The sequence below is a fragment of the Limimaricola variabilis genome (assembly GCF_014195545.1).
GTDB classification, from domain to species: domain Bacteria; phylum Pseudomonadota; class Alphaproteobacteria; order Rhodobacterales; family Rhodobacteraceae; genus Limimaricola; species Limimaricola variabilis.
Map to the genome: position 1 here is coordinate 243,556 of NZ_JACIBX010000001.1, position 224,604 is coordinate 468,159.

Below are 224,604 nucleotides of genomic sequence, written 5' to 3' on the forward strand. Positions count from 1 at the left end.
AATGCTCCTGCGCCCCACCGCACATCACCGAGAGCTGGCCGTTCTCGGCCCCTGCCTGACCGCCCGAAACCGGCGCATCGACGAAGCCCAGCCCCTTCGCATCCGCCTCGGCCGCCAGTTCGCGGGTGACGGCGGCGCTGACCGTGGTGTGATCGACGAAGAGCGCGCCGGACGCCATGCCCGCGAATGCGCCGTCCTCGCCGAGGCAGACGCCGCGCAGATCGTCGTCATTGCCGACGCAGGCAAAGACGATCTCGGCATCCTGCGCCGCCTCGCGCGGCGTGGCAGCGTGGCGACCGCCATGTTCGGCGGCCCATTTCTCGGCCTTGGACGTGGTACGGTTATAGACCGTCACCTCATGTCCGGCCCGCGCCAGATGCCCCGCCATGGGATACCCCATCACGCCCAGTCCCAAAAACGTCACTCTTGCCATGGCGGCCTCCCTGCCTCGGGGCTTTCGCTCGCCCCCGAGGCGCGATACTCAGCATCCCCAACCGGCCCGTCAAGCGCGGGTGCCCAAGCCCCCCGGAGGATCGATGGCCACCCTGTTCCGCTGGCTCATGCGCCTGACCGTCGGCGCGATCCTGTTCGGCCTTCTGGCCTTCGTGCTGACCTACTGGTTCTTCGCCCGTTCGCTGCCCGATTACGACGCCCGCACCCGCGTCGCCGGGCTGGCGGCGCCGGTCGAGATCGTGCGCGACCACGCCAACGTGCCGCATATCTTCGGCAGCACCGATCGCGACAGCTTCTTCGCGCTGGGATACGCCCATGCTCAGGACCGGCTGTGGCAGATGACGATCCTGCGCCGCACCGTGCAGGGTCGGCTGTCGGAGCTGTTCGGCCGCCGCACCGCCGACAGCGACATCCTGATGCGCCGCCTCGATCTCTACCGTGCCGCCACCGCCTCGGTCGACGACCAGGACGGCCAGACCCGCGCGGCGCTCGAGGCCTATGCGGCGGGCGTCAATGCCTGGCTGGCCGAGGTCAATGCCGGGGCCCGCGGCCGCGGCGCGCCGGAAATGTGGCTTTTCAACCAGCCGGTCGCACCCTGGCAACCGGCCGACAGCATCGCCATCCTCAAGCTGATGGCCTGGCAGCAGACCGACCACCTGCAGGCCGAGGTCTTGCGCGCCCGCGCGTCGCTGGTGCTGGAGCCGGAGCGGCTGCGCGACATCCTGCCCGACGTGCCCGGCCCCGGCCTGACCGCGCTGCCGCGCTATGCCGATCTGGTGCCCGACATCCCCGAACGCCATGCCGCCGTGGCGACGCCGATCGATCCGCTGGCCGCCAGCCTGCCGGCCGGCTTCCCGGGCGCTTCCAACGCCTGGGCGGCCGGGCCCTCGCGATCCGCCAGCGGCGCGACGCTGCTGGCCAACGACCCGCACCGGCTGCTCACCGCGCCGTCGATCTGGTACCTGGCCCGACTGGAGCTGGCCTCGGGCGGTGTGATCGGCGCGACGGTGCCGGGCATTCCGCTGATCCTCGCCGGGCGCAGCGCCGATCTGGGCTGGGGCATCACCGCCGCCTTCGCCGACGATCTCGACCTCTATGCCGAGGAGGTGAACCCCAAGAACGCCGCCGAGTACCGCACCCCCGACGGCTGGGCGCGGTTCGAAGCGCGCGACAGCATCGTTGAGATCAAGGACGCCCCGGCGGTGACCCTGCGGCTGCAGCGCACCGCCAACGGCCCGGTCCTGCCGCCCGAGCAGTTCGCGCTCGACACGATCCGGCCGCGCGGCCACGTGATGACCCTCGCCTGGTCGGGCCTGTCGGACAGCGACACCACCATGACCGCCGGGATGCGGCTGATGCGATCCCGCTCGATCGAGGAAGGCATCCGCGCCGGACGGCTGCAGGTCGCGCCGAACCAGAACCTGATCCTCGCCGACCGCAACCGCGTGGCGCTCAAGACCGTGGGCGCCGTACCCCTGCGCGACCCGGAACATCAGAGTCAGGGCCGCCTGCCGACGCTGGGCCATGTCGCCGAGAACCGCTGGCGCGGCTGGATGGCCTATTCCGCCCTGCCCGAGACGACCGAACCGGCCGGTGGCCTCGTCGGCAACACCAACAACAAGACCATCGACCGGCCTTTCCCCGACCACGTCTCCTTCCACTGGGGCGACACCCAGCGCATCGCGCGCTGGCGCGGGCTGATGCAATCGCGCGAGGTGCATACCCGCGACAGCTTCATCGAGGCGCAGCTCGACACCGTGAGTCCCACCGCCCGCGCGCTGCTGCCGATCGTCGGCGCCGATCTGTGGTTCACCGGCGCGCCGGCCGCCGAGGGCACGCCCGAGCGGCGCCGCCAGCGCGCGCTCGAGCTCCTTGGCGAATGGAACGGCGAGATGAACGAGCATCTGCCCGAGCCGCTGATCTACGCCGCCTGGATGCGGGCGCTGCAGGAGCGGCTGATCCGCGACGAGCTCGGCCCACTCACCTCGGCCTTCGTCCATCCCGAACCGCTCTTCATCGACCGGGTGTTCCGCGACATCGACGGTGCGAGCGCGTGGTGCGACATCCGCCCCTCGGCCGCCGAAGAGAGCTGCGCCGACATCGCGCGGCTGGCGCTCGACGACGCGCTGATCTGGATCGGCGAGACCTATGGCAGCAATCTCGATGCGCTGCGCTGGGGCGATGCGCACGAGGCACGCCAGGATCACCCGGTGCTGGGCCAGGCCCCGCTGCTGGGCTGGTTCGTCAACATCCGTCAGAGCACCTCTGGCGGCGACCATACGCTGATGCGCGGGCTGACCGACGGGCGCGCGCCTAATCCGTTCCACAACATCCATGCCGCCGGCTATCGCGGGGTCTATGACTTCGCCGATCCCGACAGCTCGGTCTTCATCATCTCGACAGGTCAGTCGGGCCATCCGCTGTCGCGCCATTACGACGATCTGGGCGAGCTGTGGCGGCGCGGTGAATACATCCCGATGTCGCTCGATCCCACCCTCGCGCGCGGTGCCGCCGTCGGCGTGACCCAGCTCTTGCCGGCGCGCTGAGGCGGAACCGCGCCGGTCCGCGCCGGTTTGGCCCCCGACATCTGATGGAGGCCGGCATGAGCGGCAAATCGCATGACGAGATCTGGGACGAGTTCCGCGAGCTGGTGAACATGGCACCCAAGGAGATCGAGGATTTCCTCGAGACCAAGGAGAGCAAGTCGGTGGGCGACACCGGTGGCGATGGCGAGAGCACCGGTCACAAGTCCGGCAAGCGGATCGTCGAGATCAAGCGCACCGACAAGTCGGATCTGAGCGACGACCAGTGGGACCACATGGCCAAGGTGGTGGGCTACATCAAGCGTCACAAGGCGCAGGGCGGTCCCGAGGACGACATCGAACACTCCAAGTGGCGCTACAGCCTGATGAACTGGGGCCACGATCCTCTGAAGTAGGGTTCAGATCGTCTGGCAGATCTCGATCCGGTTACCGAAAGGATCGGCGACGTAGAGCCGCCGCAGACCCGGCAGGTCGATATCGGGACGCGCCTCGATCCCATGGGCCTCGAGATGACGGCGCATGGCGTCGAGATTCGCGACCCGCAGCGCCGGATGCGCCTTGCGCGCCGGGGCGAAGGGCGTCTCGACGCCCAGATGCAGCGACAGCCCCGGCCCGTCGAACCAGACACCGCCCCGCCCCGCAAGCGCCCCGGGCTTGGCAACCTCGGCGAGACCGAGGATTTCGCCATAAAAGCCGCGCGCCGCTTCCTCCTCGCCCTCGGGCATGGCGAGCTGGACGTGGTGAAGGTCGATGATCATGGGTCTGCTCCGGTCTCGTGCCGTCCCGGAGTAGCGTCATCGGCTGGGGCCGTCATCCCCTTGCGCGTGCATGACATCCACGACATGCAGCCCTCCGCGCGCGCGCAGCGGCGCCAGCAGGTCCTCGAGGAAGAACCCGGTGAGCTGCGACCGGCTGGTCAGTCCGGACTTGCGATAGACGGCGGTGGCGTGCTGGCGGACCGTGGCGCTGGAACAGTCGCGCAGCGTCGCAATTTCCTTGTGGCTCAGACCCTTGAGCATCAAAAGCGCGACCTCGCTCTCGGTCTCGGTCAGCTCCCATTGCGCGAACTGCGCGGCGATCGCGCGGCTCAGCCCGTCGACATGGGCGCGACTGGCCTGCCGCCACTGCTCGCCCTCGCGGCGCGCCCGGTCGAGATCGCCCAACAGACGCGCCCTCTCGCGCCGCATCTCGCGGCTGGCTTGCGAGCCGAAGGCGGTGAAGACGACCGCCCCGGCGAGGAGCGCGGTCTCGAACAGGTCGATGGCGAAACCTGCCCAAGTGAAGGGCTCGTCGGCCTGAAGCGCCTCGAGCACCACCAGCAGACCGAAGAGGCCTGTAGCGGCTGCGGCGAAGATGAGGATGCGGGACATGGCCGCCCTCCATGACAACGGAAGGATGCCACGGTTTTCGTTCCGTAGCACCCCGCGGCTTCAGTTTTCGGTGACAAAGAAGCCGAGCGCGATGGTCTGGTTGCCCGAGCGCTCCAGTGCCAGCACCTCGATCTCGTAAAGCGTGCCAGGCCGCAGGAAGGTGGCCGGCACGGTGAAGCTCGTGGCGTCGGGTCCCAGATGCACGTCGAGTTCCGGCTGCGAAAAGCCGTGCGGATCCTCGTGCTCGTCATCGGTGACGATCAGCTCGTAGCCGGTGATCTCCGGTGTCCGCTCGTCGAGCGAGGTCGTCACCGGCTCCCACGTCACCTGCAGGTCGGCGACGGGCATGACCGGCGCGTCCTCCTCGTCCTCCGACAGCGCGGGCGCGGTGATGACGGGCGGCTGCGGCACCAGCGTCGTGAACCGCGCGACGCCTTCGCGCCCGGTGCCGTCATAGAGCGTGGCACGGATCAGGTAATCGCCTTCGGGAAAGGCGGCCGACAGCGCCGCGTAGTCCCAGACCTCCTCGGGCGGCTCGCGGCTTTCGAAGAAGAAGGAGCCGAGGCCCAGTTCGCCGAGTTGCGCCTGCGGGTCGATATGCAGCACCAGCGCCCCCGTGGGGTCGAGGATGCACAGCGCGTTCCAGCCATCGTCATCGCCATAGCCATGCACGCCGATATCGCCGTCGGTGTGGTTGTATTCGATGATCAACCGGGCGGCTGCGATCGGCTCGGTCTCGGCGGGCATGTCGCCGCAGGGCTCCTGCGCCATCGCCGGCAGGGCGATGAGCGCGAGGGCGGGAATCGGGATCAGGTGTTTCATGGCGTCTCTCCCCTTGATGATCAGGGAAAGCCTGCGCCGGTTGCGTGGCCGCGCCCATCCGACAGGGCGCGGCCACGGCATTTGTCAGTGGCTCAGAGCCGTTCGTAACGGGCCTTTTGCGCCGCCGACCAGCGGACCTGCATCTTGTGCCCGTCCTCGGTCGGCGTGTCGGCCTCGACCAGGCCCTGCTCGAAGAGCCAGGCCCGCTTGCGGCCCGCGGCGAAGGGCACCATCAGCTCCTCGACATGCTTCACGCCGCCGAGCGCCTCGGAGATCTCGGCCAGAAGCGCGTCCATCCCCTCGCCGGTGATCGCCGAGACGGCCGAGACGTTCTCGGTCCGCGCCGCCCGCTCCAGCGCCGCCTCGCGGCTATCCTCGGGCAGCGTGTCGATTTTGTTCCAGACCTCGATCTTCGGCGTGTCGTCCGACAGACCGAGGCTCGACAGGATGCTCTCGACCTCGCGCGCCTGTTCCACCGTCTGGGCGTGCCCGATGTCGCGCACATGCAGCACCAGATCGGCGTCGAGCACCTCTTCGAGGGTGGCGCGGAAGGCCGCGACCAGCTCGGTCGGCAGATCCGAGATGAAGCCCACCGTGTCCGACAGGATCACCTCGTCGCCGGTCGGCAGCACGACGCGCCGCATGGTCGGGTCGAGGGTGGCGAAGAGCATGTCCTTGGCCATGACCTCGGCGCCGGTGAGCCGGTTGAACAGCGTCGACTTGCCGGCGTTGGTATAGCCGACCAGCGCCACGATCGGGAACGGCACCTTGGCGCGCGAGGCACGGTGCAGCGCGCGGGTCTTCACCACCTTGTCGAGCTGACGGCGCAGCCGCACCAGCTGTTCGTCGATGGCGCGACGGTCCGCCTCAATCTGGGTTTCGCCGGGGCCGCCGACGAAACCGAGACCGCCGCGCTGCCGCTCGAGGTGGGTCCAAGCGCGGACCAGCCGCGTGCGCTGATACGACAGCGCCGCCATCTCGACCTGCAGCACGCCCTCTCGGGTGGCGGCGCGGTCGCCGAAGATCTCGAGGATGAGGCCGGTCCGATCGAGGATCTTGACCTTCCACTCCTTCTCGAGATTGCGCTGCTGCACCGGGCCGACATGGCCGTCGATCAGCACCAGCTCGATCTCGTTCTGCTTGAGACGGGTGCCGAGCTCCTCGATCTTGCCGGTGCCGAACAGCATGCCGGGATGGCGCTTGGGCAGGCGGACGATCTCGGAGCCCTTGATCTCGAGCCCAGGCAACGCATGGGCCAGCGCCACGGCCTCGGCCAGCGCGGCCACGGGCTCACGCCGGTTCTGGTCGTTCTTCACCTCGGGGTGGATCACCCATGTGCGGGTGTCCGGCCGTTCGGGAATATAGTAATCGGTCAATCTTCACCGTCATAGAGGTTCACGGGCTGCGACGGCATGATGGTCGAGATCGCGCTCTTGTAGACGAGCTGGCTCTGACCGTCGCGACGCAGCAGCACGCAGAAATTGTCGAACCAAGTGATCACGCCCTGAAGCTTCACGCCATTGATCAGGAAGATCGTCACCGGCACCTTGATCTTGCGGACGTGGTTCAGGAAGGCGTCCTGAAGGTTCTGCTTGTCACCGGCCATCACTGTCCCTTTGTTCTTGCGGCCGCGTATCGGCCTTTTCCCTCGTTGGAAAGGAGTATGTCGCGCCCCCTGCGGAGTTTCCAGCCCGGAAATCAGCCCCTTTCGCGCAGGCAGGCCCTGCGTGGCCTAGCTGCGCCAGCCCGCAGGGTTGAGCAGCGCGATGATCGCAAGCGTTTCCAGCCGGCCCAGCACCATCGCGAAGGCCAGCACCACCTTGGCCGCATCGGGGATGCCGGCATAGGAAATCGGGTACTGCGCGCCGATCTCCGCGAGCGGCCCGGTGGTCGACAGCGCCGCGACGGTGAGCGTCATCGCCACCTCGAACTGCACCCCGGTGAGCGACAGCGCCAGCATCACGCCCGTTACCGACAGCGCGAAAAGCATGAAGAAGATCCAGGAGATGAAGGCACCTTCGCGGCGGATGCGACGTGCCTCGATGCCGTCGCCGCCGACCGAATGCGGGTGCACCAGCCGCTCCAGCTCGCGCTTGCCATGCATCCAGAGCGCATAGACCCGCAGCAGCTTCACCCCGCCCGCCGTCGTTGCCACCCCGCCGCCGATCAGCGCCACGCCGACCAGGATCAGGCCGGGCGTCTCCAGCCCCGACCAGTCGGCGGCGCCGAGCCAGTAGCGGCTCTCGAAGCCGGTGGTGGTGAGAAACGAGCCGACCGTGAACAGCGCGCCCCACAGCGCGGCGGCGGCCTGCGGCAGATCGGCGGTCACCCGGTCCTCGACCGCGCCGAAGAAGTGGCGCATGAACAAGAGCCCCGGCACGATCAGCACCAGCGCGAGCCCCATGCGCAGCTCCGGGTCGCGCAGCAGCCGTCCGCCCTGATCGCCGAACATGTTGCGCGCGAAAGTCAGCCGCGACAGCGCGAATACCGAGAACAGCAGGATCAGCGCCTCGCCCAGAAAACCCGAGCTGTCGTAGCCCAAGCCCCCCAACGGGCTGATGCCGCTGGTCGCGAGCGTCGACATCGCGTGGCAGAAGGCCACGAAGGGCCGGTCGCCCGCTGCCACCAGCCCCAACCAGAGCAGCCCCGTCAGACCGACATAGACCGGCAGCAGCCGCTCGGTGTAGCGCACCAGCCGCTCGGAGGGATCGGCGACGCGGGTGATCTGGCTCAGCCGCATGCCGCCCGGACCGATGCTCGACGGCGCACGCACTTCGAAGCCGCCGAGATTCATCGGCGCCAGGATCGAGACCGCCGTCACCCAGACCAGCAACCCGCCGAGCCAGCCGACCAGCGCCCGCCACAGATGCAGGCTGTCATTGAGCCGGACCACGTTGTCATAGACCGTGGCCCCGGTGGTGGTGAAGCTCGACACCATCTCGAACCAGGCGTTGAGAAACGACGTCGTGCCGAGCGCCTCGTGGAACGGCACCGCGAACATCACCGGCAACACGGTGAAGGCCGCCAGCAGCGCCGAGAGCTGACTGCGCGGCACGCTGGCCGGCCGGTAATTGGCGGTGGCCAGACCGATCAGCAGCGACAGCATCAGCCCGAGGATCGCGGCGTAGAGGAAGGTACGCGAAGTCAGCCAGTCCTCGCGGACCAGCGCATGGATCGCCGGCAGCATCATCGACGCCGCGCCGATCGCCATCAGCAGGACAAAGAAGGGGACGCGGGTGAGACGGCGTTCCATCGCTTCAGAAGAAGTCGATCGAGACCTGCAGCAGGCGCTCGACCTCCGGCACGTCCGAGGCCATGGCGAAGAGCGCGACGACGTCGCCCTCCTCGATCCGGAGCGCGCCGTGGATCTTCATCATCCGGCCGTCCTTGAGCACGCCGCCGACCAGCACGCCTTCGGGGAAGGCGATGTCGCGGATCCGCTGCCCGGCGATCGGCGAGGTGCCGAGCACTTGCGCCTCGATCATCTCGGCCTCGGCGTCGCCGATCGAATATACGCCCCGCACCCGGCCATGGCGGATATGGCGCAGGATCGAGCTCACGGTGGTGGCACGCGGGTTGATGTAGGCGTCGATATCCATCGCCTGCATCAACGGCACCAGCGTGGGATCGTTGACCAGACAGATCGCCAGCGGGCAGCCGAGCGCCTTGGCGCGCACGCTGGCCAGCAGGTTGGTCTTGTCGTCGTCGGTGACCACGAGCACGGCGTCGGCGGTACCGATCTGCGCCTCCTCAAGGAGCGCCGCGTCGAGACCGTCGCCGTTGAGCACGATGGTCCGGTCGAGCTGATCGGCGGCGCGCTCGGCGGCGCCGCGATCCCTCTCGATCATCTTGACGCGCATCCGTTCGACCCGGCTTTCGAGCGCACGGGCGACGCCGAGGCCGACATTGCCGCCGCCGATCACCACGACGCGCTCCTGTTTGGCGTGGCGCTTGCCGAAGATCTCCAGCGTGCGCAGCATGTCGTCGGTATCGGTGAAGACATAGATCGAATCGCCGGGGAAGATCTGGTCCTCGGGGCTCGGCGCGAACAGCCGCCCGCGGCGGCGGATACCGACCACGATGGCGCGCAGCGTCGAGAACAGGTCGGTAAGCTGCCGCAGCGGCGTGTTGATCACCGGGCAGTCCTCGTCGATCGAGATGCCCAAAAGCTGGGCCCGGCCGTCGAGGAAGCTTTCGGCATCGAAGGCCTGGGGCGCGGCGAGCCGCTGCAGCGCCGCCTCCGCGACCTCCTTCTCGGGCGAGATCACCACGTCGATCGGCATGTGGTCGCGCCGGTAGAGGTCGGAATAGATCGCGTCGAGATAGGACTGCGCCCTGAGCCGCGCGATCTTGCGCTGGATCGAGAACACCGAATGGGCCACCTGGCAGGTGACCATGTTGACCTCGTCGCTATGGGTGGCGGCGATGATCATGTCGGCGTCGCGCGCGCCGGCGCGGTCGAGCACGTCGGGATAGCTCGCGAAGCCGGTGATCCCCTGCACGTCGAGCGTGTCGGTGGCCCGGCGCACGAGATCGGGGTTGCTGTCGACGACAGTGACGTCGTTGCGCTCGCCAGACAGGTGGCGGGCGATCTGCCAGCCGACCTGGCCCGCGCCGCAGATGATGACCTTCATCCCTGATCCCGGTCCTTTGGGGCGCGCCCGTGGCGGCGCTCATGCCGCCACGAAGTGCCAGAGCCGGAGGGGCCGGTCAATCAGTCCTCGACATGCGCGACTCGCGCGCCGGCCTTGGACGAGGTCACCACGCCCAAGCTCTTGAGCTTGCGGTGCAGCGCCGAGCGCTCCATGCCGACGAAAGCCGCGGTGCGGGAGATGTTGCCGCCGAAGCGGTTGATCTGGGTCAGCAGGTATTCCCGCTCGAACAGCTCGCGCGCCTCGCGGAGCGGCAGCGTCGCCAGCCCGCCCGACAGCACGACCCGGCCGTCATCCTTGTTCGGATCGTCTAGGCCCGGCAGCTCTCGTGCGGTGATCTCACCCGAGGAATCTCCAAGGATAAGAACGCGTTCGATGACGTTCTTCAACTGCCGCACATTGCCCGGCCAGAGCATGGTCTGCAGCAGCGCGCGGGCATCCTCGCCCAGCGGGCGCAGCGGCAGGCCCTGGCTCTTGTTCAGCTCGGCGATGAAGTGCTCGGCCAGGACCGGGATGTCCTCGCGCCGCTCCTCGAGGCCGGGCACGTGGATCGGCACGACGTTCAGGCGGTGGTACAGTTCTTGGCGGAAGGAGCCGGCGCGGATCGCCGCTTGCAGGTCGCGATTGGTCGAGGAGATCACACGAAGATCGACCTGCACCTTGCTGGAGCCGCCGACGCGCTGGAACGACTGGTCGACCAGCACGCGCAGGATCTTGGACTGGGTGCCGAGCGGCATGTCGGCCACTTCGTCGAAATAGATCACGCCGCCATTGGCCTGCTCGAGGAGGCCCGGCTCGATCCCCTTTTCGGCGCTCTCGCGGCCGAACAGCACCTCTTCCATCCGCTCCGGCTCGATGGTGATCGAGTTGACGGTGACGAAGGGGGCGTCGGCCCGGTTGGAATTCGCGTGGATGTAGCGCGCCGCGATCTCCTTGCCCGACCCCGGCGAGCCGGTCAGCATCACCCGCCCGTTCGAACGCGTCACCTTGTCGAGCTGGCTGCGCAGCGAGCGGAAGGCCGCGCTCTCGCCCAGCATCTCGGCCGGCGGCGCGTCGCCGCGCTTGAGCTCGCTGTTCTCGCGCCGCAGCCGCGAGGTCTCCATCGCCCGCTTGATCACCACCAGGAGCTGGTCGATGTTGAACGGCTTCTCGATGAAGTCGTAGGCGCCCTGCTTGATCGCCGCGACCGCGATCTCGATGTTGCCGTGGCCCGAGATGATCACGATCGGGATGCCGGGATGGTCGCGCTTGACCGCCTTGAGGATGTCGATCCCGTCCATCTGGCTGTCCTTGAGCCAGATATCGAGGATCATCAGCGCCGGCGGCTGGTCTTCGATCGCGCTCATGCATTCATCGGAGGTGCCGGCGAGCCGGGTGGAATAGCCCTCGTCGCGCAGGATGTCCGAGATCAGTTCCCGGATGTCGCGTTCGTCGTCGGTAATCAGGATGTCGGTCATCTCTCGCCTCATGCTGTTGCCTGCAATGCCGGTTTCCCGGTCTTCTCGATGTCCCCCGATTCGCCATGACCCATGCGCAGCACCGGCAGGGTGATGACCGCCATGGCGCCCTTGTGGGCGCCCTCCTCGAAGGCTGGCGCGTCGACGAGGACAAGGCTTCCGCCATGCTCCTCGATGATCTTCTTGACGATGGGCAGGCCGAGGCCGGTGCCCTTGTCGCGCGTCGTCACGTAGGGTTCGAACAGTTTGGCCCGGTCCTCGGGCAGACCGATGCCGTTGTCGGCGATGGTGATGCGCGCATCGTTCTCCGACGCCTCGAGCCGGACCCGGATCGTCGGAACCAGCCCCTCGGGCGCGCCGCGCTCGACCAGCGACTCGATCGCCTCGCCGGCGTTCTTCATCAGGTTGGTCAGCGCCTGGGTGATCATCGTCGCGTCGATATCGGCCGGCAGGCTGCCATGCGACAGCTCGACCTCGAAGCGCACATCGGGCTGGCCCACCTCCTGCAACGTCACCGCGTCGCGCAGCAGCGCCACCAGATCGTTGGGGCTCCGGTCGGGCTCGGGCATGCGGGCGAACTTGGAAAACTCGTCGACGATTCGCCGCAGGTCGCCGGTCTGGCGCACGATCACCTCGGTCATCGAGCTCAGCGCCTGCGCGTCGGCCTCGCCGAGCTGGCGGCCGAATTTGCGCTGGATGCGCTCGGCCGAGAGCCGGATCGGCGTCAGCGGGTTCTTGATCTCGTGCGCGATGCGCCGCGCCACGTCGCCCCAGGCCGCCATGCGCTGCGCGCTCACCAGGTCGCTGACGTCATCGAAGGCCACCACGTAGCCTTCGAGCGCGCCGTCATCGGCGCGGCGCGGCGCCATCCGCACCAGAAGGGTCTCCTGCGCGCCGCCCCGGAGCAGCCGGACCTGCTCCTGCACGCTGTCGCGCTCCTCGCCGCACAGCGCTTCGAAGAGCGGCTCGAACTCGGGCACCAGCTGCGCCAGCGTCGTGCCCTCGGACAGCGTCTCGATCCCCAGCAGACGCAGCGCCGAGCGGTTGGCGAAATCGACCCGCCCGCTGGCGTCGAGGCCGACCACGCCGGAGGTCACCGAGCCCAGCACGCTGTCGAACAGCCGCCGCCGCGCCTCGATCTGGCGGGTGTTGTCGAGCAGCCGGTCGCGCTGGACCTTCAGCTCGGTGGTCATCTGGTTGAAATAGGTGCCGAGCTGGGCGATCTCGTCGTCGCCCTCCTCCTCGATCACCCGCACGTCGAGATCGCCGGATCCGACCCGCTGGGAGGCTGCGACCAGCCGACCGACCGGCTTGGACAAACGCTCGGCGAACCACAGGCCGAGCCAGATCGCAGCGAGGATCAGGATCACCGCGAAGCCCAGATAGAGCAGCCCGAACTCGAACAGAAGGCGGCCGCGCTCGGCCTCGAGCTGCTTGTAGAGCTCGACCGTTTCCTGGGTGTCGTCGAGCAGCGCGAGAATGCCGCCATCGACCTCGCGGGTGACATAGAGGAACCGGTCGGTGAAGGCCGAGAGCGGGATCAGGGCCCGGAACTCGTTGTTGGTCCAGTCCTCGATGATGGCGATGCCGCGGGAGTTGGCGCGGCGGAAGGTCTCGGCCGCCGGCCGCTCGTAGTCGAACTCGTAGCTGCGGGCGCCACGGGCGCGGATCTCGCCCGCGCCGTCGATCACATAGGCCTCGGTCAGCCCGCGCTCGATCTGGCCCTGCACCCGACCGAGCGCCTGACGCACCTCGCCATCGGACAGGAAGGGCTGGGCCTGCCGCTCCGAATTGAGAAACGCCGCCAGCTCGAGCCCGTCGCGCGACAGGTCCTGGCGATGCTCTTCCTCATAGGCCTGCGCGGCCGTGAGCGAGGCGCCCAGAACGGTGCGCACCCGCTCCGAGAACCAGCCTTCGAGGCCGACATTGATGGTCAGGACCGAGAACACCGCAACCAGAACGGTCGGGATCAGCGCGATCAGCGCGAACACCCCGGTCAGCCGCAGGTGCAGCCGCGAGCCGGCCGAGCGCGCGCGCCGGTCCGAGATCATCCGCGCCACGCGGAACGACACCAGTGCCGCGACCAGCAGCGTGTAGACGAGGTCGGCCAACAGGACGAGGCGCAGCAGCGGCGAACTCGCGCCCTGGTCGAGCGGACCCAGCACCCAGAAGGTCGCCACCGCCAGCAACGGGCCGAGCACCACCAGCGACAAGGTCGCAGCGTTCTGCACCCGCCGCTGGCGCCGCCAGCGCGCTACACGCGAGAATCGGGAGGTCGATAGCCGCCTCAAACGCCCTGCCCCATTGATGGGAACGCAAGTTCCGCAACCTCATTGCCGTGATCTCGCCCCGGTGCTGAGACCGGGGGGTCACGGTTCTGTTGCGGTTTTACATCAACTTGCGGCGTCGTGTCACGCGAATATCGAGGTCCGTGATTTTCTTGCGGAGCGTGTTCCGGTTGATGCCCAGAAGATCAGCACATTTCGCCTGGTTACCGCCGGTCGCGTCGAGCGCGATCTCGATCAGTGGCGTCTCAATCTCCTTGAGAATCCGCTGGTAGAGGCCCACCGGCGGAAGCTGGCCGCCATGCAGGTCGAAATAGCGGCGCAGATGCCGCTCGACGCTGGCCGAAAGCTTCTCGCCCTCGCCGCCGCCGCGCAGCGGCTCGGCCGCGGGCTGACCGCCGAGGACCGATTCCACGTCGGTTCGGGTGATCTCCTCCTCGGAGGAGGTCACCACCAGCCGCCGCATCGCGTTCTCGAGCTGACGCACATTGCCGGGCCAGGAATAGGCGCGGATCATTTCCGTGGCCTGCGTCGACAGCCGACGCGGGCCGAGCCCGTCCCGCTCGGCCCGGACGAGGAAGTGCTCGGCCAGAAGCGGGATGTCGTCGACCCGCTCCCGCAGGCTCGGCACCTCGATGGTGACGCCGGCGAGGCGGTAGTAGAGATCCTCGCGGAAATCTCCCGCCTCGATCCGCTGGGCCAGATCGCCCTGCGAGCTGGCCATGATCCGCGGCGCGCTGTCGCCCATCGCGTCGAGCATCCGCACGATCCGGGCTTGCGCCTCGCCGTTCAGATCGCCGACCTCGTCGAACAGGATCGAGCCGCCGCGCGCCCGGCTCAGCACCGCGCCGGGGCCGTCCATGCCGGTCAGGTCGCTGGCCGAAACGGTGACGAAGGGCAGCGACCGGCGGTCGGAAAAATCGTGGATCGCCCGCGCGATGAGGGATTTTCCGGTGCCGCTCTCGCCGGTGATCAGCACCGGCAACGCGGTGTTCATCACCCGCGCCACCAGCCGGTAGAGTGCCTGCATCGCCTGCGTGCGCCCGACCAACGGCAGATCGCCGCCAGCCGCGCTGTCGGGCGTGGTTTCGCGCGGTGCCGGGGCGCGCCGCTTGGTCTCGAGCGCGCGACCGGCCCGCTTCATCAGGTCCGGCAGGTCGAAGGGTTTGGGGAGATAGTCATAGGCCTCGGCCTCGGCCGCTTGGATCGCCGTCATGATCGTGTTCTGCGCCGAGATCACGATCACCGGCAGTCCCGGCCGGGCCTCGGCGATCTTGGGCAGCTGCTCGATGCCGTTGCCGTCGGGCATGACGACGTCGGAGATGACGAGGTCGCCCTTTCCTTCCTCTACCCAACGCATCAGCGTCACCAGCGACGAGGTGGCATGTACCTTGCAGCCCGCGCGCGTCAGCGCCTGGGTCAGCACGGTGCGGATGGTGCGGTCGTCATCGGCGACCAGGATCGTTCCGTCCATCAGTTCTCTCCGCTCGGGGGGTCGTCATTGGCGCGCGGCAGCGAGATCCGGAACACGGTGCGGCCCGGATCGGAATCGACCGAGATCCAGCCGCCATTCTCGGCCACCAGCTTGGAGACAAGCGCGAGGCCGAGACCGGTGCCGTTCTCGCGGCCCGACACGAAAGGCTCGAACACCTCGGCCGCGATTTCCGGCGGCAGGCCGGGGCCGTCATCCTGGATCTCGATCTGCAGCGGGAGCCGCGCGTGGCTGCCATCGGGCTGGCGGACCCGCAGCGACGGCTCGTAGAAGCTGCGCAGCCGGATCGTGCCGCCGGGGCGGCCGGCCTCGCAGGCGTTCTTGACGAGGTTCAGCACCACCTGCAGCAGCTGGTCGCTATCGACCTGGGCGCGCGGCAGCGAGGGGTCGTAGTCCTCGACGAACTGCATATGCGCGCCGAAGCCCACCGTGGCCGATTGCCGGGCGCGGTCGAGCACGTCGTGCACGTTGACCGGGCGCCGCGCGGGCGGGCGCAGATTTCCGAACTGCTCGACCTGTTCGAGCAGCTTCACGATGCGGCGGCTTTCCTCGACGATCAGGTCGGTCAGCTCGCGATCCTCGGCCGAGAGCCCCATCGACAGCAGCTGCGCCGCGCCGGTGATGCCCGCCAGCGGGTTCTTGATCTCGTGGGCCAGCATCTCGGCCATGCCGATCGCCGATTTCGCGGCCTTGCCGGTGGCCTGATGCTGGGTCAGCCGATGCGCCATCTCGCGCGGCGAGATCATCATCAGCATCTTCGACTCGCTGCCCATCAGCGGTGCGAACAGAAGCGAGCACTGGACCGGCCCGCGATCGCCCGAGCCAACATCGACGTCGTTGACGAAGAGCGAACTGCGCTGCGCCCGGGCCCGCGCGAAGGCCTCTTCGAGCTGGGCATCGGTCTTGACCCGGTCCCAGACCCAAGCGCCCTGCAGCGCACGCTGCGAGAAGTTGAGGAACAGCTCGGCGGCGGAGTTTGCATCCGCGATGCTGTCATCCCCCGCCAGCAGCAGCGCCGGCACCGGCAGCGAGTTCCACAGGGCGGTGTCGAGGATCATGCCGCCCGCCTTTCGCCGTCGAGCGCCAGCGGCAGCGTCGTGAGAACCCGCTCCGGCTCGGCGGTCAGGACTTCGCGTCGCAACGCCTCGGGCGTGCCGGCCTCGTCCATGTACCAGCCCAGATGCTTGCGCCCGACGCGACCACCGAGCGCCTTGCCATAAAACCTCAGCACCGCCTCGTAATGAGTTGAAACCATGTCGATAAATTCGGAATCATTCGGCACGTTCGGCGGCCGGGTTCCGGTCAGGTCGGCGCGGATCACGGCCGGCATCCAAGGCCGCCCCTGCGCGCCGCGCCCGATCATCACCCCCGCCGCGCCCGAACGGTCGAGCGCCAGCCGCGCGCTGGCGGGATCTGTGATGTCGCCATTCGCGATCACCGGGATCGACACCGCCTCGCGCACCCGTGCGATCGCTGCCCAATCGGCCGATCCCTTGTAGAACTGGCACCTCGTGCGGCCATGGATCGTCACCATCCGCACCCCCGCCGCCTCGGCCCGCCGCGCGATCTCGGGCGCGTTGAGCAGATCGTCGTCCCAGCCCAGCCGGGTCTTGAGCGTGACCGGAACCGACACCGCGCCGACCACCGCCTCGATCAGGCGCAGCGCGTGGTCGGGGGTCTTCATCAGCGCCGAACCAGACAGCCCGCCGGTCACCTTCTTGGCCGGGCAACCCATGTTGATGTCGATGATCTTCGCGCCGTTGGCCTCGACCATGCGCGCGGCCTCGGCGATCCAGTAGGGATCGCGGCCCGCGAGCTGCACCGCCGTATCGGCGCGGCCATAACCCAGCTCGGCGCGCTCCCGCACGCCCGGCTTGGCCTGCACCATCTCCTGGCTGGCCACCATCTCGGACACCACCCACCCCGCGCCGAAGGAGGCGACGAGTTCGCGGAACGGCAGGTCGGTGATCCCCGCCAACGGCGCCAGCGCCACGGGGGCGTCGATGATCGTGCCGGAGCCGAGATCGATGGGGGTAAGGGGGGCGGGTGTCATTTGCCTAAAACCTGTGCGTCTGGGTCCGATCTACGGAGCGGCGCCATGCGTCACAATCGCCAGGCGTGTGCAACTGCCACAGCATATCGCGTTTGCATAAAAAATGTGCAGCAATCTGCTGGAAAGGATGGAATTGCGCCGTCCCGAGGCAGCCCCTACACAAGCCCGAGCGCCGCGTGAAGGAGACGATGTGAGCGATAGCCCTGCCCCTGCCAATGCCGGCGCCGCCGTGATCATCGTCGCCGCCGGTCGCGGCCGCCGGGCCGGTGGCGAGTTGCCCAAGCAATGGCGCGATCTCGGCGGCCGCAAGGTTCTGGCGCGTACACTCGATGCGTTTGCCGGGCTGGGACCGATCTGCCTCGTGCTGCACCCGGATGAAATCGGCCGCTATCCCGAGATCGAGGCCGCGGCCGATCTGGTGGTGCCGGGCGGCGCCGAGCGGGCGCTGTCGGTCCGCGCCGGGCTCGAGGCGCTCGCCGATCGCCCTCCCGCTAGGGTGCTGATCCACGACGCCGCGCGCCCGCTGGTGCCGCGGGGCGTGATCGAGGCGGTGATCACCGCTCTCGACCACAACCTGGCCGCCGCGCCGGGCCTCGCGGTGACCGACGCGCTGTGGCGCGTCGCCGACGGCGCCGTGGTCGACGCCCCGTCGCGCGAGGGGCTGGCGCGGGCGCAGACGCCGCAGGGCTTCGATTTCGCCGCGATCCTCGCCGCGCACCGTGCTCATGACGGCCCGCCCGCCGCCGACGACGTCGCGGTCGCCCGCGCCGCGGGGCTTGCGGTCGCGGTCGTCGCGGGCCACGAGAACAACGTGAAGATCACCGGGCCGGAGGATTTCTCCCGCGCCGAGAGGATATTGGGGTGCGACATGGATGTGAGAACGGGCAACGGCTTCGACGTGCACGCCTTCGAGCCGGGCGAGAGCCTGTGGCTCTGCGGCGTGGAGATCGCGCATGACCGCGGCCTCAAGGGCCATTCGGATGCCGATGTCGGCATGCACGCGCTGACCGACGCCATCTACGGCGCCATGGCGCATGGCGATATCGGCCAGCACTTCCCGCCGTCGGACCCGCAGTGGAAGGGCGCCCGTTCGGAGGTGTTCCTGTCGCATGCCGCCGACCTCGCCCGGGTCGAGGGTTTCGCCATAACCCATTGCGACGTCACCCTGATCTGCGAGCGTCCCAAGATCGGCCCGCATGCCGAGAAGATGCGCGCGGAACTCGCGCGGATCATGCAGATCGAGCCGGGCCGGGTCAGCGTCAAGGCGACCACATCCGAGCGTCTGGGCTTTCCGGGCCGCGAGGAGGGCATCGCCGCCATCGCCACGGCCACGCTGGTGAAGGCATGAGCCGGCTGATCGCCACGTTCTTCTACAGCGGCCTGATCCGCCCGGCCCCCGGGACTTGGGGCTCGCTTGCCGCCCTCGTCGCGGCGCTGCCGATCTACTGGATCGGCGGGCCGTGGCTGATGCTGGCGATGATCGCCCTCGCGCTGGCGGCGGGCTTCCCGGCCGCGCGGGCGGAGGCGGCCCGGTCGGGCGATCACGATCCAAGCCACGTTGTCATCGACGAGGTTGTGGGCCAGTGGATCGCGCTATGGCCGGTGCTGTTCGGTGCCGCCCATGTCGGCGCGCCGGTGCTCGACCTCTGGCCCGGCTGGATCGCGGCCTTCGGGCTGTTCCGCCTGTTCGACATCCTCAAGCCGGGCCTCGTCGGCCGGATGGACCGACGCGGCGACGTGACGGGCCTCATGATGGACGACGTGGTCGCCGGGATCTTCGCCGCCATCGGCGTCGTTATCCTCGCGGTGCTGGCGCATGGCGTGATGTTCCTCGGAGGCTGAGCATGGGCGACACGGCGAGACTGGTGAACGGGGCCCGCGAGGCCGGGCTCCGCGTGGCCACGGCCGAGAGCTGCACCGGCGGCATGGTCGCCGCCGCCATCACCGAAACGCCCGGCGCCTCAAACGTCTTCGACTGGGGCGTGGTCACCTATTCCAACGAGGCCAAGATGGCGCTGCTGGGCGTCTCCGCCGCCACGCTCGAGGCGCATGGCGCGGTCAGCGTCGAGGTTGCGCAGGAGATGGCGGAAGGTGCGCGCGAGCGCTCCGGCGCCGACATCGCCGTCTCGATCACCGGCATCGCCGGCCCCGGCGCCTCGGAGCACAAGCCCGAGGGGCGCGTCTGCTTTGGCGTCGCGACCGCCGCGGGCTGCGAGACCGAGTTGGTTGAGTTCGGGGCGCGCGGCCGCGACACGGTGCGCAGCCTCGCGCGCGATCACGCCGTCGCGTTGGTGATCGGCGCGATCAAGGCTCAGGGCCGGTCGTAAAGCTCGTGCGCGCGGCGCTCGAAGGCGCGCACCACACGCTGCATCGCCTCGTTGAAGAACAGCCCCGCCGCGCCCTGCAGCAGCCGGTTGCGGAACTCGAAATCGACGTCGAAATGCACCTCGGCCCCGCCCTCGACATCGCGGAAGCTCCAATTGCTGACGAGGTGATGGAACGGCCCGTCGATGTATTCGGTGTGAATCTTCTTCTGCTCCGGCCAGAGCGTCACCCGGCTGGTGAAGCGTTCGCGGAACACCTTGAAGGAGATCACCAGATCCGCGAGCATCACCTCCTGATCGCCCTGCGGCGTCACCGACTTCACCCGCGCCGCCGCCGTCCAGGGCAGGAACTCGGGGTAATTCCCGACATCGGCCACGAGGTCGTACATCTGCTGCGCCGAATAGGGCAGCGTTCGGGTCTCGGAATGTGTCGGCATCTGGACTCCCTGATCTGCGCGACCATCTCGCCGCTGGCGGGGGCGAACGCAACCCCGCCGGCGCGCGGTCTGGGCACCGATCTGGAGCGCGGCCGGCCTGAGGAAAGGGCGAGATGAATATCCATTGGTTGCTCCGGCTGGCGCATTGGGCGCGTCACCCGCCATCGCCCGGCCGCGTCGCGCTGATCCTCGCCGTCATCCTCGCCTGTCTCGTTCTCCTCGGGATGGAGCGGATCTGGGGCTGGCCCGAGGCGCTCTCCGTCGCTCCGTCCGGGCGTGGCCCTCTGCTGCGCTGAACGCCTATGTGGCCACGACGAAATTTCTTTACCAATGCCTGCTTGCCGTTAGGGTAGTCGTGACGAGTTCAACCACAAGGAACGACATCATGATTCACCTTCGCCGCCCCGCAATCGCCGCCGCCGCGCTCGCGCTGCTGGCCGCTCCGCTCTCCGCCGAGGTCTTCGAGCCGAAAAAGGCGCAGGAACTGCGCGAAAGCCACATGAAGCTGATGGGCGCGCATCTTGGGGTGCTCGGCACCATGGCCAAAGGCGAGATGGAGTATGACGCCAATGTTGCCTCCGCCGCGGCCGAGGCGCTGGCCGGACTCGCGCAGGGCACGAACGGCAACTACTGGGTCGAGGGTTCCTCCACCGAGGATCTCGAGGACAGCCGCGCCCTGCCCGAGCTGTGGCAGGACATGGAAGATGTCGGCCAGAAGGCCGCGGCGCTGCGCGACGCCACGCAGGCGATGCAGGAGGCAGCCGGCACCGATCTCGCCGCGCTGCAAGGTGCGATGAAGTCGGTGGGCGACGCCTGCGGCGATTGCCACAAGGCCTATCGCAAACCCGAGGAATGATTGCTCGCGCCCTCGGCGCGGGGGCCGCGATCATCCTGCTCGGGGCGGCCGGGGTCTGGGTGATCACCGCCCCCGAGCCGCTGCCCGCCGCGATGATCGAAGGCCCGCCGGGTGACGCCCAGCGCGGCGCGGCGATCTTTGCGGCGGCCGGCTGCGCCGCCTGTCACATCGCGCCCGAGGCCGAGATCGACGATGCGCCGGTTCTGTCGGGCGGGCGCGCCTTCGCCTCACCCTTCGGCACCTTTCACGCGCCCAACATCTCGCCCTCGCCGCAAGGCGTGGGCGACTGGTCCGATGCCGAGATCATGGATGCGGTGATGCGCGGCGTGGCGCCCTCCGGGGCGCATTACTATCCCGCCCTGCCCTATACCGCCTACGCGCTGGTCGAGCCGCAGGACATGCGCGACCTGATCGCCCATCTCCGGACCCTGCCGCCTTCGGAGGCCGAGAGCCTGCCCCACGAGTTGCCCTTCCCGTTCTCGATCCGTCGCATGGTCGGCATCTGGAAGCGGCTGAACATGTCCGAGGACTGGACGTTGGAGGGCGAGATCTCGCCGCAGGCGACGCGCGGGCGCTACATCGCCGAGGCGCTGGCCCATTGCGGCGAATGCCACACGCCGCGCGGGCCCTTGGGCGGGCTCGACCGGAGCCGCTGGCTCGCAGGCGCCGAGAACCCCTCGGGCGACGGGCGCATCCCGAACATCACCCCGGCCGGTCTCGACTGGTCGGAGGAGGACATCGCCTATTACCTTGAGAGCGGCTTCACCCCGGATTTCGACACCGCCGGTGGCGAGATGGCGCTGGTGGTCGAGGAGATGGGCCGGCTGACCGCCGAGGATCGCGCCGCTGTGGCCGCCTATCTCAAATCGGTGCCGCCGGTCGAGTGACCGGCGGGCACGTTGACGGCGTCAGGCGCCCAGACGGGCCAGCCGCGCCGCGCGCAGCTGCGCGAAGTCATCGCCTGCGTGGTAGGACGACCGCGTGAGCGGCGTGGCGGAAACCATCAGGAATCCCTTGCCCCGCGCCGCCTTCTCGTAACTCGCGAACTCCTCGGGCGTGACGAAGCGATCCACGGCGTGATGCTTGGGCGTCGGCTGCAGGTACTGGCCGATGGTGAGGAAATCGATGTCGGCGGCGCGCATGTCGTCCATCACCTGATGCACGGACTGCTTGTTCTCGCCCAGCCCCACCATGATGCCCGACTTGGTGAACATCGACGGGTCGAGCTCCTTCACCCGCTGCAGCAGTCGCAGGGAATGGAAATAGCGCGCGCCTGGGCGCACCTCCGGGTAAAGGCCCGGCACGGTCTCGAGGTTGTGGTTGAACACGTCCGGCTTGGCCTCGACCACCACCTCGAGCGCGCCCGGCTTCGCCTTCAGGAAATCCGGCGTCAGGATCTCGATCGTGGTGCCGGGCGACTGGCGCCGCACGGCGCGGATCGTCTGGGCGAAATGCGCGGCGCCGCCATCATCGACATCGTCGCGATCGACCGAGGTGATGACGACGTGGTTGAGGCCGAGCTTCTTGACCGCATCCGCCACGCGGCCCGGCTCGAACACGTCGAGCGCGTCGGGGCGTCCGGTGGCGACGTTGCAGAAGGTGCAACCCCGGGTACAGATCTCGCCCATGATCATCATGGTGGCGTGACCCTGGCTCCAGCATTCGCCGACATTGGGGCAGCCCGCCTCCTCGCAGACCGTCACCAGCTTGTGCTCGCGCATGATGTCGCGGGTCTGCTTGTAGCCCTCGGATGTCGGCGCCTTGACCCGGATCCATTCCGGCTTCTTGGGCTGCGGCGCGCTGTCGGCGCGGCGCGCCTTTTCGGGGTGGCGGTCGCCGGGGATCTTCAGGTCGCGCACGGTCATGCCTTTCCTCTTGGCCTGACCGATACATATGCCCCTCGCGGCGTCCACGCAACGCAGCTTGGGCCCCGCGCATCCCGATTGCCGCAACCCTGCCATGCAGCGGCCGTTCAACGGCTTTGCGCCGCAACGCAGCATTGCGCCCCCCGGCATGATTTCCTAGACCCGGGCCGAACCTTCGAACCGACCAAGACAGGAGCATCCCATGCAGCCCGGCGCCCGTATCCCCGACGTGACCTTCCGCACCCGCGTGCGTGACGAGAGCCTCGGCGGCCCCAACCCCTTCCGCTGGGAAGAGCGCGACACGGCGTCCTATTTCGCGGGCAAGCGCGTGGTGCTGTTCTCGCTGCCCGGCGCCTTCACACCGACCTGCTCGACCTACCAGCTGCCCGGCTTCGAGAAGAACATCGAGGCGTTCCGCGCCCATGGCATCGACGCGATCTACTGCATGTCCGTCAACGACGCCTTCGTGATGAACCAGTGGGCCCGCGCGCAGGAGCTCGAGCATGTCGAGGTGATCCCCGACGGCTCCGGCGAGTTCACCCGCCGTGCCGGGATGCTGGTCCGCAAGGACAATCTCGGCTTCGGCCTGCGCTCCTGGCGCTATGCGGCGGTCATCAATGACGGCCGGGTCGAGGCGTGGTTCGAGGAGCCAGGCCTGTGCGACAACCACCCCGAGGATCCCTATGGCGTGTCGTCGCCCGAGAACCTGCTGAAGTACCTTGACGAGGCGTCGCGCGAAGCCGCCGCCTGATCCGTCACGCGCAGACGGCGCGGGCCGAGTCCAGAAGCTCGGCCCCCGCCTCCCCCAAAAGCGCCGCCAGCGGCGCGACCCAGCCGTCGTCGCCCCCCGCGCGCCGGATCAGCGCCAGTTCCCGGGCGGGCTCCGGATCGGCGAAGCGGCGCAGTGCCAGCCCCGGCGCGGCCGCCGTCTCGGCCCTCAGCGCGATCTCGGGCAGCAGCGTCAGCCCGAACCCCTCGGCCACCAGCCCGGTCAACGTCGCCAGCGACGAGGCGCCCAGATCGACGCGTCCCCGCCCCCTGAGCCCGCAGACCTCCAGCGCCTGATCGGCAAGGCAGTGCCCCTCGTCGAGCAGCAGCAGCTGGTCCGGCGCCAGCGCGTCCGGCCGCAGCGCCGAGCGCCCCTCCGCCCAGCGCGCCAGCCGCCCCGGGGTCCCGGCCAGAACGAAGCGATCGGTGATCAGCGGCGTCACCGCGAGGTTCGGCTCGGCCACCGGCAGCGCCGCGACCATCGCGTCGATCCGCCCGGCCTCGAGATCGGCCAGCAGCGCCTCGGTCTGGGCCTCGCGCACCCGGATATCGAGCGTGAGGTCTCGCGCCCTGAGCCGGGTCAGCGCCAATGGCAGCAGGTAGGGCGCCACCGTCGGGATCACCCCGAGTCTGAGACGCCCCGACAGGCCCCGCGTCATCCGGGCCGCGCGTTCGAGATCCGCGACCTCGGCCATGATCCGGCGCGACCTCTCCAGCACCTCGCGCCCAGCGCGGGTGAGCCGGACCCCGCGCGGCAACCGCTCGACCAGCTCGACGCCGAGGATCGTCTCCAGCTCCTTGATCTGCTGGCTCAGCGCCGGCTGGGTGACATGCACGATCTCGGCGGCGCGGCCGAAACCGCCGGTCTCGGCCAGCGCCACGAAGTAGCGCAATTGTTTGAGTGATGGATTCATGGCGAACCGATAACGTCAGCTTATGGCAAAGGCCAGAAAATCCGATTTTGCCTTTGCCTCCCCCCGGGCCATATTCCGCCCCGAAGCCAATCCCGGAGGACAGCCATGACCGATCGCCCCCGCCTCACGACATCCGCAGGCGCGCCCGTCGCCGACAACCAGAACGCCAAGACCGTCGGACCCCGCGGCCCCGTCCTGCTCGAGGACTACCAGCTGATCGAGAAGCTCGCGCACCAGAACCGCGAGCGCATCCCCGAGCGCGTCGTCCACGCCAAGGGTTGGGGCGCCTATGGCACCCTGCGCGTCACCGAGGACATCACCAAGTACTCCCGCGCCGCGGTGTTCAAGCCGGGCACCGAGACCGAGATGCTGGCCCGCTTCTCCACCGTGGCCGGTGAACAGGGCGCGGCCGATGCCGAGCGCGACGTGCGCGGCTTCGCGCTGAAGTTCTATACCGAGGAAGGCAACTGGGACCTCGTGGGCAACAACACGCCCGTGTTCTTCGTGGCCGACCCCTACAAGTTCCCGGACTTCATCCACACCCAGAAGCGGCACCCCAAGACCAACCTGCGTTCCGCCACCGCGATGTGGGACTTCTGGTCGCTCTGCCCCGAAAGCCTGCACCAGGTGACCATCCTGATGTCGGATCGCGGCCTGCCGCAGACGCCGATGCACATGAACGGCTACGGCTCGCACACCTTCTCGCTGTGGAACGACCAGGGCGAGCGGTTCTGGGTGAAGTTCCACTTCAAGACCCAGCAGGGCCACAAGCACTTCACCAATGACGAGGCGGTGCAGGTCATCGGCAAGAGCCGCGAGACCTACCAGGAGGCGCTGTTCGGCACGATCGCCAATGGGCATTTCCCGAAATGGGACATGTTCATCCAGGTGATGCCCGAGATGGAAGCGATCGAGTTCGAGAAGAAGACCGGCTGGTCGGCTTTCGACCTCACCAAGGTCTGGCCGCATGGTGACTACCCGCTGATCAAGGTCGGCGAGATGGAACTTAACAGGAACGCCGAGAACTACTTCACGGAAATCGAGCAGTCGGCCTTCAACCCGTCCAACGTGGTGCCGGGCATCGGCTTCTCGCCGGACAAGATGCTGCAGGGCCGTCTGTTCTCCTACCCGGACGCGCATCGCTACCGGATCGGCACGCATTACGAGAGCCTCGAGGTCAACAAGCCGAAATGCCCGGTGCATCACTACCACCGCGACGGCACCATGCCGTTTGGCCTGCGCACCAACCCCGACGCCTATTACGAGCCGAACTCCTTCGGCGGGCCGGTCGAGGATCCGTCGGTGGCCGAGCCGCCGCACCGCTACGAGGGTGAGGTCGGCCGCTACGACTTCCGTTCGGAGGCGGACCACTACAGCCAGCCGCGCGCGCTGTTCAACCTGTTCGACGACGGCCAGAAGAGCCGCCTGTTCTCGAACATCGCCACCGCGATGACCGGCGTGCCGAAGGAGATCATCGATCGCCAGCTGGCGCATTTCGACAAGGTCGACCAGGCCTATGGCGACGGCATCCGCGCGGCGCTCAAGCAGCAGCACACCGAGAACGTCGGCGTCGACACCAGCCACGCCGCCGAGTGAACGGCTGACATCACCGGACTTGCAGACGGCGGCGGGGAAACCCGCCGCCGTTTTAATTCCATTGCCAGTTGCACGGGGCGCGCGCAGCATCCGCCACGTGTCATCAGCGATCGGAATCACCCGAAATGACTCCTGCAACGATCTACGGCTTTGCCCCGGCCTTCGGCCTGCCGACCTCGGGGCCCTTCACCCTAAAGCTTTTGGCCTGGTGCCGGCTCAACGGGGTGCCCTTCGAGTTCAAGGTCGAGAACAACCCCGGCAAGGGTCCGCTGAAGAAGAGTCCCTGGGCCGAGATCGACGGCGAAACGGTGGCCGACAGCGACGTGATCATCGCGCGCCTCGCCGCGCGCCACGACGTGCCGCCTCCCGCCATCGACACCGCTCCGGCGGCTGCCGGGCGCGCCTGGAAGATGGCCGCCGAGGAGGGGCTGCACCAGATCTACGAGCACGAGCTGATCATGCTGCCGGAGGGGTCGGCCTGGTTCCGCGACTTCCTGCGCGCCGACATGCCGGCGCCGATCGCGGCGCTGGCCCATGCCGCCTTTCGCCGCTCGCTGGGCCGGCAGCTCCACGCGCGCGGCATGACCCGGCTGGGGCCCGAGGGGATCACGGCGCGCGGCCGCGACCTGCTCGACGCGCTCGACCTGTGGCTCGGCGTGCACGACTTCATCGAAGGACCGGCGCCCGGCATCGCCGACGCTACGCTCTACGGGATGCTGGCGCCGATGCGGCGCTGGTCGATGCAAACCCCGGTCGCCCGTCACGCGCGCGGCCTCCCGGCGATCGCCGCATGGGACGAGGAGCTGACACGCCGCTGCGGCTTTGCCGCCGGCTAGCCGATCATCTCGCCGCCCCCCGTGGCGTCGTAATGGCGCCTGAGCCGCTGCAGGGCGATGCGGAGCACGATCTTGCCCGAGCGCGCCGACCAGCCCATGCGCCGCTCGAGGCTCTCCATCCCCTCGAGGTGACAGCAGCAGCTCAGCGCCACGTCCCCCAGCCCCGGGCCGAGATCGTCGAGCGCCGCGGCCAGCCGCTCGCGCGCGGCGCTGGGCGGCTGGCGTGACCCGGTCCCGCCGCTGCAGCCGCCGGTGAGAAAGCGCGACCAGTCCTGCGTCGCCCGCGGCCCGATCTGGGCCAGCTCGAAATCCTCGCGCAGCCGCTCGCCGGCGGCGACCAGCGCCCGGTCGAGAAACGGCCGCCCGTCGCGGTCCCGGCGCCGGGCCAGCAGGGTCAGCGGCCCGTCGGCAACGGCCGGGCGGGCAGCGCCGGGAGCGGGGGCGAAGCTTGCGCCGGCCTCGGCAAAGCCCGCAGGTGCCTCGGTCTCGCGCAGTGCCGCGCGCCCGGCCGCGGTGATCCGGTAGCGCGCCACCCGCCCCTCTTCGGCGCGCGCCGCGATCCAGCCGCGCAGCGCCAGCGCCTCGGCCACCGGCCGGTCAAGGCGGGCCAGCCGCTGGGTCGCGCCGTCCGGCGTCTCGCGGATCACCGCCGCCACCGGCAGGTCCGGCGCCACGGCCAGCACCGCATCGGGCTCGGCCAGCCGCCGCAGCACCCGCATGGTCTGTGCCGTGGTCGTGTCGTCGCGGGCCGTGCCCGATCCCATGCGCGCGTGACGGGTCATCGGAACCTCCCTCGGTGTGACGGATCTGTAGTCGCGCGACAGCCGTCGCAGCGCCGCGTCGACCAGCGGGTCGTCGCGTCGGCTTTCGAGATTGCGGACCTGGCGCAGCACGGTCGAGGCATGCACCGCCGCGCGCCGTGCCAGCACCCGGATCGGCGCGCCGCCCTCCACATGATCGAGATAATGCCGCACCGCGGGCGGCAGCCAACCCGGCAGCGGCCCCGCCACGACGCGTGCAGGTGCTTCGTCTTCGACAGGCGGCGCCGGCCGTCCTACCGGCCCCGCCCTGACATCCCCAAGTCTCGCGGTCCCAACTTTCGTTTGCCCTTGGTTACCGAAGGATTAACCACACTTCGGCCGCGTTCAGCTTGGTTGAAGTATCCCAAACAAGGCTGAAGCCACCGCGCGTAGCAGGGCCGCGTCACGCAACGCGGCCCGGGGCGTGAGACAAGGGGTCTGCCAACACAGCCTGTCAGGGAGAAGAGCCATGCTGGAACCGATGAGCCGGATTGCCGCGCTGCGGCGCCCTCAGATCCTGGTCGATGCCGCGCGTTTCGGGATCGACCAATACGACCGTGCCCGGCTGTTGCCGCGGCTGATCGGTCCCGGTCCCTGCGGCCCGGCGCGGGCGGTCACGCTGCTGCTCGACCGCGAGGCCGAACAGGAGCAGCGCCGCCGCGCCGGGACGGGCGATTACCGCCCGGCCCGGCATGTCGAGCTGATCGTCGCACTGATGGCCGAGGCGCGGCTGTGGCGCGCCGCGCGGCCTAGCTGAAGCTGTCGCTCATCGAGGCCTTGCGTTTCTCGACATACTCAGTGAGCCGCTGCGCGATTTCGGGGTCGAGCGGCGGTTGCCGGTAGTCGCCCAGGAGTTTGGCCACCCGCGCCGAGGCGAGCGTCTGGGTGTCGCGCGCGCCCTCCTCGTCCCAGGTCTCGAAGGGCTTGTAGTCGAAGGCCTCGGAGCGCCAGAAGGCGGTCTTGAAGTTGGCCTGGGTGTGGGCGCAGCCGAGGTAATGCCCGCCGGGGCCCACCTCGCGGATCGCGTCCATCGCCTGCATCTCCTCGGAGACGTCGACGCCCTTTGCCATCTGGTGAAGCGCGCCGAGCTGGTCGGCATCCATCACGAACTTCTCGTAGGAGGCGACGAGACCGCCTTCGAGCCAACCGCAGGCGTGCAGCATGAAGTTGACGCCGGACATCAGCCCCATGTTCAGGCTGTTGGCGCTCTCGTAGCCGGCCTGGGCGTCGGGCAGCTTGGAGCCGCAGAAGGCCCCGGCAGAGCGGTAAGGCAGCCCCATCCGCCGCGCCAGCTGGCCCATGCCATAGGTGATCAGCGAGGCCTCGGGCGTGCCGAAGGTCGGCGCGCCGGAATTCATGTCGATCGAGGTGACGAAGGCGCCGACGATCACCGGCGCGCCGGGCCGCACGAGTTGGGAATAGGCCACGCCCGCCAGCGCCTCGGCCAGCACCTGGGTCAGCGTGCCCGCGACCGAGACCGGCGCCATCGCGCCGCCGACGATGAAGGGCGAGATGATGCAGGCCTGGTTGGCCTTCGCATAGACCTCGAGCGCGCCCATCATGATACCGTCGAAGGTCAGCGGGGAGTTGATGTTGATCAGCGAGGTCATCACCGTGTTCTCGGCGACGAACTCCTTGCCGAACAGGATCTCGCACATCTCGACGCAGTCCTGCGCCCGCTCGGGCGCGGTGACCGACCCCATGAAGGGCTTGTCGGAATAGACCATGTGCGCGAGCAGCATGTCGAGATGGCGCTTGTTCACCGCGACGTCGGTCGGCTCGCAGACCGTGCCGCCGGAATGGTGCAGCCATTTCGACATGTAGCCGAGCTTCACGAAATTCCGGAAATCCTCGATCGTGGCGTAGCGACGGCCGCCTTCGGCGTCGCGCACGAAGGGCGGGCCATAGACCGGGGCCAGCACGAGGTTGCGGCCGCCGATCTCGACGTTGCGGGCGGGGTTGCGCGCGTGCTGGGTGAAGGTCGCGGGCGCCGTGGCGCAGAGCTTGCGCGCCAGCCCGCGCGGGATGCGCACCCTTTCGCCATCGACATGCGCCCCGGCCTGCCGCCAACGCTCTAGCGCCTCCGGATTGTCCGAGAACACCACGCCGATCTCCTCGAGAACGGTTTCGGCATTGGCCTCGATCACCTCGATCGCCCGGGCGTCGAGCACCTCGTAATCGGGGATGTTGCGCTCGATGAAGCGCGCGGTCTCGACGCTCACGGCGGTGCGCTCGGCGCGTCGCGCGGCGCCTCCGCCCGACCGCCCGCGTCGCCCTGCCCGCTCTCCGGCCATCTGTGCCGCTTCCGTCATCGCCCGCTCCCGTGATGCGTCCTCATCTCGTCATAGCCGGGCCGCCGTCGCCCGCTTGGCCGGATTGCGCCGCCTCAGACGCGAAAGCGACATCGCCACCGCCGGGGGACGGTTTTTCGAGGCCGACGCCTCTTGCGCGATGAGCCGCCCGGGCCTATGCGCAGGGCCATGACCGAGCATAGCCAACAGCACCAGCGCCTTCTCATCGTGGATTTCGGCTCCCAGGTGACGCAGCTCATCGCGCGTCGGCTGCGCGAGCTGAACGTCTATTGCGAGATCCATCCCTTCAACGCGGTGGACGAGGCCTTCCTCGACCGCTTCGAGCCGCAGGCGGTGATCCTGTCGGGCGGCCCCGCCAGCGTGCCCGACGAGGGCAGCCCGCGCCCGCCGATGCGGGTGTTCGAGCTGGAGGTTCCGGTTCTGGGCATCTGCTACGGCCAGCAGGTGATGATGCAGATGCTGGGCGGCGAAGTGCTGCGCGGCGACGGCACCGCCGAGTTCGGCCGCGCCTATGTCGAGCCCGAGGGCGAGGCCACCGACCTGCTGCGCGGCTGGTTCCTCGAAGGCCGCGAGCAGGTCTGGATGAGCCATGGCGACCACGTCTCCAAGCTGGCGCCTGGCTTCGCGGTCTGCGGCACCTCGCCGGGTGCGCCCTATGCGATCACCGCCGATCTGGAGCGCCGCTTCTACGCGGTGCAGTTCCACCCGGAGGTGCACCACACCCCGAACGGCAAGACCTTCCTCGAGAACTTCCTGCACATCGCGGGCTTCACCGGCGACTGGACCATGGGCGCTTATCGCGAGGAGGCGATCCGCCTGATCCGCGAGCAGGTGGGCGACCAGAAGGTGATCTGCGGCCTTTCGGGCGGCGTCGACAGCTCGGTCGCGGCGGTGCTGATCCACGAGGCGATCGGCGATCAGCTGACCTGCGTCTTCGTCGATCATGGCCTGCTGCGCGAGGGCGAGGCCGAGCAGGTCGTGACGATGTTCCGCGACCACTACAACATGCCGCTGATCCACGCGCAGGAGCAGGACCTGTTCCTCGACGCGCTGGAGGGGGTCTCCGATCCCGAAGTGAAGCGCAAGACGATCGGCAAGCTGTTCATCGACGTGTTCCAGAAGCACGCCTCCGAGGTCGGTGGTGCCACCTTCCTCGCGCAGGGCACACTCTACCCTGACGTGATCGAGAGCGTCAGCTTTTCGGGTGGGCCGAGCGTGACCATCAAGAGCCACCACAATGTCGGCGGCCTGCCGGAGAAGATGGGCCTGAAGCTCGTCGAGCCGCTGCGCGAGCTGTTCAAGGACGAGGTCCGCGCGCTCGGCCGCGAGCTCGGCCTGCCCGACAGCTTCATCGGCCGCCACCCCTTCCCTGGGCCCGGCCTCGCGATCCGCTGCCCCGGCGAGATCACCCGCGAGAAGCTCGCCATCCTGCGCCGCGCCGACGCGGTGTTCATCGATCAGATCCGCAAGCACGGCCTCTATGACGATATCTGGCAGGCCTTCGTGGCGCTGCTGCCGGTGCGGACGGTCGGCGTGATGGGCGACGGGCGGACCTACGACTTCGCCTGCGCGATGCGCGCCGTGACCTCCGTCGACGGCATGACCGCCGACTACTACCCCTTCAGCCACGAGTTCCTCGGCGAGACCGCGACGCGGATCATCAACGAGGTGCGCGGCATCAACCGCGTGACCTACGACGTGACCTCGAAGCCGCCGGGAACGATCGAGTGGGAATGACCTGACTGGGGGCCCTTCGGGGCCCCTTTTTCATGGTGCCTGCTGATGCAGCGATGTGACGCTGCGACGTGCACGTCAACCTGCCGTTGCGTCATAGATTGCCGTATGGCGCGCGCCGACCTCTCCTCGTCGCCGGAGGACGCATCATGCGACAGGGAGACAACATGAAACTGCATCACGGCGCCACGAGCGCGCTGGCGCTCGCGACGGCGCTGATGGCCAGCCAGGCCGGAGCGATCGGCCTCGACCGCTCGAACCAGGACATCACCGCCATCTTCGAAGAGGGCAACGTCGTAGAGCTGAGCTTCGGCAAGGTGTTTCCGAAGATATCCGGGCGCGACCGAGGATCCCCGATAGAGACGTACGAAAATGTCGGCGAAGATTTCACCAACGCGTCCGCTAGCGTGAAGATGGATTTCAGCAACGGCTTCTCGGGAGCCCTGATTATTGACCAGCCCTTCGGCGCTGACATCGCTTATGGTGGCAACCCGGAAACAACGGGCTTCGGCGGAACTACGGCTCAACTCCACAGCAGCGCAGTCACTGCCTTGGGCCGTTATCGGTTCAACGATAATTTCAGTGTACATGCAGGTGTTCGTCGGCAGACGCTCGAAGCGGACATCATGCTTTCGGGACAGGCATATGGTCCGTTAAATGGCTATTCGGTTGCGCTCGAGGAAAGTAGCGCCAATGGCTATTTGATTGGAGCGGCCTACGAGGTCCCAGAAATTGCACTGCGCGCCGCACTGACTTACAATTCTGCGATTGAGCACGATTTCGAGACGGTCGAAACGACCACTCCTCCGCTTCAGGCTCCACCGGAGCTCGGTGGAGGTGGTTTCCCTGCGCAACTCGCCAGTACCACCTCGGTGGAAACGCCAGAGAGCTGGAATCTCGACTTGCAGAGCGGCGTCGCGCCGGACACGCTCGTTTTCGCTAACATTCGCTATGCCGCCTACGAAGACACGCGGGTTTCGCCACAGGCCTTCAAAGCCGCAACCGGCGGTGCCAGCCTCACCAATATTGACGACAACTACCAGATGCAGGTCGGCGTCGGCCGCAGGCTCAGCGAGATGTTTGCGGTGCAGGCAGCGGTCGGCTTCGAGGCTGAAGGCGATGAAAGAATCTCGCCGCTCGACCCGACCAATGGCAAGCGCTGGGTCAGCATCGGTGGCGCTTACAATTTGGATGCAGTAACCATTTCCGGTGGCATTCGGTATACCATGCTTGGAGATGCAAGCCCGCAGGTGCGCAACCCTACTTCGGGACAGCTAGTGCCAGTGGCCGACTTCAACGACAACTCCGCCGTCGCCATCGGCATGAGCGTCGCCTACCGGTTCTGAACCGAGCACACGAGACCCGAAGGGGCCGGCTCACCGCCGGCCCCTTTCGCATTTGCATGCAAACCGCATGTTCCGGATTGCGCCTGCCCGTGCGGCGTGCAGAGTGCCCGCCATGACGGCACAAAAGACCATGACAAACGCGGCCTGGGCGCAGCTCGGCCTGCTCGCCCTGATCTGGGGCGGCTCGTTCCTCGCCGTCCGGGTGGCGCTCGACCAGATCGGGCCGCTCTGGGTGGTCGGGCACCGCGCCATCTGGGCGACGCTGGTGCTATGGCCGGTGGTCCTTCTGCGCCGCCTGCCGCTGCCGCGCGGCGCGCGGCTCTGGGGCGTGCTGATCGTCATGGGCGCGCTCAACAACGCCATTCCCTTCGGCCTTCTGGCCTGGGGCCAACAGCATGTCGAGACCGGGCTGATCGCGATCCTCAACGCCGCCACGGCGATCTTCGGCGTGCTCTTCGCCGCGATCTGCTTCGCCGATGAACGTCTGACGGCGCGCAAGGCGGCCGGTGTGGCGCTGGGCTTTTCGGGCGTGGTCTGGGTGATCGGGCCATCGGCGCTGTCGGGCTTCGATCCCGGCGCTCTGGGGCAGGTCGCGGCGATCGGGGCGACCGTCTCCTACGCGCTCGCCGGGGTCTGGGCGCGCAAGATGATGGGCGGGCTGCCGCCGCTCACCGCCGCCGCCGGCATGACCACCGGCGCCGCGCTGATCATGGTGCCGCTGGCCTGGACCTTCGAGGGCGCGCCGCTGCTCGACCTCGCGCCCGCGACCATGGCCGGGATCGCCTATGTCTCGATCGGCTCCACCGCGCTGGCCTACATCATCTATTACCGGGTGATCGCGCTGGCCGGCAGCGGCAACGTCCTGCTGGTAACGCTGATGGTTGCGCCGGTGGCGATCCTGCTGGGCGTGGTCGTTCTGGGCGAGACGCTGCCGCCGCGCGCCTATGCGGGCTTCGCGTTGCTGGCCGGCGGACTGGCGGTGCTCGACGGGCGGCTGTTGCGGCGGCCGCGAGCCCGCGGGGCCGCGCCCGCGCCGAAGTTCTGAGCGACGCCAACTTCGCGCTGGATTGTGTCGCGCGGCTTCTTTAGCCATGCGCGCATGATCCATTCTTCCGCCTCCGACTGGCTCTCCGCCCCCCGCAAGCGCGTCCTGTTCTTCGGCATGTCGGGGCTCGGCAAGACCCATGTGTCGAACCTGCTGCGCCGCTCGGGCGACTGGTTCCACTATTCGATCGACTACCGCATCGGCACGCGCCACATGGGCGAGCTGATCGCCGACAACGCCAAGCGCGAAGCGATGAAGGTGCCGTTCCTGCGCGACCTGCTGCTGTCGGATTCGATCTACATCGCCTCCAATATCAGCTTCGACAACCTCACCCCCGTCTCGACCTATCTCGGCAAGCCGGGCGACGCGCAGAAGGGCGGCCTGCCCTTCGACACCTATCGCGAGCGTCAGGCCCAGTTCCGTCGCGCCGAGATCGCGGCTCTCGAGGACACGCCGTGGTTCATCGAGCGCGCGCAGGCGCTCTACGGCTATCCGCATTTCGTCTGCGATACCGGCGGCTCGATCTGCGAATGGGTCGATCCCGACGATCCCAACGACCCGCTGATGACGCTCCTGTCGGAAAAGATGCTGATGATCTGGATCGAGGGGTCGGAGGCGCATACCGCCGAGCTGATCCGCCGCTTCGACCGGGCGCCCAAGCCGATGGCCTACAGCCCCGACTTCCTGCTCGACGCCTGGCAGAGCTATCTGGCCGAGACCGGCCTCGACGAGGCGCGCGTCGATCCCGACGCCTTCATCCGCTGGACCTATGGCCGGGCGCTGGCGCATCGTCAGCCGCGCTATGCCAAGATGGCCGCGCGCTGGGGCCTCGCCATCCCGGCCGAGGCGCTGTCCGGCCTCACCTCGGCGGAGGATTTCGAGGGCGTCGTGGCCGAGGCGCTCGAGGCCAGACTTGGCAAGAGCCGCCGGGAAGCATAGATCACCCCTTCAAATCAGAAGGTTCGACCATGCCCATCAAGATCCCCGAAGCCCTTCCCGCCTATGACGTGCTGACGCGCGAAGGCGTGATGGTGATGTCGGAGGATCAGGCGGCCCGGCAGGACATCCGACCGCTGCGGATCGGCCTGCTGAACCTGATGCCCAAGAAGATCCAGACTGAGAACCAGTTCGCCCGGCTGATCGGCGCGACCCCGCTGCAGATCGAGCTGTCGCTGATCCGCATGTCGGACCACGAATCGCGCAACACCGCCGCCGCCCATATGGAGGAGTTCTACCGCCCCTTCGAGGAGGTCGCGGCCTCGGGCGAGAAATTCGACGGCTTCCTCGTCACCGGCGCGCCGGTCGAGCATCTCGACTTCGACGAGGTGACCTATTGGGACGAGCTGCGCCGGGTCTTCGACTGGACCGAGACCCATGCCCACTCCACCTTCGGCGTCTGCTGGGGCGGGATGGCGCTGATCGCGCATCAGCATGGCGTGGCCAAGCACCTGCTCGACCGCAAGGCCTTCGGCTGTTTCCGGCACCGCAACCTCAAGCCCGGCAGCCCCTATCTGCGCGGCTTCTCGGATGACTGCACCGTGCCGGTCAGCCGATGGACCGAGATCCGGCAGGAAGACATCGACGCCCGGCCCGAGCTGGTGACACTGCTGGCCTCGGACGAGGTCGGGCCCTGCCTGGTCGAGGACCCCGCGCGCCGCACGCTCTACATCTTCAACCACTTCGAGTATGACAGCCACACGCTCAAGGAAGAGTACGACCGCGATGTCGCCTCGGGCGCCGCGATCTCGGTGCCGGTGAACTACTTCCCCGGGGATGATCCGACCAAACAGCCGTCGAACCGCTGGCGCAGCCACGCGCATCTGCTCTACGGCAACTGGATCAACGAGATCTACCAGACCACCCCCTACGATCTTGCCGACATTGGCCGCTAGGATCACCGCCCTCGCCGCGATCCTGGCGCTCGCCGGCTGCGCGCTTGTCGACGCCCGCGCCGACAAGCGCGAGGCCGAGGCCATCGCCGCGCATCCCCCCTTGGGCCGCTTCGTCGAGGTCGAGGGGCGGCGGGTGCATGCGGTGGTGACCGGCGAAGGCCCCGACCTGGTGCTGATCCACGGCGCCTCGGGCAACCTGCGCGATATGGTCTTCGACCTGGCCGAGCGGCTCTCGTCCCGCTACCGGGTCATCGCCTTCGACCGGCCGGGGCTGGGCTATTCCGACCCGATCGACCCGGCGGCCGGAGCGGCCTTCGGCACGCAGGCCGACAGCCTCGCGGCGCAGGCCCGCCTGCTGCAGGCGGCGGCGGCCGAGCTGGGCGCCGAGCGGCCCGTCGTCGTCGGCCACTCCTATGGCGGCGCGGTGGCCATGGCCTGGGCGCTGGAACGGCCCGAGGACATCGCCGCACTGGTCGACCTGTCGGGCGCGACCCTGCCCTGGGACACCGGCCTCGCGCCGCTCTACCGCGTCAACGGCTCGGCGCTGGGCGGTGCCGTGGCGGTGCCCGTCCTCGCGGCGCTCGCGCCCGAGCGGATGATCGACGACACGCTGACCGCGATCTTCGCCCCGGATCCGGTGCCCGAAGGCTATGCCGATTTCGTCGGGGCCGGGCTGGCCGCGCGACGGGCCAGCCTCCGGATCAACGCCCGCCAGGTCAACGCGCTGCTCGATCAGGTGACGCGGATGCGCGCGCTCTACCCGTCCCTCGACCTGCCGGTCGAGATCGTCCACGGCACCGCCGACACGATCGTCCCCCCCGAGATTCATTCCATACGGCTGGCGCGGCTGATCCCCGGGGCGAACCTGACCCTGCTCGAGGGCGTTGGCCACATGCCGCACCATGCCGCCCCCGAGGCGGTGGTCGCGGCCATCGACCGGGCGGCGGCACGGGCGGGATTGCGCCGCGACGCCCCCTGAGGGCATCGTGGAGCGCGAGGAGAAACAGATGGACAAGCCGTTCGACGGGGCGATCAGCCGCTTCTACGAGGAGGAGGCGCCCGAGGAGGTCCGCGAGGCGCTGCGCAACGCCGGCAAGGACGACATCTCCAGCCCGCGCTTTCCCTATCCGTCGCGTTGGAAGCGCAAGGAATACGAGGCGGCGATGGACGCGCTGCAGGTCGAGCTGGTCAAGATGCAGGCCTGGGTGAAGGCCACCGGCCAGCGCGTCGTGGTGATCTTCGAAGGCCGTGACGCCGCCGGCAAGGGCGGCACGATCGGCCGCTTCCGCGAGAACCTGAACCCACGCGGCGCCCGCGTCGTGGCGCTGGCCAAGCCGTCGGAGATCGAGGCCGGGCAGTGGTATTTCCAGCGCTACGTGCGCGAGCTGCCGACCGCGGGCGAGATCGTGTTCTTCGACCGCTCCTGGTACAACCGCGCCGTGGTCGAGCCGGTCTTCGGCTTTGCCGACGCCGAACAGGTCGCGCATTTCTACGCTCAGGTCGAGGATTTCGAGCGGATGCTCTGCGAGGACGGCATCCTGCTGTTCAAGCTTTGGTTCAATGTCGGGCGGGCCACCCAGCTGGAGCGGTTCCTCAAGCGCGAGAACGACCCGCTCAAGCAGTGGAAGCTGTCATGGGTCGACATCGAGGGTCTGCGCAAGTGGGACGCCTATACCGACCGCATCGCCACCATGTTCGAGCGGACGCATTTCAAGCACGCCCCTTGGACCGTGATCCGCGGCGACGACAAGCGGCGCGCGCGGGTGAACGCGATCCGCAGCGTGCTGGCGCGGCTCGACTATCCCGACCGTGACACGGCAGCGGTCTGCGAACTCGATCCGAAGATCGCGGGCGGTCCCGATCTGTGGCCGCGCGACTGACGTGGCCAAGCAGGGATATCATCACGGCAACCTGCGCCAGGCGCTGGTCGAGGCCTGTCTGGAGCTAATCGAGGCCAAGGGTCCGACCGGTTTCACGCTGTCGGAGGCGGCCCGCGCCGCCGGCGTGACCCCCGCCGCCGTCTATCGCCATTTCGCCGGGCGCGAGGACCTGATCGCCGAGGCCGCGCGGCAGGGCTACGAGATCTTCGCCGACCTGCTGGAATACGCCTACGATTCCGGGCGGCCCTCGGTGCTGGCAGCCTTCGAGAAGACCGGCCGGGCCTATCTCGCCTTCGCGCGCAAACATCCCGGCCACTACGTCGCGATGTTCGAAAGCGGCCTGTCGATGCAGCGCAACCCGGACCTCGCCGCGGCCTCGCAGCGGGCGCTGGGCGTGCTCGAACGCGCGGCCGAAGCCCTGTCGCAGCGCATCCCGGCCGATCGGCGCCCGCCGCCGCAAATGTTCGCGGCGCATGTCTGGGCGATGAGCCATGGCGTGGTCGAGCTGTTCGCGCGCGGCTCGCCCGGCACGCGCGCGCCGTTTCCACCCGAGGAACTGTTGGAAACCGGTATCGGTGTCTATCTGCGCGGTCTCGGCCTGATCGCGCCTGACGAATGAGGGTGGCGGAGCCCGCCCGGATACCGGAAAACTAGGGGAACGACTAAATGAGCAGGCCCCGCCGGAACCATTCAATGTCATAGCACTTACTTTCGTGCATGGTGCGTTTGCACTAAACCCTAGATTGTTTTTCGAGTAAGTTTTAACCCCATGGTTATCAGTGCTGTCATCGAGCGGCTGAGGGATCATCTATACCAAAGCGCTATACGCCCTAACCTATGGGAATATCTGCCAAACCACCTTGCAGAGGCGGCTGGCGGCGGCGCATGGGCCTTGCAGCTCGTCAGGCCCGGGGCGCCGCGCCGTGTCGAGATTCATGGCTTCAACTTCGATCCGACGCTGCTTCGGCAGTATCCGGAGCGCTTCGCGCAAAACAACCTGTGGTTGAACGAGGTTCTCCAGGCTCCGATTCTCCAGCTCGTCGACAATGCCGGGATGGTGGATCAGAGCTGCTTTCTCGAGAGTCTCTACTATTCGGAGTTCCTGCACCCGCAGGGTGACCTCCGCCACAGCCTCGGGATGGGGCTGTCCCGCTCCTTTGCCGGGCAGCTGGTCGTCAGCTGCAACTTTGCCCCCTATCAGACAAGCGATGTGGGTCCGGCCGCGGGCGAGATTCTGTCGCAGCTCGGTCCGGACCTTCAGCGCGCGGTTCAATTGACCCGGCAGGCCGAGCGGGCGGCGATGGCGACCGGCATTCGGCTGGCCGCCGGGATGGATCGACAGCAGGCCTGCTATGTCCTCGACGCGCGCTCCCGACCGGTGGCGATCAATCCGCGGGGGCGCGAGATCGTGGCCCGCGACGCGGTGCTCGGCCTGAAGGCGGAGCGGTTGCGCTTCGACGACGAAAGCGCCAATGCGGCGCTCGACGAGGCGCTGGCGGGCACGATGCGGGCGGTATTCCCGATTGGGCATGACGGGCCGCACCGGCTTCTGGCCCGCCTGACGCCGGTGACCGAGCCCGGCTTGATCGCCCCGATCGAGGCGTTCCTGCACGGTGAAAAGGCGGTCGCGACTTTGCAGCTGGTCGGATCCGGCAGCCCCGAGGCCGTCGAGGACGACCTGCATCTCCTTTTCGAACTGACCCCGGCCGAGACCTTCGTCCTGCGCCGCCTCTGCGAGGGCCTGTCGATGGCCGAGATCGCGGAGCTACGCGGCGCGAGCACCAACACGGTCCGCAACCAGCTGCGCAGCCTGTTCGACAAGACTGGGACAAGCCGCCAGGCCGAGCTCGTTGCACTGGTCGCACGTCTCGGGGCCTGAGACCGAAACGGCTTGCTCGAAGGCGGGCCTGCGGCGAGGCTGGGAATGTCAGGCTCAGGAGGACCGCATGAACGGATCGCTCGCCGCGCTTTTCGCGATGGTATCGCTGACCGACCTCGCCTTTGGTGGCTGCGGTGACGATGTCTGCCAGTTGAAGGACCAGGGTCCGGGCCGCGTGGCACTGCAATATGGGGGCATGCTCTACCAGCGGGAACGCGAGGGTGGCGAAGCCTATCTGCAATACCACGCCCCGACGCGGCTGGGCCGGATCGAAACGGTGCTCGGCCTGTCGGTCAGCGCCTCCGGCGACACCTGGATCGGCGCCGGGCTGCAATGGACCGGCGCGCTGCCATATGACAGCTTCGTGCAGCTGTCGCTGCTGCCGGGGATCTACGCGCGCAGCAGCGGGCCGGAGCTGGGACACCCGGTCGAGTTTCGCTCATCGGCCGGGGTGGGTTACGCCTTCGACAGCGGCGCGCGGCTGTCGCTGCAGTTCGACCATCGCTCCAATGCCGGGCTGTCGGGCGCCAATCCGGGGCTGGAGACCTTCGGCGTCAGGCTGTCCCTGCCTTATTGATCAGGCCGTGAGTAGCACCAGCGCCCGTTCGTCCCAGGCCAGCCGGGTCGTCGCGCCGACCTCGAGCACGGGCCGACCGATCAGGTTCTTCATCGACACGGTGAGCGGCCGGTCGATTCCGTCCACCCGGACCTCGTAATAGGTCATGTCGCCGTAATAGACGACCTCGGCCACCGTGCCGCGCGTCTCGCGCCGGGGCGCGGTGTCGCCGTCGAACAGGATCGCGAGCGTTTCCGGCCGCAGGCCGACGGTGATCTCGCCGCCCGCCGGCAGCGCCTGCTCCGGCGCCAGTTCGGCCCGGCCGAGCCCCGCGACCTCGATCGCGCCGCGCTGGTCCAGCATCCGCCCCGGCAGGAAGTTCATCTTGCCGATGAACTGCGCGACGCGCCGGTTGGCGGGCTTGCGATAGAGCGTCTCCGGATCGGCGAGTTGCCCGATCTGGCCGTCGAACATCACCGCGATGCGGTCCGACATGACCAGCGCCTCTTCCTGGTCGTGGGTGACGAGGATGAAGGTGATGCCAACCTGGCGCTGCAGCCGCATCAGTTCGAGCTGCATCTGCTCGCGCATCAGCCGGTCGAGCGCGGAGAGCGGCTCGTCGAGCAGCAGCACCTTGGGCTCGAGGATCAGCGCGCGCGCCAGCGCCACGCGTTGCCGCTGGCCGCCCGAGAGCGCATGCGCGCGCCGCTTGCCATAGCCGCCGAGTCCCACCATCTCGAGCGCCTGCTCGACCGCCCGCGCCTTCTCGACCTTGGAGCGCGGATCACGGCGCAGGCCGAAGCCCACATTCTCGGCGACGCTGAGATGCGGGAAGACGGCGTAGGACTGGAACACCATGTTGGTCGGGCGATGGTTGGCGGCCACCCCCTTCATGTCGCGGCCGTCGATGCGGATCGTGCCGGACGAGACCTCTTCCAGCCCGGCGATGGTGCGCAGCAAGGTGGTCTTGCCGCAGCCCGAGGGGCCCAGCAGCGAGAAGAACTCGCCGGCCCGGATCTCGAGGTCGATGCCGCGCAGCGCATGGTAGTCGCCGTAATGCTTCTCGACGCTTTTGAGTTCGATGAGAGCGGTCACAGGAAGCCTCCGGTATCCTTGATGCCGGCCCGGGCAAGGCCGCGGCGGCGGAACAGTTCCGCGATGACGAGCAGCACGACCGACAGCGTCACGAGGATCGTGCCGAGCGCCATGACCACGGGCAGCTGCGCCGGAAAGCGCAGCAGGCCCCAGATATAGACCGGCATGGTCGGGTTCGCGCCGGTCAGGAAGAAGGCGATGATGAATTCGTCGAGGCTGATGGTGAAGGCGATCAGCATCGAAGACACGATCCCCGGCATCACCAGCGGCAGCGTCACGAGGCGGAAGGCCGAAAGCCGGCTTTCGCCCAGATCCATCGCCGCCTCCTCGATCGAGGGGTCGAGGTTCTGGAAGGCGCCGTTCAGGATCGCGATCGAGAACGGCGTGCAGATCAGCACATGCGCCGCGATCACCGTCCAGTTCGACAGGTTCAGCCCCAGCACCTGCCGCATCACGATCAGCAGTGAGACCGCGACAATGATCTCGGGCAGCACGAGCGGCAGCATCACGAAGCCGAGGATCCCGCCCTTGCCCGGAAACCGCGCCATGGCGCCGGCACGGGCGGCGCAGATCCCCAACAGGGTCGCGAAGATCGCCGTCATCGCAGCGATGAAGAGCGAGTTTCCGACTGCCTGACGCAGCGCCGCGTTGCCGGCGAGATCGCCGAACCAGTGGGTAGTGAAACCCTTGAGCGGAAAGGCGATGATCGTCGCGTCGTTGAAGGCGAAGAGCGGCAGCAGCGCGATCGGCGCGTAGAGGAACAGCAAATACAGGATCGCATAGACCCGGAGCGGCAGACCCTTCATCCCCGCCCCCGGAGCCAGCGGCGGTTGAGCATGACGAAAGCCAGCGCGATGGCGGTGACGCAGATCATCGCGACGATGGCGATGGCCGCACCCATCGGCGCGTTGTTGAGCTGCAGGAACTGGGTCTGGATCATGTTGGCGATGAGCTTGCCCCCGGCGCCGCCCATCAGCTCGGGCGTGACGTAGTCGCCGATGGTCGGGATGAAGACGATCAACACGGCGGCGACGAGGCCGGGCATCGACAGCGGCAGCGTCACGCGGAAGAAGGTGGTGAGACGGGTCTCGCCCAGATCGCGGCTGGCCTCGATCAGCGAGCGGTCGATCTTTTCCAGCGCCACGAAGATCGGAAGGATCGCGAAGGGCGCAAAGGCATGCGCCAGCGTGATGATCACCGCGTTCACGTTGTAGAGGATGAAGCTCAGCGGCTCGTCGATGATCCCGGCGCCGATCAGGCCCGAATTGATCACGCCGTTATAGCCGAGGATCACCTTCCACAGGAACACCCGGATCAGGTAGCTGGTCCAGAACGGGATGGTGATCAGGAACAGCCAGAGCGACTTGCGCTCGGGCCGGACATGGAACGACAGGAAATAGGCCACCGGGAAGGCCAGCACCACGGTGACCAGCGTGACGATCCCCGACACCATCAGCGACCGTCCGAGCAGCACGGTATAGATCGGCTTGTCGAAGAACTCGCGGTAATTGGCCAGCGTGAAGCTGGTGTCGATGGTCATGAAGTCCTGCGTCCAGAAGCTGAACAGCACGACCGCGAGAATCGGCAGCGCCAGCAGCGCCAGCGCGTAGAAAAAGGGCGGTGCCAGCAGCATGGCCGCCCGGCCGCCCTCGGATTTCGTGAAGTTCCCCAGACCCATGGCCGCCCCGTGATGCCCCGCGAGGATGCTTGACCGCGCAGCGGCAAAGATCAACCGCACGCGCGCCTTTCGCCGCAATCGCGACGCTGCGCAAGTGGTCTCGTGCAGCCGGAACCATCACGCGGCGATCCCGTGTTCGGCCGCCACATGCGAAAAGGGCGGCCCCCGCAGGGACCGCCCTTTCCTGTCGCGAAATCCGCGAGAGATCAGCGCTTCGAGAACTGGAAGCTACGACGCGCCTTGCGCTTGCCGTACTTCTTACGCTCGACGACGCGGCTGTCACGGGTCAGGAAGCCCGCGGCCTTGAGCGCGCCGCGCAGCGAGGGATCGTACAGCTGCAGCGCCTTGGAGATGCCGTGCTTCACGGCACCGGCCTGGCCCGAGAGACCGCCGCCGGCGACGGTGGCGTAGACGTCGAACTGGCCCGAGACGTTCGCGACCTGGAACGGCTGGCGCAGGATCATCTGCAGCACCGGACGGGCGAAGTAGACGTTCATCTCCTTGCCGTTGACGGTGACCTTGCCGGAGCCCGGCTTGATCCAGACGCGGGCGACCGCATCCTTCCGCTTGCCGGTGGCGTAGGAGCGGCCCAGCTCGTCGCGGACGGGCTCGCGCGGGGTCAGGGTCTCGGTCGCGGCGGCCTGGCCTTCGGTCGAGACGGCCGAGCCCAGCTCTTCGAGCGAATTGATCTGATCGGCCATTATGCGGTCCTCATGTTCTTCTTGTTCATGGACGCGACGTCCAGAACCTCGGGCTTCTGCGCCTCCATGCCGTGCTCGGCACCGGCGAAGACGCGCAGATGGGTCATCTGCTGACGCGACAGGCGGTTGCCCGGCAGCATCCGCTTGACGGCCTGCATGACGACGCGCTCGGGGTGCGCACCATCGAGGATCTGCTGCTTGGTGCGCGACTTGATGCCGCCCGGGTGTCCGGTGTGCCAGTAGAAGTGCTCTTCGCGCTTCTTGCCGGTCATCTGCACCTTGTCCGCGTTGATCACGATGACGTTGTCACCCATGTCCATGTGCGGGGTGAAGGAGGCCTTGTGCTTGCCGCGCAGGCGCATGGCGATGATCGAGGCGAGGCGACCCAGAACGACGCCCTCGGCGTCGATCAGGATCCACTTCTTCTCGATATCCGCCGGGGTAGCGGTGAAGGTTTTCATGGTTCTGCCCTTGATCTGCAACGCGCACCGCCCCGAACGGGCCGCCCGCGCAAATTCGATGGGCGGGTTCTAAACGAAGCAGTGGCGCAGTCAAGCGCACATCTTCCAAAATAATCTTTACAAATCAATGACTTGAAATTAAGGTATCAATATACCCCACTATTTCAGACCTCCATCACATGCGGCGGTGAGGAAAGCAGCGCCGCGAGCCGGTCGATCGCCGCCACGAAGGCCGCATCCTCGCGCAGGCCGGTCACCGCGATCCGCACCGCCGAGGGCGCCCGCCCGTCGATCAGCGCGAACTCGTCGGCGGGCTTGAGCCGCACGCCCTCGGCCTCGGCGGCGCGCGACAGCGAAGACGGGCGCCAGCCGCGCGGCAGGTCGAGCCAGGCGAAGGGCACGCCCTCCCGGGTGCGGGGCTGCCACGGCGCGAGCCGGTCGCGCAGGATCGCGAGGCGGCGGGACTGCACCTCGAGCACGGCGTCGCGGACCCGCGCGGCCACGCCCGAGGCCAGCGCGGCCTCGGCCAGCATCACGGTCGGGCGCGAGAGGCCGAAGAACTGCTGCTGCGCCGCGACGCGGGGCAGCGCCGCGCGGCCCGGCGAAGAGAGGATCGCGCCGAGCCGCAGATCGGGGCTCAGCGTCTTAGACAGCGTCGTCACCACCCAGGAGCGTTCCGGGGCGAGGCGGCGATAGCTGGCATCCTCCCCGGCATCGGAGCGGAAGCAGTCATCGTCGATGATCTGCATATTGTACTCCCGCGCGATCGATACAATTTGCGCCCGTCGCGCCGGGGAAGTGCGGATGGTCGTCGGATTGTGTGCCTCAGCACTGGTACAAAGCAGCTGTGCGCCAGTCTCCCGGCAAGCCCGCTCCAATGCGTCGGGCAGCAGCCCCTCCTCGTCGAAGGCAACGCCCTGGATCTCGGCCCGGACCAGCGCCGCGGCGTGGCGGAAGCCGGGATAGGCCAGCTCTTCGGTCAGCACGACCGGGCGTGGCCCGTGCAGCAGCGCCTGCAGCAGCACCACCATGCCATGCTGGGCGCCGGAGGTGAGCACCACGTCTTCGGCCGTGACCGGGCCATGGGCGGGCGCGGCGAACCATTCCCCCAACGCCGCGCGCAGCCCCGCATCCGCTTCGGGATCGGGATAGCTGACATAGGCGCCGGGGGCGGGATCCGGCAGTGTTTTCAGCAGATCATGCAGCATTCGTCCCTGCCCGACATCGGCCACCTGCGCGGTCCGCAGGTTCAGCATCCGGCCATCGGCGGCAAAGCCTGCCGTGTCGAGCAGCGCCGGCAGCGGTGCCGGAATATCCGGCTCGGCGACGAAGGTGCCGCGCCCGACCACCGCCCGCAGCACCTCCTGATCAACGAGGTCCTTATAGGCGCGGGCCACGGTGCCCGGCGTCACGCCAAGCCGCCATGCCACCTCGCGCACCGGCGGCAGACGGTGGCCCGGCGCGATCGCCCCGGTGCCGATCGCCTGCTGGATGGAGCGCTTCAGCGCCTGATGCTTGACCGGGCCACCCTCGTCGAGGCTGGGCCACCAGATTGTATCCATGACAAAACTTCCGTGGACGTCAATACGCGTTCATTGTATGCCTGTTTTCACAGCATAGCAGCACATTGTATCGACACAAGAGAGACCGTCATGACCACCCTCGCCCGGACCACCCTGCCCTATGAGGCCGCCCTCGATCAGGGGGCCATCTCCGCCCTGCTCGTCGGCCTCGCCCGCAAGGTCGCCGTGTGGGAGCGTCGTGCCCGCACCCGCCGGGCGCTGTCGCATCTCGACGCGACGGCGCTGCGCGACCTCGGTCTCGACCCCATGACCGCGCAGGCCGAAGCCGCGCGCCCGTTCTGGAAGGGCTGATCCCCGGCCCGACCATGCCTGCGGGGCCGGATGCGTCCGGCCCCTTTTTTCATGCCGGTGCCGCGCCCTGCGCGGCGCCGGGCGGGATCGAATAGGTCATCGAGGCCCGCGCCACCGGTGCCGCCTCCCCCTCGCTGAACAAGAGCGCCTCGCCCACTGCCAGCCGGCGACCGAGCTTCAGCAGTCGCGTCTCCGCCAGGAGATCGCGCCCTGCATCCGGCTTGCGCAGGAAATCGATCGAGGCCCCGGTCGTCACCGCAAGCCCCACCGGGCCGATCCGCGACAGGATTGCCAGATAGATCGCCACGTCGGCGAGGCCGAACATTGCTGGCCCCGACACCGTGCCGCCCGGGCGCAGATGCATCTCCTCGACCAGAAGCCGCAGCACCAGCCGCGCCTCGGTCGCCTCCTCCACGGCGAACTGCGTCGCCACCTGCGCGAAATCGCGCGCCAGAAACGCGGCCAGCGCCGCCCGGTCCATCTTCATGTGGTCTCCTCCCGGCGTCACGTTCGGTCGGCGGCTCGATCCGCGCAAGCCCGGAGTTGAGCGCGCCTCATGATGGTGCTGCCCCGTTTTCATTTGCATCGCCGTCGGTTGCGATGCAGGCAGTGTCGGAAACGACCGCGACCGATGCCCCGATCCGGGCATTGATCCGACCGAAAGACATCGCCCGCCCCGAGGAGTGCCGCGACATGGCCGACGAAGACGACCTGATCCTTTCCGAACTCGATGACGAGGAACTCGTCGCGCAGATGTTCGACGACCTCTATGACGGCCTCAGGGACGAGATCATGGAGGCCACCCAGATCCTGCTCGATCGCGGCTGGGCGCCCTATGACGTTCTGACCAAGGCGCTGGTCGGCGGCATGACTATCGTCGGCAACGATTTCCGGGACGGGATCCTGTTCGTGCCCGAGGTGCTGCTCGCGGCCAATGCCATGAAGGGCGGCATGTCGATCCTCAAGCCGCTGCTGGCCGAGACCGATGCGCCGCGCATGGGCAAGATGGTGATCGGTACCGTCAAGGGCGACATCCACGACATCGGCAAGAACCTCGTCGCGATGATGATGGAGGGCGCGGGCTTCGAGATCGTCGATCTCGGGATCAACAACGCGGTCGAGAGCTATCTCGAGGCGCTGGCGCGTGAGAAAGCCGACATTCTGGGCATGTCGGCGCTGCTGACCACCACCATGCCCTACATGAAGGTCGTGATCGACACGATGAAGGAGCAGGGCATCCGCGACGACTACATCGTGCTGGTGGGCGGCGCGCCGCTGAACGAGGAATTCGGCCGCGCGATCGGTGCCGACGCCTATTGCCGCGACGCCGCCGTCGCGGTCGAGACGGCCAAGGACTGGATCTCGCGCCGCCACAACCAGATGCAGGCGGGCGCCTGAGCGGGCCCGCCCCCTCCGACGCCGCGCTGACGCGCGAGGGCCTCGCCCCATCCGGGCGGGGCCGCGTGCTGGTGATCGCCTGCGGCGCGCTGGCGCGCGAGATCCTCGCGCTGATCGGGCAGCGCGGCTGGGATCACCTCGATTTGCACTGCCTGCCCGCCATCCTGCACAACCGACCCGACCGGATCGCCCCGGCGGTCGAGGCGGCGGTGACCGCCCGGCGCGACCGCTATGACAGGGTCTTCGTCGCCTATGCCGATTGCGGCACCGGCGGCGATCTCGCCCGCAGCTGCGCCCGGCTGGGCGTCGAGATGATCGAAGGCCCGCATTGCTACGCCTTCTACGAAGGCGTGGCGGCGTTCGAAGCCAAGGGCGAGGTGACCTGCTTCTACCTCACCGACTTTCTGGTGCGGCAGTTCGACGCCTTCGTCTGGGAGCCGCTCGGCCTCGACCGGCATCCCGAGCTGCGCGACATGTATTTCGGCAATTACACGACGCTGGTCTACCAAGCGCAGACCGACGACCCCGCGCTCACCGACCTCGCCCGGCGCCATGCCGAACGGCTGGGGCTGGGCTTCGAGCATCGGCTGACGGGGTATGGCGAGCTGGAGACCGCCCTGGCGCGGGCCTAGGCCGCGGCGAGCGCGGTCTCGCGGATCCGCTCGACCATGGCGCGCAGCCCGTTCGAACGCTGCGCCGACAGGTGGTCGTTGAGGCCGAGCCGGGCCAGCTCGCCGCCGGCATCGATCCGGGGCACCTCGGCCACGGGCAGCCCGTCATAGAGCGCGTGCAGCACCGCGATCAGCCCGCGCACGATCATCGCATCGCTGTCGCCCCGGAAGTGGTAGGCGCCGCCTTCGGGCGCAGGCACGAGCCAGACCTGGCTGGCGCAGCCATGCACCTTGGTGGCGGGCACCTTGAGCGCGTCCTCGAGCGGCTCCATCGCGCGACCAAGCTCGATCACGTGGCGGTAGCGATCCTCCCAGTCATCGAGAAACTCGAAGGTCTCGGCAATTTCCTCGAAGGCGGGCTGGGCCATCTATGTCTCCTGCGGTTCGGGCATGCCTTCTACGTAAGGATGCCGCCCGGTTTTGCCAGTGGCAGGAGCGTCATCCCCGCCGCTTGGATCATTGAAATGCCGGCGCGGCTCAGAGTTCGACGGTCACTACCTGCGCGCCCTTCGCGGCGAGCGCCACGCGGCCCTCGCACAGCGCCAGCGCCTGCTCGCCGAACACCTCGCGGCGCCAGCCATAGAGCGCGTGCACCTCGCGTTCGCCCGCCGCCAGCGCGTCGAGATCGGCCGACGACGCGATCAGCTTGGGCGCGACGCCTTCGGCTTCGGAGCGCGCCTTGAGCAGCACGCGCAGCAAGTCGGCGAGCGCCGGGTTGACCTGAAGCTGGTCGCGCGGCTTCTCGGCCTTCGGCAGCTTGTCGGCGGGCAGCTTCGCGGCCCGGTCGATCGCCGCAAGGATGCCTTCGGCGATCTCGCCCTTGCGGGCCTCGCGCAGCAGCAGGCGTGACCGGCCCAGATCCTTTTCCGAGGCGGGCCGGGTCGAGGCCAGCTCGACCAGTGCGTCATCCTTGAAGACCCGCGAGCGCGGCACGTCGCGTTCCTGCGCGTAGGCTTCGCGGAACTGCGCCAGCTCGCGCAGCGCGGCGATGAATTTCGGGCTGTTGGAACGCGTCTTGACCCGCTGCCAGGCTTCGGTGGGATCGACACGGTAGGTGGCGGGATCGTTCAGCACCGCCATCTCTTCGGCAACCCAACGGGCGCGGCCGGTCTTCTTGAGCTGGGCCGCGAGCCATTCGTAGATCACCCGCAGATGCGTCACGTCGGCAAGAGCATAAGCCATCTGCGCCTCAGAAAGCGGGCGGCGCGACCAGTCGGTGAAGCGCGAGGACTTGTCGATCTCGGCGCGCGCGATCTTGCGCACCAGCGTCTCGTAACCGGCCTGCTCGCCGAAGCCGCAGACCATCGCCGCGACCTGCGTGTCGAAGAGCGGCGCGGGGATCAGCCCGGCCTCGACCTGGAAGATCTCCAGATCCTGGCGCGCGGCATGGAACACCTTGACCACGCCCGGGTCGCGGAACAGCGTGTAGAGCGGCGCGAGGTCGAGTCCCTCGACCAGCGGATCGACCAGCACGGCACTGCCCTCACCGCCATCCGGGCCGTCGGCGCCGGGATGGGCAAGCTGGATCAGGCAGAGCTTGGAATAGTAGGTCCGCTCGCGCAGGAACTCCGTGTCCACCGTGACATAGGGGTGCTTCGCAGCCCTGTCGCAAAAGGCGGCGAGGTCTTCGGTGGTGGTGATCGTCTGCATGTCGTCCCGGGCTTGCGGAGAAAAGAGGGCGGCGCTGGCGCGCCGGTCCCCGTTCTCTTAGGCGATGCGCGCCGGGATGGAAAGCATGGCCCTCAGAGCAGTACCGGCCGGCGGTCGCCGACGGCGAAACGCCGCAGCACCATCGGGTAGAGCCGGTGCTCCTGCACCAAGACCCGGGCAGCCAGATCGTCGGGGGTATCGCCCGCCTCGATCCTGACCCGCGCCTGTCCGAGCACCGGGCCGCCGTCGAGCTCGGCGGTCACCTCGTGCACCGAGCATCCATGCTCGGCATCGCCGGCCTCGATCGCCCGGGCATGGGTGTGCAGCCCGCGATATTTCGGCAGCAGCGAGGGATGGATGTTGAGCATCCGGCCCTCCCAGCGGCTGATGAAGCCCGGGGTCAGGATCCGCATGAAGCCCGCGAGGCAGATGATGTCGGGCCGAGCCCGCTCCAACCGCTCGGTCAGGGCCGCCTCGAAGGCGGCGCGATCCTTGCCGAAGGGCCGGTGATCGACCGCCGCCGTCTCGATCCCGAGATCGGCGGCCCGGGCCAGCCCGGCCGCCTCCGGGTCGTTCGAGGCCACCAGCACCGGCCTCGCCGGGTGGTCGCCGGCCATGTCGCGGACCAGCGCCAGCATGTTCGAGCCGCCGCCCGAGATCAGAATGGCGACGCGCTTGTGGTCGATCACGACAGCGTGCCCTCGTAGGCGACCCCCTGCCCGGCCACGACCCGGCCGAGCCGATGCACCGTCTCGCCCTCGGCGACCAGCAGCTCGGTCAGCGCGTCGGCACGCTCGGCGGAAACGGCCAGCACCATGCCGATGCCGGAGTTGAAGGTCTTGAGCATCTCGGCCTGCTCCAGTCCGCCTTCGCGCATCAGCCAGTCGAAGACCGGAGGCAGCGTCCAAGCGCCCAGATCGACCTCGGCGCCCAGCCCCTCAGGCAGGACGCGCGGCAGGTTCTCGGTCAGGCCGCCGCCGGTGATATGCGCCAGCGCGTGCACTCCGCCGGCGCGGATCGCCGCCAGCACCTGCTTCACATAGAGCCGGGTCGGCGCCAGCAGCGCCGCGCCCAAGCTTTCGTCGGAGAAGGGCGAGGCGTCGTCCCAGCCCAGCCCGGCGCGCTCGACGATGCGGCGCACCAGCGAATAGCCGTTGGAATGAACGCCGTCGGAGGCGAGGCCAAGGAGCACGTCGCCCTCGGTCACGCCGTCGGGCAGCGCCTGCCCCCGCTCCATCGCGCCCACCGCGAAACCGGCGAGATCGAAATCGCCGGCCGGGTACATGCCGGGCATCTCCGCCGTCTCACCGCCGATCAGCGCGGCCCCGGAGGCCTCGCAGCCCGCCGCGATGCCCTCGATCACCCGCGCCGCATCGTCGAGCGCGAGCTTGCCGGTGGCGAAGTAGTCGAGGAAGAACAGCGGCTCGGCGCCCTGGCAGACGAGGTCGTTGACGCACATCGCCACGAGGTCGATGCCGACGCCGTCGACATGGCCGGTATCGATCGCGATCCGCAGCTTGGTGCCGACCCCGTCGGTCGCGGCGACCAGGATCGGATCGGTGTAGCCGGCGGCCTTGAGATCGAACAGCGCGCCGAAGCCGCCGAGGCCGGACATGGTGCCGGGTCGGTCGGTACGTTTCGCCGCGGGCTTGATCCGTTCCACGAGCGCGTTGCCCGCGTCGATATCCACCCCCGCCTGCGCGTAAGTGAGCCCGTCCTTCTGCATCGCGTCCCCCGAATGCCGGTTTGTGAAGTGACGCCGCGATACCTCAGACCCCCCGCGAGGGCCAGCGCCAACTTGACCCGGACAGGCTGTCTGCTAGGAGAAAGCCCGGGGGCCCGTAGCTCAACGGTCAGAGCAGACCGCTCATAACGGTTTGGTTGGGGGTTCAAATCCCTCCGGGCCTACCAAATCATCATCTCGAACCCCGGCAGTGGTGAAAGAACCGCCATTCGCGGTTTCGGACCTGTCCGGGGCTGGACCCGCACGGAACGCGTGTGGCACCCTCGAACGGGGGCCTTGGGGACGTGGAATAGCAGATGATCGAATTGCCTTGGGGGCTCGGCCGGCTCGACCGGCGGGTTCTGTTCACCCTTGTCGCGCTCGATCTCGTGCTGCTGGCGATCGGCATACGCTACGGGGTGATGGTGGCGCTCGACCCGTCCGTGCATTGGCCCCGGCCGCTCCAGTTCGACCACGACTGGGGCATCGCCGAGATGCTCAACTACGTGAAATGGCTGGTCGCCGCCGCAGCGCTCGGCCTCGCATGGCGGCGGGATCGGGCGCTGCTGCCCGCGGCGATCGCGGCGACGTTGCTGCTCGCGGTGCTCGACGATGCCGGGCGGCTGCATGAGCGCGGCAGCATCGCGCTGGCGCTCGGCACCGGGCTTTTCGACCGCATCGGCAGCCTTGCCTTCCAGCTATGCGAGCTGGTGGTCTGGGCCGGGCTCGGCCTTCTCTGCCTCGGCCCGCTGCTGCTTGGCTGGCGCCGCGCGGATGTTGGGCTCCGGCGCCGGGCGGCGGGGCTCGGACTGTTCTTCGGCGGCGTCGCCCTCTGCGCGATGGGCATCGACACGCTGCATGTGCTTGTCGGCCTGGCCTGGCCCGACCAGCCGCTTCTCGGCGGCCTGTTCATGGTGGCCGAGGGCGGCGGCGAGAACCTGTTTCTCAGCCTGATGACGGCGCAGGCGGTGGGCAGCTTCGGTCGCGGCGGCCTCAGCGCACCAGCACCAGTTCGGCCCTGAGCCCGCCGAGTCGCGGGCTGTCGCCCAGATGCAGAGTGCCGCCATGGGCATGCGCGATGTCGGCGACGATGGCGAGACCCAGCCCGACGCCGCTGCCGCGGTCCTGGTTGCGTGCCGGGTCGAGCCGGGTGAAGGGCCGCATCGCCTCCTCGCGCTGGTCGGCGGGAATGCCAGGGCCGTCATCCTCGACGAGGATCCGCAGGCTGCGCGGCCCGATGATCAGCGACACCTCGCAGCGCGCGCCATAGCGCAAGGCGTTGTTGATCAGGTTCTCGAGCGCCCGTCGCAGAGCGAGCGGTCGCAGCGGCATCGGCTCGGAACGCCCCTGTCCCGGGCGCAGCGCCACCGCCTGCCCGGCGCGCTGGGCATCCTCGACCACCCGCGCCACAAGCGTCTCGGGATCGGTCTGCTCCACCTTCTCGGACGCATCGCCGCGCGCGAATTCGAGGAAGGCGTCGATCAGCCGGCGCATCTCGTCGACGTCACCAGCCAGCGGCGCGGCCTCCTCCTCCGGCAGCATCGACAGGCCGAGCCGGAGCCGCGTCAGCGGCGTGCGCAAATCGTGGCTCAGCCCCGACAGCATCAGGCGACGCGCCTGGACCTGCCGCTCGATCCGGTTGCGCATGTCGAGAAAAGCGTTGCCCGCCGCCCGCACCTCCCAGGCGCCGCCGGCCCGGTAGGGCACGATCCGGCCCTTGCCATAGGCCGAGGCGGCCGCCGCGAGCCGGGTGATCGGCCGCAGCTGGTTGCGCAGGAAGAGATAGGCGATCAGCGTGAACAGCGCCCCCAGCACCACGATCATCACCAGAAGCTGGTGCGGGTTGCGGGCCGAGATCCGGCGGCGGTCGAAATTGACCTCGAGCGCCCCGTGATCTGTGCCGAGCCAGACCCCCACCCGCCGCTTGGCGCCGAGATCGACCACCAGCACCTCGTCGAGCCCGGCGTTCAGCGCCGCCACCACCTGCCGCCCCGACAGGTCCCAGCGATCCACGCGGTCCTCCTCCGGCGGCGGCGCGAAACGGGTCTCTAGCTCCAGAGCCCGGCCCAGCCGCGCCGCCACGTCGCGGGCCGCGCCCGGACCGGGTGCGGCGTCAACCGATTCGACCAAGTGGTTGAGTTCGAGCAGCACCGATATTGCCATCTGCCGCGTCACGCCTTCGTAATGGCGCTGCACGAAGCTGATCGAGATCACCAGCTGCAAGGTGACCACGGGCAGCAGCAGAATCAGCGTCGCGCGCCCTTGCAGGCCGCGCGGCAGCCATCGTTTCAACCAGTCGAAAGCCATGGCGCAGGCTAGCCGCGCCGCCGGGAAAGGAAAAGCATGACCGACGCGCCCCTGATCCGCTACGAGCCCGACCTGCTGCGGCTGCGCGCGCCGAATCCCTCGCCGATGACCGGCCCCGGAACCAACAGCTGGATCCTCGGCGACGACCGGCTCTGCGTGATCGATCCCGGCCCCGACGATCCGGCGCATCTCGGCGCGCTGTTGGAGGTCATCGCCGGCCGCCCGGTGTCGGCCATTCTCGTCACCCATGCCCATCTCGACCACTCGGCCCTGGCACCGAAGCTGACGCGGGCCACCGGCGCACCCGTCTGCGGCTTCGGGCCCGCGGATTCGGGGCGCAGTCCGCTGATGCGGTCCCTCGCCCGGGACGGCGTGGGTGGCGGGGAAGGACTCGACCACGGTTTCCACGTCGACCGGCGGCTGGAGGATGGCACGACCGTGGCCTTCGGCACTGACGAGCTCGTCGCATGGCACATGCCGGGCCACATGGCCGGGCATATGTGCTTCGGCTGGCGGGACACGGCGTTCTCGGGCGATCTGGTGTTGGGCTGGGCCAGCACGCTGATTTCGCCGCCCGACGGTGACGTTGCGGCCTTCCGTGCCTCCTGCGCCCGGCTGCGCGACCTGCGCCCGCGCCGGCTCCTGCCCGGCCATGGCGACACGATCGAGAACCCGGCCGCGCGCATCGACTGGCTCCTCGACCACCGCGCCGCGCGCGAGCGTCAGATCCTCGCGGCGCTCGAACAAGGCGCGCAGACGACCGAGGGGCTGGCCACGACGATCTACACCGACACGCCTTCGGCGTTGCTGCCAGCTGCGCGACGCAACATCCTCGCGCACCTGATTGATTTGATGGAGAGAAAGCTCGTGAGGGCCGACGGCGCACCCCTGCCCGAGGCGCGCTTTGAATTGACGTCGGGAGAGGTAGAATTTTTCTCGGAGAGGCACTGGACACCGCCGAACGGATGACTGTATATCGCCCCCATGTTCCGGCGTAGCTCAGCGGTAGAGCAGTTGACTGTTAATCAATTGGTCGTAGGTTCGATCCCTACCGCCGGAGCCAAATAATTCCAAGCTACGGCTTATTAAGGGCTTTTTCGACATAGCGTCGAAGAAGCCCTTTTTGCTTGCGACTCCTGTCTCGCTGGCTGGCACAGGAGTCAGAGCGCTGCACACCCGTCCAACCGATCAACCCCACCGCGCGCACCGCCCCTCCGGCTTCCACTTGCGCCGACGCTGGCCCCGGAACTGGTCTGCCGCAGAGATCTGGACCCCACCGAATAAATTGTCACTGCACTTTTCGCTTCGGTCGCACCTCCCGGCCGAAGCGAAGGTGGTGGCCTAGAAACCGACGACGGACACTGCTGAGTACCCCCGGCTCGCATCGGGCGATCCTGGCCAGGGACTCACCCACTCCGAATAGGTGTCACTGGAACGGGGATCGCGGCCCCATCATCGGCCCCATATGAACCTCTTTGGATAGACGCCTCGCTAATTCTAACGCCGGTCTTGAGGCAGCCGCTGTATCAATGACGCTGGGGCTTGGTTCCAGTGCGGCCCCACTTCTGACACCGCTCGCCACCGCAGAACGGGCGCTTCTGGTTCAGGTTTGAGCGTGTTGCAATCTTCGTGATCGCTTCGTCTTGCGCCCGAGTTCTTGGATCTTCGCCTGGGCGTCCTCGATCTGGGCGGGGCCGAGAGCCTCGAAAGCATCGAGGAACGTTTGGCCACGCGCTTTGCTGAGGGGGTGCGACCGGGCGCTTGGATGCCCGGTCCGCACATGAGGATCAGACCTCGATGACCACCTTGCCGATGGCTTGTCCGCTTTGCAGCCGGGCATAGGCATCGCCGACCTGCGTCAATGCGAAAGTTTGTTCGTCCAGCAGCGGCCTCACCGCACCGGCATCGACCAGTTTGGAAAGCTTCGCGAGGATCTCACCATGAACCTCGCGCCGGACGTCGTGCAGCATAGGCAGCAGCATGAAGACGACGTGCAGGGAGAGCCCCTTGAAGTGGGCGGGCGACAGGTCGATTTCCGACAGGGCGACCGTCGTGACCACATGGGCGTTCAACGCCGCCGCCGCGAAGGAGTTCGTGAGGTTGGCCCCACCGACCGTGTCGAAGACCGCGTCGAAGCCGGTATGGGCCGCGACGTAGTTCTCGATCCTCTCGGCCATGAAGTCGATGGGTCGGGCCCCGTAACCTTCGATCACCGAAAGCTGGCCGTCGCCGGTGCCCGTCGCGGAAACCTCGGCCCCGAGGTGACGCGCCAGTTGCACGGCGAGATGCCCGACGCCGCCTGCACCGCCCTGCACGAGCACCTTCTGCCCGGCGTCGACGCCCGCGCGCTCCAGCCCTTCCCAAGCCGTGATGCCCACCAGCGGCAAGGCAGCGGCCTCGCGCATCGACAGCGTCTTGGGCTTGGGCGCGATCAGCCTGGCGTCGGCGGGGATGAATTCCGCCAGCGCGCCCTGAAGATCGGCCAACCCGCCGGCGCAGCCATAGACCTCGTCGCCCACGGCATAACCGGTCACGCCTTCACCGACCTCCTCGATGATGCCGGCGAAATCCATGCCCAGCACGGCCGGCAGGTCGGGTGACAGGGGCAGGTCCTTGCCCATGGCCTTGATCATCGTGTCGATCGTGTTGACGCTCGTCGCCTTGACCCGGACGAGGACTTGGCCAGAGGCGGGTTGCGGGCGCGGCATGTCGGCCTCATGGAAGGCCGCCTCGGTGCCGTAGTCGTTCAGGGTCATGGCTTTCATCGGTATCTCCTGCCGAGTGTTGCGTTGGTCAGGAGATACGGGAACTGCACTAAGGATATAATCTGCCCAGATCGGAGTTCAGTTTTCGGGAATAGGATATAGTCCTTTTGTTGGCGGCTCCCCGTTTTCAGCTGCCGCGACCCGTCTGCGCCTGTCTCGCCTTGAGAGTTTTGGGCCCGGCGACCTTTCAGAGGCGCAGGACCGGTCGCGCGGCATCGCGCGCGAGCTTGTGCTGCAGTTCGTAGCGCCTCCACGAGGCCGCGCTCTCCGACCAGGCGTCAAAGGTGCCCGTTGTCATGTCTCCTCCGCCGTGGCGGTTAAGGCGACCCTGCGACGATCTTCAAAGTCAAGCTTCCGCCGTGCCCCGCTCCGCCGGTGAGGTCGCGGATCGCGTCCATGACCGCGGCGACTTGGCTCCTGTCACTTGCCGCCGCGTGGGGCTGCGCGAAACGCCCGCTGTCATTGTCGAAGTAGCGGCCGGTGGCCTCGGCGAACTCGTCCGACAGCGCAGCGCGGCCTAGGATGTCGGCCCCGATCGATAGGTCGTTGCCCGCCACGCCGAAGCCCTCCTTGACCATTTTCGAGGCCAGCAGGGAGCCGGGGTTCACGGCGATGAAGGCCGGGCCGTCCGGATGGGCGCGGGCCATCTCCTGCGTCCAGATCGTGATAGCGAGCTTGCTCTGGGCGTAGGCCTGCATGTGATCGAGCGCGTGCCTGCCGCGCAGGGCGTTCGTATCCACCGGCGCCTGGGCCGCCGAGGACAGGTTCACCACGCGTCCATCCTTCGGGATGATCGGCAGCAGCTGCCGCGTCAGCAGATAGGGCGCGAGGGTGTTGACGACGAAGCGGGTGTCGAGCCCCTCGGTCGTCCGGGCCTGGGGGGTCTTGAGGACGCCCGCGTTGTTGATCAGCACGTCGATGCGGTCGTGGCGGCTCTGGATGTCTTCGGCCAACGCCGCGACCTCTACGAGGCGGGACAGGTCGGCGCGGAACGTCTCCGAGGCATCGGCCACCTCCCGCGCGGCAGCTTCCAGCTTTTCCGCGCTGCGCCCGTGAAGCAGGACGGTGTGGCGCTGCGCGGCCAGCGTCTTCGCGGTCAGCAGGCCGATGCCGTCGGTGGCGCCGGTGATCAGGATCGTCTTGGCCATTGGTGTCTCCTCAGCTGTGAAACTCCGGCAGGATCTCGTCCGCCAGTCGACGCATGGTGTCCTCGATATCCGCGCCGTTGAACCGCAGGTTCAGGGCGACGTGGTTGATGCCGAGGTCGCGGATCTGCGTCAGGTAGCGCCGCAGGTGTTCCGTTCCCGACCGAAAGCCGAGATGGATCGGCTGGGGGGACGCGTCCGCTTGCGCGACGAGATCCACGTAGAGGGATTGCATCACCGGCTTGTCGGGCAGACCGGCCTCGGCGATCCGGCGGCGATACTCGCCGACCACGTGGCCCTGCGTCGCCGCGTCGCGCGGATAGGTCATCCAGCCGTCGCCGTTCCGCGCGACCCAGTCGGGAGATTGCTGGCTCCCGCCTGTGATCAAGAGCGGCAGGCGGCCGCTCGCGGGCTTGGGCAACATGTCGATCCCGCCCGACAGCGTTCCGTGCGCTGTGTCGCGACACGGGTAATCCTCGGCCATCGCCCGGATGTAGTCCAGGCTGTCGCGGAACCTCTCGCCGCGATCCTCGAAGATCATGTTCAGGGCGGGATATTCGTCAGGCCGGTCGCCGGAGGCGACACCCAGCAGAAGCCGCCCGCCCGAGAGCACATCGGCAGAAGCGGCGGCCTTGGCTACATGGGCCGGGTGGCGCAGTGGCAGGACGATGCTGGCCACGCCGAGTGCGATATCTCGCGTCGAGGCCGCCAGCGCCCCGAGGTAGACGAAGGGATCGAAGAGCTGCCCGGCATCGCCGAAGGAGGGCACGTTGAACGGCACGTCCCGCAGCCACAGCGCCGAGAAGCCGAGACTGTCGGCCAGCCGCGCGCGCTCGATGTGACGCGCCATGTCGGGCCCGGCGCCGTGCGGATAGGCTTCGAGCGGAACGACCAGCCCGATGCTCATCCGTCCCGGCCTGAAGACGGTGTTGTAGGCGCGGTTCGGGCTCGGGAATGCCGCGGGTCCGGTCTTGTCCAACATCTTCGATCTCCTTGTCGCACAGCCTCAGAACCCGCCCAGAACCTGCTTGCCGATCACCCGGCCACTCTCCTGCCGCAGATGCGCGGCGCGCAAGGTCTCGACGCTTAGCGGGCCCAGCCGCTCGGTCACGGTAGATTGCAGCGCGCCCGCGTCGATCATCTCCGACACGCGGTTGAGCAGCTCCCGCTGGGCGCCGATATCCTCGGTCCCGAACATCGAGCGGGTGAACATGAACTCCCAGTGGATGCTCAGCGCCTTGGGCTTCGCGGGTTTGATGTCGAGCGTCTCGGGGTCGTCGATCAGCGCGATCTGGCCGTGCGGTGCGATCAGCTCGATGATCGCGGGCCAGTGCTGATCCGTCGCGGTCAGCGCCGCCACATATCCGGGCGTCAGGCCCAGCTCGGCCACCTGCGCCGCGAGATCGCCACGATGATCCACCACGTGATCGGCGCCCATTTTGCGCACCCAGTCCCGCGTCTCGGGGCGCGAGGCGGTCGCGATCACCGTGAGACCGGTCAGCGCCTTGGCGAGCTGGATCAGGATCGACCCCACGCCACCGGCCCCGCCGATGACGAGCAGGGTCTGACCGGTGCCGCCCCCTTCGGTCAGGCGGAAGGACTCGAACAGCATCTCCCACGCCGTGATCGTGGTCAGCGGCAGGCCGGCGGCTTCGGCGAAATCGAGGCTAGTGGGCTTGCGCCCGACGATCCGTTCGTCGACCGCGTGAAGCGCTGCATTCGTGCCGGCGCGGGTGACGTCGCCGGCATAGAAGACCTCGTCACCCACCTCGTAGCCCGCGACCTCGTCGCCGATTTCCACCACGACCCCGGCTGCATCGAAGCCCAAGATCCGCGCGCCGCCCTCGGACTGCACCGCCGCGCGCAGCTTGACGTCCACCGGGTTGACCGAGACGCCCTTGACCTCCACCAGCAGGTCGCGTGGCCGAACTTCGGGCCGGTCCGCGTCGAAAATCTCCAGAGTGCCCGCCGCACCTGCTGCGCGATAGCCGATCGCCTTCATCTGACATGTCCTCGATGACGTCATTCCGTTGCTCCCCAAGATATCTCTTGCGAATTTCTGGGAAACCGGCAGCTTCCGGATTTGATTATTCGGCTTTGGGATATAATCGCCATGGACACCGACAACCTGCGTCTCTTCGTGATGGCGGCCGAACGGCTCAATATCTCCGCCGCAGGGCGCGCGCTGGGCCTCGCCCCCGCGGTCGCAAGCGCGCGTCTCGCCAAGCTGGAGCAGGAGCTCGACGTGGAGCTTCTGCGCCGGACCACCCGCAAGGTGTCGCTGTCGCTGGAGGGGTCGGATTTCCTGCCCTATGCCCGCGAAATTCTTGCCCAGGCCGATGCGGCCCGGGCTGCCTTGGGCGGCACGGAAGCAGGTCCGAAGGGCACGCTACGCTTCGCAGCACCCAGCAGCTTCGCGCAGCTGCACATCATGCCGCTGCTGCCCGAGTTCCACGAGCTCTATCCCGATCTCACCCTTGACCTGCGCCTATCCGACACGCGGTTCGACGCGATCGAGGGCAGCTTCGATCTGGCCCTGCGCAGCGGGCCGCTGAGCGACAGCAGCCTGAAGGGCCGCAAGCTGGCCGACGACACCCGGGTTCTTTGCGCGTTGCCGGCCTATCTCGAGACGCATGGCACACCGGCCACGCCGGCGGATTTGGCGGGCCACCAGCTCATCGCCTGGAGCAACCTCGAGCCACGGGAACTGGTGAACGCGGCCGGAGAGAAAGCCCTGCTCGACCCCGCCCGCATGGCCTGCCGAACCATCGTGGATGACGGCGATGCGCAGCGCGAGGCAACCCTTGCGGGGGCCGGGCTGTCGATGAACTCTCTGTGGAACGTCGCCCATGAACTGGCCGCGGGCCGGCTTGTCCGGGTTCTGTCAGAGTGGAAAATGAACGACCGCTCCGTGCTCTGGCTGGTCTATCCGCGCACCAACGTGCTGACCCCGAAAACCCGGATCTTCATGGACTTCCTGATCGCCCGGCTGTCCGGTCATGCGGGATGGAGCGAGTAAGCGGTCGCCTGTCGCGGGGTCTTGGAAGCCCGGCCGATGAATGCCGCCGCACCGCCCAGAGAATCGTCATCGGTCGTCTGGCAGCGGCGAATGGTTTTGACAGATCTCGATGGGACCGATACCGAGACCCGATGATCCGTTGCCATCAGACCTTGAGCTATTACCGCCGTCCCTGACGGCGGCTCGATGATGCGTGACGATCAGAGAAGCCGCCGCCCATGGGCGGCTCGATCGGTTCAGAGGCGTCCGGGCTTGGTTCCCCAAAGGAGACCGGAATGACCCTCGATGACCTCTGCCACCGCTACCTCGACGCCTTGAACACGGGCGATCTGGAGGGCGTGCGCGCCCTGTTCACCCCTGACGCCGAGATTGTGTCGCCGCTCTACGGCGTCCGGCCCGCGCACGACTTCTACGCCGAGCTTTTCGCGGATACCTCCCGGTCGGAGACGACGCTCCTCAACGTCTTCGACAGCTCTGCCGAAGGCCGCTCCGTCGCTCTGCATTTCCGCTACGTCTGGACCTTGGCCAGCGGCAAGGTCGTGGAGTTCGAATGCGTCGATGTCTTCGAGTTGGCCGAGGACCGGCAGCGCTTCGCCCGGATGACCATCATCTACGACACCGCGTCTCTGAGGGCCGACTTCGAGGCCTCCCGGAAGCAAGCCTGAGCACTGCCATAGAAGCGGCCGTTCCTGTTGCGCGCAGCGAAGGGCCGCTTCCCACCCTCCCCTGCTTTGGTGCTTCCGGCGCTAAGCCGACCTTCATGCCTTGCGTAGCAAAGGTCAGCTTCGACCCCTTCTCATCCAATATGGCGCTTCAAGATTTCGGTTAAGCTATCGCCATCGCTCCAATGGACCCCATTCCAGCCGGCAGAAATCGCTGCCTCGACGTTTTCCAGTTTGTCATCGACCAACAACAGTTCATCGGGGTTATATCCGGCCCGCTCCTCCGCGAATCTGTAGAACCCTGCGTCCGGTTTCTGATGGCCCGCCATCGCCGAATAGACGACTCCATCAATCTCGCTATTTAGACCCACCTTATTCAGAAGATAATCCGCTCTGGAGTAGCTTTGATTGGTTGCCAGATACACTGGAATCCCTCGACATCTTGCGTCCCGCACATCTGCGAGAACATCCGGCACAACCCGAGAACTCTGCTCGTACCAGTAGCTTACCAGTGTTTCGGCGGAAACGTCTGTTCCAATTTTTATCAACGCTTCTCGAAGAGTCGGCATAAGTTCTTTTTGACCAATCACGACACTTTGCCACTCAGCTCTGATAAATTCGCGGGCGAGGTCGCGAGGCGAGATTCCCAAGTCGTCCAATAGCCCAACCATCCAGTGTTGACCGTCAGTTGGACGTCCGAAGACCAACACACCATCCACGTCCAGCATAAGACACTTAATTTTCAATCTGCGCACTTTCGGTTTATCCTGAATGTCAGTCTGGCTGCCTTAGTCTCGTTGATGAAGGGGGCAGAGTTGGTAGGCATGCAATGAGCGAACTTCTGCTTTGTCCGCTCACCGGACCTCGGCCCGGCCTGCGGCGAATGTCGGCTTACCGCCCTGATCTTTCACGGACGATACTGGCCATAGGCTACGGCCTGAAAGCGCTGTGCAGCGTCCACCTTGCGGACTTCGGCTCACACCGCCGCGAAGGACAGATCCCTGCCCTTCCTTATCAAGGCAGTTCCAAGACCTCAGCCGACATTTCTCTCCCGCACAGGGAACAGCTGCTCCAACCGCTACGCGACGGCCAATGAAGCCGTCGCCTGTGCCCGACATCTTGGCATCAAGCCGCGCTCAGTTGGGGCTTCCCCGGAAAAGGTGCGTCTGCTCTGGGCGGAAGGTCAGACTCACCTCACGGCCACGCTCGAACACGGCATCTTCTGAGAGCGCAGCAATCAAAGGACTGCCATCGGTCAGCTCGAGATCGACCACGGTTTCAGAGCCGAGCCGCTCGGTCAGCTTCACCTTGCCATGCAGCTTGCCTTCGGACGGATCGAGCGAAGGGTGCAGGTATTGCGGCCTCAGGCCCAGCGTCAGCCTTTCGCCGGGACGAAGCCCGTCGAGCTTGCAAGGCAGTTCGATCGGGTCGAGCGCAGGGTTCTTCACTACTGCCGAGCCGGCACGCGCCTCGGCCACCTCGACCTCGATCAGGTTCATGGATGGCGCGCCCAGGAACTTGGCGACGAAGAGGTTGGCGGGGTTGTGATAGAGATCCATCGGCGCGCCGACCTGCTGCACCTCGCCATCCTTCAGCACCACGATCTTGTCGGCCAGCGTCATCGCTTCGACCTGATCGTGCGTGACGTAGATCATCGTGGTCTTGAGCTCCTTGTGGAGCCGGCCGATCTCCATCCGCATGTCCATCCTGAGCGCCGCGTCGAGGTTCGACAGAGGCTCGTCGAACAGGAATACCTCGGGTTTGCGGGTGATGGCGCGCCCGATCGCGACGCGTTGGCGCTGGCCGCCGGAAAGCTGGCTGGGCCGCCGGTCCAGCAGGTGCTCCATCTGGAGGATGCGCGCCGCCTCCTGCACCGCGGCCTCCCGCTCGGCCTTGGGGGCCTTGGCGACGGTCAGGCCGAAGCCGATGTTCTCGCGCACCGTCATGTGGGGGAAGATCGCGTAGCTCTGGAACACCATGGCGATGCCGCGTTCCTTGGGCTGCACCTCGTTCACCACGCGACCGCCGATCTCCAGCGTTCCGTCGGAGATCGTCTCCAGTCCCGCGATCATCCGCAGCAAGGTCGACTTGCCGCAGCCCGACGGGCCCACGAAAACCACGAACTCGCCATCCTCGATCTCGAGGTCGATGCCCTTGATCACCTCCGTCGCGCCGAAGCGCTTGCGGATGTCCTTCAGCCTCACCGTCGCCATGTCATTTCCCCCTGTCGGAAGCTTCGATGTAGAGCAGTCCCTCGGCGTCGACCTTCACCGGCACCGGGTCCATCACGTAGCCGCCGAAAGCCTCCTTGCCGCCGTCTCGAAAGCCCATCAGCACCGGGCCCGTTTCGGTCATCAGCACCCTTGCCGCGTAGCGATAGCAGGGCAGATCGCCGTCGAGGAAACCGGGGGCCACCCGCCATGGCCCGCGCGGGCCGTCGCCGACGAGGTAGTGGTTGCCGGTGACCGGCGGCACGCCTGCCTTGGTCTTTCGGTCCTCGGACCAGTGGATGTCGGCGGTGCAGAACAGGCAGTACCAGCGCCCGTCGATCTCGAAGGGCTGCGGCACCTCGAGCTGGCCGTAATCGCCGACGAAGACCGGGGGCTGGAGCGTCCACTCGTAAAGATCCGGCGAGGTCGCGAAGCCGATCGCGCCGCCGGCATTGGCTTCCTCGATGCCCGGCGCACGGGCGGTGAAATACATGAGGTAGCCGTCGCCGTCGGGGTCCTTCATCACGAAGGGATCGCGCATCGCCCGGTCGGGCCAGAAGCCCACCTGCATTTCGGCCTCGTAATGCGCGGCATTCGGCCCTTCCATGTCGAGGCAGAGGCCGGAGCCCACGCGCTCCCAGGAATGCATGTCGGTCGAGGTGGCGTGGCCGATGCGCTGGTAGAGCCCCTTCTCGGCCGAGCCGCCGCCCGTGTAGAACAGGTGCCAGAGTCCGTCGGGCCCCTGAATCACCGAGCCGGTCCATGTGGTGGTGTCGTCCCAGGCCGGCTTCGGCGCGGGCTTCAGGCAGGTGCCCTTGTGCTCCCAGTTCACCAGATCGTCGGAGACGGCATGGCCCTGGGAGACGTTGAAGTGCCGCAGGCCCGGATCGCCGAGCGACTTGTCGGCTTGCAGGAAGTAGCCGTGCCAGCGCTGCCCGTCATGGGCATACCAGCTGTCCCAGATCCATTTGTCGTCGAGTGCGAGGGTCATGTCGTGTCCTTGCGAATGAATGGCGTCAGCCCTTCACGCCGGTCGAGGCGATCGAGGAGATGAAGGCGCGTTGCAGCACGAAGTAGAAGGCGAGCACCGGCAGGGTGATCAGCGACAGGTAGGCCATGATCTCGCCCCAGGCGCGGTTGAGCTGGAAGAAGTATTGCAGCCCGACCATGACGGGGCGGTAGGTCTCTTCCTGCACCACCATCAGCGGCCAGAGGTACTGGTTGTACATCACCAGGAACTTCAGGATCGCGGCGGTGGCCAGCACGGGACCAGCGAGCGGCATGACGATGCGGCGGTAGATCATCCACCAGCTTGCACCCTCGACGCGGGAGGCCTCGATCAGCTCGCGCGGCAGGTCGCGGAAATACTGCACGAAGAGGAAGATCGTCAGACCGTCGGCAACGAAGGGCAGGATCTGCACCCTGTAGGAGTTCAGCCAGCCGAAGCTCAGCCCGTCGAAGCCAATCCAGGGCAGCTGGTTGACCATCAGTAGCAGCGGGATGGCGATGGTCTCGAAGGGCACAATCAGCGTGGCGAGAATGATCGACAGCAGGACCCCCGAGCCGCGCCATTCGAGAAAGACGAAGGCGAAGGCAGCGAGCGAGCACACAAGAAGCGACAACACCACCGTGACCGCCGTTACCAACACGGAGTTGAAGATGAACAGCCTCACCGGCGCACGCTGGAAGGCGGCGGCGTAGTTGTCGAAGGAGATGTCTCCCACCGGGAGGAAGGCTCGCAGGCTGCCAGTGTCCGACAGAAGCTGCTGATCGGGTTTGAACGAGCTCACCACCATGAACACCAGCGGGAAGATGAAGATCACCGCGATCAGCACCAGCACCGCGTAGCGTACAGCCAGCCTGAGGCCGCGATTGGACGGATCGATCTGGGCCATCAGTTGCGCTCCCGCGTCAGGTATCGCTGGATCAGCGAGATGGTGAGAACCAGCAGGAACAGGAGCACCGAGATGGTCGAGCCGCCGGAGATGTCCTGCTTGCCATAGCCGCGTTCCACGGCCTGGAAGACGATGGTCTGGGTGCTGTCGAGCGGCCCGCCGCCGGTCATCACGTCGATCTGTGCGAAGAGCGCGAAAGCCTGCATGGTGATGACGATCAGGATCAGCACGGCGGTGTTTCGCAGCCCCGGCCAAGTCACGTAGCGAAAGGTCTGCCAGCGTGAGGTGCCTTCGATCTCGGCAGCTTCGTAGAGTGTCGGGCTGATCGTCTGAAGCCCAGCGAGCCAGATCACCATGTGAAAACCGACCGCCTGCCAGATCGACATCGCCATGATCGCGGGCAGCGCCGTGTCGGGATTGCCGAGCCAGTCGACCGGCTCGAAGGCACCGAAGGTGACTGCCGAGAGGATGTTGTTCAGCAAACCGTCATTGCCGTCATAGATGAAGCGCCACAGCAGCGAGACGACGACGATCGAGACCACCACCGGCATGAAGTAGATGGTGCGGAAGATGTTGATGCCTCGGAGCCGCTGATTGATCAGCAGCGCCAGCCCGAGCGCAAGGGCGGCCTGCACCGGCGCCACGATGAGGACGAAGGTCAAGGTGTTGACGATCGCGGTCATGAACACGACGTCGCGCGCCAGCACCACGACCTGGTTTTCGCCCCAGCTCCAGCTCAGCCATTCGCGCATGCCATCGAGATGCGCGTAGTCCGGATTGCCCCGGGTGAAATTGCGCAGCCGCGGATACGCGAGCGCGCCGTCCTCGTCGCGGATAAGGGTGCCCTCATCATCACGCTCCGGTTCAAGCGTGAGGACCCCCATCCCCATCAGCTGGCGATAGTTGTCCAAGCCCACCCATTCGGTGGGGTTCGGCGATATCAGCCGCTGATTGGTGAAGCTCAGCCCGAAGGCGAAGAAGAAGGGCAGGATGATGAAGACCGCGATCAATCCGAAACCCGGGAGCGCCATGGCCCACCCGGCCCGGTTCGATTGCGTCAGTCTGGAGCGGGACATGGGTCACCTCGCGTCTGGGGCCGGCCCCCTCGGGAGGAAGGGGGCCGGGCTGGGGAGGATCAGTGGCCGTAGCCCTGGTTGCGCTCGATGTCGGCGTCGATTTCGTCGACCGCCGCATCCAGCGTGTCGACCACGTCGGCACCGTTGGCGATGTCCGCGAGCGCCTTCTCGAACACCTTGGCGGCGACGACGTAGCCCGGCGTCACCGGGCGCAGCTTCGCCTGGCTTTCGGAGAGGTCATAGAACACCGCCATCGGGCCGCCATCCTTGTAGTTCTCGGTCATTGCGGCCGCGCTCTCGGTCGGCGGGATCAGTCCGATGCCGTTCGAGAAGGCCGCGAGATACTCATCCTGCAGCGCAAATTCGATGAAGGCAGCCGCGCCCTCGGGGTGTTCGGAGGACGCCGAGACACCGAACTGCCAGCTGGCCGCGCCGATCACCGGGCCATTGCCGAAATCCGGTGCCGGCAGGAACAGCGTATCCTCGCCAAATTCATTGAGGATGTTCATCGCGGCCCAGTTGCCGTTCCAGCTGATCGCGTATTTGCCCTCGACGAAGCCGTTCTCGCGGTCGGCGGGGTCCTGGCTGGTGCCGGGCACAAGGTCGCGCTCGAACAGCGACTGCCACCATTCGCCGAACTCGACCGCGGCATCGCCGTTCAACGCGCCTTCGGCCGTGGTGTAGGTCTCGCGATCGACGATGTCGCCGCCGAAGCTTTGCAGGAAGGGACTGAAGGCATAGGGATACCATTCACCCGTCCAAGCCATGCCGAGATCGAGCGGGTACTGGAAGTCGCCGCTGTCCTTCAGTGTCACCAAGGCGGCGTCGAATTCCTCGAGCGTCCAGGGCTCCTCGAGCGTCGGAATGCGGATGCCGTGCTCTTCGAGGTAGCTCTGACGCGTCACCATGGCGACGGCGGCGTCCCACAGGCCGATCGAGTAAAGCTTGCCATCCCATTCGCCCTTGGTACCGGGCAGGAAGTTCTCGATGATCGCCTCGTCGATCGGCAGCGGCTGAAGGTAGCCGGACCAGGCCCAGTTCGGCATGACGGGACCGTCGACATCGAGGATGTCGGGCAGGTTGCCCGCCAGCGCTGCGGCGATCACGCTGTCATTGTAGCTGCCCTGCGGGAAGCTTTGCAGGCTGACCCTCCATTCCTCCTGGCTTTCGTTGAAGTCGTTGACGATGCCGTTGATGATATCGCTTTCGACCTCGTTGCCGGCGCCGTGATACCACATGCTCAGCTCGGTCTGCGCAGCCGCACCGGTGGCGAGGGCGCTGGCAAGGATCGTGCCTGCCATCAGGTTCGTTCTGGTCATCTTCGGGTCTCCTCCCAGTTGCGTGTCAGTGTTCGGTAACGGATTGGCGCCAGCAGACCGGTCCGCCGACCAGTTCGACTTCGGTCGGTGCCGGTGCCCCCGCGATCAGCGAAAGAAGACGGCGCGCCGCCGCCTCGCCGATGCCGCGGTAGTTCAGATCCGCTGTGGTGAGCGGCGGATACAGCGTCTCGGAAATAACGCGGTAATCGTCGTAGCCGGCAACGGAGATCTCCTGCGGCACGCGGATGCCGCGTTCGCGCAGTTCGCCGTAGAGCCGGAGGGCCAGTTCGTCGTTGCCGCAGCAGATCACGCTCGGCCGATCCTCGAGCGCCAGCAGTTGGTCGAGCGCGGATGTAAGGAACGGCTTGGGTCCCTCGCCGCGATCCGCAAAGCCCTCGATCTCCAGCTCTGGGTCGAAGGCTATTCCCGCGGCCTCCAGCGCCTCGCGATAGCCTTGGCTGCGAAGTTCCGTCGCGACCATGCCCGCAGGAAGGGTGAGATAACCGATGCGACGATGCCCGGCAGCGATCACCCGTTCGACCAATGCGCGCTGGCCGGCGCGGTCATCGGGCAGAACCGCGGGCGTGCCCGCGGCGTCGAAACAGTTGGCCAGCACCAGCGGCGCGCCGCGCGGGTCGAGATCATCGATCCGCTGATGATGATCAGCGACATAGACCAGCCCCTCCACCCGGTGCTGAGCGAAGGTCGCCACCAACTCGGAGGCGCGATCCGCCTCGCCCCCGGTATCGGCGATCATCAGGGTCAGGCCCGCCTCGGCCACGACGCGTTGGATCGCCTGCACGATGAACAGGTCCGGCAGGCCGGATGGCCCGGCGCTTCCGTCACCGCGGGAGATCGCCCCGGTGATCAGCCCGATCAATCCGGACCGGCTGGAGCGCATCGTCCGCGCCGCACGCGAGGGGCGGTAGTCGAGTTCACGAATGGCGGCCTCGACCGCATCGCGTGTCTTGGTCCCGACCGGCGCGTCGCCATTGATCACCCGCGAGACAGTCTTGGGAGAGACGCCAGCCTGCTTTGCAACGTCGTAGATCGTGGCCATCGTCTCGCTCCCCTCACCCTAGCCATTCACACCGCATGGAATGACATCGGTGTCATGACATCGGTGTCATAACGGATCGCATTCCGTTTGGTCAACCCTTTTCAGATTGCGCTCGCGGCTGCGGTTTAAGATCTGGCACCGCGATTTACCGGCGCTGACAGGTGGTAATCCTGTCAGTCGCATCGAAGCCCGGAAGCGTTTTACAGGCGTATGAACACCGCCTGGCTCTGCCCTACACCGCTGCCCGGAACCGCCTACGCTGGAGGTGTCGCCCATATTCAAGGACCGCTTACTGCCTGCTTCGGACCTTGGCACCGAGCGCGGTAACGGGTGGCTCTCTGCCCCGCGCGACAGGGCCAGCACAGGCATCGGAACACGCGCACCCAGATGGCTGGGATGAGACGGGACTGATGGAACCTCAGACGCCTACCCCTAGGCGAGGCGCTGTATCAGGCAGGACTTCTTGGATGCCCGACTTGACCGATTGTCCTTTCGAACCGCTGGTTCTCCCATGCGGAGCCACACCTACAGATCGGATCGCGAAAGCGATCGGCAGCTTGCCACTCTTCCCTGCTTCGGTGCTCCCGGCCCACAGCAGACATTGATCCGGTGCGTCGCGAACTTGTCCAAGCGTTCCAGAACGGTCCTGCGGCAGGAAAACTGCCGCGATAGCGTCGAAGCACATCGCGGACTTCTGATCTTCCCTCAGCTTGGGCCGCACTTCTGTGTAGGTTACGGGAGCGTCCAATGATGGTGCTGGTGGGCGCCCTTCATTGGTCGAACTATCGCTTCAACCCTGCCGGACTTCGCCGCGCGCCATGCTGAGCAGCCAGTCCCTCACGCGCATGGCCGCATCGGATGCGCCCTGACGCGGCAGCAGGGCGTAGAAGTCCTGCCCCCCTTCGAGCGCGGCCTCGACAGGCTGCACGAGGCGACCCGCATCGAGGTCCCGCTGCACGAGGAATCGGCTGGCCAAGGCGATGCCCTGACCGGCCAGAGCCGCGTCGAGGCTCAGTGTCGTCTGGCTGAACCGAAGTCCGCGTGGCGCGGCCAATTCGGTCCCGAATGCCATCTCGAGGAACTGCGGCCAAAGATCATGCGTGTCGTGTAGCAAGGTCATGCGCGAGAGCGCCACCGCATCGAGAAGCCCTCCCTGATTGGCAACCAGTTGTGGCGAGCACACCGCGATAACCTCCTGCGGAAACAGCAGGTCGCCGCGCAGGCTCGCTCCGAATGGCGGGCGCCCCTGCCGCACCGCCAGGTCGATGCCGTCCGAGTGAAAGCTCATGACGCGCTCGGTCGCGGTGATCCGCAGGTCGATCCCGGGATGGGCTTGGGTGAACTCCGCAAGCCGCGGGATGAGCCATTTCGACGCGAAGGTCGGGGTCACGCTGATCGTCACCCGCGACGGCGTTTCCCGAAGCGCGGCGGTTGCGTCCATGAGCTGGGAAAAGGCCCGGGCCACAGCGACATGGTAGACCCGCCCCGCCTCGGTGAGGCTCAGCCCCCGCGGCTCGCGAAGGAACAGACGCAGGCCGAGATGTTCCTCGAGACCGCGCACCTGCTGTGCCACAGCCCCCTGTGTCACGCCCAATTCCTCTGCCGCCGCGCGGAAGGACAGGTGCCTTCCGGCCGCCGAGAAGGCGCGCAGCCCGCTCAGGGAGGGCAGATCGGCTTCGCTCGACACGATAGTTCTCCTACACCCACGCAACAGTTCACCTGACTGGTCGCATTCGTTCAAGCCCCTTATCTGATGATCCATGGGCGCAACAGGCGCCGCAGGAAAGTTAAGGAGCGCGCAGAGATGGCGACAAGAAAAGTGGCGCTAATCACGGCTGGCGGCAGCGGCATGGGAGCTGGAGCTGCGCGGCGGCTGGCGGCCGACGGATTCAAAGTCGGAGTGCTGTCCTCCTCGGGCAAGGGAGAAGCTCTGGGCAAGGAACTCGGCGGCTTCGGCGTCACCGGCTCGAACCGATCGGTCGACGATCTGAGCCGTCTCGTCGACGGGGCGATGGAACGCTGGGGGCGGATCGACGTGCTGGTCAACTCGGCCGGGCATGGCCCGAAGGGCGACATCCTCGAGATCGCCGACGAGGACTGGCACGAGGGGCTCGAGGTCTACCTGATGAACGTGATCCGCCCTACCCGGCTCGTCACGCCGCTCATGGCGGCGCAGGGCGGCGGCGCAATCATCAACATCTCGACCTTTGCGGCATTCGAGCCCGACCCGCTCTTTCCCACCTCGGGCATCTTCCGCGCGGGGCTTGCCGGCTTCGCCAAGCTCTATGCCGACCGGTATGCGGCGCAGAACATCCGCATGAACAACGTGCTGCCCGGCTTCATCGACAGCCTGCCCGAGACGGAGGACCGACGGTCGCGCATTCCAATGGGCCGTTACGGCCGGGAGGAGGAGGTGTCCTCCCTGATCGGCTGGCTCGCCTCCGAGGACGGCGGCTACGTCACCGGCCAGAACTGGCGGATCGACGGGGGGCTGACCCGTGGTGTCTGAGGCGACCGATATCGCGGGCCGGGACCGGACCGCCTTCGTCGTGAAGTGGGGGGCCTCGGTCATCCAGATCCTCGGCTATGCCGGGACGGCCTTCGGCTGGACGCCGTGGAACCTATATCTATTCGTCGTTGGGGTTCTTGGCTGGCTGTTCGTCGGCGTGCTGTGGAACGACAGGGCGATCATGCTGATCCACTTCGTCGCCCTCGGCGCGATGCTGACCGGCATGGCGAGCCAGTGAGGTCGGTACCGGCGTCGAGCAACCGATGGCGGCCTCGACCTTAGATGAGGCCGGTCACCGAGTGGAACCCCGTCGTCACGCGGCCTCGCCGCTCAGCAGGCCGTGCCCCAGCCGCTTCGCACTCGCTATGGCGGCGTCACGGTGCAGCGACCACGCCTGCGTGAGACCTTCCATGATCACCGAGAGTTCGATTTCGTGGCCCTCGAGCCCGGTGGCTGCGGCGGCGCGGCGTGCCACCTCGGCCTTGTGCCGCCCCAGCACCTCGCGCAGCCGCGCGCTGCCGGGCTCGGCGGCCACCGCGCTGTGGAACAGGCAGCCATGCGAGGTCTCGGTTGCCATCCACGCTCCGACGCGGTCGAGCAACGCGTCCAGCGTCGCCGCCGGTGCATCCGGCAATCCGTCGAAGAGGTGCGTGAGGTAGCGCGTATGTCGATGCTCCAGTGCCGCCAGCACCATGTCCGCGCGCGACGGCACGTACTTGTAAAGCGTGCGCAGGCTGACGCCTGCCGCATCGCGCAGATCCTCGACGCTGGGCTCGGCGAAGCCGCGGGCGGCGAAGGCCTGCTCCAGCCCGGCGGCGATCCTCGTCATCGTATCGGTCATGCTTGACGATGTAGAGAGGTCCCTCTACCAGAGCAAGTAGAACAATCATTCTACACGACGGAGCAACCCGATGACACTGCCCGACACGATGAAGGCGATGGTCCTGACCGGCCATGGCGGGCTCGACCGGCTGGATTGGCGCGAGGACATGCCGGTGCCGCACCCCGCCGCAGGCGAGGTGCTGATCCGCGTCGGCGCGTCGGCGGTGAATAATACCGACGTGAACACTCGAACCGGCTGGTATTCGAAGGCCGTGCGCGGCGATACGAACTCGGCCGCAGCCACGGGCTATGACGGCGCCTCGGACGCCGACGGCGCTTGGTCTGGCGCGCTGAGCTTCCCGCGTATTCAAGGCGCCGATTGCTGCGGCGAGATCGTCGCTGTCGGCGAAGGGGTGGCCTCCGCCCGCATTGGCGAGCGGGTGCTGGTACGGCCGATGCACCGGCCCGCGGGCGGCGACGAGGACGCGCTGGTCACCTTCGGATCGGAGCTCGATGGCGGTTTCGCGGAGTTCACCACGATCGCGAGCGAACATGCGCTGCGTATCGACAGCCCGCTTTCGGACGTGGAGCTTGCCTCCTTCCCCTGCGCCTTCTCGACCGCTGAGGGCATGATCCAGCGCGCGCGCCTCGGCGCCGAGCGGGTGCTGATCACCGGTGCCTCTGGCGGAGTCGGCTCGGCGGCGGTACAGCTCGCCAAGCGGCGCGGTACGCATGTCACTGCGGTGACCAGCCCCGCCAAGGCGGACGACCTCAAGGCTTTGGGCGCCGATGCCATCCTGCACCGCGATGACGCGCTGCCCGAGGGGGCTTTCGACGTCGTGCTCGATCTCGTCGGCGGCCCGCGCTGGCCCTTTCTGCTCGAGGCGCTGGCAGTGCGCGGCCGCTACGTGACCTCCGGTGCGATCGCGGGACCGATCGTCGAGCTGGACCTGCGCACGCTCTACCTCAAGGATCTGACGTTGATCGGCAGCACCCGGCAGGACCCCCGCATCTTCACCGATCTGGTGGACTATATCGAGCGGGCCGAGATCCGGCCCGTCCTCACCGAGACCTACAAGCTGCGCGATCTGCGCGCGGCGCAGGAGGCGTTTCTGTCGAAGTCGCACATGGGCAAGATCGGGATCGAGATCGCGAACTGACGAGAGATTGCGATCCCCTCTCGCCAACGCGGGGCGTCTTCACACCAAGATGCCGCCCCGCTCATCGGCCCTGACCATGCGTGCGATCAGCCTTCCGAACCGTAATGGGCGAGGAACATGTCCACGCAGTCGGCGATGACGGCATCCGGATCGACCTCGGCCTTCGCGCCCATCAGGAACTGCGGCCAGACCAGGAAATGCTTCACCATCGACAGCAGCTGGCCAGCGGCGAAGCCCGGTTCGGCCTCGCGCAGCGCGCCCGCCTGCATCGCCTCACCGATCAGCCCTGAGATCGGGCCGTCCTGCATCGCGGCCTTGGCGAAGAAGGCCTGCGCCAGATCCTGATCGCGCAGCAGCTCCGACATCACCAGCCGGTTCAGGCCCATATATTGCTCGCCGGTCAGATGGCCGACGTAATCCCGCACCGCCGCGACCAACTGCTCGCGAAGCGGCACATCAGGCTGGAGGCGCAGCTTCGGCACGGCCGCGATTTCTTCGAGCAGGATCTCGGTGATGGCCTGAAACAGCAGCTCCTTGCTCTCGAAATGCTTGTAGAGCGTGCGCTTGGACACCTCGGCCAGCTCGGCGATCCGGTTCACCCGGGCGGCCGGAAAGCCCTGCTCGCGGAACTCCTGGATCGCCGCCTCCAGAATATCTTTTCGTTTCTTATCAGTCAGTTTCATCGTTTCCGTCCCGCCGCGCCGCAATTTTGTAAACACAGGGGTTTACACCTCCTGCTGCTTGCACCTATGTAAACACCACGGTTTACAAACGCAAGCGCTGCGGCGCCGGAGGACATCACGATGAAACATGCTCAATTCGGACCGAAGGGCTGGACGCCCGAGCTTCTCGGCAACCTTTCCGGCAAGACCTACGTCATCACCGGCGCCAATGCGGGCGCGGGCTTCCAGGCGGCGCGCATCCTCTTGGGTAAGGGCGCGGAAGTGGTGATGCTGAACCGCAGCGCCGAGAAATCCGCCGCCGCCGTGAAGGAGCTGCGCGAGGAATTCGGTGCCGCCGCGCCCGTGCGCTTCATCCGCATGGACCTCGCTGAGCAGGCTTCCGTCCGCATGGCCGCCGAAGAGGTGCTGAAGACCACCCCGCGCATCGACGCGCTGATCTGCAACGCCGCCATCGCGCAGGTGCCCACGCGCAAGCTGACGCCCGACGGTTTCGAGAGCCAGCTCGGCACCAACCATTACGGCCACTTCACCCTGTGCGGCATGCTGTTCGACCGCATCGAGGAAGCGCAGGGCCGGATCGTCGTCGTCGCCAGCCTCGGCTACAACATGGGGCTGAAGACGATCCGCTTCGACGACATGAACTGGGACGAGGGCTACGGCGCGAACACCGCCTATTCCCAGAGCAAGCTGGCGCAGATGATGTTCGCCTACGAGCTTCAGGACCGGGTGAAGGCCGCCGGCCGCAACGTCGAGGTCTATGTCTGCCACCCCGGCTCGTCCGCGACCTCGCTGATCTCGACCAGCGGCAGCCGGACGATGCGCCTCATCTGGTGGCTGATGACCAAGACGCCGATGGTCCAGACCGCCGAGCAGGGCGCCTATCCGGAAGTGATGTGCGCCACCGAAGAGGGACTGACCGAGCAGCGCGCGCTCTATGGCCCCACCGGGACCAGGGAATTCGTCGGCCCGGTGGGCCGCGGCACGCTGAACGCCCATGCTCACGACAAGCCGGTCATGGTGAGGCTGTGGGAGCGATCCGAGAAGGACACCGGTTTCAGCTGGGCCCTGTAAGGGCCTCGCGCTCCCGCCTAGGCAGCGGAGGCTGGGCCTGGGCCGATTGGCCCACCGTGCCCGCTACTCCGACCCCTGACATTGCTTCCGACGAGGGCCGAGAAAATGGACATCGTGAAAACGGCAACCGACTGGACGAGAGCCGAGATGCTCTCCTCCGCCTTCTTCATCCTTTTCCGCCTGTCCTTCCTCATGGCGAGCCTGGGGTTCTGGCAGATGGGCAAGACCGACATGGCGAGGGCCTATGTCGTCCCCATGCTGGTGGTGGGCACGCTGATCCTGATCATCGGGCTCGGCCTGTTCTTCCCCAGCCAAGCCCGGCTGACGATCTTCCCGGCGGCCTATGTTACCGATGCCGCCGGTTTCGTCGCAGACGAGATCGCGCGTGCCGACAGGGTATTGAACGAATACCGGATCGCCGCGTTCAGGGTGATCCCGCTGATCATTGCCGCCTGCGCGCTGGCGATACCGTTCTTCGAGGCCCCTATCTGGCAGGCGAGCCTGATCACGACCATTGCCATGATGGCGGTCATTCTGGTGGTCGACACCAATGCCAGTGCGCGGCTGGAAGCCTATAGGGGTCAACTCGCGCTGGCAGAGAGGTCCATACTGTTCCCGATGTGAAGCGGACGTCCGTTCCATGTGCAGCGAAAGGCCGCTCTCTGCCCTTTTTTCTGCGGGGGCGTCACAGATGGTTCAGTCATGCCACTAAACAGGGCTCAATCGCCCAATCGAATGTTACCCTCCTGCCCTTTTGCAGAAACCGTTCGTAACTCTGGCTCAGCCATGCAGACGGGCGGACCCGCACATCATCGGTCCAACCAGCTCAGCGCGCGGGAAGCAGCTTGAAGGCATGGTGGGCTACTCCCCGCGGCGAGTGACCTCAGAGGCTCCAGAAACGTGCTTCTCGGCGGCAGCGAGTTTCGTTCTTGCAAGCGACCTAACGCCTGCCGGGAACTACACGATCGCAGTCGCGCGGTGCTCCGAATGAGCATGGCTGGCCTTCGTGGCGTTTCCGCTGGCCTTCAGGCTACAGCAGGGCTTGGAAGAACTCATTCAGCTTGGGATCGCCGGCGACACCTCGAAGCCGAACGCTCGCTGCACGCTTAACTCTCACCTCTGCATCGGCTGACGACGTCACGGCGCTCGAGCATGGCTGCAACCTGCACCCTAGGCGCAATCGCGTTGGTCATCATGCAACGGCCCCGATCGAACGCGCTGCGCTAATCATCGGAGCAACGAGGCCCGGCCCCGATCAGTCGCGCGCCTTTTCAAGCAAGGCGACCATTTCGCGGAACTTGGTGCGCTGCTCGTCTTGATCGCCCGACAGGATCGCCGCCTCCATACAATGGTTGGCATGGTCCTCGATCAACAGCCGCTCCACCGCCTTCAGTGCCGAGCGTACCGCCGCGGTCTGCATCAACACGTCGACGCAGTAGCGGTCCTCCTCGACCATGCGGGAGATGCCCCTGATCTGGCCCTCCAGCCGCGCCAGGCGCTTCTGGATCGCCGCCTTGTTCTTCTTTTCCTGCATCTCGTCCGCCTCCGACCGCCGACACCATACTCCAAAGGGTTGGGTGCGAACATACCCCAGATAGGTATCTCGACCGCCTATACCCCATGGGGGTATATTTGATCATGGCGGCACCGGGTCGATGCCGTCGCAGCAAGGGAGACCTGCCATGGACCACAGCTGCCACGCACATGCGCATCACCATGATCAGCCGGCCGAAGGACTGGCGATCGACCCGGTCTGCGGCATGACGGTCGACGTTGAAACCGCCAAGCATATCTCCGAGCATGAAGGGGAAACCTTCTACTTCTGCTCGACCAAGTGCCGCGAGAAGTTCGATGCCAGGCCGGAGATTTTCCTCGATCCCGACCTGAAGGCCGCCCCGCCCGCGCGCGAGGACGTAATCTACACCTGCCCGATGCACCCCCAGATCGAGCAGGTCGGTCCCGGCTCATGCCCGATCTGCGGCATGGCGCTCGAGCCCAAGGGCATTCCCGTGACCGAAGGCCCGAGCGAGGAATACCTCGATTTCCGCCGCCGCTTCGTCCTCGGGGCGGCGCTGACGATCCCGCTCGCGATCATCGCGATGGGCCGGCATTTCGCGCCCCATGCCTTCGCCATCATCTCGGCACCGATGCTCGACTGGATCGAACTGCTCCTCGCGACACCGGTGGTGCTCTGGTGCGCCCTGCCGTTCTTCGAGCGCGGTTGGGCCTCGATCAGGAACCGCAGCCTCAACATGTTCACGCTGATCGCCCTCGGCGTCGGCGTGGCCTATCTCTACTCGGTCGTCGCCACCGTCGCGCCGGGTCTGTTCCCACCACAGTTTCGCGGCCATGAAGGCGAGGTCGGCGTCTATTTCGAGGCGGCGGCGGTGATCGTCACGCTGGTGCTGCTGGGCCAGCTTCTGGAGCTGCGCGCCCGCGAGCGCACCGGCGGCGCGATCCGCGCGCTTCTCGACCTCGCACCCAAGACCGCGCGGCTGGTGGACGAGCGCGGCGAGCGCGACGTGCCGCTCGACATGGTCCGCTCCGGGGATCGGCTGCGGGTGCGCCCGGGCGAGAGCGTGCCGGTGGACGGCGTCGTGCTGGAGGGACGCTCCGGCATCGACGAGAGCATGATCACCGGCGAGCCGCTCCCGGTCGAGAAGGCCGAGAGCGATCCGGTCACCGGCGGCTCGATCAACCAGACCGGCAGCTTCGTGATGGAGGCGCAGCGCGTCGGCGCCGACACCATGCTCAACCGCATCGTCGCCATGGTCGCCGAGGCGCAGCGCAGCCAGGCGCCGATCCAGAAGCTCGCCGACAAGGTCTCGGGCTACTTCGTTCCGGCGGTGGTCGGGGTGGCGATCCTCGCCTTCGTGGTGTGGAGCATCTTCGGCCCCGACCCGGCCATGGCCTTCGCGCTGGTCTCCGCCGTGTCGGTGCTGATCATCGCCTGTCCCTGTGCGCTGGGCCTCGCCACACCGATGTCGATCATGGTCGGCGTCGGCAAGGGCGCGGGGCACGGCGTGCTGATCAAGAACGCCGCCGCGCTCGAACGCTTCGCCGCCATCGACACGCTGGTCGTGGACAAGACCGGCACGCTGACCGAGGGGCGGCCAGCGCTGGTCGAGGTGGTGGCCGAAGGTATGGCCGAGGACGAGTTGCTGGGCCTCGTGGCGGCGCTCGAGGCACAGTCCGAGCACCCTCTGGCCCGTGCCATCGTCGAGGGCGCATCGGCGCGCGGCATCATCCTGCCCGAAGTCGAGAGCTTCGACAGCACCACCGGCAAGGGCATCTCGGGCCGCGTCGGAGGCCGCAGCATCGCCATCGGCAACGTCGCGATGATGCGGGAGGCGGGGGTCGACATCGCGCACTTGTCCGAGCGGGCCGATGCCGCGCGGAGGAAAGGGCAGACGGCGATCCTCGTCGCCGTGGATGGGCGTGCGGCCGGGCTGGTGGCCGTGGCCGACCGGATCAAGAAGACGACCCCCAAGGCCATCGCCGCGCTGCATGACGAAGGCCTGCGCATCGTCATGCTGACCGGCGACAACGAGGTCACCGCCCGCGCCGTGGCCGCCGATCTCGGCATCGACGAAGTGATCGCCGAGGTGCTGCCCGCCGACAAGCAGGCGGCGATCCGCAGGCTGCAATCGGAGGGCCGCACCGTGGCGATGGCCGGCGACGGGGTAAACGACGCCCCTGCCCTCGCCGCCGCCGATGTCGGCATCGCCATGGGCACCGGCGCCGATGTCGCGGTCGAGAGCGCCGGCGTTACGCTGGTGCGGGGCGACCTGACCGCCTTGGTCACGGCCCGTCGGTTGAGCCGCGCCACGGTGCGCAACATCAAGCAGAACCTGCTCTTCGCTTTCCTCTACAACGGCCTCGGCGTGCCGGTGGCCGCCGGGCTGCTCTACCCGTTCACTGGGCTGCTGCTATCACCGGTGATCGCGGCAGCGGCCATGAGCCTGTCTTCGGTGTCGGTAATCGGCAACGCGCTGCGCCTGCGCGCCGTGCGGGTGGGCTTCGAAGCGGACTGAACCATCCATCGCACCGTCGGAGCCCTCTCCGGCGGTGCCTTTGCGTGGCTGAGGAGCTAGTAGTTTAGCTGTCCCGGGCAGACTTCTCTGAGGACATCGTGCCTACGGTAGAGATCTTGTCCGGCTGAGCGGGCATCAAGTCGATCATGTGCTATTCGGCGGAAACCCGATCGACAGCGCGCTTGACGCAGATCAAGGCGTCAAGGTCGCGCTGCTTCCATGGTGCATGGCATAACTCGAACCAAGGAGGGTGCCATGACCCGTCTCATATCCGGCCTGCTGTTGAGCCTGCCCGCGACCACCGCACTCGCCGACCCGGACGGCTACGGGCACATGATGGGCTGGGGCAGCGGCGGCTTCGGAATGATCTTCGGGCCGGTGCTGTGGCTGATCGTTCTGGGCCTCGTGGTGGCAGGCATCATCTGGATCGCCCGCCGCATCGACGAAGCCGCGCCGCCGCGACAGCAACCGGGCGCGGTTGCCGAACTCGACATGCGTTTTGCACGCGGCGAGATCGACGCAGAGGAATACGCCTCGCGCAAGAAGCTGCTGAGCACCTGAGGCGCGGCTGACGACCTGATCGAGAGGGCCGCAGCGGAGACCGAAACGGGCGCCTTGGGGCGCCCGTTCGATTCCCGTACGCCGATCGCATCGGCGCGGATCGCGGTCGAGGATGAACGGCCCCTCACCGCCTAATGCGCGGGTGCGACGCCGAGCGTGCCGGGTGCATCGACCGGTGCGCCATGGCCATCGACCGCGTGGTGCCCCGAGGCATCGTGCGCCCCGTGATGGCCGTCGGCACCCTCATCGCCATGGGCCGAAGCTGCCGGCGCGCCATGATGCCCAGCGCTGGCCGGCAGGCTCTCCGCGTAGGCGCGCAAGCCGAGATGAAACACCGCCGCGAAGGCGAGACCCGCCACGATCATCATGAGCCAGCTCTTGCGATGCAGCACATAGCCTTGGCGAATCGCAAAGGCGAGCGAGGAGATGAAGACCCCGATCGGCGCGCTGTAGCTGGCAAAGAGCGGCGTGTCGTAGAAATGCTGCGCGGCGCCGGAGACCATGCCGATCCCGATGGCCAGAAGCAGCGACACCAGCACGTATTTCAGGACGTTGTCGCCCAAGATCCCGGTCTTGAAGAGCACCTCGTTGAGATAGGAGCCGAACGCGAACAGCGCGGCGCCTACGGCCATGAGGGCCAAGGCATAGGAGCGCATGTCCGGCTGGGCGGCATGCACGATTGAGCCCGAAATCAGGCCCATTCCGAGGAACATGCTGAGATAGGAGAAGTAGGGTTTGAACACCTCCCAAGGCGGGGTGAAAGTCACTTCGTTGGGTTGGGCATTTACCGACATCTGGTCGACGCTTTCGTTGTGCTTGAGGTTTGACTATTGCCCCGGCCTCGATGTCGAAGCCGGTTGTTCACGCGGGACCACTGGTCGCCGCGCGGGTTTTCATGAAGAGCTCTGGTGGGACGCCGGCGGCTCCGGAGCGGGCAGCCGGCGCGGCCCTCAGCCCGCCGTGACCGCGAACTCGGTCATCATCCCCGAGGCGAGGTGCGGCATCTGGTGGCAATGCAGCATCCAGCGCGCGGCCTCGCCCGCGTCGAACGCCACGGTGACGGCGGCCATCGGCGGCACGTAGACCGTGTCACGCACCGCCCCCGAGAAACGCTGCCCGTTGGTCGCGACGACCTTGAACACATGCCCGTGCAGGTGCATCGGATGCCCCATCGACGACATGTTGTGGAAGGTCAGCTCGACCCGCTGGCCGCTGATCGCCGAGACCGGCCGGTGCTCGCTCCAGACCTTGCCGTCGATGGTCCAGACATAGGGCTGCATCTGCCCGCCGAGCATGACCATCGGCGCGAACTCCGCCGCCCGCTCGCTCAGCGGCTCGAGGGCGCGGAGCGCGCGCTCCTGCGCCATGTCGAGGTCGAAGGCCGGGGCGGCGGTGGGCGCGATGCCGGGGATCTTCTCGACGGATGCCCCCTTGCTCGCCAAAACGAGGCCGGTCCGCTCGCGTGCGCCCTCGCGCAGTGCGAGGATCGGGAAGGCGCCGCCCGAGGGCAGGTCGATCTCGATGTCGAGCCGCTGCGCCATCGCCGCGCCGAACCGCCGGCCCGGCAGCGGCTGCACGGCATGACCGTCGACCGCCACCAGACGCGCCTCGAGGGCGCCCGTCTCGATCCAGAACGTGGTCGCCGCCGCGGCGTTGATCACCCGCAGCAGCACCCGGCCGGCGGGCTCGACCTGCACCACCTCGGGGTCAGACAGCGTGCGGTCATTGGCGAGATAGGCGTCGAAATCGTAATCGTTCAGATCGGCGGTCATCGGCATTGAGCCGTGATCCATCCCGGCCATGGCCCTATGGTCCATGCCGGTCGCGCTGCCCGTGGCGCCGTGATGCATCCCGGTCATGCCCCCCATGCCGGACATGCCGCCATGATCCATCCCCTGCATCGCCATGCCGGAGGTGATCTCCTCCATCACCTCATCCGGCGACTTGAAGGCAAAGTCATGCAGGAACATGACCACCTCCTGCCGATCAGCGGCGAGATCCTCGGCGCGGCGCACGATCAGCGGCGCGGCAAGCATGCCGAGTTCCTGCGTCGGGATATGGCTGTGCATCCAATGAGTGCCCGGCAGCGGCGCGAAATCGTAGTCGCGGCTTTCGCCGGCAGCGAGCGGCGGCATCGGCATGTTGGGGACGCCGTCCTGCACGTTGGGCGGGATCTGTCCGTGCCAATGGATCAGCGTCTCGACGTCGAGTTGGTTCTCGAGTCGCACCGCGAAGCGCTGGCCGGGGTCGAGCGTCAGGCCGGGACGGCCATCGGGGCCGAGAAGCCCCATGACAGACGCGGCGCGCCCGTCGATGTCGAGCGTGCGGCGCGTCGCGCGCAGGGCGAGCGGTGCGCCCTGGCTCCGGGCAAGGCCCGGCAGGGAAAGGGTCGCGGCCATGGCCGCGCTGGCGGCGAGAAAGCCGCGACGGGAAATATGGGTCATCTGTCTGTCATCCTGGCGGCAAAAAATGCCGCGCGTGAATAATCCCGGCAGGCCGGGGAGGAACACGGAAGGTGTCAGACGATCTCGGGCGGATGCCATGGCGGCATCGGCACACGCCCGCGCATGGGCAGGCTTGCCGGCAGCGCCGGGCCGCCATCGATGCGTGCAAGGCTGCGGAACCCCTCGGGGCCGGCAGCGACGGAGCGCTGGGCGAGGCACATCAGCGCGCAGGCCGCATCGACCGTAGTGTCGTGATGGCCCTTGGGCGTGTGGGTCGGCGCGTGCGTCTCGGCATGATGGGCGACGACCGGCGCCAGGTCCGTCGCACCACCCTCGCCACCCCAGCTCGCCAACAACAGCAGCATCATCCCGATCAGGGCGGGCAAGGCGGCGAGGAGGCGGATTCGGCGGGTCATGTCCTGATCACAAATGGCAGGTCCCGCGCTCGACGCAAGTGGTCACGCGCAGGGCCGCGGCGGCTTCGGCGCCAAGTCGCGCGCTTCACCGCCGCGTGATCAGTCGATGCCGTTCTCACGCTGCAGCGCGCGCACATAGGCCACCACATTAGCGACATCGGCCTCGGTCAGCCCCTCGATCGGAGGCATGTCCCCGAAATCCCAGTGATGCGATCTCACGCCGTTCTGCACGGCGGCGAGAAAGGCGTAATCGCCATGGTGGCTGGGCTCGTAGGTCTTGTGGACCAGCGGCGGGGCGACGCCGTTCTTTCCGGCCGCGTTCGCGCCGTGGCAGTCGGCGCAGACGCTATCGAAGGCGCGCTTGCCCATTTGCACCTGATCGCCCAGCGCGGCCGGGAGAGCCACCTGCATGATCGGCGCGCCCTGCGGGATTTCGGAGGTATCGGGCGGGGTCATGGAATGGCCCCCCATGCCCTCTTCATCCGGGGTCGCGGCGATCCACAGCAGCCCGCCCGCGAGAATGACACCTGCGGTGCCGAGAATGATCGTCTTGTTCATCTGTCCGTCTTTCGAATGTGTTCGGCCCGGCGCACCGATGCGCGCCAGAGCGGTCAGGTTGCCGCTCAGCGAAGCTGTGCCAGCGCGTCGGGATCCGAAGGCACGGGTGCTGCATCGAGCAGATAGGTGGCGATGGCCCGCCTGTCGGCCTCGTCGAGGAAGCTGGTGCCCTGCTCCACCACCTCGGCCATGGAGCCGCCGAACACGTCGCCCGACGGGGTGATCCCGGTCTCCAGAGCATAGGCCAGCGCGCTCGCGGTCCATCCGTCCTCCTTCAGATCGGCGGCGCGGATCGACGGCGCGGCGGACCCGCCCGGCAGATCGTCATTGCCACCGAAGCTGTCGGCATCGAGCCCGCCAAGGAGGCCGCGCCCGGTATGGCAGGCGCCGCAATGCGCCGCCCCCTCCACCAGCTCGCGTCCCCGGTTCCAGTCGTCCGAGCGGCCAAGCACCGGCGCGCTCTCGGCCTCGAGGAGCGCGGTCGCGCGCCAGAGCTTCAGCCCGGAACGCATGCTGAACGGAAAGCGCATGTCGTTTTCGCCGCGCGTCTCGGCCACCGGTGGCACGGTGGCCAGCGCCGCCCAGAGATCGGCGATGTCCTGATCCGAGAAACCGGCATAGAACTCGAAGGGAAAGGCCGGGTAGTAGGGCTGACCCTCGGGCGAGATCCCCTCGCGCAGCGCGCGGGCGAGGTCGTACTTGCTCCAGCCGCCGATGCCATGGGTGAAATCCGGCGTGATGTTGGGCGGCACGAAGCTGCCGAACGGCGTGTCCAGCGGCGCGCCACCCGCCATCGCCGGTCCCTGTGCCGCGGTATCGGTATGGCAGGCCACGCAGCCCGCGGCCCGCGCCAGATAGGCCCCGCGCCGGGCATCGCCATCGAGCGTGATCCGGGACGCATCTTCCCCGATCGGCCATGCGCGCAGCCCGGCATAGCCGCCACCCGTCAGCGCAGCCAGCAGAATGACACTTCTGAGCAATCCCCGCATGTTCAGCTTCCCGACCGGAAGCGACCATGACAGGCCGCGCAGGTCTCGCCGATCATGCGGAACACTTCGCTCGCCGCCATGGTGGCATAGTCGGGCGCCGTCGCCACTTTCGCCTGCGTGGCTGGCATGGCTTGGACGGAGACGGCCTTGCGCGGCTCGAGCCCGAGCAGCTGTGCCACCGAATAGGACGCGCCGGGTCCGGAGGACGGCGGCTTCGCCTCGCCCATCTCCATGCCGGCATGTCCCTTCATTCCGCCCATCTCCATTCCGGAATGGGCGTCCGTCTGGGGGGCGGTCGCGTTCGGCGCGGCGCGCACCAACCCCTCGGCATGGCGCTGCAGCTCCTCGGCAAGCGCGGCGAAATCCTGGGGCGCGGCCCAGACCGCCTCCTTCGCGAAGGATGCGCCGCCCCCGGTGCCCTCCGGAAAGAGCATCGTCATCGCCTCCCCGGCATGTTTCGCGATCGCCTGTCCCGCAGTAGCGATCGCCACCGGGTCATGCGGCGCCTCGCCGCGCATCATCGGGGTGAGGTCGCGCATCGCGTCGCGCATCGCCACCATGCCTTCCATCCGCTCGCGCACCACGCCGGTGGCGCCGTTATGCGCGACTGCCACGGCAGCGGCCATTGCCGCCGTCAGGGCGATGGCCGTCATTCTGTATGGGTTCATGTCTCACTCGCCTGTCTGGTTTGAAGAAGGGTTCAAACCAGGGGTCGTGGAGGCGGGGTGGCGATCCGGAGGATGTGGCTCGATCCCGGCCGAGACCGGAGCACGGGCGACAGACGCCGCGCACCTGTCATACGGGCCGGAAGCACGAGGCTGTCCGCCATGCTCAGGGCGTTGCATCGCAGCCCCGTATGGCAGCCGGCCTTGGAATGGGAGGGCTGGTCGCGATGCGGCTCTTCGACACCGATGCCGGCCGGGCTGGCATGGGTATGCCCGGTTTCGAACGCCATGGTGCCGATAAAGAGCGAAAGCGCCACCACGAGCCGAACGAGAAGATGAAGCATCGGGATCTTCATGAAGGCGCTCGGCACTCTCGCATGTCCTCGGATCCTGCTCGCTATACCCCATCGCTGGCCGCGCCGAAAGCACGTGCCCTTCCGCGCGCGGTCGCAGGGCGGCGAACCGCCCACCGGGCTGCCCCGACACGCGTTGGCGCGCAGGTCGGCCCGTGGACGTCCGTGGCGATCTTTGTCCCCGTCAGAACATCGAACCGACATCCGAAGCGGCCGTCGGATAGGCGGCGGGCATCGACTTCAGCTGCTGCGAGGTCAGGCCGAGCTTGATCGCCAGCGAGAAGAAGTTGATCAGCTCGGCATATTCCGGTCCGAACAGATGCGCGCCGAGGATCGTGCCGTCCTTGCCGGTGATGATCTTTGCGCCCGCATGGCTCTCGCCAAGCCGCTTCTGCGAGAACCAGCCGGAGGTATCGGTGAACGACACCTCGACCTCGCCTGTTTCGCGCGCTTCCTCTTCGAGCATGCCGACCCGCGCCAATTCGGGGATGGTGAACACCACGCTCGGCACGCCGGTATAGTCCGGCTCGGTCTGCTTGCCCTTCAGCATGTTCGAGGCGGCGATCTTGCCTTCGAACACCGCCACCGGGGTCAGGGGCTTGCCCGGCGAAGCGGCGGCGTCGCCCGCGGCGAAGATGCGTGGGTTGGACGCGGATTGCAGCCAGGGCGTGACCTTCACACCGCCACGCTCGGTCTCGATGCCAGCCGCGTCGAGGTCGAGATGATCGACGGCCGGCACCCGGCCGGCGCCGTGAACGACGAGATCGGCGTCGATGGCGCGGCTCTTGTCGCCCTTCTTGTAGGTGACCCGATGCGCGCCGCCTGCCCCCTCGATCCGCTCGGGCGTGGCCTCGGCCACGATCTCGATCCCGGCGGCGCGGCTACGGTCCAGCAGCATGTCGACGAGGTCGGGGTCGAACATCTTGAGCTGTCGCGCACCGCGGTCGAGGATCGTCACCTCCGCGCCCGCACGTGCCGCGATATGCGCGAATTCGAACGAGATGTAGCCACCGCCGATGAAGACGATGCGCTTCGGCAACTCTTTCAGGTTCAGGAAATCGGTGCTGTCGATCGCCCGATCCGCGCCGGGGAACTTCAGCGGGCGCGGCTTGGCCCCGGCAGCGATCAACGCGTGGCGGAAGGCGATCTCGCCATGGCCGTCAATCTCGATCCGGTCATCGGCAGTGAAGCGGGCGCGACCGTGCAGCGTGCGGACGCCTGCGTCCTTCAGCCCATCCTCCATGCTCTCGGGCACCGGGTCGGTGAAGCTCTCCTTGTGCTTCATCAGCGCGGGCCAATCGATCCGGGCCTCGCCCGCGACGCCCTTGTCGGAGAGCAGCCGCGCGGCGTCGGCCGCTTCGGCCCCGGCGCGCAGCATCTTCTTGGGGTCACAGCCCCTGAGCGCGCAGGTGCCCCCATAGGGCAGCTCGTCGACGATGGCGACGGACCAACCCGCCTTGGCGCATTTCTTGGCAGCGGCGATTCCGGCCATGCCGGCGCCGATGACGATGAGATCGAGGGTGTCGGTCATGTCGTGTCCTTAGTCTCGAGATGAAAGGCCGGGCCGCCGCCCGCGCGGCTCAACGATAGCGGCCCAACAATCGTTCACTGCCCCACCAGATCGCGGCCATGCCGCCCCCTATGATGAGGCCGAGCCAAAGCCAGCCGCTGTCGCCCAACGGCACCAGCCCGGTGCCGTGGCCCAGCACCGGCAGGATCATCGCCAGCAGGAACGGCCCGGTGTAGCGGCAATGCACCCGGCCACAGCGCCGCGCGTTGAACATGCAGGCCCCGCCCATCCAGGCCAGAGCCACCACCCAGATGGCCGTCTTGAGACCATCGGGCAGCGGGATCGCCAGAAGCATCGCGGCGAAGGGCAGCCACCATGCCAATACGCTGCTGCGCAGCGTCCCAAGGAGATCGTTGGTGGATCTGTCGGTCATGGCCTCACCCCGCGCAGCATGAGAGTGCGGCGACGTCCTTCTCGAAGGTCTGCGCCGCGAGCTTCAGCCCTTCCACGGTGGTGAGATAGGGCATGATGGTGTCGCCCAGCTCCTCGTAGGTCAGCCCGGCCCTCAGCGCCATCGCCGCGGTCTGGATGCTGTCGGCACCCTCCGGCGCGAGGATCTGCGCACCCAGCAGGCGCTTGGTCCCGGCTTCGGCCACCAGCTTGATCAGCCCGCGCGTGTCCCGCGCGGCCAGCGCGCGCGGCACGGCATCGAGCGGCAGCACCGATGTGACGACCTCGTGCCCCTCGGCCTGCGCCTGCGCCTCACTCAGCCCCACGCCCGCCACCTGCGGGTCGGAGAACACGACCCAAGGCATCAGGCTGTTGTCATAGGCGCGCTCTTCCCCGGCCACGGCGTTGCGGGCGGCGAGCTTGGCGCCGTAGGCCGCCATGTAGACGAACTGGTCGCGCCCGGTGACGTCGCCCGCGGCCCAGACCCGCTCGTTGGCGGTGCGCATAAGAGCGTCCACCCCGATGCCACCGCGTGCATCCACCGCGATCCCGGCGGCGGCGAGGTTCAGATCGTCGCTGTTGGGCACCCGCCCCGTGGCCAGCAGCAGCCGTTCGGCGCGGAGCGGTTCCGCTCCGGTCACCTGCAGATGCACGCCGTCCGCGTCCTGTGACACGCTCTCATAGCCTTCGACTCGCGCCAGCCGGATGCCTTCGTCCTCGAGGTAGCCCTCGAGCGCCCGGGAGACCTCCGGCTCGGCTTCGGGCAGCACGCCACGACGGCTCACCAGCGTGACGGCAACACCGGCGCGGGCGAAGATCTGCGCCAGCTCGACGCCGATATAGCCCGCACCCAGCACCAGCATTGAGGCGGGCAACGCCGTCATCTCCAGCGCCGATGTGCTGTCGAGCGTCTCGACCGCCTCGATGCCGGGAATCCGCGGCACATGCGGACGCGAGCCGGTGGCGATGATCATCCTGGCCGCGGGGAAGACATCGCCGTCGACGGTGAGCTGACCATCCGCGTCGAACCGCGCGCGCCCCTCGATGTAGTCGATGCCCTCGTAGCGGCTCAGCACGTCGGCATATTTGGCCCCGCGCAGTTCCTCGACCAGCGCCTGCTTCTGCGCCACGGTCGCGGCCCAATCGGTGATACGGGCCTCCGCCTCGAGGCCATCGAAACGGCTGGCGGCGCGGGCGTGATGCAGGCTCTCGACGGCGCGGATCAGCGCCTTGGACGGGACGCAACCGATGTTGACGCAGGTGCCGCCGATGGTGCCGTGGCCGATCAGCGCCACGCGCGCCCCGGCCTCGGCCGCGGTGATCGCGGCGGAGAAGCCGGCCGAACCGGCGCCGATGACGGCGAGGTCATAGGATTTGCCCTTGGGCGTGCAGCAGTCTTTCATGATCTTCCTTTCAGCTCCGGCCACGACGCCAGAGCGCGTAGAGCGTGATGCCGATGAACACGGCCAGCGCCGGCAGCAGCACGTAGTCGAGCCAGCCAAGCACGGCGGACAGCCCGACCACGCCGAACAGCACCACCAGCAGCGGCGTGAAGCAGCACAGCGCCAGGATCACCGTGCCGATCAGGCCGAATTTCAGCAGACCCGATCGGTCGGGCTGGGTCTCGGGAGGCTCGTGCGGCCCGCTCACGACCCGGTCTCCGGCGACAGCGCCGCGCCGAAGCCGACGCCATTGACCGCCGAGATGATCTCCTCGGGGCCGGTCACGGCATCGTCGTAGCGCAGCTCATAGGTGCCGTTCTCGGAACTGCCTTCGGTGAAGACCATGATCTCGACCGTGTCGATGCGCTTCAACGTGGTGGCGACGATGTAGCTGCATGACGGACAGGTCAGGCCCGTGACGTCGATCGTTGTGGCGGCCTCCTCGGCCAGCGCGCCGCCCGTCGTGAGAATCAGGGCAGCGGCAGGAATGAGCGGTCTCATGTCAGGAAACTTCCTTGTCAGAATGTCAGGATCAGCGGGGCCACGGCCGGGAAGGCCAGTGCCAGCAGTACGACGGCGGTGGCGCCCCAGAGCAGCCCACGCATCACGCCTCGGTCGATCGGGCGCGCGCAGGTCCCGCTCCCGCAGTCCTTGGCGGGCACCGGGCGATACGCGGCCCAGAAACCGTAGCCCAGCGCCCCGGCGGCGAGGCCGAAGGTCAGCCACTTATAGGCGTAGAGCGCCGTAAGCTGGCCGATGAAAACGCCTGTGACGCCAAGGCTCACGAGCACCAGGGGCAGGATGCAGCAGGAGGTCATCGCCAAGGCGCCCAGCATCCCGGCCCCGGTGGCGAACCAGCCGCCCCTCGCCTGAGGCGCAGGCGCTCCGTCCGTCTGCTCTATCTCGATCTCGGTCATCCCCGGTCCTCGTTGCCGCTCGATGACAGGCAAGGTAGGGTCTGTAGCAACTACAGGATCAAGGAATTTCTTCATGGAACGCGATCACGCTGGCGCGAGCGAGCTGCGGCGTTCGGATCTGGCCCGCCGGACCGGCTGCAATCTCGAGACCATCCGCTATTACGAGAGCGTCGGCCTGATGCCGGATCCGCCGCGGAGTGCGTCGGGGCATCGCCGATACGGACCCGCCCATGTCGAGCGCCTGAACTTCGTCATGCGCGGACGCGAACTCGGCTTCACCATGGAGGAGATCCGGGGCCTGCTGTCTCTGGTCGATCGCGGCAGCCATACCTGCGCCGAGGTGGAAGAACTCGGGCGTCATCACCTCGAAGTCGTTCAGGCCAAGATCCGCCACCTGCAGGCCATCGAGGCCGTCCTGTCCGAAACCATCTCGCGCTGCACCGGAGGCAGCGCCCCCGACTGCCCGCTGCTCGACGTTCTGACAGACCGACCGGCAGTCTCGTAGCGGCGAGCGAGGCTCGGTCAGAGCGAAGGCCGGGAGATCCGCCTGACCCGCTTGCAAGCTCAGCAACCGGAGCGCCCCTCCGGGAGGCGGATGCACAGTGCCCGGATCCGGAGCGCAGGGAAGCAGGTATCTGGTTGGGCTGCATTTTTTCGGCGCATGTTACTACGGTCGGTTGCCATGGCTCGGGCTCGACCCACCTCCTTTGCCATGCGAGGCTTTCGCCTCGAGCCGAAGATCGGAGGACGTGAATGCGCAGCAGCGCCAAGGAGATGGTCAGGGAACTCTACGAGGGCCATACGCCCCGCGCGCATCGTTTCCGCTACTGGCTGCTGGGCTTCGATCTCGTCGCCATCGCCTTCGTGATCATCACCTCCTTCATCTCCTATGGCGGATGGATTCAGCTGATCGACCTCGTCTTCGGCGCGGTGATCGTGGCCGACCTGCTGGCGCGGATCTGGATCGCCCCGCGGCGGCTGCGTTTCCTGGGCTACCCCACCACGATCGCCGACATGGTCAGCGCCGCTTCCTTCTTCGCACCCTTGGCCGGTGAGGGCTTCGCCTTCCTGCGGGTGCTGCGGACGCTGCGGCTGCTGCACATGTACCAGACCCGCGACAGGCTGCGGCAGGATTTCGATTTCTTCCGCGAGAACGAGCAGTTGCTGGTCGCAGCGACCAATCTGGGCGTGTTCATCTTCGTCATGTCGGGGTTCGTCTTCGCCACCCAGCACCGGGCCAGCGATGACATCGCCAATTATGCCGACGCGCTCTACTTCACGGTGACGGCGCTGACCACGACCGGCTTTGGCGACATCACGCTTGAAGGGACCGGCGGGCACATGATCTCGGTCGCGATCATGATCTGCGGGGTCACGCTGTTCCTGCGCCTGGCGCAGGTGCTGTTCCGGCCCAGCAAGGTCCGGCACCCCTGCCCGACCTGCGGCCTGGTGCTCCATGATCCCGACGCGGTGCACTGCAAGCATTGCGGCACCACGCTCAACATCGTCACCGAAGGCGTCGTCTAACCACGCGGCGCGGCGCGATCGAGATAGATCCGCACCGCCTCCTGAACATGGCGGAACCTGTCGCCGCCCAGATGCTTGCCGCCGAACCAGCGGGTCACCACGACTAGGTGGTCGTGCAGCTCCTCGCGCTCGAGCATGCGCAGGATGACCATGCCGGCGCCGGCCTCGCCGTCATCGGCCTTGACCGGCGTGCCATCCGTGATCAGCGCCCAGCTGTGATGCGTGGCCTTGGCGAATTTCTTGCGCCGCTGCAAAGATTTGACCAGCGCCTTCGCCTCCTCTTCGGAGCCACAGGGCGCGCCGGACACCGCGTAGCGCGAGCCCCGATCGGAGATGACGTTCTGCAGGATCTCCATGACGCCTCAGCAGCGCAGCGGCACGCCGAGAAGGCGCTGGTAATGGGCCTCCGGCACGCCGTAGAAATCCGCTGCCAGTTCTTCGAGCCCGGCGCGGTCGCGGATCACCACGCTGCCCCGCCGCGACCGCACCAGCCCGTCGCCCTCCAGCCGGTGCAGCGCCACGGTAACGCCGGAACGGCGCACACCGAGCATCAGCGCAAGGAACTCATGGGTCAGGTCGAGCTGATCGCGACCGAGCCGGTCCTGGCACATCAGCAGCCAGCGCGCGAGCCGCACGTCGATCACCGCCTTTCCGTAAGCCAGCGCGCTGTGGGAGAGTTGCACCAGCACCGTCTGCACGTAGCGCAGCAGCCGGTCGCGCAGCTCTTCGTCCGATTTCAGCGCCATGCGCAGCGCCTCGGCCGGCAGGCGCCAGCCATGCCCGCCGATCTGCATCATCGCGTCATGCACGCTCTCGGTCCCGCCCAGCAGGAGCATGTGGCCCGACATGCCGTCGCAGCCGACCAGCCCTGCCTCGACCGCGTGGCCGCCCGGCCCGCGCGCCACGACCGAGAGTATCCCCGACACCGGGAACACGATCTCGTCGATCGGATGCTCCATGCGCTCGACGAACAGGCCCTGCGGCAGATCGATGCGCTCGAGGAGCCCCGAATTGCGGATCGAATGCGATGCGGCGATGCTGTCGAGGAGCAGGTTGCCCTGTCCCGGTATCAGCCTGTCGATGGGTCCACCCTCCTCTCGTGGAAGGCGCGCGCCCCCCGGCTTGCGCGCATTCTACCGAATCCGGTGCGACGGGCCAATGTCGCCATCGCGTCTCGCGACGAGATGCACGCAATCGTAGCTCAGACCGAGCCGTCCATCGGCCAAGGCGTGCCGTGCGCGCCAGTCCGCCTCGGCCGCGCGCAGCTCGGCCCGGCCCCAGCGAGCCCGGGCATTGCCGGTGACCCCGGTGGCCCGCAGGTGGCGCAGGAGCTGCGGCAGGTCGTCGAAGCCCAACGCGCTGCGACGACGCTCGACCATGCGCAACTCCAGCCCCGGCGGCAGCAAGTCCCGCCATTCGTCGGGATCGGCGTAGAAAAGCGGCGCCGGCGCCCCGAGGGCCGCCACTTCGGCGAAGTGGCCTCGACCAAAGCCGCCAAGCAGCAACCGGCCGCCCGGTGCGAGATGCGCAGCCAGCCGCGCCAGCAGCGCACGGGGATCGGCGATCCACTGGATCGTCGCCCCGGAGGCGATGAGGTCGTACCGCCCGTCGAGGGGCAGCTCCTCGATCGGCCCGGCTAGAAACCCCTGCCGCGGACCAGGCGGCAGATGCACGGCCGCTTCGTCCACGAGGTCGTTGGCGTGAAACGTTCCGATCTCGAACCGCGAAAGCAGCGCGCGAGTGAGCAATCCGGTGCCGCAACCGAACTCGAACACGCGCTCCAGCCGGGGCCCGGCGCCGTCGGCGGCGAGCAGCTCGGCCAGCCGCGCCGCGCTCTCGGCCTGGACGCGGGCTTCGGCGTGATAGCTCGGCAATCCTCGCCGGAAGGCCCGCGCCACGCGCTCGCGCGGCGCGCTCATCCCAGCACCTCGCGCCATCCGGACCAGCGCGCGAAGGGCGCATGCGGCGCGGCCACCTCGCGCAGGGCCACGCCGTCGAAGGCGCGGCGCAAGTTCGCGGCGGGAAACACGTGGTCCTCCGTGGCGATCACGGCCGCGTCCCAGCGCATCAGCGGCGCCGCACCGCGCCGCTCCACGGCGTTGAGTTCGGCGCGCAGCGCGGGGATGTCAGGGGCCTCAACCGGCGCCGCACCCGCGCGTACCAGGAACGCGGCCAAAGTCGCATCGTCCAGCCGATCGCAGGTCCGGGCAAAGATCGCCGGCGGGATGCCGAGGCGCCGGTCGACCGGCACCGGGCTGCCGCAAAGCGCCACATGTCGGTCGAAGATCGGCTCCCTTCCGGCCTGCCAATGCGCGAAAGCGACCACGCCGAACGACCAAGCGACGAGATAACGCCGCGCGTAGCCGTCGAGCGGCGGCAGATCCGCGTCGAGATCGCGCCAATCCTCGACGAACAGCACGTCCATCCCCCGCAAATGGGCGACCGGCGCAGGTCCGGCGGCCCAGCCGCCGAACAGCACGACAACCTCCTCCGCCTTTCCGGGACCGCTCAGCCAGCGCCAGCGCATCGGATCAGAGCGCTTCGGCCAGCCGCAGCATCGCCGCGCAGACCCGGTCCAGCTCGTCCCCGGTCAGGATGTAGGGCGGCATGGCATAAATGTTGCGCCCGAAGGGCCTCAGCCAGACGCCGGTCTCGCGCGAGAGCGGATGCGCGGCATCGGCGCTGATCGCGTGATCCATCTCGATCACCGCGATCGCGCCGAGCACACGCACATCCGCCACGCCCGGCATGTCCCGCGCCGGCGCGAGCCCGGCCTCCATACGTTGCGCGATGGCCGCCACGCGGTCGCGCCATGTTCCGTCGGCCAGCAGGTCGAGGCTGGCACAGGCCGCAGTGCAGGCCAGCGGGTTGCCCATGAAGGTGGGGCCATGCATGAAAAGCCCCGGATCGCCTTCGCCGATGGTTCGCGCCACCCGGCCCGAGGCCATGACGGCGGCGAAGGAAAGATGCCCGCCGGTCAGCGCCTTGCCCAGGCACATGATGTCGGGGACGACTCCCGCGAGATCGGCCGCGAAAAGCTCCCCCGTGCGACCGAAGCCGGTGGCGATCTCGTCGAAGATCATCAGGATCCCCAGCTCGTCGCAGAGCTTGCGCGCCCGGCGCAGATATTCGGGGTGATAGAAGCGCATGCCGCCGGCGCCCTGCACCACCGGCTCCAGGATCAGCGCGGCGATCTGGTCGCCATGCTCGTGCAGCAGCCGCGACAGCGCGGCGATGCCATTGGCCTCGTCATCCTCGGGCCAGTCCTCGGCAATGGTGATCGGCGGGCGCGGCGCAAAATACTGGATGTTGAGCGCGCCTTCGAACAGGTGGTGCATGCCGTTCACCGGGTCGCAGACGCTCATCGCCTTCCAGGTATCGCCATGATAGCCGCCGCGCGGCGTGGCGAAGCGGGTCCGGCCCGGGAAACCGGCGGCGAGCTGGTGCTGCACCGCCATCTTCATCGCCACCTCGACCGCGACCGAGCCGCTGTCGCAGTAGAACACGTGGTCGAGCCCCTCGGGCGTCATCGCGACCAACCTGCGGCCGAGTTCGACCGCGGGGCGATGCGTGAGGCCGCCGAACATCACATGCGGAAGGCGGTCGATCTGGGCGTGCATCGCGTCGGTGATCGCCGGGTGACGATGGCCATGGATCGCGCACCACCAGGACGACATCGCGTCGATCATCTCGGTGCCGTCGTCGAGCGTGATCCACGCGCCCTCGGCACGCTCGACCATGTAGGTCGGCCCCGGCGCCATGACGTTGGTATAGGGGTGCCAGAGATGGTCGCGGTCGAAATCGGCGTCGGTCATGCGGTCTCCATGGCGGCGCGGATCGCGGTCATGTCGATCTGTGCAAAGCCCGCGCGCAGGCTGTCGGGCGTCAGCGGGTCGAGCCGGTCCAAACGGCCCAGATGCGGCACGTCGCCCATCTCGGCGATGGTGCGCTCCACCCGAGGCACGGCCTCGCCCGAGAAGATCACCCCCGCCACCGGCACGCCGCGCGAGCGCAGCGCCGCCAGCGAGAGCAGCGAATGGTTGATCGTCCCCAGCGCGGTCCGTGCCACCAGCACGACCGGCGCGCCCCAGCGGGCGAAGATGTCGAGAAAGGTGGTCTCGTCGTCGAGCGGCACCATCAGCCCGCCCGCCCCTTCGACCACCAGCGGGCGCGGCGTGTCGGGCAGGTTCAGCGCCCCGACATCGATCCGCACCCCGGCGGCCTCGGCCGAGATATGCGGGCTGGCGGGCAGTTCGAGCCGCACCGCTTCGGGCAGCACCGGCGCGCCCGTGAGCCGGGCAACGATCTCGCTGTCGGTCTCCTCTTCGAGACCCGACTGCACGGGCTTCCAATAGCTCGCCCCGAGCGCCTGCACGAGACCGGCCGAGATCACGGTCTTGCCGATGCCGGTGTCGGTGCCGGTAACGATGAGAGGCTTCATGCGGCGGCCTTTCGGAGATCGGCGAGATCGGCGAAGAGCGCATCTATCTCGCCCGGAGTGACGTTGGGGGTGATCGAGACGCGCAGCCGGGCCGTGCCGCGCGGCACGGTGGGCGGACGGATCGCCCGCACGTCGTGACCACGCGCCTGCAGCGCGCGCGACAGAGCGACGGCCTCGGCATCCTCACCGATGATCACCGGCAGGATCTGCGTCTCGAACAGCCCGAAGCCAGCGCGCCTAGCCGCCTCATGCGCGCGGCGAATGGTACTCCAGGCCTCGTCGCGCAGGTCGGCCCGCTCGGCCACGAGGCGCAGCGCCGCGCGGACCACGGCAGCATCGAGCGGCGAGGGCGCGGTCGAAAAGACGAAGTTGCGGGCCCGGTTGACCAGCGTGTCGATCAGCACCGGATCGGCGCAGACCAGCCCGCCCGCGGCGCCGAGCGCCTTGCCGCAGGTATGCAGGCTGACGAGATCGACCGACGCGTCGAGGCCATGCGCGCGCCCCTGCCCCCGGTCGCCATAGAGCCCGGTGGCATGCGCCTCGTCGACGACCAGAACCGCGCCGTCCTCGGCCGCGACGGCGGCGAGATCGGCTAGAGGCGCGAGATCGCCCTCCATGGAGTAGAGGCTTTCGCAGGCGATCCAGACGCGCCCCGTTCCCCCGGCCGCACGCCAGGCCTTCAGCGTGTCACGCGCGGCGTCGGCGTCGTTATGGGCGAAGCCTCGCGTCTCGGCCCGACCCAGCCGCATCCCGTCATGCGCGCTGGCATGGACGAGCGAGTCGTGGAGCACCAGATCGCCTTGCATCGGCAGGGCCGCGAAGATCGCGACGTTGCCGGGAAAGCCCGCGCCCATGTAGAGCGCTGCCGGCGCCCCGCAGAACGCCGCGGCCTCGGCCTCCAGCGCCTCGTGCTCGGCGTCGTTGCCGCGCAAGAGCCGCGAGCCGCCCGAGCCCACCGCGACGCCCCGGTCGAGCGCCGCGCGCGCGGCGTCGCGCAGCAGATCGGAGGCCGCCAGCCCGAGGTAATCGTTGGAGGCGAAGTCGCGTCCCGCGCGGGGGCTCAACGCGCGCCTGCGGCCGCGCGCGGCCAGCGCGTCGAGCGCCTCGGCGTGGCGCGCAAATCCGGGGCGGCCGCCTTGGGCCGCCGCGCTCATCGCGCCCCCGTCTCGCCGAGATCCATCGGCTCGAGGCCGAGGCGGCCGAAGAGGACCGAGTCCTTGTCCTCGCCCGGGTTCTCGGCGGTCAGCAGCACGTCGCCGGAGAAGATCGAGTTGGCGCCCGCGAAAAAGCACAGCGCCTGCGTCTCCTCGCTCATCGCGGTGCGACCGGCGGACAGCCGCAAATGCGCCTTGGGCATCAGGATCCGCGCCAGCGCGATCACCCGCACGAAGTCGATCCCGTCGACCGGTTCGGCATCGGCAAGCGGCGTGTCGGGCATCGGCATCAGCTGGTTGATCGGCACGCTGTCGGGGTGCTCCGCGAGATTGGCAAGCGCCAGCAGCATGTCGATCCGGTCCATTTCGGTCTCGCCCATGCCGAGGATGCCCCCGGAGCAGACCTTGATCCCGGCCTCGCGCACCCGGTTCAGCGTGTCGATCCGGTCAGCAAAGGTGCGGGTGGTGATCACCTCGGGATAATAGCGCTCCGAAGTGTCGATGTTGTGGTTGTAGTAGTCGAGACCCGCGCCCTTGAGCCGGATCACCTGGTCGTCGTCGAGCATGCCCAGCGTCATGCAGGTCTCCATGCCCATGGCGCGCACGCCCTCGACCATGGCGACCAGCTGGTCCATGTCGCGCTCCTTAGGGGAGCGCCAGGCCGCACCCATGCAGAAGCGGGTCGAGCCCTGCTCCTTGGCGCGGCGCGCCTCCGCGAGCACGCGCTCGACCTCGATCAGCTTCTTGGCCGGAAGGTGCGAGCCGTTGCGGGCAGACTGGCTGCAATAGGCGCAATCCTCGGCGCAGCCGCCGGTCTTGATGTTGCTGAGCCGGCTCCGCTGGACCTTGTTAGGGTCGAAGTTCTGGCGGTGCACGGTCTGGGCCTGGAACAGCAGGTCGTTGAACGGCTGGTCAAAGATCGCCTGCGCCTCGGCGCGGGTCCAGTCGTGGCGGATGATGCTGGCGTCGGTCAAGGCGGGTCCCGCTCTTTGCAAAGTGTTGACGACTTCTAGGCCCCCGGCGCCGAGTGGTCAAACGGGTTCAGGCCGCGGCGCTGGTCGGGCGGGCACCATCGTCACCGCCAAAAGCCCGGCCAGCACCATCAGCGCACCGGCGAGCCGGGCCGGCGTGACCGGCTCTCCCAGAACCGAGACGGCGAGCAGCCAGGCGGTCACCGGCTCGGCCAGGGCCAACGTCACCGCGGTCGAGGCGGCGACCCGCGTCAGACCCCAGGTATAGAACGCGTAGGACAAGGCGGTGGCGCCGACGCCGAGGAACAGCACCGCGCTCCAGGCCGGGGCACCGACGAGCCAGACGGGCGGCGACAGGAACAGCACCGGCAGCGTGACGATGGCACCGATGGTGAAGGTGGCGGCGGCGCGCGGCAGCGGCGGGGCGGCATTGCTGGCGCGCGCGGTCGCCAGGGAATAGGCGGCGTAGCAGGCGCCCGCCCCGGCCGCGAGCGCGATGCCCAAGGGGCCGCCGCTACCGCCGCTGCCGGCCATCGCCAGGAGCGCCACGCCGGTGATCGACAGAAGCTGGCCCGCGCCCCGCCAGCGTCCCGGCCAGAGCCGCGCCGCCGCGATTTCCCAACCGGTGGTCCAGAGCGGCGCGCTTCCGATCGCCACGGCGGTTCCGATCCCGACCCCGGCCATTGATACGGCATGAAAGAACAGCAGGTTGTAGCCGGCGATGCAGAGCCCGGCGAGGCCGACCAGCCGCCAGGGCAGCCGGACCAGCGCGGCCCGGCTCGGCCCGTGCAGCATCGCCGCCAGCATCAGCGCCGCGCCACCGATCAGCAGGCGCAGCGCCCCCACGGCGAGCGGGTCGCGCGATGCGGGCAGCAGCGCCTGCACGGTGCCGGTGGTTCCCCAGAGCATCGCCGCCGCGATCACCGCGACCAGACCCATCAGACGCATGATCCCTCCCGAGCCGACAGCATCCGGTCTAGCCGCGACACGCGGAAAGGTCAGCCGTGAAAACCGGGGCTGCGGCCGCCGCTAGCCCAAGGCATAGCCGGCACCGCGCACCGTGCGCAGCGGATCGGCGCCGCCATGGGTGCACAGCACCTTGCGCAGCCGGCCGATATGGACGTCGACGGTGCGGGTATCGACATAGACGTCACGGCCCCAAACCCTATCGAGCATCTGCTCGCGGCTCCAGACCCGGCCCGGCTTCTCGAGGAAGGTGGCGAGCAGCCTGAACTCGGTCGGGCCGAGCTTGAGGAGCTGGCCACCGCGATGGACACGATGCGTCTCCGCGTCGAGGGTGATGTCCTCGTAGCGCAGCGTCTCGCCGACGCCCGCCGGGCGCGAGCGGCGCAGCTGCGCCTTCACCCGCGCCATCAGCTCGGTCACCGAATAGGGCTTCACCACGTAGTCGTCGGCCCCGGTCTCGAGCCCGCGCACCCGGTCGACCTCCTCGGAACGCGCCGAGAGCATGATGATCGGCACCTCGCGGGTCTCCGGGCGGGTCTTGATCCGGCGGCAGATCTCGATGCCCGAAACGCCCGGCAGCATCCAGTCGAGCACGATCAGGTCCGGCACCTCCTCGGACACCATCAAGAGCGCCGCGTCGCCATCCTCGGCCTCCGAGATCCGGAAGCCTTCGGATTCGAGGTTGTAGCTCAGCACCGCGCGCTGCGACGGCTCGTCCTCGACGATCAGGACGTGCGGCTGGACCTGCTGGCGCATCGTCTCACTCCGGGCTGGCCACGTAGGAGGTGTTGTCGCCCTTGGGGCGATCCTCGTCCGGCATCTGCCCGGTGATCAGGTAGATCACCTGCTCGGCCATGTTGGTGACCAGATCGCCCATCCGTTCGATGTTCTTGGCGATGAAGTGCAGATGCATGCAGGCGGTGATCGCGCGCGGATCTTCCATCATGTGGGTCAGGAACTCGCGGAACAGCGCGTTGTACATCTGATCGACGTCCTGGTCGCGCTGCAGCACCTCGAAGGCGAGGTCGGCGTCGCGCCGCACGAAGGCGTCGAGCGTGTCCTTGAGCATGTTCTGGACCTCGCGCGCCATGCGCTTGATCGCGGCGTCGGAGCCCTCGATCGGTCCGAGCTCGGCCAGCACGCTGGTCCGCTTGGCCATGTTCTTGGCGTAGTCGCCGATCCGCTCGAGGCTGGCGGCGAGCCGCAGCACCGACAGGATCACCCGCAGGTCACGGCTCACCGGGGCGCGGATCGCGATGACGCGGGCGGCCTCCTCGTTGAGCTGCTCCTCGAGCGCGTCGATCGCCTTGTCGCCGCGGCGGACCCGCTCGGCGTTCTCGATGTCGCGGTCGGCGAGGCTCTGGGCGCCGTCGATGATCGCGGCCTCCACCAGACCGCCCATCTTCAGGATCAGCGCCTGGATGTTCTCGAGGTCGCGGTCGAAGGCCGAGGCGATGTGCTGCTTGTCCTGCATTGGTCCCTGCTCCCTTACCCGATCCGGCCCGAGATGTAGCTCTCGGTGCGGCTGTCCTCGGGGTTGGTGAAAATCTTGCCGGTCTCGCCGTATTCGACGAGGTTGCCGAGATGGAAGAACGCCGTGCGCTGGCTCACACGCGCCGCCTGCTGCATGGAGTGGGTGACGATCACCACCGAGAAGTTCTGCCGCAGCTCGTCGATCAGTTCCTCGACCTGCGCGGTGGCAATCGGGTCGAGCGCCGAGCAGGGCTCGTCCATCAGCAGCACCTCCGGCTCGGTCGCCACGGCGCGGGCGATGCACAGACGCTGCTGCTGGCCGCCCGACAGGCCGGTACCCGGCGCATGCAGCCGGTCCTTGACCTCGTCCCAGATCGCGCCGCGACGCAGCGCCTTCTCGACGATCTCGTCGAGCTCGGCCTTGTTCTTGGCGAGGCCGTGGATCTTGGGGCCGTAGGCCACGTTGTCGTAGATCGATTTCGGGAACGGGTTCGGCTTCTGGAACACCATTCCGACCTTGGCGCGCAACTGCACCGGGTCAACGCGGCTGTCGTAGATGTCGGCCTCGTCGATCTTGATCTTGCCGGTCACCACCGCGCCCGGAATGGTGTCGTTCATCCGGTTCAGGCAGCGCAGGAAGGTCGACTTGCCGCAGCCCGACGGCCCGATGAAGGCGGTGACGGTGCGGTCGGCGATGTCGACGTCGACGCCCTTGATCGCGTGGGTGGTGCCGTAATGCACGTGCACGTCGCGCGCGGTGATCTTGGTCTCGTTCAGCACGGTGTTGTCCATGGTTCGCATGTCGTTCATGTCCGGGCCCCCTGCCCTTTGCGCGCTCACCAGCGCCGCTCGAAGCGGCGGCGCAGCAGCACCGCGATGAGGTTCATGGCCAAGAGGAACACCAGCAGCACGATGATGCCGCCCCAGGCGCGCTCGTAAAAGGCCGGATCGGCCCGCTTGGCCCATTCGTAGATCTGCGCCGGCATTGCCGAGTTCGGGCTCAGGAAGCCCTCGGCCACGCCTTCAGGATAGTTGGTCGCGATGTAGCCCACCATGCCGATCAGCAGGAGCGGCGCGGTCTCGCCCAGGGCCTGCGCGAGGCCGAGGATGGTGCCGGTGAGAATGCCCGGCATCGCCAGCGGCAGCACGTGGTGCATCACCGCCTGCATCTTCGACGCACCAACGCCGAGCGCGGCGTCGCGGATCGAGGGCGGCACCGCCTTGAGTGAGGCCCGGGTGGAGATGATGATCGTCGGCAGCGTCATCAGCGTCAGTACGAGGCCACCGACCAGCGGTGCCGACTGCGGCAGGTGCATGAACTGGATGAACACTGCGAGGCCGAGGATACCGAAGACGATCGACGGCACGGCGGCGAGGTTCGAGATGTTGACCTCGATCAGGTCGGTGAACCGGTTCTTGGGCGCGAATTCCTCGAGATAGATCGAGGCCGCGACGCCGATCGGCAGCGACAGCACCAGCACCACCAGCATCATGAAGAGCGAGCCCAGCATGGCGACGCCGATCCCGGCCTGCTCGGGCCGCGAATCCGAGGCGTCGGCACCGGTGATGAAGGACCAGTTGAAACGCTTCTCGACGATGCCCGCTTCGCGCCAGGCATCGATCAGGTCGAGATGCTCGGCGTCGAGGTTCTTGTCCCGTGCGAGGCTGGCGCGGCTGACCCGGCCCTTGAGATAGCCGTCGACCCGCGAGGAGGCCAGCAGCTCGACCGAAACGGTCTGGCCGATCAGCTCGGGGTTGGCGAGCACGCGGTCACGCAGCTGCGCCGCGGCCGAGCCCGACAGCACCTTGGAGAGCGCCTTCGGCGCCAGCTCGGTCTCGACGCCGGTGGCCTCGACCTGTTCGACCAGCGCCTGCTCGATCAGAGGCGCATAGCCGAAGGTGGAAACCTTGGCGAGCTTGGCCGGGTCGCGGTCGCCATCCTTGTCGAGCTTTTCCTCGAGCAGCGGCACGTCGAGTTGCACATAGGTCTGGGTGAAGGCGGTGAGGCCGTTCGACAGGATTGCCCAAAGCAGCGCCGCGAGGAACGCCATGCCGATCGCCAGCGCGGCGATGCCATAGGCCTTGAATCGCGCCTCGGCCCGGTTGCGCCGCTTGGTGCGGTCATCGGTAACGAGCAGCGAGCCCGGGCGCGGGCCGGTTTGGCCGTCGGGGAGCGGGCCGGTTTGCGGGATATCGGTCATTCGTACTGCTCCCTGTAGCGGCGCACGATCCACAGCGCGACGACGTTGAGCGCCAGCGTGATCACGAAAAGGGTCATGCCGAGGGCGAAGGCGACCAGCGCCTCGGGCGAGGAGAAATCGGCGTCACCGGTGAGCTGGCTCACGATCTTGGCGGTCACCGTCGTCATGGCGTCGAAGGGGTTCATCGACAGCCGCGCCGCGGCCCCGGCCCCGAGCACGACGATCATCGTCTCGCCGATGGCACGCGATGCGGCCAGGAGGATCGCGCCGACGATGCCGGGCAGCGCCGCGGGCAGCACCACCTGGCGGATCGTCTCGGAACGGGTGGCGCCGAGGCCGAGGCTGCCGTCGCGCAGGGATTGCGGCACGGCGTTGATGATGTCGTCCGACAGCGAGGAGACGAAGGGCACGAGCATGATGCCCATGACGAGGCCGGCGGTCATCACGGCCGTGCCGCCCTGCATCCAGCCCAGCCCCAGATAGCCGCCGCGCCCGAAGGCTTCGACCAACAGCGGGCCGACGGTCAGCAGCGCGAACAGGCCGTAAACGATGGTCGGGATGCCGGCGAGCATCTCCAGCATCGGCTTGGCCCAGCTGCGGACGTTGCGATGCGCGTATTCGGCGAGGTAGATCGCGGCGAAGAGACCGATCGGCACCGCGACCAGCAGCGCGATCAACGAGATGTAGAGCGTGCCCCACAGCAGCGGCAGGATGCCCAGCTCGGAGCCGCCGCCGAAGCTCGGGCTCCAGGTAGTGCCGAAGAAGAACTCGGAGGCCGGGTAGAGCCGGAAGAACTCGATGGTGTTGAAAATCAGCGCCAGCACGATGCCGACGGTGGTCAGGATCGCGATCAACGCGGCCGAGATCAGCGTGCCGCGCATCGCCCGTTCGACCGCGTTGCGGGCCCGGAAATCGGGGGCCGCTCGCGACACACCCCAGGCGGCACCCGCGAGCGCCAGACCGATCACGGCGATGGTCCGGGCGAGATGACCGACACCGGCGAGCCGGCGCCAGCGCAGCGCGGCGTCGCGGGTCGCGGATGTTACCTCGGAACCCAGAGCCACGCCCTGCGCCGCCATCGCCGCGCGCATTTCCCCGGCGGGCAGATCGCGGGCCGCCTCGCGGCTCAGTCGGCCGGTCTCGACCGCGGCGTCGAGGCCCGCGGCGAGCCGCTGGACATCGGCCATCATCAGCGACGGTACCGCGTTCGCGCTGGCCTCGGCCTCGAGCACTGGCCAGACCATCATGCGGGTGACGGCGGGTTGCGCGACCAGCCAGATCGCCAGCAGCAGGAGCGCCGGCAGCGCGGCATAGAGGGCGGCGGTCCAGCCGTAATAGCCGGGCAGCGAGTGCAATCTGCGCCCCTCGCGCGCGGCTGCGCGCAGGGCGCGCGACCGCGCCAGCACGAAGCCAGCGGCCGCGATGGCCAGGACGATCAGGGCGATCCAGGACGGTGTCATGGCGGGGCCTTCAATTATCGAGGCCCGAAGCGGGGATCGCGTCGGGCCGGAGCGGTGTCGTATCTGTCACGCGCCGTGCGGGCGGTGGTCGGGGGCGGCAGGGCCGCCCCCTCCCGTAACGCCTGTGTTACATCGCGTCCATGGTGGTGCCGTTCGCGACCGTCTCCTGGGTCGCGGCCAGCTCGGGGTCGGCAACTAGGCCATAGGCCGAGAGCGGGCCGTCGGGGCCGGCGATCTCGTCGGCGACGAAGAACTCGACGAACTCCTGCAGGCCGGGGATCACGCCGAGATGGGCCTTCTTGACGTAGAAGTACAGCGGGCGGGACACCGGATACTCACCGCTCGCGATGGTCTCGGTCGAGGGCTCGACGCCGGACATGGTCGCGACCTGCAGGCTGTCGGTGTTGTTCTCGTAGAAGGAAAGGCCGAAGACGCCGATGCCCTGCGGGTTGGCCTCGATGCGGGCCAGGGTCTCGGTGTAGTCGCCGTCGATATCTACGGACACGCCGTCGGTGCGGGTCTCCATGCAAGCCGCCTCGGCCGCATCCTCGTCGCCGCCGTTGATCTCGAGGATCTGCTCGTAAGCGCCGCTCTCTTCGCAGCCTGCGAGCAGCACCTTCTCCTCGAACACTTCACGGGTGCCGTGCTTGGTGCCCGGGATGAAAGCCAGGATCTCCTGGTCGGGCAGATCGGCGTTCACCTCGGCCCAGCTGCCGTTCGGGTTTGCGACCATCGCGCCGTCCTGCGGGATCTCAGCGGCCAGGGCCTGGTACCAGTCGGCCGGGGTGAAGGCGAAGGTCTCGCCGTCGATGTCCGAGGCGAAGACGATGCCGTCATAGCCGATCCGGACTTCGATGATCTCGTTCACGCCATTGGCGGCGCAGGTCTCGACCTCGCCTTCGCGGATCGCGCGGGAGGCATTGGCGATGTCGATGGTGTTCTCGCCCACGCCCTCGCAGAAACGGGCGAGACCGGCGGAGGAGCCACCCGATTCCACGACCGGGGTCGGGAAATCGAAGTTCTCGCCGAAGGCCTCGGCCACGATCGATGCGTAGGGCAGCACGGTCGAGGAGCCGGCGACCTGCACGTTGTCGCGACCTTGAGCGGTGGCGAAGCCGGCGGTGGCGGCGATGAGGGCTGCGCTCGAGGCGGTCAGCTTGACGAAGGACATGGATCGCTCCTGTTGTTCATTCCCGCGAAGAGCGCGAAGGCGCCCTCCGTTACGGCCCGATTAAGGGTCCGGGGACTCCGTTTTGTGACAGTCGTGTAAAAGTTTCATGACAGGCCGGAACCTAGTGCGGATGACCGTGCGGCAAGGGGTCATGCGACCGGCAGGATCACCGTGAAGGTGCTGCCCTGTCCTGGCGCGCTCTCGATCCGCAAGCGGCCGCGATGCCGGCTCACGATGTGCTTGACGATGGCGAGGCCGAGCCCGGTGCCCCCGACGGCACGCGAGCGGTGCGTGTCGACCCGGTAGAACCGCTCGGTCAGGCGCGGCACGTGATGCGCGGCGATGCCCTCGCCCTGATCCGTGACGGAGAGGCGGACGCCCTGCCCGCGCAGCTCGGGCTGCGCACCGGGCATGCCCAGCTCCACCACCACCTCGCGATCGGCGCCGCCGTATTTGACGGCGTTGGAGACGAGGTTCGACAGCACCTGGCGCAGCTGCTCCTCGTCGCCCGGCACCCAGACCGGCACGTCGGGCAGACGCGTCTCGATCCGCACGCGGTCACGCGCCGCTACCGGTTCCAGCAACGCCGCCACCTGCAGCGTGAGATTCGACAGATCGACCTTGCCGGTCGGGCGCAGCCGCTCCTCCTGCTCAACCCGGCTGAGCGACAGGAGATCGGAGACGAGCTGCGACATCCGGGCCGCCTCCCGTTCCATGATGCTCAGGAACCGCTCGCGTGCCTTGGGATCATCGCGCGCGGCGCCGCGCAGGGTTTCGATGAAGCCGGCTAGGGCGGTGACCGGCGTGCGCAGCTCGTGGCTGACATTGGCCACGAAATCGCGCCGCATCGCGCCAGCCTCCTCGACCGCCGTCACGTCCTCGAAGCTGAGCGCAACGCCGCGTCCCTGCGGCAGGTCCACCGCGCCCGCCGACACCGACCAAGTCGTGTCGCGCCCGCCTTCGCGGCCCAGATAGCGGGCCTGACCGCCCTGCCCGTGGCGCAGACAGGCCTCGACGGCGTCGAGCACGGCGGGCTGACGCAGCGCGTTGATGTAGTGGCGTCCGACCTGCGCGCCGCCCAGCAACCGCAGCGCCGGCGGGTTCGCCGCGGCAATGCGCTCGGTCGAGTCGATCAGGAGGATCGGCATTGGCAGAGCCGACATCAGCGAGGCGAGCGCGGAAATCGTCATGGGGCGTTAACCTTTTTTAAGTAACGAAGCGTCAACCGGCAGGTCTTTGAGGTTTCGTTTGTCATCCGCGACGAGTAATTCTTCCCTCGATACCCGCCAAGGTGGTCTCGCGCCGCCCCAGCCAAGAGGTGCCGAGATGCCCGGGGACAACCCTGACACGCCGCGCTCCGGCCGGCCACTGATGCTGATCGTCGGACAGTTCGCGAATTTCGACGGTGCCGCCACCCTGCCCGTCACCAACGAACTGCATTGCGTCCGCTATTGCGGTCTGGAGCAGCTTTCGGCGGAACTGCTGGAGCGGCTGTCGCCCGCGGTGGTGGTATCCGCGCTTTTCGGGCCGCGCTTCGACGCGCTGGAACTGGCACAGCATCTGGCCGCGCTCGGTTATCACGGGCCCTACCGGGTCCTGGGGGCACCGCTGCCCGACCCGGCTGCGGTGCGCATGGAGATCGCGCAGGCGGCGCCGCAACTCGATGTCGAGCTGCTCGCCCGGCCGGGCTTCTGCTGACGACCTCAGAGCGGCGTCAGCCCCGCGCGGAACCGGTCGGCATTGTCGCGGTAGTTCAGCGCCGATTTTCGAAGCTTTTCGATCGCGGCCTCGTCGAGTTGGCGCACCACCTTGCCCGGCGCGCCCATCACCAGGCTGCCATCGGGGATGTCCTTGCCCTCGGTCACCAGCGCGCCTGCACCGATCAGGCAGTTGCGGCCGATCCTGGCGCCGTTCAGCACCGTCGCCCCCATGCCGATCAGGCTGTTCTCGCCGATCGTGCAGCCATGCAGCATCGCCTTGTGGCCGACCGTCACGCCCGCGCCGATTTCGAGCGGGAAGCCCATGTCGGTGTGCAGCACGCAGTTTTCCTGAACGTTGGTGTTCGTGCCCAGAGTGATGCGTTCGTTGTCGCCACGGATCGTGGCCCCGAACCAGACCGAGCTGCCGGGAGCGAGCGTCACCTTGCCGATCACATGCGCGCCTGGGGCGACCCAGGCGGTTTCGTCGATCTCGGGCGCTTCGCCCTCCAGCGTATAGATGGTCATGTTCCCTCCTCGAACTCGGCCTGTAGCGCCCGGACGTGATCCACAAGCCAGGGCTGCTGGCTGCGGCGCAGGCGCTCGGCCTCGATGATGATCTTGAGCTGCGCCTCGGTGGCGTCAAGATCGTCGTTGACCAGCACGTAGTCGTAGCCGTCCCAGTGGCTGATCTCGTCCCAGCTCTTGAGCATGCGCTTCTCGATCACCTCGGCGCTGTCCTGCGCCCTTCCCTCCAGCCTGCGCCGCAGCTCGCGGATCGACGGAGGCAGGATGAAGATCGACAGCACTTGGTCGGCCATGCGGCTGTTGGAGATCTGCTGCGCGCCCTGCCAATCGACGTCGAACAGCACGTCCCGTCCGGCATCGGTCGCCTCGGCCACGGGCCCGCGCGGGCTGCCATAATAGTTCTCGAAGACCCGGGCATGCTCCAGCATTTCGCCCTCCGCAACGAGATGCTTGAACCGCTCCTCGCTGACGAAGTGGTAGTCGGCGCCGTCGACCTCGCCCGCGCGGGGCGCGCGGGTCGTGGCCGAGACCGAGAAGCCCAGCGTCGGGTCCCAGTCGCGCAGGCGCCGCGCCAGCGTGGATTTCCCGGCGCCCGAAGGCGAGGACAGGATGATGAGAAGGCCGCGCCGCTGCATGATGTCCGCTGCTCCGTGGTGATGCCGTTCCGGATGCATCGGGGGTTAGGCGGATCGCGGCGGTCGGGCAAGGGCATGGCCGGCCGCGTTAACCAATTAACAAGGTATCGGGGGCGTGCCGTCGCGGCCCGAATTAGGATCGTGGCCAAATTGAGGCGAATTGAAGGAGCCGGCGGGATGGAAAGGCGCAAGGAGCGGCGGGGGTCGGTGGCGGAGGCGATGGCGCGGCTCGCGCATCTTCAGACATATTGGCGCGGCCTGATGCGGCATGGTCTGCCGCCGCGACGTGGCGATATCGAACCCGGTCGGATCGGTCCGGCCCTGCCCGGTGCCTTCGTGCTCGACCGGATCGCACCCGGCGAGGCCCGGCTGCGGCTCGCCGGACAGGCCCTGAGCGACGCCGCCGGCACCGAGGCCTGCGGGCTGCCGCTGTCGCGGCTGTTCGAAGCCGCGTCGCGCCCGCGGCTCGCCGCATTGCTGGAACAGGGGTTCGCGCAGGCTTGGCCCTGCTATGCCCCGCTGACATGCGGTCGACTTGGCCATGTCGGCGGGCTGCTTCTCCTGCCGCTACGCGGGCACGAAGATGCGGCACCCCAGATGCTCGGCGCGCTGCTGCACGGGCTGCCGCCGGGGCGGGTGCGCCGCTTCGCCTTTGCCGGACCGACCAGCATTGGCGCGCCCGCCGCCTCGGCCCGGCCACTCCGGCTCGTATCGGTGGAGGCTGCTCCCGCCTGATCCGAACGAAAAAGGGGGGCCGCAAAGCCCCCCTTTCCCAAACTCTGCAATTCTGTCCGTTCAGACGGCGGCGGCGGTGCGCATCCCGTCGCGGCGGCCCGACAGTTCCTCGGCGACGAGGAAGGCCAGCTCCAGCGATTGCGACGCGTTGAGGCGCGGGTCGCAGGCGGTGTGGTAGCGATCCGACAGATCCTCGTCGGTCACCGCCCGCACGCCGCCGGTGCATTCGGTCACGTCGGCGCCGGTCATCTCGAAATGCACGCCACCGGGGATCGTGCCTTCGGCGTTGTGGACGGCAAAGAACTCGCGCACTTCGCGCAGCACGCTGTCGAAGGGCCGGGTCTTGTAGCCCGAGGAGGACTTGATCGTGTTGCCGTGCATCGGGTCGCAGGACCAGGTCACCTTGGCGCCTTCTTCCTGAACCGCCTTGATCAGGCGCGGCAGGTGCTCACCCACGGAGCCGGCACCGAAGCGCGCGATCAGGGTCAAGCGACCTTCCTCGTTGAGCGGGTTCAGCTTGGCCATCAGCGCCTTGAGGTGACCGGTGGTCATCGACGGGCCGCATTTCAGGCCGATCGGGTTCTGCACGCCGCTGGCGAACTCGACATGCGCGCCGTCGGGCTGACGGGTGCGGTCGCCGATCCAGATCATGTGGCCAGAGCCCGCGAGCCACTTGCCAGAGGTCGAATCGAGGCGGCACAACGCCTCCTCGTACTCAAGCAGCAGCGCCTCGTGGCTGGTAAAGAACTCCACCGTCTGCAGCGCATGCGCGGCCTCGTCACGGATGCCAGCGGCCTCCATGAAGTCGAGCGCATCGGTGATCCGGTTGGCCATGTCGCGGTATTTCTCGGCCTCGGGCGCGCCGATGAAGCCCAGCGTCCAGGCGTGTACCTTGTGCACGTCGGCATAGCCGCCGGTCGAGAAGGCGCGCAGCAGGTTCAGCGTGCCGGCGGCCTGCGTATAGGCCTGCAGCATCCGCTCGGGCTCGGGGATGCGAGCCTCGGGGGTGAAGTCGAAGCCGTTGATGATGTCGCCGCGGTAGCTCGGCAGCTCGACGCCGTTCACCGTCTCGGTCGGCGCGGAACGCGGCTTGGCGAACTGGCCGGCCATGCGGCCCACCTTCACCACCGGCACCTTGGCGCCGAAGGTCAGCACAACCGCCATCTGCAGCATCACCTTGAAGGTGTCGCGGATGTGGTCGGCATTGAAGGCCGCGAAGCTCTCGGCGCAATCGCCGCCCTGCAGCAAAAAGGCCTCACCGCGTCCGGCTGCGGCCAGCTTGGACCTGAGCTTGCGCGCCTCGCCGGCAAAGACCAGCGGTGGATAGGAGGCCAGGCGGGCCTCGACGGCGGAGAGACGCTCCGCGTCGGTATAATCGGGCATCTGCACCCGCGGCTTGGCGCGCCAGTTGGCCTTGGTCCACTCGGTCATGGTCTTCGCTCCCATGGAGGCTTGGGGATTATCGGCGGCCTCTATAGCGCGCATGACCCGGGGGGCCAACGCCAAAAGCCATTGCGCACGACCTCTTGCCCCGTCTGCGCAAACCTGTTTCCGTCGATCCCGCCGCGGATCGGACGCAGCGGCAATGCGGGCGAGACATGAACGACGATCGAGAAACATCCGTGCCGACCCTCGGCGATGCGCCCCGCGCCCGCCGCTTCGTATTCGTGCTGCTGCCCGAATTCACCATGCTTTGCTTCGCCTGCGCGATCGAGGCGCTCAGGATCGCCAACCGCATGGCCGGGCAGCCGATCTACAGCTGGGTCCTGGCCGGGGACGGCGGCGAGACCGCGACCTGTTCGAACGGCACGGTCTTCAAGCTCGACATGGATCTCGACGAGTTGTCGCGCGACGACATGGTGATGCTCTGCGGCGGGCTGGAGATTCAGGCGGCGAGCACCAAGCGCGTGCTGAACTGGCTGCGGCGCGAGGCGCGGCGCGGCGCGGTGATGGGCGGGCTGTGCACCGCGGGCTACACGCTGGCCAAGGCCGGGCTGCTCGACGGCAAGCGCGCGACCATCCACTGGGAGAACCAGGACAGCTTTGCCGAGGAATTCGAGGAGGTGACGCTCACCCGCTCGGTCTTCGTGATCGACGGCAACCGCATCACCACAGCGGGCGGCACCGCCTCGATCGACCTGATGCTCAAGCTGATTGCCGATCATCACGGCGAGGATCTGGCCAACGCGGTGGCCGACCAGCTGATCTATTCCTCGATCCGCACCGACCAGGACACGCAGCGGCTCTCCACCCCGACCCGGATCGGTGTGCGCCACCCCAAGCTGGCGCAGGTGATCAAGGCGATGGAGCAGGCCATCGAGGAGCCGGTGAGCCCGGCCCTGCTGGCCGAGCGGGTCGGCATGTCGACCCGGCAGCTGGAGCGGCTGTTCCGCCGATATCTCAACCGCAGCCCCAAGCGGTACTACATGGAGTTGCGGCTGGCACGGGCGCGCAACCTGCTGATGCAGACCGACATGAGCGTGATCAACGTGGCGCTGGCCTGCGGCTTCGCGAGCCCGTCGCATTTCTCCAAATGCTACCGCGCCCATTACCAGACTACCCCTTACCGCGAGCGCGGAAGCCAGGCCACGCGCACTGCTAGCGAGTAGGCCGCAACGGTACGTCCTTGGCGTTACGGCAAGCTCGCGCAACCACTTTCTTTTCGTATGAGCGACGTCTAGCCTGCCGGTCATAATAATCAGGCGTCAGGGAGACGAAGATGAAGAAACTGCTGCTGGCCTCCGCCGCGACCGCGCTCGTCGCGGGTTCCGTTTCGGCCGAGAGCCACATGGACTCCGTAAAGATCGGCATCATCCTGGGCTTCACCGGCCCGCTCGAGTCGATCACCCCCGACATGGCGGGCGGCGCCGAGCTGGCGATCGACGAGGTCAACGAATCCGGTGCCTTCATGGACGGCGCCAAGATCGAGGCGGTCCGCGCCGATAGCACCTGCATCGACGCCGCCGCCGCGACCGCCGCCGCCGAGCGTCTCGTGACCACCGACGGCGTGGTCGGCATCATGGGCGCCGACTGCTCGGGCGTGACCGGTGCGATCCTGCAGAACGTCGCCCGCGCCAACGGCGTGGTGATGATCTCGCCTTCGGCCACCTCGCCCGCGCTCTCCGAGGCCGAGGATGACGGCATGTTCTTCCGCACCGCGCCGTCCGATGCGCGCCAGGGCGAGATCATGTCCCAGGTGATCATGGATCGCGGCATCAGCGAAGTCGCGCTGACCTACACCAACAACGACTACGGCAAGGGTCTCGCCGACAGCTTCCAGAAGGCCTTCGAAGCCGCTGGCGGCACGGTCACGATCTCGGCCGCGCATGAGGACGGCAAGGCCGACTACTCGGCCGAAGTCGGCGCTCTGGCCTCGGCCGGTGGCGAAGTTCTCGTCGTCGCGGGCTACACCGACCAGGGCGGCAAGGGCATCATCCAGGCCTCGCTCGACAGCGGCGCCTTCGACACCTTCGTGCTGCCCGACGGCATGATCGGCCAGCAGATCGTCGACGATCTCGGTTCGGGCCTCGACGGCTCCTTCGGCCAGCTGCCGGGTTCCGACAGCGAAGGCTCGGCGATCTTCCAGGAGATGGCGACCGAGGCGGGCATCAACCCGACCGGCATCTACACCGGCGAAAGCTATGACGCCGCCGCGCTGATGATCCTCGCCATGGCGAAGGCCGGCTCGACCTCGGCCGCCGACTACGCGGGCGAGATCATGAACATCGCCAACGCGCCGGGCGAGCAGATCCTGCCGGGCGAGCTGGGCAAGGCACTGGAGCTGATCGAGGCCGGCGAAGAGATCGACTATGTCGGCGCCACCGCCGTCGAGCTGATCGAGCCGGGCGAGAGCGCTGGCACCTTCAAGGAGATCGAGATCAAGGACGGCGCCATCGAGACCGTCGGCTTCCGCTGATACACCCGCGCCGCGCCCCTCGGGGCGCGGCGCATCCCGCAACGAGAACATGGCCCAGACCCCTGATGCATCGGGGAAACCGGGCCGATCGGGGACCAATGATCACCGTCGAGAACCTTCACCGCCACTTTGGCGGTTTTCATGCTGTTGATGGGGCGAGCCTCCGGATCGAGACTGGCTCGATCACCGGGCTGATCGGCCCGAACGGCGCCGGAAAAACCACGCTGTTCAACGTGATAGCCGGCAGACTTCCACCAACTTCCGGCCGCGTCACCATGGATGGCGAGGACATCACAGGCCTGCCACCGCACGAGCTGTTCCACAAGGGCCTCCTGCGCACCTTCCAGATCGCGCATGAGTTCTCCTCCATGACGGTGCGCGAGAACCTGATGATGGTGCCCGAGAACCAGCATGGCGAGCGGCTGTGGAACGCCTGGTTCGGCCGGGGCAAGATCGCGGCCCAAGAACGCGAACTTGCGAAGAAGGCCGACGAAGTCCTTGAATTCCTGACGATTTCGCACCTCGCCGATGAACGGGCGGGCAATCTCTCGGGCGGTCAGAAGAAGCTCCTGGAGCTGGGCCGCACGATGATGGTCGACGCCAAGATCGTGTTCCTCGACGAGGTCGGTGCCGGCGTGAACCGGACGCTTCTCAACACCATCGGCGACGCGATCGTCCGGCTCAACAAGGAGCGCGGCTACACCTTCTGCGTGATCGAGCACGACATGGATTTCATCGGTCGCCTCTGCGACCCGGTGATCGTCATGGCCGAGGGCAAGGTGCTGGCCGAGGGCAGCGCCGACAGCATCATGAAGAACGAGGCGGTGATCGAGGCCTATCTCGGCACCGGTCTCAAGAACAAGACCGTCGGGGAGACGGCATGAGGGGACAGAACTTGGATATTATCGGAATGGTGAAGCGCCATGGCTGAGCCGCATCTGATCGGCGAGGCGATGACCGGCGGCTACGGGCGCGGCGCGGACATCCTGCAGGGTTGCACGCTCTCGGTCGACAAGGGCGAGATCGCGGTGATCGTCGGCCCCAACGGTGCCGGCAAGTCGACCGCCATGAAGGCGGTGTTCGGCATGCTGAACCTGCGCGAAGGTAGCGTGCGGATCGGCGGCGAGGATATCACCCATCTGAGTCCGCAGGACCGGGTTGCCAAGGGCATGGCCTTCGTGCCGCAGACCTCGAACATCTTCCCGTCGATGACGGTCGAGGAGAACCTCGAGATGGGGGCGTTCCTGCGCCGCGACGACATCCGCCCCACCATCGAGCAGGTCTATGACCTTTTCCCGATCCTGCGCGACAAGCGCCGCCAGCCCGCGGGCGAGCTGTCCGGTGGCCAGCGCCAGCAGGTCGCGGTCGGTCGGGCACTGATGACCCAGCCCTCGGTGCTGATGCTCGACGAGCCGACAGCGGGCGTGAGCCCGATCGTCATGGACGAACTGTTCGACCGGATCATCGAGGTCGCCCGCGCCGGCATCACCATCTTGATGGTCGAGCAGAACGCACGCCAGGCGCTCGAGATCGCCGACAAGGGCTACGTGCTCGTGCAGGGCGCCAACGCCTATACCGGCACCGGCGCCGAGCTGATGGCCGATGACGAGGTGCGCCGCACCTTCCTGGGGGGCTGATCATGACCGACTTCCTGAACGCGATCGTCGCGCTGTCGAATTTCGTGCTGATCCCCGGTGCCGCCTATGGCGCGCAGCTCGCGCTGGGCGCGCTCGGCGTGACGCTGATCTACGGCATCCTGCGCTTTTCCAATTTCGCCCATGGCGACACCATGGCCTTCGGCACGATGGCGACGATCCTCGTCACCTGGGGGCTGCAATCCATGGGCATCAGCTTCGGCCCGCTCCCCACGGCGTTGATCGCCCTGCCCGTCGGCATCGCCATCACCGGCCTGCTGCTGCTGGGCACCGACCGCGCGATCTACCGCTTCTATCGCAAGCAGAAGGCCGCGCCGGTGGTGCTGGTCATCGTGTCGATCGGCGTGATGTTCGTGATGAACGGCCTTGTGCGCTTCATCATCGGCGTCGGCGACGTCAACTTCGCCGATGGCGCCCGCTTCGTGATCAACGCGCGCCAGTTCAAGGAGATGACCGGGCTCGACGAGGGCCTCGCCATCCGCTCCACCACGCTGATCACGCTGGTGACCGCGGCCGTCGCCGTGGCGCTGCTGTTCTGGTTCCTCAACAAGACCCGCACCGGCAAGTCGATGCGCGCTTTCTCCGACAACGAGGATCTGGCGCTGCTGTCGGGCATCAACCCCGAACGCGTGGTCGCGGTGACCTGGCTGATCGTCGCCGCACTCGCCACCACGGCGGGCGTGCTTTACGGCCTCGACAAGTCGTTCAAGGCCTTCACCTACTTCCAACTGCTGCTGCCGATCTTCGCTGCCGCCATCGTCGGTGGCCTGGGCAACCCGCTGGGCGCCATCGCCGGCGGCTTCGTGATCGCCTTCTCGGAGGTGCTGATCACCTATGCATGGAAGAAGGTGCTCGAATACCTGCTGCCTGAGAACCTCGAACCCTCGAGCCTCGTGCAGCTGCTCTCCACCGACTACAAATTCGCCGTGAGCTTCGCGATCCTGATCATCGTGCTGCTGTTCAAGCCCACCGGCCTCTTCAAGGGACAGTCCGTATGACCGCGCGTGGCTATCTTCTCTATGCCGGGATGGCGCTGCTGATCGTCCTCACCGGCCTCGTGCAGGGCTGGAACCTGGCGCTGACGATCCTGAACATGGGGCTGATCTCGGCGATCATGTCGCTCGGCGTGAACCTGCAATGGGGCTTTGCCGGGCTGTTCAACGTCGGCGTCATGGGCTTCGTGGCGCTGGGCGGCCTCGCGGCTGTGCTCGTGTCGATGCCGCCGGTGGCCGAAGGCTGGAACGCCGGCGGGCTGCGGCTCTTGGGCGCGCTGGCGCTGGGGGCCGCGATTCTCATCGCGGCGGTGCAGGTCTGGAAACGCAAGATCGGCGGGCGGATGCGCACGCTGGTCATGCTGGCGCTGCTGGTCGGCGGCTTCTTCCTGTTCCGCGCCGCGCTCGATCCGGCGGTGCAGGCGATCGAGGCGATCAACCCGTCGCTCTCGGGCTATCTCGGCGGGCTTGGCCTGCCGATCCTGATCGCCTGGCCGGTGGGCGGACTGCTCGCCGCCGGCGCTGCCTGGATCATCGGCAAGGCCGCTCTGGGCCTGCGCTCGGACTACCTCGCCATCGCGACGCTGGGCATCGCCGAGATCGTGATCGCGGTTCTGAAGAATGAGGACTGGCTGTCGCGCGGCGTGAAGAACGTGATCGGCCTGCCCCGGCCCGTGCCCTACGAGGTCGAGCTGCAGCGCGATCCGGGCTTCGCGGAGCGCGCGGCGAGCTTCGGCCTCGACCCGGTCACTGCCTCGACGCTCTGGGTCAAGATCCTCTATTCCGGCCTCTTCGCCGTGGTGCTGATCGTGATCCTGCTCCTTGCCCAGCGGGCGCTGGCCTCCCCGTGGGGCCGGATGATGCGGGCGATCCGCGACAACGAGGTCGCCGCCAACGCGATGGGCAAGAACGTCACAGCACGGCACCTGCAGGTGTTCATCCTCGGCTCCGCCGTCTGCGGCATCGCCGGCGCGATGATGACCACGCTGGACGGTCAGCTGACTCCGGGCACCTACCAGCCGCTGCGTTTCACCTTCCTCGTCTGGGTGATGGTGATCGTCGGTGGCTCCGGCAACAACTACGGCGCCGTGCTCGGCGGCTTCCTGATCTGGTGGCTGTGGGTGATGGTCGAGCCGCTCGGCCTCTGGGCGATGGAGCTGATCACCTCCGGCATGTCTCCCGATAGCTGGCTGCGCGCCCATCTGACCGACTCGGCGGCGCAGATGCGGCTGATGACCATGGGCATCATCCTGCTCGCGGTGCTGCGCTTCAGCCCACGAGGGCTGATGCCTGAAAGGTAAGACGTACGACGCGTGAGACAAAGAAAGGGCGGCGACCGGATAGGTCGCCGCCCTTTTTTCTTGGCCGGGGCGCGAAGCTTCAGAGCAGGGTCCGCTCGATCACCCACCAGATGCCCACCAGCGCGATCGCCGCCGAGGCGGGGATCGCGATCACCTGCCGGTACCAAGGCTTGCGCCAGGCCCAGCCGACCAGCAGGAAGGCCGCCGCGATCACCGTGAGCTGACCCAGTTCGACCCCGATGTTGAAGCCGATCAGCGCCGGCACGAAGCTTCCTGCGGGCAGGCCGAACTCGCCCAGCACGGAGGCGAAGCCCAGGCCGTGCAGCAGGCCGAAGCCGAACACGATCACTGGCCGCCACAGGCCCAGATGCGGGAAGACGATGTTCTCGATCGCGACGAAGGCGATCGAGGCGGCGATCAGCGGCTCGACGATCGATGCCGGGACCGAGACATAGCCGAGCGCGGCCAGCGCCAGCGTCACGGTATGGGCCAGCGTGAAGGCCGAGACCTGCCAAAGCAGCGGACGCAGCCTGGCCGCAAGGAAGAACAGCCCCAGCACGAACAGGATATGGTCGAGCCCCTTGGGCAGGATGTGATCGAAGCCCACGGGAATATAGCGCAGGAAGCTCTCCCAGCCGCTGGCCTGATCGCCACCGCCGAGCCGGATCGGATCGCTCACGGCACCGGCTTCCAGATAGCCGTCATAGGGGGCCTCGACCCCCTGCTGGCGCAGCACCAGCGTGCCGAAGGCCGCGTCCCAGCCGACGCGCACCGTCTGCGCATTCTCGGGCAACGGCACGGAAAACTGCAGCATCGCAGGACGCGGCAGCGACAGGTCGCCCGGCTCCGGCACCACGACCTCGTCGAGCTCGGGCGCCACGCGCGCGCCGTCGATCTCGATGTCGATCTCCTCGGCCATCTCCGGCCAGAAGGCGCGGAACCGCGCCGCTATCTCTTCGGCCCCGAGCGCCCGCAAGGCATCGTAGGTGCCCGCCTCGGGCGCGGCGTTGGTGTCGTCGACCGCGCCGAGATCGACGCCGGCCACGAAGCCTTCGAGCGGCGTCTCGACCGTAAAGGTCAGCCGCTCCCCCTGCACCTCCATGTCCGCCAGCGCCGGCAGCACCTCATGCGCCGCGGCGAGCGCGGCCCAGCAGATCGCGATGCTTGACATCACGAGGCCAAGGATCACCCTGCCCCCAAACCCCGGGAGCCCCTGAATGCGTCTCATAACCCTCTGCCTCGTATTGTTGTCTACGCCTGTCGCGGCGCATGAATTCTGGATCGAACCGCTCGATTGGCAGATCGCGGCGGACGATATGGTCCGGGCCGACCTTGTCAACGGCGACCACTTCGAAGGCATCCGCTATGCCCTTCTTCCGCAACGCTATGAAAGCTTCACTCTTCATTCGGGGGACGAGGCGCGCCCCGTCGAAGGCCGGCTCGGCGCGCGCCCCGCGCTCGCCATGGCCGCGCCCGAGGAAGGCCTGCTGATCGCGGCCTATGTCTCCAAGCCGAGCCTTGTCACATATGACGACCCGGCGGTGTTCGAACGCTTCGTCGCGCACAAGGATCTCGGCGCGGTGGCCGCCAATCATGCCACACGCGGCCTGCCCGATGCGGGCTTCAAGGAGGCGTTCACGCGCTACTCAAAGGCGCTGATCGGGGTCGGCGACCCGCAGGGCCAAGATCACCGCCTCGGCCTCGCGACCGAGCTGGTGGCGCTGGACAACCCCTATGCCGACGACCTGTCGGAGGGGCTGCGGGTGCAACTCTTTTACGAGGACGCGCCGCGCGCCGATGCGCAGGTGGAGCTTTTCGCCCGCGATGCCGATGGCAAGGTCGAGCTGACCCTGCACCGCACCGACGCCGAAGGCGTGGCCCTGCTCCCGGTCGAGGCCGGGCATGATTACCTCGCCAATGCGGTGGTGCTGCGCGAACCCGACCACGCGATGCAGGTCGCCACGGGTGCCGTTTGGGAAAGCCTCTGGGCCGCGCTGAGCTTCGCCGTGCCGGATTGACCGGCGGGCGGGGCTGCGGCAGGACGGAAGCCATGAAACAGACTTCCGAAATCCTCTGCATCGGCTCCGTTCTATGGGACGTGATCGGCCGTACCGCCAGCCACATGCGCGTCGGCTCCGACGTGCCGGGCCGCATCCACCGCCTGCCCGGCGGCGTCGCCATGAACATCGCCATGACACTGGTGCGTTTCGGGCTTCGGCCGGTGCTGCTGAGCGCCGTGGGCCGCGATGCGGAAGGCGACGAGTTGGTCGCCGAGGCGGGCCGGATGGGCATGGAGACCGCCCATCTCTATCGCTCCGACGACCTGCCGACCGACATCTACATGGCGATCGAGGGCGCCAACGGGCTGATCGCCGCGATCGCCGACGCGCATTCGCTCGAACAGGCAGGTGACAAGATCCTGCGCCCCCTGGCCGATGGCCGCCTCGGGACGCCCGGCGCCCCCTGGGAGGGGCTGGTCGCGCTCGACGGCAACCTGACCGTCGAGCTGCTGGGCCAGATCGCGGAATCCGACCTGTTCGCCCGCGCCGATCTGCGCGTGGCCCCCGCCAGCCCCGGCAAGGCCGAGCGGCTGCTGGCCCTGATGGGTCACCCTTCGGCGACGCTCTACGTCAACCTCGAAGAAGCCGGCCTGCTCTGCCACGCGACCTTCGAGTCCTCCGAGGCGGCGGCGCGTGCACTGGTCACGCGCGGCGCGCATCGCGCGCTGGTCACCGATGGCGGCCGCGCCGCGACCGTGGCCACGCAGGACAGCTGCTTCACCCAGACCCCGCCAGAGGTGCTAGTCACGCGTGTCACCGGTGCCGGCGACACCTTCATGGCGGCGCATATCGCCTCCGAGGCCGAGGGCATGGACCCGAACGCCGCGCTGCGCCGGGCGCTCGTCGCCGCCGCCACCTATGTATCCGGAGACAACCCGCTGTGATCGAGATCGAATACTCCCCCGAAGTCGCGCAAGCCCGCGCCGAGGGTGCCCCCATCGTCGCGCTTGAAAGCACGATCATCACCCACGGCATGCCGTTCCCGCAAAACGTCGAGACCGCGCGCCGGGTGGAGGCCGAAATCCGCGCCCATGGCGGGGTGCCCGCGACCATCGCCGTGCTGGGCGGCCGGCTGCATGTCGGCCTCACCGAAGCGCAGCTCGACCGCCTCGGGCAGGCCAGCGACGTGGCCAAGCTGTCGCGGGCCGACTTCGCGGCCTGCCTCGCGCGTGGCGGTGATGGCGCCACGACGGTCGCCGCCACGATGATCGCCGCGCGGTTGACGGGCATCGAGGTGTTCGCGACCGGCGGCATCGGCGGCGTGCATCGCGGCGCGGAGACGAGCTTCGACATCTCCGCCGACCTGCACGAGCTGGCGAAGACCCCGGTGACGGTGGTCGCGGCGGGCGCCAAGGCCATTCTCGACCTGCCCAAGACCTTCGAGGTGCTCGAGACGCTGGGCGTGCCGGTGATTGCCTATGGCCAGGACGTGCTGCCGGCCTTCTGGTCAGCGACCTCCGAGATGCCGGCCCCGTTGCGGATGAACAGTGCCGCCGAGATCGCGGCCGCGATGCGGATGCGCGCCGCGATGGGCCTTGACGGTGGCCAGCTCGTCGCCAACCCGATCCCGGCCGAGGCCGAGATCCCCGCCGAGGAGCTGCGCCCGGTGATCGAGCAGGCGCTCGCCGAGGCCGAGGCACAGGGCATCGCGGCCAAGGCGGTGACGCCCTTCCTGCTGGGCCGGATCTTCGAGCTGACCGAGGGCCGCTCGCTCGATGCCAATATCGCGCTTGTTCTCAACAACGCGCGGCTTGGCGCCGCCATCGCGGTTGAATTGAGCACCATGCGACGCTGAACCGCCTTGCTGCGCGCGCCGCCCATTGCCGGGGCGTGCGCGGCCCCCTAGATAGGCAGGAGCCCCGACGCGCGCCGAAGGACGAGCCGCCAGTGACCCGCCCGCCGATCCTGCCGCCCGCCCATGGCGAGCCCCCTCGCCGCCGCCATCTGCTGGGCCTGCTGCGCAACAACTTCATCGCTGGCGTGGTCGTGATCGCGCCGATTGGCCTGACCGTCTGGCTGATCTGGACGCTGGTCGGCTGGATCGACAGCTGGGTGCTGCCCTTCGTGCCCGACCGCTTCAATCCCGAACAGTATATCGGGATCAACCTGCGCGGCGTCGGCGTCATCTTCTTTATCCTGTTCACCTTCCTGGTCGGTGCGTTGGCCAAGGGGTTCGTCGGGCGCAGCCTGATCCGCCTTGGCGAAGGCCTCGTCGGGCGGATGCCGGTCGTGCGCTCGGTCTATTCCGGGCTCAAGCAGATCGCCGAGACGGTGTTTGCCCAGACCGAGACCAGCTTCGACCAGGCCTGCCTGATCGAATATCCGCGCAAGGGGCTCTGGGCGCTGGCCTTCATCTCGACCAAGGCCAAGGGCGAGGTGGCGCGCAAGCTGCCGCCCGAGGGCGACATCGTCACGGTGTTCCTGCCCACGACGCCGAACCCGACCTCCGGCTTCCTGCTGTTCCTGCCGCGTGCCGACGTGATCATCCTCGACATGAAGGTCGAGGACGCGGCCAAGCTGGTGATCTCGGCCGGGTTAGTGACGCCGCCGGACCGGACGCGACCCTCCGATCAGGGCGCACCCACGCTGGTCACCGGCACCGGGCGCTGAGCCGCCTCAGGCGAACATCGCCCGCAGATCCACCGTATCCCGGCGTCCGATATCGTCCTTGTGGGTGGCGAGGAACCGGTCCATCGCGGTTTCGCCGGCATCACGCAGCCGCGCCAGGATCACCGGTGCCGGGATCGTCTTGGTCGCAACGTTGAGGTCGTTCATCAGCGCGTCGTCGCCCACCATGTGGATCAGCACCCGCTTCATCGTCCCTTCGGGCAGCGCATGCCCAGCGAGCAGGCGGCGCACGAAATCCACCGCCCGCAATTCGCGCAGCAGCGATGAATTGAAGCTGATCTCGTTGATGCGGTTTTGGATCGCGGCACCGTCCTCGGGCACTTCCTCGCGGTAGAGCGGGTTGATGTTCACGATCAGAACATCGTCCGGCAACGCCTTGTCATACAACGGAAACAGCGCCGGGTTACCGGTGTAGCCGCCGTCCCAATACGCCTCGCCGTCGATCTCCACCGCGCGGAACATCGTCGGCAGGCAGGCCGAGGCCAGCACGGCGCGCGGCCCCAGATCCGCACCCGAGAAGACACGGATCTTGCCGCTGCGTACATTCGTGGCACCGACGAAAAGCCGCGGTCCCGGCGCGGCACGCACCGCCTCGAAATCTATCTCGCGCAGGATCCGCTCCAGCGGATTGCGCAGCAGCGGGCCGTAGGCATAGGGCGAGAGCATCCGGCGGGTCATGTCGAAGGCGGCGAAGGCGGGCGACCATTCGATCGCCCGTGCCAGCGCCGGGGCGGTGGGCGCTAGCGCCGAGATCCAATCCGACCAGCGCGCATCCGTCACCGCGCCGATCCGGCCCCAGAACCGGGCCAGTTCGGCCCGCGCGCCCTCGCGCCCGCCCGCCACCAGACCGGCCTTGAGCGCGACCGCGTTCATCGCCCCGGCCGAGGTGCCCGAGATCGCCGCGATCTCGATATCCTCCTCGCAGAGCAGCCGGTCGAGCGCGCCCCAGGTGAAGGCGCCATGCGCGCCGCCGCCCTGAAGCGCGAGGTTGATCCGGATCACAGCGCCGTCCAGCCGCCATCGACGCTGATGGTGGTTCCGGTGATCTGCGCCGCGGCGTCCGAGCACAGAAAAGCGCAGGTGCCGCCGAGCTGCTCCGTGGTGGCGAACTCCTTGGAGGGCTGGCGCTCGAGCATGACCTTCTCGATCACCTCGTCGCGGTCCATGCCGTATTTCTTCATGGTGTCGGGGATCTGCTCTTCGACCAGCGGCGTCAGCACGTAGCCAGGGCAGATCGCGTTGGCGGTGATCGGCTCGCGCGCCGTCTCGAGCGCGGTGACCTTGGTGAAGCCGACGATGCCGTGCTTGGCGGCGACATAGGCTCCCTTGTAGGGCGAGGCCGTGAGGCCGTGGGCGCTGGCGATGTTGATCACCCGGCCCCAGCCGGCCTTGCGCATCATCGGCAGCGCCACGGCCGTGGTGTGAAACGCCGATGTCAGGTTGATCGCGATGATCGCGTCCCACTTGGCGGCGGGGAATTCCTCGATCGGCGCGACGTGCTGGATCCCGGCATTGTTGACAAGGATTTCGCAGCGCCCCGCCTGCTCGATCAGCTGCCGCGCAGCAGCGCCATCGGACATGTCGGCGGCGATATAGCGTGCCGTCACCCCATGCGCATCGGCGATCTCCTGCGCAAGCGCATGATCCTCCGCGCGGTCGGTGAATGAATTGAGGACCACGTCGGCGCCGGCCCGCGCCAGCTCACGCGCGATTCCCAACCCGATTCCCGAGTTCGATCCGGTGATGATCGCGGTCTTGCCTCGAAGCTGCATGATCGGTCTTCCCTGTGCTGCATCCTGCCCCGATACTGGCGCGCCCATCGAGAAAAGCGAGGGGCAATCGAAGATAACCCCTTGATAAGGACGCCTTGTGTCGATAGCGCGCAAGAGCGCGTCAACCCGTGCCCGATCCCCGTCACATGCCAAAAAAAACGCCCGCACTAGGCGGGCGTTGAGTTATGAGGCAGGTTTCATACAGGCAAGAAACCTATCGAGCAGTGACTCCCTTATAAGCCTTTCGCCGCCATCGTCCAAGCTAAAAGTTTGATAAAGATCAGGGGGGGCTATACGGTCTTCTTCAACTACAAGTCTGGTCAGAAAACCGAACCGACAGGGGGTTTCCAACACGATGACGGCAACTATCTTCAAGCGCTTGGGCGGCGGCACGCTCGCCCTGCTACTCTCCTCTGGGGCGAGTTTCGCCGAGCCGGCACACGGCATTGCAATGTATGGAGAACCGGCGCTCCCCGAGGGCTTTACCGCCCTTCCCTATGCCAATCCCGAGGCGCCGACCGGCGGCCGGATGGCCACCGCGGAGGTCGGCGGCTTCGACAGCCTCAACCCCTACATCCTGAAGGGCTCGGTACCATGGCAGCTGAGCTACCTGATCGGCGAAAGCCTGATGGGCCGCTCGCTCGATGAGCCGTTCACCCTTTACGGCCTGCTGGCCGAATCGATCGAGACCGCACCCGACCGGTCCTGGGTCGAATTCACGCTGAATCCCGAGGCGAAGTTCTCCGACGGCAGCTCGGTCACGGTCGAGGACGTGATCTGGTCCTTCGAGACGCTCGGCACCGAGGGTCACCCCCGCTATCTCGGCTTCTGGGAGAAGGTCGAGAGCATCGAGGAGACCGGCGAGCGCAAGGTGCGTCTCACCTTCAACACCGATGACCGCGAGCTGGCGCTGCTCGCCGGCCTGCGGCCGATCCTTAAGAAGGCCCAGTGGGAGGGCAAGGACTTCGCCGAGAGCGGGCTCGACACCATCCCGATCACCTCGGCGCCCTATGTGATCGAGGATTTCGAGGCCGGTCGCTCGATCACGCTCAAGCGTGACGAGGACTACTGGGGTGCCGACATCCCGTTCCGCCGCGGCACCGCCAATCTCGACGTGATCCAGCTCGAGTTCTTCGGCGACGAAACGGCGGCCTTCGAGGCCTTCAAGACCGGCGAGACCAACTTCACCCGCGAGTTCAACGTCGCCCGCTGGGAGAGCCAATACGACTTCCCGCGGGTCCGTTCGGGCGAGGTGGTGCTCGAGGAGCTGCCGCATGGCCGCCCGACCGGCATGACCGGCTTCGTGATGAACACCCGCCGCCCGGTCTTCCAGGACTGGCGCGTGCGCCAGGCGATGATCGAGGCGTTCAACTTTGAGTTCATCAACGAGGCGATGACCGGCGGCGCGCAGCCGCGCATCACCTCCTATTTCTCGAACTCGCCGCTCGGCATGGACGAAGGCCCGGCCGAAGGCCGCGTGAAGGAGTTCCTGGAGCGCTGGTCCGACGACCTGCCCGAGGGCGCGATCGAGGGTTACGCTCTGCCCGTTTCCGACGGCACCGAGCGCAACCGCAAGGGCACGGCCGCCGCGCTGGCGCTGCTGTCCAGCGCCGGCTGGGTGATCCAGGACGGCGTGCTCACCAACGAGCAGACCGGCAAGCCCTTCGCCTTCGACATCCTGCTCGAGACCGGCAGCTCCGAGAACGCGTCGATCATCGACATGTATGTGCAGGCGCTCGAGCGGATCGGCATCACGCCGACCATCAGCACCGTCGACAGCGCCCAGTACAAGGAACGCACCGACGCCTACGACTTCGACATGACCTACTTCCGGCGCGGCCTGTCGCTCAGCCCCGGCAACGAGCAGTACTCCTACTGGGGTGCCGACTTTGCCGAGACGCCGGGTGGCCGCAACCTGATGGGCGTGAAGAGCCCCGCGGTGGACGGGCTGATCGACCTGTTGCTCACCTCCGAGAGCCAGGACGACTTCGTCGCCGCGACCAAGGCGCTCGACCGGGTGCTGACGGCGGGGCGCTACGTGATCCCGATCTACCAGTGGAACATCAGCCGCATCGCCTATGACGCCGACCTGCATCACCCGGAAGAGATCCCGGTCTTCGGCGACTGGCCGGGCTGGCAGCCCGACGTCTGGTGGCACGAGGAGGTCGCTGAGGGTGAAACGGCGGCCAGCGAAGAGGCCGGCGGCGAATCCGGCACGGAGACCGCTCAGTGAGGCGCGCCGCGCTGATCCTGATCGCGCTGGCGCTGGTGGCGGGCTGCACGCCCGTGCGCGTCGTCGGCGACGCAGCGGTCGGCACGGCGCAGCTCGGCCTCGGCGCGGTCGATCTCGTGCTCTGATCGGGCCACTGCGCCTGGCCCATTGAAGGGGGCGGACCGGAACCCGGTCCGCCCCCTTTCCGTTGCCGGAGCAAGACATCGGGCAGCATGAGGAGACCCGCGATGAAATGGAGCCACGTGGCCAAGCACTGGCACGCATTCGTGCCCAACATCCTGACGGAATGGCCGGATCTGGACGCCGACGAGGTGGAGGCCACCGAAGGCGAGCTGGGTCCTTTCCTCGACCATCTATGCGAAGTGACCGGGATGAGCCGCGAGGACGCGCGCGACGAGGTCTCCGAGTGGCTCGAAGGGACCGACCCCGCCGACGCGATGATGGACGAGACCCGCGACAACGAACGGATCATCGCCTCGGCCCGCTCGATACACCCGTCGGAGGATGTCTACAGCGACGATGCGGCCTTCGGCGACGACGACAGCAAGGAAGAGCGCGACTGAGCCGTCAGTCGAGCGAGGTGACCCACAGGATGGTGGCATCCTCCGGGCTGGTCGAGATCACGTTGTGTCCCATCGCGGCGTCGTAATAGGCGCTGTCGCCACGCTTCATCTCGACCGGCTCGTAGAATTCGGTGAGCAGCCGGATCGTGCCGGTGAGCACGTAGAGAAATTCCTCGCCGTCATGGCGCACCCAGCCGTCGAACTCTTCGAAGGCGCGGGCCCTGACACGGGCCCGATAGGGCAGCATCTTCTTGACCTTCAGCCCCTCGGCCAGAAGCTCGTGCTCGTAGGTGGCGGTGATCTGGCCCTTCCCTTCGCCCGCCCGCGTGGCGACCATCCGTCCCAGCACCTGATCGCGACGCGGCGGCGTGAAGAGCTGCGGCACCGTGATGCCGAGGCCCTGCGCCAGCTTCTTGAGCGCGTCATAGGTTGGCGACATCTGGCCGTTCTCGATCTTCGAGAGGGTCGACCTGGCCAGCCCTGCGCGGTTCGCCGCCTGCTCCAGGGTCCAGCCCTGCGCGCGGCGCAGATCGCGCACCCGCGCCCCGAGATCGAGCGGCGGCGCGGTTTCCTGCGCGCCGTTCTCGCGAGCAATCCGGACGAGCGAACCGGGACGGGGATCAGAGGTGGTCATGGGGCCAGCCATACGATGGCGACGCCGAGACTTGCAACATCGGCGCGCAGCGCGTAGCCCTCGGGCCCTGTTCCGCAGGCCAAGCGCAAGGACCCGCCCCCATGGTGAAGCTCGACATCCTCTCCGACCCGATCTGCCCCTGGTGCTGGATCGGCAAGGCCGGTCTTGATGCCGCGATGGCGGAGCAGCCCGACCATCCCTTCACCGTCGAATGGCATCCGTTTCAGCTCAACCCCGACATGCCGCGCGAAGGCCTGGATCGGCGCACCTATCTGGAGGCCAAGTTCGGCGGCCGCGAGGGCGCCGCGCGCGCCTATGCGCCAGTCGTGGAGCGCGCGGCCGAGGCCGGGCTCGATCTGCATCTCGACCGTATCGCCACCACGCCCAACACGCTCGACGCGCACCGGCTGATCCATTGGGCCGGTATCGAGGGGCGCCAGACGGCGGCCGTCAGCGCGCTGTTCAAGGCCTATTTCACCGATGGCCGCGACATCGGCGACCGCGACGTGCTAGCCGATATCGCCGACGCGATCGAGATGGACGCCTCGGTGGTGCGCCGCCTGCTCTCCAGCGACGCCGATCTCGACGGCATCCGCCAACGCGACGCGCATAGCCGCGAGATGGGCGTGACCGGGGTCCCGACCTTCATCGTGGCCCAGCAGCACGCCGTGCCCGGTGCCCAGAGCAAGGAGATGTGGCTCAAGGTAATCGAGGATATCCGCGCGCAGATTGCCGCCGGCTAACGGCTGAGAGCGATGTCGAAGCGCGTGGTGCGGAAGCCCCGGTCGAGCTCGATCGCTTGGGTATCCTCGGCCATGCGTCCCCGCTCCTGCGCGAGCCCTTCGGCCGTGGGATCGGTATCGCGCACCGGCATGGTGATCCAGAGCAGCGCCCCCCCCGGCAGGTCGTTGGGCCCGGACAGATCCTGCAGGTAGAGGATCTCCCGCTCCCGCAGGAACAGCGGCAGGATCCCGGCCATGCGGATCTCGTTGGTGACCACCGGCGTGCCCTCAGGGGCGGCATTCTGCAGCGTGCCGGCCACCTGCGCGTAGTCGAGGCCGCGCCAACCCGGATCGACCCGTCCCTCGTAGAAGAGCAGCGCCGCCACCGACAGCCAGACCGCCCCGAGGCCGAGTTCGAACCGCCGCGTCCCGCGCGGAGACATCACCGGCGCCAGTCGCAGCAGCACCAGCGGCGCGGCGAGATAGGCCAGCGGCAGCAGCCAGTGGTTCTGCATCCGCGTCGAGCCGCTCACCAGCATGGCGAGGAGCATCAGCCCGATCCCGGCTCCGAGCACGCGCCACAGGAACCGGTCGAGCGGCGGCATCGGCGGGCGGGACCGGCCCCGCATCCGCCGGGCCATTACGCCGGTCACCAGCGCGAGCAGTCCCAGCACCGCGCCCAGTGTCACGATCATGGCGACCACCGCCGCCACCGGTGCCGGTAGCGCGCCCTGCACCTCGAAGCCGAGCTTGCCGAAGGTGCCCGTCGCCCGGTCGAAATGCGCCAGCGTCCAGAGCGCCGGCCCGGCCACGAGGGCCGCGGCGATGACGACGGCCAACCCCACGCCGCGCCGCGACAGGCTCCGCGTCCGGCCGTCCCAGACCACCGCGACGAGAAGCGTCGCCGGGACCATGAGGTAGTTCCACTTCGACAGCATGCCGAGACCGAGCGCGAGGCCGAGCGCGACCCAGTCGCGCCAGCGGCCATTCTGGAGCGCGCGCCACAGCAGCCAAGTCGCGAGGATGGTCAGTCCGAGGGTCAGCACCGAATGGGTCAGCGCCCGCTGCGAACGCCACAGCACGTCCGGCAACAGCGCTAAGCCGGCCACGCCAAGCCCGGCCAAAGCCGGCGGATGCGCCTCGCGCAGCAGCCCGTAGAGCGCGCAGCCCACCAGCGCCAGCGTGGCGGCCTTGAGCAGGCCGACCGCAAACACTGTCTCGCCGATCAGTTGGAACAGCCCCCACTGAAGCCAGAAATACAACGGTGGCTGCGCGTCATAACCCAACCGCAGGTCGCGTGCGTAATAGAACGCTTCGGCCTCGTCATAGGAAAACCCGGCACCGTAGAATGGGCGCAAAACGGCGCCCAGCAAGGCATAGCCGAGGATCAGTCCGATCCAGACGAGATCGGCACGACGCTCAGCCCTCATGCCCTGGCTCGCCGGCGCGGCGTTCGCTCCAGATGAAGTAGATGTTTCGCGCATAAACCAGCAATCCGAAGGCCTGGCCGAGAATGAAGACCGGGTCCTGGCGGTAGATGGCATAGGCCAGAAGCATCGCGCCCCCGGCGAAGGAGAAGTACCAGAAGGCCTCGGGCACGATCGACCGGCGGACTCGCTCGCTGGCGATCCATTGCACGAGAAAGCGCGCCGAAAACATCGCCTGGGCGAGGAAACCGACCGTCAGCCAGACGATTTCGGCCCATCCGGTGCGGGCGATCCAGTCGCTGAACATGGTCATTCGAGCTCCTCGGAGTGAACCGGCCGGGCCCGCGACATCAGCCAACGCACCCCCAGCATGTCTGGCACGCCCTGCAGGCCGCGCTTCCAGTTGGTGTAATTTGACGCGCCGTGCTGGCGCGCGCGGTCGCCGATCGGCACATAGGCCGTGCTCGCGCCATGCGCCTTGAACAGCGCAGGCAGGTAGCGGTGCTGGCCGTGAAAGAACGGCAGCGCGAGATGACGGTCGCGCTCGAACACCTTCAATCCGCAGCCGGTGTCGGGGCAGTCGTCACCCAGCAGACGGCGGCGCAACGCGTTGGCGAGTTTCGAGGCGGTCCGCTTCGACCAGGTGTCGCGCCGTTTGGCGCGAACGCCCCCGACCAGCTGCGGCCCGGCGGGGTCATAGGCCGCGACCAGAGCCGGGATGTCACCGGGCGGGTTCTGACCGTCACCGTCAAGCGTCGCGATCAGCGGATGACGCGCGGCCATGACACCGGTACGGACGCTAGCGCTCTGGCCGGCATTGCTGAGGTGCCTTAACACCCGCAGCCGCGGCTCGCGATCGCGCAACTCGAGCAGTCGCGCCACGCTGTCGTCCCGGGAATGGTCGTCGACGACGATCACCTCGCCCAGCAGGTCGCGCGGCAAAAGATCGAAGGCTTCCTGCACCAGTGCCTCGATATTTCCGGCCTCGTTATAGCACGGAATAACAAGGCTGATCAGGCGCTTGCCTGCCGATGTTGATGTAGGTGCCTCGCTCATGCCTCGGCCTTCGCCTTCTTGGCGGCCTTCACTTTTTCGGCCAGCTCGCGGGCGATGCCGAAGGCGCCGCGGATCTTGTCGGCTTCCTTCGACCAGTCGCGCATCACGACGATCTTGTTGTCCTTCACCTTGGCCTGGCCCTTCTGGTCCTGGATGAATTCGACCAGCCCCTCGGGCGAGACGAACTTGTCATTGTGGAAGCGGATGGTCGCGCCCTTGGGACCGCCATCGAGCTGGCTGATCCCGGCCTTGAGGCACATCGCCTTGATCCGGACCACCAGCATAAGCGTGTTGACCTCCTTGGGCAGCGGCCCGAAGCGGTCGATGAGCTCGGCGGCAAAGCCCTCCAGCTCCACCTTGGTGGTCAGCTCGGACAGGCGACGGTAGAGACCCAGCCGCACGTCGAGGTCGGGTACGTATTCCTCGGGGATCAGCACCGGCACGCCGAGATTGATCTGCGGTGCCCACTGCCCCTCATCCTCGGAAAGCCCTTCGGCCTCACCCGAACGGATCTTGGCAATCTGCTCCTCCAGCATCTGCTGGTAAAGTTCGAAGCCAACCTCGCGCATCTGGCCCGACTGCTCCTCACCGAGAAGGTTGCCCGCACCACGGATGTCGAGGTCCTGGCTGGCCAGCGTGAAGCCAGCGCCAAGCGAGTCGATGCTGCCCAGCACCCGCAGCCGCTTTTCGGCGCCGGGCGTCAGCGGCGCACGCGGCTTGGTGGTGAGATAGGCATAGGCGCGGGTCTTGGAGCGCCCGACCCGGCCGCGGATCTGGTAGAGCTGCGCCAGACCGAACATGTCGGCACGATGCACAATCATCGTGTTGGCAGTCGGGATGTCGAGACCCGATTCCACGATGGTGGTCGCGAGCAGCACGTCATAGCGGCCGTCGTAGAAGGCGTTCATCCGCTCGTCGAGTTCTCCCGCCGCCATCTGACCATGCGCCACGACATAGGAAATCTCGGGCACCTCGGTCTTGAGGAACTCCTCGATCTCCGGCAGGTCGGCCACGCGCGGCACGACGAAGAAGCTCTGCCCACCCCGGTAGCGTTCGCGCAGAAGCGCCTCGCGCACGGTGACGGTGTCGAACTCGCTGACATAGGTGCGGATCGCGAGACGGTCGACCGGCGGCGTGCCGATGATCGACAGGTCGCGCACCCCGGTGAGCGACATCTGCAGCGTCCGCGGGATCGGCGTCGCGGTGAGCGTCAGCACGTGGACATCGGTCCTGAGCGCCTTGAGCCGCTCCTTGTGGTTGACGCCGAAATGCTGCTCCTCGTCGATGATGAGAAGGCCCAGATCGCGGAACTTCACGCTCTTGGCGAGCAGCGCATGGGTGCCCACGACGATGTCGACCTTGCCATCGGCGAGGCCGGCGCGGGTCTCGGACGCTTCCTTGGCGGAGACGAAGCGCGAAAGCGGACGGACATTGATCGGAAAGCCGCGGAAGCGTTCGGCAAAGTTCTTGTAGTGCTGGCGCGCGAGCAGCGTCGTCGGCGCGATGACGGCGACCTGTACGCCCGAGAGCGCGGCGACGAAGGCCGCGCGGATCGCCACCTCGGTCTTGCCGAAGCCGACATCGCCGCAGATCAGGCGGTCCATCGGATGGCCGCTCTCGAGATCGCTGAGAACGTCCTCGATCGCCTGCAGCTGGTCCTCGGTCTCGTCATAGGGGAAGCGGGCGAGGAACTGCTCCCAAATGCTGTCCTGCGGCTCCAGCCGCGGCGCAGTCCTGAGCGCGCGTTCGGCGGCGATCCGGATGAGGCGGTCGGCAGCCTGGCGGATACGCTCCTTGAGCTTGGCCTTCTTGGCCTGCCAGGCGCCGCCGCCCAGCTTGTCGAGCATCCCTTCCTCGTGGCCGAAGCGCGAGAGCAGTTCGATGTTCTCGACCGGGAGATAGAGCTTGGCGTTCTCGGCATATTCGAGAAGCAGGCATTCATGTGCCGCCCCGGCGGCGGTCACCACCTCGAGCCCGTGATAGCGGCCGACGCCGTGATCGACATGGACGACCAGATCGCCGGGGCTGAGGCTTTGCGCCTCGGTGAGGAAGTTGTCGGCCCGGCGCTTCTTGCGGGCGCGGCGGATCAACCGCTCGCCCAGCACGTCCTGCTCCGAGATCACGGTCAGGTCGTCGGTCTGGTAGCCATGCTCCAGCGGCCAGACCGCGAGATGCAGGCCGCGCTTGCCGACGCCGGCCCAGTCGCGCACATGGATCGTCTCGGTGAGGCCCTCGTCTTCGATCAGCCCCGAGAGCCGTTCGCGCGCACCCTCGGAATAGGAGGCGATGACCACCGGTCCGGCCTTCATGCGCTCCTTCACATGGCTCGCCAGCGCGGCGAAGAGGCTGATGTTCTCCTGCTGGCGTTCGGGCGAGAAATTGCGCCCGATCCGCCCGCCCGCATCGATCACGCCGGGGCCGGTGGCCTGTGGCAACGGCGCGAAGCGCAGCACGCGGCGGCCCTCGGTCGCGGCCATCCAAGCGTCATCGTCGAGATAGAGAAGCGCGGGAGGGGCGGGCTTGTAGACCGAATCCATCCGCCCCTTCTGCGCCAGCGCATGGCGGCGCGTCTCGTAGGCATCGGTGATCAGCGCCCAGCGGGCGTCGCGCTGCGGCGCGATCTGATCGTCGAGGGTCACCGGCGCACCGGGGAGATAGTCGAACAGCGTTTCGAGATCGTCCTGGAAGAAGCCGAGCCAATGCTCCATGCCCGCCTGCTTTCGCCCGGCCGTCACCGCCTCGTAGAGCGGATCGTCCGTGCCGGCGGCGCCGAACTCGATCCGGTAGGACTGGCGGAAGCGGGTGATCGCCGCCTCGTCGAGGATCACCTCGGAGACCGGCGCCAGCTCGATCCGGTCGAGCTTCTCGGTGGTGCGCTGGGTGGCCGGGTCGAAGCGGCGCGCCCCGTCGAGCACGTCGCCGAACATGTCGAGCCGGACCGGCCCGCCCTGCCCGGGCGCAAAGATGTCGATGATGCCGCCGCGGATCGCGTAATCGCCCGGCTCGGTCACAGTCGGACTCTGGGTGAAACCCATCCGCACGAGGAAATCCCTCAGCCCCGCCTCGTCGATCCGGTCGCCGACGCGGGCCGAGAAGGCCGCACCGCGCATGGTGGCGCGCGCGGGCACGCGCTGGGTCGCGGCGTTGAGCGTGGTCAGCAGGACATAACGCTCGGGCATGCCATGCAGCAGCCCCGCCAGCACCGCCATGCGGGCGGCCGAGATCTCGGGCGCGGGCGAGACGCGGTCATAGGGGAGACAATCCCAGGCCGGGAAGGTAACGACCGGCATGTCGGGCGCGTGGAACGCCAGGGCCGCGCGCATCGCCGCCATCCGTTTGTCGTCGCGGGCGACGTGGAGGACCGGGCCGGAGGCCTTATCCGCCTCCTTCAGGACCAGTGTCGCGTCGAAGCCCTCGGGCGCGCCCGAGACGGTGATCCTGCTGGGGTTCGTCTTTGCCATTGCGCTGACCTACCTTTCGCGCCGGTGCTGTCAAGCGCCCCGCGGGGTCAGAACCCCGGCGCCACCGAAAGGTTCTGGTACATGCCGAACATGGCGGTGACGAAGATCGACACCATGCCGATGAGCTGGACCCAGAACCGGTGCCGCGCCAGCCGCTTGCACAGTAGCTCGGCCTCGGGCCGCTCGCGAGCGATGCGCCGGGCCGTGGCGAAGCTCATCGCGCCCACCATGCTGAGCGGCAGAGCCAGCAGAGCGACCGCCTGCGCGAATTCGATACCGTACCAGAAACCCAAGAGAAGCAGGGACGACAGGATGAAGGCCACCACGCCGATCAGCCAACTGCCGGCGACGTGCCCGACATGCAGCAGCCGATTGACGTTGATCCGCACCAAGTCAACGAGGTCGCGCTCCGACTGGCCACCGAAGCGGCGCGCGCGCGCCACCATGTCGAAGGGGACACCGAGCACGCGGTGGCTGGCGCCGGACCAGATGAGTGCCAGCATGATCCAGAACCAGAGATTGGAGAAGGATCGCATGTCGATCACTTCGAAGAGAGTCTGGGTCAGTGTCACGGGGGGCGTCATCCGGGTCTTGGCGTTGCGCGCAGCCTAGAGCCGGGCCCTGCCGATGCCCAGCCTTGTAGGCTGCGGCAAACCGTGCCACCCCCGTGATGTGATATGAATGCCCCGCACGAAAGGCGTCGCCATGCAGCCCTATGCCGCCCCCTACCCGCTGTCCCGTCCGCGCCGGCTTCGCCGCAGCGCCGCGCTGCGCGCCATGACCCGCGAGACGGCGATGACGCCGGACAACCTAATCTGGCCGATCTTCCTGCAGGCCGGGCGCGACGAGGAGAGCGCCATCGCCTCGATGCCGGGCGTGTCGCGGCTGACCGTGGACCGCGCGGTGACGGCGGCGCGCGAGGCGCATGCTCTGGGCATCCCGGCGATGTGCCTGTTCCCCTATACCGGCCCCGAGAGCCGCACCGAGGACTGCGCCGAGGCATGGTCGGACGACAACCTGACCAACACCGCGATCCGGGCGATCAAGGATGCGGTGCCCGAGATGGCGCTGATGACCGACATCGCGCTCGACCCCTACAACGCTAACGGCCATGACGGCTTCGTCGTCGATGGCGAGATCGTCAATGACCCCACGGTCGAGGCGCTGGTCAAGATGGCGCTGGCGCAGGCTCGCGCCGGGGCCGACATCCTCGGCCCCTCCGACATGATGGATGGCCGGATCGGGGCGATCCGCGCCGCGCTCGAGGCCGAGGGTCACGGCCATGTCGCGATCCTGAGCTACGCCGCGAAGTTCGCGAGCGCCTTCTACGGCCCGTTCCGCGACGCGGTCGGGGCCTCCGGCGCGCTCAAGGGCGACAAGAAGACCTACCAGATCGACCCCGCCAATGCCGACGAGGCGCTGCGCATGGTCGGCCGCGACCTGTCCGAGGGCGCCGACATGGTGATGGTCAAGCCGGGGATGAGCTATCTCGACATCTGCACCCGCGTGAAGGACGCGTATGGCGTACCGACCTTCGCCTACCAGGTGTCGGGCGAATACGCGATGATCGAGGGTGCGGCGCGCCAGGGTTGGCTCGATGGCGACCGGGTGATGATGGAAAGCCTGCTGGCCTTCCGCCGGGCCGGTTGCGACGGTGTGCTGAGCTATTTCGCACCGCGTGCCGCGCGGCTGATGAACGGCTGATCATCGCGCGAAACCCGGCCGCCCGGTTTGCCCCTGCGCCATCGGCGGATGACAGGCCGGGCCGGCTGGCCTATGGTCACCCCGATCGCCCGGTCACAAGGGCGGCATGGATTGCATGAGGGGCAGCGACATGGACAAGACGACACGGCGGGGCCTCGTGCTCGGCCTGGGCGCCACCAGCCTGGTGGCGGCCTGCGGCAACGGTGTGGGCAGCGACGGCGCATCGCGCATCGACGCCCGCGTACAGAGCACGCTCGATCACATGTTCGACCAGTATCCGGGAACACGCGAGCTGGCGGCGCAGTCGCGCGGCATGCTGGTGATGCCGCTGGTCACCGAGGTCGGGCTCGGCCTGGGCGGCGCCTATGGGCGCGGCGCGCTCCTGGTGGGGCGCAGCGTGGTCGACTACTACTCGGCCACGACCGCGAGCGCCGGCTTCCAGATCGGCGCGCAGCAGTTCAGCCACGTGCTGTTCTTCATGACGGAGCAGGCGCTCTCGGACTTCCGCCGCGCCCCGGGCTGGGCGGCCGGCGCCGACATCGAATACGCGATCAACGATCGCGGCGAGATGCTCAAGGCCGAGACCACCACCTCGCTGTCGCCGGTCATCGCGGTGGTGTTCGCGCAAACCGGGCTGCGGGTCGGCGCGACGCTCGAAGGCACCAAGTACAGCCGGATCATTCCCTGATCCGGCCGCGCGCCGCGATCTCGGGCGCGGCGCGAGCCAGCCGGTCGCGGTCACGGTCGAACTCGAGCGCGGCGCGACCGCGCTCGAGCGCTTCATGCGCCATCTCGCGCGCCGCCGCTGCGATGCCGGTGTCGGGATGGGCCTGCAACGCGGTCAGGGTCTTGAGCATGGAGATCAGCACCTCGACCTGCGTGGCGCCATCGCGCGCCATCGCACCGAAGCCGTCCTGCATCAGATCGAGCGGATCGAGCGGCACGACCCAGAGCCGGTCATGGATCGGCGTATCGCGGCCATGCGCCATCTCGTCGCGAAACCCGCCGATGACACGGCCGATCCGGCCGATGACGTCGATCGCCGTCCCCGGATCGTTGATACCCGGCGACAGCGCCTTGCTGCCGACCTCGGACAGCATGATCAGGGCAAAGCGCGGATCCTGCTCGACGGTGCGCAGCTCGCCCATGTGGACCGCGCCCCGCACGGCCTCTTCGAGCGCCTCGCCGCCACCCTCGATGTGGGCGATGACCTCGCCGCGATGCACGAAGCGCCCGATCGGCGCGTCGAGATAGACCCGCCCGTCATGTTCCTCGGCCGCGGCCTGCAAGCTATCCTCGTAGATGGCCTGGATATAGGCCGTCCGCTTGGCCCGGATCGGGCGTGCGGTGCCAGGAATGTCCCCCGGTTTCAGCGCATGTCCACCGAGGCAGGGCCGTTCCATCCGTGCCTCGAAGGCACGAACCGCCTCGCGCTCGATCCGAACGGTGGTGTCGACGAGGCTGCCCAGCGCCTGCAGGTGGAGGATCCAGCGCAATATGACGACGACGATCAGCACCAGAACCGCCAGCGTCGCGAGATAGAGCGTCACGATCTCCTTCTCGCCGTAATAGGGGGTGGAGAGCAGGATGATCGCGGCCAGCGAATAGATATAGGCGCCGATGAAGGTGGCGAGCACGGTCTGCGTGGTGGTGTCGGCCAGCAGCATCCGATGCGCCCGCGGCGTCCAGCGCGACGAGGCCGATTGATGGACGCTGACCATCACCGACAGCGAGAAGGTGGTGACCGCCAGCATCGAGGTCGAGATGATGTCGAGCAACCGGTTCAGCGCGTCGGCCCCGATCGCCTCTGACAACCCGTCGGGGATCATCGGGCCGAACAGCTTGGCCGCACCCAGCGCCACGAAGGCCATGCCGGAAATCAGCGCCACGCGCACCCACAGGCGGCGGGACAGGCGGTGGATCTTGCGCAGGGTGGTGGCGAACATCGGCTCTCCGGCTTGTGGAACGGCGCGGCCGATCCGATGACGGCGCGATCCGCGCCTTGCCCCACCAACGTCCTGCCGGAACGAGAAGTTTCGGAGTTGCCCTACCGATCCGAGAGGCATCCGCGACAAAAAAACGGGCGAAGAGGTGAAACCTCCCCGCCCGGCACCAAGCAAAACCGGTTAACCCCCCAGGTACTCGTAAAAGTAGCCGATCAGACCACCATCAGCCGCGCCTCGTGCCGCTTGAGCGCCTTGCGGGCTGCGCGGTAGTTGTCGATGCCGGCGCGCTGGCGCAGCTCGGGGAACAACTCGAAGATCTCGTCCCGCTGCTCGGCACCGATCCCCTTGAGCGTGTGATCGCCGGGCTGGAAGCTTTCGGTCCAGGCGCCGTTCGACAGCACGACCTCGTGGCGATCGAACATGAAGTGGATGTAGCTGGTGCGCGACACGTCGATCGAATGGATGCCCTTCGAGCCAACGAGGTGCTTGGCCGCGGCCAGAACCTCGCTGTCTTCGAAGTAGAGCTGCGCCCGGTCGCCGGTCAGCAGCACCCGGTGGTTCGGCGAGACCATCATGTCGCGCTCGGGCAGGCCGTTGCCCAGCGCGCCCGCGCGGATCATCACCGGCTTGAGGTGCGGGCTGGTCAGGAACTGCGCCGGTCCGACCTGCTTGTGACCGACCCAGCGGATCTCCTGAATGCCGTTGTCACGGGTGATGATGCGGTCGCCTTCGCGCAGCTCCTCGACGAGACGCTCGCCGCGGGGGGTCGCGATCACGGTGCCGGGCGTGAAGCAGGGCACGACGTTCTCGATCTCCTCGAAGCGAAGCGTGGTCCCGTCCTTGAAGTAGACGATGCCGTCTTCGCGGTCGTCCGAGGTGTATTCGATGCGGTCGACATCGGTGCCCGACAGGTCGAGCGTGTCGTAGTCGTCACCGCCCTCGCCGCCGATCACCCGGTCGCCACCATTGCCGCCGACGAAGTAGTCGCGATCGTCATCGCCGAACAGCAGGTCGTTGCCCTGCCCGCCGATGATCCGGTCGTCGCCCGCCCCGCCGAAGATGGTGTCGTCGTCGATGCCGCCGTCGAGATAGTCGTCACCATCGCCGCCGAAGATGGTGTCGTCGTCGTCCTGGCCGAGGATCGTGTCATTGCCCTTGCCGCCGAACAGCTCGTCGCGGCCGTTGTCGGTGACGCGGTCACCCCGATCGTCGCGAATGTTGAGGCTGTCGGGGAAGCGCGGGTCGAGGCCGCCACGGATGACGTCGTCGCCATCGCCGCCAAAGACGGTGTCGTTGCCTTCGCCGCCGGTGAGCGTGTCGTCGCCCTCCTCGCCGAGGATCAGGTCGTCGTCGATGCCGCCATCGATCCGGTCGTTGCCGGTGCCGCCGAAAATCGTGTCGCGGTCGTCACCGGTGTGGATGATGTCGTCCCCGGCGCCGCCATAGACGGTGTCGCGGTCGTCATAGGGATCGGCATCGCGGCCGAGCCCCGGATAGGGATTGTCGAAGCGGTCGAGGTCGGCCTCTCGGTCGCCATCGCTCGAGTCGATGCGATCATTGCCGTCGCCGCCATGGATCACATCGTTGCCGGTGCCACCCAGGATCACGTCGTTCTCGGCGCCACCGTCGATCTTGTCGTCGCCCTCGCCGCCGAACAGCTTGTCGCCGTTGCGGCTGCCGATCAGCTCGTCGTCGCCGGAGCCGCCATAGAGCTCGTCGCCGCCGGTGCCGCCATCGAGACGGTCGTTGCCGGCGCCGCCATAAAGCGTGTCGCGGCCGCCATCGCCGTAGAGGTCGTCGTCGCCGTCCTCGCCATAGATCGTGTCGTTGCCCGCGCCGCCATAGACGAGGTCGTCGCCCTTGCCGGCTTTTACGGTGTCGTCGCCGCCATAGGCCTCGATCCGGTCGTCATCGGGCGCGTCGTCGCCCAGAATGGCGTCGCCATTGTCGACCCGGTCGCCCTCGGGATCGCCGTCATAGGCGAGATCGATGAGATCGTCCCCCATCGTGCCCTCGACGATACCGTCCGGCCCGGTCGGGCACTGCACCCGCAGCGCCACCGTGGCGTCGTCGAAACCACCGCGATCGTCGGTCACCTTGTAGGAGATAGTCACGTCGCCGGTGAAGCCCGGCTCGGGCGTGTAGCGCAGGGAGCCGTCTTCGTCGACATAGACCTCGCCATGGTCGGCCCAGACCTCGCTCACCCGCAGGCTGTCGCCGTCGGGGTCGCTGTCATTGGCCAGCACGTCGATGTTGATGGCCATGTCGCGCTCGGTCGAGGCGCTGTCGTCCCGGGCCACCGGGGCGCGGTTGTCGCCCTGGTTGTCCTTCAGGAACTTCTCGATGTTGTAGAAATAGAGCTTCTCGCCGGTCGGCTTCATGTCCTCGTCGAGGAACTGGATCCAGCCGTTCGAGCCGTTGCCGTCGCCATCGGGCTCGATGTCCTTGGCGTAGAGATTGCCCATGCCGCGCAGGTCCAGCGTGTCGACATCGCCGAGGCTGCCGTCACCGCCGCCATAGACCACGCCACCGCGACCCGGCTTGAAGGTGTCGGCGCCGTCGCCGCCATAGAGGGTGTCATAGGCATCGCCGGTCAGGTGGTCGTTGCCGTCGCCGCCATGGACCTCGTCGCAGCCTTCGCCGCCATCCATCCAGTCGTCGCCTGCATTGCCGTAGAGCTTGTCGTTGCCCGCGCCGCCGAAGATCTCGTCATTGCCATCGCCACCGTAATAGGTGTCGTTCCCCGGCGTTCCGTCGAACCGCTTGCCCGCCATGCTTCGTCTCCTTACCGCGGGCGTCGCCTGCCCCGCTTCCGTTCAGACCGACCGCGCCCGGTCCCGCCGATCGGCGGGCTGGTGCCCTGGGACACCGGCTCGGGCTGCGAGCCATGCTCTATGCTGCTGGTTCCCCCCACGGGTCGCATGCAGACTGGACCCGGTAATTGCTGTGCGACCCGTCATCCGCTCTGGGCCACCCGTGCCGGGGTTGAGCCATAATTATCTCGCCACCAGCGGTCGACAAAGGAAAAAGTGGCGGAAAGGTGGTCCAACGGAGGCGAGAGCCGGCCGCCATTGAGGCGCATTCGTATAGGCCCGCGTGGGATTGTTGAAGAATACCGCCCGCAAGCTCGGCCGATCAAAAACGGATACCCATAAAAAACTTGGGCATCACGCCGGACGCCAGAATTCTTTGATGCCGATTTGGCAACAATACGACGCGTTGAAGCAGGCCACGGCCATGCCCCAATGCGCCTATTTCTTGCCGCAATTGTAGTTGCTTAGTGAAGATCAGTCTGCGCGGATCGGGCCCATTGTTCGCCCGAAGCGCGCATGTGCCCCAAAATCGCCGCGCGCGCCTCTCAGCCGCCGAAGCTGCGCACGCCGGTACCGGTCCGGGTGGCTCCGAACCCACCGGTGCGGTTGACCGTGGCGCGCGTCATCGGCGCGGCGGTACGGGTCGGCGTGCCGGCCCGGAAGGCGTTGGGGCTGAGCGACGTGGTGCCGCGTGCCTGGTTGAGCACGGTGCCGCCCGGCGTGGCGAAACCGCCGGAAGACCGCCCATAGAAAGGCTGCGCCATCGACCCGCGCCCGCCCAGCATGTTGCCGATCAGGTAGCCCGCCATCAGCGGCAGGAAGATCGATCCGCCGCCGCCGGGCCGCTCCTCGGCGACGCATTCACCACCATGCTCGGCCTCGCACAGCGCCTGGTCGTCGTAGCGCGGCGCGGTCTCGACATGCGCCTCGAGTGCCTGGCCGAAGCCCTCCTCGCAGCTTTCCTCGGTCACCCAGGTGCCGGGCCCCGCCGCCGCCTCGAGACAGGCATCGAGCGTCGGGAACGCGGCCGAGGGCACATCCTCCTCGCGGCAGGCAGCGAGGCTGAAGGCGGCCGCGCCGAGAAGCGCGATGCGCACATGGCGGGAACGCTTGGAAGTGGTGGCCGGGGTCGCGGCGGATGTCTGGCTCATGGCGGTCCTCCTCGGGGCTCAGGCCCGGATGAAATGCGGCTTGAAGCGGCTCAGGTCGCGGGTGATGCGGCCGCGATCCTCGCGCAGCCCCATGCCGACGCAAGCGCGACCGACGATCCAGGCGCCGATCACCGGGTGCATGCCGTCCATGACGGGCAGCGGGTGATAGGCCTGCAAAATCGCCGGATGCGCGTCATAGCTACGGTCGGGCGACCGCTCGCCGCCATCGGGGCTAACGATGTCGACGCTCGCCCCTTCGCGCGAAAAGAGCGGTTTACGAACATGGCCACCGGCCAGTGCGGCACGGGCGGCAGGCGTGTCGGCTTCGTCCTCGAACCAGGCGGGCAGCAGGTTCGGATGGCCCTCGAACAGCTGCCACAGCACCGGCAGAATGCCCTTGTTGGACAGCACCGCCTTCCATGGCGGCTCCAGAAAGCGGCACTGGGCCCCGGGCAGGGCTTCGGCGAAGTCATCGCGCAGCATGTCTTCCCAAGGGTAGAGCTTGAACATCGCGCCGATCACCCGGCCCTCGCCGTCGGCAAACTGGGCGGCATCGGTCAGGCCGATTTCGGGGATCGGCACGAAATGCGCGCCCAGCCCTGCCTCGCGCGCGGCCCAAGCCATGTATTCGGTGGTGGCGTAATCCTCGGGATTGTCCGGGAAGCAGGCGAAATGCAGGTCGGTGTCAGGCGCGAAAATCTCGGCCAGCCGCGCCACCAGCGCCTCGTGCAGGCCGTTGAACTGGTCGGTGCCCACTGGCAGCCGCCCCGCTGCCAGCATGTCCTCCAGCCACTGCCACTGAAACGCCGCGCTCTCATAGAGCGCGGTCGGCGTGTCGGCGTTGTATTCCAGCAGCTTCGCGGGTCCCTCGCCGTTATGGGCGAGATCCATGCGGCCATAGAGCTCGGGCTCGTCCCTCTCCCAGCTCTCGATCACGAAGCGGCGCAGCGCCGACGGGATCGCCAGCCGCTCCATCAGCGCGTCGGAGCGCAGCACATGATCCACCGCCTCGCGGCACATGCCGTGCAGCTCGGTCGCCGGATCCTCGATCACCTCTTCGACCTCGGCGAGGTCGAAGGCATAGACCGTCTCTTCCTCCCAGTAGGGCTCGCCATGCATGTGATGGAAGGTAAAGCCCGCCTCGCGGGCCTTTTCCTCGAAATCCGGTCGGGCGCCGATGGCGATGCGTTGCATGATGCTCCTCCGCTGCGCAGCCCCGGACCTAGCGCGCGGCCGCGGCGCGGGCCAGCCCCTTCACGAAAGGATGCGGGCGCAGGTGATGGACCATGAACACGGAGTCTCATGGAAAGCGCGTTTCGAGGCAGGTCGACCAGACCTGCAATCAATGACTTAATCGAAAGTTTTGCTCCAGCCGATGGGCGCAGCTTGCTTCTGCGGTGACCTCATGACCCACGGCCTCACCCTCGGCATACCGGAAATTTTCCGTCATCCCAAATCCACGACTTGGGCGAGGACCGGCAGCAACTTTCGCCGCGTTGGGTGGAGATGCCAGCCTTTACGGCCGGCCGGTGGCACCTCGCTTCCGAAGCGGTCCATGTCCGAATTGCGGAAGCGCGACATCCCTTGAGACAGGTGCGCCGCCCCGCCTCCCCGCGCCACGATGACGTGCAGAATGGTCCAAGACGGATTGGAGCGATGCGAATGACACGTGCGACGCCCGTTTCGGCCCCGGCCTCTCCTGGCGAGATCAACCTGCTCGGCGTCAAGGTTTCGGCGCTGGACCTCGAAAGCGCGACGGCCCGGCTGTTGGCGGCGATACGTGCCGGACGACGGGGCTATGTCTGCCTGTGCGGTGCGCATGGCCTAGTCGACAGTCAATCGATGCCGGAGCTGCGCCGCGCCTATAACGAGGCCTTTCTCGTCACCCCCGACGGTATGCCGCTGGTCTGGGAATTGCGGCGGCAGGGCCACACAGATGCCGGGCGCGTCTATGGCCCCGACCTGATGCTCGAACTGATGCGCGAGCCGGGGCTGCGGCACGCGCTGTACGGCACGACGGAGCATACGCTCGCCAAGCTCGAGCACCGGTTGAAGGAACTGGCGCCCGCGGCCACCATCGTCTGCCGGATCGCCCCCCCCTTTCGCGCCCTCACCCCGGAGGAGGAGGACAAGATCACACGGGACCTCAACGCGGCGGATGCGGATCTGATCTGGGTCGGGCTTGGCGCGCCGAAACAGGAACTCTGGATGGCGCGAATGCGCGAAAGGCTAACCGCGCCAATGCTGATCGGGGTCGGCGCCGCCTTCGACTTTCACGCCGGGAACACCCCTCAGGCGCCGGGCTGGGTTCAGCAACGGGGGCTGGAATGGCTTTATCGGCTGTCGAGAGAGCCGAGGCGACTGTGGCGGCGATATGTTCGGGTCGTGCCCGGCTATCTCTACCTGCTTGCGCTGCAGCGAACCGGCCTCAGAGGTTTCGCAGCACCCCCGCAAATCGAAGTACAGGAGGCGCCTTGATTAACTCTTTAGGGGTATTTTCGGCCGTTCCTGCAATCCAAACGGACAGTTCAATCGCCCGATTTCGCCCTGTCACGTCAAAATGGCGGTTCTCCGCCATGTTAGCGCATTACAGGGGCGTTTCAGACAAGCAACTGAAATCGCGCATCTTCTCCTGAAGCGCCGAAATGGGGGAAGAGTCGGCCCAGACGGTTGGCCACGACGACTCGGTCATGCGGCAATTATCCGCCCATGCCGCAAACCCATGTGCGAACGGGATTTTTGCCATGTCTGCAGCCAGATGGAAAAGATTCGCCGCAATCCTGATCGGCACGTTGTTGCTTGCTGCCCAATTTAGCCTCTTCCCCTCAGATGCCGCGAGTCGATCGGTTTGGGTACGACCTGCTTGGATCCTCGAGCAAATCGGGGACGACGACCCAAGCAGAGGCAAAGACGACATGGCAATCTACTACGTCGACACGACCGGCAACGACAATGCGAATGGCAGCTCCACGTCCCCCTTCCGCTCCATCCAGCGGGCCCTGGATGCGGGCCTCCAACCCAATGACGAAGTCGTCGTCCGTGCAGGCACCTACAACGAGCAGCTCAACATCAACACCGGCGGCTCCGCCGCGGGCAACGTCACGATCCGCGCCGAAGAGCCGGGCACGGCCCTGATCCGGCCGCCTTCGAACGCGTACAACGCCGTCAACGTGAACAGCAACTACGTCACGATCCAGGGCTTCGACATCACCGGCAATGGCGGTGACGGCATCGAGGCGAACAACGTTCATCACATCGAGGTGCTGGACAACATCGTCCATGACAGCGGCGAGTCGGGCATCCAGTTCAACTGGTCGGACTTCATCCTCGTCGAGGGCAACACCACCTACGGCAATGCCAGCGACGGCTGGTTCTCGGGGATCTCGATCTACCAGAACCGCAACATCACCGGCGACAATTCGACCGACGGGTTCCGCACCATCGTCCGCGACAACGTCTCCTACGACAACGTCACGCAGACCGGTCAGCACACCGACGGCAACGGCATCATCATCGATGACTTCCAGAGCACTCAGACCGCCGGCTATCCGAGCTACAACTTCCCGACCCTGGTCGAGAACAACCTGGTCTACGAGAACGGTGGCAAGGGCATCCAGGTCGTCTGGAGCGACGGCGTCACGGTGCGCGGCAACACCGCCTATCACAACAACCAGGACAATCTGAACACCGGCACCTGGCGCGGCGAGATCAGCAATTCGCAATCGAGCGACAACGTCTTCGTCAACAACATCGCGATCGCCGATCCGTCGGTCAATCCGAACAACACCGCCTATGACAACACCTCCTATGGCGGTTACAGCAACGACGTCGTCTTCAAGAACAACCTGAGCTTCAACGGCACCGACGGTCAGGCTTCGGTGCGCACCGACGGCAACAACGCCATGCCGAGCGCGGCCGACGGCAACTTGCTCGGCGTCGATCCGAGCCTCGTGAACCCGCCGGTCGATTTCCGCCTCGCGAACGACTCGCCCGCGATCGACGCGGGGACGTCCGCCTATGGGCTGGCGACGCTCGATCTGGACGATACCGCCCGCGTCGAGGGCCGCGTCGATCTCGGTGCCTATGAGCTGGGATCTGGCAGTTCGGCTCCCACGCAGCAGCCTGCGCCTCAGCCTGAACCCGAGCCTCAGCCGCAACCCGAACCGCAGCCGGAGCCCTTGCCCGAGGCTGCCCCGCAGTCCGAGCCCCAGCCCGACCCCGAGCCGCGGCCCGAGCCTGCGCCGCAGCAGCCCGCGACCGAGATCCCGGCCGCCGATGGCGAAGCGTTCAGCCTGTGGGACACCGCGGCGGTCCAGCCGCAGAACGCCCATGGCGACCAGCGCGCGGTCGAGGTTGGCCTGCGCTTCACCGCCGATGTCGATGGTGAGATCGAGGGGCTGCGCATCTATCGGGGCGAAGGCGCGACCGGTCTCGAAGCGATCAACCTGTGGAGCGCGGAGGGCAACCTCATCGCGACCGCCAGCGCCCAGGAAACGCCGTCCGGCGGCTGGCAGGAGGTCAGCTTCGACGCCCCCGTGGCGCTGGAGGCGGGCACGACCTATGTCGGTTCCTACTTCACCGCATCGGGCGACTATGCCGCGCAGACCGGCTTTTTCGACAGCGCGTTCGACGCCGGACCGATCAGCGTCGACAAGAGCGCCGGTGTCTACAGCTATGGCAACGGCGGCAACTTCCCCAACCAGAGCTACAACGCATCCAACTACTGGGTCGACGTGATGTTCACCCCCGAGCAGGCGGCTCCCGTCGAAGCTGTGGCGGAACCCGTCGACGCCTCCGCCGCAACCGCCGACACCCCGACCCCAGCGGCGGATCTGGCGGCCTCCTCCCCGGTCGACATCCCGGCCATCGACCCGGTTGTAACCGGCGGCGACGGGGTCATCGGTGAAGCGGGCGTCGCGGTCGCGGATCAGCGCGATGCGCAGACCTGGCACCGCGTCGACTTCGCGACCCCGCTCAACAACCCGTCCGTGGTGATGGGCGGCGCGACCGGAAACGGGTCGGACCCGTACAGCGTTCGGGTCAGGGACGTGTCCGATACCGGTTTCGAATACCAGATCGACGAATGGGACTACCTCGATGGTCGCCACAAGAAGGAGGCGATCAGCTGGGTGGCGCTCGAGCGCGGCACCCACGTTCTCGAGGACGGCCGGACGATCAGCGCGGGCAACACGACCTCGGATGGCGATTGGAACGAGGTCACCTTCGCGCCCGGCCAGTTCGACGCCGCGCCCGTGGTCTTCGCCCAGGCGTCGGGCGACACCAATTCCGGGGCGGTCTCGGATCAGATCAGGTCGGTCTCGAATGACGGCTTCCGCACCCGGCTGGTCGCCGAAGAAGGAGCTTCGGCGGCGCCCCAGGCCGAAAGCGTCGACTGGATCGCCCTGGAGACGGGCGGCGATGCGCGGTCCGGCGCGGTGGCCGGCGCGACGGGACGCACGATCGACCATAGGGGCAGCCAGATCGATTTCGCTGGCGCCTTCGAGGATGAGGCCTTCGCGATGATCACCGATCTCCAGACCACGTTCGGCCGCGACACGGCGACCTTGCGGACCGAACAGATGGACGGGGACGCGGTGATGCTGCGGATCATCGAGGAAAGCTCGGGCGACGCCGAGACGCGTCATACGCGCGAGTCTGCAGGCTATGCGGGCTTCGACTGCGGCGAGATCCTCGGCGTCACGCAACCGGTCGAAGACACCCTCTTCTGAGCCATCCCACGTCAGGCAGAACCGGACCGGCCGCGCGAAAGGCGCGGCCGGTTCGTCGTTGGGGACACCGCCACTGCCCCCATTCATGCGAATTGCCGAATTGCCGGCGGATCGCACTCGATCGGATGAGAGCCCACCCTCCTTCGGACGCTTCCTCGAAAGTCCGATTTCCATAGGCTCGACGCAGGACAAGACCAGGCGGGATGCCCAAGCATCCGCTGCTTTCGGAGAACCCTGCCATGACGATCAGAGATTGTGACATCGCGCCCGATGCACAGATTTTCCAACCCGACCTCGTCAACCTCTACGGCTGCACCATCGGTGCCCAGACCCGCATCGGTCCTTTCGTCGAAATCCAAGCAGGCTGCAGGATCGGGGCGCGGTGCAAGATCTCGTCCCATGCCTTCCTGTGCGAGGGTGTGACGCTCGAGGAGGGTGTCTTCGTCGGGCATGGCGTGATGTTTACCAATGATCGCTACCCGACCAGCACCACGGCCACGGGCGCACTCAAGGGCGGCGACGACTGGACCTGCGAGCCGATCCTGGTCTGTCGCGGCGCGTCGATCGGATCGAACGCGACGCTCCTGCCGGGCATCCGCATCGGCGCCCGGGCCCTCGTCGGTGCCGGTGCCGTCGTAACGCGCGACGTGCCGGACGGGGCGGTGGTCGCCGGCGTCCCCGCCCGGTCGATTGCCGAGCCGGCGCGCGGCGCTGGCGGGGCGTCGTCGCTGGCGGTGCTGCGATGATCGGGGTTGGGATCGTCGGCTACGGCTACTGGGGGCCGAACCTCGCCCGCGCCGTGTCCGAAAGTGGTGTCGCCCGCGTCGAAATGATCGCCGACATGTCGCCCGACGCGCTCGCCCGCGCCGCGCAGCGCCATCCGGCGGCCAAGCTCACCACAGATATTGCAGAGCTGATCCGCGCCCCCGGCGTCGATGCCGTGATGATCGCCACGCCGGTGCACACCCATTTCCCGATCGCCCGCGACGCGCTCAGGGCATCTAAGCACGTGCTGGTCGAAAAGCCGATGACCGACGACGTGGCGCAGGCGATCCAGCTGGTCGAGGAGGCGGCCAAGCGGCGCAAGGTGCTGATGGTCGATCACACCTTCGTCTACACGCCGGCCGTTCGCGCCATCTCCGAGATGATCGGTGCCGGAGAGCTCGGCGAGGTCTATTACTACGACTCCACGCGCGTGAATCTCGGCCTGTTCCAGCGCGATGTGAACGTGATCTGGGATCTCGCGGTCCACGACTTCGCCATCGTCGACCACCTGCTCGATCAGCGTCCGGTAATGATCTCGGCCTCCGCCGCACGCTTTCTCACCGGCAGCCCCGAGAACATGGCCCAGCTCACCGTCCATTACGACGGCGGTGCGATGGCGCATCTCAACGTGAACTGGCTCGCGCCGGTGAAGATCCGCCAGACCCTGATCGGCGGAAGCCGCAAGATGGTGGTCTATGACGACATGCAGACCAGCGAGAAGGTGAAGGTCTACGACCGTGGCGCGATGTGCAGCGCCGACCCCTACGAGAAGCTGGTCTCCTACCGGCTGGGCGACATGCACGCCCCGGCCCTGCGCGCGAAGGAAGCCCTCCTAACCGAGGTCGAGGAATTCGTCCGCTGTATCGAAACCGGTGCGACCCCGCTGACCGACGGGCTCAGCGGGCTGCGCATCGTTGAAATGCTCGCCGCCGCCTCCCGCTCAGTGGAGCTGCGCGGTCATCCTGTAGATTTGACGAGTTTGAAGGTGGCATCATGATACCGTTTCTGGATCTGAGGCGGCAATACGCTGCCCTCGCCGAACCGCTCGAGGCGGCCGTGCTCGAGACGCTACGCGGCGGCAGCTACGTGCTCGGCGAAGCGGTCGAAAGCTTCGAGGCGGATTTCGCGGCCCGCTGCGGCACCCGCCATGCGATCGCGGTGAACAGCGGCAGCTCGGCCCTGCATCTCGCCCTGCTGGCCGCCGGCGTCGGCCCGGGCGACGAGGTGCTCACCGTGCCGACCACTTTTGTGGCGACCGTGGCGGCGGTGCTCTATGTCGGCGCGGTGCCGGTGCTCGTCGACGTCGATCCAGAGACGCTGACCATGGATCCCGCCAGGTTCGAGGCCGCGATCACGCCTCGGACGAAGGCGGTTTTGCCGGTTCACTTCCATGGCCGGCTCGCCGACATGGCCGAGATCGGGCGCATCGCCGAGGCGCATGGGCTGATCGTGATCGAGGATGCCGCGCAGGCGCATGGTGCCACGCGGGGCGCCCTGAGCGCGGGCGGCTTCGGCGCCCTCGGCTGCTTCAGCTTCTACCCCGGCAAGAACCTCGGCGCGGCCGGTGAAGGCGGCGCGATCACGACCAGCGATCCGGCCCTCGCCGACCGGATCAGGGCGTTGCGCGATTGGGGACAGGTGGAACGCTCCGTGCACCTGCTGCGCGGCTACAACTTCCGCATGGACACGATCCAGGGCGCGATACTCGGCGTGAAGCTGCGGCACCTCGCGGCCTGGACCGAAGGTCGCCGATGGGTCGCCCGGCAATACGACGCCGGCCTGTCGGAGCGCGTGACCTGCCCCGCGCAGGCTTCGGGCGACGATCACGTCTACCATGTCTACGCGATCACCCATCCCGCGCGGGATGGGCTGCGGGCCGCGCTCGCCGATGCCGGGGTGGCGACCAACATCCATTATCCCCGCCCCGTCCATCTGCAGCCCGCCTATGCCGATCTGGCCGACGGTCCAGGCAGCTTCCCGGTCGCCGAGGCCTATGCAGCCCGTACCCTGTCCCTGCCGATCTATCCCGAGTTGCGGCCCGAAGAGATTGCCCAGGTGATTTCGGCGGTGAACGGCTTCGTCGATGCGCAGGCCGGCCAGACCGGCCGGTTCGACAGGACCGCCTGCCCCGAGGAGATCGCGATATGACCGGCACCCGCACTCTCGAAGGCGCGCGCGTTCTCGTCACCGGCGGCAGCGGCTTCATCGGCTCGCATATCACCGACCTGCTGCTCGAAGCGGGCGTGCGGGAGGTGACCGTGATCGACAACATGGTCCGCGGTCGCCCCGAGAACCTCGAAACCGCGATGCGCTCGGGCCGCGTGTCGCTGGTCGTCGGCGACATCCGCGATGCCGGGCTGATGGATCAGCTGGTGGCGGGACAGGATCTCGTCTTTCATCAGGCGGCGCTGCGCATCACACATTGCGCGGCCGAGCCCGACACCGCGATGTCGGTCATGGTGCAGGCCACCTACGATCTGCTGCGCCGCTGCGTCGAGCATCGCGTCGACCGGGTGGTCATGGCCTCCTCGGCCTCGATCTATGGCCTGGCGCCACATTTCCCGACGCCCGAAAGCGACCCGCCCTATGACAACCGGACGCTCTATGGCGCCGCGAAGAGCTTTGGCGAAGGGCTGCTGCGGTCGTTCCACGACATGTACGGGCTGGACTATGTCGCACTGCGCTACTTCAACGTCTACGGCCCCCGGATGGACCTGCATGGCAAGTATACCGAGGTCATGGTGCGCTGGATGGAGCGGCTGTCCGAAGGGCTGCCCCCGATCGTGTTCGGCGACGGCGCGCAGACCATGGATCTCGTGCATGTCCGGGACGTGGCCCGTGCCAACATCCTCGCGGCCCGCAGCGACGCGACCGACCGGGTCTACAATATCGGCTCGGGCACGGAGACCTCGCTGCTCGACCTCGCCAGCCTGATCGCGCGCGGCATGGGGCGCGAGGATCTCGTCGCCGAGCATGCGGCGGAGCGGGCCGTCAACCCCGTGCCCCGGCGGCTTGCCTGCATACAGGCGGCGGCCCGCGAGATCGGTTTTCGCGCCGAGATCGGCCCCGATGCCGGGCTGGTTGACCTGATCTCCTATTGGCGGCGCGAACGTGAGGCGCGGCCCGGTTCGAGTGCGGCCGCATGATCCCCATCGCCAAGCCGTTCATCAACCGCTCCGAGGCCGATGCAGCGAGCCGGGCCGTGCTCTCGGGCTGGGTCTCTCAGGGGCCGCAGGTGGCCGCCTTCGAGGCGGAATTCGCCAATTTCGTCGGAGCGGCGCATGCCTGCGCGGTCTCGAACTGCACCACCGCGCTGCATCTCGCGCTGCTCGGGGTCGGCGTGTCGCCGGGCGACGAGGTGATCACCGTCAGCCACTCCTTCATCGCCACCGCGAACACGATCCGCCAATGCGGCGCGACGCCTGTCTTCGTCGACATCGAACGGGACGGCTACAACATCGATCCCGCGGCGATTGCCGCGGCGATGACCCCGGTCACTCGCGCGATCCTCGTGGTGCATCAGATGGGCATGCCCTGCGACATGCCCGCCATCCTCAAGCTCGCCGGCGCCCATGGCCTGCCGGTGATCGAGGACGCCGCCTGCGCCGCCGGATCCGAGCTGCGGATGCGCAATGCCTGGCTGCGCATCGGGCGTCCCTTGGGCGACGTGGTCTGTTTCTCCTTCCACCCGCGCAAGGTGATCACCACCGGTGAGGGCGGGATGCTGACCACCAACCGCGTCGAGCTGGACGCCGGGTTCCGGCTCGCGCGGCAGCACGGGATGTCGGTGTCCGACGCGGTCCGCCACAACAGTCCGCAGGTCGTCATCGAAAGCTATCCCGTCACCGGGTTCAATTACCGGATGACAGATATCCAGGCCTCGATAGGGCGCGAGCAACTCAAGCGGCTACCGGGCATCGTGTCGCGGCGGCGCACGCTTGCCGAACGCTATTCGACCCGGCTTGCGCTCCTTCCGGGCGTTTCCGCCCCGGTGGAGCCGCGCTGGGCGCGGTCCAACTGGCAGAGCTACTGCGTCCGCCTGTCCGACGGCATCGATCAGCTCGACGTGATGCAGGCCATGCTCGACCGTGGGGTCGCGACCCGCCGAGGCATCATGAACGCGCATCAGGAAGCAGCCTATGCCGACATCGTCACGCCACCCCTGCCCCGGTCCGAGGCCGCGCGGGATCATTCGATCCTTCTGCCGCTCTACGCCCAGATGACGGATGAGGAGCAGGACAAGGTCCTCTCGGCTCTCGAGGAGACGCTCGCATTGGTGCGGCGGCGCGGTGCCCAGTCCGCCTGACGCCGCCGACCTACTCGGGGGTGGGTCATCGGGGGGCCGGTCGCAGGGTCCGCGCCGGGTTGCCCGCGACCACCTCCCCCGGCGCGACGTCCTTCACCACGACCGAACCCATGCCGATCAGGGCCCCCGCACCGATGGCCACGCCGTTGCGGATCGCGCTTCCGCTGCCGACATAGCAGCACTCGCCCAGTTGGGCGCCGCCGGCGATGATCACCCCCGCCCCGATGATCGAGAACGATCCGATCGTGACGTCGTGATGCACCACCGCGCGCGGCATGATGAGCACGTGCTCGCCGATTTGGCCGTTCGAGGTCACCAGTGCGCCGGAATAGAGAACCGATCCGTGACCGATCAGGGCCTGGCCCGACACCTCGGCTGCCGGGTGGACGAAGGTCGCGAACCGGTCAGGTTCGAGGCCGGTACGTGCGATGATCTCGGGTCGTGCATGGTAGCTCTTCTCCGATCCGACGAGGCAGAGGAAGCGGGCATGGGGATGGTCGGCCATCCGCGCCATGGGCAGGATCGGCACGCCGTCGAAGGTCTGGCCCCGGTATTTCTCGGCGTCATCCAGAATTACCGGCACGCGAGCATGTCGAATCAAGGCCTCGATGATTTCGAGGCAATTCCCGCTATAGCCGATGGGAATGATGTCGGATCTTGCCATTTCAAACCGCGCCCGATGAAGGTGGAGAGGAGAACCTACAACACGGTGCTCCCGCTCGAACAAGACAATAGACCGAAAGGCGATAAAATTCGGTGCGTTTCGTAATCCTTACGGTCTATGAAATTTGTTTCAATAGATCGCCTTAGAGGTGTCGCTGGTCAAAATTTGTGCTAACTTACTTCGTGTTGCCGGGTCGGGCCCGAAAGGGAGACTTCGTTACAAAAAAATCGATCGTCATGACCAACGTGACGACAACACCACCCAGATGCTTGCTTGCATCCAATTCTAATTTCGACATCAGGCTGCTTCATTTTCTAGCCCCGTGGGTCCTACAATTGGAGTTTTGTGTTTATGGGCCGTTCTTTTTACAATGATGCGTTTCCCACGAAGAGAGACAATCCCATCAGTCCTGACTTCGCTGGGAATCCGACCCGGATTACCGACGGCCATGTGATTACCCTTATCGGAAAGCATCCCTTCGAACTCGAGGTTCTGGCCGCGTCCCTGCGGCATGCCTTCCCGCGTGCAGCGATCCACAGCTACGGCTCCGAACTGGAATGGGCCGAAAACCGGGAGCAGGACCGGGAAGACGGCATCGTTCTCTACAACATCGGCGACACGCCGTTGTCGAACGAGACGACGCTGCTCGAACTGCGCAGTTTCGTGCAGCATGCCGGCCGGCGGCGTGTGATCGTCATTTCGCGCCGCGACGACCTGATGGGGGTCCTCGACGCGATCGATTGCGGCGCGGTGGGGTTCATCCCCTCCAGCGTCGGATTGGACGAGCTCGTCGAATGCATGCGCAACGCCTCGAGCAAGAGCGTGGTCATCCCACGCTGCAGCGTGCTGGCGCTCCGTGCCGCGGTGGCGCGAAACGGCGAGACCAATTCGGGGTTGGAGCGCCACTTCACCTCGCGCCAGCTCGCGGTCGCCAAGGCCCTGCGCCATGGTGCCGCGAACAAGACGATCGCCTACGAGCTCGGCCTTTGCGAAAGCACCGTAAAGGTCCATATCCGCAACATCATGCGCAAGCTGCGCGCGACCAATCGGACCCAGGCCGCGTTTCGCCTCAACGAGCTCGCGAATGGGAGCACCTCGGTCGACGTCCTGCCGGATGACTGAACCGCTCACTGGCGTACCAGCGTGACAAGTTTGCGGACCGGCCCCTTCAAACGACCGGTCCGCAGGCGGTTCAACCTTGGCGCCAACAGGTTGTCGGTCGCCGAAACCCCAATGAGCCAACCGATCACCGCGCCGAAGACGGCGATGGCGGTCATGCGCGCATCTGGCGTCGGCCCCCAGGTGATCATCACGGCGGCCGGGATCAGGATCGTTGCGCCGACGATGCCCAGACCGCGCCCGATCACCCAACCGAGCTCTGACCAGCGGAACGGAAGATGCCGCCGAACCGCCGCCAGCAGGGCCAAGCCCTGCACGATATTCAAGGGCAACAGGCTCCAAGCCAACGCCATCAGCCCGAACTGCGCCGCCATTATGATGGTCGCGGCCAGCAGCGGAACGAATATGAGGTTGAGGATCGCAAGGTCGCGGATCGCCTCGACCGCGACCAGGATCGGAAAGGCCAGACTCGCCGGAAACAGGGCCATCCCCGCAAGCGAGACGACCTGAAGCAAAGGGATCGCCGCGAGCCATTGATCGCCCAGCAGGAGGCGCACCGCCGGATCGGCCAGGATTCCGAGGCAGGCCAGCGCGGGCCATTGCAGGATCACGACAAGCGACAGGGCCCCGAGATACACCTTGGACAGCTCGGTTTTGGCCCGGCGCAACTCGGCGAATGCCGGTAGTGCAACCGGCTGGACCGCACTCAGCACCAGGCGGTCGGGCAGCTGGGTGAGCGACACGGCACGCGCGAGCAGGCCAACCGCCGTAAAGCCCAGGATCCTCCCGATGATCAGCCGAGGCAGGGTTTCCGTGAGCAGTCCGAGGATCGTCACCAGGCAGGACCACGCGCCGAATGGCAGGATCCGCCGCCAGTGGGCCAGCGTCGGTCGGTAGAGGCCCGGCTCCGGCCGAAACGTCTGCGCCAGTATCGCGGCCGCGCAGGCCGTCGCGACCGACCCCCAGGCAAGCGACAGCGCCCCCCATCCGGAGATGGCGAGGCCCAGCGCTGTGAGGGTCCCTACGCCATTGGCGCCGAGGCCGATCACGGCGACCCGGCCGAACGCCATCTCCCGGCGAAGCAGCGCCAGACGGACGCTGCTGATCGGGGCAAACAGGAAGCCCAGCGCCGCCACCTCGAGCAGCGGCGCGAGATCGGCCGCGCCGTAAAGGGCGGCAATCGCACCGGCGCCTAGGTACAGACCGAGACCGAGGCCGAGGGAGAGCAGCGCCACGATCGTCGAGGCGCTACGCAGGAAATCCGGCGTCAGGGATGGCTCCTTGATGATGCTGCTGGCGACCCCGAAGTCGCGGAAGGTCTCGATAAGGATGACGGCAGCGCTCGACACCAAGAACAGCCCGATCTCGGCGGGCGACAGGAGCCGTGAGACCACGACCATCATCCCCACGCTCATCAAGGTGCCGAGCGATTTGTCGACCAGCGAGAGAAGGAGGGACCTGCCTATGGTCACGACCGGCTTCTCCGGATGCGCGGCCCATTCCGCGTGATCTCGGCGGCCTGAGCGGCCAAGGCCCTGAGCCGGCGCCGTACGAGGGGCGGCAGCAGCCAGCGGCCCACCGCGTCCCGCAGCTCGGCGAGATAGCCAAAACCCGGCGCCGGCGGCACGCGCGGCCGGATCACCCCGCCGGGGAGGCGGCGCAACGCCCGGTCGAGCGCGGCGAGGCCCTGCCAGCGCAGGTGAAGCCTCGTGCCGCGCCGCCCACCCGATGGCGGCTGCCCGTTCAGGCTCTGGATCGCGACCAGCCAGGCGCTGTGCATTTCGGGTGTGCGGGCTGGCAACGCGTGTAGGCTCGTGGCCGGTCGGGCCGCGACCGACCACGGCCCGACCGGCCGATCCGCCAGCCGGTCGAGAGCGGCGCGCATGAGGCGCAATTCCGCATGATCAAGTTCGGGATAGGCCGACCGCAGTCCGATCGCAGCCTCGCGATGCCCGGCGGCCAGAAGCGCCGCGAGGTAGTAGGCCCACTCCACCGGGTCGGGCCGCGCGGCGCCGTAATCCTTGAGCGTGGTCGCGATCAGGGCGGACAGGCGGGCGAGCGCCGCTGTCACCCGGCCCTGCGCGAGGTCGCAGCGCGCAAGGCCGAAGCGCGCCTCGGGCAGATACGCCACGTAGTCGAGCGCCGCCTCGAACGCCGCTCTCGCCTCGTCCACGCGGCCGCGCGCGAGACACTGTTCGGCCCGCCGCAGCGCCGCACGGTCGAGGCCGGTCGTCGGCAGCCGCAAGCCCACCATGCCTTCCTCGGCAGTTGCGACTCGCAGCGGTCCGAAGACGTCTTCCTGCACAATGCGCGCCCCGTCCTTCAGATTGCGGCTGAGGTCGAACCACTGGCGGATCTGCGGCCGGTGCGCGAGCGTGTGGCGGGCATGAACCAGTGCGTGGCCCGCGGCGATGATCTCGCGCATGCGGTCCGGCTCGGCCAGAAGCGCGTCCACCTTGTCGACCAGTTTAGGCGGATCGGCGAAGACGCAGTTCACGCCGTCCAGAAACCCGGCCGCCTCGAGGACAGGAATGCGCTCGGTGACCAGCAAGCAGCCCGCGCCCGGGATTTCCAGATGCTTGCGCACCAGCTCATGGCCCATCGTGCCGCAGCTCGGCGACAGCCAGCTCGCATTGAGGGCGCGGGCATAGGCCCCGCCGGCCAGCATCCGGCGCGCCGCGGCATCCTCGTAGCGGAAGGGCGGCGTCACGAGGCAGACATAGCGCTCGGTTAGCAGCTCATGCACCGCCTGTCGCCAGGGATAGAGCCCGTAGACCTGACCGGTCAGGGTCACCGGCACCACCTTCTCGAGCCCGTAATCCCGAAACACCGCAGGGTCGATGAAATTGGGCCAGACGAAGCATCGCCCCGCGAGCGATGGCGTATAGCCGGGCGTAGCGGTTCCGATGGCAAAGACCGTCTCGATGCCCCAGCCATCCATGTCGGCGAGCAGTCCGGCGCGCCGATCGCACCACGGATCGCCATTGTGCAGGGCGATCTTCGGGATGCCGGGATGCGCATCGGTGCCTGTGATACGGGGACGGGTCGAGCCATGCGTGCGGTACCCGGCCTCGAACAAGGCAAGGTCAGGCTCGAACCGGTCGCAGACCTCCCTGTAGTCGCAGTCCTCGGAGATCACCTCGACCTCGAAATCGTGGGCGAGGCATTTGACGTGGAGCCGCGCATGCTGCTCGAGAAAGCCTGAGGCCTTGGCGTTCGGGCAATGATTCCACTGAAAGAACACGAGCCGCGGCTTCTTGCCCCCGGCCGCCGCTGGACCGGGTGTCATGGATGCAGGGCGTGATGCGGGTCGGCCGCGCCGTTGCTGCGGGATGCGGACCAGCTCGGCGGGACGATCGGTGCGAGACGATCGCGGGATTGCGACAACCGGCTTTCGAAATAGGCGATGGTACGTTCCAACCCTGCCCTGAGCTCGGTACGCGGCGTCCAGCCCAGAAGTTCACGCGCGCGGCTGATGTCGGGCTTGCGCTGGCGGGGATCGTCGCGGGGCAGCGGCTGGAACACCATCTGCGAGCGCGTCCCCGTCAGCTCGATCACCAGTTCGGCAAGCTCGCGGATGCTGAACTCGCCGGGATTGCCGAGATTGACCGGCAGCGGCAGCCCGTCGGGGGCGTCCATCAAGGCGCGGAACCCGCGGATCAGGTCGTCTACATAGCAGAAGGAGCGGGTCTGCGCCCCTTCACCATAGAGCGTTATCGGCTCTCCCTTCAGGGCCTGGACGATGAAGTTCGATACCACCCGTCCGTCGCCGACGGACATGCGCGGCCCATAAGTGTTGAAGATCCGCGCCACGCGGATGTTGACCCGGCATTCGCGCTGATAGTCGAAGAACAGCGTTTCGGCGCAGCGCTTACCCTCGTCGTAGCACGAGCGCGGCCCGATCGGGTTCACGTTGCCCCAGTAGGCTTCGGGCTGCGGGTGGATCGACGGATCGCCATAGACCTCGCTGGTCGAGGCCTGAAAGATCTTGGACTTGGTCCGCTTGGCCAGTCCCAACATGTTGATGGCACCGATGACGCTGGTCTTGACCGTCTGCACGGGGTCGGTCTGGTAGTGGATCGGCGAGGCCGGGCATGCGAGGTTCCAGATCTCGTCGACCTCGACCCAAAGCGGCACGGTCACGTCATGGCGCAGCACCTCGAAACGAGGGTGATCCTGCAGGTGCATCACGTTCTCGCGCGAGCCGGTCTGGAAGTTGTCGACGCACAGCACCTCATGGCCGCTTTCGAGCAGGCTCTCGCACAGGAAGGAGCCGAGGAAACCGGAGCCGCCGGTCACGAGAACGCGTTTGGTTGCGGGCATGGATCAGGTCCTTTTGGGGAATGGGCGAAACGGGTCGGTCATGGCGGGATCAAAAGGCGCCGCGCCGGCCGATGACGGCGGGCAGCGTGCGCAGCAGGATCGACAGATCGCCCCAGAAGCTGCGGGCCGAAATGTAGTGATCGTCGAGCGCCTGGGCCGTCGCGAGATCAGCGGAGCCGCGCTCCGAGATCTGCCACAGCCCGGTCAGGCCAGGCACCACCATGGCCCGCCTTGCCCGAAACGCCGGGGGCATCGCCTCGAGGTGATATTCGGGAAAGGGGCGCGGCCCGACGAGGCTCATCTCCCCGCGCAGCACGTTCCACAGCTGCGGCAATTCATCGATGCTTGATGCGCGCAGCAAGTGCCCGATGAAGGGAAGGACGCGCGGATCGCTGCGCAGCTTGAAATGCGCGGCCCATTCGGCGCGGGCCTCGGGATCGCGCTCCAGCAGATCGGAGAGCATCCGCTCGGAGTCGAGATACATGGTCCGAAGCTTCAGGATGCCGATGCGGCGCCCGCCCTGCCCCTCGCGCGGCTGCACGTAGAAAGCGGGCCCCGGATCGGCGAGCCGCACCAGCAGCGCGCCGAGAAGGATCACGGGCGCGGCCAGAACCAGCAGAGGCACCACCAGGCACAGATCGGTGAGGCGCTTGAGCGGGTCGGGAAGGCCGCAGGGCCGTGCCCGCACAAGTCGGAGTCCGAGATCGCCGCCATGCCGGTTCGGCGACACCCCCGAGAGCGGCAGCTTCGGAAGATCCGAAACCAGGATCACCTCCCGCCCCCCGGCGCTCAGCGCCTCAAGTTGCTGCCGGTCCGGCAGGCCGCTCGCGGCCCAGAGGATGGCATAGTGCGGCGTGTCCTCCTCGTGAACCGGCACGAAGCCGATACCCGGATAGTCGGTGAGCCTCTTTGCGAGTTGCTCGACCGCGTCGGTCTCTCCGACGACACGCACCGGCAGCCCCGGCAGGCCATTGGTCCGCAACAGGCGGCGCACGACCATCGCGGCACTTGCCTGCAGCAGCCCGACCACACCGAGGCAGGCCCAGAGCAGCGCGATGGCCGCAAGCCCGGCCCCCGCGAGCCCAAGGCCCGCGATTGTCGCGATCATCCCTGCCCCGAGCCAGGCGAGAGCGTTGCGCCGCAGCCGCGCTTCGGGCAGTGCGCCATATCCCGGGTAGAGCCCGACCGCGACCTTGAGGCCGATCTGCACGATCGCGGCGAAGATCAGCAGGTCCGGCACCAGCGGCCGGCCCGTCCCGCCCAGCGCGCCGCCGTTTCGGATATGAAACAGCGCCCAAAGCACCGCCACCACCACGAGCCCGTCGGCGAGGAGAAAGGCCGCGCCCGCCTTCGCCTTCTGCCCGGCCACGCCCCCAAAGGGTGCGCTGCTCAGGGGATCGGGCTGCGTCCAATCCGTTCCCGCGGACGCCGTCGACGTCAACGTTGCGGTGGCTCCGACCATATGCGGGAGGTCGGGCGGGCTGAGATCCTTGGCGGTGTGCTGGAGAAGTTTCGGGCGCATGACAGTTCCCCGGAAAAACCATTACCTCTTCATGTTTGCACCGAGCCGGGACCCGTCGGTACGTGTCAGATAGGTGGACGGCGGGCTCCGAACGACGCAGCGGGGTCCACCTCCCTGCTCCAAGTGCCCACTTTTGGTCATGCGGCTGACCCGCAGGTCGAGCCATCGGCATGACACATGCAGCCGTCTTGCACCCGGGGCTGGCTATCGAGCCTGCGCCCTAGGTGAACCGCTCGCATCGAGGGGGGTCAGATCGCCGGGGCCATCCGGCGAAGCGAGGCGGTCGCACCGTATCGGGCCTCTGCATGGGCGCGCGACACCGTCACGACCGCGATGGCGAGAAGCAGCCACATGAGGTCGTTCTGCATCAGGAAGGTGCTCTCCGAGAGGTTCAGAACGAGCGACCACCAGATCGCCAGGATGCACCACAGCCACCCCTCCTCCGGGGCCGCCAGATAGAGGTCGAAGGCCTGCTTCATGGCTCGCAGGATCATCACGGCGAACAGCCCCGTCCCGACCAGTCCGACGCCGAGCATGAGATCGCGATATCCGTTATGCGCATGCGGCGCCTCCCACCCGGCCGCCCCCCAGATGCGCCAGGCAGCGTGGTTGCCCTCCGACCAAAAGGCGCCGTAGCCATGGCCGAGCATGGGACGCGCGGCGATCTCCGGATCGATGAGCTTCCACAGCGGGATCCGCCCGGTGAGTGTCGCATCCTTGCCCAGCGCTTCGAGCAGCGGCACCAGCGAGAGCGCCAGCAGCACGAAGAACGCCGCCGCGCCGAGGATCAGGGCGAGCCCCAGGCACAGCCGAGCCAGCCCGTGGCGACGGGCGATCATCCCCGCCATGTGGGCCATCACGACGGTGAGGCTGGCGGCGAAGAAGCTGGTGACCGAAGCCGACAGCAGCGTGCCCGCCCAGCCGATGGCGAGGATGATCCAGCCCGCCCGCCGCCGCGCGGCGGATCGGTCGTGCAGGGCCGCGAGGCCGAGCAGCACGGAAAAGCTCGCCAGCCAGCCGAGCACGTTTTTATGGACGAAAACGCCACGAAACGCCGGATCGCCGGGCATCCGCCCGAGGGACGGGAGAGCCAACCCGACCAGGAGGCTCGCCAGCGTGCAGCCGCACAGCACCCAGGCGAGAAGCCGGATCTGATCGCGCGGGGAAAAGCGGATGGCGATCAGATAGGCCAGCGACACCGACATCATCAGCGCGATCGCCCTGCGCACCGTGAGGCCGGGGGCGACCGACCACAAGGCGGACAGCAGGGCGAGCAGCAACAGCAACGCCAGCGGCCAGTTGCGGCACACCACGTCGAGCAGCCGGGCGGGCCAGCGCATCAGCATCAAGATTGTTCCCGCATAGACCGGCATGGACAGCAGCCGCAGCTTCGCGCGGGACGCCTCATCGAGACTGCCGTCGGGCCCCAGCATGAGCAGCGGGATCACCGCGCCCGACAAGATCACGAGACAGGCCGCGATCCAGAGCCATTCCCAGCGTTGCGGCGCGTCCCGGTGACGTGATCCCCTGATCGGCATGGCGGCCCCGCTTGTCCTTTCGCTGGCATGGCCGGCAGCAGGACCGGCCTGTGCCTCATTACAGATCGGCCCCTGCGCCATTGGCAGAGTCTCCGGAGGATGCACCGCTCGTCCTTTCGGACCGGGCAGCGTCCTCTCCTTCGGCAAAAGTGGAACTTTGCGCCCTGCGACACCCGAAGGGCGGCATTCCCACTCCCGACCATCCGGGTCGATCCTGACCCCGACCCTTCTCCTCGCTCGCATCCCGGGCGGCCCTGCATGGAACATGTCATGCCGAACGGACCGCGATATCGACCTCCCTTCACCGCAAGCCTCCGGCAATGCCCGGCTGCGCTCATTCGGGCCGCGTCCCTGGGCGCCTTTCTCGCGGTGGCCACGCTCATCGGCCCTTCCTCCGCTTGGGCCGGCACGCTTGTCGAGCGCGGCGATGCATTGCGGGTCGAGGTTCTCAACGTGCCCGAGCTGTCGCGGGAGGCGGTCGTCGATGCCGACGGGGCGATCACGCTGCCTCGGCTTGGATCGATCGCCGTCGCCGGGCAGGACACGAAGGCGATCCAGGAACAGATCGCCGAGGCGCTCGACACGCGCGGCCTCATCCAGACCCCGGTGGTGATCGTCGAGGTCACGGCCTATCGGCCGGTCTATGTCGGCGGTTCGGTCGGCAAACCGGGTGCGGTAGAATTCGTCCCCGGCATGACCGCCCGACAGGCGATCATCGCCGCCGGCGGCATCCGCCTCGCCGGCACGACCGACAGCAGCAGCGACAATGCGCTCGCGGCCCTCGCCGACCGCCGCGCCGTCGCGCTCGACTTCGCCCAGACGGTGGCGCGCATCGCCCGCATCAAGGCCGAGCTCGCAGGTCAGCCGACGCTCGAAGCCCTGCCGGAAGAGGCCAATCTGGCCGGAGAGACAGTCGTCGAGGCGATCCTCCACGCCGAAGCCGCCCTCCTCTCCGACCGCCTCGCGCTCCGCGCCGCCAGCCGCAGCCACGGCGAAAACATGCAAATCATGGCAGAGAACGAGATCGAAACGCTCGAGCGGAGGGCGGTACTCGAGGTCGAGGAAACCGAAATCCAGAGCGCCGAGGTGACGCAGGCCCGGGACCTCGTCGGTCGCGGCCTGATGCCCCGGCCGCAGCTTCAGGAACTGCTGCGCGACCAGTCCCGGCTGAACCGCGACCTGCTCGCGACGGAGACCGCCAAGGCCCGCGCCCGCCAATCCGCGGCCACGCTGCAATACGAGCTGGCCAACGCTGAAACCCAGCGTCAGGCAGAGCTCCGCACCGATCTGCAGGCGGCACAGAAAGCCCGGGTGGCGCTGCTGGCCGAACTGGAGAAGATCGACCTGCGCGTGCCGTCGGCAGGCATGGTCCGCTCTGACGGACAGGACGAGTTCGTGCCGAGCCTGGTCATCCATCGCCTGACCGGCGGTACGGCACGACAGATTGCGGCCGATCTCGACGAGGCGGTGCATCCCGGCGACGTGCTCGACCTGTCACTGGTCCCGTCGCAGCGCGCGGCATCGAACGCGGCGGACCGCCCCGCCGAGATCGCCGCGGCGGAGGATCGACCATGACACCCGCGCCGCAGATCAGCGTCGTCATCAACAATTACAACTATGGCCGCTTTCTCGCGACAGCGATCGACTCGGCCTTGGCCCAGCGCGGCGTACGTGCCGAAATCATCGTCGTCGATGACGGATCGACCGACCGGTCCGCCGAGGTGATCCGCGGTTATGGCAGTCGCATCACGCCGATCTTCCAGCCCAACATGGGACAGGCGGCGGCGATCAATGCCGGTGTCGCGCGATCGCGCGCGCCGCTGATCGCGTTCCTCGACGCCGATGACTGGTGGTCTCCGGACAAGCTTTCCCGCGTCCTCGCAGCGCATGCGGCTGCGCCGCGCGCGGGGCTGATCTATCACCGGCTCCAGCCGAGCTTCTCGGACGGCAAGCGTGCCTTTGCACCGATCCCCCGCTCGCTCTGCAGCGGAGAGATGGCCCGGCGGCTGCTGCGCAGCGGTGGGCTCTGGCCGTTCCCAATGACCTCCTCGCTCACCGTGACCCGCGTGGCCTGGACCATGGCCGGCGATATTCCCGACGGCTTCAGGATCTCGGCGGATGCGTGGATCACCGGCATCGTGCCGTTCCTCGGCCCCGTCGTGGCTCTGCCCGACGCGCTTGGCGCCTATCGCATCCACGACAACGCCTGGTACCGCGCCCGCGACGACCGGGACATGCTGATGCGTCGCGTCGCGCATTGGCAGGAGACGGTCCGCGTCACCAACCTTGCGCTCACCGCGCTGCGGCTGCGGGGCCAGGTGCGGCTGCGCGATCACTTCGATCACCAGGTCGCCGTCGCGCGGCTCGGCCATCCGGACGCCCCCGGCCCGCTGCGGCTGCTCGGGCTCGGCCTGCGCAATCCCGGAGAGCCCAACCTCGCTCGACGTCTGCGCCGGACGCTGCGGGCACTGATCCACCTCCGGCGCGACCGCGCCCAGCTGGCGGAGGTCGTCCGTCCATCATGAGGATCCTCCTGCTCTGTTCCGAACCGGTCGACTACGTCATCGCCTATGCGAACGGGGTTGCCGCGCATGCCGAGGTCACCGCGATCCTGCCGCGCGACCGCTATGCCGGTGTGGCCCGCTGGTTCGACCCCCGGGTGACGCTTGTGCTGGTGGATTGGCCGCGCACCCGCAGCCCGGCCAACATCCCCTTCATCGCCGATCTGGTCCGCCGAATTCGGGCCACGCAGCCCGATCTGCTGCATCTGTTGAGCAACACCACCCTGTGGCTCAACCTGCTGCCGCCTTTGCTGGACGGGATTCCGGTCGTGACCACCGTGCACGACGTCCAGATCCATCCCGGGGATCGCGACACCGCCCGGCTGCCGGGATGGGGCGCGCGGCTGATGGCGCGGCAGTCGGACCACCTGATCGTGCATGGCGACAACCTGCGCCGCGCCGCCTGCGACAGCTTCGGCAAACTGCCGGATCAGGTGCATGTGATCCCGCATCCTGCGATCCGCCGCTATGCCGATCTGGCCGCCGAACTCGGCCTCACCCGTGATCCGCAGGATGACAGGTTCCGGGTCCTGCTCTTCGGCCGGATCTTCGCCTACAAGGGGCTGGCGACGCTGCTGCGGGCCGAGGCGATGCTGTCGAACAGCCTGCCCACCTTGCAGCTGACAATCGCCGGGCGCGGCGATGACCCGATGGACCTCGCCCATCTGATGGGACGCTCGCAGCGCTACGAGATCCGGCGCGGCTTCGTGCCGGACTGCGAGGTGGCGCAGCTGTTCACCGATGCCGACCTCGTCGTGCTGCCTTACGACGAGGCCTCGCAGAGCGGGGTGCTGCACCTCGCCGCGGCCTTCGGCAAACCGGTGGTCGTCACCGATGTCGGAGAGCTGGGCGCCACGGTCACGCAGCACCGGATCGGCCGCGTCGTGCCGCCCCGCACCCCGTCCGCATTGGCCCACGCCCTGTGCGATCTCGCCCGGGATCATGAGGCACGCGACCAACTCCGCCGCAACGCGCGCGCTTGGTCGGAGGGGCTCAACGCGCCCGCCACGATCGGGCAGACGGCGCTCCAGCTTTACGACAGCATCGTCGATCGCGCGATGCTCTCTCACGCGGGGGTATACGGATGATGGCCCGCGACGCGCTCCCCTCGACCGCCAGGGGTGCCCGAAAGGCGCCGGACGACGTCATTCGGACCCGGCCATTCGGCACTGACGGCCCGCCGGTCATCCGTCATTTCGTCGCCGGCGGCACCGAGCATGGCGGCGGCATCGGCCGACTTGTCGGCTACGTCCTGTCCGATCCGAACACCTCTCTGGAGCACAGCGTGGTCGACACGCGTGGCCCGCGCTGGCGGCCGTTTCCCGCCGCGCTTCGGCTGTCGATGGCGCTGGCGGGGATGGTGATGGACCGCGTCCGCGCGCGGCCAGTCCTGTGCCACTTCCACATAGCAGGGCGCGGCAGCACCGCCCGCAAGGCAATCCTCGGTGCATGGGCGCGCTGCCTTGGGCTGCGCTACGTGCTGCACCTGCATGATTACGACTACGAGGCCGACCTGCTGCGCCGCCCCGCGTGGCAATGCAGGATCATCCGCGACCTGTTCTGCCATGCCGCGCAGGTCATCGTCCTCGGCTACCGGGACGAGACGACGGTTCGAGACAGGCTCGGCGTCGCACCCGGGCGCATCACCGTTTTGCGCAACTGCGTCCCGGCGCCGATCCCCGCCCCGGTCGGGCGGGATCCCGGCCGGCCCGTCGAGATCCTCTTTCTCGGCCAGCTCGGCCCCCGCAAGGGTGTGCCAGAACTGATCGCCGCGCTCGCCGATCCGGCGATGCCCCAAGCGGGTTGGCGCGCGATCCTGGCGGGCGATGGCCCGACCGACACCTACCGCGCCGAGATCGCGCGTCGCGGCCTGTCCGACCGTGTCAGCCTGAGCGGCTGGGTCGGCGCCGAAGCCGCCGCCGCGCTGCGCGCCCATGCCGACATTCTCGTCCTTCCCTCGCATGCCGAGGGCTTCGCCATGGCCGTGCTCGAAGGTCTGGCGCAGGGGATCGCGGTCGTCACGACGCGGGTCGGCGCCCATGACGAGGTGCTCGAAGACGGCAGGACCTGCCTGCTGGTTGCGCCCGGCGACATCACCGGGCTGGCGCATGCGCTGGCCCGGCTCGTGGCCGATCCGGCGCTGCGGCACGAACTCGGCGCCGAAGGACAGGCGCTCTACCGGTCCCGGTTCCGGATCGAGGAATACGTCCAGGCACTCGAACGGCTGCATGTCCGGCTCCACCGAACCGCCGCCCTTGCAGAGGATCCCGCATGAACACTCCGCTGAAAATCGCCGGTTCGCAGTCGATCTCCTACGCGCGCGTCGAGGAGCCGCAAGACAGCCCGCAGGAAATCGGCTGGCCAGGGATCCTGCTGCTGCTGCGCCGGCAGATCCTGCGCGTGATCGGCGTCGCTGCCCTGGTCTGCCTGATCGCGCTGCCGGTCATACTTGCCCTGCCCCGGCTCTACTACGCAGAGACCCGAATGCTGCTGCGATCGACCCCGGTGCTCGACCTCGCCGCCGGAACGGATGTGCAGTTCGTGCCGGTCAATACCCCGGCCGAGATCGAGCGCATCCTGTCGCATCCGGTGACCGCCGAGGTCGTGCAGCGCTTTGCCCTGTCCGAGCGGGAGGAGTTCAACATCGCGCTCCGCCCCGAGGGTCTGACAGACTGGCTGCGCGAGATGGTCCACGCCGCGGCCGCGGTCATAGCTGGCCCGGTGGCAGGCATGCCGGAGGCGCCCCAAGTCGCCGACCGCGTCCATACGACCTTTCGCGAAGCGCTGACCGTGTCTCGCCAGGGCCCCACCGACGTGGTCACCATCGGCTTCACCTCGCGTGATCCCGACCTTGCGACCGCGCTCCCCGCCGCCCTGGCCGATACCTATCAGCGGCAGAGCCAGGAGACCTGGCGTTCGGATCTGCAGGCCGGCTCCGCCTGGCTCGACGCACGCATCGATGCCGAGCAGACCCGGCTGGTCGAGAGCCGCGCCGCCCTGAACCGCTCACTGGAAAGCCTCGGCGCCGCCAGCGGTGAAAGCCCCGACACGATCTCGGCCCAGACGGGGGTGCTGGAGGCGCGGCGAGGCAAGATCGCCGACGACCTCGCCGATCTGCGCTCGATCCGGCATTCGATCGAAGCCGCCCTCGCCGCGCCGGAACGGCCGGCAATCGACGAGCCCATGCGTCTCCAGGAGCTGCGGCGCGATTTGCGCCAGCAGCGGCGCGACCTCGATGAACTCGCGACCGTCTATGGCGAAAAGCATCCCGGTCTGACCGTCAACCAGAACCGCATCGCCATGATGGAGACGGATATCCGGCGCGAGCTCATGGCCTATGACGAAACGCTCGACCTGCGCCGAGAGGGCCTCGAGAACGAGCGCGCCGAACTGGACCGCGAGGCAGCGCGGCTCCGCGGCGAGCTGCGCGACATGCAGCGCCAGGCGCCCGAGCGCGAAAGGCTGATGGCGGCGCTCCAGGCGCAGGAGCTACGGCTCTCCGAACTGCGTTCGCGCCGCACCGCGCTGCAGTCGATGATCCCGGTCACGCCGACCCTGCTCGAAGTGCTGGTGCCGCCGGTGCCGCCGATCCACGCGCTCGGACCCAGCCGCCAGCTCTACCTCGCTGCCGCCGGCATCACCGGCCTGCTCTTGGGGCTGCTCGCGGCCGGTCTCGCCGAGTTGCGCGATCACGGGTTGCGCAGCTTCGCGCAGCTCCCGCATTTGCCGCGCCTGATCCCCGTGGGTCTCGTCCCGGCGGTCCGGCGGCGGCTGTTCCGCGGCGGCTGGCCCGCACGGCGCGGCGCAGCCGTGGCACCGGCCATCACCGCTCTGGAAGACGCGCTCTTTCTGGTCGAATGCGGCTGCAACGGGCGGCTGCCACCGGTCCTCGTGGTGGCAGAAGCACGGCAGGGCGACGCGGTGATCCCGGTCGCGCGGTGGGTCACGGATATCGTCTCGGCGCGCGGCGTGCCGGTCTGGCTGGTCGAATTCGACGGCACCGGAGCCGGACGGATGCGTGAACCGGTCAGCAGGAACGTCACTCGCGTCTCATGGCCCGCCACCTGCCTGCGGGGCCACGACGTCGCTGCGCGGCTCGGGGCCCTGGAGGGGCTGGCACGGGACGCGGGTGGTCTGGTGATCGTCGACGCGCCGCCGCTGCACCTGACGCGGAGCCTCGATCTGGTGCGCATCGCCGGCACGGTCCTCGTGGTGCTGCGCTGGGGCGCGACCCCGCAGCCACTGGTCGAACTGCTCGCCGGTCTTCTCGACAAGCTGGGCACAGTCCAGGCCTTCGGTTTGATCGTCGACGTCAATCCCGGGCGGCACCGGCTTTACGGCTTCAACGACCGGCTCTCCCTCCTGCGAAGGGGGTGGCACGCGAGGCGGCGGACAGCCTGATCTCTCGCGAGAGCTCGGGTCACGGAACGGCAGCTTTTTCTTTGGTCAGGGGGATTTGACATGGCCAGCAATGCAATCGTCACGGAAAACGCCCGCACCGACGGGCGGATGCCCCAAACCTACTGGGATGTTCCGCATTCCAGACAGATCGAGGGGTTCACCACCGACATCAGCGTCAACGCCGGATCCGCCGTCGATTTCAAGATCAACGTCAATGGCGGCGCGGGCAGCGACTACCGAGTCGAGATCTTCCGCCTCGGCTATTATGGCGGCGACGGCGCGCGGATGGTGGCCAGCTGGACCAACACCGAGGCGGTGGTCCAGCCCGGCGCCACCTTCGATCCGGTGCGCGGCACCGCCGATGCCGGAAACTGGAGCGTGACCGACAGCTGGACCACGCCCGTCGACGCGGTCTCGGGGGTCTACCTTGCCCGGCTGCAGCGCCTCGATGCCAACGGCAACCCGATCGCGGGCGCGGTCAACCAGATCCCCTTCATCCTGCGCGAGGACGACCGTCCCGCCGATATCGTGCTCCAGACCTCGGACACGACGTGGCAGGCCTATAATGGCTGGATCGGCAACAACGGTCAGGTCGGCGCGAATTTCTACGGCGACTCGAGCGGCACGATCAGCCACCCGGACATCGTGGGCGATCGCCAGGGCAACGCCGATCGCGCCTATGCGCTGAGCTACAACAGGCCCTTCGTCACCCGCGGCATCGAAGGGGTCGCGGGCGGGCCCGCCTCCGGGGCGCAGGACTACCTGTTCGGCGCCGACTACGCCGCGATCTACTGGCTCGAGCGCAACGGCTACGACGTGAGCTACATCGCCGGGGTCGACCCTGAACGGCTCGGTGCCGCGCATCTCGGCCAGTTCAAATCCTATCTGTCGGTGGGCCACGACGAATACTGGTCCGGCGGCCAGCGGGCCAATGTCGAGGCGGCGCGCGACGCCGGCACCCACCTGCTCTTCTGGGGCGGCAACGACGTCTACTGGAAGACCCGCTGGGAACCGAGCGGTGTCGACGGCGCGAATTACCGCACGCTGGTCAGCTACAAGGAGACCTGGACCAACACCAACCCTAGCGCCGGTCCGGCCGATTACCTCAACCTCGATCCGACCGATATCTGGACCGGCACCTGGCGGGACACGCGCTTCATCGGCAACCCGGCGGCGGGCACCACCACGCCCGAGAACGCCCTGACGGGCCAGCTCTTTCTGGCCGACGGGACGGGCCAGTTCGGCGGCGCGCTCGATGTTCCCGCCAGCATGGCGGGGCTGCGCCTTTGGCGTGACACGAGCGTCGCCGCGAATGGCGGCGCGACCGGGATCTCGCCGGGGCTGATCGGCTATGAATGGAACGTCTCGCCGCAGGACGCCAACCGGCCCGCCGGCCTGATCCACCTGTCGAGCACCGAGCTGGCCTGGGGCGAGTTCCTCGTCGATCAGGGCAACAGCTCGGCCCCCGGTACCGGGACGCACAACCTCTCGCTCTACCGCGCGGAAAGCGGCGCGCTGGTGTTCGGCGCCGGCACCGTGTTCTGGACTTGGGCGCTGAGCGACAAGCACGACAGCCAGCCCTACGGCGCCACGATCGCCAGCCCGACGCTGCAACAGTTCACCATCAACCTGTTCGCCGACATGGGCATACAGCCCGGCGCGGCGGATCCGGTGCTGCTTGCGCAGGGGCTCATCCGCGCCTCCGGCTCCACCGACACCGTGGCCGGCAGCGCGTTGCTCGACCAGCTGCCCACCTCGCTCCCGGCGTTCCAGCCGGTCACGATCACCGGCCGCGCGACCGATGATGACGGCAATCCGCAGACCCAGGACGGCCGCATCGCCCTGGTCGAGGTCTCGCTCGACGGCGGCACGACATGGCAGGCGGCCAATGGCACCACGAGTTGGAGCTACAGCTGGCTGCCCACGGTCGAGGCCACCTACGACATCCGCGTGCGCGCCATCGACGACAGCCTCAACCTGCCCTCGCTCGCCACGCTCGACCGCTGGCTCGTCGAGGTCACCGCCCCCACGACCCCGGGATCTCTCAACCTGTTCAGCCCGTGGAAGTCCTTTAGCGGCACCCTCTACCAGACCTCCCAGGCGCTGCAGCTCGGCACCCAGTTCTCGGCGACCTCGGGCGGCCAGATCACCGAGCTGCGCTACTTCCGGGCCGAGGCGGATTCGGGCGACACCGACGTCCGGGCCGGGCGGCTCTGGCGTGCCGATGGGACGCTGCTGGGGACGGTGGAGTTCACCTCCACCCCCGGCCAGAGCGGCTGGCAGACCGCCGCCCTGAACGCCCCCGTCCAGGTCTCGGCCGGGGCAAGCTACATCGTCACCTACGAGACCCTAGATGCCTATGTCTCGTCGCATGGCTTCTTCGACAGCGTCTACCGGGAGCCTTACGGCGTGCTGCAGGCACCGGCCCAGACCGGCGGCGTCTTCGCGACCGGCGCCGGGGCGATCCTGCCCACCCAGAGCTATCGCAGTTCGAACTACTGGGTCGACGTGACCTTCGCCCCCTCGACCTCCGGCAACGCGGCCCCGACCATCACCTCTCCCGCCAACTTCGCGATCAGCGAGAACACGGGGCGCGTGGGCATCATTACCGCACAAGATCCCGACGCGGACCTGATCGCCTTTGCCATCACCGGGGGCGCCGACGCGGCGCGGTTCAGCATCGACGGCAAGACCGGCGCGCTGAACTTCGTCTGGGCGCCAGATTACGAGGCGCCCGGCGACGCTGACCGCAACAACGTCTACGAGCTGAGGGTCAGCGCCAATAACGGCAAGGCCGCCCCGGTGACCAAGGCGCTGACCGTGACGGTCGGCGACGTCGCGGACGAAACCAGCAAGACGATCTCGACCCTGTTCGGCCCGAGCCACACCCCGGCCCGCATCGTCACCGACGATCCGACCGATTACGAGCTGGGCACCCGCTTCACCGCGCGCTCCGCGGCCGAGGTCACGAGCCTGCGCTACTGGCGCGGCGCGGCGGATGCCTCGGACACGGATGTCCGCGTGCTGAACCTGTGGGACGCGAACGGCAACAAGCTGGCCTCGGCCACGGTGACCTCGGCGCCCGACCAGATCGGCTGGCAGGTCGCCGCGCTGGATACCCCGGTGCAGATCGCGGCGGGGGCGCGCTTTACCGTCTCCTACGGCACGACCCAGAACTACGCCATGAGCCAGAACTACTTCGCCACGCCCCAGACCGGCCCGGACGGGCTGATGACCTCCGCGGGCAGCGGCGTCTTCTCGGCCGGTGGCACCGGCGCCTTCCCGACGCAGACCTATTTCAACTCGAACTACTGGGTCGATGCGAGCCTGCGGGCCACCGGGACCACCAATGCCGCGCCGAGTTTCACCATGCCGGGAACGGCGTTCTCCTCGCCCGAAAACCAGACTCGCGTGACTACCATCACCGCGCGGGACCCCGACGGCGACAGCTTCATCTTCTCGATCGCGGGCGGCGACGACGCGGCCGCCTTCCGCATCGACCAGGCGAGCGGGGCCCTGTCTTTCCGAACCGCCCCGGATTACGAGCAGCCGGGCGACGCCAATCGGGACAACGTCTACAATCTCGTGCTCGCCGTCTCCGACGGCATCAACCCCGCGACCCAGAAGGCGATCACCGTCGCGGTGAGCGACGTGGAACCGGAAACCACGACCACGCAATGGAGCCTCTTCGGCAGCGCCGACCGCCCGGCCTTGATCAAGACGTCCGATCCCACCGATTACGAGCTGGGCGTGAAGTTCCGGGCCGAGGCCGCGGGCAGCGTCACCGCGCTGCGCTATTGGCGCGGGGCCGAGGACGCGTCCGACACCGATATCCGCACGCTCAACCTGTGGAGCGGCGACGGCGTCAAGCTCGCGAGCAAGACGGTGACCTCGGCCCCGGGAGAGGTCGGTTGGCAGGTCGCGGTACTCGACGCGGCGATCAACATCGACCCGGCACGGACCTACGTGGCCTCCTATGGTACCACGCAGAACTATGCCTTCAGCAGCGGCTTCTTCGCTTCGGAATGGGTGGGACCGGGCGGCCATCTGAGCGCCCCCAGCGGTCCGGCGTCGAACGGCAACGGCGTGTTCTCGGCCGGGTCGACCGGGTTCTTCCCCGAACAGACCTACCAATCCTCGAACTACTGGGTCGACGTGATCATGGCGCCGGTCACGACCACCGCCGACGTGTTCGCCTGATCCGGGCGGCATGAAGTTCCGGTGGCCGGCCCCAAGCTAAGGGGTTCGACCGCCGCAGCCCCTAGGGGGACGGGCAAGGGCCGGGCATCTGCCCGGCCCTTCGCTATAGGGCATCCACGAATCTCAAGCGCTCGGTTGAGCGGAGAGCACCAGAAGAAGCTTGGCGAAGGCGTGACGGAGAACTGACGGGCAAATCCGGCCTCGGCCCGTCGATGTGCCGTGCGGATCGCATCCAACTCCTAGTCATGGGATGCGATCTGGTGCCGGTGAAGGGACTCGAACCCTTACGCCTTGTGGGCGGCGGATTTTGAATCCGCTGCGTCTACCATTCCGCCACACCGGCACGCCCGACCCGCATAGACCGGCCCCGCGATCCCGTCAACGCGGCTCAGAGCCGGTCGGTGGCGAAGGTGTCGCAGGCGGCCACGCTGCCACGTTCATAGCCTGTGGCGAACCAGCGCTGACGCTGTTCGGACGAGCCATGGGTGAAGCTGTCGGGGCGCACGGTGCGGCTGGCCTCGCGCTGCAGCGTGTCGTCACCGATCCGCGCGGCGGCGTTCATCGCCTCCTCGATGTCGCCGGGTTCGAGCGAGCCGAACATCGCCTCGGCGCGGCGCGCCCAGATGCCGGAGAAGCAGTCGGCCTGAAGCTCGATCCGGACCGACAGCGCGTTGGACGTCGCCTCGTCGCTGCGCTGGCGCACCGCGTTGACCTCGTCCAGCACGCCCAGTTCGTTCTGCACGTGATGCGCGACCTCATGCGCCACGACATAGGCGGCGGCGAAGTCGCCGCGCGCGCCGAGCTGACGCTCGAGCGTGGTGAAGAAGCCGGTATCGAGGAAGATGCGCTCCTCGGGCGGGCAATAGAACGGGCCCGTCGCCGCCGAGGCGCCGCCGCAGGCCGATTGCGTCGCGCCCTTGAACAGCACCAGCTCGGCGGGGTCGTAGGTGGCGTCGAGCTCGCTTTGGAAGATGTCGGCCCAGATCTCCTCGGTGTCGGCGAGGGTGACCGAGACGAACTGCGCCGCCTCGTCGTCTGCGGCGGTGATCTCTCCGCCGCCGCCGGTCTGCATCTGCCCCTCGTCGAGCAGGGGCGTCAGATCGACGCCGAGGAAGTAGCCGACCACGACGATCGCCAGCAGGCCGAAGCCGCCGGCGCCGCCCACTGCCACGCCGCGTCGGCCCGAGACGCGCCCACCCATGCGGCGTCTGTCGATGATGTTGCCGCTTCCACGGCGTCCGCGCCATTTCACGAGACCGTTCTCCCTTGAGACCCTGTGCGAGGTTGACCCCGGCGCGGGGCCGTGGTCCTGACAGGGTGACGTTTCACGAGCGATCCGGGTTCCATGCTGCGCCGCATCTATGACAAGACGATCTCGCTGGCGGCCCACCGCCATGCGCTTCCCGCGCTGGGCGCGGTGAGCTTTGCCGAATCCTCGGTCTTTCCAATCCCGCCAGACGCGCTGATGATCCCGATGATTGTCGCCCGACCTCGCCGGGCCTGGATCATCGCGCTGGTCTGCACGCTGGCTTCGGTGGCGGGCGCGCTTCTGGGCTACTGGATCGGTGCGGCTCTGTTCGACAGCCTCGGGCAATGGGTGCTCGATCTCTACGGCAAGGCCGAGAAGTTCGACGAGTTTCGGGTGCGCTACAACGACTGGGGCGCCTGGGCGGTGCTGATCGCAGGCGTCACGCCCTTTCCCTTCAAGGTGATCACCATCGCCTCGGGCGTCACCGGCCTGTCGCTGCCGGTGTTCATCCTCTCCTCGATCATCGCCCGCGCCGCGCGCTTCTTCCTCGTCGCGGCGATCCTGCGGGTGTTCGGCGACGTGGCGCGCGACTTCATCGAGCGGCGGCTGGGGCTGGTCTTCACCGTCTTCTGCGCCATGCTCTTCGCCGGTTTCTACGCGACGAGGTATCTGTGAGCCGCCAACTGACCATCCTGCTCGCCACGCTCGGCTCCGCCGCGCTTCTGGGCGGGGCCTTCATCTTCCAGGCGCTGGGCTACCCCCCCTGCGCGATGTGCATCTGGCAGCGCTGGCCGCACGGCATCGCCATCGCGATCGGCATCATCGCCATGATGCTGCCCGGGCGCGTACTGCCGCTGCTGGGCGCGCTGGCCGCCACCACCACCGCCGCGATCGGGGTCTTTCACACCGGCGTCGAGCGCGACTGGTGGGAGGGTCCGTCGAGCTGCACCGGCAGCGGCCCCTCGCTGGGCTCGCTCTCGGGCGGCGACCTGCTGGCCACCGACGGGCCGCGACTGGTGATGTGCGACGTGGTGAGCTGGGAGATGCTGGGCCTGTCGATGGCGAGCTGGAACGCGCTGTTCTCGCTGGTCCTAGTGGCGCTCTGGGTCTCGGCGCTGCGGCGCAGCTGACGGTTCCCCCGAGGACACCCCTTGTCCGGGCGCGCAAGCCCGCGCATGATCCGCGCCATGACTGATTGCATCCTGATCGGCGCCCCGGTGGATTGCGGCAAGCGCCGCCGCGGCTGTCTCATGGGCCCCGATGCCTATCGCACCGCCGGGCTGGCCGAAACGCTGGCGGCACTGGGCCATGGCGTCACCGACATCGGCAACGTCGCCCCCGACCAAGTCGAGGTGGCGCCGCCGCGCAACGGCGCGGTGCACGAACTGGCGCTCAATGTCGGCTGGACCGCGGCGCTGATGCGCGCCGCGCGCGAGCAGGCGCCCAACGGCTTTCCGATCTTCATGGGCGGCGACCATGCTCTGTCGCTCGGCTCGGTGGCGGGCATGGCCGCACATGCCGAGACCGTCGGCCGCCCGCTCTTTGTGCTGTGGCTCGACGCGCATAGCGACTTCCACACCCCCGACACCACCACCACCGGCAACCTGCACGGCACGCCGCTGGGCTATGTCACCGGGCGCGAGGGCTTCGACGCCTTCCCCGCCCTGCCCGCCACCGTTCCCGTCAGCCAGGTCGGCATGATCGGCCTGCGCAGCGTCGACCCCGAGGAGCGCGCCGCGCTCGAGGATGGCGACGCCACGCTGGTGGACATGCGGATGATCGACGAGGTCGGCATCGCCCGCCCCCTGTCTGAGTTCCTCGAGCGGGTCGAGGCCGCGAACGGCATTCTGCATGTCTCGCTCGACGTCGATTTCCTCGACCCGATGGTGGCCCCGGCTGTCGGCACCACCGTGCCGGGCGGCGCCACCGTGCGTGAGGCCCACCTGGCGATGGAAATGCTGTCGGATTCGGGCCTCGTCGCTTCGCTCGACCTGGTCGAACTCAACCCCTCGCTCGACGAGCGCGGCCGCACTGCGGCGCTGATGGTGGAACTCACCGCCTCTCTGATGGGCCGGCGCGTGTTCGACCGCCCCACTCCGCGCGGCGTCTGAGACCAAGGCGGGTTCCGCGCCCTCAGTGGTAGTGGAACTCGCCGGTCACGTTGCGCCATTCGCCCGGCGCGATCAGCTTGCGATGGGTGAAGCGCACCGAGTGCAGCGGTCCCTCGATCTCGTCCTGCCAGAACTCGATGAACCCGAACAACTTGGGGTGGTCCGGCGCGAGGTCGTATTCCTGCCAGACGAAGCTGTTGAGCACGTGCCGGTAGTCCGGCATGCGGTAGAACAACTCGGCTGTGGTCAGGCCATATCCCTTCAGCATCAGCTCGGTTTCGGTGGCGTTTCGCGACATTCAGGCCTCCTTGCGTGACCCGCGGGCTTGACCCCGCCCCACGATTCCAGCATGAAGCCCCAAAAAGTCAATTATCCCAAATTGTTAGCCACTTGCCTTGCTGGCTGCCAAAGGACCGGCCCATCCTCTGTTGCGCCCCATATGGCGCGGGTGCTATAGCTTCGGCTCACAAGATATAGCAGTCACAAGACAGCAGGCCTCCCCCCGTGAGCGACATTCCCGACACACCCGAGACCGACGATTCCACGCCCGAGCGCCCCGTGCCCTCCGGCCCCACGGTCTCCATCGTCGAGGAGATGAAGACCTCCTACCTCGATTACGCGATGAGCGTGATCGTCAGCCGCGCGATCCCGGATCTGCGCGACGGGCTCAAGCCCGTGCATCGGCGCATCCTCTATGCCATGCACGAGACCGGCAACAGCCACGACAAGCCGTACCGCAAGTCGGCCCGCCCCGTGGGCGACGTGATGGGCAAGTATCACCCGCATGGCGATAGCGCGATCTACGACGCGCTGGTGCGGATGGCGCAGGACTTCTCGATGTCGCTGCCGCTGCTCGATGGCCAGGGCAACTTCGGCTCGATGGACGGCGATAACGCGGCGGCCATGCGCTACACCGAAGTCCGGATGGACAAGCCGGCGGCGTTCCTGCTGTCGGACATCGACAAGGACACGGTCGACTTTCAGGACAACTACGACGGCAAGGACCGCGAGCCGACCGTCCTGCCGGCGCGCTTCCCGAACATGCTGGTCAACGGCGCGGGCGGCATCGCTGTCGGCATGGCGACCAACATCCCGCCGCACAATCTCGGCGAAGTGGTCGACGCCTGCCTCGCGCTGATCGACGATCCGGACATGTCCTCCGAAGGGCTGATGGAGATCGTCCCCGGCCCCGACTTCCCAACCGGCGGCCTGATGCTCGGCCGCTCCGGCGCGCGCAAGGCCTATCTCGAAGGCCGCGGCTCGGTGATCATCCGTTCCAAGACCCATGTCGAGGAGCTGCGCAAGGACCGCTACGCCATCGTCGTGGACGAGATCCCCTACCAGGTGAACAAGGCGTCGATGATCGACCGGATCGCCGAGGCCGCGCGCGACAAGCGGATCGAGGGCATCGCCCACGTCCAGGACGAAAGCGACCGTAACGGCGTGCGCGTCGTCGTCGAGCTCAAGCGCGACGCGACCCCCGACGTGGTGCTGAACCAGCTGTTCCGCTTCACGCCGATGCAGACCTCGTTCGGCTGCAACATGCTCGCGCTCAATGGCGGCCGTCCCGAGACGCTGACCCTGCGCGGCTTCCTCACCGCCTTCCTCGACTTCCGCGAGGACGCGATCGCCCGGCGCACGGCCTACCTGCTGCGCAAGGCGCGCGAGCGCAGCCACATCCTGTGCGGCCTCGCGGTCGCGGTGTCGAACGTCGACGAGGTCGTGGCCACGATCCGCTCCTCGGCCGACGCGGCGGATGCGCGCGAGAAGCTGATGACGCGCAACTGGCCGGCGCATGAGATCATCGAATACATCAAGCTGATCGACGACCCGCTCCACCCGGTGAACGAGGACGGCACCTACAACCTCTCCGAGGCGCAGGCCCGCGCGATCCTGGAGTTGCGGCTCCAGCGCCTGACCCAGATCGGCGTGCAGGAGGTGACGGACGAGCTGCAGGAGCTGGCCGAGAAGATCCGCGACTATCTCGACATCCTGTCGTCGCGCGAACGTATCCTGACAATCATCCGCGAGGAGCTGCGCGAGGTGCGCGATCTCTTCGCCGTGCCGCGCCGCACCGAGATCGTCGACTGGGCCGGCGACATGGAGGACGAGGACCTCATCGAGCGCGAGGACATGGTCGTCACCGTGACCCAGGGCGGCTACATCAAGCGTACGCCGCTTGCCGAGTTCCGCTCCCAGCGGCGCGGCGGCAAGGGCCTGGGCTCGATGCAGACCAAGGAAGACGACGTCGTCACCTCGCTCTTCGTGGCGAACACGCATGACCAGATGCTGTTCTTCACCACCGAGGGCATGGTCTACAAGCTCAAGTGCTGGAGACTGCCGCTGGGCGGGCGCACCGCGCGCGGCAAGGCGATCGTCAACATCCTGCCGATCCCGACCGGCGTCTCGATCGCCGCGATCATGCCCGTCGACCGCCCCGAGGAGGAATGGTCCGACCTGCAGATCGTCTTCGCGACCTCCGCGGGCGACGTGCGCCGCAACGCGCTGTCCGACTTCACCAACGTCATGCGCAACGGCAAGATCGCGATGAAGCTTCCCGAGGGCGTGAGCCTCGTGAACGCGCGCATCGCCTCCGAGGATGACGACGTGATGCTGGTCACCGACTCGGGCCGGGCGATCCGCTTCCGCACCACCGACGTGCGGGTGTTCCAGGGCCGCTCCTCGACCGGCGTGCGCGGCATCCGGCTCGCGGATGACGACCACGTGGTGTCGATGGCAGTGATCCCCCATTTCGAGGCCGAGGCTTCGGAGCGGGTCGCCTATCTCAAAATGCGCCGCGCCATGGCCGGACTCGCCGATGATGCCGAGGCCGAGGATGACGACGAAGGCGTGGTCGCAGGCGCGCTCAGCCCGGAGCGCTACGCCGAGATGTCGGCCTCCGAGACGCTGATCCTGACCATTTCGGCGCGCGGCACCGGCAAACTCAGCTCGAGCCACGACTATCCGGTGCGCGGGCGCGGCGGCATGGGCGTCAACGCCACCGACAAGACGATGCGCGGCGGCCCGATCGTCTCGGCCTTCCCGGTCGAGACCGGCGACCAGATCATGCTGGTCACCTCCGCCGGCCAGTCGATCCGGGTGCCGGTGGACGGCATCTCCTTCCGCTCCCGCTCGGCGGGCGGCGTGAAGGTGTTCGACACCGGCCGCGGCGAAGAGGTCGTCTCGGTCGCGCGGATCGCCGATCAGGGCGACGCGGTCGAGGCGGTCACGCCCGAGGAATGACAGATCGCCCCGTCCGGTCCGCTGGACGGGGCTTTTCTTTGCCCGCGCGCCCGCCTATCTGGGCGCCATGACAGAACCCCTTCATATCGTCGGCGGCGGCATGGCCGGCTCCGAAGCCGCCTGGCAGGCCGCGAATGCCGGCATCCCCGTCATCCTGCACGAGATGCGCCCCAAGGTGGCCACCTTCGCGCACCGCACCGGCGACCTCGCCGAGATGGTCTGCTCCAACTCGTTCCGTTCGGATGACGACGAGCAGAACGCGGTGGGCCTGCTCCATTGGGAGATGCGGGCCGCGAACGGCCTGATCATGCAGACCGCCGACCGTCACCGCCTGCCCGCCGGCGGCGCGCTGGCAGTCGACCGGGACCCCTTCGCCGCCGATGTGACGGCGCAGCTCAAGGCGCATCCGAACGTCTCCGTCAGCTACGAGGAAGTGACCGAGCTGCCCGAGACGGGGAACTGGATCTTCGCCACCGGCCCGCTGACCTCTCCGGCGTTGGCCGAGGCGATTTCCGCGGTCACCGGCACCGGCGCGCTGGCCTTCTTCGACGCGATCGCGCCGATCGTCTATGCCGACAGCATCGACATGTCGAAGGCGTGGCTTCAGTCGCGCTACGACAAGGGCGAGACCGAAGAAGAGCGGACCGCCTACATCAACTGCCCGATGACCAAGGACCAGCACGAGGCCTTCATCGACGCGCTGCTCGCCGCCGACAAGGCCGAGTTCCACGAGGGTGAGACGGCGGGCTATTTCGACGGCTGCCTGCCGATCGAGGTGATGGCCGAGCGCGGGCGCGAGACGCTGCGCCACGGGCCGATGAAACCGGTCGGCCTGACCAACCCGCACGACCCCCAGACCAAGCCCTACGCCGTGGTGCAGCTGCGCCGCGACAACAAGCTCGGCACGCTCTACAACATCGTCGGCTTCCAGACGAAGATGAAGTATGGCGCGCAAACCGATGTTTTCAGAATGATTCCCGGCCTTGAGAATGCACGTTTCGCTCGGCTTGGCGGGATTCACCGCAACACCTTCCTCAACAGCCCTACGCTGCTCGACGAGCAGATGCGGCTGAAGGCACGGCCCAACATCAGGTTCGCGGGCCAAGTCACCGGCGTCGAAGGCTATGTCGAAAGCGCGGCCATGGGTCTGTTGGCGGGCCGTCTCGCCGCCGCGGAGATCCTCGGGGACTCGGTGCCTGCCGTGCCACAGACCACAGCGATGGGCGCGCTCGTCACCCACATCACCGGTGGCGCCGAGGCCAAGACCTTCCAGCCGATGAACGTCAATTTCGGTCTGTTCCCGCCGCTCGACGGCGTGCGCGGCGGGCGGCGCGGCCGCAAGGATCGCTACAAGGGCTATACCGACCGCGCCAAGGAGGATTGGCAGGCCTGGCTCGACGGGCAGAAGACGGCCACCGCCTGAGCCCTTGCCGCGCGGCCCCGGGGACCACATCTCGGGGGCAGACAACGAATGGACGACCGATGCTCTATATTCTCGCGCTGCTGCTGCCGCCCGTCGCCATCATGCTCACCGGCCGGGTTATCCTCGGCATGGTGGTGCTGGTGATCTGGTTCCCCGCCATCCTGATCTCGGGCGGTCTCGGCCATCCGATCTTCATCCTGCTGGCCTGGCTGATCATTCATCAGAGCGCGGTCAAGCGCGGCTGAATGCGCGTCACCCGTTTCGCGCCGTCGCCCACCGGGCCACTGCATCTGGGCCACGCCTTCTCGGCGCTGACCGCCCAGGCGCGGGCCGATGGGGGCAGGTTCCTGCTGCGGATCGAGGATATCGACCGCCAGCGGTCCAAGCCGGAATGGGAACGGCGCATCTATGACGACCTGCGCTGGCTCGGCCTCGACTGGCCCGAGCCGGTGATGCGTCAATCCGAGAGACTGCCGGCCTACCGCGCGGCGCTCGACCGGCTCTGGGCCGCCGGATTGCTCTATCCCTGCCACTGCAACCGTCGCGACATCCTTGAGGCTGCGAATTCGCCGCAGGAAGGCGGGCCCCGTTTCGGCCCCGATGGCATGATCTACCCGGGGACCTGCCGGGGCCGCGCGCGCGGCGGTCCCCTGCCTGCCGACCTGCCGCTACGGCTCGACCTTGCCAAGGCGATCGAGCAGATCGACGGACCACTGAGATGGAATGAGACCGGCGAAGCACCGGGTCCGCGCGAAATCGCGCCCGAGACGCTGATCGACAGCGTCGGCGACCCGGTGCTGGCCCGGCGCGAGATGGGCACCTCCTACCACCTCGCCGTGGTGATCGACGACGCGGCGCAGGGCGTCACCGAAGCGGTGCGCGGTCGCGACCTGCAGGAGGCAACGCCGCTGCACGTTCTGCTGCAACGGCTGCTCGGCCTGCCAGTGCCGGACTACCATCATCACCGGCTGATCCGTGACGAAACGGGGCGCCGCCTCGCCAAGCGCGACGATGCGCGCGCCATCGGCCTCTACCGGGCCGACGGCGCGACGCCCGCCGATATTCGCCGGATGGTCGGCCTCACATAGGGCTGGCGATCTCGACCTCGTCGCCGTTCTGGACGGCGGAATAGAAGCAGTTGCGCCGCCCGGTGTGGCAGGCCGGACCGGATTGCTCGACCTGCAGGAGCAGGCAATCGCGGTCGCAATCGACGCGCATCTCGACCAATTTCTGCTGATTGCCCGAGGTCGCGCCCTTCTCCCAGAACTCCTGACGCGAGCGCGACCAGTAGGTCACCTTGCCGCTGGCGAGCGTCTTTTCGATCGAGGCCGCGTTCATCCAGGCCATCATCAGCACTTCGCCGGTTGCGGCCTCCTGCGCGATGGCGGGGATCAACCCGTTGGCGTCGTAGCGGAGCGTCTTGGGGTCGAACATCGGCACAAACCTTTTGCATCCCGGGGCGTCGTGCCTATCTAGAGGGACGATGGAAGAGAGGCAAACATGACCGAGCGCGCCAGCGGCGAGACCGACCTGATCAAGCTCTATTCGCAGCGTATCTTGGCGCTCACCACCGAGATGCCGCTGACCGAACGGCTGGCCGCGCCCGACGCCACGGTGCGCCGTCGCGCGCCGCTCTGCGGCTCGACGGTTACGGTGGACGTGACGGTCGATGACGGCCGGGTGACCGGCTATGGGCAGGACGTGAAGGCCTGCGTGCTGGGTCAAGCGGCGGCTTCGATCGTCGGCGGCGCGGTGATCGGCCGCGACCATGCCGAGCTGAGCCGGGCCCGCGACCAGCTGCGCGCCATGCTGACCGAGGACGGGCCAGTGCCGGACGCGCCCTTCGAGGAGTTCGAGGTGCTTCAGGCCGCTCGGGAATACCGCAACCGCCATGCCTCGATCCTTCTCGCTATCGAGGCCGCCACCCAAGCACTCGAAGAGGCACGAGCGCGACAGAGCGCGAGCGCCTGATCAGAAAAAACCGCCGCGCATCCCGGGGGATGGCGGCGGCGCAGGCGGGATCCTTCAGGCTCCGGTGTCGCGTCGGAGCGAGGCTCCGAGTGGCGGACGGGCGATCCGCCAATGACGCCTTGCGGGACCGGGGCGCGTGACGACCGGGAATGGATCCGGGCAGATCAGATCAGGCCGGGCAGCCACAATCCGACGAACAACAGGATCATGAGAGAGGCTGCGCCCAGCGCGTCGGCCACGAGCGTGTCGCGGGAACGATCCACGACCAGTTTGATTTCGCGTGCCATAACCTCGTCTCCTCTCTGCTCCTGTTGCCACTTTGTTCTCATCGGGGCGGCGTTCTGTAAAGAACTTTATGAGAACACTTTGCGCGATTTTATATAAGATACTGAAATTAAATAGAACTTTTTCAGCCGACCGAGATCAGGCGGATCGCCCGGTCCTGTTCCATCAGCCACAGGAGAACACGCGCGGCGCGTCCCCGTTCTCCTTCGAGCCCGGGATCAATGGTCAGAAGCGTGCGCGCGTCGCTTTGCGCCAGAGCCATCAGCCCGGCGTGACGTTCCAGATCGGCGATGCGGAATCGCGGCAGGCCGGACTGGGCGGTGCCGATCACGTCACCCGCCCCTCGCATCGACAGATCCTCCTCCGAGATCCGGAACCCGTCCTCGGTCTCGCGCATGATCCCGAGCCGCCGTCGCGCGGTCTCACCCAGCGGCGGCTGGTACATCAGCAGGCAGGTCGATTTGGCGCTGCCGCGCCCGACCCGGCCCCGCAGCTGGTGTAGCTGCGCCAGCCCGAAATTCTCGGCCCTCTCGATCACCATGATCGAGGCGGCGGGCACATTGACCCCGACCTCGATGACGGTGGTGGCCACCAGCACCTTGGTCTCGCCTGCGACGAAGCGCGCCATCGCCGCGTCCTTCTCGGCCGGCGGCAGCTGGCCGTGAACCAGACCAACCACGCCTTCGCCCAGCGCGGCGCGCAGGCGCTTGAACCGCTCCTCGGCGGCGGTCATGTCGGAGACCTCGCTCTCCTCCACCAGCGGGCAGACCCAGTAGGCCTGCCGCCCCTCGGCGATGGCGGCGCGCAGCTTGTCGACCACCTCGTCCAGACGTTCGTTCGAGACGAGCGCGGTGGTGACGGGCGAACGGCCGGGCGGCTTCTCGTCGAGCACGCTCACATCCATGTCGCCATACTGCGTGAGCGCGAGGCTGCGCGGGATCGGGGTGGCGGTCATCACCAGCACGTCGACGCCGCGCCCCTTGGCGCCAAGCTCCATCCGCTGTGCCACGCCGAAGCGATGCTGCTCGTCGATCACGGCGAGACGGAGATCGTGGAACTCCACGTCCTTCTGGAACACGGCATGGGTGCCGACGAGAATCTGGATGCGGCCCTCGGCCAGCGCTTCGAGCTTGCGGCGCCGCTCGGCCCCCTTGTCGCGCCCGGTGAGCAGCTCGATCACCACCCCTGCGCTCTCGGCCAGCGGCTTGAGACCATCGAGATGCTGACGAGCGAGGATCTCGGTGGGGGCCATCATCACCCCCTGCCCGCCCGCTTCCACGGCGATGAGCAGCGCCATCAGCGCGACCAGAGTCTTGCCCGAGCCGACATCGCCTTGCAGCAGCCGGTTCATCCGGCTCTCCGCGGCCATGTCGCGGGCGATCTCGTCCACGGCGCGGGCCTGCGCCCCGGTGGGCGCATAGGGCAGCGCGGCGAGCACGCGGCGGCGGTGACGCTTGTCGCCGACGCTGGGCCGCCCCGGGGCCCGGCGTGCTGTGGCGCGGGCGAGCGCGAGGGTGATCTGGTGTGCCAGCAACTCGTCATAGGCGAGGCGCAGCCGCGCCGGGTGGGTGGAGGACAGATCGCCGATGCCTTGCGGGGCATGCGCGACGCTGAGCGCTTCGCGCCAGGAGGGCCAGCCCTCGCGCTTGAGCAGGCCCGGGTCGATCCACTCCGCCGGATCGGGGGCGAGATCGAGAGCGGAACGCGCGGCGCGAGCCATCTGCTTTTGCGTGATCCCGTTGGAGAGCGGGTAGACCGGCTCGAAGGCGAGGATCTCGTCTTCCTTCTCGATCGGCAGAACATGATCGGGATGCACCATCTGCGCCAGCCCGTCGAACAGCTCGACCTTGCCCGAGACGATGCGCCTCTCGCCGATGGGCAGCAGCTTGGGAACGTAATCGCCCCGGGCATGGAAGAAGACGAGCTGGAACGCGGTCTCGGCATCCTCGACCGTGACCCGCCAAGGCTTTCCCTTGGCGGGCGCCGGGTGATGGCGCACCACCTCGACCTCGACCGTCACCACGGCGGGCGGCACGACGTCCCGGATCGACCGCTTGCGGGCGCGGTCGATCCCCGAATGTGGCAGAGTCAGCAGCAGGTCGCGCGGCCGCGCCAGCCCCGCCGCCTCGAAGGCGGCGACGCTCTTGGGCCCGATCCCCTTGAGCTTCTGCAGATCCCCGAACAGCGGAAACAGGATCTCGGGACGGCCCTTGGCGCTCATGCGTCGCCGATCAGCGCGAGCCAGCCGTCCTCGTCCAGAACCTCGACCCCCAGTGCCTCGGCCTTGGCGGCCTTGGAGCCCGCGCCGGGCCCGGCGACGAGCAGGTCGGTCTTGCCGGAGACCGAGCCCGCCACCTTGGCGCCGAGCTGTTCGGCCCGCGCCTTGGCCTCGGCACGGGTCATCCGCTCGAGCGTGCCGGTGAAGACCACAATCTTGCCGGCGACAGGACTGCCCTCGGCGCGGGGCTTTTCGGCGGGCTGGATATCGAGATGCGCGACCAGCCGGTCGACCGAGCCGCGCTCCCCCTCCTGGCTCATCGCGGTGACGAGGCTCACCGCGACGGTGAAGCCGATGCCGTCGATGCCGGTGATCTCGGCCCAGTGCGGGCTCTCGGGCAGCGCGGCCTTGCGGGCCTTGTCGTCCTCGGCCTGCGCGGCCGGCTCGCTCGCGGCGGCGTCGATGGCGGCGATCAGCGCTTCCCATGTCCCGAAATGCCGGGCCAGCACCTGCGCCGCGACCTCGCCGACATGCGGAATGCCGAGGCCGAACAGCATCCGCGCCAGCGGCACGCGGCGCGCGGCGTCGATCGCGTCGAAGAGCGCGTTGGCCGACTTCTCGCCCCAGCCCTCGCGGTTCTTGAGCTGCTGCATGCCGGTGCCGAAGCGCTCGCGCAGGGTGAAGATGTCGGCCGGCTCGCGGATCCAGCCGTCCCGGTGGAACTGCTCGACCTGCTTGGCGCCCAGCCCGTCGATGTCGAAGGCGGCGCGGCTCACCAGATGGCGCAGCTTCTCGACCGCCTGGGCCGGGCAGATCAGCCCGCCGGTGCAGCGGCGGATCGCGTCGCCCTCCTCGCGCGGGGCGGCAGAGCCGCATTCGGGGCAGTGATCGGGAAAGACATAGGGCACGCTGTCCTTGGGACGGCGCGCCAGATCGACATCGGCGATCTTGGGGATCACGTCGCCGGCGCGGTAGACCTGAACCCGGTCGCCCTCGCGGATGTCGCGGCCCTCGCGGATCTCCATACCCCGGGAATCGCGTCCCCGGATGTAGTCCTCATTGTGCAGCGTGGCGTTGGAGACGACCACGCCGCCGACGGTCACCGGCTTCAGCCGCGCCACCGGCGACAGCGCGCCGGTGCGCCCCACCTGGATCTCGATCTTCTCCAACGTGGTCCAGGCCAGTTCGGCCGGAAACTTGTGGGCCATCGCCCAGCGCGGCGTGGTCGAGCGCATGCCGAGCCGGCGCTGGAACGACAGGTCGTCGACCTTGTAGACCACGCCGTCGATGTCATAGCCCAGATCGGCACGCCTCGCCTCGATCTCGCGATAGGCGTCGAGCATCTTCTCGATGGTGTCGCAACGCCGGGTCAGCGGGTTGGTGCAGAAGCCCAGCGCCTGCAGCCGGGCGATGGCGTCGTATTGATGCGTGGCCAGCGGCGCCGACAGCTCGCCCCAGGCATAGGCGAAGAAGCGCAGCGGCCGGGACCGGGTGATCTCGGGGTCGAGCTGGCGCAGCGACCCGGCGGCGGCGTTGCGCGGGTTGGCGAAGGTCTTGGAGCCGCGCTCGGCATGACGGGCGTTGAGCGCCGCGAAGTCGGCGTGGCTCATATAGACCTCGCCGCGCACCTCCAGCACGTCGGGCGCGCCGTCGAGCGTCTCGGGAATGTCGTCGATGGTGCGGGCATTGGCGGTGACGTCCTCGCCCACGGCGCCGTCGCCGCGGGTCGCGGCGCGGACCAGCCGGCCCATCTCGTAGCGCAGAGACAGCGACAGCCCGTCGATCTTGGGCTCGGCGGTGAAATCGAGCGGCGCGTCCTCGGCCAGACCCAGGAACCTGCGGATCCGGGCCGCGAAATCGACCACCTCTTCGTCGGTGAAGGCGTTGGAGAGCGACAGCATCCGCACCGCGTGGGGCACCTTGCCGAACCCGTCGGCCGGGGCGGCGCCGACCTGATCGGAGGGGCTGTCCGCCCGCTTGAGCGACGGAAACCGGGCCTCGATCTCGGCGTTGCGGCGGCGCAGCGCGTCGTAATCCGCGTCGCTGATCCGCGGCGCATCCTCGGCGTGATAGGCGGTGTTCGCCGCCCCGATCTCGGCCGCGAGCCGTTCCAGCTCCTCCGCCGCCTGCGCCTCGGTGAGTGCCGCGACATCCGTCGCGCGCAGATCCTGTTCCGCCGTCAATGCCGTTCCCTCGGTCCTCGTCACGGGCCGATCCGCCCGCGCGGCCAACCTAGAAGCCCGGCGGGGGGGCGTCCAGAGAGCGGAGCGGCTCAGGCGCCGATGGCGAGCGGCGAGGCCGCGACGCTCGGCTCGGGATCGCGCAGCACGTAGCCCCGCCCCCAGACCGTCTCGATGTAATGCTCGCCGCCCGTGGCCTGCGCCAGCTTCTTGCGCAGCTTGCAGATGAACACGTCGATGATCTTCAGCTCCGGCTCGTCCATGCCGCCATAGAGGTGGTTGAGGAACATCTCCTTGGTCAGCGTGGTCCCCTTGCGCAAGCTCAGCAGCTCGAGCATCTGGTATTCCTTGCCGGTGAGATGCACCGTCTGGCCGCCCGCCTCCACCGTCTTGGCGTCGAGATTGACCGACACCGCGCCGGTGGTGATCACCGATTGCGCATGGCCCTTGGAACGCCGGATGATCGCGTGGATCCGCGCCACCAGCTCGTCGCGGTGGAACGGCTTGGTCAGGTAATCGTCGGCGCCAAAGCCGAAGCCCTTGAGCTTGCTCTCGGTGCCGTCATCGCCCGACAGGATCAGGATCGGCGTCTCGATCCGGTTGAGCCGGATCTGGCGCAGTACCTCGTGGCCGTTCATGTCCGGCAGGTGCAGGTCCAGCAGGATCAGGTCATAGTCGTAGAGCTTCGCCAGATCGATGCCCTCCTCCCCCATGTCGGTGGCATAGACGTTGAGATTGGCATGGGTCAGCATCAACTCGATGCTCTTCGACGTGGTCGGGTCATCCTCCACCAGCAAGACGCGCATTCCATCCCCTCCATGTGCCGGGTCCGCTATCGAGGCGAGTAAGCCAGCGGACGGTTAATTCACCGTTACCGTTCACCCAGCATGGCATTACACGTTATGGTTGTCTATACTTCTGGATAGAGATCGCCCGCAGCCCCTTGCAGCCGTGCCGCGCGGCCAGCCGCTCCCAACTCGCGAGCTCTTCCTCCGACAGCCCGTAATCCGCGATCGCACGCTCGCGCGAGATCAGCCCCGAAGCAATTCCCAACAGAAGCCGCGCCTTGCGCGACGCGACCCAGCGCCCGGTGTCCCGCGCCGGCAGGTCGGCGCGCGTCAACATGCGGCCATCGGGCAGCGTCACCGCCCGTGGCCCGTCGATCTTGCGAAGATACATTCCCACTCTCCTTTCACCCCGGGACAGAGCCTGACCGGTACGCGCTAAGGAGCGGTGAAGCGGGGGGTTGAGAATGGGGGCCATTTTCATATATTGCGGCCCGATCGACGCGCCCCCGTGCCTCTTCCCCCGCGCCAAGGATCGCCCCATGCCGCTCGACGCTCCGCTCAATTCGCTCGGCTTCACCAAGCCCGTCTCCGAGACCCGCGTGGTCGTCGCCATGTCGGGCGGCGTCGACAGCTCGGTGGTGGCCGCGCAGCTCAAGGAAGAGGGCTACGACGTCGTCGGCGTCACCCTGCAGCTCTACGACCACGGCGCGGCGCTGGCCAAGAAGGGCGCCTGCTGCGCCGGACGCGACATCCACGACGCGCGCCGCGTGGCCGAAGCGATGGGCTTTCCGCATTACGTGCTCGACTACGAGAACACCTTCCGCGAGGCGGTGATCGACGAGTTCGCCGACAGCTACCTCGCCGGAGCGACGCCGGTCCCCTGCATCCGCTGCAACGAGCGGGTGAAGTTCAAGGACCTCCTGGCCACGGCCAAGGATCTCGACGCCGACTGCATGGCCACCGGCCACTACATTCGCCGCGAAATGGGGGCCGAGGGGGCGGAACTGCACTCGGCCGCCGACGCCAACCGCGACCAGAGCTATTTCCTGTTCTCGACCACGCAGGAACAGCTCGACTATCTGCGCTTTCCGCTGGGCGGGCTGGCCTCCAAGGCCGAGACGCGGGCGCTGGCCGCACGCTACGGGCTGTCGGTCGCCGACAAGCCCGACAGCCAGGACATCTGCTTCGTGCCCAACGGCAACTACGCCGCGGTGATCGAGAAGCTGCGCCCCGGCGCGGCCGAGCCGGGCGAGATCGTCCATGCCGACGGCCGGGTGCTCGGCGAGCATCGGGGCCTGATCCACTACACGGTGGGCCAGCGCCGCGGCCTCGGCATCGGCGGTCTCGACGAGCCGCTCTACGTGGTGAAGCTCGACGTCGACAACCGCCGCGTCGTGGTCGGCCCCAAGGAGATGCTGGCCACCCGCCGGGTGCCGATCCGCGAGGTCAACTGGATCGGTGGCGGCGGCTTTGCCGACCTGGCTGAGCGCGAGGTGCTGGTGCGCGTCCGCTCCACCCGGCCGCCCGCCCCCGCGGTGATCCGCCCGATCAACGCGACCGAGGCCGAGGTCGAGCTGCTGTCGCCCGAGCAGGGCGTCTCGCCGGGGCAGGCCTGCGTGTTCTACGCCACCGAAGGCAGCCGTGTGCTGGGCGGCGGCTGGATCTGGAAGGGCCGCTGAGGGCGCATCACTTCGAAGAGTTGCGCCAACTTCTCGGGAAATCGTTCCTCAGCCCGCCCGAGCCAGGATCGCGCGTGCCGCCCGAAGCCCGGGCGGCTCCCCGCCAGCGCCGAGCCGCAGCATCGTCTCGCGCAGCGCCGCGCGCTGGGCTTCGGGGCGCTCCAGCACCCGCAGCAGCGCCCGACCGATCGGCTCGGGCTGGCAGTTCTTGCCGAGGAACTCCGGCACGCTGCGGGTCTCGCTCACCAGATTCACCAGCGTTACCGTGTCGGTGAGCAGCATCCGCCCGATGATCTGCCGAGAGATCCAGCCCATGTCGTAGGCCACCACCATCGGCGTGTCGGCGGCGGCCAGTTCCAGCGAGACGGTGCCCGACGCGGCGAGCGCCACGTCGGCGGCGCGGAAGGCTGCGCGCTTATCGGACCCATCGACGTCCCGCGCGGGATCGATCAGCAGCGGCGCGACCGACCAATGGCGGGTTTCGGCATGTACCAGGTCGACCACCGGTGCCGCGCAGGGCAGCACCACGCGTGCCTCCGGCAGCGCCGCCTGCACCCGGGCAAGCGCCGCGCCGAAGGTCTCTGACAGGCGCTGCACCTCGCCCCGCCGCGATCCGGGAAGCGCAAGGACCAGCGGCGCGTCACCGATCCCGTGGTGGTCGCGAAAGGCCCGCGCCTCCGCCTCGGTGGCCTGCGGTTCGGCGACGACCGGGTGGCCGACGAAGTCGCACTCCATCCCCGCCGCTTCCATGTAGGGCGGCTCGAAGGGCAGCAGCGCCAGCACCTGATCGATGCTGCGCGCCATCTTGGCCGCACGCCCCGGTCGCCACGCCCAGACGCTCGGCGCAACGTAGTGCACGCAGCGCACCGGCGCACCGGCGGCCTTCACGCGCCGCGCCACGCGCAGGCCGAAATCCGGGCTGTCGATGGTCAATAGGATGTCGGGGGCGGTCTCGATCACCGCGCGCGCGGTTTCGTCGAGGCGGCGCATGAGCTGCCGATAGCGGGGCAGCACCTCGGCGATGCCCATCACCGACAGCTCCTCCATCGGGAACCTGCTCGACAGCCCTTCGGCAGTCATTCCGGGCCCGCCGACGCCCTCGAAGCTCACGCTTGGCGCAAGCGCCTTCAGCCCGGCCATGACCGCCTGCCCCAGCCGGTCTCCCGAGGGCTCGCCCGCGACCACGAAAACCCGCATCAGCGTGCCACCAGCGCGATGCCGTGACGGTCGGCCAGCGCGATCGTCTCCGCGCGCTCCAGCAACAAGACCCCGCCCGCCTCGATCACGATGGCCGCCAGCCCTGCCCGGGCCGCGCCCGCGACCGTGGCCGGGCCGATCACCGGCAGGTCGGCACGCCGGTCCTGACCGGGCTTGGGCGCCTTGAAGAGCAGCCCGCCACGCGCCTCGCCGCCCGACAGGCTCGCCAGCATCCAGTCGGTGCCGGGCAGCGCCTCGACCGCGAGGCAGAGCCCGCTGCGCACCACGCAGGCCTGGCCCACATCGGCTTCGGCCATGGCGCGATGCACCACCTCGGCGCGGCCTGCATCGGCATCGAGGGCATCCGTGAAGGGCACCGCACCGAGCGTGCCGGGTCCGGGCAGCAATTCGGGCGCGATCTCATGGGCGGCGCGCAGGGCGAAGCCCTGCTCCTCGAGCAGCGCCATCACCGCCCGCAAGGTCGCGTCGTCGCCCTGCCCCATCGCGCCCATCAGTCGCGGCACGAGCGGCGCGGTGGCCGCGTCGATGGCAGCGGGATCGATCGCGGGGCGGCTCATCGCCCCGGCAAGGCAGATCTCGGTAACGCCGCGCGCCCGGAGCTCGGCCAGCAGCGTGCCCAGCGTCTCGATCCGGTAGCCGATCCGCGTGGCGCCCTCGGGGGCGCTCACCGGAACGCCCGCCATCTCGCAAACCAGCGCCTCGGGCCGCTGCGCGAGGATCGCGGCGGGCAAGGCGCCGGTCCCGGCCAAGAGCGCCAGCACCGTCTCAGCCCTGCGGGGTCAGGAACTGCCGGTCGCTCGCGGCCGAGACGAAGTCCGACAATTCGCGCACCAGTTCACTCTCGACGCCGCCGAGCCCGGCGGCGCGTTCGTGGAAGGTGCCCTCGCCCTCCTTGAGCGCGCGGAAGGCCGCGCGCAGCGCGCCGATCTCCTCGCGCGAGGTGCCGCGCCGCTTGAGCCCGACGAGGTTGAGCCCGTCGAGCCGACCACGCGGCCCCTGCACGAGACCGAAGGGAATGACGTCGTTGGTCACCATCGTCACCGCGCCGATGATCGCGCCGCGGCCGATCCGGACCCATTGATGGATGCCGCAGAGCCCGCCGACGATCACGTCGTCGCCGATCACGCAATGCCCGGCAACGGCGGCGTGATTGACGAGGATCACCCGGTCGCCGACCATGACGTCATGCGCCACGTGGCAGCCGGCCATCAGCAGGCAGTCGTCGCCCACCCGCGTCTCGCCGCCACCGCCCGCCGTGCCGGTGTTGATCGTCACGTGTTCGCGGATCCGGTTGCGCGCGCCGATCCGGAGGCGGGTATGTTCGCCCCCGAACTTGAGATCCTGCGGGATCTCTCCGATCACCGCGAAGGGAAAGACCAGCGTGTCGGCGCCGATCACCGTGTCGCCGGTGACGACGACATGGGATTTCAGCTCGACCCCGGACTCCAGCACCACCTGCGGCCCGATGTGGCAGAACGGGCCGATCCGGCAGTCATCACCGATCCGCGCGCCGTCCTCGATCACCGCCGATGGGTGGATCGTGGTCATTTGCCCTGCAGGTCCATCATCGCGGTGAACTCGGCCTCGGCGGCCATCTCGCCCTCGACCGTGGCCACGCCCTTGAAGCGCCAGACCTTGCCGCCCGGCTTGCCGCGCGTGGTCTCGACCCGCATCTCGAGCCGGTCGCCCGGCACCACCTTGCGGCGGAACTTGCAGTTGTCGATGCCCATGAAGTAGATCAGCATGTTGCCGTCGACGAGCCCCATCGAGGCGCCGACCATCACCCCGGCGGTCTGCGCCATCGCCTCGACGATGGTGACGCCCGGCATGATCGGCGTGCCCGGGAAATGCCCCTGGAAATGCGGCTCGTTCATCGTGACGTTCTTGAGCCCCGTGGCGCTCTTGGTGCCGTCGATGTCGATCACGCGGTCCACCAGCAGGAACGGGTAGCGATGCGGCAGGATGCGCTGGATCAGCTGGATGTCGGCGGTGGTCGGGCCCGTCTCGGGGGTTTCGGTCATGTCGGTCTCGTCCTTCCCTCGGGGGCCATTTCGGCCCCTGAGTAGCAAGCCGCCCCCGGCGCGGCAAGCCGGGCTGGCCTAGCGCGGCGCCGTCTCGCCCGCGCTCTCGGGTGCCGTGTCGGGCTCCGTCGCCGCGCTGCCGTCACCGATTGCCTCGTCGACGGCGGCGATGGCTGCGTCGGTGATGTCGACCGCCCCGGTGGAGAGGAAGACGGTGCGCCGGTCGAGGATCACCGCCGCGCCGCGCGACAGCATGAGCTGTCCCAGCGCCTGGCCCGAGGCCGCGAGGAAGGTTTCGCGCCCGGTTGCCGCCTCCTGCTGCAGCGCCCGCTCCTTGGCGTCGCGCTCGCGGCGGATCTCCTGAACCCGGGCGTCGAAGGCGTCGGCCTCGGCGCGGAAGTCCGCCGGAGCCATCGATGGGCGGCGCCGGGTCAGGTCCTGCTCCTCGGCGGTCAGCTCCGCCTCGATCCGGCGGTTTTCCTCGATGAGCGCCTCGGTCTTGGCCTGCAGATCATCCGCGAGCCTGCGCCCGAACAGGCTCTCGGTGAAGAGCCGCTCGGTATCGAGCACCAGCACCTGCGCCACCGTCGGCTGCACCTGCGCCCGGAGCGGGCTAGGCGCGAGCTGCGACAGCGCCAGGACGACGCCGAGAACCGCCGCCGCGCGTCGCATCAGAAGCGCGAGGAGATGGTCAAGTCGAAGTTGCGGGTCTCGTCGAACTCCTCGGCCTGCAGCGCTTCGGTGAAGTTGAAGCGCAGCGGTCCGAGCGGCGTGTCCCAGAAGATCGAGGCACCGACCACCGCGCGCGGCGTGTAGTCGTCATAGAGAACCGTGGCATCGGTTCCGCGGGTCGAGCCGACCTCCCAGACCGAGCCGTAATCGACGAAGGCACCGCCGGTGATCCCGTAATCCTCGGGCAGACCGAGCGGGAATTCCGCCTCGAGCCGGGTGACGGCGTACTTGTTGCCCCCCAGAGCGTCTTCGCTGTCCTCGTCCCGGGGCCCGATGCCGCCGGGCTCGAAGCCGCGCATGATCCGGCTACCCATGAAGAAGCGGTCGGTGACGCGGGTGGTGCCGTCGGCGTGGTTGAGCATGCCGCCCTCGACCGTGGCGCGCAGCAGCACGTCCTCGCCCAGCACCCGGGTTTCGGCCGAAGCCAGCGCAGTGGTCTTGACGAAGGCCTCGTCGCCGATCCCGAACTCTTGGCCGAAGCGCAGCAGCACGCCCGTGTCCGGATCGAGGCCGGAACGGCGGGTGTCGTAGCTGTAGGAATAGCCGACCGAGTTGGTCCAGACGCCGGCCTCCTCGCGCTCTTCCAGAATAATCTTGCTCGCCGAGCTGTCGACATCGGTGATGTCGGTGTATTCGGCGGCGTAGAAGGTCTGCAGCCGGCCATTCTCGCTCACCGGGAAGGTGAAGGAGGGCGAAATCCGGAAGGTATCGGTGTCGTAGAGCGCCGCGTCGTTGTCGGTGGAGCGGTAATCGACGCCGAAGCCGAAGCGCAGATCACGGCCCAGGAAGGCGGGCTCGGCGAAGTCGAAGGCCAGCCGACGGTCGTTCTGGCTGGTCGACAGATCGAGGCTGAAAAGCTGGCCGCGGCCGAGGAAGTTACGCTCCTTGAAGCCCGCGACAAGGCCGAAGCCGTTATCGGTCGAGTAGTTGGCGCCGAAGGAGAGCGAGCCGGTCGGCTGCTCTTCGACATCAACGTCGATCACGACCGAGCCGGGCTCGGTGCCCGGGCGGGCATTGACCTGCGCGTCGGAGAAGTAGCCCAGCGCACGGATCCGCTCGGCGCTCTCGCGAATGGCGCGCGGGTTGAACGGGTCACCCTCGACGGTGCGGAACTGCTGTCGGACCACCCGGTCGAGCGTGGTGGAGTTGCCCTCGATGTCGATCCGCTCGACGAAGATCCGCTCACCGCGGGTCAGCACGTAGGTCACCTCGAGCGACAGGTCGCGCGGGTTGCGGGTGATGCGCGGCTCGATCCGCAGGAAGTCGATGCCGTCGCGGATCGCGATCCGCTCCATGCGGGCGATGTCGTCCTCGACCGCGGTCGGCGAATAATAGTCGCCCCGGTCGAGGCGGATCGCCTCGTCGAAGCGCGCGGTGGACAGGCCCTGGATCTCGCTGGCGATGCCGATCTTGCTGACCTGGTAGCGCTGCCCCTCGCGGACGTTGAAGGTCAACAGGTAGGCATCGCGTGCGCGGGTCAGCTCGGCATCGACGTCGAGCACCTCGAAATCGATGTAGCCGCGCGAACGGTAGAAATCGGTGAGCATCTGCCGGTCGAAGGCGATGCGGTCGGCGACGAAGGTGTCGCTCTTGATCAGCTGACGCAGCGGGCCCGCCTGACGGGTGGCCAGCACGCCGCGCAGGCGGCGGTCGGAAAAGGCGCGGTTGCCGGTGAAGGAGATCCGCTCGATCTCGGTCACGTTGCCCTCAGTGATCTGATAGACCAGATCGACCCGGTTGTCGGAGCGCTCGATCAGCGCCGGGCGCACCACGGCGTTGATCCGGCCACGCTCGGCATAGGCGGCGGCGATCGCATCGGCGTCGGCCTGCGCCTGTACCGGGTTGTAGACCCGGCGCTCGGTCGCGGAGATCAGCCCGGCCAGATCCTCGTCGCTGACCTTCGCGTTGCCCTCGAAGCTGATGCGGTTGATCGTCGGGAACTCGGTCACCGCGATCACCAGCCGACCGCCTTCGGGACGGATCTCGACATTCTGGAACAGCCCGCTTTCGCGGATCCGCTGGCCCGCGTCGTTGAGCGCCGCGGCGCTCACCGTCTCGCCCCGGGCGATGCCGGCATAGGTCAGGATGGTGCCGGTTTCGATCCGGCGGTTGCCCTCGACCGAGACCTGGTCAAATCGGAAATCCTGCGCGAGGGCCGGAGCCACCGCGCTGATCGCCGCGATCAGGGCAGCCATGCTCGCGGCACCCGTCATTTTGCGCGCCAAGGCGCCTCTGCTGCGAGCCGTCATCGTCACCATCCCTGCCACGCGTCGTTTCTTGGTCAAGGGAAGTATCGGCCAATCGGGGCGTTGTCAAAACTTCCCGGACCCGAAAGGACGATCAGGGTGCGGTCAGTTGCAAGGCCGCGCCAAGCGCCAGCACGATGGCCACCGGAAACAGCAGCCTGTCGAGATGCATGGCGATCAGCAGGCCCAGCCCGGCCTCGTTTCTCGTGGTCATCCTGACACCGTCGATTGGTTGAAGACGACCCGATCATACCCGGGGAATCGGGCGGCAATCAGGCCGCGCCGTGGCCCCGACGCGACCTCAGGGGCACAGGAACAGGTCGTTGAGCACCGCAAAGACCGTCATCGTCAGGATCAGCGACAGGCCGAGCGCCATCAGCAGCCGGAGCGCCCGGTCGCCTGGCTGGCGGCCGGTGATCGCCTCGTAGCCGAAGAACACCAGGTGGCCGCCGTCGAGCACCGGGATCGGAAAGAGATTCAAGAGCCCCACCGCCGTCGACAGCACCGCGACGAACCAGATGAAGCTGGTGGCGCCCTGCTCGGCCATCGCGCCCGAAGTCTGGGCGATGCCCACCGGGCCCGACAGATTGCACGAAGAGATCGCGCCGGTGATCATGTGCCCCAGCCCCGACAGCGACGAGGTGATGATCCGCCAGACCTGCGCCGACGCGTCGACGAGCGCGGTGCCCAGCCCCGGCGTCTCGGTCGCGGCCTCGAAGAACAGGCCCGAGGAAATCCCCAGCAGCCAGCGGGTCTCGAAGCCCCCCTCCTCGCGCGGCAGGTCGACCCGGCGCGGGGTCAGGGTGAGATCGCGGGTCGCGCCGTCGCGCCAGATCGTCATCTCGAGCGGGCGGCCATCCGAGGCGGTCACCGTCTCGATCAGCTGCGCGAAGGCGAAGACCTCGCTCCCATCGAGGGACAGGATCAGGTCGCCGGCGCGCAGGCCGGCGGCATCGGCGGCCGAGCGCGGCGAGACACCACCCACCAGCGGCGGCTGCGGGTAGGGGCCGCGCACCAGCATCTCGCGGCCGTCCCGGCGCACCCGGTAGTCGAGCACCGGCTCGGCCGGGTAGCCTTCGGCCAGACGCGCCACCCCGCCCTCGGAGGGCAGCTCCGCGCCGCCGATGGCGAGGATCTCGTCGCCCGCGCGCAGCTCGTTCACATAGGCGTCGGGCAGCGGAAGCATCCGCGCGATGGTCAGCGGATCGGCCGGGCGGCCCTGCACCAGCATCACGCCGGCGAAGATCGCGATCGACAGGATGAAATTGAACACCGGTCCTGCCGCAACCGTGGCCGCACGCGCCCAGAGCGGCGCGCCGAGCATGGTATGGCGCAGCCGGGCGGGATCGGTACCCGCCGCCTGCCCCACCGAGGCGGCATTGGCGTCGCCCAGGAACTTGACGTAGCCGCCGAAAGGCAGCGCCGCGATCTGCCAGACGGTGCCATGCCGATCCCGACGGGATACCAGCACCGGACCAAAGCCGAGGCTGAACACCTCCGCATGGATGCCCGACCAGCGCCCGACGATGTAATGGCCGTATTCGTGGATCGCCACGATCACCGAAAGCGCCACCACGAAGGCGCCGAGCGTGAAGGCGGCGTTTCCGAATTGCGGCAGGATCTGGGTCGGGTCCAAGGCGGCGTCCTATGCGGTCAGAAAATCGGTCCGAGCCGCGCGCGCGCGCGCCTCCGCGTCGGCCCCAAGGACCGCGTCGAGGCCGGGGCTGTCAACCCGAAGCGCGCCATCGCGCGACATCGTGTCCAGCACCCGCTCCACGACCTGCGCCATCTGCATGAAGCCGATGCGGCGGTCGATGAAGGCGTCGAGCGCGGCTTCCTTGGCGGCGTTGAAGGCGGCCCCGGCGAGGCCGCCCTCCTCCATCACCCGCCGCGCCAGACGCAGCGCCGGGTAACGGGCGTCCTCGGGCGCGCGGAAGCTCATGGAGCCCACCGCGGCGAGGTCGAGCCGCGCCACCGGCAGGTCGCGCCGCTCGGGCCAGTTGAGCGCGTAGCCGATGGCATGGCGCATGTCGGGTGCGCCCATATGCGCCATCAGCGCGCCGTCGCTGAATCCGACGAGGGCGTGGATCAGGCTCTCGGGATGGATCACCACTTCGACCTGCGCAGGCGCGAGGCCGAACAGCTCCTTCGCCTCGATGACCTCGAGCGCCTTGTTGAACATCGACGCGCTGTCGATGGTGATGCGCTGCCCCATCGCCCAGTTGGGATGGGTCGCAGCCTGCTCCGGCGTGGCTTGGGCGAGCTGCTCCAGCGGCCAGTCGCGGAAGGCGCCGCCCGAGGCGGTGAGGATCACCCGCTCCACCGCGCCGCGATCCTCGCCCGCAAGCGCCTGGAACACGGCCGAATGCTCGCTGTCCACCGGCAGGAGCGTCGCGCCGTGGCGGGCCGCTTCGGCCAGCACCAGCGGCCCGGCCGCGACCATCGTCTCCTTGTTGGCGAGGGCGAGCGTCGCGCCCTGCCCAATCGCCGCGAGGCCCGGCACCAGACCCGCCGCGCCGACGATGGCCGACATCACCCAGTCGGCGGGCATCGCCGCAGCTTCAGCGATCGCGGCGTCGCCCGAGGCCACGGCGATGCCGCTGCCCGCCAGCCGCTCGGTCAGCTCGGCGCGGCAGTCGTCATGGCAGGTGACGGCGATCTTCGCCTTCAGCCGCCGGGCCTGATCGGCCAGGAGCGCCACGTTGCGCCCGCCGGTCAGCGCCACAGTCTCGAACCGGTCGGGCGCCGCCTCGATCAGCTCCACGGTCTGGCAGCCGATCGAACCGGTGGCGCCCAGAATGCTGACGCGTCTCAAAAATGCACCCCGGGGATGAAGCCCAGCACGGAGGCCAGCAGCATGAAGAGCGAGGCGCCGAGCATCGCGTCGAACCGGTCGAAAAGCCCGCCATGGCCGGGGATCAGCGCCGAGCTGTCCTTGACCTTCATGCGCCGCTTGAGCGCGCTCTCGGCGATGTCGCCCATCTGGCTGGCAAAGCTCAGCAGCATCGAGATCCAGACCAGATGCCATGGACTGTGGGTGAGCGCCGAGAAGGCCAGACCGACCACGCCGGCCGAGATCCACCCTGCCGAGGTGCCCGACCATGTCTTCTTGGGACTGACCTTGGGCCAGAACTTCGGACCGCCCAGCGCGCGCCCGGCGACATAGCCGAAGACGTCGGTGCAGATCACGACGAGGATCAGCCACAGCAGCCAGGTGAAGCCGTATTCGGCACGGAAGGTCACGAGGCCCCAGCCTGCCACCTCGATGCCCAGCGCGAAGGCCAGGAAGGTGAGCCGCTCGCGGCGCAGCATCGCGGCGCCCGCCAGCGGCGCGATCAGGAACAGCCACAACACCCAAGTGTCGCCGTTCGACAGCTGCCCCGACAGGACGCTCGCGCAGAGCGCGGCCAGCAGCATGCCAGGCGTCGGCTTGCCCGGCTCGATCATCATCCACAGCTCCCAGACCATGACGGCGGTGACGAACACCGTCAGCATCTGGAACCACAGTCCGCCCATCATCACCGCAAGCGCGCCCAGCACGGCCATCGCCGCGCCGGAGGCCATGCGTACGCCCAGATCGCTCCAGCGGCCGGGATCGGCCAGCGCCGCCGCTACCCCCGGCGCCGTGTCGCTGCTGCTATCCTCCCGCTGCGCCATCTCAGGCCTTGACGGCGCCGAAGCGGCGGTCGCGCCGGGCGTAACCGTCGCAGACCCGCGCGAATTCCTCGGGCGTGAAATCGGGCCAGAGCGTATCGACGAACTCGTACTCGGCATAGGCCGACTGCCACAGCAGGAAGTTCGAGATCCGCGCCTCGCCGCTGGTGCGGATCACCAGATCGGGATCCGGCAGCACATGGGTGTCGAGGAAGCGCGACAGCGTCTCGGCATCCACGTCCTTATGGGTCAGCCGACCCTGCTCGATCTCGTAGGCGAGCCGCTTGGCCGCGCGGGTGACCTCGTCGCGGCCGCCGTAATTGAGCGCGATGGTCAGGTGCACGCGGTCGTTGCCCGAGGTGAGAAGCTCGAGCTCGTCCATCATCGCGACCAGCTTCTCGTCGAGCCGGATCCGGTCGCCGATGAAGCGCACCCGCACGCCCTCGTCATGCAGCGCCCGCGCCTCGCGCACGATGTAGCGCCGGAACAGCGCCATCAGCCCGGAGACCTCGGCCTGTGTCCGCTTCCAGTTCTCGGTCGAGAAGGCGAAGATCGTCAGGTATTTGACGCCCAGATCCGGGCAGGCATTGACGATGTCGCGAACCCGCCGGGCCCCGGCATGGTGCCCGAACAGCCGCGGCCGGCCGCGGCTCTGCGCCCAGCGACCGTTGCCGTCCATGATGATCGCGACATGCTCGGGGCCGCCCCCGAATGTCGTGTCTTGCGCGTCGGCAGCCATGACGGCCTCCCTGCAATTGGCGAGGCGTCGGCCTCAGACCTGCATGATCTCGGCCTGCTTCGTCTCGAGCTGCTGGTCGATCAGCTTGATGTAGCGGTCGGTCAGCTCCTGGACTTCCTGCTCCCAGAACTTCTGGTCGTCCTCGGAGAGGCCGTCATTCTTGGCCTTCTTGATCTGGTCCATGCCGTCGCGGCGCAGGTTGCGGATCGCGACGCGGGCGTGCTCGGCATATTGCCCGGCCACCTTGGTCAGCTGAGTCCGGCGCTCCTCGTTCAGCTCTGGGATCGGCAGCATGATGATCGTGCCGTTGAGCTGCGGGTTGATGCCCAGACCGCTTTCGCGGATCGCCTTCTCGACCTTGCCCACCAGCGCCTTGTCCCAGACGTTGACCGTCACCATCCGCGGCTCGGGCACGTTGACGGTGCCGACCTGGTTGATCGGGGTCGGGCTGCCATAGGCGTCGACCATCACCGGCTCGAGCATCGAGGCCGAGGCCCGCCCGGTTCGGAGCGACGCGAATTCGGTGCGCAGGGAAGCGATGGCGCCGTCCATGCGGCGCTGGAGGTCGTCGGTGTCGAGTTCGAAGTCGTCTGCCATCGGTCTCTTCTTGTCATTGAGGCGGGCTGTTGGCGCCGGTGATAGCGTCAACGGCTCCCGCGTTCCAGAACACTTTGCCTCGCCCCCGGGCGCCGTCGCATCACAACCACGCGGCGCGGGGCGCAAAGGTTTCGTCAGCCATGCACCCGGGTATAGGTGCCCTCGCCCGCGAGGATGCCGCGGAACCCGCCCGGCTCGTCGAGCGAAAACACGATGATCGGCAGGCTGTTATCCCGCGCCAGCGCGATCGCCGAGGCATCCATCACGCCCAGATGCTTCTGCAGCACCTCGTCATAGGTCACGTTCTCGTAGCGCTTGGCGTCGTCGAACTTCTTCGGGTCCTTGTCGTAGACTCCGTCGACCTTGGTGCCCTTGAAGATCGCCTCGCAGCTCATCTCGTTGGCGCGCAGCGTCGCGGCCGTGTCGGTGGTGAAATATGGGTTGCCGGTGCCGGCGGCAAAGATGCAGACGCGCTTCTTCTCGAGATGGCGCACCGCGCGGCGGCGGATATAGGGCTCGCAGACCTGGTCCATCGGGATGGCCGAGATGACGCGGGTGAAGACGCCCAGCGTCTCCAGCGCCGACTGCATCGCCAGCGCGTTCATCACCGTGGCCAGCATGCCCATGTAGTCGGCGGTGGTCCGCTCCATGCCCTGGGCCGAGCCGGACAGGCCGCGGAAGATGTTGCCGCCGCCGATCACCATGCAGATCTCGACGCCGAGATCGTGCACCGACTTGACCTCGCGGGCGATGCGTTCGACGGTCGGCGGATGCAGACCGAACGCCGTGTTCCCCATCAGCGCCTCGCCGGAGATCTTCAGCATCACCCTGCGGAAGGCAGGCTTATGGGTGTCGGTCATGGGCGCTCCGTACATGGCTCGGGGGAAATCGGGTCGCGGCGCAAGATGGACGAAAGCAGGCCCATGTTCAATGCCACGCGGGCGGCTTCGGCGGCGGCCGGCCGTCGATGAGCTCGCTTTTCGAGATCGCGCGCGGGCTCGATCCCGCGCGCCCGGTGCTGATCGCCGGGCCGACCGCCTCGGGCAAGTCGGCGCTGGCGCTCGCCATCGCCGAAACCGGCGGCGGCGTGGTGGTGAATGCCGATGCGCTGCAGGTCTATGCCGACTGGCGGGTGCTGTCGGCGCGGCCCTCGGCCGAGGAAGAGGCGCGCGCGCCGCACGCGCTCTACGGCCATGTCGGGCGAGAGACGACCTATTCGGTGGGCCACTGGCTGCGCGAGGTGGCACCTCTTCTGGACGGCCCCCGGCCGATCGTGGTCGGCGGCACCGGTCTCTACTTCTCGGCCCTGACCGAGGGGCTGGCCGAGATCCCGGCAACGCCGCCGGGGATTCGCGCACAGGCCGATGCGATCGCCCTGCCCGATCTGGTCGCCGGCCTCGATGCCGAGACCCGCGGGCGCATCGACCTCGCCAACCGCGCCCGGGTGCAGCGCGCCTGGGAGGTGTTGCGCGCCACCGGGCGCGGCATCGCCGCTTGGCAGGCGGACACGCCGCCGCCCCTGCTGCCGCTGTCCCGCGCCCAGCCGATCGTGCTGCGCCCCGACCCGGCCTGGCTCAACGCGCGCATCGCGCGGCGCTTCGACGCGATGCTGCAGGAGGGCGCGCTCGACGAGGCCCGCGCGGCCCTGCCGCATTGGCAGCCCGCCGCCCCCTGGGCCCGGGCGATCGGCGCTCCCGAGCTGGTCGCGCATTTGCGGGGCGAAACCGACCTCGCCACTGCCCGAGAGGCCGCGATCATCGCCTCGCGGCAATACGCCAAGCGCCAACGCAGCTGGTTTCGCAGCCGGATGGGCGAGTGGCGCGGGCTCGACCCGGCGGAGATCACGGCAGGCTGAACGGGCCCTGCGCTTCCCGGCGCGCAAGTTGACAGGCAGCCGGCTTTTCGACACGACCTGTCGCGAACGCGCCAGACCGGGCCCTGCCCCGGGGCGGCGCGCGCGGAGGACACCGAATCGCGACCCCTGCCGGGCGTCGATGCGGGCCGGCGCCGGAAGAAGGACGGACATCATCATGCGATCCAAGTTTCATCCCGCCGCGCAGATGTATGCCGCCGAGCATCGCGCCGGGCGCCTGTCGCGACGCGAGTTCCTCACCCGCGCCACCGCGCTCGGCATCGCCGCGCCGGCCGCCTTCGGGCTGATCGGCCTGCCCGTCCCGGCCCGGGCGCAAGCCGCACCACGACAGGGCGGCACGCTGCGCATGGAGATGGAGACCCGCGAGATCACCGATCCGCGCCGCGCCGATTGGAGCCAGATCGCAAATTTCTACCGCGGCTGGCTCGACTATCTCGTGCAATACGAAGCCGACGGCACGATCACCCCGATGCTGCTCGAAAGCTGGGAGGCCAATGACGACGCCACGCAGTTCACGCTGCGGGTTCGTCCGGGCGTGACTTGGAACAATGGCGATCCGTTCACCGCCGACGACGTGGTGCGCAACATCACCCGCTGGTGCGACGCCACCGTGCCGGGCAATTCCATGGCCGGCCGCATGGCCCAGCTGGTCGACCCGGCGACACGGCAGGCCCGCGACGGGGCCATCACCCGGATCGACGACCTGACCGTGCAGCTCGAACTGGCCGCGCCGGACATCTCGCTGGTCGTCTCGATGACCGACTACCCGGCCGCCCTCACCCATGCGAGCTTCGACGGCGGTGACCCGTCGCTGAACCCCATCGGCACCGGCCCCTACCTTCCCGAAGCCAACGAGGTCGGGCTGCGACAGGTGCTGGTGCGCAATCCGGATCACGTCTGGTGGGGCAGCGACGTGTTCGGCGGCCCCTATCTCGACCGGATCGAATACCTCGATTACGGCACCGACCCCGCCGCCAAGCTGGCCGCCGCCGAGGCCGGCGAGATCGACGCCACCTACCAGACCACCGGCGATTTCGTCGACCTGTTCGACAGCATCGGCTGGAGCCGGTCCGAGGTGATGACCGCCGCGACGCTGACGGTGCGCTTCAACCAGGACAGCCCGCCCTTCGGCCATCGCGACGTCCGTCGCGCGATGCAGATGGCGGTCGACAATGCCATCGTGCTGGAGCTCGGCTATGACGGCCACGGGCTGGTGGCCGAGAACCACCATGTCTGCCCGATCCACCCCGAATACGCGCCCGTCGGGCCGCCGGCCCACGACCCGGCCCGCGCCCGCGAGCTGCTTGCCGAGACCGGCTTCGGCGCGCAGGTCTTCGAGCTGATCTCGCTCGACGACGCCTGGCAGGCGGCGAGCTGCGACGCGGTGGCGGCGCAGCTGCGCGACGCCGGCATCAAGATCGAGCGGCGGGTTCTGCCGGGTGGCGAGTTCTGGAAGGACTGGCTGAGCTACCCCTTCTCGGCGACCGAGTGGAACATGCGCCCGCTCGGCGTGCAGATCCTCGCGCTGGCCTACAAGTCGGGCGAGCCCTGGAACGAGACCGGCTACACCAACCCCGAATTCGACGCGGCCTTGGCCGAGGCCATGTCGCTTGCCGATGTCGAGGCGCGGCGCGCGGTGATGGCGCGGCTCGAACGGATGCTGCAGGAGGACGGGGTGGTCATCCAGCCCTTCTGGCGCACGCTCTATCGCCACGCCGCCGACCATGTGAGCGGGATCGAGATGCACCCGACCTTCGAGCACCATCACTACCGCTGGTCGCTCGCCGGCTGAGGCCCTTGCGTCATGCGCGTCGAATCCCTGCCCCGGTGATGGAACAAGCCCGCCACTCGCCAGCTTGAGCGGGCATGACACAGCAGGATCTTCAGTGGGCAGTGCCCGTCATGCGTCTCGGCTATGCCGGTCGTGGTCTCATCTATCTCGTCGTGGCGATCCTGTCGCTCGCGGCGATCTGGCGCGGCTCGACGCCGGGCGGCACCGGCGAGGCGATGGCCTCGCTCGAACGCGCCTGGTGGGGCATCGCGCTGCTGGCGCTGATCGCGCTGGGCCTCGCGGCCTATGGCGTCTGGCGGCTGGTCGCGGCCGGCTGGGATCTCGAGGCGCATGGCAGTGGCGCCAAGGGCGTGGTGGCGCGGATCGGCCAGGTCGTGACCGGCCTGATCCATCTCGGTCTGGCCTTCACGGCGGTGGCAATCCTGATGCCCTCCTCCTCCGGCTCGGGCAGCGGATCGAGCCTCGACAAATGGACCGGCAAGGTGATGCAGATGCCGTTCGGCCAATGGCTCGTCGGCCTCGCCGGCGCGATCGGGCTGGGCGCGGGCCTTTACTACATCTGGAAGGGCTGGTCCCACAAATACATGGAGAACCTGCGCGCCAAGCCCCTGACGCTGAAGCTGCAGCCGGCCCTGACCGCGGGCCTCGCCGCCAATGGCGCGGTGATCGCCATCGTCGGCTTCCTGCTGGTCTACGCGGCCTGGACCCTCGACCCGAGCGAGGCCGGCGGCCTAGCCGAGGCTTTCGACTGGCTGCGTGAAAAGCCCTATGGCACCGTGCTCGTCACCGCGCTGGCGGTGGGCCTGCTCGGCTTCTCGCTGTTCTGCTTCGTCAACGCTGCCTACCGGATCGTGCCGAAGCTCAGGACCGACGACATGGAGACGCTGGCGCGCAAGCTGGCCGCCTAACGTCCGAGGATCGCCTTCACGTAGTGCCGGGTCTCGGCGTAAGGCGGGATGCCACCGTATTTCTGCACCGCGCCCGGCCCGGCATTGTAGGCCGCCAGAGCAAGCTGCCAGTCGCCGAAGGTGTCGTGCTGCATCCGCAGGTAACGCGCGCCGCCCTCGAGGTTCTGGCGCGGGTCCATCGGATCGACCCGCAGCAGCCGCGCCGTGTCGGGCATCAGCTGCGCGAGACCCAGCGCCCCGACCCGGCTGACCGCGCGGGCGTTCCAGCCGCTCTCCTGCTGCACCAGCCGCAGGAACAGGTCTTCGGGAATGCGATGCTTGCGCGCCGCCTCCCGGGCCAGCGTCAGATAGGGGCCGGAATAGCGCCCGGTGAAGCTCGGAGCGACGGCGACCTGCAACTCCTGCGGCACCTCGGCCCGAGGTGGCTGCAGCCGCGAGGAGCTCGCATATTGCGATGCCGCGCGCCCGTCCAGCACGCTCAGCTGCGAAGCGTACAGCCCCGGCCCCGAACTCGTGGAAACCCTGTCGGCCGAAGCCTGCGTCGCGCAGAGAAGTGCCAAGGCCGCGGCGGCGGCCCCCCGTGATCGAATATTCATCGCGTCCCTCCGTTCCGCCGGTCGATGCCGGCGCAGGCCATTCGCTGGTCCGTTCGATGTCGCGAGGCTAACCGCGTTCGTGGCGGAAAGGGAAGATGAAACCGGCGTTTGTGCTGTCATCCCGCGCTCGCGCGGCATAGTCTCGGCGCGACGAAAGACGAGATTCTAAGGCAGGAGGCGATAATGGCCGGTTCCGTCAACAAGGTGATAATCATCGGAAATCTGGGCCGTGACCCGGAGGTCCGGACCTTCCAGAACGGCGGCAAGGTGGTGAACCTGCGCGTCGCCACCTCCGAGACCTGGAAGGACCGCAACACCGGCGAACGTCGCGAGCGTACCGAGTGGCATTCGGTCGCGATCTTCAACGAGCCGCTGGGCCGGATCGCCGAGCAATATCTCAAGAAGGGCTCGACCGTCTATCTCGAGGGCCAGCTTGAAACCCGCAAATGGCAGGACCAGCAAGGCAACGACCGCTACTCCACCGAGGTGGTGCTGCGGCCCTATACCGGCAACCTGACGCTGCTGGGCGGTCGCGGCGACGGCGGCTCTGGCGGCGGCTTCGGCGGCGATGACCGGGGCGGCTATGGCGGCGGGTCGGGCGGCTATGACGACCGCGGCGGCTACGACGATCGCGGCGGCCAGGGCGGCGGTGGCGGCGGCAGCCGCGACATCGACGACGAGATCCCGTTCTAATCGGAACGGCCGGGGGGCCGCTCCCCCGGCCGACCGGAGCCCCAGAATGCGCCACATTACCGCTGGACGAGTAACCTTTGCCCACAAGGCCGACGCGGAGCCGCCGAACATCGGCGATATCCTGTGTTCGCCGCGGCATTACTTCGATTTCTCCTTCGAAGGACCGGGACGGGTATTGGTGGTCGGCGGCGGTGCGATACCCGATCCGCTGGCTGCTGATGGCGGCAACGAGTTCGCACATCGCTTGGTTTGGGCAACCGGCGCATCGCGCCCGTTCTACCCGCGCCCCAAGGATCGTATCAGGGCGATCCAGCATCGCTTGCGTGAGGGTGCGTCGCAGCGGCGATGGCCGGATGCCCTGGTCGGAAGCCGCGATCCAGATGCGGCAGGGGCGGATGCGCTGCCCTGCCCCAGTTGCTTTCATGAGGTTTGCGACACGCCGCGAGGCGCCGGCATTGGCGTCATTCTCAACGCCAATCCCCGCGTCAGCGGCGGCGGTCTGCCTGACTGGCTAGGGCAGGAGCACCCCGGCCTCTTGCTTGGAAGCAACGCCATCTCGGAGGCCGATCTGCTCGCCTTCTTCGGCGCCACGCGCCGGATTGTCACCAATTCCTACCACATGGCCTACTGGTCGCTCTTGAGTGGTGGCGAGGTAGCCATACTGGGCCATTCCAGCAAACTCGCGAGCCTGCTGACCCTGTTCGGCCTCGATCCGCAGCAAATCCACCGCTACCCGCAGGCCGACTACCGTCGGATGGAGGCCGCGTTACGCGATGCGCTAGACCGCGGTCCCTGGCTGTCGCTCAAGGTTCCGGCCGCCACACGCGAGGACTTCCGCGCCCGAAACATGGATTTTGCGGCGCGCGCGACACGGACCGTACCCGGACTGCGGATAACCCGTCGTTAACTGCCGGCCAGAGCCGCTCCTAGGCCGAGCTCCCCGGGTCGGCTGATCGTGCCGCCGCCCACGGCGGCGCGTACCCCGGTGGTCGAAGGGGCCGAGGTCGGCAGGCCGCGCGCCACCCGCGCGGCGAGAAAGGCGAAGGCCTGCGCCTCGAGCATGTCGCCGTCGAGACCGACATCCTCGACCGGCCCGACCGGGCAGTCGCAGCCCGCCGCGATCATCGCCATCATCACCGGGTTGTGCCGCCCGCCCCCGGTGACGAGCAGTCGCTCGGGCGAACTCGGGCAATGCTCCATGCCGCGCATCACCGCCGCCGCGGCACAGGCGGTCAGCGTCGCCGCCGCATCGGCATCCGAAAGCGCCTCGACCTCTTGCGACAGAACGGCGAAGGCATCGCGGTCGAGCGATTTCGGCGCCATGCGGTAGAAATGCGGGTGCTCCAGGAACCGGGCTACCACCGCGTCGTCCACCTCGCCCGCGGCGGCGAGCGCGCCGTCATCGTCGCGCGTCCGGCCCAGCCGCCCCTGCACCAGATCGTCGATCGGCGCGTTGGCCGGGCCGGTGTCGAACGCCAGCAGCGCACCCTCTGCCTCGGGACGAGCGAAGCCCGGATCAACGAAGGTCAGGTTGCCGACGCCGCCGAGATTGAGGAAGGCCAGCGGCGCTGCTGCGCCCACGAACTTCGCCAGCGCGAAATGATAGAACGGCGCGAGCGGCGCCCCCTCGCCGCCGAAGCGGACATCCGAGCTGCGGAAGTCCCAGACCACGGGGACGCCCAGCGCCTCGGCCAGAATCGCGCCCGAGCCGGCCTGATGGGTGCCGCGCCCCCTTGGGTCATGCGCGAAGGTCTGGCCGTGAAATCCGATCAGCGCGACATTCTCGAAGCGCGACAGGATCTCGGCATGGGCGGTCTCGACGATCTCCGCCGCGGCCTCCACCTCCGGCCCTTCCCAGCGGCCCAGCGCCGCGCGCAGCACCGCGCGCTCGGCCTCGGAATAGGGCCGGTAGGCGCTTTCGCCGAAGCCGAAGACGCTTTCGCCATCCGTTTCGATCACCGCCGCATCGACGCCGTCGAGCGAGGTGCCCGACATCGCGCCCAAGCACCTGATCCTGTCGCCCGTGCCGAACCGCCGCATCACGCTTTCCCTCGCCCCAGCTGATGCCTATAGAGTGGCGCGACCAAGAGAGGGGCACAAGACATGACCTACCACCCCAAGAGCGACTTCATGTCCGTGATGATCGAGCGCGGCTATCTCGCCGACTGCACCGATTACCAGGGCCTGGACGAGGCGCTGTCGAAGGGGGTCGTGCCCGCCTATATCGGCTATGACGCCACCGCGGCGTCGCTGCATGTCGGCCACCTGCTCAACGTGATGATGCTGCGCTGGCTGCAGAAGACCGGCCACAAGCCGATCACGCTGATGGGCGGCGGCACCACCAAGGTGGGCGATCCGAGCTTCCGCTCGGACGAACGCCCGCTGCTGGGCCCCGACCAGATCGCCGCGAACATCGCGGGCATGAAGCAGGTCTTCGCGCGCTACCTGTCCTACGGTGACGCGCCCACCGACGCGCTGATGCTCGACAACGCCGAGTGGCTCGACAACCTCAACTACCTCGAGTTCCTGCGCGACATCGGGCGGCATTTCTCGGTCAACCGGATGCTGTCCTTCGAGAGCGTGAAGTCGAGGATCGACCGCGAGCAGTCGCTGTCCTTCCTCGAGTTCAACTACATGATCCTGCAGGCTTACGACTTCCTCGAGCTGAACCGCCGCTATGGCTGCGTGCTGCAGATGGGCGGCTCCGACCAGTGGGGCAACATCGTCAACGGCATCGACCTGACGCGCCGGGTGCTCGACCACGAGATCTACGGCCTGACCTCGCCGCTGCTGACCACCTCGGACGGCCGCAAGATGGGCAAGAGCCAGGGCGGCGCGGTCTGGCTCAACGAGGACATGCTGAGCCCGTACGAGTTCTGGCAGTTCTGGCGCAACACGACCGACGCCGATGTCGGCCGTTTCCTCAAGCTCTACACCGAGCTGCCGGTGGATGAGTGCGAGCGCCTCGGCGCGCTGTCGGGCTCGGAGATCAACGAGGGCAAGATCGTGCTCGCCGACGAGGTCACCGCGCTGCTGCATGGCCGCGAGGCTGCCGAGACCGCCAAGGCCACGGCACGCGAGGTGTTCGAGAAGGGCGGCGTGGGCGACGACCTGCCCACCCTCACCCTCACCGAGGAAGAGGTCGGCGGCGGCATCTCTGTGGTGCAGCTGCTGGTCCGCTCGGGCCTTGCCGGGTCGGGCAAGGAGGCCAAGCGCCTGATCGCCGACAACGGCGCGCGCCTCGACGACGCGCCGCTCACCGATGCGGGGCTGGTGATCGACCGCGCGGCGCTGACCGCGCCGATCAAGCTCTCGGCCGGCAAGAAGCGCCACGCGCTGGTGCGGCTGGGCTGAGACGACAGGGGGCGGCGCGAGCCGCCCCTTTTGCCTTGTGGCGCCCGACCGGCGGCGGAACCGTCATCGTCCCCCGCGGTTGGCCTCCTGTCCACCAGGAGAGCCGAGATGAAAGATGCCACCGGACAACCGGTCGACGCGGAACGCCCCTACCTGTTGCTGCTGCTGGCCGGAATCGGCTTTTTCGGCTGCCTGTCGATGATCGGCGGCACCATCGCCGCGCAGATCGTCGTGCCGGGCCATGACTGGATCGCCGACACGATCAGTGATCTCGGCGCCGGCGAGTGGGAAATCATCATGGACGTCGCGCTCTACGGCTTCGCCGCGGGGCTGTTCGCCACCGCGCTCGCGGCGGCGCATGCGCATCTGGGCGGGATCGGCTGGTCGGCGGGGGTCGTCTCGCTCGCCATTCTCGCGGCGCTGGTCGTCATGGTCGGCGCACGCAACGAATATGGCGATGCCGACAGCGACGGCGTCGTCATCCACATCTACCTCGTCTACGGCCTCGGCGCGCTGTTCCTCGCCGCGCCGCTGAGCATGGCATCGGGCTTCGGGCGCCACCATCCCGGGGCGCGTCGCGCCCTGATCGGTCTGGCCATCGCATGGGTCGTCATGGCGCCCCTGTTCCTCATGGCCCCCACCTCGATCGACGGGCTGGCCGAGCGGGTGCTCGGCCTGATCGCCTGCGGCATGATCGCGGTGATGGCCTGGGTGTTCTGGCAGCGCGGCCGCGACGCGCATCGCGGCTAGCCGCCGAGCATCCATTCCCCCTGCGGCCAGAAGGCGTGGAAGGCGAATGCGAAGAGCACGTCATGTGGCACGTCGCGGCCCTGCGCGTCGCGCACCCGGACATTGCCCACGTCGCGCCCCTGCCCCACGCGCCCGGCGTCGAGGGCGCTGGCCTGACCCGCCTCCCAGCTGATCGTCACGCCGGCCTCCGTGACCTGCCCCGCCTCGCGCAGCCGCGAGAACGGCCAGGCCCGGTCGCCGACCCGTACCACGCGCATCAGCGCCGGCACGCCATGCGGCGGCATCTCGCCCGAATAGAGGAAGGGCCGGCGCGAGCTGTCATAGCTCACATAGGGGTTGCGACCGTAATCCCGGCTCCAGTCCGGCTCGTCCATCACCACACCGTCGGGATGGGCGGCGCGGAACCGCTCCCAGCTGTCCATCCAGGCGGGCAGCAATTCCAGCTCCGCCCCGGTCATCTCGCCGACGATGGCGGTGCCGATGGCCTGCTGCCACCAGCTCTCGGTCTGGCGGTCATACATCACCATGTCCGAGGCGCGCAGCATCCCCGACACCCCAAAGGACAACTCGCGCCCTTCGATCCGCCGGTCGAAGATCATGCCGGAATTGCACAGCGGGCAGTAGGTGACGGCGACCGGCACGCCGCCGGCCGCGTCGTTGACGATCTCGTGCCACAGCAGGTAGCGGATCGGATAGGCCCGGGCCGGGCCCTCCGGCGCCGGCCAGACCATCACCGGCTCCGTCGCATCGAGCCGGGTCTCGGCGGCGGCCGGGATCATGCGCGGCGCGTCGATCGCCGGGATGCCATCCTTGGGCGGCCCGCCCGACATGATCTCGGACCAGTCGCTGATGCTGGTGTTCGAGAAATCCGTATCGGGCCAGGCCCGTTGCCAACGGCCCGGCTCGGCCATGGCCGCGCCCGAAATCGCCATGGCGGCCAGTATCCCAAGAATGCGCATGATCGTGTCCTCCCTCCTCAGGAGCCTGCCGGGCGGCGCGGCGCGCGTCACCCCGCCTCACCCCAAGGTGACCCGATGCGAGCGGGCGTGTCCGAGGGTGGCGCCGCTGGGCCGAACCGGCTAGACCGGCGGCAAAAGACGTCACGGATCCCGCCATGCCCAAGACAATCCTGTTGCGCTGCGAGCAGAACGGCCTGCGCCTCACCGAACAGCGCCGGGTGATCGCGCGGGTACTGGAGGCGGCCGACGACCATCCTGATGTCGAGGAACTGCACGCCCGCGCCGCGGCCGAGGATGCACGGATCTCGCTGGCCACGGTCTATCGCACCGTGAAGCTCTTCGAAGAGGCGGGCATCCTCGAGAAGCACGAATTCGGCGACGGGCGCGCGCGCTACGAGACCACCGACCGCGAGCATCACGACCACCTGATCGACATGCATTCGGGAGAGGTGATCGAGTTCGTCGACGACGAGATCGAGCGCCTGCAGGAGCGCATCGCCGAGCGGCTGGGCTACCGGCTGATCGGTCACCGGCTAGAGCTTTACGGCGTGCCGGTCAGAAAGGACGGATGATGGAAAACCTGCGCGGCAGCCTGCTGATGGTCGCGGCAATGCTGGGCTTCGCGCTCGAGGACATGTTCATCAAGCTTCTGGCCGGGGCGCTGCCGGTCGGACAGATCCTGATGCTGCTGGGGCTGGGCGGCGGCGTGGCCTTCGCGCTGATGGCGATGTCGCGCGGCGACCGGCTCTGGTCGCCCGACTTCCACCACCCCGCCGTGATCGCCCGCAATCTGGGCGAGGTGATCGGCACCGGGGGCTTCATCACCGCCGTGGCGCTGTCGCCGCTGGCCACCGCCACCGCCATCGCGCAATCGATCCCGCTCCTGGTGACGCTGGGCGCGGCGCTGTTCTTCGCCGAACCGGTGGGCTGGCGCCGCTGGAGCGCGATCTGCGTCGGTCTCCTTGGCGTGCTGATCGTGATCCGGCCCGGTGCCGACGGCTTCACCCCCATGTCGCTCTTCGCCCTGATCGGCGCGATCGGGCTCGCCGGGCGCGACCTCGCCTCGCGCCGCGTGCCGCGCGCCATCTCTTCGACCAAGCTGTCGGTCTATGCCTTCCTGATCCTCGTCCCGGTGGGCTACGCCATGGTGCTGGTGGCCGACCAGAGCCTGGTCCGGCCCGATGCGACGCAGGCCGCGATGCTGGGTTTCGCGATCGTCATCGGCATCGCCGCCTATTACATGCTCACCGCCGCGACCCGCATGGGCGAGGTCTCGGTGATCGCGCCCTACCGCTACACCCGGCTGATCTTCGCCCTGGTGATCGCCGTCTCGGTCTTCGGCGAACGGCCCGATGGCCTCACCTATCTGGGCGCGGCGATCATCGTCGGCTCGGGCATCTACACGCTTCTTCGCGAGGCGCGTGTCAGGCGTGCTTCACGCCGGGTCACGCCCGCGTTATAGAGCGCACGAACCTTCCCATAGGAGTTTTCCATGAGCACGATCATCGACATCCACGCCCGCGAGATCCTCGACAGCCGGGGCAACCCGACGGTCGAGGTGGACGTGGTCCTCGAAGACGGCACGATGGGCCGCGCCGCCGTGCCCTCGGGCGCCTCGACCGGTGCCTACGAGGCGGTCGAGAAGCGTGACGGCGACAAGTCGCGCTACATGGGCAAGGGCGTGCTCGAGGCCGTGGCCGCCGTGAACGGCGAGATCGCCGAAGCGATCCTCGGCATGGACGCGACCGAGCAGGTCGAGATCGACCAGACGATGATCGAGCTCGACGGCACCGACAACAAGGGCCGCCTCGGCGCCAACGCGATCCTCGGCGTGTCGATGGCGGTCGCCAAGGCCGCGGCCGAGTTCACCACCCAGCCGCTCTACCGCTATGTCGGCGGCATGTCGGCCCGCGTCCTGCCGGTGCCGATGATGAACATCATCAATGGCGGCGAGCACGCCGACAACCCGATCGACATCCAGGAATTCATGATCATGCCGGTGTCCGCCACCAGCATCCGTGAAGCCGTCCGCATGGGCTCCGAGGTGTTCCACACCCTCAAGAAGGAGCTTTCGGCCGCCGGCATGTCCACGGGCCTGGGTGACGAGGGCGGCTTCGCGCCCGAGCTCGGCTCGACCCGCGAGGCGCTCGATTTCATCCTGAAATCGATCGAGAAGGCCGGCTACAAGCCGGGCGAGGACATCTACCTCGCGCTCGATTGCGCTGCGACCGAGTACTACAAGAACGGCAAGTACGAGCTGAAGGGCGAAGGCAAGTCCCTGACCTCGCAGGAGAATGTCGCCTATCTCGAAGCGCTGGTGAACGACTACCCGATCATCTCGATCGAGGACGGCATGTCCGAGGACGACTGGGAGGGCTGGAAGGCGCTGACCGACGCCATCGGTGACCGCGTCCAGCTGGTGGGCGACGATCTCTTCGTCACCAACCCCGCCCGCCTCAAGGACGGCATCGAGAAGGGCTCCGCCAACTCGCTGCTGGTGAAGGTCAACCAAATCGGCACGCTGACCGAGACGATGCAGGCGGTGGAAATGGCGCAGCGCGCCCGCTTCACCTGCGTGATGTCGCACCGCTCGGGCGAAACCGAGGACGCGACCATCGCCGACCTCGCCGTCGCCACGAACTGCGGTCAGATCAAGACCGGCTCGCTCGCCCGTTCCGACCGGCTCGCCAAGTACAACCAGCTGATCCGCATCGAGGAAATGCTGGGCGAGACCGCGATCTACGCCGGCCGCTCGGTCCTGCGCGGCTGACCGCTATCGACACGACAAAAAAAAGGGCCGTGGCGGATGCCACGGCCCTTTCTCATGCGATGGGGAACGATCAGTTCCACCAGTTGTAGTAGCCCTCGTTGGCCTCCGGCAGCGCTTCGAGCTGCTCCTGGCTCATGCGCGTCACGAGGGAGAAGTCGCCACCGGCGTAGTCGCCGGCCAGACGCACTTCGTTGAAGTCCAGAACGACTTCCTCGTCACCGATGTCGAGCCAGCCGCCGGTCTCGATCACGAGGCCGATCATCTGGCCGTCAGCGGAGATTACAATGTCCTCGACTTCGCCGATCTCTTCCCACTCGGCGTCGACCTCTTCGTAATAGGGCGTATCGGTCCAGACCGTCTCGTCATACTCGGCTTCGAGCGTGTAGATGTTCGAGCCGATCAGGCTTTCCGCCCGGATCGTGTTGCTGAGATTGTCGGCGGTCAGCCGGCCGCTGCCCATGCCCATCTCGGTATGCGCCTCGGCGAGGGCGCCGCCGGCGGCGAGGGTCAGGCCGAGGGTCAGGGCGGTGGTGCTCATGATGCGGGTCATGCGATCTCCTTCATCTTGCGTTTCCATCTTCGGCGGGACAACGGTACAGGCGCAGTCATGTTCCAACACGATGAGCCAGCCCGTGACCGAATTCCGCCTCCTCGCCGCGACCCGGAGCTATGACGCGCGCGGTCTTGCCTGCCCGCTCCCGGTGCTCAGGGCCCGCAAGCTGCTCGCAGAGATGGCCCCCGGTGAAGTTCTCGAGATCGTGACCGATGATCCGGTGGCGCGGATCGACCTGCCGCATTTCTGCGCCGAGGCCGGACATGCGCATCTCGGGCTGCATGAGGACGGGCCCGACCAGATCCACACCATCCGCCGGGCCTGACGGAACGAAACAGACGATTTCGTTCCTTTTCCTGATACGCCTAGGGCCGTCCAGCTTCGGCCGGCACCGGCAAAGAAAAAGGCCGGGCAGATCCCTCTGCCCGGCCTTCTCTACTGTCTTCGCCTGGTTCAGCGGCTGATCGACCACCAGCCACGACGGCGCGGCTTCTTGTCGTCGTCATCGCCGCCCGCATCGACGGTCTCGCGCGGGGCCTCTTCGGGCTCAGGGGCGCGCCGCGTTTCGGCCACGGTCTGCGCCACCTGCTCGGCGACCTCCGGCATCACCTCGGGCGTCTCGCTGGCGGGCGACTGCTCGGGCGCGTCGCCGGCGTCCTGTTGGGCGGCACCCGCGGCGGCGGGCTCGGCCGCGGCCGGCACGGGCGCGGTCTCGGCGACCTCCTCGGCCTTGGGTTCGGCCTTCTTGCGGCGGGTCCGCTTCGGCTTGGGCGCCTCTTCGGCCGCCGCTTCACCGGTCGCCTCACCGGCCTCGGCCGGTTTGGGCTCGGCCTTCTTGCGGCGGGTCCCCTTCGGCTTGGGCGCTTCCTCGGCGGCCGCTTCGTCGGCGGTCTCCTCGGCTTCGGTCGGCTTCGGCTCGGCCTTCTTGCGACGGGTCCGCTTCGGCTTGGCCGGAGCCTCGGCCTCAGCCGCCAGGGCAGCCTCGGCTGCGGGGGCGGCGTCCGATGTCACTTCCGGTGCGGCATCAGTGGCAGCGTCCGGCGTGGCCGAGCTCTGGGCGATCTCCGCCACGGTCGCGGGCTGGGCCTCGTCCTGGGTGGCGTCGCCTTCGGCGTCGCCCGCGTCCGAGCCATCCTCGGTCTGGGTCTCGGCGCCCTCGCCATTGGCACCCCGACGACGCCGACGACGCCGACGCTTCTTGCGCGGCTTGCCGTCCTCGTCCTCGTCCTCGGCCCGCGGACCGGTGGTCTCGGCGGGGGCCGCGGTGGCGGTGGTTTCGACCTCGGCTTCCGCCTCTTCGGTCTCGTCCTCTTCCTCGAGCGCCTCGAGGTCGATCTCGGCGTCGAGCTGCTCCATCAGAGCGGCCGAGGAGACGACCGGCGCGGCCTCGGGCACGGCCCGGGTCGCGGTCTTGAACTTCTCGATCACGAAATCGGGCGAAACCAGCGCCGCGTCGCCCTCGACCCGCACTGCCATGCCATAGCGCTGCTCGATCGCGGCCACGTGCTCGCGCTTGTGGTTCATCAGGAAGTTCATGATGGCGTAAGGCAGGCGCACCAGCACTTCCTTGGTGCGGCCGCGCACGCCCTCTTCCTCGAGCTGCCGCAGGATCGACAGGGCGACGTTCTCGTCCGAGCGCAGCAGGCCGGTGCCGTGGCAATGCGGGCAAGGCTGGGTGGTCGCCTCGAGCATGCCCGGGCGCAGACGCTGACGGCTCATCTCCAGCAGGCCGAAGCCCGAGATGCGGCCGACCTGGATCCGGGCGCGGTCGGTCTTGAGCTTTTCCTTGAAGCGCTTCTCGACCGCGGTGTTGTTGCGCCGCTCGTCCATGTCGATGAAGTCGATCACGATCAGGCCGGCGAGGTCACGCAGACGCAGCTGGCGGGCCACCTCGTCGGCTGCCTCGAGGTTGGTCTTGAGCGCGGTCTGTTCGATCGAGCCTTCCTTGGTGGCACGGCCGGAGTTCACGTCGATGGCGACCAGCGCCTCGGTGACACCGATCACGATGTAGCCGCCCGACGGCAGCTGCACGGTCGGGTTGAACATGCCGGAGAGGTAGCTCTCGACTTGGTAACGCGCGAAGAGCGGCAGGCTGTCGGTGTAGGGTTTCACGTTCTTGGCGTGCGACGGCATGATCATCTTCATGAAGTCGCGTGCAGTGCGGAAGCCCTCGACGCCCTCGACGATCACCTCGTCGATATCCTTGGAGTAGAGGTCGCGGATCGACCGCTTGATGAGGTCGCCTTCCTCGTAGATCTTGGCGGGCGCGATCGACTTGAGCGTCAGCTCGCGGATCTGCTCCCACAGGCGCTGCAGGTATTCGTAGTCGCGCTTGATCTCGGACTTGGTGCGCTGCGATCCGGCGGTGCGGATGATCAGCCCCGCGCCCTCGGGCACGTCCATCTCGGCCGCGATCTCCTTGAGCTTCTTGCGGTCGGCGGCGTTGGTGATCTTGCGCGAAATGCCACCGCCACGTGCGGTGTTGGGCATCAGCACGCAGTAGCGGCCGGCGAGCGAGAGATAGGTGGTCAGCGCCGCGCCCTTGTTGCCGCGCTCCTCCTTGACGACCTGGACCAGCATGATCTGCCGGACCTTGATCACTTCCTGGATCTTGTAGCGCTTGGGCCGGGGCTTGCGGACCGGGCGCACATCCTCGCTGTCGTCCTCTTCGGCGACGCTCTCGATGTCCTCGTCCTTGGCGGCGGCGTCGCCGTCATCCTCGGCATCGGCGTCGAAGGTCTCCATGCCGGAGACGGCGTCGCCGTCCTGGGTGGCGACGGCATCGCTGCCGGCATCGGCGGCACGGCGACGGCCGCGCGAGCGGCGGCGACGCGGGCGGTCGCCCTCCTCACCCTCGGCCTCGGCGTCGTCGTCCTCATCCGACGAGGCGGCCTCGGCCTCGGCCTTCAGGCTTTCGGCATAGGCCTTTTCCTCGGCGAGCAGCGCCTCGCGATCCGCGACCGGGATCTGGTAGTAGTCGGGGTGGATCTCGGAGAAGGCCAAGAAGCCGTGCCGGTTGCCGCCGTAATCGACGAAGGCCGCCTGCAGCGACGGCTCTACGCGCGTGACCTTGGCGAGGTAGATGTTTCCGGCGAGCTGACGGCGGCTCTGGCTTTCGAAGTCGAATTCCTCGACCTTGTTTCCGTCACAGACCACGACGCGGGTCTCTTCCGCGTGCGTGGCGTCGATGAGCATTTTCTTTGCCATGTTATCCATTCGCATGGCGCGCCGGGCGGCGCCCCCGAGGGGGCGCGTGCCGCGCGCTCATGTCCGATTGTGGCGATGACGCGCGTATCGGCCTCCGTGCGGCCCCTCGGGGCCGTCAACGGGTCGCCTGCATGCTGCGCGCGTTGCATCGCGGTTCTTCCTCGGCCCGGGGGGCCAGTTCATGCCCGGCGGCCGCCCATGCGGACGGGCCGGTCGGGGTCAGGTATGCGGCCCCTCTCGGGGCCGGTCTCGTCCGCCGCCGGTGCCGGGCAACCCCGTCGCAAAGGTGGCGGAAAATCCGTCCGGGCGATCGCGCATGGCGCGTGCCCGTTCCGACCTTCATAGCGGCACTTGTCCACATGACACAATGACGAATGTGAAAGGCCGCCCCGAAGGGCGGCCCGTTCCGGATCGGATTTCCCCGTCTTTCACAGGTAATCGGAGCGCTGCAGCCCGTATTTGGCCATCTTCTCGTTGAGCGTCCGGCGCGGCAGGCAGAGCTCGTCCATCACCGCCACGATCGACCCCTTGTGGCGCCGCATCGTGTTGTCGATCAGCATCCGCTCGAAGGCCTCGACGAATTCCTTGAGCGGCTTGCCCTCGGTGGTCATCGCCTGATCGCTCTGCTCGTCGCCATCGGTCATCAGCAGCGAGGCGATCGAGCCCGAACCGCGCCGGTTCTGCAGCACCGCCCGCTCGGCCACGTTGATCAGCTGGCGGACGTTGCCGGGCCAAGGCGCCTGCAGCAGTTGCGCCGCCTCCTGCGCGCTGACCTCGGGCGCGTCGCAGCCATACTCGTCGGCGAACTGCTCCGACAGGCGGGTGAACAGCGACAGGATGTCCTCACCGCGCTGGCGGAGCGGCGGCACCACGATCCGGAGCGCCGCGAGCCGGTAATACAGGTCCGGGCGCAGCACGCTCTCGCAGGTCTTGCCCTCGTCCTGCAGGTTGCATATCGCGACGATCCGGGTCTCGGCCGGGCTGCCCTGGTCGTTGATCGCGGTCAGCAGCCGCGCCTGCATCGCGCCCGACAGCGCCTCGATATCCTCGAGCACCAGCGTGCCGCCGCGCGCTTCCTCGAGCGCCGGGATCGGCTCGTCCTCACCGGCCGGACCGAAGAGCCGCGCGCTCAGCCGATCCTCGTCATAGGCCGAGCAAGAGATCAGCACGAACTTCTTGGCCGCGCGTGCGCCCACCGCGTGCAGCGCGTGCGCCACCAGCGTCTTGCCGGTGCCGGTTTCGCCCTCGATCAGCACGTGGCCATCGGCCTGGCCGAGATCGAGGATATCCTCCTTGAGCCGCTCCATCGCTGGCGAGGAGCCGATCAGCTTGTTCATCAGCGCCGATCCGTCCGACAGCTCGCGCCGCAGCGCGCGGTTGTCGAGCACCAGCCGCCGCGCCGTGCTGGCGCGCTTGGCCAGCTCGGTCATCCGGTCGGGGTTGAACGGCTTCTCGAGAAAGTCGAACGCCCCCAGCCGCATCGCCTCGACCGCCATCGGCACGTCGCCATGGCCGGTGATCATGATCACCGGCAGCGTGCTGTCGACGCTCTTGAGCTTGCGCAGGAACTGCATGCCATCCATGCCGGGCATGCGGATATCGCTCACCACGATGCCCGGATAATCGGCTGTCAGCCCCTTCAGCGCCTCCTCGGCGCTGGCGAAGCTCTCGGTGTCGAAGCCCGACAGCGCCAGCCACTGGCTGATCGACTGACGCATGTCCTTCTCGTCGTCGACGATGGCGACTTTCATGGTCTTGCTCATGTGAGCCCCCTATTCCGCAGCGGCCATGCTTTCTTCCAAGATAGGCAGCTGCACTTCGAAAACAGCCCCACCGCCGGTTGCGTTCCGCGCGGTCAGCCGTCCCCCGAGATCGTTGACGATGCCCGACGAGATAGCGAGACCCAATCCCACGCCGTCGCCGGGCTGCTTGGTGGTGTAGAACGGCTCGAACAGGGCATCGAGATCCTCGATGCCCGGGCCGTTGTCCTGCACGGTGAGAACGATGGCGTCTTCGACCGTGAGCGTGATGTCGACGCGCGGATCGCGCACCTCCTTGGTGGCGTCGAGCGCGTTCCTGAGCAGGTTGATGATCACCTGCTCGAAGCGCAGCCTGTCGCCGAGGATCATCGCCGGCCCGGAGGGCAGCGTCCGGTTGATCGCCACCGAGCGGGTCTTGAGCTGCGGCTCCATCATCGCCAGCGCCGAGGAGAGCGCGGCGCGCGCATCGACCGGCTCGAAGGCCTGATTGCCCTTGCGCGCATAGGATTTGAGCTGTCGAGTGATCGCGCCCATCCGGTCGATCAGGTCGTCGATCCGCTGGAACGAGGACAGCGCCTCCTCGGTGCGGCGACGCTGCAGCAGCAGTCGGGCGCCGGCCAGATAGGTCTTCATCGCCGCCAATGGCTGGTTCAGCTCGTGGCTGACGCTGGCCGACATCTCGCCCAGAACGGCGAGCTTGGAGCTTTGCGCGATGGTCTGCTCGGCGCTCTCGAGGTTACGTTCGACCTGCTGGCGCTGGGCGATCTCGCGCTGCAGCCGCATGTTGAGCCGCCGCAGCTGATCGCTCTCGCGGCGCACCAGCAGCAGTCGCGTCGCCGATTTGCGCGAGCTGATCCAGAAGATCAGCGCCAGCAGGATCGCGAAGCCCATGATCTCGAGCGCCAGCACGCCGTTCACCCGCTCGCGCACGGAGGTGTAAGCGGTGAAGGTGACCATCTTCCAGCCTTGGAACGGCACCCGCATCTCGCGCCGCATCACCGCCTCGCCACGCAGATAGGCGTCGATCGGCAGCGCGGTCCAGTCGGTCGCGAGGAAGGCCCGCTCGATCGCCGAGGGCGCGCTCTGCCGCTCCAGCGCCTCGCTCTCGGGCAGCCCGCGCCAGCGCGGCTCGGTCGACAGGATGATCTCGCCGGCGCTGTCGGTGACCAGAACCGCGTCGGCGGTGCCGGCCCAGCTGCGCTCGAGCTTGGCGAGGTCGACCTCGACCGAGATCACGCCGAGCGCCGCGCCATTGGCATCGACCTTGCGCGAGTAGAGGAAGGAATAGCCCCCGGTCGGCTGCTGGAAGATCGTGAAGACGGTGGAATTCGCCCGCATCGCGTCGACGAAATAGGGCGCGGAGCGATGCGTCTCGCCGAGCCGGTTGCGGTCGGTCGCCGCGACGATCCGGCCGTCGCGGTCATAGAGCATCAGGCTCGCCGCACCGATCTCGTCGACGAAGGACAAGAGCCGCTGGGTCGAGCGCGAGAAATCCGATGACGACAGCGCACCGATCAGCTCGGGGTCGCGCGCCAGCAGCTGCGGCACGATCGAGTTGCGCTGCAGCTCGGAGATCAGGTTGCCGACATAGAGCGTCAGCCGGACCTCGGCACGGTTGCGCGTGGCCTCGGTGAAGCGCTCGGTCAGCAGCACGTTGGTGACCCAGATCACCGCCATCGCGACGACGCAGAACAGGGCCAGCGCGATGCGCGGGCCCCAGCTGCGGCGCGGACGTGGCGTTCTGGCGGTGTCGGTCGACATGGCCAAGGGTTTACGCCGCGCCGCCCGGCGCGGCAAGCGGCGGCGGATCACGCCACCTTCAGCGGCACGGCCCGCAGGCCGCGCCTGAGGTCTCAGGCGGCGACCAGCGCGCCCACCAGCCCCTCGAACAGGCCGCGCCCGTCGGTACCGCCGTGACCCGCATCCACCGCCCGCTCGGGATGCGGCATCATGCCGAGCACCCGGCGGTTGTCGGAGAGCACGCCGGCAATGTCGCCGGTCGAGCCGTTGGGGTTGTCGCGATAGGTGAAGGCGATCCGGTCCTCGCCGCGCAGCCGCTCCAGCTGTGCGGCGTCGACGAAATAGTTGCCGTCGTGATGCGCGACCGGGATCTGCAGCTCGGCGCCCGCCGCGTAGCCGCGGGTGAAGTCGCTCTCGGCGGTGGTCACGACCAGCGGCACGGTCTTGCAGACGAAGCGGATGCCGGCGTTGCGCATCAGCGCGCCGGGCAGCAGCCCGGTCTCGGTCAGCACCTGGAAGCCGTTGCACACGCCGAGCGCATAGCCGCCGCGGTTCACGTGGTCGATCACCGCCCGGCAGACCGGCGACTGCGCGGCGATGGCGCCGCAGCGCAGGTAGTCGCCGAAGGAAAAGCCGCCCGGGACGGCGACGAGGTCGACGCCGCGCGGCAGCCCGGCATCCTTGTGCCAGACCATCTCGACCTCGGCGCCCGCGGAACGCAGGGCGACGGCCATGTCGCGATCGCAATTGGAGCCGGGAAAGACGATGACGGCGGCCTTCATGGGGGCTTCCTTCGAGATTGGGGGGCGGCAGCGCCGCCGGGGTGGGATGCCGGTGGGCGCCGGCGGGGCTTGGGTCGGGGCGGTCAGGGCGGCGGTGGCGCCCTCCCCTGCAACCACCGCCGCATCGCTCCCGGTGCTCAGGCATCCCCGAAGGGGCCGAGCGATGCCCGAAAGCGAAACCCGCGCCGAAGACGCGAACGCCGCCCCGAGAGGCGGCGTGCGACCTCAGCTCAGGTCGATCTTGTAGCTTTCGATCACCGTGTTGGCGAGAAGTTTCTCGCACATCTCGGTCACTTGACGCTCGGCGGCCTCGGGATCGGTGCCCGCGAGGTCGATCTCGATCACCTTGCCCTGCCGGACGCCCTCGACGCCGTCAAAGCCCAGCGATCCGAGCGCGTGGCGGATCGCCTCGCCCTGCGGGTCCAAGACCCCTGCCTTCAGCATCACCTGCACGCGAGCCTTCATGCGCGCCGCTCCTTCTCGTCTGTCCTTGGGGTCCGGCTTCAGTTGATCAGCGTCGGACGGGGCCGGTGGGTCACGTTGGAGGGCAGCACGCCCAGCCGCCGCGCCACCTCGGTATAGGCGTCGGTGAGACTGCCCAGATCCTTGCGGAACACGTCCTTGTCGAGCTTCTGGCCGGTCTCGATGTCCCACAGCCGGCAGCTGTCGGGCGAGATCTCGTCGGCCACGACGAGACGCTGGAAGTCGTTGTCCCAGATCCGGCCGATCTCGATCTTGAAGTCGATCAGCTTGATGCCGACGCCGTGCATCACGCCCGACATGAAATCGTTGACCCGCAGCGCCAGCGCCACGATGTCGTCAAGATCCTGCTGGGAGGCCCAGCCGAAGGCGATGATGTACTCCTCGGGGACCAGCGGATCACCGAGCTTGTCGTCCTTGTAGGAGAATTCGATGATCGGACGCGGCAGCGGCGCGCCTTCCTCCATGCCGAGGCGCTTGGCCATCGAGCCGGCGGCGAAGTTGCGCACGATCACCTCGAGCGGGATGATCTCGACCTGGCGAATCAACTGCTCGCGCATGTTGAGCCGCTTGATGAAGTGCGTCGGCACGCCGATCGACTGCAGGCCGGTCATGAAGAACTCGGACAGGCGGTTGTTGAGCACGCCCTTGCCCTCGATCACCGCCTTCTTCTCGGCGTTGAACGCGGTGGCATCGTCCTTGAAATACTGGACCAGCGTTCCCGGCTCGGGGCCTTCGTAGAGGATCTTCGCCTTGCCCTCGTAAATCTTCTTGCGACGTGCCATGCGCTCTCCACGAAGTTTCGCGCGCCCCGGCCCCGCGATGTCGGGGCGACGCAACGTTTCCGTGTCCGGAATGCTGCGTGGCGCGGTCTTGAGGGCCTCATAGTGCATGGTCCCCTTGCGGGCAAGGTGCCGCGGGGCGTATCCTGAGGCATGTGGGACGGAGGCGTGGGAAGGCAAGTCGGATGACACTTTTCGAGGAACGTGAACACGCATTCGAGGCGAAGTTCGCTCATGACGCCGAGATGAAGTTCCGCGCCGAGGCGCGGCGCAACCGCAAGCTCGGCTTCTGGGCTGCAGGGCTGCTCGGCAAGGAGGGCGACGAAGCCGCCGCCTACGCCAAGGAAGTCATCAAGGCCGATTTCGAGGAGGCCGGCACCGACGACGTGTTCCGCAAGCTGCGGCGCGACATCGGCCACCTGCTCAGCGACGAGGAAATCCGCGACCGGATGACCGAGTACGACGCCGAGGCCAAGGCCGAGCTGGTCAAGGAAAGCTGACCTCCGATCGGGCCGGCTTTGTGGCGGCCTGCCCCGGAGCGGACATGATCGTCCCGCTCCCGTGACATGTTGATCGTTTAATCCCGTTTTCATAAACGAACCGCTACTGTCCGCGGACCGGCCGCGGCAGAATTCCCGGCATTTTGCCGCAGGAGTCGCCTGATGCACGATCCGCGCCCGTCCACTGCCACGCCCGCCACCGCCCGTCTCGGACGGCTGGCGCTCCGGCTGCTGCCGCTCGTCGCGCTGGCGATCGGCGGCTGGCTGCTGGCTAGGCGTTGCGGGACGATCGATTTCGGCGCGGTCTGGCCGGCGCTGGCGGCGCTGCCGCCGCAGCAATGGATCGGCGCGCTGGCCTGCACCGGACTGAGCCTCTGGGCCTTGGGCCAGTACGACGTCGTGCTGCACCGCGCCATGGGCACCGGCATCGCCCCCGACCGCGCTCGCGCCGCCGGAATGCGGGCGATGGCGATCTCGCAGACCATCGGCTTCGGCTCGATCACCGGCGCGCTGGTGCGCTGGCGGGCCCTGCCCGAATGCGACCTGTGGCTGGCGACGCGGCTCTCGGTCTGGGTCTCGGTCTCCTTCATGGCGGCGCTCGGCCTGCTCGCCGGGCTGTCGCTGCTGCTGCTCGAGGGGCACAGCGCGCTGGCCGCGCTGCTGGCCATCGCCGCGATCGCGGCGCTGACCCGGATCACCCGCCTTCCCGGCCTGCCGCAACTGCGCGCGGGCACCCTGCCCCGGCTTCTGCTGTGGACCGTCATCGACACCTCGGCTGCCGGCGCGGTGATCTGGCTGCTGCTGCCCGCTCATGTCGAGATCGCGGCCTCCGCGGCGATCTTCGCCTATCTTGCGGCGCTGGGCGCGGGGCTCGCCAGCCAGAGCCCGGGCGGCGTCGGCGCTTTCGAGCTGGTGCTGCTGGCGCTGATGCCGCAGCTGGCCGAGGCCGACCTGATCGCCGCGATCATCGGCTACCGCGTCGTCTACCACGCGGTCCCGGCGCTGATCGCGCTGCTGGCGCTGATCCGGCCGGTCGCGCCGGACATCCCCTCGGGGCTGACCCTCGCCCGCGGCGCCGAGCGGCACGCGGCGCTGGCGCAGGCGCCGCATTCGGAATGGGGCCTCGCGCATCAGGGCGCGCGGATCCTGCTGTCGCGCGACCGGCAGAAC

General features: G+C 67.8%; 217 protein-coding genes, 3 tRNA genes and 1 pseudogene (2 of these 221 cut by a window edge). 94 read left to right on the top strand and 127 right to left on the bottom strand.

From position 1 onward, the window contains the following. Window positions 1–451: pseudogene (locus FHS00_RS01140) on the bottom strand (NAD(P)-dependent oxidoreductase) (its annotated part extends 437 nt beyond the left edge of the window); the annotation flags it as partial. 85 nt (window positions 452–536) lie between these two features. On the opposite strand from FHS00_RS01140, the gene FHS00_RS01145 reads away from it, so the two are divergent. Together FHS00_RS01145 and FHS00_RS01150 are read left to right on the top strand one after the other, a co-directional pair. After that, a complete protein-coding gene (locus FHS00_RS01145) occupies window positions 537–2,999 on the top strand; it encodes a penicillin acylase family protein (RefSeq protein WP_183469055.1) in 2,463 nt (820 codons plus the stop codon). Between the two features lie 56 nt (window positions 3,000–3,055). Further along, on the top strand, window positions 3,056–3,391 hold the full coding sequence (locus FHS00_RS01150; protein WP_183469056.1) for a DUF3140 domain-containing protein: 336 nt from the start codon (window positions 3,056–3,058) through the stop codon (window positions 3,389–3,391). Window positions 3,392–3,394: 3 nt separating this feature from the next. Here the strand turns inward: FHS00_RS01150 and FHS00_RS01155 are convergent, their stop codons facing one another. From FHS00_RS01155 to dusB, 12 genes are all read right to left on the bottom strand, one after another. Beyond that, on the bottom strand, window positions 3,395–3,754 hold the full coding sequence (locus FHS00_RS01155; protein ID WP_183469058.1) for a VOC family protein: 360 nt from the start codon (window positions 3,752–3,754) through the stop codon (window positions 3,395–3,397). 36 nt (window positions 3,755–3,790) lie between these two features. Next, on the bottom strand, window positions 3,791–4,366 hold the full coding sequence (locus FHS00_RS01160) for a helix-turn-helix transcriptional regulator (protein ID WP_183469060.1): 576 nt from the start codon (window positions 4,364–4,366) through the stop codon (window positions 3,791–3,793). A 60-nt stretch (window positions 4,367–4,426) separates the two neighbouring features. Beyond that, window positions 4,427–5,188, bottom strand: coding sequence for a fibronectin type III domain-containing protein (locus tag FHS00_RS01165; RefSeq protein ID WP_183469062.1), 762 nt, complete (start codon window positions 5,186–5,188; stop codon window positions 4,427–4,429). Window positions 5,189–5,280: 92 nt separating this feature from the next. Beyond that, window positions 5,281–6,564 carry a GTPase HflX gene (gene hflX / locus FHS00_RS01170; RefSeq protein WP_183469064.1) on the bottom strand — a complete coding sequence of 428 codons (1,284 nt, stop codon included), beginning with the start codon at window positions 6,562–6,564 and terminating at the stop codon, window positions 5,281–5,283. Beyond that, entirely contained in the window at window positions 6,561–6,794 is a 234-nt protein-coding gene (gene hfq, locus FHS00_RS01175; protein WP_017928544.1) for an RNA chaperone Hfq, read from the bottom strand. Before hfq ends, hflX begins: the two co-directional genes overlap by 4 nt. Window positions 6,795–6,920: 126 nt before the next feature. Continuing rightward, window positions 6,921–8,441, bottom strand: coding sequence for a TrkH family potassium uptake protein (locus FHS00_RS01180; protein WP_183469066.1), 1,521 nt, complete (start codon window positions 8,439–8,441; stop codon window positions 6,921–6,923). Between the two features lie 4 nt (window positions 8,442–8,445). After that, window positions 8,446–9,822, bottom strand: a complete 1,377-nt coding sequence (gene trkA / locus FHS00_RS01185; protein WP_183469068.1) for a Trk system potassium transporter TrkA — start codon at window positions 9,820–9,822, stop codon at window positions 8,446–8,448. Window positions 9,823–9,902: 80 nt separating this feature from the next. Next, on the bottom strand, window positions 9,903–11,297 hold the full coding sequence (gene ntrX / locus FHS00_RS01190; RefSeq protein ID WP_183469070.1) for a nitrogen assimilation response regulator NtrX: 1,395 nt from the start codon (window positions 11,295–11,297) through the stop codon (window positions 9,903–9,905). Between the two features lie 8 nt (window positions 11,298–11,305). Then, window positions 11,306–13,528 carry a sensor histidine kinase NtrY-like gene (locus tag FHS00_RS01195; RefSeq protein ID WP_343064574.1) on the bottom strand — a complete coding sequence of 741 codons (2,223 nt, stop codon included), beginning with the start codon at window positions 13,526–13,528 and terminating at the stop codon, window positions 11,306–11,308. 157 nt (window positions 13,529–13,685) lie between these two features. Further along, window positions 13,686–15,056, bottom strand: a complete 1,371-nt coding sequence (locus FHS00_RS01200) for a response regulator (RefSeq protein WP_183469074.1) — start codon at window positions 15,054–15,056, stop codon at window positions 13,686–13,688. Next, window positions 15,056–16,132 carry a two-component system sensor histidine kinase NtrB gene (locus FHS00_RS01205; protein WP_183469076.1) on the bottom strand — a complete coding sequence of 359 codons (1,077 nt, stop codon included), beginning with the start codon at window positions 16,130–16,132 and terminating at the stop codon, window positions 15,056–15,058. The genes FHS00_RS01200 and FHS00_RS01205 overlap by 1 nt, the downstream gene beginning before the upstream one ends. Next, window positions 16,129–17,127, bottom strand: a complete 999-nt coding sequence (gene dusB / locus FHS00_RS01210) for a tRNA dihydrouridine synthase DusB (protein WP_183469078.1) — start codon at window positions 17,125–17,127, stop codon at window positions 16,129–16,131. The genes FHS00_RS01205 and dusB overlap by 4 nt, the downstream gene beginning before the upstream one ends. Before the next feature lie 190 nt (window positions 17,128–17,317). Here dusB and FHS00_RS01215 point away from each other — a divergent pair, with 190 nt between their 5' ends. Genes FHS00_RS01215 through FHS00_RS01225 form a run of 3 tightly spaced genes read left to right on the top strand, consistent with a single transcriptional unit; the run spans window position 17,318 to window position 19,454 of the window. Then, the gene (locus tag FHS00_RS01215; protein WP_343064575.1) at window positions 17,318–18,475 is read left to right on the top strand and encodes a bifunctional 2-C-methyl-D-erythritol 4-phosphate cytidylyltransferase/2-C-methyl-D-erythritol 2,4-cyclodiphosphate synthase; all 1,158 of its coding nucleotides are present in this window, start codon (window positions 17,318–17,320) and stop codon (window positions 18,473–18,475) included. Then, on the top strand, window positions 18,472–18,969 hold the full coding sequence (locus tag FHS00_RS01220) for a phosphatidylglycerophosphatase A family protein (RefSeq protein WP_183469080.1): 498 nt from the start codon (window positions 18,472–18,474) through the stop codon (window positions 18,967–18,969). The genes FHS00_RS01215 and FHS00_RS01220 overlap by 4 nt, the downstream gene beginning before the upstream one ends. Window positions 18,970–18,971: 2 nt before the next feature. After that, window positions 18,972–19,454 (top strand): CinA family protein, encoded by a 483-nt coding sequence (locus tag FHS00_RS01225; protein WP_183469082.1) that lies wholly within the window; start codon window positions 18,972–18,974, stop codon window positions 19,452–19,454. Here FHS00_RS01225 and FHS00_RS01230 read toward each other — a convergent pair. Next, window positions 19,439–19,888, bottom strand: coding sequence for a type II toxin-antitoxin system RatA family toxin (locus FHS00_RS01230; protein ID WP_183469084.1), 450 nt, complete (start codon window positions 19,886–19,888; stop codon window positions 19,439–19,441). The genes FHS00_RS01225 and FHS00_RS01230 overlap by 16 nt on opposite strands. 113 nt (window positions 19,889–20,001) lie before the next feature. Here FHS00_RS01230 and FHS00_RS01235 point away from each other — a divergent pair, with 113 nt between their 5' ends. The 3 genes from FHS00_RS01235 (at window position 20,002) to FHS00_RS01245 (ending at window position 21,631) form a co-directional block, all read left to right on the top strand. After that, window positions 20,002–20,184, top strand: a complete 183-nt coding sequence (locus tag FHS00_RS01235) for a hypothetical protein (protein WP_183469086.1) — start codon at window positions 20,002–20,004, stop codon at window positions 20,182–20,184. Between the two features lie 89 nt (window positions 20,185–20,273). Then, complete coding sequence (locus FHS00_RS01240) at window positions 20,274–20,744, top strand: c-type cytochrome (protein ID WP_183469088.1); 471 nt, start codon at window positions 20,274–20,276, stop codon at window positions 20,742–20,744. Further along, window positions 20,741–21,631 (top strand): c-type cytochrome, encoded by an 891-nt coding sequence (locus FHS00_RS01245; RefSeq protein WP_183469090.1) that lies wholly within the window; start codon window positions 20,741–20,743, stop codon window positions 21,629–21,631. Before FHS00_RS01240 ends, FHS00_RS01245 begins: the two co-directional genes overlap by 4 nt. Window positions 21,632–21,652: 21 nt before the next feature. Here FHS00_RS01245 and lipA read toward each other — a convergent pair whose 3' ends face one another. Further along, window positions 21,653–22,609, bottom strand: coding sequence for a lipoyl synthase (lipA, locus tag FHS00_RS01250; RefSeq protein WP_183469092.1), 957 nt, complete (start codon window positions 22,607–22,609; stop codon window positions 21,653–21,655). 202 nt (window positions 22,610–22,811) lie between these two features. Here lipA and FHS00_RS01255 point away from each other — a divergent pair, with 202 nt between their 5' ends. Further along, complete coding sequence (locus FHS00_RS01255) at window positions 22,812–23,360, top strand: peroxiredoxin (RefSeq protein ID WP_183469094.1); 549 nt, start codon at window positions 22,812–22,814, stop codon at window positions 23,358–23,360. A gap of 4 nt (window positions 23,361–23,364) precedes the next feature. Here the strand turns inward: FHS00_RS01255 and FHS00_RS01260 are convergent, their stop codons facing one another. Then, on the bottom strand, window positions 23,365–24,291 hold the full coding sequence (locus tag FHS00_RS01260) for a hydrogen peroxide-inducible genes activator (RefSeq protein ID WP_183469096.1): 927 nt from the start codon (window positions 24,289–24,291) through the stop codon (window positions 23,365–23,367). A 105-nt stretch (window positions 24,292–24,396) separates the two neighbouring features. On the opposite strand from FHS00_RS01260, the gene FHS00_RS01265 reads away from it, so the two are divergent. Further along, window positions 24,397–25,887 carry a catalase gene (locus tag FHS00_RS01265; protein ID WP_183469098.1) on the top strand — a complete coding sequence of 497 codons (1,491 nt, stop codon included), beginning with the start codon at window positions 24,397–24,399 and terminating at the stop codon, window positions 25,885–25,887. Between the two features lie 125 nt (window positions 25,888–26,012). Beyond that, on the top strand, window positions 26,013–26,723 hold the full coding sequence (locus FHS00_RS01270; protein WP_183469100.1) for a glutathione S-transferase family protein: 711 nt from the start codon (window positions 26,013–26,015) through the stop codon (window positions 26,721–26,723). On the opposite strand, the gene FHS00_RS01275 is transcribed toward FHS00_RS01270, so the two are convergent. After that, window positions 26,720–27,733 carry a DUF6456 domain-containing protein gene (locus FHS00_RS01275; protein ID WP_343064576.1) on the bottom strand — a complete coding sequence of 338 codons (1,014 nt, stop codon included), beginning with the start codon at window positions 27,731–27,733 and terminating at the stop codon, window positions 26,720–26,722. The genes FHS00_RS01270 and FHS00_RS01275 overlap by 4 nt on opposite strands. A gap of 259 nt (window positions 27,734–27,992) precedes the next feature. On the opposite strand from FHS00_RS01275, the gene FHS00_RS01280 reads away from it, so the two are divergent. Next, window positions 27,993–28,280 carry a DUF6477 family protein gene (locus tag FHS00_RS01280; protein ID WP_183469102.1) on the top strand — a complete coding sequence of 96 codons (288 nt, stop codon included), beginning with the start codon at window positions 27,993–27,995 and terminating at the stop codon, window positions 28,278–28,280. Here FHS00_RS01280 and FHS00_RS01285 read toward each other — a convergent pair. Beyond that, window positions 28,273–29,835 carry a trimethylamine methyltransferase family protein gene (locus FHS00_RS01285; RefSeq protein ID WP_183469104.1) on the bottom strand — a complete coding sequence of 521 codons (1,563 nt, stop codon included), beginning with the start codon at window positions 29,833–29,835 and terminating at the stop codon, window positions 28,273–28,275. The genes FHS00_RS01280 and FHS00_RS01285 overlap by 8 nt on opposite strands. 168 nt (window positions 29,836–30,003) lie before the next feature. Between FHS00_RS01285 and guaA the strand changes: the two genes are divergently transcribed. The 10 genes from guaA (at window position 30,004) to FHS00_RS01335 (ending at window position 40,188) form a co-directional block, all read left to right on the top strand. Further along, complete coding sequence (guaA, locus tag FHS00_RS01290; protein WP_183469105.1) at window positions 30,004–31,572, top strand: glutamine-hydrolyzing GMP synthase; 1,569 nt, start codon at window positions 30,004–30,006, stop codon at window positions 31,570–31,572. Between the two features lie 164 nt (window positions 31,573–31,736). Then, window positions 31,737–32,915, top strand: a complete 1,179-nt coding sequence (locus FHS00_RS01295; protein ID WP_183469107.1) for an OmpP1/FadL family transporter — start codon at window positions 31,737–31,739, stop codon at window positions 32,913–32,915. A gap of 112 nt (window positions 32,916–33,027) precedes the next feature. Then, window positions 33,028–33,960: a DMT family transporter gene (locus FHS00_RS01300; protein ID WP_246390886.1), complete on the top strand. Its 933-nt coding sequence runs from the start codon at window positions 33,028–33,030 to the stop codon at window positions 33,958–33,960. Between the two features lie 54 nt (window positions 33,961–34,014). Then, window positions 34,015–34,899: an ATPase gene (locus tag FHS00_RS01305; protein ID WP_183469111.1), complete on the top strand. Its 885-nt coding sequence runs from the start codon at window positions 34,015–34,017 to the stop codon at window positions 34,897–34,899. A 29-nt stretch (window positions 34,900–34,928) separates the two neighbouring features. Next, window positions 34,929–35,852 carry a homoserine O-succinyltransferase gene (locus tag FHS00_RS01310; protein WP_183469113.1) on the top strand — a complete coding sequence of 308 codons (924 nt, stop codon included), beginning with the start codon at window positions 34,929–34,931 and terminating at the stop codon, window positions 35,850–35,852. Beyond that, the gene (locus FHS00_RS01315; RefSeq protein ID WP_246390889.1) at window positions 35,842–36,831 is read left to right on the top strand and encodes an alpha/beta fold hydrolase; all 990 of its coding nucleotides are present in this window, start codon (window positions 35,842–35,844) and stop codon (window positions 36,829–36,831) included. The genes FHS00_RS01310 and FHS00_RS01315 overlap by 11 nt, the downstream gene beginning before the upstream one ends. A 28-nt stretch (window positions 36,832–36,859) precedes the next feature. Beyond that, window positions 36,860–37,732: a polyphosphate kinase 2 gene (gene ppk2 / locus FHS00_RS01320; protein ID WP_183469117.1), complete on the top strand. Its 873-nt coding sequence runs from the start codon at window positions 36,860–36,862 to the stop codon at window positions 37,730–37,732. Between the two features lies 1 nt (window position 37,733). Continuing rightward, window positions 37,734–38,351: a TetR/AcrR family transcriptional regulator gene (locus FHS00_RS01325; RefSeq protein WP_183469119.1), complete on the top strand. Its 618-nt coding sequence runs from the start codon at window positions 37,734–37,736 to the stop codon at window positions 38,349–38,351. 273 nt (window positions 38,352–38,624) lie between these two features. Continuing rightward, complete coding sequence (locus FHS00_RS01330; protein WP_183469121.1) at window positions 38,625–39,611, top strand: helix-turn-helix transcriptional regulator; 987 nt, start codon at window positions 38,625–38,627, stop codon at window positions 39,609–39,611. Window positions 39,612–39,678: 67 nt separating this feature from the next. Continuing rightward, complete coding sequence (locus FHS00_RS01335; RefSeq protein ID WP_183469123.1) at window positions 39,679–40,188, top strand: acyloxyacyl hydrolase; 510 nt, start codon at window positions 39,679–39,681, stop codon at window positions 40,186–40,188. Here FHS00_RS01335 and FHS00_RS01340 read toward each other — a convergent pair whose 3' ends face one another. From FHS00_RS01340 to FHS00_RS01365, 6 genes are all read right to left on the bottom strand, one after another. Then, on the bottom strand, window positions 40,189–41,262 hold the full coding sequence (locus FHS00_RS01340; protein WP_183469125.1) for an ATP-binding cassette domain-containing protein: 1,074 nt from the start codon (window positions 41,260–41,262) through the stop codon (window positions 40,189–40,191). Continuing rightward, entirely contained in the window at window positions 41,259–42,068 is an 810-nt protein-coding gene (locus tag FHS00_RS01345) for an ABC transporter permease (protein ID WP_183469127.1), read from the bottom strand. The genes FHS00_RS01340 and FHS00_RS01345 overlap by 4 nt, the downstream gene beginning before the upstream one ends. Beyond that, window positions 42,065–42,940, bottom strand: coding sequence for an ABC transporter permease (locus tag FHS00_RS01350; protein ID WP_183469129.1), 876 nt, complete (start codon window positions 42,938–42,940; stop codon window positions 42,065–42,067). Before FHS00_RS01350 ends, FHS00_RS01345 begins: the two co-directional genes overlap by 4 nt. Window positions 42,941–43,146: 206 nt before the next feature. Then, window positions 43,147–43,641: a 30S ribosomal protein S9 gene (gene rpsI / locus FHS00_RS01355; protein ID WP_183469131.1), complete on the bottom strand. Its 495-nt coding sequence runs from the start codon at window positions 43,639–43,641 to the stop codon at window positions 43,147–43,149. Beyond that, the gene (rplM, locus tag FHS00_RS01360) at window positions 43,641–44,102 is read right to left on the bottom strand and encodes a 50S ribosomal protein L13 (protein ID WP_183469133.1); all 462 of its coding nucleotides are present in this window, start codon (window positions 44,100–44,102) and stop codon (window positions 43,641–43,643) included. The genes rpsI and rplM overlap by 1 nt, the downstream gene beginning before the upstream one ends. A 164-nt stretch (window positions 44,103–44,266) precedes the next feature. After that, window positions 44,267–45,664, bottom strand: coding sequence for an aminotransferase-like domain-containing protein (locus tag FHS00_RS01365; protein ID WP_183469135.1), 1,398 nt, complete (start codon window positions 45,662–45,664; stop codon window positions 44,267–44,269). 90 nt (window positions 45,665–45,754) lie between these two features. Here FHS00_RS01365 and FHS00_RS01370 point away from each other — a divergent pair, with 90 nt between their 5' ends. Continuing rightward, entirely contained in the window at window positions 45,755–45,976 is a 222-nt protein-coding gene (locus FHS00_RS01370; RefSeq protein WP_183469137.1) for a DUF1127 domain-containing protein, read from the top strand. 49 nt (window positions 45,977–46,025) lie between these two features. Here FHS00_RS01370 and FHS00_RS01375 read toward each other — a convergent pair whose 3' ends face one another. Further along, window positions 46,026–46,463, bottom strand: coding sequence for a PaaI family thioesterase (locus FHS00_RS01375; protein WP_183469139.1), 438 nt, complete (start codon window positions 46,461–46,463; stop codon window positions 46,026–46,028). 206 nt (window positions 46,464–46,669) lie between these two features. Between FHS00_RS01375 and FHS00_RS01380 the strand changes: the two genes are divergently transcribed. Continuing rightward, window positions 46,670–47,374 carry a corrinoid protein gene (locus FHS00_RS01380; RefSeq protein ID WP_183469141.1) on the top strand — a complete coding sequence of 235 codons (705 nt, stop codon included), beginning with the start codon at window positions 46,670–46,672 and terminating at the stop codon, window positions 47,372–47,374. Continuing rightward, window positions 47,332–48,006: a DUF1638 domain-containing protein gene (locus FHS00_RS01385; protein WP_425486021.1), complete on the top strand. Its 675-nt coding sequence runs from the start codon at window positions 47,332–47,334 to the stop codon at window positions 48,004–48,006. The genes FHS00_RS01380 and FHS00_RS01385 overlap by 43 nt, the downstream gene beginning before the upstream one ends. On the opposite strand, the gene FHS00_RS01390 is transcribed toward FHS00_RS01385, so the two are convergent. The 4 genes from FHS00_RS01390 to purM all read right to left on the bottom strand — a co-directional run bounded on the left by FHS00_RS01390 (window position 48,003) and on the right by purM (window position 51,421). After that, a complete protein-coding gene (locus FHS00_RS01390; protein WP_183469143.1) occupies window positions 48,003–48,413 on the bottom strand; it encodes a SufE family protein in 411 nt (136 codons plus the stop codon). The two genes, FHS00_RS01385 and FHS00_RS01390, sit on opposite strands and share 4 nt — an antisense overlap. Window positions 48,414–48,522: 109 nt before the next feature. Continuing rightward, on the bottom strand, window positions 48,523–49,695 hold the full coding sequence (gene rnd / locus FHS00_RS01395; protein ID WP_183469145.1) for a ribonuclease D: 1,173 nt from the start codon (window positions 49,693–49,695) through the stop codon (window positions 48,523–48,525). A gap of 92 nt (window positions 49,696–49,787) precedes the next feature. Beyond that, on the bottom strand, window positions 49,788–50,384 hold the full coding sequence (gene purN, locus FHS00_RS01400) for a phosphoribosylglycinamide formyltransferase (RefSeq protein WP_183469147.1): 597 nt from the start codon (window positions 50,382–50,384) through the stop codon (window positions 49,788–49,790). After that, the gene (gene purM / locus FHS00_RS01405) at window positions 50,381–51,421 is read right to left on the bottom strand and encodes a phosphoribosylformylglycinamidine cyclo-ligase (RefSeq protein ID WP_183469149.1); all 1,041 of its coding nucleotides are present in this window, start codon (window positions 51,419–51,421) and stop codon (window positions 50,381–50,383) included. Before purM ends, purN begins: the two co-directional genes overlap by 4 nt. A 109-nt stretch (window positions 51,422–51,530) precedes the next feature. On the opposite strand from purM, the gene FHS00_RS01410 reads away from it, so the two are divergent. Together FHS00_RS01410 and FHS00_RS01415 are read left to right on the top strand one after the other, a co-directional pair. Next, window positions 51,531–51,606 (top strand) — tRNA-Ile (locus FHS00_RS01410). 129 nt (window positions 51,607–51,735) lie between these two features. Beyond that, window positions 51,736–52,440, top strand: coding sequence for a hypothetical protein (locus tag FHS00_RS01415; RefSeq protein WP_183469151.1), 705 nt, complete (start codon window positions 51,736–51,738; stop codon window positions 52,438–52,440). Here FHS00_RS01415 and FHS00_RS01420 read toward each other — a convergent pair. Next, entirely contained in the window at window positions 52,412–53,725 is a 1,314-nt protein-coding gene (locus FHS00_RS01420) for an ATP-binding protein (protein ID WP_183469153.1), read from the bottom strand. The two genes, FHS00_RS01415 and FHS00_RS01420, sit on opposite strands and share 29 nt — an antisense overlap. A 36-nt stretch (window positions 53,726–53,761) precedes the next feature. Here FHS00_RS01420 and FHS00_RS01425 point away from each other — a divergent pair, with 36 nt between their 5' ends. Then, window positions 53,762–54,694 (top strand): MBL fold metallo-hydrolase, encoded by a 933-nt coding sequence (locus FHS00_RS01425; RefSeq protein ID WP_183469155.1) that lies wholly within the window; start codon window positions 53,762–53,764, stop codon window positions 54,692–54,694. Between the two features lie 19 nt (window positions 54,695–54,713). Next, window positions 54,714–54,788, top strand: a tRNA-Asn gene (locus FHS00_RS01430). 724 nt (window positions 54,789–55,512) lie between these two features. On the opposite strand, the gene FHS00_RS01435 is transcribed toward FHS00_RS01430, so the two are convergent. From FHS00_RS01435 to FHS00_RS01450, 4 genes are all read right to left on the bottom strand, one after another. After that, window positions 55,513–56,490, bottom strand: coding sequence for a zinc-dependent alcohol dehydrogenase family protein (locus FHS00_RS01435; protein ID WP_183469157.1), 978 nt, complete (start codon window positions 56,488–56,490; stop codon window positions 55,513–55,515). A 317-nt stretch (window positions 56,491–56,807) separates the two neighbouring features. Then, the gene (locus FHS00_RS01440) at window positions 56,808–57,638 is read right to left on the bottom strand and encodes an SDR family NAD(P)-dependent oxidoreductase (protein WP_183469159.1); all 831 of its coding nucleotides are present in this window, start codon (window positions 57,636–57,638) and stop codon (window positions 56,808–56,810) included. Window positions 57,639–57,648: 10 nt separating this feature from the next. After that, entirely contained in the window at window positions 57,649–58,617 is a 969-nt protein-coding gene (locus tag FHS00_RS01445) for an LLM class oxidoreductase (RefSeq protein ID WP_183469160.1), read from the bottom strand. A 24-nt stretch (window positions 58,618–58,641) separates the two neighbouring features. Then, window positions 58,642–59,637 carry a zinc-binding alcohol dehydrogenase family protein gene (locus FHS00_RS01450; RefSeq protein ID WP_183469162.1) on the bottom strand — a complete coding sequence of 332 codons (996 nt, stop codon included), beginning with the start codon at window positions 59,635–59,637 and terminating at the stop codon, window positions 58,642–58,644. 111 nt (window positions 59,638–59,748) lie between these two features. Between FHS00_RS01450 and FHS00_RS01455 the strand changes: the two genes are divergently transcribed. Next, window positions 59,749–60,654: a LysR family transcriptional regulator gene (locus tag FHS00_RS01455; RefSeq protein ID WP_183469164.1), complete on the top strand. Its 906-nt coding sequence runs from the start codon at window positions 59,749–59,751 to the stop codon at window positions 60,652–60,654. Between the two features lie 275 nt (window positions 60,655–60,929). Continuing rightward, window positions 60,930–61,319, top strand: a complete 390-nt coding sequence (locus FHS00_RS01460; RefSeq protein ID WP_221188671.1) for a nuclear transport factor 2 family protein — start codon at window positions 60,930–60,932, stop codon at window positions 61,317–61,319. A 131-nt stretch (window positions 61,320–61,450) separates the two neighbouring features. On the opposite strand, the gene FHS00_RS01465 is transcribed toward FHS00_RS01460, so the two are convergent. The 8 genes from FHS00_RS01465 to FHS00_RS01500 form a co-directional block, all read right to left on the bottom strand. Then, on the bottom strand, window positions 61,451–62,044 hold the full coding sequence (locus FHS00_RS01465) for an HAD family hydrolase (protein WP_183469168.1): 594 nt from the start codon (window positions 62,042–62,044) through the stop codon (window positions 61,451–61,453). A 408-nt stretch (window positions 62,045–62,452) separates the two neighbouring features. Beyond that, on the bottom strand, window positions 62,453–63,529 hold the full coding sequence (locus FHS00_RS01470; RefSeq protein ID WP_183469170.1) for an ABC transporter ATP-binding protein: 1,077 nt from the start codon (window positions 63,527–63,529) through the stop codon (window positions 62,453–62,455). A 1-nt stretch (window position 63,530) separates the two neighbouring features. After that, window positions 63,531–64,517 carry a glycoside hydrolase family protein gene (locus FHS00_RS01475; protein ID WP_183469172.1) on the bottom strand — a complete coding sequence of 329 codons (987 nt, stop codon included), beginning with the start codon at window positions 64,515–64,517 and terminating at the stop codon, window positions 63,531–63,533. A gap of 25 nt (window positions 64,518–64,542) precedes the next feature. Next, window positions 64,543–65,421, bottom strand: coding sequence for a carbohydrate ABC transporter permease (locus FHS00_RS01480; protein ID WP_183469174.1), 879 nt, complete (start codon window positions 65,419–65,421; stop codon window positions 64,543–64,545). Beyond that, window positions 65,421–66,497 carry a carbohydrate ABC transporter permease gene (locus tag FHS00_RS01485; protein ID WP_183469176.1) on the bottom strand — a complete coding sequence of 359 codons (1,077 nt, stop codon included), beginning with the start codon at window positions 66,495–66,497 and terminating at the stop codon, window positions 65,421–65,423. Before FHS00_RS01485 ends, FHS00_RS01480 begins: the two co-directional genes overlap by 1 nt. A gap of 59 nt (window positions 66,498–66,556) precedes the next feature. Then, complete coding sequence (locus tag FHS00_RS01490) at window positions 66,557–67,816, bottom strand: ABC transporter substrate-binding protein (RefSeq protein WP_183469178.1); 1,260 nt, start codon at window positions 67,814–67,816, stop codon at window positions 66,557–66,559. Window positions 67,817–67,841: 25 nt separating this feature from the next. After that, window positions 67,842–68,876 (bottom strand): LacI family DNA-binding transcriptional regulator, encoded by a 1,035-nt coding sequence (locus FHS00_RS01495; RefSeq protein WP_183469180.1) that lies wholly within the window; start codon window positions 68,874–68,876, stop codon window positions 67,842–67,844. 790 nt (window positions 68,877–69,666) lie between these two features. After that, a complete protein-coding gene (locus tag FHS00_RS01500) occupies window positions 69,667–70,563 on the bottom strand; it encodes a LysR substrate-binding domain-containing protein (protein WP_183469727.1) in 897 nt (298 codons plus the stop codon). Window positions 70,564–70,680: 117 nt separating this feature from the next. On the opposite strand from FHS00_RS01500, the gene FHS00_RS01505 reads away from it, so the two are divergent. Together FHS00_RS01505 and FHS00_RS01510 are read left to right on the top strand one after the other, a co-directional pair. Then, window positions 70,681–71,385 carry an SDR family oxidoreductase gene (locus tag FHS00_RS01505; RefSeq protein ID WP_183469182.1) on the top strand — a complete coding sequence of 235 codons (705 nt, stop codon included), beginning with the start codon at window positions 70,681–70,683 and terminating at the stop codon, window positions 71,383–71,385. Continuing rightward, window positions 71,378–71,623: a DUF6552 family protein gene (locus tag FHS00_RS01510; protein WP_425486015.1), complete on the top strand. Its 246-nt coding sequence runs from the start codon at window positions 71,378–71,380 to the stop codon at window positions 71,621–71,623. The genes FHS00_RS01505 and FHS00_RS01510 overlap by 8 nt, the downstream gene beginning before the upstream one ends. Before the next feature lie 75 nt (window positions 71,624–71,698). Here FHS00_RS01510 and FHS00_RS01515 read toward each other — a convergent pair whose 3' ends face one another. Next, a complete protein-coding gene (locus tag FHS00_RS01515) occupies window positions 71,699–72,214 on the bottom strand; it encodes a TetR/AcrR family transcriptional regulator (protein ID WP_246390896.1) in 516 nt (171 codons plus the stop codon). A gap of 82 nt (window positions 72,215–72,296) precedes the next feature. On the opposite strand from FHS00_RS01515, the gene FHS00_RS01520 reads away from it, so the two are divergent. Then, on the top strand, window positions 72,297–73,367 hold the full coding sequence (locus FHS00_RS01520) for an alcohol dehydrogenase family protein (RefSeq protein ID WP_183469188.1): 1,071 nt from the start codon (window positions 72,297–72,299) through the stop codon (window positions 73,365–73,367). A gap of 86 nt (window positions 73,368–73,453) precedes the next feature. On the opposite strand, the gene FHS00_RS01525 is transcribed toward FHS00_RS01520, so the two are convergent. Next, window positions 73,454–74,050, bottom strand: coding sequence for a TetR/AcrR family transcriptional regulator (locus FHS00_RS01525; RefSeq protein ID WP_183469190.1), 597 nt, complete (start codon window positions 74,048–74,050; stop codon window positions 73,454–73,456). Between the two features lie 120 nt (window positions 74,051–74,170). On the opposite strand from FHS00_RS01525, the gene FHS00_RS01530 reads away from it, so the two are divergent. Together FHS00_RS01530 and FHS00_RS01535 are read left to right on the top strand one after the other, a co-directional pair. Beyond that, window positions 74,171–75,121 carry an SDR family oxidoreductase gene (locus tag FHS00_RS01530; RefSeq protein WP_183469192.1) on the top strand — a complete coding sequence of 317 codons (951 nt, stop codon included), beginning with the start codon at window positions 74,171–74,173 and terminating at the stop codon, window positions 75,119–75,121. Between the two features lie 105 nt (window positions 75,122–75,226). Then, on the top strand, window positions 75,227–75,745 hold the full coding sequence (locus tag FHS00_RS01535) for a hypothetical protein (RefSeq protein ID WP_183469194.1): 519 nt from the start codon (window positions 75,227–75,229) through the stop codon (window positions 75,743–75,745). Window positions 75,746–76,376: 631 nt separating this feature from the next. On the opposite strand, the gene FHS00_RS01540 is transcribed toward FHS00_RS01535, so the two are convergent. Continuing rightward, window positions 76,377–76,655, bottom strand: coding sequence for a metal-sensitive transcriptional regulator (locus FHS00_RS01540; protein WP_183469196.1), 279 nt, complete (start codon window positions 76,653–76,655; stop codon window positions 76,377–76,379). Between the two features lie 148 nt (window positions 76,656–76,803). Here FHS00_RS01540 and FHS00_RS01545 point away from each other — a divergent pair, with 148 nt between their 5' ends. Then, window positions 76,804–79,155: a heavy metal translocating P-type ATPase gene (locus tag FHS00_RS01545; protein ID WP_183469198.1), complete on the top strand. Its 2,352-nt coding sequence runs from the start codon at window positions 76,804–76,806 to the stop codon at window positions 79,153–79,155. A gap of 255 nt (window positions 79,156–79,410) precedes the next feature. Next, window positions 79,411–79,716, top strand: a complete 306-nt coding sequence (locus tag FHS00_RS01550; RefSeq protein ID WP_183469200.1) for an SHOCT domain-containing protein — start codon at window positions 79,411–79,413, stop codon at window positions 79,714–79,716. Between the two features lie 131 nt (window positions 79,717–79,847). On the opposite strand, the gene FHS00_RS01555 is transcribed toward FHS00_RS01550, so the two are convergent. From FHS00_RS01555 to FHS00_RS01615, 13 genes are all read right to left on the bottom strand, one after another. After that, on the bottom strand, window positions 79,848–80,510 hold the full coding sequence (locus FHS00_RS01555) for a hypothetical protein (protein ID WP_183469202.1): 663 nt from the start codon (window positions 80,508–80,510) through the stop codon (window positions 79,848–79,850). A 156-nt stretch (window positions 80,511–80,666) separates the two neighbouring features. After that, on the bottom strand, window positions 80,667–82,160 hold the full coding sequence (locus tag FHS00_RS01560; protein WP_183469204.1) for a multicopper oxidase family protein: 1,494 nt from the start codon (window positions 82,158–82,160) through the stop codon (window positions 80,667–80,669). A 74-nt stretch (window positions 82,161–82,234) separates the two neighbouring features. Beyond that, window positions 82,235–82,576 (bottom strand): hypothetical protein, encoded by a 342-nt coding sequence (locus FHS00_RS01565; protein ID WP_183469206.1) that lies wholly within the window; start codon window positions 82,574–82,576, stop codon window positions 82,235–82,237. A 99-nt stretch (window positions 82,577–82,675) separates the two neighbouring features. Next, on the bottom strand, window positions 82,676–83,134 hold the full coding sequence (locus FHS00_RS01570) for a c-type cytochrome (RefSeq protein ID WP_183469208.1): 459 nt from the start codon (window positions 83,132–83,134) through the stop codon (window positions 82,676–82,678). 65 nt (window positions 83,135–83,199) lie between these two features. After that, entirely contained in the window at window positions 83,200–84,123 is a 924-nt protein-coding gene (locus FHS00_RS01575) for a c-type cytochrome (protein WP_246390901.1), read from the bottom strand. Window positions 84,124–84,125: 2 nt separating this feature from the next. Continuing rightward, window positions 84,126–84,791 (bottom strand): cytochrome c, encoded by a 666-nt coding sequence (locus FHS00_RS01580; protein WP_183469210.1) that lies wholly within the window; start codon window positions 84,789–84,791, stop codon window positions 84,126–84,128. A gap of 32 nt (window positions 84,792–84,823) precedes the next feature. Continuing rightward, window positions 84,824–85,144, bottom strand: a complete 321-nt coding sequence (locus tag FHS00_RS01585; RefSeq protein WP_183469212.1) for a hypothetical protein — start codon at window positions 85,142–85,144, stop codon at window positions 84,824–84,826. A gap of 181 nt (window positions 85,145–85,325) precedes the next feature. Beyond that, entirely contained in the window at window positions 85,326–86,672 is a 1,347-nt protein-coding gene (locus tag FHS00_RS01590; protein WP_183469214.1) for a dihydrolipoyl dehydrogenase family protein, read from the bottom strand. A 49-nt stretch (window positions 86,673–86,721) separates the two neighbouring features. Further along, window positions 86,722–87,084: a hypothetical protein gene (locus FHS00_RS01595; protein WP_183469216.1), complete on the bottom strand. Its 363-nt coding sequence runs from the start codon at window positions 87,082–87,084 to the stop codon at window positions 86,722–86,724. Between the two features lie 4 nt (window positions 87,085–87,088). Further along, complete coding sequence (merA, locus tag FHS00_RS01600) at window positions 87,089–88,504, bottom strand: mercury(II) reductase (RefSeq protein ID WP_183469218.1); 1,416 nt, start codon at window positions 88,502–88,504, stop codon at window positions 87,089–87,091. Window positions 88,505–88,514: 10 nt separating this feature from the next. After that, window positions 88,515–88,751, bottom strand: a complete 237-nt coding sequence (merF, locus tag FHS00_RS01605) for a mercury resistance system transport protein MerF (protein WP_183469220.1) — start codon at window positions 88,749–88,751, stop codon at window positions 88,515–88,517. Continuing rightward, window positions 88,748–89,044 (bottom strand): heavy-metal-associated domain-containing protein, encoded by a 297-nt coding sequence (locus tag FHS00_RS01610; protein ID WP_183469222.1) that lies wholly within the window; start codon window positions 89,042–89,044, stop codon window positions 88,748–88,750. The genes merF and FHS00_RS01610 overlap by 4 nt, the downstream gene beginning before the upstream one ends. A 17-nt stretch (window positions 89,045–89,061) precedes the next feature. After that, complete coding sequence (locus tag FHS00_RS01615) at window positions 89,062–89,460, bottom strand: mercuric transporter MerT family protein (protein ID WP_183469224.1); 399 nt, start codon at window positions 89,458–89,460, stop codon at window positions 89,062–89,064. A 73-nt stretch (window positions 89,461–89,533) separates the two neighbouring features. Between FHS00_RS01615 and FHS00_RS01620 the strand changes: the two genes are divergently transcribed. Together FHS00_RS01620 and FHS00_RS01625 are read left to right on the top strand one after the other, a co-directional pair. Then, entirely contained in the window at window positions 89,534–89,965 is a 432-nt protein-coding gene (locus FHS00_RS01620) for a MerR family transcriptional regulator (RefSeq protein ID WP_183469226.1), read from the top strand. Window positions 89,966–90,213: 248 nt separating this feature from the next. Beyond that, the gene (locus FHS00_RS01625; RefSeq protein ID WP_183469228.1) at window positions 90,214–90,987 is read left to right on the top strand and encodes a potassium channel family protein; all 774 of its coding nucleotides are present in this window, start codon (window positions 90,214–90,216) and stop codon (window positions 90,985–90,987) included. On the opposite strand, the gene FHS00_RS01630 is transcribed toward FHS00_RS01625, so the two are convergent. The 16 genes from FHS00_RS01630 to FHS00_RS01705 all read right to left on the bottom strand — a co-directional run bounded on the left by FHS00_RS01630 (window position 90,984) and on the right by FHS00_RS01705 (window position 106,014). Then, window positions 90,984–91,343 (bottom strand): YigZ family protein, encoded by a 360-nt coding sequence (locus FHS00_RS01630; RefSeq protein ID WP_183469230.1) that lies wholly within the window; start codon window positions 91,341–91,343, stop codon window positions 90,984–90,986. The two genes, FHS00_RS01625 and FHS00_RS01630, sit on opposite strands and share 4 nt — an antisense overlap. Window positions 91,344–91,349: 6 nt before the next feature. Then, the gene (locus FHS00_RS01635; RefSeq protein ID WP_183469232.1) at window positions 91,350–91,946 is read right to left on the bottom strand and encodes a Crp/Fnr family transcriptional regulator; all 597 of its coding nucleotides are present in this window, start codon (window positions 91,944–91,946) and stop codon (window positions 91,350–91,352) included. Between the two features lie 174 nt (window positions 91,947–92,120). Further along, window positions 92,121–92,906 (bottom strand): methyltransferase domain-containing protein, encoded by a 786-nt coding sequence (locus FHS00_RS01640; RefSeq protein WP_246390904.1) that lies wholly within the window; start codon window positions 92,904–92,906, stop codon window positions 92,121–92,123. Continuing rightward, window positions 92,903–93,514, bottom strand: a complete 612-nt coding sequence (locus tag FHS00_RS01645) for a pimeloyl-ACP methyl esterase BioG family protein (protein WP_183469236.1) — start codon at window positions 93,512–93,514, stop codon at window positions 92,903–92,905. Before FHS00_RS01645 ends, FHS00_RS01640 begins: the two co-directional genes overlap by 4 nt. A 4-nt stretch (window positions 93,515–93,518) precedes the next feature. Beyond that, the gene (gene bioA, locus FHS00_RS01650; RefSeq protein ID WP_183469238.1) at window positions 93,519–94,802 is read right to left on the bottom strand and encodes an adenosylmethionine--8-amino-7-oxononanoate transaminase; all 1,284 of its coding nucleotides are present in this window, start codon (window positions 94,800–94,802) and stop codon (window positions 93,519–93,521) included. Further along, window positions 94,799–95,428, bottom strand: coding sequence for a dethiobiotin synthase (bioD, locus tag FHS00_RS01655; protein ID WP_183469240.1), 630 nt, complete (start codon window positions 95,426–95,428; stop codon window positions 94,799–94,801). The genes bioA and bioD overlap by 4 nt, the downstream gene beginning before the upstream one ends. Then, a complete protein-coding gene (locus FHS00_RS01660) occupies window positions 95,425–96,582 on the bottom strand; it encodes an 8-amino-7-oxononanoate synthase (RefSeq protein WP_183469242.1) in 1,158 nt (385 codons plus the stop codon). The genes bioD and FHS00_RS01660 overlap by 4 nt, the downstream gene beginning before the upstream one ends. Beyond that, a complete protein-coding gene (bioB, locus tag FHS00_RS01665; protein ID WP_425486022.1) occupies window positions 96,579–97,541 on the bottom strand; it encodes a biotin synthase BioB in 963 nt (320 codons plus the stop codon). Before bioB ends, FHS00_RS01660 begins: the two co-directional genes overlap by 4 nt. 72 nt (window positions 97,542–97,613) lie before the next feature. Beyond that, complete coding sequence (locus FHS00_RS01670) at window positions 97,614–98,501, bottom strand: DMT family transporter (RefSeq protein WP_183469246.1); 888 nt, start codon at window positions 98,499–98,501, stop codon at window positions 97,614–97,616. Window positions 98,502–98,582: 81 nt separating this feature from the next. Next, window positions 98,583–99,275: a phosphate regulon transcriptional regulator PhoB gene (gene phoB, locus FHS00_RS01675; protein WP_183469248.1), complete on the bottom strand. Its 693-nt coding sequence runs from the start codon at window positions 99,273–99,275 to the stop codon at window positions 98,583–98,585. 4 nt (window positions 99,276–99,279) lie between these two features. Further along, window positions 99,280–99,993 (bottom strand): phosphate signaling complex protein PhoU, encoded by a 714-nt coding sequence (phoU, locus tag FHS00_RS01680; RefSeq protein ID WP_183469250.1) that lies wholly within the window; start codon window positions 99,991–99,993, stop codon window positions 99,280–99,282. 14 nt (window positions 99,994–100,007) lie between these two features. Beyond that, a complete protein-coding gene (pstB, locus tag FHS00_RS01685) occupies window positions 100,008–100,802 on the bottom strand; it encodes a phosphate ABC transporter ATP-binding protein PstB (protein WP_183469252.1) in 795 nt (264 codons plus the stop codon). A gap of 26 nt (window positions 100,803–100,828) precedes the next feature. Further along, window positions 100,829–102,193, bottom strand: a complete 1,365-nt coding sequence (gene pstA / locus FHS00_RS01690; protein WP_183469254.1) for a phosphate ABC transporter permease PstA — start codon at window positions 102,191–102,193, stop codon at window positions 100,829–100,831. Further along, on the bottom strand, window positions 102,190–103,653 hold the full coding sequence (gene pstC, locus FHS00_RS01695; protein ID WP_183469256.1) for a phosphate ABC transporter permease subunit PstC: 1,464 nt from the start codon (window positions 103,651–103,653) through the stop codon (window positions 102,190–102,192). Before pstC ends, pstA begins: the two co-directional genes overlap by 4 nt. A gap of 127 nt (window positions 103,654–103,780) precedes the next feature. Continuing rightward, complete coding sequence (locus FHS00_RS01700) at window positions 103,781–104,824, bottom strand: substrate-binding domain-containing protein (RefSeq protein ID WP_183469257.1); 1,044 nt, start codon at window positions 104,822–104,824, stop codon at window positions 103,781–103,783. Between the two features lie 149 nt (window positions 104,825–104,973). Next, entirely contained in the window at window positions 104,974–106,014 is a 1,041-nt protein-coding gene (locus FHS00_RS01705; protein ID WP_183469258.1) for an ATP-binding protein, read from the bottom strand. Window positions 106,015–106,150: 136 nt separating this feature from the next. Here FHS00_RS01705 and FHS00_RS01710 point away from each other — a divergent pair, with 136 nt between their 5' ends. Further along, a complete protein-coding gene (locus tag FHS00_RS01710; RefSeq protein WP_183469259.1) occupies window positions 106,151–106,522 on the top strand; it encodes a hypothetical protein in 372 nt (123 codons plus the stop codon). A 5-nt stretch (window positions 106,523–106,527) separates the two neighbouring features. Here the strand turns inward: FHS00_RS01710 and FHS00_RS01715 are convergent, their stop codons facing one another. Next, a complete protein-coding gene (locus tag FHS00_RS01715) occupies window positions 106,528–107,049 on the bottom strand; it encodes a gamma carbonic anhydrase family protein (RefSeq protein WP_183469260.1) in 522 nt (173 codons plus the stop codon). Then, complete coding sequence (gene gmk / locus FHS00_RS01720; RefSeq protein WP_183469261.1) at window positions 107,046–107,684, bottom strand: guanylate kinase; 639 nt, start codon at window positions 107,682–107,684, stop codon at window positions 107,046–107,048. The genes FHS00_RS01715 and gmk overlap by 4 nt, the downstream gene beginning before the upstream one ends. 177 nt (window positions 107,685–107,861) lie before the next feature. On the opposite strand from gmk, the gene FHS00_RS01725 reads away from it, so the two are divergent. After that, a complete protein-coding gene (locus FHS00_RS01725; RefSeq protein ID WP_183469262.1) occupies window positions 107,862–108,419 on the top strand; it encodes a PAS domain-containing protein in 558 nt (185 codons plus the stop codon). A gap of 60 nt (window positions 108,420–108,479) precedes the next feature. On the opposite strand, the gene FHS00_RS01730 is transcribed toward FHS00_RS01725, so the two are convergent. Further along, window positions 108,480–109,850 carry a class II 3-deoxy-7-phosphoheptulonate synthase gene (locus FHS00_RS01730; RefSeq protein WP_183469263.1) on the bottom strand — a complete coding sequence of 457 codons (1,371 nt, stop codon included), beginning with the start codon at window positions 109,848–109,850 and terminating at the stop codon, window positions 108,480–108,482. Window positions 109,851–110,017: 167 nt separating this feature from the next. On the opposite strand from FHS00_RS01730, the gene FHS00_RS01735 reads away from it, so the two are divergent. From FHS00_RS01735 to FHS00_RS01760, 6 genes are all read left to right on the top strand, one after another. After that, window positions 110,018–111,028 carry a GlxA family transcriptional regulator gene (locus FHS00_RS01735; protein ID WP_183469265.1) on the top strand — a complete coding sequence of 337 codons (1,011 nt, stop codon included), beginning with the start codon at window positions 110,018–110,020 and terminating at the stop codon, window positions 111,026–111,028. A 110-nt stretch (window positions 111,029–111,138) separates the two neighbouring features. Then, window positions 111,139–112,335, top strand: a complete 1,197-nt coding sequence (locus FHS00_RS01740; protein WP_183469267.1) for an ABC transporter substrate-binding protein — start codon at window positions 111,139–111,141, stop codon at window positions 112,333–112,335. Window positions 112,336–112,433: 98 nt separating this feature from the next. Then, a complete protein-coding gene (locus FHS00_RS01745; protein WP_183469269.1) occupies window positions 112,434–113,219 on the top strand; it encodes an ABC transporter ATP-binding protein in 786 nt (261 codons plus the stop codon). A gap of 39 nt (window positions 113,220–113,258) precedes the next feature. After that, window positions 113,259–113,972 (top strand): ABC transporter ATP-binding protein, encoded by a 714-nt coding sequence (locus FHS00_RS01750; RefSeq protein WP_183469271.1) that lies wholly within the window; start codon window positions 113,259–113,261, stop codon window positions 113,970–113,972. 2 nt (window positions 113,973–113,974) lie between these two features. Further along, window positions 113,975–114,988, top strand: a complete 1,014-nt coding sequence (locus tag FHS00_RS01755) for a branched-chain amino acid ABC transporter permease (protein WP_183469273.1) — start codon at window positions 113,975–113,977, stop codon at window positions 114,986–114,988. Continuing rightward, window positions 114,985–116,283, top strand: coding sequence for a branched-chain amino acid ABC transporter permease (locus tag FHS00_RS01760; RefSeq protein WP_183469275.1), 1,299 nt, complete (start codon window positions 114,985–114,987; stop codon window positions 116,281–116,283). Before FHS00_RS01755 ends, FHS00_RS01760 begins: the two co-directional genes overlap by 4 nt. Window positions 116,284–116,362: 79 nt before the next feature. Here FHS00_RS01760 and FHS00_RS01765 read toward each other — a convergent pair whose 3' ends face one another. Then, window positions 116,363–117,454: a HupE/UreJ family protein gene (locus FHS00_RS01765; RefSeq protein ID WP_183469277.1), complete on the bottom strand. Its 1,092-nt coding sequence runs from the start codon at window positions 117,452–117,454 to the stop codon at window positions 116,363–116,365. Between the two features lie 46 nt (window positions 117,455–117,500). On the opposite strand from FHS00_RS01765, the gene FHS00_RS01770 reads away from it, so the two are divergent. The 4 genes from FHS00_RS01770 (at window position 117,501) to FHS00_RS01785 (ending at window position 120,953) form a co-directional block, all read left to right on the top strand. Beyond that, complete coding sequence (locus FHS00_RS01770; RefSeq protein WP_183469279.1) at window positions 117,501–118,301, top strand: DUF4198 domain-containing protein; 801 nt, start codon at window positions 117,501–117,503, stop codon at window positions 118,299–118,301. 32 nt (window positions 118,302–118,333) lie between these two features. Continuing rightward, window positions 118,334–119,227, top strand: coding sequence for a PfkB family carbohydrate kinase (locus FHS00_RS01775; protein ID WP_183469281.1), 894 nt, complete (start codon window positions 118,334–118,336; stop codon window positions 119,225–119,227). Next, the gene (locus tag FHS00_RS01780; protein ID WP_183469283.1) at window positions 119,224–120,138 is read left to right on the top strand and encodes a pseudouridine-5'-phosphate glycosidase; all 915 of its coding nucleotides are present in this window, start codon (window positions 119,224–119,226) and stop codon (window positions 120,136–120,138) included. Before FHS00_RS01775 ends, FHS00_RS01780 begins: the two co-directional genes overlap by 4 nt. A gap of 92 nt (window positions 120,139–120,230) precedes the next feature. Next, window positions 120,231–120,953, top strand: a complete 723-nt coding sequence (locus FHS00_RS01785) for a DUF502 domain-containing protein (protein ID WP_322336948.1) — start codon at window positions 120,231–120,233, stop codon at window positions 120,951–120,953. A 6-nt stretch (window positions 120,954–120,959) separates the two neighbouring features. Here the strand turns inward: FHS00_RS01785 and FHS00_RS01790 are convergent, their stop codons facing one another. Then, window positions 120,960–121,973 carry a patatin-like phospholipase family protein gene (locus FHS00_RS01790; protein ID WP_183469285.1) on the bottom strand — a complete coding sequence of 338 codons (1,014 nt, stop codon included), beginning with the start codon at window positions 121,971–121,973 and terminating at the stop codon, window positions 120,960–120,962. Then, window positions 121,970–122,743: a 3-hydroxybutyrate dehydrogenase gene (locus FHS00_RS01795; RefSeq protein WP_183469287.1), complete on the bottom strand. Its 774-nt coding sequence runs from the start codon at window positions 122,741–122,743 to the stop codon at window positions 121,970–121,972. The genes FHS00_RS01790 and FHS00_RS01795 overlap by 4 nt, the downstream gene beginning before the upstream one ends. A 355-nt stretch (window positions 122,744–123,098) precedes the next feature. Here FHS00_RS01795 and FHS00_RS01800 point away from each other — a divergent pair, with 355 nt between their 5' ends. The 3 genes from FHS00_RS01800 to FHS00_RS01805 all read left to right on the top strand — a co-directional run bounded on the left by FHS00_RS01800 (window position 123,099) and on the right by FHS00_RS01805 (window position 125,539). Next, window positions 123,099–124,976: an extracellular solute-binding protein gene (locus FHS00_RS01800; RefSeq protein WP_183469289.1), complete on the top strand. Its 1,878-nt coding sequence runs from the start codon at window positions 123,099–123,101 to the stop codon at window positions 124,974–124,976. Then, entirely contained in the window at window positions 124,973–125,101 is a 129-nt protein-coding gene (locus tag FHS00_RS17840) for a hypothetical protein (protein ID WP_281372244.1), read from the top strand. The genes FHS00_RS01800 and FHS00_RS17840 overlap by 4 nt, the downstream gene beginning before the upstream one ends. Before the next feature lie 102 nt (window positions 125,102–125,203). Further along, entirely contained in the window at window positions 125,204–125,539 is a 336-nt protein-coding gene (locus FHS00_RS01805) for a hypothetical protein (RefSeq protein ID WP_183469290.1), read from the top strand. Window positions 125,540–125,543: 4 nt separating this feature from the next. On the opposite strand, the gene FHS00_RS01810 is transcribed toward FHS00_RS01805, so the two are convergent. Next, window positions 125,544–126,173 (bottom strand): helix-turn-helix domain-containing protein, encoded by a 630-nt coding sequence (locus FHS00_RS01810; protein WP_183469291.1) that lies wholly within the window; start codon window positions 126,171–126,173, stop codon window positions 125,544–125,546. A gap of 101 nt (window positions 126,174–126,274) precedes the next feature. On the opposite strand from FHS00_RS01810, the gene FHS00_RS01815 reads away from it, so the two are divergent. Continuing rightward, window positions 126,275–126,916, top strand: a complete 642-nt coding sequence (locus FHS00_RS01815; RefSeq protein WP_183469292.1) for a DsbA family oxidoreductase — start codon at window positions 126,275–126,277, stop codon at window positions 126,914–126,916. On the opposite strand, the gene FHS00_RS01820 is transcribed toward FHS00_RS01815, so the two are convergent. From FHS00_RS01820 to FHS00_RS01840, 5 genes are read right to left on the bottom strand one after another with little or no spacing between them, the layout of a single operon-like run. Continuing rightward, window positions 126,913–128,325 carry an ArnT family glycosyltransferase gene (locus tag FHS00_RS01820; protein ID WP_183469293.1) on the bottom strand — a complete coding sequence of 471 codons (1,413 nt, stop codon included), beginning with the start codon at window positions 128,323–128,325 and terminating at the stop codon, window positions 126,913–126,915. The genes FHS00_RS01815 and FHS00_RS01820 overlap by 4 nt on opposite strands. Further along, a complete protein-coding gene (locus FHS00_RS01825) occupies window positions 128,315–128,635 on the bottom strand; it encodes a lipid-A-disaccharide synthase N-terminal domain-containing protein (protein ID WP_183469294.1) in 321 nt (106 codons plus the stop codon). Before FHS00_RS01825 ends, FHS00_RS01820 begins: the two co-directional genes overlap by 11 nt. Then, complete coding sequence (locus tag FHS00_RS01830; RefSeq protein ID WP_183469295.1) at window positions 128,632–129,378, bottom strand: glycosyltransferase family 2 protein; 747 nt, start codon at window positions 129,376–129,378, stop codon at window positions 128,632–128,634. The genes FHS00_RS01825 and FHS00_RS01830 overlap by 4 nt, the downstream gene beginning before the upstream one ends. Further along, window positions 129,375–132,839 (bottom strand): transcription-repair coupling factor, encoded by a 3,465-nt coding sequence (gene mfd, locus FHS00_RS01835; RefSeq protein ID WP_183469296.1) that lies wholly within the window; start codon window positions 132,837–132,839, stop codon window positions 129,375–129,377. The genes FHS00_RS01830 and mfd overlap by 4 nt, the downstream gene beginning before the upstream one ends. 47 nt (window positions 132,840–132,886) lie before the next feature. Continuing rightward, the gene (locus FHS00_RS01840; RefSeq protein WP_221188673.1) at window positions 132,887–133,423 is read right to left on the bottom strand and encodes a component of SufBCD complex; all 537 of its coding nucleotides are present in this window, start codon (window positions 133,421–133,423) and stop codon (window positions 132,887–132,889) included. Between the two features lie 121 nt (window positions 133,424–133,544). Here FHS00_RS01840 and hemB point away from each other — a divergent pair, with 121 nt between their 5' ends. Then, entirely contained in the window at window positions 133,545–134,543 is a 999-nt protein-coding gene (gene hemB / locus FHS00_RS01845) for a porphobilinogen synthase (RefSeq protein ID WP_183469732.1), read from the top strand. Window positions 134,544–134,673: 130 nt separating this feature from the next. Beyond that, the gene (locus tag FHS00_RS01850) at window positions 134,674–135,231 is read left to right on the top strand and encodes a lipid-binding SYLF domain-containing protein (RefSeq protein WP_183469300.1); all 558 of its coding nucleotides are present in this window, start codon (window positions 134,674–134,676) and stop codon (window positions 135,229–135,231) included. Here FHS00_RS01850 and FHS00_RS01855 read toward each other — a convergent pair. The 4 genes from FHS00_RS01855 to FHS00_RS01870 all read right to left on the bottom strand — a co-directional run bounded on the left by FHS00_RS01855 (window position 135,221) and on the right by FHS00_RS01870 (window position 141,647). Beyond that, complete coding sequence (locus FHS00_RS01855) at window positions 135,221–136,489, bottom strand: DUF2254 domain-containing protein (protein ID WP_183469302.1); 1,269 nt, start codon at window positions 136,487–136,489, stop codon at window positions 135,221–135,223. The genes FHS00_RS01850 and FHS00_RS01855 overlap by 11 nt on opposite strands. A gap of 212 nt (window positions 136,490–136,701) precedes the next feature. Next, window positions 136,702–139,263, bottom strand: a complete 2,562-nt coding sequence (locus tag FHS00_RS01860; RefSeq protein ID WP_183469304.1) for a Hint domain-containing protein — start codon at window positions 139,261–139,263, stop codon at window positions 136,702–136,704. 584 nt (window positions 139,264–139,847) lie between these two features. Continuing rightward, window positions 139,848–140,453 (bottom strand): DUF1190 domain-containing protein, encoded by a 606-nt coding sequence (locus tag FHS00_RS01865; protein WP_183469306.1) that lies wholly within the window; start codon window positions 140,451–140,453, stop codon window positions 139,848–139,850. Window positions 140,454–140,471: 18 nt separating this feature from the next. Continuing rightward, on the bottom strand, window positions 140,472–141,647 hold the full coding sequence (locus tag FHS00_RS01870; protein ID WP_183469308.1) for a glutathionylspermidine synthase family protein: 1,176 nt from the start codon (window positions 141,645–141,647) through the stop codon (window positions 140,472–140,474). A gap of 468 nt (window positions 141,648–142,115) precedes the next feature. Here FHS00_RS01870 and FHS00_RS01875 point away from each other — a divergent pair, with 468 nt between their 5' ends. The 7 genes from FHS00_RS01875 (at window position 142,116) to FHS00_RS01905 (ending at window position 151,253) form a co-directional block, all read left to right on the top strand. Next, window positions 142,116–142,931 carry a WecB/TagA/CpsF family glycosyltransferase gene (locus tag FHS00_RS01875; RefSeq protein ID WP_246390907.1) on the top strand — a complete coding sequence of 272 codons (816 nt, stop codon included), beginning with the start codon at window positions 142,116–142,118 and terminating at the stop codon, window positions 142,929–142,931. 167 nt (window positions 142,932–143,098) lie between these two features. Next, window positions 143,099–146,182, top strand: coding sequence for a DUF4082 domain-containing protein (locus tag FHS00_RS01880; protein WP_183469310.1), 3,084 nt, complete (start codon window positions 143,099–143,101; stop codon window positions 146,180–146,182). 239 nt (window positions 146,183–146,421) lie between these two features. Beyond that, entirely contained in the window at window positions 146,422–146,928 is a 507-nt protein-coding gene (locus FHS00_RS01885) for an acyltransferase (protein ID WP_183469312.1), read from the top strand. Continuing rightward, on the top strand, window positions 146,925–147,944 hold the full coding sequence (locus FHS00_RS01890) for a Gfo/Idh/MocA family protein (RefSeq protein WP_183469314.1): 1,020 nt from the start codon (window positions 146,925–146,927) through the stop codon (window positions 147,942–147,944). Before FHS00_RS01885 ends, FHS00_RS01890 begins: the two co-directional genes overlap by 4 nt. Next, entirely contained in the window at window positions 147,941–149,095 is a 1,155-nt protein-coding gene (locus tag FHS00_RS01895) for a DegT/DnrJ/EryC1/StrS family aminotransferase (RefSeq protein ID WP_183469316.1), read from the top strand. Before FHS00_RS01890 ends, FHS00_RS01895 begins: the two co-directional genes overlap by 4 nt. Continuing rightward, complete coding sequence (locus tag FHS00_RS01900; RefSeq protein WP_183469318.1) at window positions 149,092–150,093, top strand: NAD-dependent epimerase/dehydratase family protein; 1,002 nt, start codon at window positions 149,092–149,094, stop codon at window positions 150,091–150,093. Before FHS00_RS01895 ends, FHS00_RS01900 begins: the two co-directional genes overlap by 4 nt. Then, on the top strand, window positions 150,090–151,253 hold the full coding sequence (locus tag FHS00_RS01905) for a DegT/DnrJ/EryC1/StrS family aminotransferase (RefSeq protein ID WP_183469320.1): 1,164 nt from the start codon (window positions 150,090–150,092) through the stop codon (window positions 151,251–151,253). The genes FHS00_RS01900 and FHS00_RS01905 overlap by 4 nt, the downstream gene beginning before the upstream one ends. A 25-nt stretch (window positions 151,254–151,278) precedes the next feature. On the opposite strand, the gene FHS00_RS01910 is transcribed toward FHS00_RS01905, so the two are convergent. Next, the gene (locus FHS00_RS01910; RefSeq protein WP_343064577.1) at window positions 151,279–151,836 is read right to left on the bottom strand and encodes an LbetaH domain-containing protein; all 558 of its coding nucleotides are present in this window, start codon (window positions 151,834–151,836) and stop codon (window positions 151,279–151,281) included. A gap of 432 nt (window positions 151,837–152,268) precedes the next feature. Between FHS00_RS01910 and FHS00_RS01915 the strand changes: the two genes are divergently transcribed. After that, window positions 152,269–153,039 (top strand): LuxR family transcriptional regulator, encoded by a 771-nt coding sequence (locus FHS00_RS01915; protein ID WP_183469322.1) that lies wholly within the window; start codon window positions 152,269–152,271, stop codon window positions 153,037–153,039. Between the two features lie 5 nt (window positions 153,040–153,044). On the opposite strand, the gene FHS00_RS01920 is transcribed toward FHS00_RS01915, so the two are convergent. From FHS00_RS01920 to FHS00_RS01940, 5 genes are all read right to left on the bottom strand, one after another. Continuing rightward, entirely contained in the window at window positions 153,045–154,508 is a 1,464-nt protein-coding gene (locus FHS00_RS01920) for an oligosaccharide flippase family protein (RefSeq protein WP_343064578.1), read from the bottom strand. Beyond that, on the bottom strand, window positions 154,505–156,280 hold the full coding sequence (locus FHS00_RS17900) for a glycosyltransferase family protein (RefSeq protein WP_221188674.1): 1,776 nt from the start codon (window positions 156,278–156,280) through the stop codon (window positions 154,505–154,507). Before FHS00_RS17900 ends, FHS00_RS01920 begins: the two co-directional genes overlap by 4 nt. Window positions 156,281–156,321: 41 nt before the next feature. Beyond that, the gene (locus FHS00_RS01930; RefSeq protein WP_183469326.1) at window positions 156,322–157,359 is read right to left on the bottom strand and encodes a UDP-glucuronic acid decarboxylase family protein; all 1,038 of its coding nucleotides are present in this window, start codon (window positions 157,357–157,359) and stop codon (window positions 156,322–156,324) included. A gap of 49 nt (window positions 157,360–157,408) precedes the next feature. Continuing rightward, window positions 157,409–158,728 carry a sugar transferase gene (locus FHS00_RS01935; RefSeq protein ID WP_183469328.1) on the bottom strand — a complete coding sequence of 440 codons (1,320 nt, stop codon included), beginning with the start codon at window positions 158,726–158,728 and terminating at the stop codon, window positions 157,409–157,411. A 401-nt stretch (window positions 158,729–159,129) separates the two neighbouring features. Further along, complete coding sequence (locus tag FHS00_RS01940; protein ID WP_183469330.1) at window positions 159,130–160,419, bottom strand: O-antigen ligase family protein; 1,290 nt, start codon at window positions 160,417–160,419, stop codon at window positions 159,130–159,132. A 369-nt stretch (window positions 160,420–160,788) separates the two neighbouring features. On the opposite strand from FHS00_RS01940, the gene FHS00_RS01945 reads away from it, so the two are divergent. From FHS00_RS01945 to FHS00_RS01970, 6 genes are read left to right on the top strand one after another with little or no spacing between them, the layout of a single operon-like run. Next, window positions 160,789–161,994 (top strand): polysaccharide biosynthesis/export family protein, encoded by a 1,206-nt coding sequence (locus tag FHS00_RS01945; protein ID WP_183469332.1) that lies wholly within the window; start codon window positions 160,789–160,791, stop codon window positions 161,992–161,994. Then, on the top strand, window positions 161,991–162,944 hold the full coding sequence (locus FHS00_RS01950) for a glycosyltransferase family 2 protein (RefSeq protein WP_183469334.1): 954 nt from the start codon (window positions 161,991–161,993) through the stop codon (window positions 162,942–162,944). The genes FHS00_RS01945 and FHS00_RS01950 overlap by 4 nt, the downstream gene beginning before the upstream one ends. Continuing rightward, complete coding sequence (locus FHS00_RS01955) at window positions 162,941–164,068, top strand: glycosyltransferase family 4 protein (RefSeq protein ID WP_183469336.1); 1,128 nt, start codon at window positions 162,941–162,943, stop codon at window positions 164,066–164,068. The genes FHS00_RS01950 and FHS00_RS01955 overlap by 4 nt, the downstream gene beginning before the upstream one ends. Continuing rightward, window positions 164,065–165,255 carry a glycosyltransferase family 4 protein gene (locus tag FHS00_RS01960; RefSeq protein ID WP_246390912.1) on the top strand — a complete coding sequence of 397 codons (1,191 nt, stop codon included), beginning with the start codon at window positions 164,065–164,067 and terminating at the stop codon, window positions 165,253–165,255. Before FHS00_RS01955 ends, FHS00_RS01960 begins: the two co-directional genes overlap by 4 nt. Then, entirely contained in the window at window positions 165,252–167,381 is a 2,130-nt protein-coding gene (locus tag FHS00_RS01965) for a GumC family protein (protein WP_183469338.1), read from the top strand. Before FHS00_RS01960 ends, FHS00_RS01965 begins: the two co-directional genes overlap by 4 nt. A gap of 60 nt (window positions 167,382–167,441) precedes the next feature. Further along, complete coding sequence (locus FHS00_RS01970; protein ID WP_183469340.1) at window positions 167,442–171,581, top strand: DUF4082 domain-containing protein; 4,140 nt, start codon at window positions 167,442–167,444, stop codon at window positions 171,579–171,581. Between the two features lie 258 nt (window positions 171,582–171,839). Here the strand turns inward: FHS00_RS01970 and FHS00_RS01975 are convergent. Next, window positions 171,840–171,924 (bottom strand) — tRNA-Leu (locus FHS00_RS01975). 45 nt (window positions 171,925–171,969) lie between these two features. Further along, window positions 171,970–172,833, bottom strand: a complete 864-nt coding sequence (ypfJ, locus tag FHS00_RS01980; protein WP_183469342.1) for a KPN_02809 family neutral zinc metallopeptidase — start codon at window positions 172,831–172,833, stop codon at window positions 171,970–171,972. Window positions 172,834–172,926: 93 nt separating this feature from the next. On the opposite strand from ypfJ, the gene FHS00_RS01985 reads away from it, so the two are divergent. From FHS00_RS01985 to rocF, 3 genes are read left to right on the top strand one after another with little or no spacing between them, the layout of a single operon-like run. Further along, window positions 172,927–173,505, top strand: coding sequence for a YqaA family protein (locus tag FHS00_RS01985; protein WP_183469344.1), 579 nt, complete (start codon window positions 172,927–172,929; stop codon window positions 173,503–173,505). After that, window positions 173,502–173,960: a disulfide bond formation protein B gene (locus tag FHS00_RS01990; RefSeq protein WP_183469346.1), complete on the top strand. Its 459-nt coding sequence runs from the start codon at window positions 173,502–173,504 to the stop codon at window positions 173,958–173,960. Before FHS00_RS01985 ends, FHS00_RS01990 begins: the two co-directional genes overlap by 4 nt. A gap of 57 nt (window positions 173,961–174,017) precedes the next feature. Further along, window positions 174,018–174,941, top strand: a complete 924-nt coding sequence (rocF, locus tag FHS00_RS01995) for an arginase (protein ID WP_183469348.1) — start codon at window positions 174,018–174,020, stop codon at window positions 174,939–174,941. A 22-nt stretch (window positions 174,942–174,963) separates the two neighbouring features. Here the strand turns inward: rocF and FHS00_RS02000 are convergent, their stop codons facing one another. Further along, the gene (locus FHS00_RS02000; RefSeq protein ID WP_183469350.1) at window positions 174,964–175,239 is read right to left on the bottom strand and encodes an usg protein; all 276 of its coding nucleotides are present in this window, start codon (window positions 175,237–175,239) and stop codon (window positions 174,964–174,966) included. Window positions 175,240–175,445: 206 nt separating this feature from the next. Here FHS00_RS02000 and gyrA point away from each other — a divergent pair, with 206 nt between their 5' ends. The 4 genes from gyrA (at window position 175,446) to gluQRS (ending at window position 180,695) form a co-directional block, all read left to right on the top strand. After that, window positions 175,446–178,184, top strand: a complete 2,739-nt coding sequence (gyrA, locus tag FHS00_RS02005) for a DNA gyrase subunit A (protein WP_183469352.1) — start codon at window positions 175,446–175,448, stop codon at window positions 178,182–178,184. A gap of 67 nt (window positions 178,185–178,251) precedes the next feature. Next, window positions 178,252–179,607, top strand: a complete 1,356-nt coding sequence (trmFO, locus tag FHS00_RS02010) for a methylenetetrahydrofolate--tRNA-(uracil(54)-C(5))-methyltransferase (FADH(2)-oxidizing) TrmFO (RefSeq protein WP_183469354.1) — start codon at window positions 178,252–178,254, stop codon at window positions 179,605–179,607. A 59-nt stretch (window positions 179,608–179,666) separates the two neighbouring features. Next, entirely contained in the window at window positions 179,667–179,852 is a 186-nt protein-coding gene (locus tag FHS00_RS02015) for a hypothetical protein (protein ID WP_085896641.1), read from the top strand. Continuing rightward, window positions 179,853–180,695, top strand: coding sequence for a tRNA glutamyl-Q(34) synthetase GluQRS (gluQRS, locus tag FHS00_RS02020; protein WP_183469356.1), 843 nt, complete (start codon window positions 179,853–179,855; stop codon window positions 180,693–180,695). It begins immediately after the preceding gene. Here gluQRS and hisI read toward each other — a convergent pair. Beyond that, window positions 180,688–181,041, bottom strand: a complete 354-nt coding sequence (hisI, locus tag FHS00_RS02025) for a phosphoribosyl-AMP cyclohydrolase (RefSeq protein ID WP_183469358.1) — start codon at window positions 181,039–181,041, stop codon at window positions 180,688–180,690. The two genes, gluQRS and hisI, sit on opposite strands and share 8 nt — an antisense overlap. 66 nt (window positions 181,042–181,107) lie before the next feature. On the opposite strand from hisI, the gene FHS00_RS02030 reads away from it, so the two are divergent. Then, the gene (locus FHS00_RS02030) at window positions 181,108–181,578 is read left to right on the top strand and encodes an iron-sulfur cluster assembly scaffold protein (RefSeq protein WP_183469360.1); all 471 of its coding nucleotides are present in this window, start codon (window positions 181,108–181,110) and stop codon (window positions 181,576–181,578) included. A 164-nt stretch (window positions 181,579–181,742) separates the two neighbouring features. On the opposite strand, the gene FHS00_RS17845 is transcribed toward FHS00_RS02030, so the two are convergent. The 5 genes from FHS00_RS17845 to sciP all read right to left on the bottom strand — a co-directional run bounded on the left by FHS00_RS17845 (window position 181,743) and on the right by sciP (window position 187,440). Next, a complete protein-coding gene (locus FHS00_RS17845; RefSeq protein WP_281372245.1) occupies window positions 181,743–181,865 on the bottom strand; it encodes a hypothetical protein in 123 nt (40 codons plus the stop codon). A 122-nt stretch (window positions 181,866–181,987) separates the two neighbouring features. Continuing rightward, window positions 181,988–184,084: an ATP-dependent DNA helicase RecG gene (gene recG, locus FHS00_RS02035; protein WP_183469362.1), complete on the bottom strand. Its 2,097-nt coding sequence runs from the start codon at window positions 184,082–184,084 to the stop codon at window positions 181,988–181,990. After that, window positions 184,081–186,288 (bottom strand): NAD-dependent DNA ligase LigA, encoded by a 2,208-nt coding sequence (gene ligA, locus FHS00_RS02040; protein WP_425486017.1) that lies wholly within the window; start codon window positions 186,286–186,288, stop codon window positions 184,081–184,083. Before ligA ends, recG begins: the two co-directional genes overlap by 4 nt. A gap of 65 nt (window positions 186,289–186,353) precedes the next feature. After that, window positions 186,354–187,067, bottom strand: coding sequence for a response regulator transcription factor CtrA (ctrA, locus tag FHS00_RS02045; RefSeq protein ID WP_183469364.1), 714 nt, complete (start codon window positions 187,065–187,067; stop codon window positions 186,354–186,356). Between the two features lie 94 nt (window positions 187,068–187,161). Continuing rightward, window positions 187,162–187,440 (bottom strand): CtrA inhibitor SciP, encoded by a 279-nt coding sequence (sciP, locus tag FHS00_RS02050; RefSeq protein ID WP_183469366.1) that lies wholly within the window; start codon window positions 187,438–187,440, stop codon window positions 187,162–187,164. Window positions 187,441–187,588: 148 nt separating this feature from the next. Between sciP and mnmA the strand changes: the two genes are divergently transcribed. Beyond that, the gene (gene mnmA / locus FHS00_RS02055; protein ID WP_183469368.1) at window positions 187,589–188,728 is read left to right on the top strand and encodes a tRNA 2-thiouridine(34) synthase MnmA; all 1,140 of its coding nucleotides are present in this window, start codon (window positions 187,589–187,591) and stop codon (window positions 188,726–188,728) included. Between the two features lie 48 nt (window positions 188,729–188,776). On the opposite strand, the gene lpxB is transcribed toward mnmA, so the two are convergent. The 12 genes from lpxB to pyrH form a co-directional block, all read right to left on the bottom strand. Beyond that, complete coding sequence (gene lpxB / locus FHS00_RS02060) at window positions 188,777–189,925, bottom strand: lipid-A-disaccharide synthase (RefSeq protein WP_183469370.1); 1,149 nt, start codon at window positions 189,923–189,925, stop codon at window positions 188,777–188,779. Beyond that, complete coding sequence (locus FHS00_RS02065; RefSeq protein ID WP_183469372.1) at window positions 189,925–190,707, bottom strand: UDP-2,3-diacylglucosamine diphosphatase LpxI domain-containing protein; 783 nt, start codon at window positions 190,705–190,707, stop codon at window positions 189,925–189,927. Before FHS00_RS02065 ends, lpxB begins: the two co-directional genes overlap by 1 nt. A gap of 4 nt (window positions 190,708–190,711) precedes the next feature. Next, window positions 190,712–191,494: an acyl-ACP--UDP-N-acetylglucosamine O-acyltransferase gene (lpxA, locus tag FHS00_RS02070; RefSeq protein ID WP_183469374.1), complete on the bottom strand. Its 783-nt coding sequence runs from the start codon at window positions 191,492–191,494 to the stop codon at window positions 190,712–190,714. After that, the gene (fabZ, locus tag FHS00_RS02075; RefSeq protein WP_183469376.1) at window positions 191,491–191,967 is read right to left on the bottom strand and encodes a 3-hydroxyacyl-ACP dehydratase FabZ; all 477 of its coding nucleotides are present in this window, start codon (window positions 191,965–191,967) and stop codon (window positions 191,491–191,493) included. Before fabZ ends, lpxA begins: the two co-directional genes overlap by 4 nt. 78 nt (window positions 191,968–192,045) lie before the next feature. Beyond that, a complete protein-coding gene (locus FHS00_RS02080) occupies window positions 192,046–192,639 on the bottom strand; it encodes an OmpH/Skp family outer membrane protein (protein ID WP_183469378.1) in 594 nt (197 codons plus the stop codon). Further along, on the bottom strand, window positions 192,639–194,894 hold the full coding sequence (gene bamA / locus FHS00_RS02085) for an outer membrane protein assembly factor BamA (RefSeq protein ID WP_183469380.1): 2,256 nt from the start codon (window positions 194,892–194,894) through the stop codon (window positions 192,639–192,641). Before bamA ends, FHS00_RS02080 begins: the two co-directional genes overlap by 1 nt. A 352-nt stretch (window positions 194,895–195,246) precedes the next feature. After that, a complete protein-coding gene (gene rseP, locus FHS00_RS02090) occupies window positions 195,247–196,581 on the bottom strand; it encodes an RIP metalloprotease RseP (RefSeq protein WP_183469383.1) in 1,335 nt (444 codons plus the stop codon). A 9-nt stretch (window positions 196,582–196,590) separates the two neighbouring features. Beyond that, complete coding sequence (gene dxr, locus FHS00_RS02095) at window positions 196,591–197,760, bottom strand: 1-deoxy-D-xylulose-5-phosphate reductoisomerase (protein ID WP_183469385.1); 1,170 nt, start codon at window positions 197,758–197,760, stop codon at window positions 196,591–196,593. Continuing rightward, entirely contained in the window at window positions 197,757–198,602 is an 846-nt protein-coding gene (locus FHS00_RS02100; protein ID WP_183469387.1) for a phosphatidate cytidylyltransferase, read from the bottom strand. The genes dxr and FHS00_RS02100 overlap by 4 nt, the downstream gene beginning before the upstream one ends. A gap of 1 nt (window position 198,603) precedes the next feature. Next, window positions 198,604–199,338 (bottom strand): polyprenyl diphosphate synthase, encoded by a 735-nt coding sequence (uppS, locus tag FHS00_RS02105; RefSeq protein WP_183469389.1) that lies wholly within the window; start codon window positions 199,336–199,338, stop codon window positions 198,604–198,606. Between the two features lie 33 nt (window positions 199,339–199,371). Continuing rightward, window positions 199,372–199,935: a ribosome recycling factor gene (gene frr, locus FHS00_RS02110; protein WP_183469391.1), complete on the bottom strand. Its 564-nt coding sequence runs from the start codon at window positions 199,933–199,935 to the stop codon at window positions 199,372–199,374. A 134-nt stretch (window positions 199,936–200,069) separates the two neighbouring features. Beyond that, the gene (gene pyrH, locus FHS00_RS02115; RefSeq protein WP_183469393.1) at window positions 200,070–200,795 is read right to left on the bottom strand and encodes a UMP kinase; all 726 of its coding nucleotides are present in this window, start codon (window positions 200,793–200,795) and stop codon (window positions 200,070–200,072) included. 107 nt (window positions 200,796–200,902) lie between these two features. On the opposite strand from pyrH, the gene miaA reads away from it, so the two are divergent. The 3 genes from miaA to FHS00_RS02130 all read left to right on the top strand — a co-directional run bounded on the left by miaA (window position 200,903) and on the right by FHS00_RS02130 (window position 204,508). Continuing rightward, entirely contained in the window at window positions 200,903–201,790 is an 888-nt protein-coding gene (gene miaA / locus FHS00_RS02120; protein WP_183469395.1) for a tRNA (adenosine(37)-N6)-dimethylallyltransferase MiaA, read from the top strand. Between the two features lie 175 nt (window positions 201,791–201,965). Beyond that, complete coding sequence (locus tag FHS00_RS02125) at window positions 201,966–203,600, top strand: ABC transporter substrate-binding protein (RefSeq protein WP_246390915.1); 1,635 nt, start codon at window positions 201,966–201,968, stop codon at window positions 203,598–203,600. A gap of 74 nt (window positions 203,601–203,674) precedes the next feature. Then, on the top strand, window positions 203,675–204,508 hold the full coding sequence (locus FHS00_RS02130) for a DUF1206 domain-containing protein (protein WP_246390918.1): 834 nt from the start codon (window positions 203,675–203,677) through the stop codon (window positions 204,506–204,508). Here FHS00_RS02130 and FHS00_RS02135 read toward each other — a convergent pair. After that, complete coding sequence (locus FHS00_RS02135; RefSeq protein WP_183469397.1) at window positions 204,505–205,104, bottom strand: lytic transglycosylase domain-containing protein; 600 nt, start codon at window positions 205,102–205,104, stop codon at window positions 204,505–204,507. The two genes, FHS00_RS02130 and FHS00_RS02135, sit on opposite strands and share 4 nt — an antisense overlap. Window positions 205,105–205,287: 183 nt before the next feature. Here FHS00_RS02135 and ssb point away from each other — a divergent pair, with 183 nt between their 5' ends. Together ssb and FHS00_RS02145 are read left to right on the top strand one after the other, a co-directional pair. Next, window positions 205,288–205,797, top strand: coding sequence for a single-stranded DNA-binding protein (gene ssb / locus FHS00_RS02140; protein ID WP_183469399.1), 510 nt, complete (start codon window positions 205,288–205,290; stop codon window positions 205,795–205,797). 46 nt (window positions 205,798–205,843) lie between these two features. After that, complete coding sequence (locus FHS00_RS02145; protein WP_183469401.1) at window positions 205,844–206,704, top strand: hypothetical protein; 861 nt, start codon at window positions 205,844–205,846, stop codon at window positions 206,702–206,704. Here the strand turns inward: FHS00_RS02145 and FHS00_RS02150 are convergent. Continuing rightward, complete coding sequence (locus FHS00_RS02150) at window positions 206,701–207,837, bottom strand: anhydro-N-acetylmuramic acid kinase (protein ID WP_183469403.1); 1,137 nt, start codon at window positions 207,835–207,837, stop codon at window positions 206,701–206,703. The two genes, FHS00_RS02145 and FHS00_RS02150, sit on opposite strands and share 4 nt — an antisense overlap. A gap of 63 nt (window positions 207,838–207,900) precedes the next feature. Between FHS00_RS02150 and tyrS the strand changes: the two genes are divergently transcribed. Then, window positions 207,901–209,151 (top strand): tyrosine--tRNA ligase, encoded by a 1,251-nt coding sequence (gene tyrS, locus FHS00_RS02155; protein WP_183469405.1) that lies wholly within the window; start codon window positions 207,901–207,903, stop codon window positions 209,149–209,151. Window positions 209,152–209,259: 108 nt separating this feature from the next. Then, window positions 209,260–209,901, top strand: coding sequence for a DUF998 domain-containing protein (locus tag FHS00_RS02160; protein WP_183469407.1), 642 nt, complete (start codon window positions 209,260–209,262; stop codon window positions 209,899–209,901). Here the strand turns inward: FHS00_RS02160 and FHS00_RS02165 are convergent. After that, window positions 209,898–210,860 carry a DUF3179 domain-containing protein gene (locus tag FHS00_RS02165; protein ID WP_183469409.1) on the bottom strand — a complete coding sequence of 321 codons (963 nt, stop codon included), beginning with the start codon at window positions 210,858–210,860 and terminating at the stop codon, window positions 209,898–209,900. The genes FHS00_RS02160 and FHS00_RS02165 overlap by 4 nt on opposite strands. 155 nt (window positions 210,861–211,015) lie before the next feature. Between FHS00_RS02165 and FHS00_RS02170 the strand changes: the two genes are divergently transcribed. The 3 genes from FHS00_RS02170 to eno are packed head-to-tail and all read left to right on the top strand — an operon-like array spanning window position 211,016 to window position 213,630. Next, window positions 211,016–211,432: a Fur family transcriptional regulator gene (locus FHS00_RS02170; protein WP_183469411.1), complete on the top strand. Its 417-nt coding sequence runs from the start codon at window positions 211,016–211,018 to the stop codon at window positions 211,430–211,432. Next, window positions 211,432–212,322: a DMT family transporter gene (locus tag FHS00_RS02175; RefSeq protein WP_183469413.1), complete on the top strand. Its 891-nt coding sequence runs from the start codon at window positions 211,432–211,434 to the stop codon at window positions 212,320–212,322. The genes FHS00_RS02170 and FHS00_RS02175 overlap by 1 nt, the downstream gene beginning before the upstream one ends. A gap of 30 nt (window positions 212,323–212,352) precedes the next feature. Then, window positions 212,353–213,630 (top strand): phosphopyruvate hydratase, encoded by a 1,278-nt coding sequence (gene eno / locus FHS00_RS02180; protein WP_183469415.1) that lies wholly within the window; start codon window positions 212,353–212,355, stop codon window positions 213,628–213,630. A gap of 70 nt (window positions 213,631–213,700) precedes the next feature. Here the strand turns inward: eno and FHS00_RS02185 are convergent, their stop codons facing one another. Further along, window positions 213,701–214,180: a PRC-barrel domain-containing protein gene (locus tag FHS00_RS02185; RefSeq protein ID WP_183469417.1), complete on the bottom strand. Its 480-nt coding sequence runs from the start codon at window positions 214,178–214,180 to the stop codon at window positions 213,701–213,703. Window positions 214,181–214,262: 82 nt separating this feature from the next. Here FHS00_RS02185 and FHS00_RS02190 point away from each other — a divergent pair, with 82 nt between their 5' ends. After that, window positions 214,263–214,508: a sulfurtransferase TusA family protein gene (locus FHS00_RS02190; RefSeq protein ID WP_343064579.1), complete on the top strand. Its 246-nt coding sequence runs from the start codon at window positions 214,263–214,265 to the stop codon at window positions 214,506–214,508. A 128-nt stretch (window positions 214,509–214,636) separates the two neighbouring features. On the opposite strand, the gene FHS00_RS02195 is transcribed toward FHS00_RS02190, so the two are convergent. The 6 genes from FHS00_RS02195 to purC form a co-directional block, all read right to left on the bottom strand. Further along, window positions 214,637–217,390 (bottom strand): Rne/Rng family ribonuclease, encoded by a 2,754-nt coding sequence (locus FHS00_RS02195; protein WP_183469421.1) that lies wholly within the window; start codon window positions 217,388–217,390, stop codon window positions 214,637–214,639. A gap of 428 nt (window positions 217,391–217,818) precedes the next feature. Beyond that, the gene (locus FHS00_RS02200) at window positions 217,819–219,153 is read right to left on the bottom strand and encodes a sigma-54-dependent transcriptional regulator (RefSeq protein ID WP_183469423.1); all 1,335 of its coding nucleotides are present in this window, start codon (window positions 219,151–219,153) and stop codon (window positions 217,819–217,821) included. 9 nt (window positions 219,154–219,162) lie between these two features. Continuing rightward, the gene (locus tag FHS00_RS02205) at window positions 219,163–220,911 is read right to left on the bottom strand and encodes a sensor histidine kinase (protein WP_183469425.1); all 1,749 of its coding nucleotides are present in this window, start codon (window positions 220,909–220,911) and stop codon (window positions 219,163–219,165) included. A gap of 92 nt (window positions 220,912–221,003) precedes the next feature. Continuing rightward, window positions 221,004–221,672 (bottom strand): phosphoribosylformylglycinamidine synthase subunit PurQ, encoded by a 669-nt coding sequence (gene purQ, locus FHS00_RS02210; protein ID WP_183469427.1) that lies wholly within the window; start codon window positions 221,670–221,672, stop codon window positions 221,004–221,006. A gap of 225 nt (window positions 221,673–221,897) precedes the next feature. After that, window positions 221,898–222,137, bottom strand: a complete 240-nt coding sequence (gene purS / locus FHS00_RS02215) for a phosphoribosylformylglycinamidine synthase subunit PurS (RefSeq protein ID WP_183469429.1) — start codon at window positions 222,135–222,137, stop codon at window positions 221,898–221,900. Between the two features lie 38 nt (window positions 222,138–222,175). Further along, window positions 222,176–222,937, bottom strand: a complete 762-nt coding sequence (purC, locus tag FHS00_RS02220) for a phosphoribosylaminoimidazolesuccinocarboxamide synthase (protein ID WP_183469431.1) — start codon at window positions 222,935–222,937, stop codon at window positions 222,176–222,178. 182 nt (window positions 222,938–223,119) lie between these two features. Between purC and FHS00_RS02225 the strand changes: the two genes are divergently transcribed. Both FHS00_RS02225 and FHS00_RS02230 read left to right on the top strand, forming a co-directional pair. Further along, window positions 223,120–223,434 carry a DUF1476 domain-containing protein gene (locus tag FHS00_RS02225; protein ID WP_183469433.1) on the top strand — a complete coding sequence of 105 codons (315 nt, stop codon included), beginning with the start codon at window positions 223,120–223,122 and terminating at the stop codon, window positions 223,432–223,434. Window positions 223,435–223,596: 162 nt separating this feature from the next. Then, window positions 223,597–224,604 carry the 5' portion of a phosphatidylglycerol lysyltransferase domain-containing protein gene (locus tag FHS00_RS02230; RefSeq protein ID WP_183469435.1) on the top strand. The gene runs 975 nt beyond the window's last position, so the window shows 1,008 of its 1,983 coding nt (coding positions 1–1,008); it begins with the start codon at window positions 223,597–223,599; its stop codon lies off the right edge, out of view.

Bases quoted from the DNA above. Each gene is read 5' to 3' on its own strand.
- FHS00_RS01145 (WP_183469055.1), top strand. From the start codon at position 537: ATGGCCACCCTGTTCCGCTGGCTCATGCGCCTGACCGTCGGCGCGATC.
- FHS00_RS01150 (WP_183469056.1), top strand. From the start codon at position 3,056: ATGAGCGGCAAATCGCATGACGAGATCTGGGACGAGTTCCGCGAGCTG.
- FHS00_RS01155 (WP_183469058.1), bottom strand. From the start codon at position 3,754: ATGATCATCGACCTTCACCACGTCCAGCTCGCCATGCCCGAGGGCGAG.
- FHS00_RS01160 (WP_183469060.1), bottom strand. From the start codon at position 4,366: ATGTCCCGCATCCTCATCTTCGCCGCAGCCGCTACAGGCCTCTTCGGT.
- FHS00_RS01165 (WP_183469062.1), bottom strand. From the start codon at position 5,188: ATGAAACACCTGATCCCGATTCCCGCCCTCGCGCTCATCGCCCTGCCG.
- hfq (WP_017928544.1), bottom strand. From the start codon at position 6,794: ATGGCCGGTGACAAGCAGAACCTTCAGGACGCCTTCCTGAACCACGTC.
- FHS00_RS01180 (WP_183469066.1), bottom strand. From the start codon at position 8,441: ATGGAACGCCGTCTCACCCGCGTCCCCTTCTTTGTCCTGCTGATGGCG.
- trkA (WP_183469068.1), bottom strand. From the start codon at position 9,822: ATGAAGGTCATCATCTGCGGCGCGGGCCAGGTCGGCTGGCAGATCGCC.
- ntrX (WP_183469070.1), bottom strand. From the start codon at position 11,297: ATGACCGACATCCTGATTACCGACGACGAACGCGACATCCGGGAACTG.
- FHS00_RS01200 (WP_183469074.1), bottom strand. From the start codon at position 15,056: ATGGACGGAACGATCCTGGTCGCCGATGACGACCGCACCATCCGCACC.
- FHS00_RS01205 (WP_183469076.1), bottom strand. From the start codon at position 16,132: ATGATCCTCGACACCGCCCTGTGGAACTCGCTGCCGGTGCCGGCGCTG.
- dusB (WP_183469078.1), bottom strand. From the start codon at position 17,127: ATGACACCCGCCCCCCTTACCCCCATCGATCTCGGCTCCGGCACGATC.
- FHS00_RS01220 (WP_183469080.1), top strand. From the start codon at position 18,472: ATGAGCCGGCTGATCGCCACGTTCTTCTACAGCGGCCTGATCCGCCCG.
- FHS00_RS01225 (WP_183469082.1), top strand. From the start codon at position 18,972: ATGGGCGACACGGCGAGACTGGTGAACGGGGCCCGCGAGGCCGGGCTC.
- FHS00_RS01230 (WP_183469084.1), bottom strand. From the start codon at position 19,888: ATGCCGACACATTCCGAGACCCGAACGCTGCCCTATTCGGCGCAGCAG.
- FHS00_RS01235 (WP_183469086.1), top strand. From the start codon at position 20,002: ATGAATATCCATTGGTTGCTCCGGCTGGCGCATTGGGCGCGTCACCCG.
- FHS00_RS01240 (WP_183469088.1), top strand. From the start codon at position 20,274: ATGATTCACCTTCGCCGCCCCGCAATCGCCGCCGCCGCGCTCGCGCTG.
- FHS00_RS01245 (WP_183469090.1), top strand. From the start codon at position 20,741: ATGATTGCTCGCGCCCTCGGCGCGGGGGCCGCGATCATCCTGCTCGGG.
- lipA (WP_183469092.1), bottom strand. From the start codon at position 22,609: ATGACCGTGCGCGACCTGAAGATCCCCGGCGACCGCCACCCCGAAAAG.
- FHS00_RS01255 (WP_183469094.1), top strand. From the start codon at position 22,812: ATGCAGCCCGGCGCCCGTATCCCCGACGTGACCTTCCGCACCCGCGTG.
- FHS00_RS01260 (WP_183469096.1), bottom strand. From the start codon at position 24,291: ATGAATCCATCACTCAAACAATTGCGCTACTTCGTGGCGCTGGCCGAG.
- FHS00_RS01265 (WP_183469098.1), top strand. From the start codon at position 24,397: ATGACCGATCGCCCCCGCCTCACGACATCCGCAGGCGCGCCCGTCGCC.
- FHS00_RS01270 (WP_183469100.1), top strand. From the start codon at position 26,013: ATGACTCCTGCAACGATCTACGGCTTTGCCCCGGCCTTCGGCCTGCCG.
- FHS00_RS01280 (WP_183469102.1), top strand. From the start codon at position 27,993: ATGCTGGAACCGATGAGCCGGATTGCCGCGCTGCGGCGCCCTCAGATC.
- FHS00_RS01285 (WP_183469104.1), bottom strand. From the start codon at position 29,835: ATGACGGAAGCGGCACAGATGGCCGGAGAGCGGGCAGGGCGACGCGGG.
- guaA (WP_183469105.1), top strand. From the start codon at position 30,004: ATGACCGAGCATAGCCAACAGCACCAGCGCCTTCTCATCGTGGATTTC.
- FHS00_RS01295 (WP_183469107.1), top strand. From the start codon at position 31,737: ATGAAACTGCATCACGGCGCCACGAGCGCGCTGGCGCTCGCGACGGCG.
- FHS00_RS01300 (WP_246390886.1), top strand. From the start codon at position 33,028: ATGACGGCACAAAAGACCATGACAAACGCGGCCTGGGCGCAGCTCGGC.
- FHS00_RS01305 (WP_183469111.1), top strand. From the start codon at position 34,015: ATGATCCATTCTTCCGCCTCCGACTGGCTCTCCGCCCCCCGCAAGCGC.
- FHS00_RS01310 (WP_183469113.1), top strand. From the start codon at position 34,929: ATGCCCATCAAGATCCCCGAAGCCCTTCCCGCCTATGACGTGCTGACG.
- ppk2 (WP_183469117.1), top strand. From the start codon at position 36,860: ATGGACAAGCCGTTCGACGGGGCGATCAGCCGCTTCTACGAGGAGGAG.
- FHS00_RS01335 (WP_183469123.1), top strand. From the start codon at position 39,679: ATGAACGGATCGCTCGCCGCGCTTTTCGCGATGGTATCGCTGACCGAC.
- FHS00_RS01345 (WP_183469127.1), bottom strand. From the start codon at position 42,068: ATGAAGGGTCTGCCGCTCCGGGTCTATGCGATCCTGTATTTGCTGTTC.
- FHS00_RS01350 (WP_183469129.1), bottom strand. From the start codon at position 42,940: ATGGGTCTGGGGAACTTCACGAAATCCGAGGGCGGCCGGGCGGCCATG.
- rpsI (WP_183469131.1), bottom strand. From the start codon at position 43,641: ATGGCCGATCAGATCAATTCGCTCGAAGAGCTGGGCTCGGCCGTCTCG.
- rplM (WP_183469133.1), bottom strand. From the start codon at position 44,102: ATGAAAACCTTCACCGCTACCCCGGCGGATATCGAGAAGAAGTGGATC.
- FHS00_RS01365 (WP_183469135.1), bottom strand. From the start codon at position 45,664: ATGGATACAATCTGGTGGCCCAGCCTCGACGAGGGTGGCCCGGTCAAG.
- FHS00_RS01370 (WP_183469137.1), top strand. From the start codon at position 45,755: ATGACCACCCTCGCCCGGACCACCCTGCCCTATGAGGCCGCCCTCGAT.
- FHS00_RS01375 (WP_183469139.1), bottom strand. From the start codon at position 46,463: ATGAAGATGGACCGGGCGGCGCTGGCCGCGTTTCTGGCGCGCGATTTC.
- FHS00_RS01380 (WP_183469141.1), top strand. From the start codon at position 46,670: ATGGCCGACGAAGACGACCTGATCCTTTCCGAACTCGATGACGAGGAA.
- FHS00_RS01390 (WP_183469143.1), bottom strand. From the start codon at position 48,413: ATGGCCCAGCCCGCCTTCGAGGAAATTGCCGAGACCTTCGAGTTTCTC.
- rnd (WP_183469145.1), bottom strand. From the start codon at position 49,695: ATGCAGACGATCACCACCACCGAAGACCTCGCCGCCTTTTGCGACAGG.
- purM (WP_183469149.1), bottom strand. From the start codon at position 51,421: ATGCAGAAGGACGGGCTCACTTACGCGCAGGCGGGGGTGGATATCGAC.
- FHS00_RS01415 (WP_183469151.1), top strand. From the start codon at position 51,736: ATGATCGAATTGCCTTGGGGGCTCGGCCGGCTCGACCGGCGGGTTCTG.
- FHS00_RS01420 (WP_183469153.1), bottom strand. From the start codon at position 53,725: ATGGCTTTCGACTGGTTGAAACGATGGCTGCCGCGCGGCCTGCAAGGG.
- FHS00_RS01425 (WP_183469155.1), top strand. From the start codon at position 53,762: ATGACCGACGCGCCCCTGATCCGCTACGAGCCCGACCTGCTGCGGCTG.
- FHS00_RS01435 (WP_183469157.1), bottom strand. From the start codon at position 56,490: ATGAAAGCCATGACCCTGAACGACTACGGCACCGAGGCGGCCTTCCAT.
- FHS00_RS01440 (WP_183469159.1), bottom strand. From the start codon at position 57,638: ATGGCCAAGACGATCCTGATCACCGGCGCCACCGACGGCATCGGCCTG.
- FHS00_RS01445 (WP_183469160.1), bottom strand. From the start codon at position 58,617: ATGTTGGACAAGACCGGACCCGCGGCATTCCCGAGCCCGAACCGCGCC.
- FHS00_RS01450 (WP_183469162.1), bottom strand. From the start codon at position 59,637: ATGAAGGCGATCGGCTATCGCGCAGCAGGTGCGGCGGGCACTCTGGAG.
- FHS00_RS01455 (WP_183469164.1), top strand. From the start codon at position 59,749: ATGGACACCGACAACCTGCGTCTCTTCGTGATGGCGGCCGAACGGCTC.
- FHS00_RS01460 (WP_221188671.1), top strand. From the start codon at position 60,930: ATGACCCTCGATGACCTCTGCCACCGCTACCTCGACGCCTTGAACACG.
- FHS00_RS01465 (WP_183469168.1), bottom strand. From the start codon at position 62,044: ATGCTGGACGTGGATGGTGTGTTGGTCTTCGGACGTCCAACTGACGGT.
- FHS00_RS01470 (WP_183469170.1), bottom strand. From the start codon at position 63,529: ATGGCGACGGTGAGGCTGAAGGACATCCGCAAGCGCTTCGGCGCGACG.
- FHS00_RS01475 (WP_183469172.1), bottom strand. From the start codon at position 64,517: ATGACCCTCGCACTCGACGACAAATGGATCTGGGACAGCTGGTATGCC.
- FHS00_RS01480 (WP_183469174.1), bottom strand. From the start codon at position 65,421: ATGGCCCAGATCGATCCGTCCAATCGCGGCCTCAGGCTGGCTGTACGC.
- FHS00_RS01485 (WP_183469176.1), bottom strand. From the start codon at position 66,497: ATGTCCCGCTCCAGACTGACGCAATCGAACCGGGCCGGGTGGGCCATG.
- FHS00_RS01490 (WP_183469178.1), bottom strand. From the start codon at position 67,816: ATGACCAGAACGAACCTGATGGCAGGCACGATCCTTGCCAGCGCCCTC.
- FHS00_RS01495 (WP_183469180.1), bottom strand. From the start codon at position 68,876: ATGGCCACGATCTACGACGTTGCAAAGCAGGCTGGCGTCTCTCCCAAG.
- FHS00_RS01505 (WP_183469182.1), top strand. From the start codon at position 70,681: ATGGCGACAAGAAAAGTGGCGCTAATCACGGCTGGCGGCAGCGGCATG.
- FHS00_RS01515 (WP_246390896.1), bottom strand. From the start codon at position 72,214: ATGACGAGGATCGCCGCCGGGCTGGAGCAGGCCTTCGCCGCCCGCGGC.
- FHS00_RS01520 (WP_183469188.1), top strand. From the start codon at position 72,297: ATGACACTGCCCGACACGATGAAGGCGATGGTCCTGACCGGCCATGGC.
- FHS00_RS01525 (WP_183469190.1), bottom strand. From the start codon at position 74,050: ATGAAACTGACTGATAAGAAACGAAAAGATATTCTGGAGGCGGCGATC.
- FHS00_RS01530 (WP_183469192.1), top strand. From the start codon at position 74,171: ATGAAACATGCTCAATTCGGACCGAAGGGCTGGACGCCCGAGCTTCTC.
- FHS00_RS01535 (WP_183469194.1), top strand. From the start codon at position 75,227: ATGGACATCGTGAAAACGGCAACCGACTGGACGAGAGCCGAGATGCTC.
- FHS00_RS01540 (WP_183469196.1), bottom strand. From the start codon at position 76,655: ATGCAGGAAAAGAAGAACAAGGCGGCGATCCAGAAGCGCCTGGCGCGG.
- FHS00_RS01545 (WP_183469198.1), top strand. From the start codon at position 76,804: ATGGACCACAGCTGCCACGCACATGCGCATCACCATGATCAGCCGGCC.
- FHS00_RS01550 (WP_183469200.1), top strand. From the start codon at position 79,411: ATGACCCGTCTCATATCCGGCCTGCTGTTGAGCCTGCCCGCGACCACC.
- FHS00_RS01555 (WP_183469202.1), bottom strand. From the start codon at position 80,510: ATGTCGGTAAATGCCCAACCCAACGAAGTGACTTTCACCCCGCCTTGG.
- FHS00_RS01560 (WP_183469204.1), bottom strand. From the start codon at position 82,160: ATGACCCATATTTCCCGTCGCGGCTTTCTCGCCGCCAGCGCGGCCATG.
- FHS00_RS01565 (WP_183469206.1), bottom strand. From the start codon at position 82,576: ATGACCCGCCGAATCCGCCTCCTCGCCGCCTTGCCCGCCCTGATCGGG.
- FHS00_RS01570 (WP_183469208.1), bottom strand. From the start codon at position 83,134: ATGAACAAGACGATCATTCTCGGCACCGCAGGTGTCATTCTCGCGGGC.
- FHS00_RS01575 (WP_246390901.1), bottom strand. From the start codon at position 84,123: ATGCGGGGATTGCTCAGAAGTGTCATTCTGCTGGCTGCGCTGACGGGT.
- FHS00_RS01580 (WP_183469210.1), bottom strand. From the start codon at position 84,791: ATGAACCCATACAGAATGACGGCCATCGCCCTGACGGCGGCAATGGCC.
- FHS00_RS01585 (WP_183469212.1), bottom strand. From the start codon at position 85,144: ATGAAGATCCCGATGCTTCATCTTCTCGTTCGGCTCGTGGTGGCGCTT.
- FHS00_RS01590 (WP_183469214.1), bottom strand. From the start codon at position 86,672: ATGACCGACACCCTCGATCTCATCGTCATCGGCGCCGGCATGGCCGGA.
- FHS00_RS01595 (WP_183469216.1), bottom strand. From the start codon at position 87,084: ATGACCGACAGATCCACCAACGATCTCCTTGGGACGCTGCGCAGCAGC.
- merA (WP_183469218.1), bottom strand. From the start codon at position 88,504: ATGAAAGACTGCTGCACGCCCAAGGGCAAATCCTATGACCTCGCCGTC.
- FHS00_RS01610 (WP_183469222.1), bottom strand. From the start codon at position 89,044: ATGAGACCGCTCATTCCTGCCGCTGCCCTGATTCTCACGACGGGCGGC.
- FHS00_RS01615 (WP_183469224.1), bottom strand. From the start codon at position 89,460: ATGACCGAGATCGAGATAGAGCAGACGGACGGAGCGCCTGCGCCTCAG.
- FHS00_RS01620 (WP_183469226.1), top strand. From the start codon at position 89,534: ATGGAACGCGATCACGCTGGCGCGAGCGAGCTGCGGCGTTCGGATCTG.
- FHS00_RS01625 (WP_183469228.1), top strand. From the start codon at position 90,214: ATGCGCAGCAGCGCCAAGGAGATGGTCAGGGAACTCTACGAGGGCCAT.
- FHS00_RS01630 (WP_183469230.1), bottom strand. From the start codon at position 91,343: ATGGAGATCCTGCAGAACGTCATCTCCGATCGGGGCTCGCGCTACGCG.
- FHS00_RS01635 (WP_183469232.1), bottom strand. From the start codon at position 91,946: ATGGAGCATCCGATCGACGAGATCGTGTTCCCGGTGTCGGGGATACTC.
- FHS00_RS01640 (WP_246390904.1), bottom strand. From the start codon at position 92,906: ATGAGCGCGCCGCGCGAGCGCGTGGCGCGGGCCTTCCGGCGAGGATTG.
- FHS00_RS01645 (WP_183469236.1), bottom strand. From the start codon at position 93,514: ATGCGCTGGCGCTGGCTGAGCGGTCCCGGAAAGGCGGAGGAGGTTGTC.
- bioA (WP_183469238.1), bottom strand. From the start codon at position 94,802: ATGACCGACGCCGATTTCGACCGCGACCATCTCTGGCACCCCTATACC.
- bioD (WP_183469240.1), bottom strand. From the start codon at position 95,428: ATGAAGCCTCTCATCGTTACCGGCACCGACACCGGCATCGGCAAGACC.
- FHS00_RS01660 (WP_183469242.1), bottom strand. From the start codon at position 96,582: ATGAGCGCGGCGGCCCAAGGCGGCCGCCCCGGATTTGCGCGCCACGCC.
- FHS00_RS01670 (WP_183469246.1), bottom strand. From the start codon at position 98,501: ATGCGTCTGATGGGTCTGGTCGCGGTGATCGCGGCGGCGATGCTCTGG.
- phoB (WP_183469248.1), bottom strand. From the start codon at position 99,275: ATGCGCCAGCAGGTCCAGCCGCACGTCCTGATCGTCGAGGACGAGCCG.
- phoU (WP_183469250.1), bottom strand. From the start codon at position 99,993: ATGCAGGACAAGCAGCACATCGCCTCGGCCTTCGACCGCGACCTCGAG.
- pstB (WP_183469252.1), bottom strand. From the start codon at position 100,802: ATGAACGACATGCGAACCATGGACAACACCGTGCTGAACGAGACCAAG.
- pstA (WP_183469254.1), bottom strand. From the start codon at position 102,193: ATGACCGATATCCCGCAAACCGGCCCGCTCCCCGACGGCCAAACCGGC.
- pstC (WP_183469256.1), bottom strand. From the start codon at position 103,653: ATGACACCGTCCTGGATCGCCCTGATCGTCCTGGCCATCGCGGCCGCT.
- FHS00_RS01700 (WP_183469257.1), bottom strand. From the start codon at position 104,824: ATGTCCTTCGTCAAGCTGACCGCCTCGAGCGCAGCCCTCATCGCCGCC.
- FHS00_RS01705 (WP_183469258.1), bottom strand. From the start codon at position 106,014: ATGACGATTTCCGCGCTCGCCTCGCTGATGTCGGCTCTGCCAATGCCG.
- FHS00_RS01710 (WP_183469259.1), top strand. From the start codon at position 106,151: ATGCCCGGGGACAACCCTGACACGCCGCGCTCCGGCCGGCCACTGATG.
- FHS00_RS01715 (WP_183469260.1), bottom strand. From the start codon at position 107,049: ATGACCATCTATACGCTGGAGGGCGAAGCGCCCGAGATCGACGAAACC.
- gmk (WP_183469261.1), bottom strand. From the start codon at position 107,684: ATGCAGCGGCGCGGCCTTCTCATCATCCTGTCCTCGCCTTCGGGCGCC.
- FHS00_RS01725 (WP_183469262.1), top strand. From the start codon at position 107,862: ATGGAAAGGCGCAAGGAGCGGCGGGGGTCGGTGGCGGAGGCGATGGCG.
- FHS00_RS01730 (WP_183469263.1), bottom strand. From the start codon at position 109,850: ATGACCGAGTGGACCAAGGCCAACTGGCGCGCCAAGCCGCGGGTGCAG.
- FHS00_RS01735 (WP_183469265.1), top strand. From the start codon at position 110,018: ATGAACGACGATCGAGAAACATCCGTGCCGACCCTCGGCGATGCGCCC.
- FHS00_RS01740 (WP_183469267.1), top strand. From the start codon at position 111,139: ATGAAGAAACTGCTGCTGGCCTCCGCCGCGACCGCGCTCGTCGCGGGT.
- FHS00_RS01745 (WP_183469269.1), top strand. From the start codon at position 112,434: ATGATCACCGTCGAGAACCTTCACCGCCACTTTGGCGGTTTTCATGCT.
- FHS00_RS01750 (WP_183469271.1), top strand. From the start codon at position 113,259: ATGGCTGAGCCGCATCTGATCGGCGAGGCGATGACCGGCGGCTACGGG.
- FHS00_RS01755 (WP_183469273.1), top strand. From the start codon at position 113,975: ATGACCGACTTCCTGAACGCGATCGTCGCGCTGTCGAATTTCGTGCTG.
- FHS00_RS01760 (WP_183469275.1), top strand. From the start codon at position 114,985: ATGACCGCGCGTGGCTATCTTCTCTATGCCGGGATGGCGCTGCTGATC.
- FHS00_RS01765 (WP_183469277.1), bottom strand. From the start codon at position 117,454: ATGTCAAGCATCGCGATCTGCTGGGCCGCGCTCGCCGCGGCGCATGAG.
- FHS00_RS01770 (WP_183469279.1), top strand. From the start codon at position 117,501: ATGCGTCTCATAACCCTCTGCCTCGTATTGTTGTCTACGCCTGTCGCG.
- FHS00_RS01775 (WP_183469281.1), top strand. From the start codon at position 118,334: ATGAAACAGACTTCCGAAATCCTCTGCATCGGCTCCGTTCTATGGGAC.
- FHS00_RS01795 (WP_183469287.1), bottom strand. From the start codon at position 122,743: ATGCAGCTTCGAGGCAAGACCGCGATCATCACCGGATCGAACTCGGGA.
- FHS00_RS01800 (WP_183469289.1), top strand. From the start codon at position 123,099: ATGACGGCAACTATCTTCAAGCGCTTGGGCGGCGGCACGCTCGCCCTG.
- FHS00_RS01805 (WP_183469290.1), top strand. From the start codon at position 125,204: ATGAAATGGAGCCACGTGGCCAAGCACTGGCACGCATTCGTGCCCAAC.
- FHS00_RS01810 (WP_183469291.1), bottom strand. From the start codon at position 126,173: ATGACCACCTCTGATCCCCGTCCCGGTTCGCTCGTCCGGATTGCTCGC.
- FHS00_RS01815 (WP_183469292.1), top strand. From the start codon at position 126,275: ATGGTGAAGCTCGACATCCTCTCCGACCCGATCTGCCCCTGGTGCTGG.
- FHS00_RS01820 (WP_183469293.1), bottom strand. From the start codon at position 128,325: ATGAGGGCTGAGCGTCGTGCCGATCTCGTCTGGATCGGACTGATCCTC.
- FHS00_RS01825 (WP_183469294.1), bottom strand. From the start codon at position 128,635: ATGACCATGTTCAGCGACTGGATCGCCCGCACCGGATGGGCCGAAATC.
- FHS00_RS01830 (WP_183469295.1), bottom strand. From the start codon at position 129,378: ATGAGCGAGGCACCTACATCAACATCGGCAGGCAAGCGCCTGATCAGC.
- mfd (WP_183469296.1), bottom strand. From the start codon at position 132,839: ATGGCAAAGACGAACCCCAGCAGGATCACCGTCTCGGGCGCGCCCGAG.
- FHS00_RS01840 (WP_221188673.1), bottom strand. From the start codon at position 133,423: ATGACGCCCCCCGTGACACTGACCCAGACTCTCTTCGAAGTGATCGAC.
- hemB (WP_183469732.1), top strand. From the start codon at position 133,545: ATGCAGCCCTATGCCGCCCCCTACCCGCTGTCCCGTCCGCGCCGGCTT.
- FHS00_RS01850 (WP_183469300.1), top strand. From the start codon at position 134,674: ATGGACAAGACGACACGGCGGGGCCTCGTGCTCGGCCTGGGCGCCACC.
- FHS00_RS01855 (WP_183469302.1), bottom strand. From the start codon at position 136,489: ATGTTCGCCACCACCCTGCGCAAGATCCACCGCCTGTCCCGCCGCCTG.
- FHS00_RS01860 (WP_183469304.1), bottom strand. From the start codon at position 139,263: ATGGCGGGCAAGCGGTTCGACGGAACGCCGGGGAACGACACCTATTAC.
- FHS00_RS01865 (WP_183469306.1), bottom strand. From the start codon at position 140,453: ATGAGCCAGACATCCGCCGCGACCCCGGCCACCACTTCCAAGCGTTCC.
- FHS00_RS01870 (WP_183469308.1), bottom strand. From the start codon at position 141,647: ATGCAACGCATCGCCATCGGCGCCCGACCGGATTTCGAGGAAAAGGCC.
- FHS00_RS01875 (WP_246390907.1), top strand. From the start codon at position 142,116: ATGACACGTGCGACGCCCGTTTCGGCCCCGGCCTCTCCTGGCGAGATC.
- FHS00_RS01880 (WP_183469310.1), top strand. From the start codon at position 143,099: ATGGGGGAAGAGTCGGCCCAGACGGTTGGCCACGACGACTCGGTCATG.
- FHS00_RS01885 (WP_183469312.1), top strand. From the start codon at position 146,422: ATGACGATCAGAGATTGTGACATCGCGCCCGATGCACAGATTTTCCAA.
- FHS00_RS01890 (WP_183469314.1), top strand. From the start codon at position 146,925: ATGATCGGGGTTGGGATCGTCGGCTACGGCTACTGGGGGCCGAACCTC.
- FHS00_RS01895 (WP_183469316.1), top strand. From the start codon at position 147,941: ATGATACCGTTTCTGGATCTGAGGCGGCAATACGCTGCCCTCGCCGAA.
- FHS00_RS01900 (WP_183469318.1), top strand. From the start codon at position 149,092: ATGACCGGCACCCGCACTCTCGAAGGCGCGCGCGTTCTCGTCACCGGC.
- FHS00_RS01905 (WP_183469320.1), top strand. From the start codon at position 150,090: ATGATCCCCATCGCCAAGCCGTTCATCAACCGCTCCGAGGCCGATGCA.
- FHS00_RS01915 (WP_183469322.1), top strand. From the start codon at position 152,269: ATGGGCCGTTCTTTTTACAATGATGCGTTTCCCACGAAGAGAGACAAT.
- FHS00_RS01930 (WP_183469326.1), bottom strand. From the start codon at position 157,359: ATGCCCGCAACCAAACGCGTTCTCGTGACCGGCGGCTCCGGTTTCCTC.
- FHS00_RS01940 (WP_183469330.1), bottom strand. From the start codon at position 160,419: ATGCCGATCAGGGGATCACGTCACCGGGACGCGCCGCAACGCTGGGAA.
- FHS00_RS01950 (WP_183469334.1), top strand. From the start codon at position 161,991: ATGACACCCGCGCCGCAGATCAGCGTCGTCATCAACAATTACAACTAT.
- FHS00_RS01955 (WP_183469336.1), top strand. From the start codon at position 162,941: ATGAGGATCCTCCTGCTCTGTTCCGAACCGGTCGACTACGTCATCGCC.
- FHS00_RS01960 (WP_246390912.1), top strand. From the start codon at position 164,065: ATGATGGCCCGCGACGCGCTCCCCTCGACCGCCAGGGGTGCCCGAAAG.
- FHS00_RS01965 (WP_183469338.1), top strand. From the start codon at position 165,252: ATGAACACTCCGCTGAAAATCGCCGGTTCGCAGTCGATCTCCTACGCG.
- FHS00_RS01970 (WP_183469340.1), top strand. From the start codon at position 167,442: ATGGCCAGCAATGCAATCGTCACGGAAAACGCCCGCACCGACGGGCGG.
- FHS00_RS01985 (WP_183469344.1), top strand. From the start codon at position 172,927: ATGCTGCGCCGCATCTATGACAAGACGATCTCGCTGGCGGCCCACCGC.
- rocF (WP_183469348.1), top strand. From the start codon at position 174,018: ATGACTGATTGCATCCTGATCGGCGCCCCGGTGGATTGCGGCAAGCGC.
- FHS00_RS02000 (WP_183469350.1), bottom strand. From the start codon at position 175,239: ATGTCGCGAAACGCCACCGAAACCGAGCTGATGCTGAAGGGATATGGC.
- trmFO (WP_183469354.1), top strand. From the start codon at position 178,252: ATGACAGAACCCCTTCATATCGTCGGCGGCGGCATGGCCGGCTCCGAA.
- FHS00_RS02015 (WP_085896641.1), top strand. From the start codon at position 179,667: ATGCTCTATATTCTCGCGCTGCTGCTGCCGCCCGTCGCCATCATGCTC.
- gluQRS (WP_183469356.1), top strand. From the start codon at position 179,853: ATGCGCGTCACCCGTTTCGCGCCGTCGCCCACCGGGCCACTGCATCTG.
- hisI (WP_183469358.1), bottom strand. From the start codon at position 181,041: ATGTTCGACCCCAAGACGCTCCGCTACGACGCCAACGGGTTGATCCCC.
- FHS00_RS02030 (WP_183469360.1), top strand. From the start codon at position 181,108: ATGACCGAGCGCGCCAGCGGCGAGACCGACCTGATCAAGCTCTATTCG.
- FHS00_RS17845 (WP_281372245.1), bottom strand. From the start codon at position 181,865: ATGGCACGCGAAATCAAACTGGTCGTGGATCGTTCCCGCGACACGCTC.
- recG (WP_183469362.1), bottom strand. From the start codon at position 184,084: ATGAGCGCCAAGGGCCGTCCCGAGATCCTGTTTCCGCTGTTCGGGGAT.
- ctrA (WP_183469364.1), bottom strand. From the start codon at position 187,067: ATGCGCGTCTTGCTGGTGGAGGATGACCCGACCACGTCGAAGAGCATC.
- sciP (WP_183469366.1), bottom strand. From the start codon at position 187,440: ATGTATCTTCGCAAGATCGACGGGCCACGGGCGGTGACGCTGCCCGAT.
- mnmA (WP_183469368.1), top strand. From the start codon at position 187,589: ATGCCGCTCGACGCTCCGCTCAATTCGCTCGGCTTCACCAAGCCCGTC.
- lpxB (WP_183469370.1), bottom strand. From the start codon at position 189,925: ATGCGGGTTTTCGTGGTCGCGGGCGAGCCCTCGGGAGACCGGCTGGGG.
- lpxA (WP_183469374.1), bottom strand. From the start codon at position 191,494: ATGACCACGATCCACCCATCGGCGGTGATCGAGGACGGCGCGCGGATC.
- fabZ (WP_183469376.1), bottom strand. From the start codon at position 191,967: ATGACCGAAACCCCCGAGACGGGCCCGACCACCGCCGACATCCAGCTG.
- FHS00_RS02080 (WP_183469378.1), bottom strand. From the start codon at position 192,639: ATGCGACGCGCGGCGGCGGTTCTCGGCGTCGTCCTGGCGCTGTCGCAG.
- bamA (WP_183469380.1), bottom strand. From the start codon at position 194,894: ATGGCTGCCCTGATCGCGGCGATCAGCGCGGTGGCTCCGGCCCTCGCG.
- FHS00_RS02100 (WP_183469387.1), bottom strand. From the start codon at position 198,602: ATGGCGCAGCGGGAGGATAGCAGCAGCGACACGGCGCCGGGGGTAGCG.
- uppS (WP_183469389.1), bottom strand. From the start codon at position 199,338: ATGGCTGCCGACGCGCAAGACACGACATTCGGGGGCGGCCCCGAGCAT.
- frr (WP_183469391.1), bottom strand. From the start codon at position 199,935: ATGGCAGACGACTTCGAACTCGACACCGACGACCTCCAGCGCCGCATG.
- pyrH (WP_183469393.1), bottom strand. From the start codon at position 200,795: ATGACCGACACCCATAAGCCTGCCTTCCGCAGGGTGATGCTGAAGATC.
- miaA (WP_183469395.1), top strand. From the start codon at position 200,903: ATGAGCTCGCTTTTCGAGATCGCGCGCGGGCTCGATCCCGCGCGCCCG.
- FHS00_RS02125 (WP_246390915.1), top strand. From the start codon at position 201,966: ATGCGATCCAAGTTTCATCCCGCCGCGCAGATGTATGCCGCCGAGCAT.
- FHS00_RS02130 (WP_246390918.1), top strand. From the start codon at position 203,675: ATGACACAGCAGGATCTTCAGTGGGCAGTGCCCGTCATGCGTCTCGGC.
- FHS00_RS02135 (WP_183469397.1), bottom strand. From the start codon at position 205,104: ATGAATATTCGATCACGGGGGGCCGCCGCCGCGGCCTTGGCACTTCTC.
- ssb (WP_183469399.1), top strand. From the start codon at position 205,288: ATGGCCGGTTCCGTCAACAAGGTGATAATCATCGGAAATCTGGGCCGT.
- FHS00_RS02145 (WP_183469401.1), top strand. From the start codon at position 205,844: ATGCGCCACATTACCGCTGGACGAGTAACCTTTGCCCACAAGGCCGAC.
- FHS00_RS02150 (WP_183469403.1), bottom strand. From the start codon at position 207,837: ATGCGGCGGTTCGGCACGGGCGACAGGATCAGGTGCTTGGGCGCGATG.
- tyrS (WP_183469405.1), top strand. From the start codon at position 207,901: ATGACCTACCACCCCAAGAGCGACTTCATGTCCGTGATGATCGAGCGC.
- FHS00_RS02160 (WP_183469407.1), top strand. From the start codon at position 209,260: ATGAAAGATGCCACCGGACAACCGGTCGACGCGGAACGCCCCTACCTG.
- FHS00_RS02165 (WP_183469409.1), bottom strand. From the start codon at position 210,860: ATGCGCATTCTTGGGATACTGGCCGCCATGGCGATTTCGGGCGCGGCC.
- FHS00_RS02170 (WP_183469411.1), top strand. From the start codon at position 211,016: ATGCCCAAGACAATCCTGTTGCGCTGCGAGCAGAACGGCCTGCGCCTC.
- FHS00_RS02175 (WP_183469413.1), top strand. From the start codon at position 211,432: ATGGAAAACCTGCGCGGCAGCCTGCTGATGGTCGCGGCAATGCTGGGC.
- eno (WP_183469415.1), top strand. From the start codon at position 212,353: ATGAGCACGATCATCGACATCCACGCCCGCGAGATCCTCGACAGCCGG.
- FHS00_RS02185 (WP_183469417.1), bottom strand. From the start codon at position 214,180: ATGACCCGCATCATGAGCACCACCGCCCTGACCCTCGGCCTGACCCTC.
- FHS00_RS02195 (WP_183469421.1), bottom strand. From the start codon at position 217,390: ATGGCAAAGAAAATGCTCATCGACGCCACGCACGCGGAAGAGACCCGC.
- FHS00_RS02200 (WP_183469423.1), bottom strand. From the start codon at position 219,153: ATGAGCAAGACCATGAAAGTCGCCATCGTCGACGACGAGAAGGACATG.
- FHS00_RS02205 (WP_183469425.1), bottom strand. From the start codon at position 220,911: ATGTCGACCGACACCGCCAGAACGCCACGTCCGCGCCGCAGCTGGGGC.
- purQ (WP_183469427.1), bottom strand. From the start codon at position 221,672: ATGAAGGCCGCCGTCATCGTCTTTCCCGGCTCCAATTGCGATCGCGAC.
- purS (WP_183469429.1), bottom strand. From the start codon at position 222,137: ATGAAGGCTCGCGTGCAGGTGATGCTGAAGGCAGGGGTCTTGGACCCG.
- purC (WP_183469431.1), bottom strand. From the start codon at position 222,937: ATGGCACGTCGCAAGAAGATTTACGAGGGCAAGGCGAAGATCCTCTAC.
- FHS00_RS02225 (WP_183469433.1), top strand. From the start codon at position 223,120: ATGACACTTTTCGAGGAACGTGAACACGCATTCGAGGCGAAGTTCGCT.